The organism is Arthrobacter sp. BB-1, from assembly GCF_006151685.1.
Classification (GTDB): Bacteria; Actinomycetota; Actinomycetes; order Actinomycetales; family Micrococcaceae; genus Arthrobacter.
Genome location: NZ_VDEV01000005.1, coordinates 1 through 228017, shown reverse-complemented (window position 1 = coordinate 228017; position 228017 = coordinate 1). Strand labels below are relative to the sequence as shown.

Annotated in this window: 201 protein-coding genes, 1 tRNA gene, 1 other RNA gene, 9 pseudogenes and 4 riboswitches (1 of these 216 running past the window's edge); of the genes and pseudogenes, 108 read left to right on the top strand and 104 right to left on the bottom strand. The window is 64.7% G+C overall.

Going from position 1 to position 228017, the window contains the following annotated elements:
* On the top strand, positions 1–501 hold the 3' portion of the coding sequence (locus tag FHJ30_RS03870; protein WP_171058907.1) for a BTAD domain-containing putative transcriptional regulator. The gene continues 213 nt to the left of window position 1, outside the view; only the last 501 of its 714 coding nucleotides appear in the window; its start codon lies beyond the left edge, outside the window; its stop codon occupies positions 499–501.
* 79 nt (positions 502–580) lie between these two features.
* Entirely contained in the window at positions 581–1198 is a 618-nt protein-coding gene (locus FHJ30_RS03865; RefSeq protein WP_139027932.1) for a DedA family protein, read from the top strand.
* Positions 1199–1236: 38 nt separating this feature from the next.
* Here the strand turns inward: FHJ30_RS03865 and FHJ30_RS03860 are convergent, their stop codons facing one another.
* Positions 1237–1542, bottom strand: coding sequence for a hypothetical protein (locus tag FHJ30_RS03860; RefSeq protein WP_139027931.1), 306 nt, complete (start codon positions 1540–1542; stop codon positions 1237–1239).
* A gap of 138 nt (positions 1543–1680) precedes the next feature.
* On the opposite strand from FHJ30_RS03860, the gene FHJ30_RS03855 reads away from it, so the two are divergent.
* Positions 1681–2184: a hypothetical protein gene (locus tag FHJ30_RS03855; RefSeq protein WP_139027930.1), complete on the top strand. Its 504-nt coding sequence runs from the start codon at positions 1681–1683 to the stop codon at positions 2182–2184.
* Positions 2185–2265: 81 nt separating this feature from the next.
* Here the strand turns inward: FHJ30_RS03855 and ppc are convergent, their stop codons facing one another.
* A complete protein-coding gene (ppc, locus tag FHJ30_RS03850) occupies positions 2266–5097 on the bottom strand; it encodes a phosphoenolpyruvate carboxylase (RefSeq protein WP_139027929.1) in 2832 nt (943 codons plus the stop codon).
* Between the two features lie 112 nt (positions 5098–5209).
* Positions 5210–5755, bottom strand: a complete 546-nt coding sequence (locus FHJ30_RS03845; protein ID WP_171058906.1) for a hypothetical protein — start codon at positions 5753–5755, stop codon at positions 5210–5212.
* Positions 5756–5858: 103 nt separating this feature from the next.
* Here FHJ30_RS03845 and FHJ30_RS03840 point away from each other — a divergent pair, with 103 nt between their 5' ends.
* On the top strand, positions 5859–6686 hold the full coding sequence (locus tag FHJ30_RS03840; protein ID WP_139027928.1) for a DUF1684 domain-containing protein: 828 nt from the start codon (positions 5859–5861) through the stop codon (positions 6684–6686).
* Here the strand turns inward: FHJ30_RS03840 and FHJ30_RS03835 are convergent.
* The gene (locus tag FHJ30_RS03835) at positions 6683–7888 is read right to left on the bottom strand and encodes an acyl-CoA dehydrogenase family protein (RefSeq protein ID WP_139027980.1); all 1206 of its coding nucleotides are present in this window, start codon (positions 7886–7888) and stop codon (positions 6683–6685) included. The genes FHJ30_RS03840 and FHJ30_RS03835 overlap by 4 nt on opposite strands.
* 11 nt (positions 7889–7899) lie before the next feature.
* Complete coding sequence (locus FHJ30_RS03830) at positions 7900–8694, bottom strand: 3-hydroxyacyl-CoA dehydrogenase (RefSeq protein WP_139027927.1); 795 nt, start codon at positions 8692–8694, stop codon at positions 7900–7902.
* Between the two features lie 135 nt (positions 8695–8829).
* Between FHJ30_RS03830 and FHJ30_RS03825 the strand changes: the two genes are divergently transcribed.
* The 4 genes from FHJ30_RS03825 to FHJ30_RS03810 all read left to right on the top strand — a co-directional run bounded on the left by FHJ30_RS03825 (position 8830) and on the right by FHJ30_RS03810 (position 14009).
* On the top strand, positions 8830–10044 hold the full coding sequence (locus FHJ30_RS03825; RefSeq protein ID WP_139027926.1) for a glycoside hydrolase family 76 protein: 1215 nt from the start codon (positions 8830–8832) through the stop codon (positions 10042–10044).
* A 164-nt stretch (positions 10045–10208) separates the two neighbouring features.
* Complete coding sequence (locus FHJ30_RS03820) at positions 10209–11261, top strand: iron ABC transporter substrate-binding protein (protein ID WP_139027925.1); 1053 nt, start codon at positions 10209–10211, stop codon at positions 11259–11261.
* A 4-nt stretch (positions 11262–11265) separates the two neighbouring features.
* A complete protein-coding gene (locus FHJ30_RS03815) occupies positions 11266–12855 on the top strand; it encodes an iron ABC transporter permease (protein WP_139027924.1) in 1590 nt (529 codons plus the stop codon).
* Entirely contained in the window at positions 12852–14009 is a 1158-nt protein-coding gene (locus tag FHJ30_RS03810) for an ABC transporter ATP-binding protein (RefSeq protein ID WP_171058905.1), read from the top strand. The genes FHJ30_RS03815 and FHJ30_RS03810 overlap by 4 nt, the downstream gene beginning before the upstream one ends.
* A gap of 58 nt (positions 14010–14067) precedes the next feature.
* Here FHJ30_RS03810 and FHJ30_RS03805 read toward each other — a convergent pair whose 3' ends face one another.
* Positions 14068–14703, bottom strand: coding sequence for a YdeI family protein (locus FHJ30_RS03805; protein WP_139027923.1), 636 nt, complete (start codon positions 14701–14703; stop codon positions 14068–14070).
* A 105-nt stretch (positions 14704–14808) separates the two neighbouring features.
* Between FHJ30_RS03805 and FHJ30_RS03800 the strand changes: the two genes are divergently transcribed.
* From FHJ30_RS03800 to FHJ30_RS03775, 6 genes are all read left to right on the top strand, one after another.
* Positions 14809–15543 carry a VOC family protein gene (locus FHJ30_RS03800; protein WP_139027922.1) on the top strand — a complete coding sequence of 245 codons (735 nt, stop codon included), beginning with the start codon at positions 14809–14811 and terminating at the stop codon, positions 15541–15543.
* 93 nt (positions 15544–15636) lie between these two features.
* Complete coding sequence (locus tag FHJ30_RS03795) at positions 15637–16176, top strand: NUDIX hydrolase family protein (RefSeq protein ID WP_139027921.1); 540 nt, start codon at positions 15637–15639, stop codon at positions 16174–16176.
* A gap of 88 nt (positions 16177–16264) precedes the next feature.
* Positions 16265–17284, top strand: coding sequence for a DUF6707 family protein (locus FHJ30_RS03790; protein WP_139027920.1), 1020 nt, complete (start codon positions 16265–16267; stop codon positions 17282–17284).
* A gap of 84 nt (positions 17285–17368) precedes the next feature.
* Complete coding sequence (locus FHJ30_RS03785; protein ID WP_139027919.1) at positions 17369–18097, top strand: SRPBCC domain-containing protein; 729 nt, start codon at positions 17369–17371, stop codon at positions 18095–18097.
* A 69-nt stretch (positions 18098–18166) separates the two neighbouring features.
* Positions 18167–19516: a tRNA guanosine(34) transglycosylase Tgt gene (gene tgt, locus FHJ30_RS03780; protein WP_373683166.1), complete on the top strand. Its 1350-nt coding sequence runs from the start codon at positions 18167–18169 to the stop codon at positions 19514–19516.
* Positions 19517–19559: 43 nt separating this feature from the next.
* Positions 19560–20309 (top strand): dienelactone hydrolase family protein, encoded by a 750-nt coding sequence (locus FHJ30_RS03775; RefSeq protein WP_139027918.1) that lies wholly within the window; start codon positions 19560–19562, stop codon positions 20307–20309.
* A gap of 59 nt (positions 20310–20368) precedes the next feature.
* On the opposite strand, the gene FHJ30_RS03770 is transcribed toward FHJ30_RS03775, so the two are convergent.
* The gene (locus FHJ30_RS03770; RefSeq protein ID WP_139027917.1) at positions 20369–21109 is read right to left on the bottom strand and encodes a queuosine precursor transporter; all 741 of its coding nucleotides are present in this window, start codon (positions 21107–21109) and stop codon (positions 20369–20371) included.
* A gap of 195 nt (positions 21110–21304) precedes the next feature.
* Between FHJ30_RS03770 and FHJ30_RS03765 the strand changes: the two genes are divergently transcribed.
* On the top strand, positions 21305–22174 hold the full coding sequence (locus tag FHJ30_RS03765) for a hydroxymethylpyrimidine/phosphomethylpyrimidine kinase (protein ID WP_139027916.1): 870 nt from the start codon (positions 21305–21307) through the stop codon (positions 22172–22174).
* A 177-nt stretch (positions 22175–22351) separates the two neighbouring features.
* Here the strand turns inward: FHJ30_RS03765 and FHJ30_RS03760 are convergent, their stop codons facing one another.
* Both FHJ30_RS03760 and FHJ30_RS03755 read right to left on the bottom strand, forming a co-directional pair.
* Positions 22352–23629, bottom strand: coding sequence for a serpin family protein (locus tag FHJ30_RS03760; protein ID WP_139027977.1), 1278 nt, complete (start codon positions 23627–23629; stop codon positions 22352–22354).
* A gap of 361 nt (positions 23630–23990) precedes the next feature.
* Positions 23991–25397 (bottom strand): MFS transporter, encoded by a 1407-nt coding sequence (locus FHJ30_RS03755; protein WP_139027915.1) that lies wholly within the window; start codon positions 25395–25397, stop codon positions 23991–23993.
* A gap of 348 nt (positions 25398–25745) precedes the next feature.
* Here FHJ30_RS03755 and FHJ30_RS03750 point away from each other — a divergent pair, with 348 nt between their 5' ends.
* Genes FHJ30_RS03750 through FHJ30_RS03740 form a run of 3 tightly spaced genes read left to right on the top strand, consistent with a single transcriptional unit; the run spans position 25746 to position 28883 of the window.
* A complete protein-coding gene (locus FHJ30_RS03750) occupies positions 25746–26414 on the top strand; it encodes a response regulator transcription factor (protein ID WP_013599763.1) in 669 nt (222 codons plus the stop codon).
* Positions 26411–27865, top strand: coding sequence for a HAMP domain-containing sensor histidine kinase (locus FHJ30_RS03745; protein ID WP_139027914.1), 1455 nt, complete (start codon positions 26411–26413; stop codon positions 27863–27865). Before FHJ30_RS03750 ends, FHJ30_RS03745 begins: the two co-directional genes overlap by 4 nt.
* A complete protein-coding gene (locus FHJ30_RS03740; RefSeq protein WP_171058904.1) occupies positions 27858–28883 on the top strand; it encodes a TAXI family TRAP transporter solute-binding subunit in 1026 nt (341 codons plus the stop codon). The genes FHJ30_RS03745 and FHJ30_RS03740 overlap by 8 nt, the downstream gene beginning before the upstream one ends.
* Before the next feature lie 109 nt (positions 28884–28992).
* Here FHJ30_RS03740 and FHJ30_RS03735 read toward each other — a convergent pair whose 3' ends face one another.
* Entirely contained in the window at positions 28993–30507 is a 1515-nt protein-coding gene (locus FHJ30_RS03735) for a helix-turn-helix transcriptional regulator (RefSeq protein WP_139027913.1), read from the bottom strand.
* A 149-nt stretch (positions 30508–30656) separates the two neighbouring features.
* Here FHJ30_RS03735 and aceA point away from each other — a divergent pair, with 149 nt between their 5' ends.
* Positions 30657–31988 carry an isocitrate lyase gene (gene aceA / locus FHJ30_RS03730; protein WP_139027912.1) on the top strand — a complete coding sequence of 444 codons (1332 nt, stop codon included), beginning with the start codon at positions 30657–30659 and terminating at the stop codon, positions 31986–31988.
* Between the two features lie 91 nt (positions 31989–32079).
* Entirely contained in the window at positions 32080–33732 is a 1653-nt protein-coding gene (aceB, locus tag FHJ30_RS03725) for a malate synthase A (protein ID WP_139027911.1), read from the top strand.
* A gap of 298 nt (positions 33733–34030) precedes the next feature.
* Here the strand turns inward: aceB and FHJ30_RS03720 are convergent, their stop codons facing one another.
* Positions 34031–35224, bottom strand: a complete 1194-nt coding sequence (locus FHJ30_RS03720; RefSeq protein WP_139027910.1) for a CynX/NimT family MFS transporter — start codon at positions 35222–35224, stop codon at positions 34031–34033.
* Between the two features lie 141 nt (positions 35225–35365).
* Between FHJ30_RS03720 and FHJ30_RS03715 the strand changes: the two genes are divergently transcribed.
* Entirely contained in the window at positions 35366–36325 is a 960-nt protein-coding gene (locus tag FHJ30_RS03715; RefSeq protein ID WP_139027909.1) for a D-2-hydroxyacid dehydrogenase family protein, read from the top strand.
* Between the two features lie 6 nt (positions 36326–36331).
* Here the strand turns inward: FHJ30_RS03715 and FHJ30_RS03710 are convergent, their stop codons facing one another.
* Positions 36332–37540, bottom strand: coding sequence for an ROK family transcriptional regulator (locus FHJ30_RS03710; protein WP_139027908.1), 1209 nt, complete (start codon positions 37538–37540; stop codon positions 36332–36334).
* A gap of 134 nt (positions 37541–37674) precedes the next feature.
* Between FHJ30_RS03710 and FHJ30_RS03705 the strand changes: the two genes are divergently transcribed.
* The 5 genes from FHJ30_RS03705 (at position 37675) to FHJ30_RS03685 (ending at position 42376) form a co-directional block, all read left to right on the top strand.
* Positions 37675–38442 (top strand): sugar phosphate isomerase/epimerase, encoded by a 768-nt coding sequence (locus tag FHJ30_RS03705; RefSeq protein ID WP_139027907.1) that lies wholly within the window; start codon positions 37675–37677, stop codon positions 38440–38442.
* Positions 38439–39569, top strand: coding sequence for a Gfo/Idh/MocA family protein (locus FHJ30_RS03700; RefSeq protein WP_139027906.1), 1131 nt, complete (start codon positions 38439–38441; stop codon positions 39567–39569). The genes FHJ30_RS03705 and FHJ30_RS03700 overlap by 4 nt, the downstream gene beginning before the upstream one ends.
* The gene (locus FHJ30_RS03695; RefSeq protein WP_139027905.1) at positions 39566–40753 is read left to right on the top strand and encodes a Gfo/Idh/MocA family protein; all 1188 of its coding nucleotides are present in this window, start codon (positions 39566–39568) and stop codon (positions 40751–40753) included. The genes FHJ30_RS03700 and FHJ30_RS03695 overlap by 4 nt, the downstream gene beginning before the upstream one ends.
* A gap of 1 nt (position 40754) precedes the next feature.
* Complete coding sequence (locus FHJ30_RS03690; RefSeq protein ID WP_139027904.1) at positions 40755–41750, top strand: sugar phosphate isomerase/epimerase; 996 nt, start codon at positions 40755–40757, stop codon at positions 41748–41750.
* Positions 41751–41842: 92 nt separating this feature from the next.
* Positions 41843–42376 (top strand): GNAT family N-acetyltransferase, encoded by a 534-nt coding sequence (locus tag FHJ30_RS03685; RefSeq protein WP_139027903.1) that lies wholly within the window; start codon positions 41843–41845, stop codon positions 42374–42376.
* 18 nt (positions 42377–42394) lie between these two features.
* Here FHJ30_RS03685 and FHJ30_RS03680 read toward each other — a convergent pair whose 3' ends face one another.
* Together FHJ30_RS03680 and FHJ30_RS03675 are read right to left on the bottom strand one after the other, a co-directional pair.
* Entirely contained in the window at positions 42395–44533 is a 2139-nt protein-coding gene (locus FHJ30_RS03680; RefSeq protein ID WP_139027902.1) for a glycogen debranching N-terminal domain-containing protein, read from the bottom strand.
* A gap of 59 nt (positions 44534–44592) precedes the next feature.
* Complete coding sequence (locus FHJ30_RS03675; protein ID WP_139027901.1) at positions 44593–45654, bottom strand: glycosyltransferase family 4 protein; 1062 nt, start codon at positions 45652–45654, stop codon at positions 44593–44595.
* 225 nt (positions 45655–45879) lie between these two features.
* On the opposite strand from FHJ30_RS03675, the gene FHJ30_RS03670 reads away from it, so the two are divergent.
* Positions 45880–46578 (top strand): DsbA family oxidoreductase, encoded by a 699-nt coding sequence (locus FHJ30_RS03670; protein ID WP_139027900.1) that lies wholly within the window; start codon positions 45880–45882, stop codon positions 46576–46578.
* Positions 46579–46635: 57 nt separating this feature from the next.
* Positions 46636–47286 (top strand): TetR/AcrR family transcriptional regulator, encoded by a 651-nt coding sequence (locus tag FHJ30_RS03665; protein ID WP_139027899.1) that lies wholly within the window; start codon positions 46636–46638, stop codon positions 47284–47286.
* Between the two features lie 67 nt (positions 47287–47353).
* On the opposite strand, the gene FHJ30_RS03660 is transcribed toward FHJ30_RS03665, so the two are convergent.
* Both FHJ30_RS03660 and FHJ30_RS03655 read right to left on the bottom strand, forming a co-directional pair.
* Positions 47354–48028, bottom strand: coding sequence for a LytR C-terminal domain-containing protein (locus FHJ30_RS03660; protein WP_139027898.1), 675 nt, complete (start codon positions 48026–48028; stop codon positions 47354–47356).
* Positions 48021–48320 carry a type II toxin-antitoxin system VapB family antitoxin gene (locus FHJ30_RS03655; protein WP_139027897.1) on the bottom strand — a complete coding sequence of 100 codons (300 nt, stop codon included), beginning with the start codon at positions 48318–48320 and terminating at the stop codon, positions 48021–48023. Before FHJ30_RS03655 ends, FHJ30_RS03660 begins: the two co-directional genes overlap by 8 nt.
* Before the next feature lie 147 nt (positions 48321–48467).
* On the opposite strand from FHJ30_RS03655, the gene FHJ30_RS03650 reads away from it, so the two are divergent.
* Both FHJ30_RS03650 and FHJ30_RS03645 read left to right on the top strand, forming a co-directional pair.
* Entirely contained in the window at positions 48468–49397 is a 930-nt protein-coding gene (locus FHJ30_RS03650; protein WP_139027896.1) for a hypothetical protein, read from the top strand.
* Between the two features lie 217 nt (positions 49398–49614).
* Positions 49615–51090 carry a stealth family protein gene (locus FHJ30_RS03645; RefSeq protein WP_370633160.1) on the top strand — a complete coding sequence of 492 codons (1476 nt, stop codon included), beginning with the start codon at positions 49615–49617 and terminating at the stop codon, positions 51088–51090.
* 9 nt (positions 51091–51099) lie between these two features.
* On the opposite strand, the gene FHJ30_RS03640 is transcribed toward FHJ30_RS03645, so the two are convergent.
* Both FHJ30_RS03640 and FHJ30_RS03635 read right to left on the bottom strand, forming a co-directional pair.
* Complete coding sequence (locus FHJ30_RS03640; RefSeq protein WP_139027894.1) at positions 51100–52029, bottom strand: phosphodiesterase; 930 nt, start codon at positions 52027–52029, stop codon at positions 51100–51102.
* A gap of 164 nt (positions 52030–52193) precedes the next feature.
* Positions 52194–52709 carry a glutathione peroxidase gene (locus FHJ30_RS03635; protein ID WP_139027893.1) on the bottom strand — a complete coding sequence of 172 codons (516 nt, stop codon included), beginning with the start codon at positions 52707–52709 and terminating at the stop codon, positions 52194–52196.
* A 504-nt stretch (positions 52710–53213) separates the two neighbouring features.
* On the opposite strand from FHJ30_RS03635, the gene FHJ30_RS21595 reads away from it, so the two are divergent.
* Positions 53214–53558 (top strand): hypothetical protein, encoded by a 345-nt coding sequence (locus FHJ30_RS21595; RefSeq protein ID WP_240793580.1) that lies wholly within the window; start codon positions 53214–53216, stop codon positions 53556–53558.
* A 71-nt stretch (positions 53559–53629) separates the two neighbouring features.
* Here FHJ30_RS21595 and FHJ30_RS21590 read toward each other — a convergent pair.
* A pseudogene (locus FHJ30_RS21590) lies at positions 53630–53983 on the bottom strand (M23 family metallopeptidase); the annotation flags it as partial.
* 688 nt (positions 53984–54671) lie between these two features.
* Between FHJ30_RS21590 and FHJ30_RS03625 the strand changes: the two are divergent.
* Positions 54672–55562, top strand: coding sequence for an oxygenase MpaB family protein (locus FHJ30_RS03625; protein ID WP_373683168.1), 891 nt, complete (start codon positions 54672–54674; stop codon positions 55560–55562).
* A gap of 59 nt (positions 55563–55621) precedes the next feature.
* On the opposite strand, the gene FHJ30_RS03620 is transcribed toward FHJ30_RS03625, so the two are convergent.
* A tRNA-Ser gene (locus FHJ30_RS03620) sits at positions 55622–55706 on the bottom strand.
* 335 nt (positions 55707–56041) lie between these two features.
* Here FHJ30_RS03620 and FHJ30_RS03615 point away from each other — a divergent pair.
* The 4 genes from FHJ30_RS03615 to recR all read left to right on the top strand — a co-directional run bounded on the left by FHJ30_RS03615 (position 56042) and on the right by recR (position 60783).
* Positions 56042–56365, top strand: coding sequence for a hypothetical protein (locus FHJ30_RS03615; protein WP_139027890.1), 324 nt, complete (start codon positions 56042–56044; stop codon positions 56363–56365).
* A 45-nt stretch (positions 56366–56410) separates the two neighbouring features.
* An RNA gene (gene ffs / locus FHJ30_RS03610) (signal recognition particle sRNA small type) lies at positions 56411–56507 on the top strand.
* Between the two features lie 51 nt (positions 56508–56558).
* Positions 56559–60104 carry a DNA polymerase III subunit gamma and tau gene (locus FHJ30_RS03605; RefSeq protein WP_240793570.1) on the top strand — a complete coding sequence of 1182 codons (3546 nt, stop codon included), beginning with the start codon at positions 56559–56561 and terminating at the stop codon, positions 60102–60104.
* Between the two features lie 79 nt (positions 60105–60183).
* Positions 60184–60783: a recombination mediator RecR gene (gene recR, locus FHJ30_RS03600; RefSeq protein ID WP_050056466.1), complete on the top strand. Its 600-nt coding sequence runs from the start codon at positions 60184–60186 to the stop codon at positions 60781–60783.
* 14 nt (positions 60784–60797) lie between these two features.
* Here the strand turns inward: recR and FHJ30_RS03595 are convergent, their stop codons facing one another.
* The 3 genes from FHJ30_RS03595 to FHJ30_RS03585 form a co-directional block, all read right to left on the bottom strand.
* On the bottom strand, positions 60798–61889 hold the full coding sequence (locus tag FHJ30_RS03595; RefSeq protein ID WP_240793569.1) for a hypothetical protein: 1092 nt from the start codon (positions 61887–61889) through the stop codon (positions 60798–60800).
* A gap of 108 nt (positions 61890–61997) precedes the next feature.
* Positions 61998–63131 (bottom strand): ABC transporter permease, encoded by a 1134-nt coding sequence (locus tag FHJ30_RS03590; protein WP_139027888.1) that lies wholly within the window; start codon positions 63129–63131, stop codon positions 61998–62000.
* The gene (locus FHJ30_RS03585; protein ID WP_139027887.1) at positions 63128–64093 is read right to left on the bottom strand and encodes an ABC transporter ATP-binding protein; all 966 of its coding nucleotides are present in this window, start codon (positions 64091–64093) and stop codon (positions 63128–63130) included. The genes FHJ30_RS03590 and FHJ30_RS03585 overlap by 4 nt, the downstream gene beginning before the upstream one ends.
* A gap of 198 nt (positions 64094–64291) precedes the next feature.
* Here FHJ30_RS03585 and FHJ30_RS03580 point away from each other — a divergent pair, with 198 nt between their 5' ends.
* Positions 64292–65650, top strand: a complete 1359-nt coding sequence (locus tag FHJ30_RS03580; protein WP_139027886.1) for an aspartate kinase — start codon at positions 64292–64294, stop codon at positions 65648–65650.
* Between the two features lie 123 nt (positions 65651–65773).
* On the opposite strand, the gene FHJ30_RS03575 is transcribed toward FHJ30_RS03580, so the two are convergent.
* Both FHJ30_RS03575 and FHJ30_RS03570 read right to left on the bottom strand, forming a co-directional pair.
* Positions 65774–65989, bottom strand: coding sequence for a hypothetical protein (locus FHJ30_RS03575; protein ID WP_139027885.1), 216 nt, complete (start codon positions 65987–65989; stop codon positions 65774–65776).
* A 116-nt stretch (positions 65990–66105) separates the two neighbouring features.
* Complete coding sequence (locus FHJ30_RS03570; protein WP_139027884.1) at positions 66106–66348, bottom strand: hypothetical protein; 243 nt, start codon at positions 66346–66348, stop codon at positions 66106–66108.
* Between the two features lie 77 nt (positions 66349–66425).
* On the opposite strand from FHJ30_RS03570, the gene FHJ30_RS03565 reads away from it, so the two are divergent.
* The 4 genes from FHJ30_RS03565 to FHJ30_RS03550 all read left to right on the top strand — a co-directional run bounded on the left by FHJ30_RS03565 (position 66426) and on the right by FHJ30_RS03550 (position 68835).
* The gene (locus FHJ30_RS03565) at positions 66426–66905 is read left to right on the top strand and encodes a MarR family winged helix-turn-helix transcriptional regulator (RefSeq protein ID WP_139027883.1); all 480 of its coding nucleotides are present in this window, start codon (positions 66426–66428) and stop codon (positions 66903–66905) included.
* 94 nt (positions 66906–66999) lie between these two features.
* Complete coding sequence (locus tag FHJ30_RS03560; RefSeq protein ID WP_139027974.1) at positions 67000–67575, top strand: SSI family serine proteinase inhibitor; 576 nt, start codon at positions 67000–67002, stop codon at positions 67573–67575.
* Complete coding sequence (locus tag FHJ30_RS03555; protein WP_139027882.1) at positions 67547–68491, top strand: 3-methyladenine DNA glycosylase; 945 nt, start codon at positions 67547–67549, stop codon at positions 68489–68491. Before FHJ30_RS03560 ends, FHJ30_RS03555 begins: the two co-directional genes overlap by 29 nt.
* A complete protein-coding gene (locus tag FHJ30_RS03550; protein WP_139027881.1) occupies positions 68488–68835 on the top strand; it encodes a serine protease inhibitor in 348 nt (115 codons plus the stop codon). Before FHJ30_RS03555 ends, FHJ30_RS03550 begins: the two co-directional genes overlap by 4 nt.
* A 111-nt stretch (positions 68836–68946) precedes the next feature.
* Here the strand turns inward: FHJ30_RS03550 and FHJ30_RS03545 are convergent, their stop codons facing one another.
* Positions 68947–72051, bottom strand: coding sequence for a S8 family serine peptidase (locus FHJ30_RS03545; RefSeq protein ID WP_139027973.1), 3105 nt, complete (start codon positions 72049–72051; stop codon positions 68947–68949).
* Positions 72052–72332: 281 nt separating this feature from the next.
* On the bottom strand, positions 72333–72518 hold the full coding sequence (locus FHJ30_RS03540) for a hypothetical protein (protein WP_139027880.1): 186 nt from the start codon (positions 72516–72518) through the stop codon (positions 72333–72335).
* Positions 72519–72804: 286 nt separating this feature from the next.
* On the opposite strand from FHJ30_RS03540, the gene purS reads away from it, so the two are divergent.
* Genes purS through purL form a run of 3 tightly spaced genes read left to right on the top strand, consistent with a single transcriptional unit; the run spans position 72805 to position 76140 of the window.
* Entirely contained in the window at positions 72805–73056 is a 252-nt protein-coding gene (gene purS, locus FHJ30_RS03535; protein ID WP_015935902.1) for a phosphoribosylformylglycinamidine synthase subunit PurS, read from the top strand.
* Between the two features lies 1 nt (position 73057).
* Complete coding sequence (purQ, locus tag FHJ30_RS03530) at positions 73058–73834, top strand: phosphoribosylformylglycinamidine synthase subunit PurQ (RefSeq protein WP_139027879.1); 777 nt, start codon at positions 73058–73060, stop codon at positions 73832–73834.
* Positions 73831–76140, top strand: a complete 2310-nt coding sequence (gene purL / locus FHJ30_RS03525; protein ID WP_139027878.1) for a phosphoribosylformylglycinamidine synthase subunit PurL — start codon at positions 73831–73833, stop codon at positions 76138–76140. Before purQ ends, purL begins: the two co-directional genes overlap by 4 nt.
* 132 nt (positions 76141–76272) lie before the next feature.
* Here the strand turns inward: purL and FHJ30_RS03520 are convergent, their stop codons facing one another.
* Entirely contained in the window at positions 76273–76713 is a 441-nt protein-coding gene (locus tag FHJ30_RS03520; RefSeq protein WP_240793567.1) for an endonuclease domain-containing protein, read from the bottom strand.
* 717 nt (positions 76714–77430) lie between these two features.
* Between FHJ30_RS03520 and FHJ30_RS21835 the strand changes: the two genes are divergently transcribed.
* The 4 genes from FHJ30_RS21835 to FHJ30_RS03495 all read left to right on the top strand — a co-directional run bounded on the left by FHJ30_RS21835 (position 77431) and on the right by FHJ30_RS03495 (position 80984).
* Positions 77431–77559: a hypothetical protein gene (locus tag FHJ30_RS21835; RefSeq protein WP_257223801.1), complete on the top strand. Its 129-nt coding sequence runs from the start codon at positions 77431–77433 to the stop codon at positions 77557–77559.
* Complete coding sequence (lspA, locus tag FHJ30_RS03510) at positions 77556–78074, top strand: signal peptidase II (protein WP_139027877.1); 519 nt, start codon at positions 77556–77558, stop codon at positions 78072–78074. The genes FHJ30_RS21835 and lspA (FHJ30_RS03510) overlap by 4 nt, the downstream gene beginning before the upstream one ends.
* A gap of 307 nt (positions 78075–78381) precedes the next feature.
* Positions 78382–79842, top strand: coding sequence for a multicopper oxidase family protein (locus FHJ30_RS03500; RefSeq protein WP_139027876.1), 1461 nt, complete (start codon positions 78382–78384; stop codon positions 79840–79842).
* 467 nt (positions 79843–80309) lie between these two features.
* Complete coding sequence (locus FHJ30_RS03495) at positions 80310–80984, top strand: fasciclin domain-containing protein (RefSeq protein WP_139027875.1); 675 nt, start codon at positions 80310–80312, stop codon at positions 80982–80984.
* Positions 80985–81385: 401 nt separating this feature from the next.
* On the opposite strand, the gene FHJ30_RS03490 is transcribed toward FHJ30_RS03495, so the two are convergent.
* Positions 81386–82372, bottom strand: a complete 987-nt coding sequence (locus FHJ30_RS03490) for an arsenic resistance protein (RefSeq protein WP_139027874.1) — start codon at positions 82370–82372, stop codon at positions 81386–81388.
* Positions 82373–82609: 237 nt separating this feature from the next.
* Here FHJ30_RS03490 and FHJ30_RS03485 point away from each other — a divergent pair, with 237 nt between their 5' ends.
* From FHJ30_RS03485 to FHJ30_RS03470, 4 genes are all read left to right on the top strand, one after another.
* A complete protein-coding gene (locus FHJ30_RS03485) occupies positions 82610–83860 on the top strand; it encodes an Nramp family divalent metal transporter (protein ID WP_139027873.1) in 1251 nt (416 codons plus the stop codon).
* 325 nt (positions 83861–84185) lie between these two features.
* Positions 84186–87779, top strand: a complete 3594-nt coding sequence (locus FHJ30_RS03480; RefSeq protein WP_139027872.1) for an efflux RND transporter permease subunit — start codon at positions 84186–84188, stop codon at positions 87777–87779.
* Entirely contained in the window at positions 87776–88243 is a 468-nt protein-coding gene (locus FHJ30_RS03475; RefSeq protein ID WP_139027871.1) for a hypothetical protein, read from the top strand. The genes FHJ30_RS03480 and FHJ30_RS03475 overlap by 4 nt, the downstream gene beginning before the upstream one ends.
* 2 nt (positions 88244–88245) lie before the next feature.
* On the top strand, positions 88246–91389 hold the full coding sequence (locus tag FHJ30_RS03470; RefSeq protein ID WP_139027870.1) for an efflux RND transporter permease subunit: 3144 nt from the start codon (positions 88246–88248) through the stop codon (positions 91387–91389).
* A 320-nt stretch (positions 91390–91709) separates the two neighbouring features.
* Here the strand turns inward: FHJ30_RS03470 and FHJ30_RS03465 are convergent, their stop codons facing one another.
* The 7 genes from FHJ30_RS03465 to FHJ30_RS03435 form a co-directional block, all read right to left on the bottom strand.
* A complete protein-coding gene (locus tag FHJ30_RS03465) occupies positions 91710–92405 on the bottom strand; it encodes a metal-dependent transcriptional regulator (RefSeq protein ID WP_139027869.1) in 696 nt (231 codons plus the stop codon).
* 203 nt (positions 92406–92608) lie between these two features.
* On the bottom strand, positions 92609–93481 hold the full coding sequence (locus tag FHJ30_RS03460; protein WP_223883696.1) for an SURF1 family protein: 873 nt from the start codon (positions 93479–93481) through the stop codon (positions 92609–92611).
* A 2-nt stretch (positions 93482–93483) separates the two neighbouring features.
* Positions 93484–94119, bottom strand: a complete 636-nt coding sequence (locus FHJ30_RS03455) for a DUF3105 domain-containing protein (RefSeq protein ID WP_139027868.1) — start codon at positions 94117–94119, stop codon at positions 93484–93486.
* A 27-nt stretch (positions 94120–94146) separates the two neighbouring features.
* A complete protein-coding gene (locus tag FHJ30_RS03450; RefSeq protein WP_139027867.1) occupies positions 94147–94821 on the bottom strand; it encodes a DUF305 domain-containing protein in 675 nt (224 codons plus the stop codon).
* A 2-nt stretch (positions 94822–94823) separates the two neighbouring features.
* Positions 94824–95636: a M23 family metallopeptidase gene (locus tag FHJ30_RS03445; RefSeq protein ID WP_240793566.1), complete on the bottom strand. Its 813-nt coding sequence runs from the start codon at positions 95634–95636 to the stop codon at positions 94824–94826.
* Between the two features lie 2 nt (positions 95637–95638).
* A riboswitch (cyclic di-AMP (ydaO/yuaA leader) is annotated at positions 95639–95818 on the bottom strand.
* Positions 95819–96009: 191 nt separating this feature from the next.
* Entirely contained in the window at positions 96010–96978 is a 969-nt protein-coding gene (locus FHJ30_RS03440; RefSeq protein ID WP_139027866.1) for a cytochrome c oxidase assembly protein, read from the bottom strand.
* A gap of 42 nt (positions 96979–97020) precedes the next feature.
* Positions 97021–97440 carry a helix-turn-helix transcriptional regulator gene (locus FHJ30_RS03435; RefSeq protein ID WP_139027865.1) on the bottom strand — a complete coding sequence of 140 codons (420 nt, stop codon included), beginning with the start codon at positions 97438–97440 and terminating at the stop codon, positions 97021–97023.
* Between the two features lie 212 nt (positions 97441–97652).
* On the opposite strand from FHJ30_RS03435, the gene FHJ30_RS03430 reads away from it, so the two are divergent.
* From FHJ30_RS03430 to FHJ30_RS03405, 6 genes are all read left to right on the top strand, one after another.
* The gene (locus FHJ30_RS03430) at positions 97653–99743 is read left to right on the top strand and encodes a cytochrome c oxidase assembly protein (protein WP_139027864.1); all 2091 of its coding nucleotides are present in this window, start codon (positions 97653–97655) and stop codon (positions 99741–99743) included.
* A 52-nt stretch (positions 99744–99795) separates the two neighbouring features.
* Positions 99796–100173, top strand: coding sequence for a helix-turn-helix transcriptional regulator (locus FHJ30_RS03425; protein ID WP_139027863.1), 378 nt, complete (start codon positions 99796–99798; stop codon positions 100171–100173).
* Positions 100170–101090, top strand: a complete 921-nt coding sequence (locus FHJ30_RS03420) for a cation diffusion facilitator family transporter (protein WP_139027862.1) — start codon at positions 100170–100172, stop codon at positions 101088–101090. Before FHJ30_RS03425 ends, FHJ30_RS03420 begins: the two co-directional genes overlap by 4 nt.
* A complete protein-coding gene (locus FHJ30_RS03415) occupies positions 101090–101782 on the top strand; it encodes a thioredoxin domain-containing protein (protein WP_139027861.1) in 693 nt (230 codons plus the stop codon). Before FHJ30_RS03420 ends, FHJ30_RS03415 begins: the two co-directional genes overlap by 1 nt.
* A gap of 77 nt (positions 101783–101859) precedes the next feature.
* A complete protein-coding gene (locus tag FHJ30_RS03410; protein ID WP_139027860.1) occupies positions 101860–102465 on the top strand; it encodes a hypothetical protein in 606 nt (201 codons plus the stop codon).
* A gap of 79 nt (positions 102466–102544) precedes the next feature.
* On the top strand, positions 102545–103159 hold the full coding sequence (locus FHJ30_RS03405; RefSeq protein ID WP_139027859.1) for a copper resistance CopC family protein: 615 nt from the start codon (positions 102545–102547) through the stop codon (positions 103157–103159).
* Between the two features lie 72 nt (positions 103160–103231).
* Here the strand turns inward: FHJ30_RS03405 and FHJ30_RS03400 are convergent, their stop codons facing one another.
* Positions 103232–103711, bottom strand: coding sequence for a hypothetical protein (locus FHJ30_RS03400; RefSeq protein ID WP_139027858.1), 480 nt, complete (start codon positions 103709–103711; stop codon positions 103232–103234).
* Between the two features lie 338 nt (positions 103712–104049).
* Here FHJ30_RS03400 and FHJ30_RS03395 point away from each other — a divergent pair, with 338 nt between their 5' ends.
* Entirely contained in the window at positions 104050–106401 is a 2352-nt protein-coding gene (locus tag FHJ30_RS03395; RefSeq protein ID WP_139027857.1) for a DUF3488 and transglutaminase-like domain-containing protein, read from the top strand.
* A 205-nt stretch (positions 106402–106606) separates the two neighbouring features.
* On the opposite strand, the gene FHJ30_RS03390 is transcribed toward FHJ30_RS03395, so the two are convergent.
* Positions 106607–107398, bottom strand: a complete 792-nt coding sequence (locus FHJ30_RS03390) for an NlpC/P60 family protein (protein WP_139027856.1) — start codon at positions 107396–107398, stop codon at positions 106607–106609.
* Between the two features lie 4 nt (positions 107399–107402).
* A riboswitch (cyclic di-AMP (ydaO/yuaA leader) is annotated at positions 107403–107600 on the bottom strand.
* A gap of 207 nt (positions 107601–107807) precedes the next feature.
* On the opposite strand from FHJ30_RS03390, the gene FHJ30_RS03385 reads away from it, so the two are divergent.
* The 3 genes from FHJ30_RS03385 to FHJ30_RS03375 all read left to right on the top strand — a co-directional run bounded on the left by FHJ30_RS03385 (position 107808) and on the right by FHJ30_RS03375 (position 112075).
* Complete coding sequence (locus FHJ30_RS03385) at positions 107808–109322, top strand: alkaline phosphatase (protein WP_240793565.1); 1515 nt, start codon at positions 107808–107810, stop codon at positions 109320–109322.
* A gap of 361 nt (positions 109323–109683) precedes the next feature.
* Entirely contained in the window at positions 109684–110463 is a 780-nt protein-coding gene (locus FHJ30_RS03380) for a hypothetical protein (protein WP_139027855.1), read from the top strand.
* Between the two features lie 832 nt (positions 110464–111295).
* Positions 111296–112075: a CPBP family intramembrane glutamic endopeptidase gene (locus FHJ30_RS03375; RefSeq protein WP_139027854.1), complete on the top strand. Its 780-nt coding sequence runs from the start codon at positions 111296–111298 to the stop codon at positions 112073–112075.
* A 245-nt stretch (positions 112076–112320) separates the two neighbouring features.
* Here FHJ30_RS03375 and FHJ30_RS03370 read toward each other — a convergent pair whose 3' ends face one another.
* A complete protein-coding gene (locus FHJ30_RS03370) occupies positions 112321–112758 on the bottom strand; it encodes a hypothetical protein (RefSeq protein WP_139027853.1) in 438 nt (145 codons plus the stop codon).
* Between the two features lie 76 nt (positions 112759–112834).
* Positions 112835–112999, bottom strand: a complete 165-nt coding sequence (locus FHJ30_RS21275; protein WP_171058902.1) for a hypothetical protein — start codon at positions 112997–112999, stop codon at positions 112835–112837.
* 509 nt (positions 113000–113508) lie between these two features.
* On the opposite strand from FHJ30_RS21275, the gene FHJ30_RS03365 reads away from it, so the two are divergent.
* The 3 genes from FHJ30_RS03365 to FHJ30_RS03360 all read left to right on the top strand — a co-directional run bounded on the left by FHJ30_RS03365 (position 113509) and on the right by FHJ30_RS03360 (position 117207).
* On the top strand, positions 113509–113730 hold the full coding sequence (locus tag FHJ30_RS03365) for a DUF3188 domain-containing protein (RefSeq protein WP_139027852.1): 222 nt from the start codon (positions 113509–113511) through the stop codon (positions 113728–113730).
* A 180-nt stretch (positions 113731–113910) separates the two neighbouring features.
* Entirely contained in the window at positions 113911–114201 is a 291-nt protein-coding gene (locus FHJ30_RS21270; RefSeq protein WP_171058901.1) for a hypothetical protein, read from the top strand.
* A 366-nt stretch (positions 114202–114567) separates the two neighbouring features.
* On the top strand, positions 114568–117207 hold the full coding sequence (locus FHJ30_RS03360; RefSeq protein WP_139027851.1) for an AMP-binding protein: 2640 nt from the start codon (positions 114568–114570) through the stop codon (positions 117205–117207).
* A gap of 349 nt (positions 117208–117556) precedes the next feature.
* Here the strand turns inward: FHJ30_RS03360 and FHJ30_RS03350 are convergent, their stop codons facing one another.
* The 8 genes from FHJ30_RS03350 to FHJ30_RS03315 all read right to left on the bottom strand — a co-directional run bounded on the left by FHJ30_RS03350 (position 117557) and on the right by FHJ30_RS03315 (position 125309).
* A complete protein-coding gene (locus FHJ30_RS03350; protein WP_139027850.1) occupies positions 117557–118918 on the bottom strand; it encodes a phenylacetate--CoA ligase family protein in 1362 nt (453 codons plus the stop codon).
* Between the two features lie 49 nt (positions 118919–118967).
* Positions 118968–119567: a cadmium resistance transporter gene (locus tag FHJ30_RS03345; protein ID WP_139027849.1), complete on the bottom strand. Its 600-nt coding sequence runs from the start codon at positions 119565–119567 to the stop codon at positions 118968–118970.
* 53 nt (positions 119568–119620) lie between these two features.
* Complete coding sequence (locus FHJ30_RS03340; RefSeq protein WP_139027848.1) at positions 119621–120370, bottom strand: cytochrome c biogenesis CcdA family protein; 750 nt, start codon at positions 120368–120370, stop codon at positions 119621–119623.
* Positions 120367–120876, bottom strand: a complete 510-nt coding sequence (lspA, locus tag FHJ30_RS03335) for a signal peptidase II (RefSeq protein WP_139027847.1) — start codon at positions 120874–120876, stop codon at positions 120367–120369. Before lspA (FHJ30_RS03335) ends, FHJ30_RS03340 begins: the two co-directional genes overlap by 4 nt.
* Complete coding sequence (locus FHJ30_RS03330) at positions 120873–122825, bottom strand: cation-translocating P-type ATPase (RefSeq protein ID WP_139027846.1); 1953 nt, start codon at positions 122823–122825, stop codon at positions 120873–120875. Before FHJ30_RS03330 ends, lspA (FHJ30_RS03335) begins: the two co-directional genes overlap by 4 nt.
* On the bottom strand, positions 122822–123196 hold the full coding sequence (locus FHJ30_RS03325; protein ID WP_139027845.1) for a helix-turn-helix transcriptional regulator: 375 nt from the start codon (positions 123194–123196) through the stop codon (positions 122822–122824). The genes FHJ30_RS03330 and FHJ30_RS03325 overlap by 4 nt, the downstream gene beginning before the upstream one ends.
* 120 nt (positions 123197–123316) lie before the next feature.
* On the bottom strand, positions 123317–124555 hold the full coding sequence (locus FHJ30_RS03320) for a cytochrome P450 (protein WP_240793564.1): 1239 nt from the start codon (positions 124553–124555) through the stop codon (positions 123317–123319).
* 145 nt (positions 124556–124700) lie between these two features.
* Positions 124701–125309 (bottom strand): TlpA disulfide reductase family protein, encoded by a 609-nt coding sequence (locus tag FHJ30_RS03315; RefSeq protein WP_139027844.1) that lies wholly within the window; start codon positions 125307–125309, stop codon positions 124701–124703.
* 285 nt (positions 125310–125594) lie between these two features.
* Here FHJ30_RS03315 and FHJ30_RS03310 point away from each other — a divergent pair, with 285 nt between their 5' ends.
* The 5 genes from FHJ30_RS03310 to FHJ30_RS03290 all read left to right on the top strand — a co-directional run bounded on the left by FHJ30_RS03310 (position 125595) and on the right by FHJ30_RS03290 (position 132881).
* Entirely contained in the window at positions 125595–127244 is a 1650-nt protein-coding gene (locus FHJ30_RS03310; RefSeq protein ID WP_139027968.1) for a cytochrome c biogenesis protein ResB, read from the top strand.
* Positions 127244–128356, top strand: a complete 1113-nt coding sequence (ccsB, locus tag FHJ30_RS03305; RefSeq protein ID WP_139027843.1) for a c-type cytochrome biogenesis protein CcsB — start codon at positions 127244–127246, stop codon at positions 128354–128356. Before FHJ30_RS03310 ends, ccsB begins: the two co-directional genes overlap by 1 nt.
* A 225-nt stretch (positions 128357–128581) precedes the next feature.
* Positions 128582–129949, top strand: a complete 1368-nt coding sequence (gene lpdA / locus FHJ30_RS03300; RefSeq protein ID WP_139027842.1) for a dihydrolipoyl dehydrogenase — start codon at positions 128582–128584, stop codon at positions 129947–129949.
* A 48-nt stretch (positions 129950–129997) separates the two neighbouring features.
* Entirely contained in the window at positions 129998–130645 is a 648-nt protein-coding gene (locus tag FHJ30_RS03295) for a cation diffusion facilitator family transporter (protein ID WP_139027841.1), read from the top strand.
* Between the two features lie 217 nt (positions 130646–130862).
* Positions 130863–132881, top strand: a complete 2019-nt coding sequence (locus FHJ30_RS03290) for a multicopper oxidase family protein (RefSeq protein WP_139027840.1) — start codon at positions 130863–130865, stop codon at positions 132879–132881.
* 322 nt (positions 132882–133203) lie between these two features.
* On the opposite strand, the gene FHJ30_RS21265 is transcribed toward FHJ30_RS03290, so the two are convergent.
* Together FHJ30_RS21265 and FHJ30_RS03285 are read right to left on the bottom strand one after the other, a co-directional pair.
* Positions 133204–133365 (bottom strand): hypothetical protein, encoded by a 162-nt coding sequence (locus tag FHJ30_RS21265; RefSeq protein ID WP_171058900.1) that lies wholly within the window; start codon positions 133363–133365, stop codon positions 133204–133206.
* A 256-nt stretch (positions 133366–133621) separates the two neighbouring features.
* Positions 133622–135541 carry a hypothetical protein gene (locus tag FHJ30_RS03285; protein ID WP_139027839.1) on the bottom strand — a complete coding sequence of 640 codons (1920 nt, stop codon included), beginning with the start codon at positions 135539–135541 and terminating at the stop codon, positions 133622–133624.
* Between the two features lie 189 nt (positions 135542–135730).
* Between FHJ30_RS03285 and FHJ30_RS03280 the strand changes: the two are divergent.
* Positions 135731–135841 (top strand): annotated as a pseudogene (locus FHJ30_RS03280) (tRNA (adenine-N1)-methyltransferase); the annotation flags it as partial.
* A 340-nt stretch (positions 135842–136181) separates the two neighbouring features.
* On the opposite strand, the pseudogene FHJ30_RS03275 reads toward FHJ30_RS03280, so the two are convergent.
* The 4 genes and pseudogenes from FHJ30_RS03275 to FHJ30_RS03260 form a co-directional block, all read right to left on the bottom strand.
* Positions 136182–136551, bottom strand: a pseudogene (locus FHJ30_RS03275) (arsenic resistance protein); the annotation flags it as partial.
* Positions 136552–136759: 208 nt separating this feature from the next.
* Positions 136760–139108 carry a multicopper oxidase domain-containing protein gene (locus FHJ30_RS03270; RefSeq protein WP_139027838.1) on the bottom strand — a complete coding sequence of 783 codons (2349 nt, stop codon included), beginning with the start codon at positions 139106–139108 and terminating at the stop codon, positions 136760–136762.
* A gap of 800 nt (positions 139109–139908) precedes the next feature.
* Positions 139909–141987, bottom strand: coding sequence for a hypothetical protein (locus FHJ30_RS03265; RefSeq protein ID WP_139027837.1), 2079 nt, complete (start codon positions 141985–141987; stop codon positions 139909–139911).
* A 247-nt stretch (positions 141988–142234) separates the two neighbouring features.
* Entirely contained in the window at positions 142235–142801 is a 567-nt protein-coding gene (locus tag FHJ30_RS03260; protein ID WP_139027836.1) for a recombinase family protein, read from the bottom strand.
* Positions 142802–143213: 412 nt separating this feature from the next.
* Here FHJ30_RS03260 and FHJ30_RS03255 point away from each other — a divergent pair, with 412 nt between their 5' ends.
* On the top strand, positions 143214–143516 hold the full coding sequence (locus FHJ30_RS03255) for a DUF4193 domain-containing protein (protein ID WP_139027835.1): 303 nt from the start codon (positions 143214–143216) through the stop codon (positions 143514–143516).
* Between the two features lie 787 nt (positions 143517–144303).
* On the opposite strand, the gene FHJ30_RS03250 is transcribed toward FHJ30_RS03255, so the two are convergent.
* From FHJ30_RS03250 to FHJ30_RS03235, 4 genes are all read right to left on the bottom strand, one after another.
* Positions 144304–145509: an MFS transporter gene (locus FHJ30_RS03250; protein ID WP_139027834.1), complete on the bottom strand. Its 1206-nt coding sequence runs from the start codon at positions 145507–145509 to the stop codon at positions 144304–144306.
* Positions 145510–145645: 136 nt separating this feature from the next.
* The gene (locus FHJ30_RS21960) at positions 145646–146008 is read right to left on the bottom strand and encodes a thioredoxin domain-containing protein (RefSeq protein WP_171058899.1); all 363 of its coding nucleotides are present in this window, start codon (positions 146006–146008) and stop codon (positions 145646–145648) included.
* 67 nt (positions 146009–146075) lie between these two features.
* The gene (locus FHJ30_RS03240; RefSeq protein ID WP_139027832.1) at positions 146076–148514 is read right to left on the bottom strand and encodes a cation-translocating P-type ATPase; all 2439 of its coding nucleotides are present in this window, start codon (positions 148512–148514) and stop codon (positions 146076–146078) included.
* Positions 148511–148729 (bottom strand): heavy-metal-associated domain-containing protein, encoded by a 219-nt coding sequence (locus tag FHJ30_RS03235; RefSeq protein ID WP_205677032.1) that lies wholly within the window; start codon positions 148727–148729, stop codon positions 148511–148513. The genes FHJ30_RS03240 and FHJ30_RS03235 overlap by 4 nt, the downstream gene beginning before the upstream one ends.
* 240 nt (positions 148730–148969) lie before the next feature.
* Between FHJ30_RS03235 and FHJ30_RS03230 the strand changes: the two genes are divergently transcribed.
* Positions 148970–149296, top strand: coding sequence for a four-helix bundle copper-binding protein (locus FHJ30_RS03230; protein ID WP_139027831.1), 327 nt, complete (start codon positions 148970–148972; stop codon positions 149294–149296).
* Between the two features lie 10 nt (positions 149297–149306).
* Here the strand turns inward: FHJ30_RS03230 and FHJ30_RS03225 are convergent, their stop codons facing one another.
* Positions 149307–149735, bottom strand: coding sequence for a heavy metal-responsive transcriptional regulator (locus FHJ30_RS03225; protein WP_139027830.1), 429 nt, complete (start codon positions 149733–149735; stop codon positions 149307–149309).
* Between the two features lie 98 nt (positions 149736–149833).
* Here FHJ30_RS03225 and FHJ30_RS03220 point away from each other — a divergent pair.
* Positions 149834–150274, top strand: a pseudogene (locus tag FHJ30_RS03220) (potassium channel family protein); the annotation flags it as partial.
* A 170-nt stretch (positions 150275–150444) separates the two neighbouring features.
* On the opposite strand, the pseudogene FHJ30_RS21585 reads toward FHJ30_RS03220, so the two are convergent.
* The 7 genes and pseudogenes from FHJ30_RS21585 to FHJ30_RS03185 form a co-directional block, all read right to left on the bottom strand.
* Positions 150445–150831: pseudogene (locus FHJ30_RS21585) on the bottom strand (PQQ-dependent sugar dehydrogenase); the annotation flags it as partial.
* Positions 150832–151579: 748 nt separating this feature from the next.
* Positions 151580–152944 (bottom strand): NAD(P)/FAD-dependent oxidoreductase, encoded by a 1365-nt coding sequence (locus tag FHJ30_RS03210; protein ID WP_139027827.1) that lies wholly within the window; start codon positions 152942–152944, stop codon positions 151580–151582.
* A gap of 90 nt (positions 152945–153034) precedes the next feature.
* Positions 153035–153700 (bottom strand): organomercurial lyase MerB, encoded by a 666-nt coding sequence (gene merB / locus FHJ30_RS03205; protein WP_139027826.1) that lies wholly within the window; start codon positions 153698–153700, stop codon positions 153035–153037.
* Positions 153701–153742: 42 nt separating this feature from the next.
* On the bottom strand, positions 153743–155185 hold the full coding sequence (gene merA / locus FHJ30_RS03200) for a mercury(II) reductase (RefSeq protein ID WP_139027825.1): 1443 nt from the start codon (positions 155183–155185) through the stop codon (positions 153743–153745).
* A 119-nt stretch (positions 155186–155304) separates the two neighbouring features.
* The gene (locus FHJ30_RS03195; RefSeq protein WP_139027824.1) at positions 155305–155853 is read right to left on the bottom strand and encodes a TlpA disulfide reductase family protein; all 549 of its coding nucleotides are present in this window, start codon (positions 155851–155853) and stop codon (positions 155305–155307) included.
* Complete coding sequence (locus FHJ30_RS03190) at positions 155850–156743, bottom strand: cytochrome c biogenesis protein CcdA (protein ID WP_240793563.1); 894 nt, start codon at positions 156741–156743, stop codon at positions 155850–155852. Before FHJ30_RS03190 ends, FHJ30_RS03195 begins: the two co-directional genes overlap by 4 nt.
* A gap of 65 nt (positions 156744–156808) precedes the next feature.
* Positions 156809–157096, bottom strand: coding sequence for a hypothetical protein (locus FHJ30_RS03185; protein ID WP_205677031.1), 288 nt, complete (start codon positions 157094–157096; stop codon positions 156809–156811).
* A gap of 219 nt (positions 157097–157315) precedes the next feature.
* Between FHJ30_RS03185 and FHJ30_RS03180 the strand changes: the two genes are divergently transcribed.
* The gene (locus FHJ30_RS03180; RefSeq protein ID WP_139027822.1) at positions 157316–157705 is read left to right on the top strand and encodes a heavy metal-responsive transcriptional regulator; all 390 of its coding nucleotides are present in this window, start codon (positions 157316–157318) and stop codon (positions 157703–157705) included.
* 24 nt (positions 157706–157729) lie between these two features.
* Here the strand turns inward: FHJ30_RS03180 and FHJ30_RS03175 are convergent, their stop codons facing one another.
* Positions 157730–158179 (bottom strand): thioredoxin-like domain-containing protein, encoded by a 450-nt coding sequence (locus FHJ30_RS03175; RefSeq protein WP_205677030.1) that lies wholly within the window; start codon positions 158177–158179, stop codon positions 157730–157732.
* Between the two features lie 119 nt (positions 158180–158298).
* Positions 158299–158619, bottom strand: coding sequence for a hypothetical protein (locus FHJ30_RS03170; protein WP_139027821.1), 321 nt, complete (start codon positions 158617–158619; stop codon positions 158299–158301).
* 148 nt (positions 158620–158767) lie between these two features.
* Positions 158768–158960, top strand: a riboswitch (cyclic di-AMP (ydaO/yuaA leader).
* Positions 158961–158963: 3 nt separating this feature from the next.
* Here FHJ30_RS03170 and FHJ30_RS21580 point away from each other — a divergent pair.
* Complete coding sequence (locus FHJ30_RS21580; RefSeq protein WP_240793562.1) at positions 158964–159842, top strand: M23 family metallopeptidase; 879 nt, start codon at positions 158964–158966, stop codon at positions 159840–159842.
* A gap of 178 nt (positions 159843–160020) precedes the next feature.
* Positions 160021–162003, top strand: coding sequence for a cytochrome c oxidase assembly protein (locus tag FHJ30_RS03160; protein WP_240793561.1), 1983 nt, complete (start codon positions 160021–160023; stop codon positions 162001–162003).
* A gap of 593 nt (positions 162004–162596) precedes the next feature.
* On the opposite strand, the gene FHJ30_RS03155 is transcribed toward FHJ30_RS03160, so the two are convergent.
* Both FHJ30_RS03155 and FHJ30_RS03150 read right to left on the bottom strand, forming a co-directional pair.
* Positions 162597–163715 (bottom strand): FAD-dependent oxidoreductase, encoded by a 1119-nt coding sequence (locus tag FHJ30_RS03155; RefSeq protein WP_139027820.1) that lies wholly within the window; start codon positions 163713–163715, stop codon positions 162597–162599.
* Between the two features lie 547 nt (positions 163716–164262).
* On the bottom strand, positions 164263–165075 hold the full coding sequence (locus tag FHJ30_RS03150) for a M23 family metallopeptidase (protein ID WP_139027819.1): 813 nt from the start codon (positions 165073–165075) through the stop codon (positions 164263–164265).
* Between the two features lie 4 nt (positions 165076–165079).
* Positions 165080–165270: riboswitch (cyclic di-AMP (ydaO/yuaA leader) on the bottom strand.
* 959 nt (positions 165271–166229) lie between these two features.
* On the opposite strand from FHJ30_RS03150, the gene FHJ30_RS03145 reads away from it, so the two are divergent.
* The 3 genes from FHJ30_RS03145 (at position 166230) to FHJ30_RS03135 (ending at position 168477) form a co-directional block, all read left to right on the top strand.
* Positions 166230–167003 (top strand): DUF4396 domain-containing protein, encoded by a 774-nt coding sequence (locus FHJ30_RS03145; RefSeq protein ID WP_139027818.1) that lies wholly within the window; start codon positions 166230–166232, stop codon positions 167001–167003.
* Between the two features lie 122 nt (positions 167004–167125).
* Positions 167126–167815 (top strand): DUF305 domain-containing protein, encoded by a 690-nt coding sequence (locus tag FHJ30_RS03140; RefSeq protein WP_139027817.1) that lies wholly within the window; start codon positions 167126–167128, stop codon positions 167813–167815.
* 26 nt (positions 167816–167841) lie between these two features.
* Entirely contained in the window at positions 167842–168477 is a 636-nt protein-coding gene (locus FHJ30_RS03135; protein ID WP_139027816.1) for a DUF3105 domain-containing protein, read from the top strand.
* Positions 168478–169004: 527 nt separating this feature from the next.
* On the opposite strand, the gene FHJ30_RS03130 is transcribed toward FHJ30_RS03135, so the two are convergent.
* A complete protein-coding gene (locus FHJ30_RS03130; RefSeq protein WP_240793560.1) occupies positions 169005–169880 on the bottom strand; it encodes a F510_1955 family glycosylhydrolase in 876 nt (291 codons plus the stop codon).
* A gap of 225 nt (positions 169881–170105) precedes the next feature.
* Positions 170106–172865 (bottom strand): heavy metal translocating P-type ATPase, encoded by a 2760-nt coding sequence (locus FHJ30_RS03125; RefSeq protein WP_139027815.1) that lies wholly within the window; start codon positions 172863–172865, stop codon positions 170106–170108.
* Between the two features lie 680 nt (positions 172866–173545).
* On the opposite strand from FHJ30_RS03125, the gene FHJ30_RS03120 reads away from it, so the two are divergent.
* The 5 genes from FHJ30_RS03120 (at position 173546) to FHJ30_RS03100 (ending at position 177592) form a co-directional block, all read left to right on the top strand.
* Positions 173546–174295 carry a cytochrome c biogenesis CcdA family protein gene (locus tag FHJ30_RS03120; protein WP_139027814.1) on the top strand — a complete coding sequence of 250 codons (750 nt, stop codon included), beginning with the start codon at positions 173546–173548 and terminating at the stop codon, positions 174293–174295.
* A gap of 166 nt (positions 174296–174461) precedes the next feature.
* The gene (locus FHJ30_RS03115) at positions 174462–174740 is read left to right on the top strand and encodes an SHOCT domain-containing protein (protein ID WP_240793559.1); all 279 of its coding nucleotides are present in this window, start codon (positions 174462–174464) and stop codon (positions 174738–174740) included.
* A gap of 210 nt (positions 174741–174950) precedes the next feature.
* Positions 174951–175172: a hypothetical protein gene (locus FHJ30_RS03110; RefSeq protein WP_139027813.1), complete on the top strand. Its 222-nt coding sequence runs from the start codon at positions 174951–174953 to the stop codon at positions 175170–175172.
* The gene (locus FHJ30_RS03105; RefSeq protein ID WP_139027812.1) at positions 175169–175390 is read left to right on the top strand and encodes a hypothetical protein; all 222 of its coding nucleotides are present in this window, start codon (positions 175169–175171) and stop codon (positions 175388–175390) included. Before FHJ30_RS03110 ends, FHJ30_RS03105 begins: the two co-directional genes overlap by 4 nt.
* Before the next feature lie 828 nt (positions 175391–176218).
* A complete protein-coding gene (locus FHJ30_RS03100) occupies positions 176219–177592 on the top strand; it encodes a prolipoprotein diacylglyceryl transferase (protein WP_171058898.1) in 1374 nt (457 codons plus the stop codon).
* Positions 177593–177664: 72 nt separating this feature from the next.
* Here the strand turns inward: FHJ30_RS03100 and FHJ30_RS03095 are convergent, their stop codons facing one another.
* The 5 genes from FHJ30_RS03095 to FHJ30_RS03075 all read right to left on the bottom strand — a co-directional run bounded on the left by FHJ30_RS03095 (position 177665) and on the right by FHJ30_RS03075 (position 181031).
* The gene (locus FHJ30_RS03095) at positions 177665–178621 is read right to left on the bottom strand and encodes a M56 family metallopeptidase (RefSeq protein ID WP_171058897.1); all 957 of its coding nucleotides are present in this window, start codon (positions 178619–178621) and stop codon (positions 177665–177667) included.
* Between the two features lie 8 nt (positions 178622–178629).
* Positions 178630–179004: a BlaI/MecI/CopY family transcriptional regulator gene (locus FHJ30_RS03090; RefSeq protein WP_306669404.1), complete on the bottom strand. Its 375-nt coding sequence runs from the start codon at positions 179002–179004 to the stop codon at positions 178630–178632.
* A gap of 79 nt (positions 179005–179083) precedes the next feature.
* Entirely contained in the window at positions 179084–179347 is a 264-nt protein-coding gene (locus FHJ30_RS03085) for a glutaredoxin domain-containing protein (RefSeq protein ID WP_139027809.1), read from the bottom strand.
* A 14-nt stretch (positions 179348–179361) separates the two neighbouring features.
* On the bottom strand, positions 179362–180036 hold the full coding sequence (locus tag FHJ30_RS03080) for a peroxiredoxin (protein WP_139027808.1): 675 nt from the start codon (positions 180034–180036) through the stop codon (positions 179362–179364).
* Complete coding sequence (locus tag FHJ30_RS03075) at positions 180036–181031, bottom strand: cytochrome c biogenesis CcdA family protein (protein ID WP_139027807.1); 996 nt, start codon at positions 181029–181031, stop codon at positions 180036–180038. Before FHJ30_RS03075 ends, FHJ30_RS03080 begins: the two co-directional genes overlap by 1 nt.
* A 165-nt stretch (positions 181032–181196) precedes the next feature.
* Between FHJ30_RS03075 and FHJ30_RS03070 the strand changes: the two genes are divergently transcribed.
* The 3 genes from FHJ30_RS03070 (at position 181197) to FHJ30_RS03060 (ending at position 184676) form a co-directional block, all read left to right on the top strand.
* On the top strand, positions 181197–181823 hold the full coding sequence (locus FHJ30_RS03070) for a copper resistance CopC family protein (RefSeq protein ID WP_171058896.1): 627 nt from the start codon (positions 181197–181199) through the stop codon (positions 181821–181823).
* Positions 181820–183760, top strand: a complete 1941-nt coding sequence (locus FHJ30_RS03065; RefSeq protein ID WP_171058895.1) for a cytochrome c oxidase assembly protein — start codon at positions 181820–181822, stop codon at positions 183758–183760. The genes FHJ30_RS03070 and FHJ30_RS03065 overlap by 4 nt, the downstream gene beginning before the upstream one ends.
* A gap of 601 nt (positions 183761–184361) precedes the next feature.
* A complete protein-coding gene (locus tag FHJ30_RS03060; protein ID WP_139027804.1) occupies positions 184362–184676 on the top strand; it encodes a zf-HC2 domain-containing protein in 315 nt (104 codons plus the stop codon).
* 170 nt (positions 184677–184846) lie between these two features.
* Here FHJ30_RS03060 and FHJ30_RS03055 read toward each other — a convergent pair whose 3' ends face one another.
* From FHJ30_RS03055 to FHJ30_RS03040, 3 genes are all read right to left on the bottom strand, one after another.
* The gene (locus FHJ30_RS03055) at positions 184847–187114 is read right to left on the bottom strand and encodes a cation-translocating P-type ATPase (RefSeq protein WP_139027803.1); all 2268 of its coding nucleotides are present in this window, start codon (positions 187112–187114) and stop codon (positions 184847–184849) included.
* A gap of 26 nt (positions 187115–187140) precedes the next feature.
* Positions 187141–187716 carry a metal-sensing transcriptional repressor gene (locus FHJ30_RS21955; RefSeq protein ID WP_373683165.1) on the bottom strand — a complete coding sequence of 192 codons (576 nt, stop codon included), beginning with the start codon at positions 187714–187716 and terminating at the stop codon, positions 187141–187143.
* A 740-nt stretch (positions 187717–188456) separates the two neighbouring features.
* Positions 188457–189104: a class I SAM-dependent methyltransferase gene (locus tag FHJ30_RS03040; RefSeq protein WP_205677028.1), complete on the bottom strand. Its 648-nt coding sequence runs from the start codon at positions 189102–189104 to the stop codon at positions 188457–188459.
* Positions 189105–189413: 309 nt separating this feature from the next.
* On the opposite strand from FHJ30_RS03040, the gene FHJ30_RS03035 reads away from it, so the two are divergent.
* Positions 189414–190025, top strand: coding sequence for a TlpA disulfide reductase family protein (locus tag FHJ30_RS03035; protein WP_139027801.1), 612 nt, complete (start codon positions 189414–189416; stop codon positions 190023–190025).
* A 356-nt stretch (positions 190026–190381) separates the two neighbouring features.
* On the opposite strand, the gene FHJ30_RS03030 is transcribed toward FHJ30_RS03035, so the two are convergent.
* Positions 190382–191050 (bottom strand): metal-dependent transcriptional regulator, encoded by a 669-nt coding sequence (locus FHJ30_RS03030; protein ID WP_139027800.1) that lies wholly within the window; start codon positions 191048–191050, stop codon positions 190382–190384.
* Between the two features lie 70 nt (positions 191051–191120).
* On the opposite strand from FHJ30_RS03030, the gene FHJ30_RS03025 reads away from it, so the two are divergent.
* The 9 genes from FHJ30_RS03025 to FHJ30_RS02985 all read left to right on the top strand — a co-directional run bounded on the left by FHJ30_RS03025 (position 191121) and on the right by FHJ30_RS02985 (position 199377).
* On the top strand, positions 191121–192239 hold the full coding sequence (locus tag FHJ30_RS03025) for a multicopper oxidase domain-containing protein (protein WP_240793558.1): 1119 nt from the start codon (positions 191121–191123) through the stop codon (positions 192237–192239).
* A complete protein-coding gene (locus FHJ30_RS03020; RefSeq protein WP_139027799.1) occupies positions 192236–193468 on the top strand; it encodes a ZIP family metal transporter in 1233 nt (410 codons plus the stop codon). The genes FHJ30_RS03025 and FHJ30_RS03020 overlap by 4 nt, the downstream gene beginning before the upstream one ends.
* Before the next feature lie 89 nt (positions 193469–193557).
* Positions 193558–194628: a LacI family DNA-binding transcriptional regulator gene (locus FHJ30_RS03015; RefSeq protein WP_139027798.1), complete on the top strand. Its 1071-nt coding sequence runs from the start codon at positions 193558–193560 to the stop codon at positions 194626–194628.
* 11 nt (positions 194629–194639) lie between these two features.
* Positions 194640–195635 (top strand): aldo/keto reductase family protein, encoded by a 996-nt coding sequence (locus tag FHJ30_RS03010; protein WP_139027797.1) that lies wholly within the window; start codon positions 194640–194642, stop codon positions 195633–195635.
* A gap of 280 nt (positions 195636–195915) precedes the next feature.
* Complete coding sequence (locus FHJ30_RS03005; protein ID WP_139027796.1) at positions 195916–196242, top strand: helix-turn-helix transcriptional regulator; 327 nt, start codon at positions 195916–195918, stop codon at positions 196240–196242.
* Positions 196239–197075: a cation diffusion facilitator family transporter gene (locus FHJ30_RS03000; protein WP_139027795.1), complete on the top strand. Its 837-nt coding sequence runs from the start codon at positions 196239–196241 to the stop codon at positions 197073–197075. The genes FHJ30_RS03005 and FHJ30_RS03000 overlap by 4 nt, the downstream gene beginning before the upstream one ends.
* Before the next feature lie 28 nt (positions 197076–197103).
* Positions 197104–198024 (top strand): cation diffusion facilitator family transporter, encoded by a 921-nt coding sequence (locus FHJ30_RS02995; protein ID WP_139027794.1) that lies wholly within the window; start codon positions 197104–197106, stop codon positions 198022–198024.
* Positions 198024–198713 carry a thioredoxin domain-containing protein gene (locus FHJ30_RS02990; protein WP_139027793.1) on the top strand — a complete coding sequence of 230 codons (690 nt, stop codon included), beginning with the start codon at positions 198024–198026 and terminating at the stop codon, positions 198711–198713. The genes FHJ30_RS02995 and FHJ30_RS02990 overlap by 1 nt, the downstream gene beginning before the upstream one ends.
* Positions 198714–198741: 28 nt before the next feature.
* The gene (locus tag FHJ30_RS02985) at positions 198742–199377 is read left to right on the top strand and encodes a copper resistance CopC family protein (RefSeq protein WP_139027792.1); all 636 of its coding nucleotides are present in this window, start codon (positions 198742–198744) and stop codon (positions 199375–199377) included.
* Between the two features lie 1368 nt (positions 199378–200745).
* Here FHJ30_RS02985 and FHJ30_RS02980 read toward each other — a convergent pair.
* Positions 200746–200979, bottom strand: a pseudogene (locus tag FHJ30_RS02980) (PDDEXK nuclease domain-containing protein); the annotation flags it as partial.
* Positions 200980–201202: 223 nt separating this feature from the next.
* On the opposite strand from FHJ30_RS02980, the gene FHJ30_RS02975 reads away from it, so the two are divergent.
* A complete protein-coding gene (locus tag FHJ30_RS02975) occupies positions 201203–202087 on the top strand; it encodes a class I SAM-dependent methyltransferase (RefSeq protein WP_306669406.1) in 885 nt (294 codons plus the stop codon).
* 94 nt (positions 202088–202181) lie between these two features.
* Here FHJ30_RS02975 and istB read toward each other — a convergent pair whose 3' ends face one another.
* From istB to FHJ30_RS02935, 8 genes and pseudogenes are all read right to left on the bottom strand, one after another.
* Positions 202182–202997 (bottom strand): IS21-like element helper ATPase IstB, encoded by an 816-nt coding sequence (gene istB / locus FHJ30_RS02970; RefSeq protein ID WP_139027790.1) that lies wholly within the window; start codon positions 202995–202997, stop codon positions 202182–202184.
* Entirely contained in the window at positions 202994–204670 is a 1677-nt protein-coding gene (gene istA / locus FHJ30_RS02965) for an IS21 family transposase (protein WP_139027789.1), read from the bottom strand. Before istA ends, istB begins: the two co-directional genes overlap by 4 nt.
* A gap of 140 nt (positions 204671–204810) precedes the next feature.
* A pseudogene (locus tag FHJ30_RS02960) lies at positions 204811–204906 on the bottom strand (PDDEXK nuclease domain-containing protein); the annotation flags it as partial.
* A gap of 190 nt (positions 204907–205096) precedes the next feature.
* Positions 205097–205651 carry a hypothetical protein gene (locus FHJ30_RS02955; RefSeq protein WP_139027788.1) on the bottom strand — a complete coding sequence of 185 codons (555 nt, stop codon included), beginning with the start codon at positions 205649–205651 and terminating at the stop codon, positions 205097–205099.
* Between the two features lie 58 nt (positions 205652–205709).
* On the bottom strand, positions 205710–206789 hold the full coding sequence (locus tag FHJ30_RS02950) for a hypothetical protein (RefSeq protein ID WP_139027787.1): 1080 nt from the start codon (positions 206787–206789) through the stop codon (positions 205710–205712).
* Positions 206790–207047: 258 nt separating this feature from the next.
* A complete protein-coding gene (locus FHJ30_RS02945) occupies positions 207048–208211 on the bottom strand; it encodes an ImmA/IrrE family metallo-endopeptidase (protein ID WP_139027786.1) in 1164 nt (387 codons plus the stop codon).
* Positions 208174–208818 (bottom strand): hypothetical protein, encoded by a 645-nt coding sequence (locus tag FHJ30_RS02940; RefSeq protein ID WP_139027785.1) that lies wholly within the window; start codon positions 208816–208818, stop codon positions 208174–208176. The genes FHJ30_RS02945 and FHJ30_RS02940 overlap by 38 nt, the downstream gene beginning before the upstream one ends.
* Positions 208819–209105: 287 nt before the next feature.
* Positions 209106–210152 carry a YhcG family protein gene (locus tag FHJ30_RS02935; protein WP_139027784.1) on the bottom strand — a complete coding sequence of 349 codons (1047 nt, stop codon included), beginning with the start codon at positions 210150–210152 and terminating at the stop codon, positions 209106–209108.
* 258 nt (positions 210153–210410) lie between these two features.
* Here FHJ30_RS02935 and FHJ30_RS02930 point away from each other — a divergent pair, with 258 nt between their 5' ends.
* Positions 210411–211451: a helicase associated domain-containing protein gene (locus FHJ30_RS02930; protein ID WP_240793556.1), complete on the top strand. Its 1041-nt coding sequence runs from the start codon at positions 210411–210413 to the stop codon at positions 211449–211451.
* A gap of 54 nt (positions 211452–211505) precedes the next feature.
* Here the strand turns inward: FHJ30_RS02930 and FHJ30_RS02925 are convergent, their stop codons facing one another.
* The 3 genes from FHJ30_RS02925 to FHJ30_RS02915 are packed head-to-tail and all read right to left on the bottom strand — an operon-like array spanning position 211506 to position 214803.
* Positions 211506–212738 carry a hypothetical protein gene (locus FHJ30_RS02925; RefSeq protein ID WP_139027783.1) on the bottom strand — a complete coding sequence of 411 codons (1233 nt, stop codon included), beginning with the start codon at positions 212736–212738 and terminating at the stop codon, positions 211506–211508.
* Between the two features lie 30 nt (positions 212739–212768).
* Positions 212769–214406 carry a relaxase/mobilization nuclease domain-containing protein gene (locus FHJ30_RS02920; RefSeq protein ID WP_139027782.1) on the bottom strand — a complete coding sequence of 546 codons (1638 nt, stop codon included), beginning with the start codon at positions 214404–214406 and terminating at the stop codon, positions 212769–212771.
* A gap of 4 nt (positions 214407–214410) precedes the next feature.
* On the bottom strand, positions 214411–214803 hold the full coding sequence (locus tag FHJ30_RS02915) for a MobC family plasmid mobilization relaxosome protein (RefSeq protein WP_240793555.1): 393 nt from the start codon (positions 214801–214803) through the stop codon (positions 214411–214413).
* A 275-nt stretch (positions 214804–215078) separates the two neighbouring features.
* Between FHJ30_RS02915 and FHJ30_RS02910 the strand changes: the two genes are divergently transcribed.
* The 4 genes from FHJ30_RS02910 to FHJ30_RS21255 all read left to right on the top strand — a co-directional run bounded on the left by FHJ30_RS02910 (position 215079) and on the right by FHJ30_RS21255 (position 218026).
* A complete protein-coding gene (locus FHJ30_RS02910; protein WP_139027781.1) occupies positions 215079–215789 on the top strand; it encodes a hypothetical protein in 711 nt (236 codons plus the stop codon).
* A 32-nt stretch (positions 215790–215821) separates the two neighbouring features.
* Entirely contained in the window at positions 215822–216145 is a 324-nt protein-coding gene (locus tag FHJ30_RS02905) for a hypothetical protein (protein ID WP_139027780.1), read from the top strand.
* Positions 216146–216848: 703 nt separating this feature from the next.
* Positions 216849–217175: a helix-turn-helix domain-containing protein gene (locus FHJ30_RS02900; protein ID WP_240793575.1), complete on the top strand. Its 327-nt coding sequence runs from the start codon at positions 216849–216851 to the stop codon at positions 217173–217175.
* Entirely contained in the window at positions 217172–218026 is an 855-nt protein-coding gene (locus FHJ30_RS21255; protein WP_240793574.1) for an IS3 family transposase, read from the top strand. The genes FHJ30_RS02900 and FHJ30_RS21255 overlap by 4 nt, the downstream gene beginning before the upstream one ends.
* Before the next feature lie 569 nt (positions 218027–218595).
* Here the strand turns inward: FHJ30_RS21255 and FHJ30_RS02890 are convergent.
* From FHJ30_RS02890 to FHJ30_RS21570, 6 genes and pseudogenes are all read right to left on the bottom strand, one after another.
* Entirely contained in the window at positions 218596–218907 is a 312-nt protein-coding gene (locus FHJ30_RS02890; protein WP_139027777.1) for a tudor domain-containing protein, read from the bottom strand.
* Between the two features lie 64 nt (positions 218908–218971).
* Positions 218972–219223 carry a DUF6225 family protein gene (locus tag FHJ30_RS02885; protein ID WP_139027776.1) on the bottom strand — a complete coding sequence of 84 codons (252 nt, stop codon included), beginning with the start codon at positions 219221–219223 and terminating at the stop codon, positions 218972–218974.
* Between the two features lie 48 nt (positions 219224–219271).
* Complete coding sequence (locus FHJ30_RS02880; RefSeq protein WP_240793554.1) at positions 219272–219538, bottom strand: helix-turn-helix domain-containing protein; 267 nt, start codon at positions 219536–219538, stop codon at positions 219272–219274.
* 32 nt (positions 219539–219570) lie between these two features.
* The gene (locus tag FHJ30_RS02875) at positions 219571–219831 is read right to left on the bottom strand and encodes a ParB family protein (protein ID WP_139027774.1); all 261 of its coding nucleotides are present in this window, start codon (positions 219829–219831) and stop codon (positions 219571–219573) included.
* A complete protein-coding gene (locus tag FHJ30_RS21900; protein WP_139027773.1) occupies positions 219824–220429 on the bottom strand; it encodes a DNA-binding protein in 606 nt (201 codons plus the stop codon). Before FHJ30_RS21900 ends, FHJ30_RS02875 begins: the two co-directional genes overlap by 8 nt.
* Before the next feature lie 65 nt (positions 220430–220494).
* A pseudogene (locus FHJ30_RS21570) lies at positions 220495–220689 on the bottom strand (single-stranded DNA-binding protein); the annotation flags it as partial.
* A 165-nt stretch (positions 220690–220854) separates the two neighbouring features.
* Between FHJ30_RS21570 and FHJ30_RS02860 the strand changes: the two are divergent.
* From FHJ30_RS02860 to FHJ30_RS02850, 3 genes are all read left to right on the top strand, one after another.
* On the top strand, positions 220855–221934 hold the full coding sequence (locus FHJ30_RS02860) for a tyrosine-type recombinase/integrase (RefSeq protein WP_139027771.1): 1080 nt from the start codon (positions 220855–220857) through the stop codon (positions 221932–221934).
* Between the two features lie 22 nt (positions 221935–221956).
* Positions 221957–222259 carry a helix-turn-helix transcriptional regulator gene (locus tag FHJ30_RS02855; RefSeq protein WP_240793553.1) on the top strand — a complete coding sequence of 101 codons (303 nt, stop codon included), beginning with the start codon at positions 221957–221959 and terminating at the stop codon, positions 222257–222259.
* A 512-nt stretch (positions 222260–222771) separates the two neighbouring features.
* The gene (locus FHJ30_RS02850) at positions 222772–223980 is read left to right on the top strand and encodes a hypothetical protein (RefSeq protein ID WP_139027769.1); all 1209 of its coding nucleotides are present in this window, start codon (positions 222772–222774) and stop codon (positions 223978–223980) included.
* 148 nt (positions 223981–224128) lie between these two features.
* On the opposite strand, the gene FHJ30_RS02845 is transcribed toward FHJ30_RS02850, so the two are convergent.
* From FHJ30_RS02845 to FHJ30_RS02830, 4 genes are all read right to left on the bottom strand, one after another.
* The gene (locus tag FHJ30_RS02845) at positions 224129–224701 is read right to left on the bottom strand and encodes a suppressor of fused domain protein (protein ID WP_139027768.1); all 573 of its coding nucleotides are present in this window, start codon (positions 224699–224701) and stop codon (positions 224129–224131) included.
* A gap of 137 nt (positions 224702–224838) precedes the next feature.
* Positions 224839–225735, bottom strand: coding sequence for a single-stranded DNA-binding protein (locus tag FHJ30_RS21565; RefSeq protein WP_240793552.1), 897 nt, complete (start codon positions 225733–225735; stop codon positions 224839–224841).
* 5 nt (positions 225736–225740) lie between these two features.
* Positions 225741–226007: a glutaredoxin family protein gene (locus FHJ30_RS02835; protein ID WP_139027767.1), complete on the bottom strand. Its 267-nt coding sequence runs from the start codon at positions 226005–226007 to the stop codon at positions 225741–225743.
* Positions 226008–226249: 242 nt separating this feature from the next.
* The gene (locus FHJ30_RS02830) at positions 226250–226558 is read right to left on the bottom strand and encodes a DUF6966 domain-containing protein (protein ID WP_139027765.1); all 309 of its coding nucleotides are present in this window, start codon (positions 226556–226558) and stop codon (positions 226250–226252) included.
* 500 nt (positions 226559–227058) lie between these two features.
* Here FHJ30_RS02830 and FHJ30_RS02825 point away from each other — a divergent pair, with 500 nt between their 5' ends.
* Positions 227059–227286 carry a DUF2188 domain-containing protein gene (locus tag FHJ30_RS02825; protein ID WP_139027763.1) on the top strand — a complete coding sequence of 76 codons (228 nt, stop codon included), beginning with the start codon at positions 227059–227061 and terminating at the stop codon, positions 227284–227286.
* A 325-nt stretch (positions 227287–227611) separates the two neighbouring features.
* On the opposite strand, the pseudogene FHJ30_RS02820 reads toward FHJ30_RS02825, so the two are convergent.
* Positions 227612–228017, bottom strand: a pseudogene (locus tag FHJ30_RS02820) (chromosome partitioning protein ParB); the annotation flags it as partial.

The following is a 228017-nucleotide window of genomic DNA, read 5'->3' as shown; positions in this document are numbered from 1 at the left end:
TGGTGCATCTCCCACACCTTTCCGCGCCTGATTCATGCAGCGGCCGACACCCTGGAGCTGGACGAGTCGGTGAACGTGGACGTCGCATCCCTGCAGCGGCAGGTCGCCACCCTGCACGACCAGCCAGGAATCGAGGTTCCGGACAGCTACTTGGACCATCTTGGCCGGGCTGAACTGCTGCCCGGCTGGTACGAGGACTGGGTGGTCTTTGAACAGGAGCGGCTGCGGCAGCTGCGCCTTGGCGCGCTGGAGCTCATGGCCCGGCAGTACCTTGCCGGGAACGAACCCGGCAAAGCGGTGATCGCGGCACTGTCCGCGGTTAACATCGAGCCGCTTCGCGAATCCGCCCACCTCCTCCTGGTCCAGGCGCATCTCGCCGCCGGCAACCGGGCAGCGGCGGTCCGTGCCTACCGGATGTTTGCTGTCCGGCTGGCGGCAGAACTCGGTGTCCAGCCAGCACCGCAACTCACCGGGCTGGTGGCCGCGTTCCATCCACGGTGAGTACAGAAAGGGCGCTTCGTGTGCCTGCAAACCGGGCAATCCCGCCGCCATCCCGCCCAAAGTGCGGTACCTTGTGCCCATGGACTTCGGCAGCGCTGAGAGCTGGGGGACGGCGATCTATTTCTGGATCATCCCCGTGGTTCTCGGTGATGCCATCTTCCCGCCCGTCCCCTCCGAGATGGTGGTAATCACTGGCGGGGCCCTGTCCGCAGACGGGCGCGCCAACGTATTCCTGGTTGGAATACTCTCCGCCCTGGCCTCCTGGATCGGGGACATGGTGGTCTTCCAGCTCTTCCGGCGGCGGCTGAGCCACGTCCTGGACCGGTGGCGGTGGGGCCGGCGGGTCCACCAGGGCATCCACGAGGCTATCGCCAAAGCCGGCCGCTCATCCACCTACGGGACCATCATCGGGGCCAGGTTCATCCCCGGCGGGCGGCTGGCCACCTCTGCGGCGGCCGGCATAGCCAACGTTTCCGTGCGCGGATTTAGCCTGTGCGCGGGCCTCGGGGCGTTGCTGTGGGCTTGCTGGCTGGTTGGCCTGGGCTACTTCACCGGCTCGGCAACCAGACTGCCGTTCTGGGCCAGCTCGCTCATCGGCGTGGCGCTCGGGCTGGTGGTGGGCGCCGTCGTCGGTGTGATCGTGACCCGGCGCCGCGGCAATCGGTCGCCGGTGGAGGAACCCGGGCCCCTGGGCTGAATGCTGGATGACGCCGGGCCCTTGCTGCCGGCCTGGTCCTAGATGGGCGCCCAGCGGCCGCGGTTGCGGCGCAGCACCGAGAGCGAACCCGTAAGGGCAACGCGTTCGACGGCGTCCCTCATCATGGCTGCCGATTCCAGCGCCTGCTGGTTCTCGCCGCTGTATTCGGTGGCCTCCACGAGGAACCGCAGGTTCAGCTGCGGCACCCCGCCGGCAATCTGCAACTGGTTCGACTCCACGTGGTGGCGGGTTCCCAGCGCTTCCACCGCGGCGTCCATCACGGCTTCAGGCGGGTTGCCCGGCCGAAGCCCCGTGATCTTCAAGCGGGTCTGGAAAGAAGGCATGCCTATTACCTTAGCCAAGTGGTGGCGCAGACCCGGCCAGCAGGAAGTAGAGACGACCCATGGCTTCTCCAGTGGAGCGGGACTAAAATGGGCCCGCGGTCTCATCGTCAGTATCAATTCGAGAAAAGAAGACGGAACATGAGACGGAGTATCCTGCGTGCTTTCGCAGCCGTATTTGCAGGCATCCTGGCATCGGTTTTGGGCATCAGCGCCGCTTCAGCGGGCCCGGGGCGGAGTGACCTTGCAGCAGTGCGGCAGGCCACAGTCCAGTATCACAACGTAGACGCAGCCATAGCGGCCGGCTACGAGCCGTTGGGTGAATGCGTTCCCGGCATGGGCTACCACTACGTCAATCTCAGCCAGTTCGGCAGGATGGACCCGCTGACCCCGGATGCACTGACGTACGCAGCCAACAGCGCGGGGCACCTCAGGCTGGTGGCAGCAGAATGGTTCAAAGTGGACCTCGACCAGAACCTGGCCACCGATGGCGACCGGCCGTCCTTGTTTGGCAAGGACTTCGACGGCCCCATGCTCGGCCATGCCCCCGGCATGCCGATCCACTACGACCTCCATGCGTACCTCTGGCAGGGTAACCCGGACGGTGTCCTGGCGACCTACAACCCGAAGGTGAGCTGCCCGTAGCCACAGCGCGGATGCGCTATCACTTGTGGTTGCCCCAGCGCTTGGGAAGGGCCAAAAGTGATAGCGCAACGCGGTATGGGCTTAGCCGGTGTTGCGGAGGCCCGCTGCCACCCCGTTGACGGTGATCAGCATGGCGCGCTGGAGGCGTTCGTCGATCTCGGCTCCGCTGATGCCCTGCGCTTTTTCTGCGGCGTCGGCGGCCTCGGCCCGGACACGGCGCAGGAGCTCCACCTGCAGGTAGCTGATCGGATCCAGGTACTGGTCCCGGATCTCGAGTGAACGCTTGAGCGTGGGCTGGGCGTCCAGGAGCAGGCTCTCTCCGGTCAGGTTCTGGACCTCGGCAACGGTCAGCTCGTACTCCTCCCGGATGGACCGGAAAATGTGGTGGAGTTCCTCGGGGACAAGGGTGGAGACGTAGTAGCCGGCGATGTCCAGGTCCGTCTTGGCGAGGGTCATCTCCACGTTGGAGAGCACGGACCGGAAGAAATGCCAGTTCTCCCACATCTCCACAAGCTGGGCCGCGTTGCCGGCCTCGCGGGCAGCCCTGAGGCCGGAACCAACGCCATACCAGCCCGGGACGATCTGGCGGGACTGGGTCCAGCCGAACACCCACGGGATGGCGCGCAGGCCGCCAAGGCCCGCACCGGAATCGGGGCGCTTGGACGGGCGGGAGCCGATGTTCAGCGAGCCCAGCTGCTCCACCGGGGTGGCGGCCAGGAAGTAGGCCGGAAGGTCGGGGTGGTCGATCAGGTTCCGGTACCGGTCGAACGCGGCGTCGGAGATTGTCTCCATGACGTGCCCGTAGCGTTCCCGCTGGTCGGCGGAGGTGCGCGGGTCCCGGTGCAGGGCGGAGCCCTGCAGCACGGCGGCCAGGGAGAGCTCAAGGTTTTCGCGGGCAAGCTCGGGCAGGGAGTACTTGTCCGAGATGACCTCGCCCTGTTCCGTGAACTTGATTTCGCCCTCCAGCACGCCGTTGGGCTGCGCCAGGATGGCGTCGTAGGTGGGTCCGCCGCCGCGGCCCACGGACCCGCCGCGGCCGTGGAAGAGGCGCACGCGCACGCCGTGCTTGGCGGCGACGTCCCGCAGCTTGCGCTGGGTCTTGTGGATTTCCCACTGGCTGGTCATAACGCCGGATTCCTTGTTGGAGTCCGAGTAGCCGAGCATGATTTCCTGGATGTCCCCGCGCAGCCGCACCAGTTCGCGGTAGGACGGATCGGACAGCAGCTGGTCAACGATCTCGGCAGAGGCGCGGAGTTCCTCCACGGTTTCCAGCAGCGGCGCGAACCCGATTTTCGCGTAGGGCTTTTCGCCAAACAGGTTCACCAGGCCGGCTTCACGTGCCAGGACGGCTGCTGCCAGGACGTCGTCGGCGCCGCGGGTCATGGAGATGATGTAGGTCTCGATGACGTCCGGGCCGTAGGTGCGGAGGGCGCGGCGGATCTCACGGAAGACGTCGTACGTGCCGTCAGCGGCGCCGTCGAGCTTGATCGGGTGCCCGGACAGCGGGCGGCGGGAGGCGAGTTCGGAGCCCAGCACCTCGAAGCGCTCCTCGCGGCTGAGCTCGGCGTACCGGAGGCCGGGGCCGCCCAGGCGGTCCATCAGCTGTCCGACGGCGTCATGGTGGTGGTCCGCGTGCTCGCGGATGTCCAGGGTGGCCAGGTGGAGGCCGAACGAGGCGATGGCGCGGCGGACCCGGGCCAGGGCGCCGTCGGCAGCCAAGGACGCCGAGTGGTTGCGGAGGGAGAGCTCCACCAGTTCGAGGTCCGCCAGGAGTTCGTCAGTGCCGCTGTAGTCGCGGCCGTGTTCGTGGTGCGAGCCCGCCGCCACCCGCTTGCCGGTGTTGATCAGCTTGGCTTTGATGCAGGTCAGCTTCAGGCGGTAGGGCTCCTGGGCGTTAAGCTCCAGGACCCGCTTGTCCAGGCCGGGCAGCTTCTTCAGGTCGGCCTCGATGGATTCCAGCAGCTCCTGGTCGGCACCCGCGAGCGCGGTGGAGTTGGAGAGGATGGAGATCAGCTCATCGATCATGCCGATGCTGATGCGGACCGCGTGCTGGTTCTGGATCTGCAGGATTTCGCGGGTGACCGCCGCCGTGACGTTGGGGTTGCCGTCCCGGTCCCCGCCGATCCAGGAGCCGAACCGGATGGGGGCGTTCTGTGATGCGAGGGTCACGCCGTGCTCGCCGAGCAGGTCCGAGAGTTCGGTGAGCATTTCCGGCATCGCGTCGGTCAGGATGCTGCCCAGGTAATAGATGGCGTTGCGGGCCTCGTCCACCGGTGTGGGCCGCACCTGGCGGAGCTCGTCCGTCTGCCACATCTGGTCGATGATTTCAGCCAGCTGGCGGTCCTGGCGCCGGCGTGCCGTAGTGCCCTCGGCGGTGGGCTGGGCCAGCACGTCGGAAAGCTTGCGGATCTTGTCCAGCACGGACCGGCGCGAGGCTTCGGTGGGGTGGGCGGTAAAGATGGGACGGACGTCCAGCCCGTTGACCACGTCCTGGAGGACTGCCGGCCCTGCCTGGTCTGCGATCTCTGCCACGGTCTTGGCCAACCAGCCATCCTTTTCGGCACGCGTACGCAGGCCCCGCACCCGGTGCACCTGTTCGGCGGCGTTGGCGAGGTGGAAGTAGAAAGCGAAGGCACGGACCAGGTCCGTGGCCTGCTCGATAGGCAGCGAGCCCAGGAGTTCGCGGACCTGGGCCACGACGTCGTGCGCGCTCCAGGGGCCGGTGGCGTCGGCACCGCCGCGGGCAGCTTCCTTGGATTCCTTGGTGAGGAGGCGCACCTGCTCCACCAGGTCAAGGAGTTCGGGTCCGTGCTGGCGGACCAGCGATTCTCCCAGCAGGGTGGAGACGCGGCGGACGTCTGCCCTCAGTTCGGAGGCAAGATCGGTTTCGGGATTCGTTGCAGTGTGAGCCATGGAAACTATCTTTCGAGGGTTCGGACTTGGCTCGTACACTGCGCTGGATACTGTGAGCCACGTAACTAGCTAAAGATGCTACCCGCACTCCGGCGGCATCGGGGAATCCGTCTCAGATAATGTCGCCGGCCGGGTAACCGACGTGGCGCTTGACCTGGTCGAGTTCCGCGCGGAGCTGTTCAACTTCGGTCTTGTAGGCCGTGAATTCTGCCCTGCTGCGCCGTGCCGCCCTGGCCGCGGCCGCCAGTGCAACCAGGGCCACGGGTACGGAAAGGGCCAGCGCCCAGCCCGCGGCAGCAAAGAAATCAAGGGCCACCGGAAGGGCTGACCGGAAGTCCACGAACTCGTTGACGCCGTCTGTCACACCGCCGAGCATCCCTTCCAGCGGCTCCAGGAAATTTCCCACCACCGGGGTGTCGGAGAGCGGCGGCGCGCTCAGCTTTGGCTGCGCGTCCCCGCCCCAGCGGCCGTCACCCAGGTGGTTCAGGACATAGATCCCCGCGCCCACGTTCGCGGCCATAAAGACCCCCACCGCGCCCAGGGCAGCCAGGTCGGGCCGCCGGGTCCGCCACAGCAGCAGCGCCACGCCGGCCACCACCGCCGTGATCCACGTCAGTGCCTTCAGCCAGTCGCTGCTTACGCCCGCAAGGATGTCCACCCCACCTATTGAACAGAGCGGACCGCAGCAAAGTGGAAATCGGCCGGAATGAACGCTGGCGCAGTGAGGTTGTAGCGTGGGCAACCCTCGTGTGAAAGGAACCATGAGTACCGTCCCCGCCGCCAGGCTGGAGCGCTGGCAGCGCTTCCGCGACAACCGCAACAAGGCCCTCGCCGCCCGCCACGGCTGGCTGACCCTCACCTCGTTCCAGTGGCTGGAGGACTCCCCCGCCGCCGTCGACCTGGCACCGGGCCTGTGGTCCACGGATGGTACGACGGCGGCACTCACCGCAGTGCCCGCCGACGGACTGTCCCTGGTGGAGACAGGAGAAGCAGTCACCGGGACCATCAGCGCCGCGCTCGCCGATGAGGAGTCCCTGATGTGGGTGCAGTTCGGCGGCGCCGGCGGTGACCAGGTGGTGGTGGAACTCGCCATGCGGGCCGGCCGCTACGCCATCCGCACCCGGGACTCGGGCTCGCCCGTCCTCACGGAATTCGGCGGCGTTCCCACCTTCCCCTACAACCCCGAGTGGGAAGTCACCGGCCGGTTCGAGCCCTATCCCGAACCTGTGGATGTGCCCATCGCCACCGCAAATGCGCTGGTGGACGGCATCCACCGCAGCGTGGGCGAGGTGGTGTTCCGCATTCCCGGCAGCAGCCACGAGTTCCGGCTGCAGGCGGAGGAAGAAAAGCTCGGCGCACTCACCGTCACCTTCCATGATGAAACCAACGGCGAAAGCACCGATGACTGGCGGAAGCTCTCCCTGCCCCGGCCGCGCCCGGATAACTCCGTGGTCCTGGATTTCAACCGTGCCATCAACTACCCCAGTGCCTTCACCCCGTACGGCACCTGCCCCATGCCAGTGAAGAACAACTCGCTGGACGTGCGCGTGGAGGCCGGCGAGAAGCTGCCCTACCCGCGCGAAAGCTAGGCGATTGCCGAAACCCCGGTGATGGCGCGGCCGGCAATCAGGGTGTTGATCTCGAAGGAGCCTTCGTAGGTGTAGATGGCCTCGGCGTCGGAAAAGATCTTGGCCATGCGGTAATCAGTCACTATCCCGTTGCCGCCCAGGATGGACCTGCCCATAGCCACGGTTTCCCGCATACGCGAGCTCAGGTATGACTTCGCGAGCGCTACCTGCGGCATGTCGGCGGTGCCGTCATCCTGCAGGCGCGCCAGTCCGGCCATCATGCCCATGCTCGCTACGGCGTTGCCGAGCATGGTCACGAGCTGCTGCTGGATCAGCTGGAACTGCGCCAGCGGGCGGCCGAACTGCCGGCGCTCCACGGCGTACTGCCGGGCGACGTCGAACGCGGCAAGCTGCTGGCCCACGGCCTGCCACGCGACCATGATCCGCGAGCCCCGCAAAAGCTCCTTGGTGTCCTCGAAGCTGCTGACGGACCCGAACCGGTCCGCCTCAGCCACCCGGACGTCCGCCAGGAGGATGTCCGCGTTCTGCACCGTCCGCAGCGCAATCTTGTTTTCGATCCGGGTCCGGGTGACGCCCGGCAAGGTAGCGTCCACGATGAACCCGCGGACCGAGCCGTCCGCCTCATCCAGCGCCCACACCAGCAGGTAGTCGCAGAACGTCCCGTTGCCGATCCATCGCTTCGCGCCGTTCAGCACCCAGGCATCACCGCCGTCGTCCGCCTCGCCTGTTGCGGACGAAATGCGCCTGGCGCGCGTCTCCATGCCGCCTGCCACGTCCGAACCGTGGCTGGGCTCAGTCAGGGCGAAGGCACCCGTGATGCGCAGATCCGAGGCGTCCGCCAGCAGCCGCCGCTTCTGGTCCTCACTGCCGAAGTCGTACAGTGCCTGGACGAACAGGTCGTGGTGGACCAGGAAGAAGGTGGCGATCGAGGTGTCAACGCGCGTCATCTCGGCAATGACCAAACCGGCAAACAGGTTGCTGTAGCCGCGCTTGGCGGGCGCGCTCAGTCCAAGGGCAGCCAGTCTGGGCAGGATGTGTGCGGGGAATTCGGCCTTGTTCCACCAGTCCCCTGCGTACGGCGCAATCTCGGCGGCCAGGAAATTCCGCAGTTCGGCGAGCTTGTCCCGTTCCTTTTGGCCCAGCAGGGATTCAAAGGCGAAAAAGTCCGCGGAGGGCAGCTCCGGCAGGCTGCCGTCCTCCATCCCGTGCGCAGTCACTTCGGGCCCATCCGGATGGCACCGTCCAGGCGGATGGTCTCCCCGTTCAGCATGGCGTTGTCCACGATGTGCGCCACCAGGTTTGCGTACTCATCGGGCCTGCCCAGCCGGGAGGGGTGCGGAACCTGGGCACCCAATGAGTCCTGGGCCTCCTGCGGGAGGCCGGCCATCATGGGCGTCTCGAAGATGCCCGGGGCGATGGTGACCACCCGGACCAGCGAGCGCGCCAGTTCCCGGGCGATGGGCAGCGTCATGGCCGCCACCGCACCCTTCGATGCCGCATACGCGGGCTGGCCGATCTGGCCCTCGAAGGCCGCAACCGAGGCGGTGTTGATGATGACGCCGCGTTCCGGTCCGCCCAGTGCCGTCCCGGCCGGCTCGGTGGCTACCATTGCCGCCGCCGCGAGCCGCAGCACATTGAACGTGCCAAGGAGGTTCACCTGGACCACCCGGCCGAAGGCCTCGAGCGGAAGCACGCCGTCCCGGCCCAGGACCTTTCCGGGGGTGGCGATCCCGGCGCAATTCACCACGATCCGCAGCGGACCAAGGCGGACGGCCGTGTCGACGGCGGCCTGCACTTGGGACTCGCTGGTCACGTCCGCCGGTGAAAAGGCGGCCGACCTGCCGGGAGCGCCGGACTGGTTCAGTTCTTCCGCGAGGGCAGCCCCTGCCGAGGACGGGAGGTCAACCAGCACTACGGAAGCGCCGTCCCGAAACAGGCGCCGGGCAGTCGCCGCCCCCAGGCCGGAGGCACCCCCGGTCACCAGCGCCACAGTGCCATTGACGTCCATACATCCTCCTTGATGCGGGCCCCCACGGCAGGGCGGCCGCGCAGGTTAGTTAGTGCATGTTAACTGAAATCCGGGAGGCCCGCATCACCAGGGGCTTCCCGCGCAGGCAAGTCAAGCGGGGTTAGGGTGGAACGCATGACGCGCCCGGATCCCGCCCCTGCCCGCCAGGATCTTTCCCCGTGGCATGGCAGGGCAACCGAAGCTGCCCGATCGGTGACCGCGCTCCATGGCAGGAGGCTTCTTTTCCTGCCGGGCACCCATCTCGGCGCCGTGCAGTGGCCCCCACCTTCCTGGCGCCGGGATCCAAGGGGCGCGCTCCTGGGCCCTTGGCATTACTGGTGGCAGGCCCACTACGTTGACTGCCTGGTGGATGCCGGGCGGCGCGAACTGGGCCACCGCGCCACCCCGGCCGCGAGGTACAACGGCCCGGACCACCCCAGCGCCGGGCGGCTCGCCTCCCGCCTGGTCACCGGCATTTGGCTGCGGAACGCCTTCACCTTCGTCAACAACTATTACGACGACATGGCCTGGCTGGCGCTTGCCACCCACCGGCTCGACAAGCTTGCCGAAGAGACCGGCGCGCCGGGGCGCAGGCGCAACGCGCACGTCCGAAAGTCCCTCACGCGACAGTTCGCGGCTGCCTGCACAAGTGACATGGGCGGCGGTGCCTTCTGGAGCAAGGCGCGGGATTTCAAGAACACCCCGGCCACGGCCCCCATCGCCCTTCACTTCGCCCGGACGGGCCACCCCGGGAAGGCGCAGGCGCTGCTGGACTGGCTGGACGCCACCCTCTTTGACCCGGACCAGGGCCTGTACCTCGATGGTGCACGGCTGAACCCCGCCGGGGAAGTGGTAGTGGAACGGGCGGTCTACACCTACAATCAGGGCCCCGTCCTTGGCGCCCTCCTGGAACAGGGCGGGGAAGCGAACCTGGCCCGGGCAGCCGTGGTGGTGGACGCAGTGGACCGGCTGCTGACGGTTCCCGCCACGCCACCCGCCGGCGAGGGCCGCGTCCTGCGGTGCGAGGGAACAGGAGACGGGGGCCTGTTCACCGGAATCCTCTGCCGCTACCTGGCCCTCGCGGCGGCCGACTCCCGGCTTTCCGCGCACACCCGCCGCACCGCCGCCACGCTGGTGGCCAACACCGCTGCGGCCTTCTGGGACGGAAGGCGCCCCCTCGCGGCCGGCGAGGCTCACGGAAAACACAGCGCGGGCATTTTCTCCATGCATGCTGCAAAGCCGGCACGGGAAACCTATCCCGCGGGCGCCGTCGTCGAACTTTCAACCCAGCTTCAGGCGTGGATGGCACTGGAGGCCGCGGCAACGCTCCCGTACAGCACCGGCAATTAGGGCACGCAACAGTTCCGTAATTGTTGTGATCCTGCTCACATACAGGGCGTGCGGCTTGGTGGCTTAGGTATGGCTAACCTACGCTTTTCCACGTAGGCCTCCTGAATCCCTGGCCCATAAGGACTCCGGTCCCGTTGACTTTTTTCCCAGAAAGCAGCCCCTCCATGAAGATCCGCAACAGCGCCCTGGCCGGCATCGCGCTCGCCGCCACCGCAGCACTCGGACTGACCGCCTGCGGCGGCGGTTCCACTCCGGCAGCCACCGGCTCGTCCTCCGCCGGCGGGGACTCGGACGGCATCACCGTCTACAACGCCCAGCACGAGAGCCTGACCAAGGAATGGATCGACGCCTTCACGGCGGAGACCGGCATCAAGGTCACCATGCGCCAGGGATCGGACACCGAGCTGTCCAACCAGATCATCCAGGAAGGCGACGCGTCCCCCGCTGACGTTTTCCTGACGGAGAACTCCCCTGCCATGACCCAGGTTGAGAACGCCGGCCTGTTCGCTGACGTGGATGCGGCCACCATTGCGCAGGTGCCTGCAGAGTTCCGTCCCTCCACCGGCAAGTGGACCGGCATCGCAGCCCGCTCCACCGTCCTGGTGTACGACAAGAACAAGCTGACGGAAGACAAGCTGCCCAAGTCCATGCTGGACCTGGCCACCCCGGAGTGGAAGGGCAAGTGGGCTGCTTCCCCGTCCGGCGCCGACTTCCAGGCCATCGTTTCGGCGCTGCTGGAACTCAAGGGTGAGGCCGCCACGGAGGAGTGGCTCAAGGGCATGAAGGAAAACTACAAGGCCTACAAGGGCAACAGCACCGCCATGAAGGCCGTCAACGCCGGTGAAGTGGATGCCGCCCTGATCTACCACTACTACTACTACGGCGACCAGGCCAAGACCGGCGAGAACTCCAAGAACGTGAGCCCGTACTACTTCAAGAACCAGGATCCGGGCGCCTTCATCTCCGTGTCCGGCGGCGGCGTCCTCAAGTCCTCCAAGAAGGCTGCTAATGCACAGGCGTTCCTGAAGTTCATCACTGGCGAGAAGGGCCAGGAAGTCCTGAAGAACGGCACGTCGTTCGAGTACGCCATCGCCTCGGATGTACCGGCCAACGAGAAGCTGGTTCCGATCGCGGAACTGCAGGCCCCCACCGTCGATCCGGCCAAGCTCAACTCCGCAAAGGTCACCGACCTGATGACCGCGGCAGGACTCCTCTAATTCCGTGACTCCTGATCTCTCGGCTCCCCCTCGGGGGCGCTCGACGACGGCGGGCCGGGGCAGCAGCCCCCGCCCGCCTTTCGGCGTTTCCGCGGTATCCGCCCTGGCGGTCCTGATTGCCCTGTTTTCGCTCGTTCCGCTGGGCTACGTGGTCTACATGACCGCGGCAACCGGCTGGGACACCGCCGTCGAACTCATCTTCCGGCCGCGCGTGGCCGAACTGCTGCTCAACACGCTCCTGCTCATGGCGATCACCGTCCCGCTGTGCCTTGTCCTGGGTGTTGCAGGGGCATGGCTCGTGGAACGCACAACTCTTCGGGGTGCAAAGATCTGGGCCGTGCTCCTGGCCGCGCCGCTGGCCATCCCGGCGTTCGTCAACAGCTATGCCTGGGTCTCGGCAATCCCGTCGCTCGGCGGCCTGGGCTCGGGGGTGCTGATCGCCACGCTCTCCTACTTCCCGCTGGTGTACATTCCCGCCGCTGCCGCGCTCAGCCGCCTGGACCCTGCCATCGAGCAGTCGGCCGCCGCACTGGGCCTCGGCGCCTGGAAGGCCTTCTTCCGGGTAGTCCTCCCCCAGCTCCGTATTGCCATGACCGGCGGGGCGCTCCTGGTGGCCCTGCACCTGCTGGCCGAGTACGGGGCGTTCGCCATGATCCGCTTCGACACCTTCACCACGGCGATCATGGTGCAGTACCAGTCAACGTTTAACGGGGCTGCCGGGAACATGCTGGCAAGCGTGCTGGTGTTCTTCTGCCTCCTCCTGCTGCTGGCGGAAGTCAGGAGCCGCGGCAATGCCCGGTACGCCCGCATCGGCCCCGGCGCGCAGGCCAAGGCGCTGCGCCTGCCGCTGCACGCCTACCAGCTTCCGGCCCAGCTGTTCCTGCTGGCACTCGCGGCACTGGCCTTCGGCCTCCCCCTGTTTTTTGTGCTGCGCTGGGTGGTCTCCGGCGGAACGGCCGCGTGGGCCGCTGACGAGTTCCTGCCGGCCCTCCTCACTACGCTCGGCTACGGGCTGGTCGGAGCCTTGGCCACCATCGTGGTGGCGTTTCCGATGGCCTACCTGGCTGTCCGCCACCCCGGCTGGTTCAGCAAGTCCCTGGAGCTCTCCAACTACATCACCAGTTCCCTCCCCGGCATCGTGGTGGGCCTGGCCTTCGTCACGGTGAGCATCCGGATCGTGCCGGGGGTCTACCAGACCGCAGGGGTGCTGGTGGCGGCCTACGTCCTGCTGTTCCTGCCGCGGGCCCTGGTGAACCTCAGGGCAGGCCTGGCACAGGCTCCCAAGGAACTGGATGAGGCCGCCCAGGCATTGGGCAAGCCTCCGCTGGTGTCCTTCATCCGTGTCACGCTGCGGCTTACGGCACCGGCCGCCGCGGGAGGCGCGGCACTCGTCTTCCTGGCCATCGCGAACGAGCTCACCGCCACCCTGCTGCTGTCCCCCAACGGAACGCGCACCCTTGCCACCGAGTTTTGGAGCAAGAGCAGCGAGATCGACTACGCCGGTGCCGCGCCGTACGCGCTGTTGATGATCCTGCTCTCCGCGCCGATGACCTACCTCCTTTTCCAGCAGTCCAAGAAAGTAGCCGGACAGTGACAGAACAAGCCCCTTCAAGGCTGCCGGAGCCGCGGGTTGCGCCGTCCGTGGCGCCCACCACCAACAGCCACCTGGAGATCGCGGACGTCACCAAGAATTTCGGCAGCCAGGCCGTCCTGAAGGGTGTCAACCTCTCCGTTGCCAAGGGCGGAACCACGGCAATCGTGGGCCCGTCCGGATCGGGCAAGACCACCCTGCTGCGGCTGATTGCCGGGTTCGAGCACCCCGAGACGGGCACCATCGCGCTGAACGGCACCAAGGTGGCAGGCGACGGCGTGTGGGTGCCTGCGCACAAACGGCACATCGGGTATGTGGCCCAGGACGGCGCCCTGTTCCCGCACCTGAGCGTGGGGCAGAACGTCGCCTTCGGGCTTGACCCGGACCGCCTGCCCGGCGGCCGGCGCGCTGTGCCCGCACGGATCAGCGAACTGCTGGAGATGGTGTCACTGGACCCGGCGATGGCCAAGCGCCGCCCGCACCAGCTCTCCGGCGGGCAGCAGCAGCGGGTTGCCCTGGCCCGGGCCCTGGCGCGCGAACCGGAACTGATGCTCCTCGATGAGCCCTTCTCGGCACTCGACGCCGGCCTCAGGGTGGCCACCCGCCGTGCGGTGGCCAAGGTCCTGAACGAGGCCGGGGTCACCACCATCCTGGTGACCCATGACCAGGCCGAGGCGCTGTCCTTCGCGGACCAGGTGGCTGTGATGCGCGGCGGCAAACTCGCCCAGATCGGCAACCCATTCGTGGTGTATACGCGGCCGGCGGACCGGGCCACGGCCGAATTCCTCGGGGACGCGGTCATCCTGGACGCCTGGCTGGAGGGCTCCCTGGCCACTTGCTCGCTCGGCGCGATCCCCGTCCGCCGGCCGCCGGCGCAGGGCAGGGTACAGCTGATGCTGCGGCCCGAGCAGATCAGGATTGCCGAGGGCGGAAACATCCGGGGCGTGGTGGTGGACACCGACTACTTCGGTCCCGAGACCACCGTGCGCCTGAAGCTCTCCGTCCCGCCGCAGCTGGCCTCCATCCCGGACCACCGCTACCCCGGCGGCGGCGAGATCATCACCATCCGGCACTGGAACGCCTCCATCGCCCGGCCCGGCATGGAGCTCTGCCTGCGCGTGGTGGGCGAAGGCGTGGCGTTCCCCCTGGAGGACTGACCCCAACTAGGTAGCGCTAAGTGTCGTTCTGGAGCTTCAAAACGACACTTAGCGCTACCTAGTTGGGGAGGGGCGGGTCAGTTGGGGGTGGCGGCGCAGCGTCGCCGGGACGCTTCTTCTGCGGATACGGCGCTTCGCCGCGGGCCAGCATCTCCACGAACCCTGCAATCCGCCGCGCCCGGGTAGCAGCCTGCACAGCGGAGTTGACGCGGTAAATCAGTGCGAACCGGTTTGTCTTGGTGAGGACGTCGAACATCGCCTGGGCGGCGGGAACTGCAGCAATGGCGGCCGCCAGGTCCGCCGGGACTTCAGCCACCGCCTGTCCGCCATAGGCGTTTGCCCAGCGCCCGTCGGCCTTCGCTGCGTTCACGGCTGCCCATCCGGCGTCGGTCATCTTTCCCGCCGCATCCAGCCGCGCCACGTGTCCCACGTTCCGTGCCGACCACGGACTCCTCCGGGTCCGGGGCGTCATCCGCTGGAGCGACGTGTGCTCATCACGGCGGCGCGTCTGGCCATCGATCCAGCCAAAGCACAGTGCCTCGTCCAGCGCTGCGGCATAGTCCAGTTCAGTCACGTTTCCGCCCTTTTTGTGCAGGACCAGCCACACGCCGGGGCTGGTGCCGTGGTTCGCTTCGAGCCAGCTGCGCCATGCCGCCGCATCCGGCAGCAGCAGTTCCTCAAGTTCAACGGCCATGCCCCTATTGTGCTCCTGCAGCACACCGGGACAAGCGCCAAGACAGCCGCCGGCCCACGTGGCAGTATGGGGCTAAGCGTCCCGTTCCGACCCGAAGGACAAGCCATGCTCCGCGTCCGCCCCCTTCATTTCACCTCCAGGCCCGGCCCCTGGGAAACGCTCCTCACCGCGTTGGGCATGGCCATTACGGAGAGCGACGCCGGGTGGCAGGTTTTCGACGCCGGTTCCGGCCGCCTTGCGCTCCACACCGTGGCCGCAGGTGCAACTGAGGACGGCACCACCGCGTTGGCGGTGGAGGTGGGAGACCTCGCCGAATTCGCCCGGCGGACCAACCTTGCGGCAGCGGAGGACGGCGCCACGCCCGCGGAGCTCGTCACCGCGGACCACGGCGAGGCCTGCAGAATCACCGGCCCCGACGGCTTCAGCTTCCTCGCGGACAAGGCATCCCACTTTGCGCAGTGCGCCGACGCCGACCCTGCCCTGGCCGTCGCCGGAGTCTGGTTTACCGAGGACCCCACGGCCGCTGCCCGTACGCTGCAGCATCTGGGGGCACGCCCGCGCCCGGTTCCGGACCAGGACGACACCGCCGACTTTTCCGCCAAGAATGGCGGAGTCCTGATGGTGCGGCCGGCTTCCGGGCCGGCACGTTCAGGACTGGGCTTCGAGTACGACGGCGCGCTGGAACCTTTGCGGGAACGCCTCGCCTCGGCAGGTGTGCAGGTGAGCCTGACGGAGGAGGCGTTCGGACCCACCCTCCACGTTGCCAACCCCGACGCAGGCGGGCCAGGCGTTGCGCACGTACCGGCCACCCTCTGGATCGCCGGGCGCCACCACGGGTAACCGGCCGTGCCACGCGACAGGGCGGCACCGACGCATTCCGCCGCCAGCTTAGCCTCGCCCTGCCAGCGGGGTCCCATGGGGTAGAACTTAACCATGAACGTGCGCACACCTGATCCGAATCCCGGCTGGCTCTCCGAAGAAGACCTCTTTGAGGCACGCGGGCGGCTGCCCATGGTGTACGTGGAGGCAGTGCCGGTCAGGCTGGACCCCCTGGGCTTCGTGAACGAAGTGGGAACCCTGCTCCAGGCCGACGAGGACGGGACCATGGTCCGGTCCCTGGTGTCGGGCCGCGTCATCTACCGGGAAACCATCCGCGCCGCCCTGCTGCGGCACATGGAAAAGGACCTTGGCCCGCTGGCCTTCCCGCAGCTGCCCATCAGCCCGGTGCCGTTCACCGTGGCCGAATACTTCCCGGCCCCGTCCCAGACCGGTTTCACGGATGAGCGGCAACACGCCGTGGCGCTGGCCTATGTCATCCCCGTTACTGGTGAATGCGAACCCCGCCAGGACGCCCTGGAACTGACCTGGATGACCCCCGAGGAAGTCCTCAGCCCGGGCGTCCAGATGGAGTTTGCCGGCGGCCGCGGCGCCCTAATCCGCCAGGCCCTGGCCTTCGCCGGCGTGGGCTTCTGACACCCCTGCCGCCAACTGGGGGTCCCCGATTTTACGGGCCCGCGTTTGTAGACTGTAGGGCGGACCGCAAGAGAACTTAAGGACTCCCATGACCGAAACACCAGCCGCCCGTCACCATCTTGAACAGCAGGCTGGATCCCTGACCACCGGCAACCACATTGTCCTGCCCGACGGCGAGCGGACGGCCGAGATCCACCAGGTTGAGCTCGAACGGGACGATTTCGGGGCCCCTGCGCTGGTCCTCGCCAGCCTTTCCGGCGGCGGTACCCTCCGCATCGCGGTCGGCACCACCGTCACGGTGCTGGAAGAAGAGTCCCACGCCCTCACGCAGCTTCCGCAGGCAGCAGGCCTTCCTGCCCCGGCAGCGGGAGATGCGGGGCAGGCACAGGCCAAGCGGCCCGGCGAAGAGCCTGCGCCCGCTGCCTCCGCCCCCGCCGTCGTCGTACCTCCCCTCCCGCCCGTCCCGCCGGCGGTGAGCGGACCCAGCGAAGAGGACCTGGCCCTGATTCCCGCACCGCAGGGCACACCGGAAGCAGTGGTGGAAGCCGCTGCGGAAACGCATCCTGATGCGCAGGGCGTGCTGCTGCTGGCGGACCGGCTGGCCAAGGGTGTCAACTTCAAGTCGGGGAGCTGCCTGAAGGACCTGAGCGACCTCGCCCACGAACTGTTCATCACCCTCAAGGACGCCGACGGCGCACTGGCCGTCGCCGACCTCCTCAACGTCCTGCCGTTCGACGGGAACCCGGGCCGGTGGGCATCCGTGGAGGCGTCCCTGGCGCTGTCCAGCTACATCTGCCGGCAGGACGGCCAGGCGGAACGGGCGGAGGTGTACGAGAAGCTGATCCGCACCCCCGAAAACCAGGAAACCGATCCATTCAAGGCCAGGATGGCGGCCAAGGTCCGGCAGCGCTCGCTCAACGAGCCCAACCTGTATGACAAGGAAATCTTCCGCTCCATCGACAACTCCAACCACGACGCCGAGCGGGAATGGCGCCTCCTGCGGCTCGAATCCCTGCTGTTCCTGCGCGCCCACGGGGGCTCGGAAACCATCGGGACCGGCGAACTCGAGCGGCGTATCAGCAACGAGCTGGAGGCTGTCCGCGGGTGAGGATGCGCCCGCCCCCGGGCGATGTGCCGGGTTAGGTAATTTGCCCCCTACCCGGCACCCGGCCGGAGTTGTACATTCGGGGCTATGACCAACAATCTGAGCGTAGTGATCAACGCCGACGCGCCGCAGCTCTGGACCATGCTGCGGGAACCGTCCAAAGTAGCCCAATGGCATGGCTGGCAGGCTGAAGACCTGGACGCCGAGATCAAGGAGATCTACTTCTCCGATGATGTCCAGGAGTCGCCGGACCACACCAGCCTCACCGTCCACGGCGGGGACACCTTTGAGCTTCATCCCGAGCCCAATGGAACCCGGGTCAGCGTGACGCGGGGTGCCCTGGACCACGACTCCGAGTGGGCCGCCTGGGACGAGGACATCACCCAGGGCTGGCTTACGTTCCTCCAGCAGCTCCGTTTCGCCTTGGAACGCCACCCGCACGGCAAGCGCCACACGCTGTTCCTGCACCTGACGGAAGGGCAGGGCTCCGCGATCGAGAAGCTCGGCCTGGCCGACCTTCCGGAGCCGGGCAAGCCCTACGAGCTGACGCTGGGCACCGGCGAGGCGATCAGCGGGAAGGTCTGGTACCGGACCAGCCACCAGGTGGGCCTCACTGTCCACAGCTACGCCGAACACGGCGAGGGGCTCCTGGTGGTGGCCGACCACCCCGCCATCAAGGACGTGCGCGAGGAGGGTGAAGGATCCCTGGTCATCGCCTCGACATACGACCTGGGCGCCGCCCGGCTAGATGCCATCCGCTCGTCCTGGGATGCCTGGCGGGCTGAGAACTACCCCGCCTCGGAACCGGTCAGCTGACCGGACGGTTGCCGGTCCGGTTGCGGGTCCGGTTGCCGGGACGGGGCTGCTTGCTGGCACACTTGTACGGTGCCAGCCAACCCCGCCCCTGCTCCACGCCCTGCAGACATCCCGTTCGAGACGGGCCCGCGCACTGCCGCGGATGAGGCACGGGCGCGGCAGTCGGAATTTTCGTTCCGGGTAGGGACCCGCCTGGCGGAGAGCTGCCCGCCGTCGGCCGCGCAGGAGGCGTCCAACGGCGGCCGGTTCCTGGGACGCACCGGCACCATCACCACGCCCCACGGCGAGATCCAGACCCCGGCGTTCATCGCCGTGGGAACCAAGGCGACAGTAAAGTCCGTGCTGCCCGAGGCCATGGCCGACCTGGGGGCACAGGCGCTCCTGGCCAACGCCTACCACCTGTACTTGCAGCCCGGTGCGGACATCCTGGACGCGGCGGGCGGCCTGGGTGCGTTCATGAACTGGCAGGGCCCCACGTTCACGGACTCGGGCGGATTCCAGGTGATGAGCCTGGGCTCAGGGTTCAAGAAGGTCATCGACATGAAGACCGTTGCTGCCGCGGGCGCCCCCGGCCCGGATGACGCCGTGGCCCCGGGCAAGGAGCGGCTGGCCCACATCGACGACGACGGCGTGTGGTTCAAGAGCCACCTCAACGGCGACCGGCACCGGTTCTCCCCGGAAATCTCCATGCAGGTCCAGCACCAGATCGGAGCGGACATCATGTTCGCCTTCGACGAGCTGACCACCCTGCAGAACTCCCGCGGCTACCAGGAGGAGTCCCTGGAGCGCACCCGGCTGTGGGCACTGCGCTGCCTCGAAGAGCACTTCCGGCTGACCACCTCCCGGGCAGGCAAGCCGTACCAGGCCCTGTTCGGCGTGATCCAGGGGGCGCAGTACGAGGATCTGCGCCGGAAAGCCTGCCGGGACCTGGGCGCCATGCCGTTCGACGGGTTCGGGATCGGCGGGGCGCTGGAGAAGGAGAACCTCGGCACAATCGTCCGGTGGTGCAACGAGGAGCTGCCCGAGGACAAGCCCCGGCACCTGCTGGGCATCTCCGAACCGGATGACATCTTCACGGCCATCGAAAACGGCGCTGACACCTTCGACTGCGTCTCCCCCACCCGCGTGGCGCGCAACTCCGCGTTCTACACACCTTTCGGGCGCTTCAACCTGTCCGGCGCCAAGTACAAACGCGATTTCGGCCCCCTCCAGGACGGCTGCGACTGCTACGCCTGCGCCAACTACTCCCGGGCCTATATCCACCACCTGTTCAAGGCCAAGGAAATGCTCTCGGCCACGCTGATCTCCATCCACAACGAGCGGTTCGTGGTGAAGATGGTTGACGACGCCCGCCTGGCCATCGAGGACGGAACGTTCTTCGACTTCAAAGCCGAAACCTTGGCGCGGTACTACCGCTAGCCGGCACGCCGCCGTCGGGAAATGCGTCCGATATCCTGACCCCATGCTCCTTGAAATCCCTGCCCCGGACGGCACCGCGGAAGCGCTGGTGGCCCGTCCGTCCAGCGGCGGCGGGCCGTTCCCCGGCGTAATCCTGTACATGGACGCCTTCGGCCTCCGCCCGCGCATCGAGGAGATGGCGCAGCGTGTTGCCGACTGGGGCTACGTAGTCCTTGCCCCGAACGTCTTCTACCGGGACGGGACGGTTGCCGAGCTGGCCCCGAAGGGGGACATGGCCACGCCGGAGGGGAGGCAGGCGGCCGGCCAGGCGGCATTCCCCCGGATCGGCCGCCTCACCGCGGGCAAGGCACTGGCGGACATCGATGCCTGGGTGGCAGCGCTCAGGGCGCTCGACGGCGTCGCGCCGGGTCCCATTGGCACCTTCGGCTACTGCATGGGAGCCAGGCTGGCGGTGCGCACCGCCACAGCCCACCCGGAGGCAGTGGCGGCCTGCGGCGGCTTCCACGGGGGCGGGCTGGCGACGGACGAACCGGACAGCCCGCACCTGGGGCTCGGGCGGGCCCGGGCGCAGTTCGTATTCGGCCACGCCGACCACGACCGGAGCATGGACGCTGACGCCGTGGCCCGGCTGGGCAAAGCCCTGAAGGCCGCAGGACTCACAGCGTCCAACGAGGTCTACCGCGGCGCATCCCACGGCTACTCAATGGCGGACACCTCAGCCTTCCACGAGGCCGCCACCGAGCGGCACTTCCGGGAGCTGCGTGCCCTGCTGGACCGGACACTGAAGGGCTGAGGCTTCGCCGCCGCGGCTGGTCTTCCGCGGCAGCGGGAAGGTACGACGCCGGGCGGCAGCTACTCGGCGTTCGTCACGGCCGCCGCCGGGGCACCGTAGCTGGGTTCCCGCTTCTTCACCCAGCCGATCACCAGGGACGTCACCGGGACCAGGATGAACTCCACCAGGGTCTTGTACACAAAGCCCACCAGCACGTAGTTCACGAAGGTGGCGGCGTCGGTGATCCCGATGACAGGCGCGGCGATGCTGCAGAAGATCAGGGTGTCCACGAACTCGCCGGCCACAGACGAACCCATGATGCGGGCCCACAAGGACTTCTCGCCGGTGCGGGCCTTCATCCGTACCAGGATCCAGGAGTTGATGGTCTGCCCGGCGAGGAATGCCAGCAGCGAAGCCAGCACGATCTGCGGCACCGGCCCCAGCGCGCCCTCCAGGGCGGCCTGCTTGGACGTCCCAAACTCGTCATCGAACCCGGGCAGGGCGATGATCGCCCAGTAACAGAGGGACGCGAAGACGGACAGCGCGAAGGTGGTGAGGATGGCTTTGCGGGCCACCTTGAAGCCGTAGACCTCGCTGATGACGTCGCCCAGGATGTAGGCCAGCGGGAAGAGGAAGAACCCGCCGTCCGTGATGATCGGCCCGATGGCCACGCCCTTGGACGCGCCGATGTTGGACAGGATCAGCACAACGGCCATGACCGCCAGCATGATGCCGAAGTACGGGGAGCCGATCGAGGCAAACCTGGGGGCGGGGTGGGAAGGCGCTGCGGGCAGGGCGTTCTGGCCTGGGGCTGGGGGCATGGGAAAGTCCGTTCGTAGTGGTCCGCGCGGAGCCCCGCACCGTCAGGAAAACTGCACCGTCAGGAAAATCGTGCGGGGCGCCGGCTGTATTAGCACTGTCCGCCCAATTCTCCCATCGAATACCAGGCAGCGGTCAGCACGGCGGACCAGAGAGCACCGCAATGAGCGCCCGACGACGGATGGCAGGATAGTGCCATGACTTCCGTTTCCGTTGACGCACCCCAGTCCGCCGCAGCTCCCGCAGTTGTCCTGACCATTGCAGGGTCCGAGGCCACCGGCGGCGCCGGCGCCCAGGCGGACCTGAAAACCTTCCAGGAGCTCGGCGTCTTTGGCATCGCCAACCTCACCTGCATCGTCTCGTTCAACCCGAACGACAGCTGGAACCACCGCTTCGTGCCGGTGGACCAGCAGGTGATCGCTGACCAGCTGGAAGCGACGACGGCGGCATACGGTCCGTCGTCCGCTTCTTCGGTGCCCGGCCGTCCGGTGCTGGACACGGTGAAGATCGGCATGATGGGCAGCCCCGCCACGATCGCCACGGTTGCCGGCGCCCTGGCCGCCAGCCAGTTCGACAACGTGGTCCTGGACCCGGTGCTGATCTGCAAGGGCCAGGAGCCCGGCCATGCCCTGGACACGGACCAGGCCCTGAAGGCGCAGATCCTGCCGCTGGCCACGTTCGTCACACCGAACCACTTCGAGGCCGAGTCGCTGTCCGGCCTGGACATTACGGATGTCGAGTCCCTGAAGGCCGCCGCCATCCGCATCCACGGGCTCAGCGGCGCCGCAGTACTCGCCAAGGGCGGGGTGCGGCTGGAAGGCCCGGACGCCGTCGACGTCTTCTATGACGGCGAGACCCTTGAGGTGCTGCGCGCGCCCAAGGTGGGCGAGGTGGCGGTTTCGGGTGCCGGCTGCTCGCTGGCCGCGGCCGTGACGGCGGAACTCGCAAAGGGCGCCACCCCGCTGGAGGCTGCCCGGACGGCCAAGGAGTTCGTCACCGCGGGCATCCGCAACCGCGTGGCCTCGGGCGCCCCCTTCGACGCCCTCTGGCAGGGCGGCGCCAGCTGACCCGCCGCCCCACCCCCGCCCGCTGACCCCCCACCCCACCCGGGACGCTCTCTCACTTAATGCGCGTTTTATCGGAACCCTCCTGCAGTGGGTGCGGGAGGTTCCGTGTTTTCCCGCATTAGCTGATAGAGCGTCTGAGGGGCGGGGACGACGGCGGGCCGGTTCCGGGGCGTTCATTCACCTCGGGTCGGCCACAGTTCCCATGAAGAGCGGCAGCCCGGTTTCGACGTGGACGACCTGGTAGTGGAACGGACGGTCGAAATCGATGGTCCGCTCGGGCTCCGGCGGGGCACTGGTGGCCATTCCATTCATCTGGGTCACCGCGGCGGCAATGGTGCCCTTTTCGGCCACCGTGATGTTGGCAGCCTGCGCGGCCTGGGTGATCATCATCTGCGGCTGGATGCTGTTGAAGTCCTCTGTGGTGCCGAGCATCTGTTCCAGGCGCAGCGCCTCGAAGACCTTGCGGAGGTCAAAACTGGACCTGTGGTCCCAGCGCGGCAGCTGGATCCGGACTGACGCAGGCTGGGCCGCATCAAACGTGTCCGCGATTTCCGTCAGTTTCTCCGCTGCGAAGGCCGCAGGGGCGGGAGTGCCGGTGGAAGCAGCTGTGTCAGCTGGAGGGGAGGTCTCCGCGGGCAGGACCAGCCGCATGACGAAACCGTCGGCATAGGGAAGATCCACACCCTGCCAGCCGGCGCCTTCCGCATACTTCATCATGAGTTCGTTGTGCATGGCCGGCGCAGCGATCTCCTCGCCCGCGGCCGTTGTGAAGGGCAGGTCGGAGGTGGCGTTCGGATCGAACGGCGTGCTCCAGGCGGAGGCGAAGTACAAAGAGTTGAGCAGGCTGAAGGTGTTGTCGGGGTCGTACTGCGCCGGGGCTTCCTTGATCCGGCCGCCGGTGTTCCTGTTCACCCAGGCATCCATGGCGGGCTTCGTTGCAGCCTCATCGCTGAAATCCACGGGATATACGCCGGTTCCATAGTGCCGGGCCAGCGTGTCCAGGAAGGACTGCCCGGTAGGCACGCCCTTATCGACGAACAGCCCGTTAGCCGGGTGCATGACCGGTCTCCGCGGCGGGTTGTCCTCATCCACGGTGCCGGGGTCACCGTCGAACTTTTCGAGGGAGCGGAGGACCGAGTTCATGGCCTCATCGCGCTTCCCGGCGGGAAATCGCAGGACGCTGTCCATCTCGGCCGCGGTCCCGCCGGTGGCACCCGCACGGAGCATGGCGAGGGCAATCAGGAGGCTCCCCGGCGAGGACACCACGTTCCCGCTGGCGCCGTCGCCGCCGTCGGCCAGCAACGCCCCTCCGAGGACGAGCGTTGAAGCCCGGAAGGAGCGCAGTTCAGCGGCGTAGTCCGCGCGGTCCACCGAGACCCGCTCGACGCCGTCGGCCGTCAGGAGCTCCGGCGGAGCCGGAGGCGGGGCAGGCGCCGCACACCCTGCCAGTCCCATCAGGGCACCCAACGCAACCATCCGCTGAAAACGAAACACCTCTGTTGCCTCCCCCGGCACGCCAAGGCGGGGACCCGCCTCCTCCCAGTGAAACAGCGACGGCGACGCGTGACGATGCCGGCAGGGTCACGCTTTGCATTCGATTTGGTCTCGCGCCCCCGGAGGCCCGCCGTGCCCCCACGCGACCCTCTCTCACTTAACGCTGGAATTCCCGAGACGCTCTCTCACTTTCCTGATGAGAGTGAGAGAGCGTCCCGGGATTTTCCGCAGCAAGTGATAGAGCGTCCTGGGGCGGTGGCGGACGACGGCGGGTGGTCACCCGCCGTCGTCATCTCACCTTCCGAAGGTGCGCCCCCGGGTGCTAGACGCCCAGCAGGTCCTTGTCCTTGTCGCCGTCCTTGTCGCCGTCCTTGCGCTCCTGCACCCACGCATGGCCCTGCTCCTGGTCCAGGTGGGTTGCCTTCTTGTTCTTCAGCGCAAAGATGTACACCAGCAGCGAGAGGGCAATGGCCACGGTGACGTAAGTGAAGAACAGGTCAACCCGCTCGGCCTTCTGGAAGGCTGCGCCGATGAGCGGAACGGTCCCGCCGAACAGCGAGTTCGCAATCGCGTAACCCAGGCCGACTCCAAGGGCGCGGATGGAGGCCGGGAACAGTTCGGCCTTCACCAGGGCGTTGATGGAGGTGTAGCCGCCCACGATCACCAGGCCACCCATCATCAGCAGGAAGGCCGTGAAGGGGTCCTTGGTGTTGGACAGGGTGGAGAGCAGCGGCCAGGTGAACAGGACGCCGGTGATGCCGAACCACAGCAGCAGCGGCTTGCGGCCCACCTTGTCCGAAATCATGCCGTACACCGGCTGCAGGAGCATGAAGATGAACAGCGCCCAGAAGTTGATCACCGAGGTGTCGGTCTTGGCGATGCCGGAGGTATCGTTCATGAACTTCAGGATGAAGTTGGTGTAGGTGTAGAACGCCACCGTGCCGCCGAGGGTGACGCCGATGCAGACCAGCAGCGGCTTCCAGTACTGGGTGAACAGCAGCTTCATGGTGCCGGGCTGGGCAACTCCAATCCCGGCCGGGGTCTTTGCCGCCTGGACCTGCTCCTCCGAAACGGTCTCTTCCATTGAGCGCCGGAGCCAGAGGACCACAAGCGCCGCGACGCCGCCCAGGGCAAACGGAATCCGCCAGCCCCATTCCGTCAGGTCTTCCTTGGGCATGGCGTTCTGCAGGATCACCAGGACCAGCAGGGCCAGCATCTGGCCGCCGATCAGGGTGACGTACTGGAAGCTGGAGAAGAAGCCGCGTCGCCTGGACGTTGCGGCCTCCGACATGTAGGTGGCGCTGGTGCCGTACTCGCCGCCCACCGAGAAGCCCTGGACCAGGCGGATCAGGATCAGCAGGATCAGTGCCCAGACGCCCACCTGCTCCGTTGTGGGCAGGATGGCGATGGCGAACGACCCCGCGGACATCAGGGTCACGCTGAGGGTCAGCGCGGCCTTGCGGCCCTTGCGGTCCGCGTACCTGCCGAAGAACCAGGCGCCGATGGGCCGCATGAGGAACGACGTCGAGAAGACGGCCATCGCTTCCAGGCCCGCCTGGAGGTCGTCCTTGGAGTTGAAGAAGTGGGACTGGAAGTACGCGGCGAAGACCGTGTAGACGTACAGGTCGTACCACTCCACCAGGTTGCCGGCAGAGCCCTTGAGGATGTTGCTGACCGCCCGCCGGGTCTGGGCCGACTCACTCACAGCCGCCGTTTGCTGGGTGCTCATCGCTGAACCTTCCTTGGCTGCGCGGCCCCGGCTGTGCGCCCCGGCCTGACTTTCATGCTGTCCATGGCAGCATTGCTCATGGTTCCTCCTCGACGTTGAACGTCCCCTGGAAGCCTGGGGACCCCACTAAAGCTATTGGTGAGCCAGCGCACAGCCCAAGCGGAAACGGATTTCCTAACACTTCCTTAGGTTTTCCCCGGAGGTGGTGTGCCTCGCTAGTCCTGGCCGGCGGTGGCGTGCCGCGCTCCCGACCCCGCGGAAAACAGGCGGAAGGGGTAACCTCCAAAGGCAGGCAGGGGAAATCGCGTCCCTGGCTTCGGAAGCCGCCCAACGGAACAGGAACTGGCAATGGATGTGCTGATCGTCGAGGACGACGACGCCATGGCATCCGCCCTCGGGGCGGCCGTGGTTTCCGCCGGACATACATCCGCCAGGGTTTCCCGGGGCGCCGATGCACTCCTGGAACACCGGCGCTTCGGCGTGATCCTGCTGGACCTGGGACTGCCCGACATGGACGGCCTGGAGGTACTCCGGAAGCTTCGGCAGGTCACGGACGTTCCCATCCTCATCCTCACAGCGCGCGACGACGAACGCAGCGTGGTCCTTGGCCTCCGTTCCGGGGCGGACGACTACCTCGTCAAGCCGGTAAAGCTGGTGGAGCTCCTGGCCCGTATCGAAGCCGTCACCAGGCGGGCCGGCCGCGCGCCCGGCAACGCGCAGCGGCGGATCGTGCTGGGGGAACTCGAGGTGGACCTCGAACGCCGCCTGGCAGTCCTCGGCGCGCACGTGCTCCCCCTGACCGCCACGGAATTCGATTTGCTGGCCCTGCTGGCCAGCCATGCGGGGTCAGTTGTGACCCGGGAACAGATCCTGGACGCCCTGTGGGGCGATGCGTTCCTGGCCTCTTCGCGGTCACTGGACGTGCACCTGACCGGGCTCAGGTCCAAGCTGCAGCTGCCGGGGTTCATCATCAACGTCCGCGGGGTCGGCTACCGGGTCGAGGCGGGCCCTGCGTGAAGCTCCGCGTCCTCGGGATCCTGAGCGTCCTTTCCATCCTCCTGGTGCTCATCGCCTCCAATGCCCTCCTGGCGTCCGCCAGCCGGGAACTCACCCAGGAACTCCAGATCAACAGGGCAACTGCCCTCAACAGGCTGGCGCAGGTGGCGTTCGACGCCGGCACGGAGGGAGGTGACTCCACCCAACTGCAGGCCGAAATGGACAGGTACTCCGAGCTCTATGCGGAAGGAGTCCTGATCCGGCTCCAGCAGGGCACCCTGCGCTCCGGTGGCCTGAGCGAGGACCGGGCAGATGTGCGGAATGCCCTGGCCAGGGCCAGCCTGAACCTGAATGACACCACCCTGGCGCCGCTGCAACCGTTCGGCACAGGCTCCGAGGTGATCTCCCGCTCGTTTGGAAGCGCCAGCCAGGTGCTCGGCGCGGCCGTCCTGGAAGTCAACCAGGACGCTGCCCGGCAGAAACTGCGCGAACGGTGGCTCGGCGTCGGACTGGCCGCGGCGGCCCTCACGGCGATGCTCCTCATCGGCGCGGCCCGGGTGACCCGCTGGGTGCTGCGCCCGGTCCACCGCCTCAACGCCGCCGTCGCCGAACTTGAAACCACCGGCAGGAGCAGCCGGCTGCCGGAAGAAGGGCCGCCGGAGCTGCGGGAACTGAGCCGTTCGTTCACGGCGATGGCACAAAGCGTCAGCGACAGCATCGAAGCGCAGCGCCAGCTCATTGCGGACACCTCCCACGAACTGCGCAACCCAGTCGGCGCCCTGCGGCTGCGCGTCGACTTGCTGCGGCTGGAACTGGAAACCGACCGGGAAAAGGCCGCCGCATCCGCCGTCGAGACTGAACTTGAAAGGGTGGAGGAGATCCTCGACGGCGTCCTCAGGCTCGCCGCCGCAGAGCACCGGGCCTTCGAGGGCTCCGCCGGCACACCCGGTGGCGCGCCTTCCCGGCGGCACCGGCCGCCCATTGATCCGGTCCCTGTCCTGCAGGAAGAGGCCGAACGGGCAGGAGCTGCCGCGCGCCGTGCCGGCGCCTTCATCGACTTCCGCACGCCGCCCGGGCAGCCGGCGCTGATTGCCTGCGACGCGGGAGACCTTGCGCAGATGGCCGGGGAACTGCTGAACAACGCGATGAAATATGCCGGCCGGGCACGGATATCAGTTGCCGTCCGTGTACGCGGCGCCGCCGTGGTGATCGAAGTGTCCGACGACGGGCCAGGGCTTTCGTCCGAGGAGAGGACAGCTGCCACACAGCGCTTTTGGCGCTCACCGAAGCACCGGGACGTGAGCGGCAACGGCCTTGGCATGACCATCGTCGAGAAGCTGGCGGCAGCCAACGGCGGACGCCTGCTGCTCCGAGAGGCACAGCCGCACGGCCTGGCGGCGTTCCTCGAATTTCCCCGGGTCCCTGAAAGCCAAGGCCCTGCAGCCAGGGGACAGGAGGCGCCGCATGCCTGACTTTCGCCTTAGCCCGCCGTCGAGGCGTGAAGCCCTCAGGGCCGGCGTGGCCGCAGGGCTTGCTGGACTGCTGCTGCCGGCGCTTGCCGCCTGCACCCAGGAGGACAGCCCGGACGCTGTCACTGTTGCGGGCGGCGAACCGGGCGGCTTCTACCTGGAGTTCGCCACCCTGCTTGCCGCGTCCCTGCAGCGCCACGGCGTGGCCCGGCATGCCACTGCGCTGACCACCGGCGGCAGCCTGGACAACCTCGGGCTCCTCGTTGGCGGGCAAGCCACGTTCGCCGTCGCCCTCGCTGATGCCGCCGCGCAGAGGGAAGCAGGGAAGGGCCCGTCCGACGCCGGCATTACGGCCCTCGGACGGGTGTACGAGAACTACGTCCATTGCGTGGTCCGGAGGTCCAGCGGCATCCGGGGCATTGCGGAGCTGGCCGGCAGAACGGTGGCTGTGGGCGAGCCAGGTTCGGGGACGTCCCTCACCACTCCCCGTCTCCTTGAGGCTGCCGGGCTTGGTTCCGTCGCCGCCGGCGGCGGGGACGGGGACGCAAGTGCGGATGCCGGACAAGCCGTCACCGTCCTGAACCTGGGACTCAATGACGGCCTCGCGGCGCTGCGCGAGGGGTCAGTGGACGCCCTTTTCTGGTCCGGGGGCGTTCCCACGGCCGCCATCGCGGCGGCCCATGACGACGTGGGCCTCAGTTTCCTGGACCTTTCCCCGTTGCTGCCGGCGCTGCGGTCGAAGTACGGCGTTTTCTATGACCGGGTCCTGATTCCGGCGGGAGCCTACGATGGGGTCCCTGCCGTCTGGACGGTGGGGGTGACCAACCTGCTGCTGTGCCGGGGCGACCTGGACGCCCGCACTGTGAAACGGAGCGTGGAGCTGCTGGTGGGCCACGCGGAGGAGCTCATCCCCCGCTCGAGCCTGGGAGTCCAGTTCCTGAGCCCGGATTCCCTGATCAACACGGCCGGCATTCCGTTGCACCCGGCGGCGGCGGACGCTTACCGCGAGCTGCACGGGTGACCCAACGCTCTCTCACTTAATGCGGTAAACCCAAGGACGCTCTCTCACTTTCCTGAAGAAAGTGAGAGAGCGTCGCGTGAAAACCGCATCAAGTGAGGGAGCGTCGCGGTCACGCTCCTGAGTGCGCCTGCAGGAAGCTGTACACCTCGGTTTCATCGACGCCGGGGAAGGCGCCTGGAGGCATGGCTGCGAGCAGGTGCGAATGGGCGCGCGCCGACGGCCAGGCGTTGCCGGCCCACTCAGAGGCGAGCTCGGCGGGCGGCCGTTTGCAGCAGTTCGGATCCGGGCAGGTGGATTTCGCCCGCGCGGTCGTTTCCCGCCCGCGGAACCATTTGACGTGCTGGTACGGCACGCCGATGCTGAGCGAAAACTCGCCGCTGGCGGACCGTTCGGTGCGGGCGGTGCACCAGTACGTCCCCGAAGGCGTGTCCGTGTACTGGCTGTAGGCGCTGAACTTGTCCGGGACGTCGAACACTGCCCGGGACGTCCAGGCCTTGCACGACGGCTGGCCCTCGATGGCGCCGGTATGGTCCTGGGGAAACGCCACGCCGTCGTTCTCGTATGCCTTGTAGATGATCCCGCTCTGGTGCGTCTTCTGGAAATGGGTGGTGATGCCCAGATGCTGGGTGGCCAGGTTGGTGAACCGGTGTGCCGCGGTTTCGTAGGACACCGCAAAGGCATCGCGGATATCCTCCACGGCGATTTCCTTGGCAGCCTTGGCTTTCTGCAAAAAATCCAGGGTTGCCTTTTCCGGCAGCAGGAGGGCTGCGGCAAAATAGTTCGTTGCCACACGCTGGGCCAGGAAGTCGCCGTAGTTCTTCGGGGTTTCGTGCCCCAGCACGTAGTGGCCCAAGGCCTGGAGCAGCACCGAACGGGGGTCGTGGTCCTGGCGCTGGTTCTGGGTCAGGTAAATTCTGCGGTTCTTCAAATCCGTGACTGACCGGGTGGAATGCGGCAGGTCGCCAACGTGGTGCAGGGTAAATCCGAGGTTCTCGGCGATGTCCGCGATGACGTGCTGGCTGAGCGGCCCGGTGGTGTAGCCGACCCCCTTGAGTACCTTTTGCGCCTCGGCCTCGTATTCCGGGAAGTAGTTGCCGCGCTCGCGCATCATGGCCCGCAGCTCACCGTTCGCACGGCGTGCTTCCTCAGGGGTAGCCACCTGCTCGTTCATCTTCCGCTCCAGCTCGTGCAGCAGCCCCACCTGGGCCTCCAGCACATCCAGCGGCAACCGCGAGCTGATGCGGATCCTGGGCAGGTTCAGCGTCCCGTAGAGCGAGCTGCGCTGATAACGTTCCAGCTCGATCTCCAGGGCGGCCCGGCGGCTGGGCGGTTCGGCGCCAAGCAGTTGGTCGATGCCGACGTTCAGCGCCGCAGCAAGGTGCTGGAGCAGGGTCAGCTTCGGTTCGCGCTTGCCGTTCTCGATCAGGCTCAGCTGGCTGGGCGCGGTGCCGACGGCGGCGCTGAGGTCATCGAGGGTCAGTCCCGCCTGCTTGCGGAGATGGCGCACCCGGCGGCCCAGGCTAATGACGTCCAGTCCGGCAGAGGCTGCGGACGGTTGGGGCGGTGCGGCTTCGCGGTTCCAGCTTCCAGGCGACATTTCTAAAGAATACGTGAAGAACTGCATTTCTTTCCAGCATTTTTCTCTAGAAAGCCTCTTGGAAGTGCGGAAAAGTAAGGGTCACGGAAAGAAACACCGCACCGGAAAAGCCGGTGGGAACCTCAACGACGCGGTTCCCACCTACCACCTCCGGAGCTCAATCAAGGAGATCAACGATGACTGCAGCATTTGAGCCCACCCAGCAGACGCCCGACCAGCAGGCCGCCGCCCTGGAGCTCGAGTGGGCCGCCAACCCCCGCTGGGAAGGTGTGACCCGGGACTACTCAGCCTCCGACGTCGTCCGCCTCCGCGGCCGCGTCTCCGAAGAACACACCCTGGCCCGCCGCGGTTCGGAGAAGCTGTGGAAGCAGCTCACCGAGGAGCACAAGACCGGCGGCTACACCAACGCCCTGGGCGCCCTCACCGGCAACCAGGCCGTGCAGCAGGTCAAGGCCGGGCTGCGGGCCATCTACCTTTCCGGCTGGCAGGTCGCCGCGGACGCGAACAACTCCGGCCACACGTACCCGGACCAGTCGCTCTACCCGGCCAACTCGGTCCCGACGGTGGTCCGCCGGATCAACAACGCCCTCCTCCGGGCGGACCAGATCGAGTTCTCCGAAGGCATCCAGACCGTCGAGGACTGGCTGGTCCCGATCGTCGCCGACGCAGAGGCTGGCTTCGGCGGCCCGCTGAACGCCTATGAGCTCATGAAATCCATGATCCAGGCCGGCGCCTCCGGTGTTCACTGGGAGGACCAGCTCGCCTCCGAGAAGAAGTGCGGCCACCTGGGCGGCAAGGTGCTGATCCCCACCCAGCAGCACGTCCGGACCCTGAACGCCGCCCGCCTCGCGGCCGACGTCGCCGGCACCCCGTCCGTGGTCATCGCCCGCACGGACGCCGAGGCAGCCACCCTGATCACGTCCGACGTCGACGAGCGGGACCAGGAGTTCATCCTCCGCGAAGGGGGACAGCCGGTCCGCACCGCCGAGGGCTTCTACAAGGTCCGCAACGGCATCGAACCCTGCATCGCCCGCGCCAAGGCCTACGCCCCCTACTCGGACCTGATCTGGATGGAAACCGGCACCCCGGACCTGGAACTGGCCCGCAAGTTCGCCGAAGCCGTCAAGGCAGAGTTCCCGGACCAGATGCTCTCCTACAACTGCTCGCCGTCGTTCAACTGGCGCAAGCACCTGGACGACGCCACCATCGCGAAGTTCCAGCGTGAACTCGGCGCCATGGGCTTCACGTTCCAGTTCATCACCCTGGCCGGCTTCCACGCCCTGAACTACTCGATGTTCGACCTCGCCCACGGCTACGCCCGGGAAGGCATGAGCGCCTACGTCGAGCTCCAGGAGAAGGAATTCGCCTCTGAGTCCCGCGGCTACACCGCAACCAAGCACCAGCGCGAAGTCGGCACCGGCTACTTCGACGACATCGCCACTGCGCTCAACCCGAACGCATCCACCCTCGCACTGGTCGGATCGACCGAAGAGGGCCAGTTCCACTAATTCTTCCCAAGTAAGTAGCGCTAAGTGTCGTTTTGGAGGCTCAAAACGACACTTAGTGCTACCCAGTTGGGCCATGCACCAGGAGACTGAAATGAACAGCTTCACCGATAGCTTCACGATCAATGGCATTACCCTCACCGCGCAGCCCGTTTGCCGCCAGCAGGAGGTGCTGACTCCGGATGCCTTGGCATTTATTGCCAAGCTGCACAGGGCGACGGCGGCCCGGCGGCAGGAACTGCTGCAGGCCCGCCGCAGCCGCCGGGGTGCCATCGCCTCGGGGCAGGACCCGCGGTTCCTCCGCGAAACCGAGCACATCCGCAACGACCCGTCCTGGCGCGTCGCTCCCCCGGCCCCCGGGCTGGAGGACCGCCGGGTGGAGATCACCGGGCCGGTGGACCAGAAGATGACCATCAACGCCCTGAACTCCGGCGCCAAGGTCTGGCTGGCGGACATGGAGGACTCCTCCACCCCCACCTGGCGCAACGTGATCAAGGGCCAGCTGAACCTCACCGACGCCCTGGAACGCCGGATCGACTTCACCACCCCCGAGGGCAAGGAATACAAGCTGAAGCCCGCCGGCGAACTCCCCACCATCGTGGTCCGGCCCCGCGGCTGGCACCTGCCCGAAAAGCACATGCTGATCGACGGCGAACCGATCGCGGGCGGCATCGTGGACTTCGGCCTGTTCTTCTTCCACAACGCCCGCCGCCTCCTGGCCCAGGGCAAGGGCCCGTACTTCTACCTGCCCAAGATCGAGAACCACCTCGAGGCCCGGCTCTGGAACGACATCTTCATCCTCGCCCAGGACCTGCTCGGTATTCCGCAGGGCACCATCCGCGCCACCGTGCTGATCGAAACCATCACCGCGGCCTTCGAAATGGAGGAGATCCTCTACGAACTGCGCGACCATGCCGCAGGCCTGAACGCCGGACGCTGGGACTACATCTTCTCCCTGATCAAGAACTTCCGCACCCGCGGCCCCCGGTTCGTCCTCCCGGACCGCGGCCAGGTGACCATGACCCAGCCCTTCATGCGCGCCTACACGGAGCAGCTGGTCCGGGCGTGCCACAAGCGCGGCGCCATGGCCATCGGCGGCATGGCTGCGGCCGTCCCCAACCGCAAGGACGAGGCAGCCAACGCCAACGCCTTCGAGAAGGTCCGTGCCGACAAGACGCGCGAGGCCAACGACGGCTTCGACGGTTCCTGGGTGGCCCACCCGGACCTGGTTCCCGTCTGCCGCGAGGTGTTCGACTCCATCCTGGGCGAGAAGCCGAACCAGCTGGACCGCACCCGCGAGGACGTCACCCCGGACGACCGCGAGCTCATCAACGTGGCCGCCACAACCGGAACCATCACCGAACAGGGCATCCGGAACAACATCGAAGTGGGTATCCGTTACATCGAATCCTGGTTGCGCGGCAACGGCGCCGTCGCCATCCACAACCTCATGGAGGACGCCGCCACCGCCGAAATCTCCCGCTCCCAGCTCTGGCAGTGGATCTACGCCCACGCCATCACGGACCACGGCGAAATCATCACCCACCACTGGGTGGAGGAGCTCCTCGATGAGGAATTCGCACGGCTGGAACGCTTCGACGGCGACCGGTTCGAGGACGCGCGGGACATCTTCGAGGAGGTCACCCTCGGCCAGGACTTCCCGTCCTTCCTCACCCTCCCCGCCTACGCGCGGTACCTGACGGAGGCCCGCGAAAAGGCAACGGTCGAGGAGCTCGCCGCGGCGTAGCCTCTGGCTCAAGACTTCCGTCCGCCGGGCCGGCACGCCCTTCCGCAACAGGCACCTCCGAAATCCGGAGGGCCGGCCCGGCGACGGAGCACCACCCCTCCCGGTGCCACCCGGACGCTCTATCACTTAATGCAGAAAAATCCGGATCGCTCTCTCGCTTTCCCCAAGAAAGTGAGAGAGCGACCTCTAATTGCCGCATTAAGTGAGAGAGCGTCCCTTGTGTCCGGCAGTAAGTGAGCGGGCGACGGCAGGGAAGGGAGGGCACGACGGCGGCGGGTCGCAACGGCGGCGGGTCGCGTCAGCGGCTTTTGGGCACCTTCCGCACGGAGAGGGTGGTGGTGAGGAAGAACGTCAGCACGGACGCCAGGATCAACAGCATCGGCACCGTCCAGGAACCGGACAGCCCGTGGAGGTAACCCAGCAGCGGAGGAGCAGCCGCGCCGATCGCATAACCGGCGCCTTGAACCACGGCGGACATCTTCCCCGCCGACGCCTGGTCCCGCGCGAGCTTGATGATGGCAATGAAGATCAGCGTGATGCCGCCACCCTGGGCTACGCCGCCCAACGAGCACCACAACCACCAGAATTCCGGCGTCAGCAACAGTCCCAAGGGGACCGTCAGCCACATCAGGCCCAGTGCCACCGCCACCGTCGTTGTACTGGTGAACCGTGCCGCCAGGGGAACACCCAGCCCACCGGCAATTGCGAGGATCTGGAACAGCGACGATCCGGCCCCGGCCGCCGCCGGCGCCATTCCCAGCTCGTCGGCCAGGATCGTCGGGAGCCAGGCTGTTACGCCGTAATAGGAGAAGGCCTGTCCGGCGAAGCCCGCGGTCAGGCCCGCCGTCGTCCACCGAGCACCGTCCACCGGCGGCAACCGGGTGCCGGCGCCGTCGTCGGGGGAAATGAAGAAAGCCCGGCGTCCGCCCACGGCGAGCGTCCAGAAAACGACGGCCACCACGGCCAGGACGGCAACGGATCCCAGCGCAAACCGCCAACCGGCCAGGCTGGCCAGCGGCGCCGTGGCCACCGAGGTCAGGAACGAGCCGATGTTCAACGCCGCGGTGTAGATGCCCATCGCGGTCCCCTGCCGGGCCTGCCCGAAATCGCGGCGGATGATCAGCGGCACCGCGATGTTGCCCACGGTGATGGCCAGGCCAATCAGCACCGTTCCGGACACCACCAGGACGGGCCCTCCCGCCGAACGCACCAGGACCCCGGCCAGAACGCCGAGGATGGTCAGCGTCACCGCGAACTCGGCACCGAATTTCCGGGCAGCCAGGGAGGCCAGCGGGGCGGCAAGGGAGAAGCACAGCACCGGGATGCTGGTCAGGAGCCCCAGCAGGACCGGCGAGAAGTTGAGCTCCGCCTGCATCAGGTCCACTACGGGCGCAACCGCCACAAAAGGGCCGCGCAGGTTCAGTGCCAGCAGGCCTATGCACGCCAGCAGGATCCAACTGTTGGGAATCCGGGCGAGGATCCGGCCGTTCACGGGGCCAGGAACCGGTGTGGGGGGAGTTTCATCACTCCCATTGCTATCACGCCGGACGGGGCAGGGGTTTCAGGAAAGGCCGGAACCCGCTGCCTTACGATGAACATCACGCCAAGGTTACCCAGGACGAAGGACACCGCCATGAAGCACCGCCTCGCCATCCTCGACGACTACCAGGATGTTGCCCATGGCTTCGCGGACTGGGCGGCCCTGGAAGCGGAGGGCGTGACCACCATGGCCTTCCGTGAACCCTTCGCCTCCCCGGAGGCCCTGGTGTCCGCGCTGGCGGACGTGACTATGGTGGTGGCCATGCGTGAGCGAACCGCATTTCCGCGGGCGGTACTGGAAAAACTTCCAACCCTGCAGCTCCTGGTGACCACCGGGATGGCGAATGCCTCAATTGACGTGGCCGCGGCTGCCGAGCAGGGCATCACGGTATGCGGCACCCCGGGCTCGCCCACGGCCGCCCCAGAGCTGACCTGGGCCCTGCTGCTGTCCCTCGCCAGGAACCTGCCGGCCGAAGAGAACTCCCTGCGGGCAGGGTCCTGGCAGACAACGGTTGGCTTCGAGCTGGCGGGCAAGACCCTGGGCGTGGTGGGCCTTGGCAAGATTGGCCGCCGGATCGCGGCGTACGGGCAGGCCTTTGGGATGGAGGTCCTGGCCTGGAGCCAGAACCTGACGGCCGCGGCAGCGGAGGAGGCCGGCGCCCGCCTGGTGTCCAAGGAGGAACTCTTCCGCCTGGCGGATGTTGCCACGCTGCACCTGCGGCTCTCCGAACGTTCCGAAAACACTGTGGGCGAGCAGGAACTGCGGCTGCTGGGACCTGAGGGCGTCCTGGTGAACACCGCCAGGGGCCCGCTGGTCAACCAGGACGCGCTGCTGAAGTCCCTCGCCGAGGGCTGGATCCGCGGGGCTGCGCTGGATGTGTTCGACCAGGAACCGCTGCAGGCGGGACACCCGCTCCTCGCAGCCCCCAACACCGTCTTGTCGCCGCACCTCGGCTACGTCACGCGCGAAAGCTACCGGCAGTTCTACGGCGGCGCGTTCGAGGACGTGACCGCCTGGCTGGCCGGCGCGCCCGTCCGGGTCATCAGGCCGTAGCAGGAGTCAGCCCGTTGCCTGCAGGGTTGCTTCAACGACGGCGGGCGAAAGGACGTGCTGGGTCACCAGCTGGCTGGCGCCGAGGATGGCGGACTGGTCCCCGGCACGCGACAGTCCGATCCGTAGCTGCGACGTTGCGAGGGGCAGCGAGCGCCGGTACACAACTTCACGGACGCCGGCCACCAGGTACTCTCCCGCGCCCCCGATGCTGCCGCCGACCACGATCACCGACGGATTCAGGAGATTCACCACGGTGGCGAGCACATCGCCCACATCCCGTCCGGCCTGGCGCAGCGCGTGGATGGCTTCCGGGTTGCCGTGTGCCGCGAGGGCGGCCACGTCGGGCCCCCGGGCGGCGTCCAGTCCCGCGCTGCGCAGTGCCGCGGCGATCGCCGGTCCTGATGCGAGCGCTTCCAGGCAGCCGTAGTTCCCGCAGCGGCACAGGACGCCGTCACCCCGGGGGACGCGGACGTGACCGAGGTCCCCGGCCGTGCCGTTGGCGCCGCGCTGCAGCTCGCCGCTGCTGATGATGCCCGCGCCGATGCCGGTGGCAACCTTCACGAACAGGAAATTGTCTTCCTCCGGCCAGTGCGCCGTACGCTCCCCCAGCGCCATGATGTTCACGTCATTGTCCACCAGCACAGGGACCGGCAGCGAGCGCTGGACGAACCGGACGACGTCAAAACCGTCCCAGCCCGGCATGATGGGCGGCTTGACGGGCCGCCCCGTGCCGTGCTCCACGGGCCCCGGAAGGCCAATCCCCACCCCCGCCAGCTCCGCCATGCCCCGCGACGCCGACGCCAACAGTTTCGCTGCCTGGCGCACCACGAGCCCCAGGACCTTCTCCGGCCCGTCCGCCACCTGCTGGTCCAGCCGGCGTTCAGCGAGCACCGACCCGCCGAGGTCCGTAACGGCCACGGCCACGTGCGTCGCCCCGACGTCCACGGCGAGTACCACCCTGGCGTCCGGTTTGAAGGCAAAGCGCGACGGCGGCCTGCCGCCACTGGAGCTTGCCTCACCCGCAGGACCAACAAGCCCGGCGGCCACCAAGGCGTCGATGCGGGCGGCCACGGTGGACCTGGCCAGCCCGGTAGTCCCGGCGAGCTCGGCACGCGTGCGGGCCTTGCCGTCCCGGAGCAACTGGAAGATGTCCCCGGCACGTCCCTGCGCTGCCAACGGCTCAGGAGCAGCCCGGTGGCCGGCGGTCTTGTTCATAGGACATAGATAGCAGACTTATTTATGTCACGGCAACAACTTTTGCTTGACGCCCGGCAAAAGTGCTCCTAGCTTTGCAGGTAGACCCTTAATCAAAGCCCTCGCCACCACGTCCAAGCACCGGGAGAGACCCCTTGTCCTACTCAATCCAGCTTTACACCCTGAGGAATGCCATCCAGGAAGACCTGGAAGGAACCATCCGGAAGGTCGCGGAAATAGGCTTTACGCAGGTGGAGCCCTACAACTTCGTCGCCACTGCCAAGGAACTCGGGGCCGCCCTGAAGGAACACGGCCTGACGGCGCCGTCCGGCCACGCCCCTCTGCTCAGCCAGGACCAGGACGAAATCTTCGCGGCGGCCAGGGACCTGGGTATCACCACCGTGATCGACCCCTTCATCCCGGCTGAGCGCTGGCAGTCGGCCGAAGACATCCAGGAAACCGCCGCCGGACTCAACGCAGCAGCCAGGAAGGGCGCCGGGTACGGCATCCGGGTTGGCTACCACAACCACCAGTGGGAGCTTGAGTCCACCATCGAAGGCCGGACGGCCCTGGAATACTTCGCCGACCTCCTTGATCCGGAACTGGTCCTGGAAGTGGACACCTACTGGGTGGCCGTGGGCGGGCAGGATCCGGTGGACATCCTCACCAAGCTCGGGGACCGGGTAAAACTGATCCACATCAAGGACGGCCCCCTGACCACGGATACCAAGGCCCAGCAGCCGGCCGGGCAGGGCAAGGTCCCGGTCCTGGAAGTCATCGCCGCGGCGAAGTCCCTGGAGGTGGGCGTGGTGGAATTCGACGACTACGCCGGGGACATCTTCCAGGGCATCGCCGAGAGCCTCGCTTTCCTCAACAACACCGGAAACAACAATGCCTCGAGCAACGCAGGAGCCAGCGCATGAGCACCCCCTCCATCAGCAAAGGCCCGGTGGGCGTCGGCGTCATCGGCGCAGGCAACATCAGCAAGCAGTACCTGGACAACCTCACCACGTTCCCCGACCTCAAGGTCCTCGTCGTCGCGGACCTCTTCGAGGAGGCGGCCGAAGCACGGGCGAAGGAGTACGGCATCCCCGAGTGGGGCGGGGTGGACAAGGCACTCCACCACCCCGACGTCGAAATCATCGTGAACCTGACCATCCCCGCAGCCCACGTCGAGGTGGCCACCGCCGCCGTCAACGCCGGCAAGCACGTCTGGACCGAAAAGCCCTTTTCCCTTGACCGCGAATCAGGGCTGGGGCTCCTCAAAACCGCCGACTCCGCGGGCATCCGCCTGGGCTGCGCGCCGGATACGTTCCTGGGCGCCGGACTCCAGACCGCGCTGCGCCTGATCCAGCGCGGCGACATCGGCACACCCCTGACCGGGATGACTACGTTCCAGACGCCCGGCCCGGAGTCCTGGCACCCCAACCCGGCCTTCCTGTTCCAGTACGGCGCCGGCCCCCTGTTCGACATGGGCCCCTACTACCTCACCACGCTGGTCCAGGCCTTCGGCTCCATCCGCAAGGTGGCCGCCGTCGGGTCCAAGGCCAAGGACATCCGCGTCATCGGTTCCGGTCCCAAGGCCGGCGAGGAATTCACGGTGGAAGTCCCCACGCACGTCTCAGCCATGGCGCAGTTCGAAAGTGGCGCGTCCTCCCACAGCGTCTTCTCCTTCGAATCCCCCCGCACCCGGATGGGCTTCGTGGAAATCACCGGGACGGAGGCCACCATTTCCTTGCCGGACCCCAACAACTTCGACGGGGACGTCAGGCTTTGGCGCGCAGGGGACGAGGACTGGACCACCATCCGGGCCACCGGCCCGGCGAACGGCCGCGGCATGGGCGTCCTGGACATGGCCCGCTCCATCCGCGCCGGCGTCCCGCACCGCGCCACCGGCAGCCTGGCCTACCACGTGCTGGACGCCATGGTCTCCATCTCGGAATCCATGGACTCCGGCACCTTCGTGGACGTTGAAAGTACCGCACCGGCCTCCGCCCCCCTCCCCGAGGACTGGGCACCGGAAACACTGACGCTGGGAGAAGGCGCATGAGCAACGAAACAAACCAGAGGCCCATGGGCGTAGCGATGATCGGCTACGCCTTCATGGGCAAGGCGCATTCCAACGCGTGGCGGAACGTGGCCAGTTTCTTCGACGTCCCGGCGTTTGAGCAGAAGGTCCTGGTGGGCCGCGACGCCGCCGCGGTGGAAGAAGCGGCCGCGAAGTACGGGTGGGCGGAAACGGCCACCGACTGGCGCACGGTCCTGGACCGGGATGACATCCACATCATCGATGTTTGCGCGCCGGGCTGGATGCATGCGGAAATCGCCATCGCCGCCTTCGAGGCAGGCAAGCACGTGCTGCTGGAGAAGCCGCTCGCCAATACCCTCGCGGAGGCAGAAGCCATGACCGCTGCAGCCCAGGCCGCCCGGGCCAGGGGGGTCCAGTCGATGGTGGGGTTCAACTACCGCCGGGTCCCGGCCCTTGCCCTGGCGAAGGAGCTGATCGCCGAGGGCAGGATCGGCACGGTCAGGCACGTCCGCGCCGCCTACCTGCAGGACTGGCTCGCTGACAGCCAGGCGCCCATGACCTGGCGGCTGAGGAAGGAAACAGCCGGCTCCGGGGCACTGGGCGACATCGCCAGCCACGCCATCGACCAGGTGCTGTTCCTGCTGGGAGCCGAGGTCACCGAAGTCTCCGGCCGCGTCCACACTTTCGTGGGCCGCCGGCCCGGTGCCAACGGCCTGGAGGACGTCACGGTCGACGACGCCGCCTGGGCATCGCTGTCCCTCACCTCCGGAGCAATCGCCTCAGTGGAGGCCTCCCGGGTTGCCACCGGCCGGAAGAACTCCCTGCAGATCGAGGTTTACGGCGATCAGGGCGCCATCCGTTTCGACCTGGAAAACCTCAATGAGCTCGCGTTCCTGGATGCCACGGCGCCGGCCAGGGAGCAGGGATTCCGGCGGATCCTGGTCAACGAGCCCGAGCACCCGTACCTCGAGGCGTGGTGGCCGCAGGGCCACATCATCGGCTGGGAGCACACCTTCACGCACGAGGTCCGCGACTTCCTGCTGGCCGTCGGCTCCGGAACCGCGCCGTCGCCGTCGTTTGAGGACGGGCTTGCCGTCCAGCGCATCCTGGACGCCGTGGAGGAATCCGCCGCCGCGAAAAGCGCCCTCATCCAGCTGGCCCCCGCCAACCCGGCCGCCGCCACCAACCAACCAGAAGGAGCCTGACATGCCCCGCCCGTTTACCCTGTTCACCGGCCAGTGGGCCGACCTGCCCTTCGAAGAGGTGGCAAAACTGGCGTCCGGCTGGGGCTACGACGGCCTGGAAATCGCCGTTTCCGGCGACCACCTGGACGCCTGGCGCTGGGACGAACCCGGCTACGTCGAGTCCAAGCTGGCCGTACTCGAAAAGTACAACCTTAAAGTCTGGGCCATCTCCAACCACCTCAAGGGCCAGGCCGTCTGCGATGACCCCATCGACTTCCGCCACCAGGACATCGTCGGAGCCAAGGTCTGGGGCGACGGCGATCCCGAAGGCGTCCGCCAAAGGGCCGCCGAGGAAATGAAGCACACCGCACGGCTCGCCAAGGCGCTCGGCGTGGACACTGTCGTCGGGTTTACCGGTTCCTCCATCTGGCAGTACGTGGCCATGTTCCCGCCCGTCCCGGAAAAGGTCATTGAGGCCGGCTACCAGGACTTCGCCGACCGCTGGAACCCCATCCTGGACGTCTTTGATGAATGCGGGGTCCGCTTCGCCCACGAAGTCCACCCGTCCGAGATCGCCTACGACTACTGGACCACCGTCCGCACCCTGGAAGCGATCGGGCACCGGGAAGCGTTCGGGCTGAACTGGGACCCCTCCCATATGATGTGGCAGGGCATGGACCCCGTCTCCTTCATCTGGGACTTCAAGGACCGGATCTACCACGTGGACTGCAAGGACACCAAGATCCGCCAGACCGGCCGCAACACCGTCCTGGGCTCCCACCTGCCTTGGGGCGACCCGCGCCGCGGCTGGGACTTCGTCTCCGCCGGCCGCGGCGACGTCCCCTGGGAAGCCTCTTTCCGAGCCCTGTCCGCGATCGGCTACGACGGCCCCATCTCCATCGAATGGGAAGACGCCGGCATGGACCGCCTCCACGGCGCCCCCGAAGCCCTCGCCGCCCTCAAAAGGTTCGACTTCCCGCCGTCGAGCACGTCCTTCGACGCCGCCTTCAAGCAGTAGGCCGGAGAGTATTTCCAGGTATGCAGGCTTGGGAGGCCATAAACCCTGCATACCTGGACAAAACCCGGAGCGCGGGGGCATAAAATCCCTGCATGACCTCCTCCATCCGCACGGCAGTAACGGACGACGCCGGGGCGCTGGCCGCGTTGGCAGCGGTCACCTTTCCGCTGGCATGCCCGCCGTCGGCGTCGCCTGAGGACATTGCGGCGCACCTGGCGAGTACCCTCAGCGAACAGCACTTCCGAAAGTACCTTGCTGACCCGGACATCACTGTGCTGGTGATCGACGGGGACGGCGGCCTTCAGGGCTACAGCCTCCTGGTGAACCGTCCTGCCGCGGATCCTGACGTTTCCTCGGTGCTGACGGTGACGCCCTCGGTGGAGCTCAGCAAGTGCTATGTGCATCCCGGGCACCACGGCCTGGGCGCCGCCGCGGAGCTGATGCATGCCAGCCTGGAGGCGGCAGCCGGATCAGGCGGGGCCGGTGTGTGGCTCGGGGTCAACAGCCAGAACGCCCGGGCCATCCGTTTCTACGAGAAGTCAGGGTTCCGCAAGGTGGGCACCAAGTCCTTCCGGCTGGGGAACTCCGTGGAACACGACTTCGTGCTGGAGCGTGCCCTTCCGTGACCGGCGGCACCGGGCCTGTCAGGCGTAGTTGGGCGGGTAGGCCAGGGGCGGGCGTGGTTCGGCCACGAGCTTGAGGCCGGGCGGCAGCCCCTCCACGGTGCCGTGGGTCCCGGACGCCCGGATGGTGATCCGGGAGGTGTCCAGGAGCACGTTCTCGGCCTTGAACTCGCCCACGTCCTCCGGCAGGATCGGCGCCAGGTGCACTACTCCGTGCGTGAAAACGGGATCGAAGCGCAGCAGGGCACGCACCAGCTGCACCGGCGCCGCCGCCGCCCACGCCTGCGGCGAGCAGGCGGTGGGGTATGCCACTGGCCCGGAGAATTCGCCGCGGTCAAAACCGCAGAACAGTTCGGGCAGCCTGCCGTCGAAGTGCTCGGCGGCTTCAAAGATACCGGTGGCAACCCTGCGCGCTTCCTCCACGAACCCGTAGCGCATCAACCCGGTGGCCACCAGGGCCGAGTCATGCGGCCACACGGAACCGTTGTGGTAGCTCACCGGGTTGTAGGCGCCCATGTCGGAGCCGAGGGTGCGGATTCCCCAGCCGGTGAACATCTGCGGGGACATGAGGTGCTCCACCACGGACGCAGCCTTGTCCTCGTCCACGATGCCGTTCCACAGGCAGTGCCCCATGTTCGACGTGCATGCATCCACCGGACGCTTGTCCTTGTCCAGTGCCACGGCGAAGTAACCCTTGTCCGGCAACCAGAACTTCTCGTTGAAGGCAGTCTTCAAATCCGCGGCGCGTTCAGCCCAGTGCTGTTCCAGGGCGCGGTCGCCGCTCCAGCGGGCCAGCAGCGACCGGCCCACGTAGGCGGAGTAGACGTAGGACTGGACTTCGCAGAGGGCAATGGGCGCCTCGGCCATGGTCCCGTCCGCAAAGTTGATGCCGTCCCAGGAGTCCTTCCATCCCTGGTTGACCAGTCCGTGGTCGTTGGGCCGGAGGTACTCCACGAACCCGTCGCCGTCGCGGTCCCCGTATTTCTCGATCCACTCCAGCGCCCGGTCTACGTGTGGCACCAAAGGCTCCACCACATTCCGCGCCAGCCCCCACCTGCTTAGTTCGCCAACAAGGGCGGCAAACAGCGGGGTCGCATCGGCGGTGCCGTAGTAGGCGGTGCCCCCCAGCGCCAGCCCCGCAGTGACGCCCAGCCGCAGTTCATGCGGGATGCGCCCCGGTTCCTCCTCGGAGTCAACGTCCACTTTCGTCCCCTGGAGGCCCGCCAAAGTCTGCAGCGTCCCGGCCGCCAGCTTGGGGTCGACCATCAAGCTCATGTAGGAGGACAGGATGGAGTCCCGGCCGAACAACGCCATGAACCATGGGGCCCCTGCCGCCACGGCCACCCGTTCCGGATGGTGCGGATCAAAGATCCGCAACGACCCCAGGTCGCTTTGGCTGCGGTTCAGGAGGGCCTGCAGGTTGGCGTCCGAAACGGTGATCAGCGGGACGTTCTGCTCCCAGTGCCGGAGCCGGCGGGCCCCTTCCCGATGGTGCGGCAGCCCGTCCTCGCTGAAGGCTTCGGCGGGCGCCTCACCGTTGATCAGGGGGACCACAATGATGCTGGTGGCCCACTTGCCGCGCGGCGGAATGGTGGCCCGGAAGCGGAGCCCGTCCGTGCTGACGTCGGCGCCCCGGGCCCGGACAGCCGTTCCCCGCTGTTGGCCGTTGCGGGCGCTTTCGATCACCAGCTGGCCGTCGCGGACCGTCCGGACAGCCTCCGCATGCTTGGAGGTGCGGCCCACCTTGACGTCGAAAAGATCAGCCTGGTCCGCACCCACCAGCAGCTCGATGTCGCAGTCCACGGACTCCCCCGAGTAGTTCTCCAGCGTGATGTCGTCCTGCAGGCCTGGGCCGATGTGGCGGTTCTGCCGGACCACCAGCGGGCTGTCGAACCGGCCGTCCGGCCACTGGGCCCTGCCCACGAAGGTGGCTTCGAAGGGCTTGGGCCGCTGTGCCGCCAGCGGTTCACGCAAGGAGCCGTTAACCCGGAGGATCCAGTGTGAAATGATGCGCGTGTCCTGGTAGAACGCACCGTTCGTACCGGTGTCGGCACTGATGTCCCCGGTCCCGGAAGAAATGCAGAACGAGGATCCTTCCACCACCGTCACCGAACCGGATTCGGATGCGGCGGCCTCGGTGTCGGCGTTCCATGCAGTCAAGGAAGGACTCCTTAGGTTAGCGGCGGGATCCTGCGGGGATCGGGAGACCGCCCGCCCCCTTAAAGATTCTGGTGCAAGCCGGGCGCATCCGGAACCCCTGCAGGCACACTGCCTCCAAGAAGCTCGGCATACAGCCGTAGGTGGTCGTCCACCATGCGTTCCTCACTGAACCGTTCTTCCACTGTCTTTCGGCACACGCTCCGGTCCAGGCCTGCTGCTGCCTGCACGAAGCCGGCCAGCTGCCCCGTGTCCCCGAGGTATCCCGTCCGCCCGTGGTCGATAATCTCGCGCGCTGATCCTATGGACGTCCCGATCACCGGCGTGCCTGTGGCAAGGGCCTCGATCATGACCAGGCCGAATGGTTCCGGCCATTGGATAGGGTTCAGGAACGCCAGCGCTTCGCCCATCAGCTTGTATTTGGCGGCATCGTCCACCTCCCCCACAAAGTCCTCGTTGGGTCCCAGGATTGGTTCGATGACCTCACGGAAATAGCGGATTTCTTCCTGCTCGCGCATCTTGACGGCAATCCTCAGCGGCATTCCTGCCTCGCGGGCTACATGGACGGCCTCCAACAGGCCCTTATCAGGGCAGGACCTCCCCACGAAGCACAGGTAGCCCCCACTTCCGGAACCCACCGGCACGGAGGAAAGGGCCATTCCGTGATGGATGACGCGCGTGACAGGCACCTCGGGGGCACGCGAACACTGGTCACGGGAGATGGCGACAATAGCGGCCCTCCGGGCTATGGCGCCGTAAACGTCCTTCGCTTCCGCATTGAGCGGCCCGTGGACTGTGGTCACCACGGGGATACGCTCCGGCCGCTCCGAATACAGCGGGCCGGCCAAAGTGTGGTCATGGATGATGTCCACGTCAGCCAGGCCGGCATACGAACGGGCCACGTGGCTCAGTTCGGAAAGCGTAAGGCTCAACTCCCCCGGAACCGATGGCCGCATGCCCGGGACTATGGGTACGGGACAGGTGCTGTCAGACGGCGCCGCCAACAACACCTCATGCCCGGCAGCAGCGAAGCCCCTGGCAAGGCTGTCCACTACTCTTTCTGTTCCGCCGTACGTTTTGGGCGGGACCGTGATCCACGGTCCTGCAACCAGTCCTATCCTCATCCCTGTCCTCCAGGAAAATGACAGGCCAGGCTCCCCCAGTGGGCCGGGCACCTTACCCAGCGGACCAGCTTCGGTCCGCGCGCTTCGGAGCGTGCTGCCCCAAGGGCATTTGCTTAGCCCACCATCTGACTATTGCCCAGATACCCGTCCGGGACAAGACCCACTGTGGGGCATCTCATAACGGACGCCCGGAATGGCAGCGAGTGTCCCGCTGTTCCCAACAGCATGAAGATTGAGATCTGGTCCGACGTCGCCTGCCCGTGGTGCTTCATTGGCAAGCGGCGCTTCGAAGCTGCACTGGCCGCTTTCCCGCACCGTGAGTCCGTGGATGTGACCTGGCGCAGCTACCAGCTGGACCCCACCCTTCCCGAGCACTACGACGGCACTGAACTGGAGTACCTGAGCTCCCGCAAGGGCATCCCCGCGGAGCGGGTATCGCAGATGTTCGGCCACGTTGCCGAACAGGCGAAGGCGGAAGGCTTGAATTACCGGTTCGACGCGGTGGTGGTGGCCAACAGCTTCACCGCTCACCGCCTGATCCACCTTGCCGCTGCCCACGGCAAGCAGGACGAGGCCAAGGAACGCCTGCTCAGTGACCATTTCGAACATGGCAAGGACATCGGCAGCCGGCAGTACCTGGCGTCGCTCGGCGTCGAGCTCGGCATCGACCCCGCTGAAGTGGATGAGCTCTTCACCACCGACAAATACGCGGACGCGGTCCGTTTCGATTTCGAGGAGGGGAGGTCCCTGGGCATCAGCGGCGTCCCGTTCTTCGTCATCGACCGGAAGTACGGACTCTCCGGGGCCCAACCCGCGGAAACTTTCACAGCCGCCCTCAACCAGGCATGGCAGGAAGCCAATTCCCTGGTCCTGGTCAACTCCGGTGACGGGGAGGCCTGCGGACCGGACGGCTGCCCGGTCTAGGAAAGCGCGCGAGGAACGGGCAGGACGTTTACTGACACATAGCGGTAAAGTGTCTGTATGCCCAGGATTTCAGCGGCCAGCAACGCCGAGCAGCGAGCGGACACCCAGCGCCGCATCCTCACGGCCTTCGGCGAACTCCTTTTTTCCCATGGCCTGCCGGGCCTGACCATGACGGATGTGGCACGGCACGCGGGCGTGGGCCGGACCGCGGTCTACAACTACTACGCGGACATCGAAGAGCTGCTGATTTCCTACGCCCTGGATGAGACTGAAAAGTTCCTCGCGGAACTGCGGGACTCGCTGGGCCAGCTGGACAACCCCGTGGACAGGCTCGCGCTGTACGTCCGCGCCCAGGTGGTGGACCTTAGCCGCCGCCACCTCCCGCCGGGACCCGCCATGGGAGCTGTGCTCTCGCCGTCGTCCTTTGCCAAACTCGCCAACCACGTGGGCGAACTGAGCATCATGCTGCAGGGGATCCTGCGGGACGGAATGGAGCAGGGCTACCTGCCCGCGGCGGATGTCAACCAGCAGGCCCAGCTGATCCTGGGCACCCTGTCCTCCAGCGCGGCCCGGGGCAGCGACGAGCCCGCCGAGCTGGAGGCGCGGGTGGCCCGGACGGTGCGCTTCATCCAGCTGGGTGCGGGGGCAAGGTTCGACGACGACGGCCGCCCCGTCCGGCTGGCCCCGCTTCCCGCGGTGGCCGGCTGAGTTGCCCTACCACTGACGGTCCCCATCCGGCCGGTCCAAGGGCAGAATCTGACAGCGCAACGGCGCCTTAAGGCGTTGGTGCGGCCGACGGGATGACGGGCCATTTGTCGTCGTCGGCAATGCGGCGGCTTTCGCGCGGACAGGCCAGCTTCCCGGGCGTCTGGTCAACGAGCTCGGGCGGGGCCAGCGCCTTGTAGTCCTGGGAGAGGATCACGTCCACGCTTCCGTCTGTCCTGCTGTCCTGGAAGTAGTCCGAACCGGGCAGGTTGCGCTGGACACTGAAGGCGGCGGCCTGCCCGGCTGCCCCGGAAACCACGGCGGCAATGCCACGGTAGCCGGCATCGATGTTGGACACCGCGCCCACCACGAACTTCCGGGCCAGGAACTCATCCGCCACTGCGCGGGCAAGCCCGGGCCTGCTGGTGGAGTTGTAGACGTTGAGGTTGATCTGCTCGTGGGGGGTGTAGTCAAAGGTGGCGGCCGGGCAGGTGGAGATGGCTTGTTCGGCCGGCGCTGTGGCGGGAAACTTCAGCCGTCCGTCGATGATGGCCACCGCGGTAATGATGGCCGCCACGATCAGGCCGATAAGGAGGACCAGGACCACCCCGTGCAGCGCCCGGCGCCGCACGCGGGCGGTGTCGTCGGCGTCGCGGGCCGCCTCAAAGGTGGCCCGCAGCTCGGGGCCGGTGACAACGCGGTGGCCGTGGAGGATGCTGGAGTCCTGCTGCTGCTTCCTAGCCATCGAGCACCAGGACGCGGGCGTGGATTGCAGTGCGCTGGTGCAGGGCCGTGCGGACGGCGCGGTGCAGCCCGTCCTCCAGGTACAGGGTCCCCTGGTACTGCACCACGTGCGGGAACAGGTCACCGAAAAAGGTGGAGTCCTCGGCCAGCAGGGCTTCCAGGTCAAGGGTGCGCTTGGTGGTCACCAGCTCGTCCAGCCGGACCGGCCGGGGCGGAAGCGATGCCCAGTCCTTGGGCGTGGTGTAACCATGGTCGGGGTAGGGGCGGCCCTCGCCCACAGCTTTGAATATCACCTTGCCACACTAGGCATCCTGCACGCCCAGCGAAAGTACCCGGCCGTGCCTCCTGCAGGTTGTGGCCAAACAGTGACCATGTGTCACACGCTGAGCCCGATGGCCGCCGGAACAGCCCGCCCCGGGCGCTGCTGACAGAATAGAAGCATGACAGCATCCGAGTCCCCCGCCGTGTCCACACCAGGAGTCCACGCACGCGCTACGCCGCCGCTGGCACTCCTGCTCGACGTTGATGGCCCGGTGGCGAGCCCGGTCACGCGTGATGTGAAGCGGGACATCATCGATGACCTGGTGGCCCTCGCCGCCGCCGGGATACCTGTAGTTTTCAACACCGGGCGCTCGGACGCCTTCATCCGGGAACAGGTGATGGAACCCATGATCGCCGCGGGGATTCCGTCAGGCACCATCATCCACGCCGTCTGCGAGAAGGGCGCCGTCTGGTTCAGCTACACCGCAGCGGGTCCGGGCCCCATCCACGTGGACCGCGAACTCGCCGTGCCGGCAGCCTACGGGGACGACATCCGGCGGATGGTGGCGGAGGACTACGCCGCACACATGTTCTTTGACGAAACCAAGCGGGCCATGGTGTCCGTGGAGCAGCACATCGAGGTGCCCAGCGCCGAGTACCTCGCCGAGCAGAAGCTTTTCGACGCCGACGCCATGGACCTGATGGCCCGCCACGGCATGGGAGTGGTGCGGTTGGACCACCATGCCCCCAATTCCGACGACGAGGTGGACTACCGCGTGGACCCCACCATCATTTCCACGGACATCGAGTCCGTGCGGCTCGGGAAGGACCTGGGGGCCAGCCGGGCAGTGGAACTGCTCGCGGCACAGGGCATCACCCCGGAGGCCTGGCGGACCGTTGGCGATTCGCGCACGGACTACGCCATGGCCGACTGGCTCCACCACAACGACCATCCGGTCAAGCACGTGGATGTCCGGCCCGCGGACGGCATCCCGGAAAAACCCTACGCAGTCCTCACGGCCCAGGACCTGGGGCTGGCCCCGTCAGTAATCCACGACGACGCCGGCGGCGCTTTCCTGCGCAGCTGGCGGGAGGCGCTGGGCGCCTGAGCCCCTTCCGGGCATTGGCTGCCCGCAACCTGCCGTTTCACGGGCGGGGCTATCATGCACATAGGAACGCTAACTATTACGCAGCACGGAGACCACCATTACAGAAGCACCGGTACAAGACGAGGTCTACTACGGCGGCCAGGCATCCGTAGAGGAACAATTCCACGCCGAGATCACCTCGGCGGAAGCTGAGCAGCGCCTCAACCCGCGCCCTGACGTGATCACGCACAAGGGCCGCATCGCGCTGATCAACTACAACAGGACTCCCTACCAGGCCATGGTGGAGGACCTGCTGTTCGTCAGGAATGTGCTGGCCAACGCGGGCCTGGCATACCTGCTGGTCAGGGGCAACAATGACCGCCCCGTCGTTGCCCTGGACTGGAAGGACAGGAAGAAGCTCCGGGCTGCCCTGGTGGAAGCGTGCCAGGACGAACCTTTCTATTCCATGACCGTGGACGCCAAGAAGAAGACCTCCCTGCTGGTTGCGGACGGCGAACTCTCCTCCAACCGGCAGGCACGCATCTTCCGCCTCTACCGGCCGCGGGTGGAGCCCGCCGGCGGCTTTGAGTTCGGAGCCTCCGCCGGTGTCCAGATTGAGCTGTGGTCCTTCAAGGGCGACGAGATCATCCTGCCGATCGAGAACTCCCTCACACGCAGGACCCTGCTCCGGCAGGACGCCGTCCGCGGCACCGTTGAACGTTACGGCCACACCTGGCCCACCATTGAGAACATGTTCGCGGACCACGCCAGCGACATCAGCTTCGACATCGACTTGGTGTTCTCCTGGGTGGACGGCAGTTCCCCTGAATATATTGCCGCACGCCGCGCCCAGCAGAAGGACGTTGTCCTGGGCGAAGGCGATGACCACGAGGCCCGCTTCCGGCAGATCAACGAGCTCAAGTACGCGCTGCGGTCCGTCTACATGTTTGCGCCCTGGATCCGCCGCATCTTTATTGCCACGGATTCACCGGCACCCGGGTGGCTGGCGGAACACCCGTCGGTGACCATCGTCCGCAGTGAGGAGTTCTTCTCGGACCCCTCCGTGCTGCCCACGCACAACTCGCAGGCGGTGGAGTGCCAGCTCCACAACATCGAAGGCCTGTCCGAGCACTTCCTGTACTCCAATGACGACATGTTTTTCGGCCGGCCGGTCAGCCCGGACCTGTTCTTCACGCCGGGCGGCATCACCAAGTTCATCGAGGCGGAAACCCGGATCGGCCTGGGCGAGAACGCGGCGGAGCGCAGCGGGTTCGAGAATGCGGCCCGGGTCAACCGCAAGCTGTTGTGGAACAGGTTCGGGCGCATCACCACCCGGCACCTGGAGCACACCGCTGCGCCGTTGCGGCGCAGCGTGGTGGCGAAGATGGAGCGCGAGTTCCCGGAGGAATTCCGGAAGACGGCCGCCAGCCGCTTCAGGGCGGCGGACAACATCTCCGTGACCAACTCCTTCTACCACTACTACGCCCTGCTCACCGGCCGGGCCGTGACCCAGACCGCGGCGAAGGTCCGTTACGTGGACACCACCATGCGGACGGGACTGAACTACCTGCCCAAGCTGCTCGCCAAGCGGAACATGGACTTCTTCTGCCTGAACGACGGCAGCTTCCCCGAGGTGGACGCCGACGAGCGTGCCAAACTGGTCACCGACTTCCTGGAGAAGTACTTCCCCATCAAGGCGCCCTGGGAAAAGTAGGACGTCGGGCTAGCGGCTTGTAGGGAGGCCGAGCTTCGCGCTGTTCCGCTGCTTCGCGGTTTCCGGCCTCCGGATCCCTGCAGCGGCCAGCCGAAACTCGGTCTCTTCCGGGGAGACGTACTCCCCCACCGTCGTCGACGTGCCAAGCGGAACCACCGAGTGGACGATCGTGTGCTCGTATACGTGGACCAGGTTGAAGGATTGCCCGCTGTCTTGGCCACGGGTGCCGCCGACGGGAACGTTGAGGTCCTGCGTGTAACAGCTGGCTGAGGCCACGGACACAGGAATGCCTGCGAAGCTCGCCGTCGTCGAGTAATGCAGGTGACCAGCGAGGATGGTGCGGACATCCGAGTTCCGGACTACTGCCTCGAGCGATGCCTGGTCCCGCAGCTCCACCAGGACCGAGAGATCCAGGATGGAGGGTATGGGCGGGTGGTGCAGCGCCAGGATGGTGCCGTCGGGGGCAGGGGTATCCAGTTGCCGCGTCAGCCAGTCCAGCTGCGAGGGGCTCAGCTCGCCGTGGTGGTAGCCAGGGACGGAAGTATCCATGGTGATGACGCGCAGCCCGTTGACGAAGTAGCTCTTGTCCACAGGGGCGTCATTCGGGGCTTCGTCCAGCAGGCCAGTCCGGAAATTGGCCCGGTTGTCGTGGTTGCCCATCGCCCAGATCACTTGGGCGCCCAGTTCTTCGCACGCAGGCTCAACGATGGCCCGGAGTTTCACGTAGGCTTCGGGGTCGCCCTTGTCGGCGAGGTCGCCGGTGAAGATCACCGCCTCCGGCCGGGCCCCGGATGCCTTCACCTCTTCGAAGAGCTGGATGAGGCGCGCTTCGCTGTCAACAACGCCGTAAAGGGGGTCCGGACCTCCCATCAGGTGGGGATCGCTCAGGTGGAGTAGGAAGTGGCGTGGCCGGGGGTGTTCGGCCTCGATGTGCTCCATTGCTGCCTCTGTGGTCGGTGGGAAACGGCGCTTCCCTTGTACCCTTCAGTAATGTTTATCCAATCAGACATTTGGCAAACTTTGGGTAAATCGCCGTAGCTGATGTGGAAAAAAATGAAAGAACTGCGCTTTTCTGCCGCGCGGTTCGGCGAAGCGGCCCTTTTTCAACAGAGGGCCTCTTCGATGGCGTCGATAACTTGGGCCGAATCGGGCTCCACGGTTGGCGCGAAGCGGTTCACGACGAGGCCGTCCCTGTTGACCAGGAACTTCTCAAAGTTCCATTTCACCAATCCGGGCAGCAGCCCGCCCTTGAACTTGGTCAACTCCGTGAACAGCGGGTGCTGGTTCTTGCCGCGCACGTCAGCCTTGGCGGTGAGGGGGAACGTTACGCCGAAGTTGCGCTGGCAGAACTCGGCGATTTCGCTGTCGCTGCCCGGTTCCTGGCCTGCGAATTGGTTGCACGGGACGCCGAGCACCTCAAACCCACGGTCCCGGAACTTTTCATACAGCGTCTCCAGCCCCGCGTACTGGGGCGTAAACCCGCAGTTGGAGGCAACGTTGACCACAAGCACCACTTTGCCCCTGAACCTGCCGAAATCGGTCAAGGTGCCGTCGTTCAGGGCCAGCGGGATCCGGTACAGGTCAGTGGTCACAGGCTGCTTCCCCAAAAAGTTGTCCATGCATGGAATTCGTTACCAACGGACCACTGTATTGGTCCTGGCTTGGAGTTTCCTGCAAGGGAATCCCGGCGGACCTAGGGGGCCAGTGACGCGGAGGTGCCGGTTACCGATGGCGCAGGGTCGGTGGGGGAAGGCTCGGTCGGCGCAGGTTCAACCGGCGCAGGCATCGGCTCAGTCGGTGCATGCGCGATCGGGGCCGGCTCAGTTGGTGCAGGTTCGACCGGGGCGGGCTCGACCGGCGTCGGGGCAGGTTCGACCGGGGCGGGCTCGACCGGCGCCGGAGCAGGCTCAACCGGGGCGGGCTCGACCGGCGCCGGGGCAGGTTCGACCGGGGCGGGCTCGACCGGCGCCGGAGCAGGCTCAACCGGGGCAGGCTCGACCGGCGCCGGCACAGGCTCCGTCGGGGCCGGCTCGACCGGGGCGGGCTCGACCGGCGTCGGGGCCGGCTCGACCGGGGCGGGCTCGACCGGCGCCGGCACAGGCTCCGACGGCGACGGCGACGCTGTGCCCGGCTCCGACGGCGACGGCGAGGCTGTGCCCGGCTCCGACGGCGACGGCGACGGCGATACCGTGCCCGGCTCCGACGGCGACGGCGACGGCGATACCGTGCCCGGCTCCGACGGCGACGGCGACGCTGTGCCCGGCTCCGACGGCGACGGCGACGTTGTCGGCGTGCCAGGCCCCGTGTCACCTGCCGCAATCAGCAACGGCGACATCGGGGAAGAGGAAGCAGCCGCCCTCGTCGGCAAATTTGCCCAGGGCGCGGCCGAAGGAGCCTCGCTGCCCAGACCCACCGGGATGGTCCAGCGTAGGGGGCCGATGGACGGCGCACCGATGCCCGGCAGGTAGGTCAGCGACTCAGCAGGTCCGGCGACGAATGCATGTACCGCCATCAGGCGCCACTTCAACGGGCTGGTGTGGCGGCCGTTCAGGATCGTTTCGAAGTGCAGGTGGCATCCTGTCGACCAGCCGGTTGTCCCAACCCGCGCAATGGCTTGGCCAACCTTCACGGAGTCACCACTGCGGACGGCTATGGACTCGAGGTGGTTGTAGGTGGTGATAAGTCCGTTGCCGTGGTCGATTTCAACCCGGTTGCCACCGCCCCACGGATGCCACCCCGCTGCACGGACCACCCCTGAATCTGCCGCGTAAACTGCGGTGCCGCAGGGAGCCGAATAGTCCTGGCCCAGATGGAAATCCCCCGCCAACCCGGACAGCGGGCTTACCCGGAACCCGAACGGCGACGTGGGGACCAGTAGTTTAAGGGGAGCCATGAGGTAACCTGCCGGCGGCCTTCCCATCCCCGTCAACTCTACGGTCACCGGCGCCGGACCACCCTCAGCGGAACCCCCTACGAGCGGACGCGGAAAAGCAACGTGTGCTTGGGGAGCGGCCAGGATGGCAGCAGTCTGGGGGCCCGCCACAAGATTGTCCGACGGCGGCTCCGCGGCCCCAGTGCCAGTGGCCCCAGTCCCAGCGCCAGTGCTGGTACTGACGCCAGTCGAGTTCCCTGCGGCACCGGCACCCGCGGCGGGGCGGGCGACGGATGCCACTGCCGTACCCGGTTCAGGGGCGCTGCCGGAGGCGTTGAAGGCGCAGACGGAGATGGCGAGTACACCGGTGGCGGCCAAGGCACGAGCAACAGGCAGGCAAAAGCCCTTGGGGTTCTCATTGTCCTTCGCGGAAACGGCATGATTGTCCACAAAACTGACTCCAGGACGTGGTCACCGCACGCTGTCTTGACGGTACCTCCTATATGAACATACGGCCGCCGCCCATGTGAACCCCACAGTAGGGATACTTTGGGGTTTTTGTGGAGAGAAATCGTCCACAGCGCCGCCCGGTGGTACCAGGCCACACACTGCGGCGGTCGCTGAATCGTGCTTACCATAAGCTCATCAGCCGGTTCTCCACAGGAGGGCGTGCACCATCAAGAACATCCTCAGTCCCATTAAAAAGCGGCTGGTCCGCACCTTCAGCAACGGCTCAGAAGGAGTTCAGCAGTGGCAACTCGATCTTGCCGAAGGTGATGACCCGGGGCACCACCTTCCGGGGTCCGCCGTATGGGCAGTGCACGGTTCAATGTCGCCCATCGTTGCCGGAATCCGCACCCTGATGATGCAGTCCCTGCACCCCGGCGCTCTTGCCGGCGTCCACGAACATTCAAACTTCCGCGAGGATCCCCTGCGCCGGCTGGCCAACACCATTCGCTGGATCTTCACTGTCACCTACGGCTCCAGGGAGGCCGCGGAAAACGCCTCATGGAGGGTGCGCCGCCTGCACGAGGCCGTCCAGGGCAGCTATAGCGACAACCACGGGGCGCGGCGCGCTTACAGCGCCAACGATCCAGAATTGGCCAACTGGATCCATCTGGCCTTCACGGACGCCTTCCTGACCGCCCACAAGCTGTGGGGAGGGACGATTCCCGGAGGGGCGGACGCCTCCGTCCGGGAGTGGGCCCAGGCGGGCAGGCTGATGGGAGTGGAGGACCCGCCGCTCAGCGAGGCGGACATGCACAAGCAGCTTGACCGCTGGTACGAAAGCGGTGAACTCCGCGTTGACGCCCGCGTGGCAGAGACGGTGGGATTCATCCGCAACCCGCCCCTGAACCGGATGCTCCGGCCGGGTTACCGGGTCCTGTTCGCAGGCGCGGTGTACAGCCTGGAGCCGCGGTACCGCCAGATGCTCGGGCTGGAAGTTCCGCGGCTGGGTCCCGTGCCGCTGCCGGTGAGCCTCGGCACGAAGGTGGTTCTCGGCGTCGTACGCCTGGCCTTGGGACGGCGAGGTCCAAGCGAGCTCGCCGCCAGGGAACGGCTCCGCCGGCTGGGCGTGCCGGCCGCTGAGGCGGGATAACCGCTGCCGCAAATGAAAAGACCCGGCCCCCGCTTGTACGGGAGCCGGGTCCTTACCGGCGGAGAATGGGGGATTTGAACCCCCGAGGGCGTTAACCCAACACGCGTTCCAGGCGTGCGCCATAGGCCGCTAGGCGAATTCTCCAGCTGCTTCTGAAACAAAAGCAGATACTAGGTTACCTGATGTTTTCCGCATCGCCCAATTGGCTGGAACCGGCCACGCTCCGCAAGCCCCGAGGACACGTGCCCTACTCCTTAAACCACGAAATGGACGCCCCCAACGCGTCCATTCCCCGGACCACCGTTGAGCTGCCGGGTCCGGCCCCGTTCAGCCAGGCCACGCAGCTCACAATCTGGAGATTGCCCCAATCGGTGTATGTACCCATAATCAGGGGAGCCGCCGGGATTAGCAACGAGTTTGGCCCGCTTTCCGGCTGCTGCCAGGCAGCTTTCCGGCAGCTTTCGGGGACGATGGACACTATGAATGAGCTGCATGCACTGGTGGTCTACGTCCCCCGCTCCCACACGGACCGCGTCCTCAAGGCCATCGGTGACGCCGGAGCCGGCAGGATCGGCAACTACTCGCACTGTTCGTTCGTCACCCCCGGGACGGGCCGCTTTACTCCCCGGGAGGGCTCTGAACCGTACCTTGGGCACGTGGAAAAGCCTGAAGAGGTGGCAGAGGACAGGATCGAATGCGTGGTTGGGCAGCCAATACTGGGCGCCGTGGTTGAAGCGCTGCGGGCGGCGCATCCCTACGAGGAACCGGCCTTTATGAGCTGGCCGGTGGAGGGCTGGCGCTGATCAGGGGCCGATTCGAGTCAGGCCGGAAGTTCGGGTAAAGTATCTGACGGCCCCTCATGTGGCGTCATCCTGTTGAACTCCCCCAGGACCGGAAGGTAGCAAGGGTAAATGGGCTCTGGCGGGTGCATGGGGGGTCTTTACTATTCCCCCACAGGGCGGCAGGATGTCGGCCCGGATTGGTAGGGTTTTCTCTGTGACAGTTACTACCGCCCTCTACCGCAGGTACCGTCCGGATTCTTTTGCTGACGTTATCGGGCAGGAGCATGTCACCGAGCCGTTGATGACCGCTTTACGGAAAAACCGGGTCAACCACGCCTACCTCTTCTCCGGTCCCAGGGGCTGCGGCAAGACCACGTCCGCCCGCATCCTTGCGCGCTGCCTCAACTGCGCACAGGGCCCCACGGATACCCCCTGCGGAACCTGCTCCAGCTGCGTCGAGCTTGCCCGCGGCGGCTCCGGCTCGCTGGACGTCATAGAGATTGACGCCGCCAGCCACGGCGGCGTGGACGACGCGCGGGACCTCCGCGAGCGGGCCACCTACGCACCGGTGCGGGACCGCTACAAGATCTTCATCATTGACGAGGCCCACATGGTCACGTCCGCCGGCTTCAACGCCCTGCTGAAGATCGTGGAAGAACCGCCGGAACACATCAAATTCATCTTCGCCACCACGGAGCCGGACAAGGTCATCGGGACCATCCGTTCCCGCACCCACCACTACCCGTTCCGGCTGGTGCCGCCGGAACCCCTGATGGCCTATCTGGAGCTCCTGTGTAACCAGGAGAACGTCCCGGTTGCCCCCGGCGTACTGTCGCTGGTAATCCGTGCCGGCGGCGGCTCTGTCCGTGATTCCCTCTCCGTCCTGGACCAGCTGATGGCCGGCGCCGGGCCGAACGGCCTGGACTACGAGCTTGCCGTGGCGCTGCTCGGATACACCCACGCTTCGCTGCTGGATGACGTGGTTGAGGCTGTTGCCGCTTCTGACGCCGCTACCGTTTTCCGTGCCGTGGACCGCGTGATCCAAACCGGCCACGATCCCCGCCGCTTCGTTGAGGACCTGCTGGAGCGGTTCCGGGACCTCATCATCGTCCAGGCCATGCCGGAAAGCGCCCAGACCATTCTCCGCGGCATGCCTGCGGACCAGATTGCCCGCCTGAAGAACCAGGCCCATAACCTGGGGGCGGCCGAGCTGTCACGCGCCGCCGACGTCACCAACACGGCCCTGACCGAGATGACCGGCGCCACGTCCCCGCGGCTGCACCTCGAGCTGCTGTGCGCCCGGATCCTTTTGCCCAGCTCGGAGCAGAACGAGCGCGGCATGGCGGCGCGGATAGACCGCGTGGAGCGCAGGCTGAACTACGCCGGCAACGACGTCGGTGCTCCCGCCGGGGCGGGTGCCGACGCCGCCACACTTCCCGCTCCCCCAGCACCCCAACCCGCCGCAGTTAAGGCCCCTGCCCGGGAAGCAAGGCCCTCGGCTCCGGTGCCTTCAGCTGGCGCCGCCGAGGCCATTGTTCCGGCCCTGGATACCGCCAGGCCAGCGCCTGCCGCTCCGGCGGGTGCGGGCGCGGCGGCCAGCAGCCCGGTGTTGCCGGCAGCCACCAAAGCGCCCGGGGGCCAGGCACCTGATGGCCAGTCAGCTGATGGCCCGGCAGCTGCCGCCCCGGCCTCCGCCGGTGCGGGCTCCGCCGGGGATTCCGTCCCCGCGGTGGGCGAACCCCGCGCTCCCCTGACCGCTCCGCGCGTCAGCACCAGTGACTGGCCGGTGGAGGAACGGGCTGGAAACCGTCCGTCGTCGGCCCCTACGGATCGTTCGGCCCCGTCCGCCGGTTCAGCCACTTCGAACGGTTCAGCCCCTTCGGACCGTTCAGCCGGCAGCGGCCCCGGCTTCGGCTCAACGGAGGCCCAGGTGGGGCCGGATGCTGCCGGTGCGCCTGCTTCGGCGCGAGGTGCCATGCAGACGCCGGGTTCCGGCCGGGCCGGGGGCGCCGACCAAACGCCGGGTTCCGCCGCCCCCCAGCGTCCCGGCCCGGCGGCCGCCGCCGAGCCCCAAGCAGCTCCCCCTGCCGGCCAGGCGGAGAAGTCGCCTGCCCCGGCGGCACCCGCTGCGGCGGCGCCTGCCGCTGCTCCGGGACCGATGGGAGACGTGGAGGTCCTGCGCCGCGCCTGGCCCGACGTCCTGCAGACCCTGTCCAAAATCAAACGCAGTACGTGGGCCCTCGTTGAACCCAACGCCCAGGTCGCCGCCTTCGACGGCCACAGCCTCACCCTGGCATTCACCACGTCCGGACTTGCCGGTGCCTTCGGCCGGGCAGACCATTCGGAGAATCTGCGCCAGGCCATCCACAAGACCGTAGGCATCGACTGCCAAATCACTGCGTCAGCCGGTGGCGGCACGCAGGCGAGCTCTGACCCAAACCCAAAAGTGCCAGCCAGCCGGGTGGCCCCGGCAACTTCGGCTGACGTCGCCTGGGGGCTGGCGCCGGCTCCGGCACCCGCTCCTTCTCCTGCTCCTAGTCCTGCTCCGACGGGAAGCGATGCCGCCCACCAGGCGGGCGTGGCAAGCGGGTTCCTCCCCGCGGACCAGCAGAACCCTGTGCCGGACGCAAACCACCAGCAACCCGCACGTCCCGGGCTGGGACAGGATGATGCCGGCCGGGCCCACGGCGTTGCCCCGGACGGGGTGGCCCAGGCAGCAGCCACGGCACCTCAAGCCCCGCTTTCCGGGAGCGGTGCCGGGCTGCCCGCGTCCGGACAGCCCGCGGTGCAGGTTCCTGCCCAGGCGGACTCCGCCCCCGTTCCGGCGACTTACGCCGCCCCGGCGGGAGATTACTCATACTCCGACGACGATTGGGGTCCGGCCAGGGACGAAGACGCTCCCCCTCTGGACGAAGAGCCTCCCCTGGACTGGGCGCCGTCCAACAGGTCCCAGTCCTCAGCAACGCCGGCTGGTTCAAGCCCATCGGGCACCCCCCGCAGGGGTGCCGCGACGAAGGTATCTTCGCTGGCCGGTTCGGCCCCGGTTAACACCGAGGGCGCTAACCCACCGGGCGCTCAACTTCACGGGCAGCCCGGCGCTGCCACCAAAGCTGTTGCACCACCCCATGACCCCTGGACCCGGGCCGTGGAACAGGCGCCTGGAATTTGGGTAGTGGGCGAGGAAAGCAATGTGGGCAGGGCAGCCGCCGCTGCAGTGCCGGAGGGCGCACCTGCCGGGCCCGCTGCTCCCCCGCGCTACGAACCGGCCACAGCCCAGGTCCCGCCTTCAATCCCGGTCACGAAGGCCGGCACCAGCCCGGAGCCGGACTGGGGCCTGGACCCGTCTGCATCAGCTCCGGGTGCGGGACGGTTTGGCGCGGAGGAAGCGGGCGGGGGCAATTCCGTGGCGGATAACGCGCGGGAACCTGAGTACGCCATGGCGTCAGCCTCGTCTGCTCCCGCAGCGGTTCCCTCTCACGTTGCCCCCGCTCCTCAGTCATCCGCCGCTGCCGCAGCCGAGGCCCGGCAAAGCCTTTACCAGCGCCTCTCCAACAGTCCTGAAGCGGAAGCCGGGCGCGCCAAGGCCCCTGCACGCGCGGTGGCAGCTGCTGCCACCTATGTCCAGGACATACCGAGCGCCGATGATGAGACCATCGAGGAGTCCGGCGTGTTCGGCCGTGCCGCGGTAGAGCGTATTCTGGGCGGAAAGCTGATTGAGGAGCGCTCGCCCGACGGAGGCCCCATCACACCGCGGTATTGACGGTTACCCGGGTCCAACCGGGGAAACCGTTGATAAGCCTTTGACCTGCCCGCAATCCATCCCAAGCTAAGGGGAAATAGTGTACGAAGGTGCTGTCCAGGAGCTGATCGATGAGCTCGGACGCCTTCCCGGAGTGGGCCCCAAGTCGGCCCAGCGGCTGGCATTCCACATCCTCGAAGCTGATCCGCAGGACATGAAGCGCTTGGTTGAGGCGATCACCACCGTCAAGGAACGGGTCAAGTTCTGCACTGTCTGCGGGAACGTCACCGAGCAGGAACTGTGCAACATCTGCCGTGACCCGCGCCGGGATCCAGCGGTCATCTGCGTGGTGGAGGAATCAAAGGATGTCCTGGCCGTGGAACGAACGCGCTCATTCCGGGGCCGTTACCACGTGCTGGGCGGCGCCATCAACCCGATTGCGGGCATCGGACCGGAGCAGCTCCGCATCCGTGAGCTCCTGACCCGGCTCAATGACGGCGCCATCCAGGAAGTCATCATCGCCACGGACCCCAACCTCGAGGGTGAAGCCACCGCCACCTACCTCGCGCGCATGCTCAAGACAATCGGCATCACCGTGACCCGCCTTGCCTCCGGCCTGCCGGTGGGCGGCGACCTGGAATACGCGGATGAGGTCACGCTGGGCCGGGCGTTCGAGGGCCGCCGGAACGCCCTCACCTGACCGGGCTGGTAGTGTCAGGGCAGCGAACGCCGGCGCGACGAAACCTTGTTTCCGGCGGCCAGCAGCGCTCCGGCCACCAGGGCCTGGCCGGCAATTCCCACTACAGGCAGCGGCATGCGCGCCGAATCCCTGGCCCGCGGTTCCCCGTTCACACAGGGGACCTGGGTGCCGTCCCCCGCTTCCTGCAGGGCCGCCGGCACCCATCCCAGGACTCTTCCGGCCGGATCGGCATCAGCCCCCACGGCCAGGAAAACCACTGAAGGGCTGATGGCGGCCAGCCACATGATGCGCTCGGTATGGTAGACCTCAGCTACCCCGGCCGGGACTTCCGAACACTCGTACGCCACCGGGGTGCCGGCCGGGCCCCATTGCACATTCACGGCCACGGTCACCGGTTCCACCACCCGGACCAAGGGGACCAGGGCGGCAGCTGCCCCGGCCGAGCCAGCCACCAGGATTGCCGCGAGCGCCCAGCCCGCCACACGGGCCGGTCCCGACTTCCCCGCCGCGGCCGCCACCCCAACGGCGCCGAAAAGGGCGCCCTCGACAGCGGTGACCCCTGCCGCGGCTGCCGCCACAGCACCCGCTTCACCGGCAACCAGCGCCTGGAACATCAGCACGCAGAGCGTTAGGACAGCCAGGACCAACCCACGGAATGTTGTGGCCAGCAATGCCGGGAGGATTCCGCCGCCCGCGGCAGGCTCCCCGGCTGCGGCCATCTGCTTGTAGCCCTGCATGCCCCAGGCCACCGCAACAAAGGCCCCCACGGACGGCATCAGGGTTGCGGCCAGCGCGTACGCCAGCAGTGGGGCGTTGTACCCGCCACTTCCCTGCCCCAGCGACACAAACATCAGCACGGCGGCGCCGGAAGCAGCCCACGTTCCCAGGACAGCGCCGCCCGCCAGTGCCCAGAACCTGGCGGTACGGACGGTGCGGACCACATCAGCCAACGCCGGCTGCAGGCCCATCCCGCGGCCGCGCACCTGGTCCAGGCCGCCGTCGTCATCATCCCGGCTGGAACCGCCGGAACCGTGGGAGTTCCCGCCGATGGGTTCGTAGAAGGGTTCGGCGACTGGTTGTGCAGCAGGCTGCTCGTCGTCGGCCATGGGGAAGCCCCGCCTTTCCACGGACAGGCCCCAGCCCCAGCTAAGACCGGCAAGCGCGCCGGCTGGTCCTATCGTTGCCCAACACGCCGGAGCTGTCCAGAGCCAGGCCTACGCGATGCGCACACCCCTGGCCAGCTTGTGCGCGGGTGTCCGGAGCGCCCGCCAGCCCAGCCACATCAGCAGCGCGGACAGCACCAGCTGGAGCCCCAGGCCGAGCGGCCACAGCGGTGTTTTCTGCCCCAGGTACGCCGGCTGGACCACGCCGTTGGCGCAGGGGATGGTGCCGTCCGGACCGGCCATGGCCTGGCGGGCGCCCTGGCTGATTCCCTCGATGGCCCCCACGGAGGCGAAGCCCGTCTGCGCCGTGCGATCGCGGTAAGGGATGGCATCGGCCACCACCACAAAGGGGTTCATGCCCAGCAGCCACGCGACCCGCTCGGTGCGGAGGGCAGGCTGTTCCCGGAGCGGACCGGAGCAGGTGTATTCCGGCCCAAAGGGGCCGGACTCCAGCGGCGCGTACTGGCGGTACTGCGGGTTGTTGGCCATGACGCTGCCCTGGGCCAGGCCTGTGCCAAGCATGAACGAAATCAGCGTCCCGAAGACGAGCCCGGCCACGGCAAGGTAGGTCACCACGATGGAGAACAGGGGCCGTCCGGCCAGGGCCGAAATCCCCACGCCCACGGCGCACACCACTCCCACTTCAACAGCCAGCATCAGCAGTGCCACCAGCACGTGCCCAGGGGTCATTCCCCCAAGGGCCACCCCAATGACCAGGAATGGCGCGCTGGCCACCAGGAACGCGAGGGCGGCGAGCCAGGCCGCAAAGAACTTCCCCCAGAGGATCTGGCCGGGTTCGAGCAGGGTGACCTGCAGGATGGCCAGCGTGCCGCCTGCCCGGTCCCCGGTGATGGCATTGGCGGACAAGGCGGGCGCCACCAGGAGGGCAAACAACAGGACGAACGCCAGCACCACTTCAAAAATTATGGAACCGGGGCCAGCGGGCTCCGGTGGAACATAGCCTCCATAGGCCCGCTGGGCAGCCTGAGAAGCGTTCCAGCTGGCCCACGTCAGCAGGGTGACCACACCGGTCAGGACGAACCAGATGGCCAGCATGATGTACCAGCCGCGTGAACGCAGGCGCTGCTTCAGCTCCAGGACCACCACATTCCTGATTCCCGCCAGATAGGCGGCTGACGCTCCGGTTCCGGGCGTGTCCTGCCTGTCGTCGGTTGCCTGGCTCACTGCCGCTCCCCCTCAAGGTTCATGTAGGTTTCTTCAAGGGCCCCGCTGGCGGGGGCAAAGGAAGTGATTCCGACGCCGGCCAGCACCAGGTCCCGCAGGAGGCGCTCCGCATCGCCGTCGCTGTTCAGCACCAGGCTCACGCCGGGACGGCGGCCGTCCTCGACGCGGAACGCCATCCCCAGCCCGGTAAGCTTTGCAGCCAGCGCCGCCGGATCCGGGCCGAAGATCGCGTACCTTCGTCCTGCAGCGGCCGCTTCGGCCGTAGTCTGCTGGCGGACAGTGCGGCCCTTATTGACGAACACAGCGCCGTCGGCGATTTCGTCAAGTTCGCTGAGGACGTGGGATGAGACCACCACGGCCTTGCCCTCCGCCGCCAACTGCCTCAGCATGGTGCGGAGCTCCACCCGCGAGCCCGGATCCAGGCCCGAGGCGGGTTCATCAAGGAGCAGGACGGAAGGGTCGTGGATCAGTGCCCGGGCGAGGCTCAGCCGCTGCTGCTGCCCGCGGGACAACACCCGTGCCGGCTGGTCCGCAAGATCGTCCAGCCGGACCCTTTCCAGCATGGCGGCCACCCTTTGGCCGAGGCCTTCGGCCGGCAGCCGGTAGAAGCGGGCCATCTGCGTCAGTATCTCCCGGGCAGTCAATGACTCCCACACACCCAACGTATCGGGCATCCAACCCAGGCGCCTTCTGACCTCGGCGCGGTGGCGGAGCGGATCCAGGCCCGCCACGCTGATCGTGCCCTCGTCCGGCGCCAGCAGCGATGCAAGCATCAGCAGGAGCGTCGTTTTGCCGGCGCCGTTGGGTCCGATCAGGGCCGTCACCTTCCCTGCCGGAGCATGGAAGTCCATGTGTTCGACGGCGCGCACCGCGCCGAAGCTTCGGCTGACGCCCCGCGCCGATATACCGTCGACGGACACCCGCCCGACCGAATCCCCCGGTACCTCAGAAATCATTGCCATCTATCTGCACCTGTCCCCCACAGTCATTGCATTCCGACGCTCTGAGCCTACGCCTCCCGGGGCTGCCTATCCGGCCGGAAAATGGTCACAATTCAACCCGCGGCAGCGGGCGGCGATAAACTGTGGGGAAGAAGTCGCGCCGACCAGGCGCCAGGCTGCCTGGCCTCAAACTCCTACCGATCCAGTGAAGGTACGCGCATGAGTACGCCCACTACCGAAGTGCACAACGCAACGCAGCCGCAGGAGCTGCCCGCCGGCCGTGCGGTGACAAAGCAGCTCATCGTGCAGAAGTTCGGCGGTTCCTCCGTAGCGGACGCGGACGGCATCAAGCGGGTTGCCAAACGCGTGGTGGACGCACAGGCCGCCGGCAACGAGGTGGTTGTTGTCGTCTCGGCCATGGGTGACACCACAGACGAACTCCTGGACCTTGCCGCCCAGGTGACAGACTCCGCCCCCGCCCGCGAAATGGACATGCTGCTGTCCGCGGGCGAGCGCATCTCCATGGCGCTGCTGGCCATGGCCATCAACAAGCTGGGCGCCTCCGCCCAGTCATTCACCGGTTCCCAGGCCGGCATGATCACTGACGGCATCCACGGCAAAGCCCGGATCATCGACGTCGATCCCCACCGGATCCGCACCGCGCTGGACAAGGGCAATATCGCCATCGTGGCCGGTTTCCAGGGCATGAGCCGGGCCACCAACGAGATCACCACCCTTGGCCGGGGCGGCTCGGACACCACCGCGGTGGCGCTGGCAGCGGCCCTGGAGGCGGACGTCTGCGAGATCTACACAGACGTGGACGGCATCTACACCGCCGATCCCCGCGTAGTTCCTTCCGCCCAGAAGATCGAGCGGATTTCCAGCGAGGAAATGCTGGAGCTCGCGGCGTCCGGCGCCAAGATCCTCCACCTGCGCTGCGTAGAGTATGCCCGCAGGTTCGGCGTGCCCCTGCATGTCCGTTCCTCATTCAGCCAGCACGAAGGCACCTGGGTCATCCCCAGCGCCGAAGACAAGATCACCACACAAGAGGGAGTTGCCTTGGAGCAGCCAATCATCTCCGGCGTTGCGCACGACCGTTCCGAAGCCAAGGTCACCGTTGTTGGCGTTCCGGACATTCCGGGCAAGGCCGCAGCGATCTTCCAGGTCATCGCCGACGCCCACTCGAACATCGACATGATCGTGCAGAACGTTTCCACCCACGGCACTGGCCGGACGGACATCTCGTTCACGCTGCCCATCGTGGAAGGCGCCGACGCACTCGCCGCCCTCCACGCGGCGCAGGACCAGATCGGTTTCGAGACCATCGAGTACAACGAGCAGATCGGCAAGCTGTCGCTGATCGGTGCCGGCATGCGCTCCCATCCCGGCGTTTCTGCAACCTTCTTCAAGGCGCTCTCCGACGCCGGGATCAACATCAACATGATCTCCACCTCCGAGATCCGCATTTCTGTTGTGACGCACGCGGATCTGCTGGACGAGGCTGTCCGCGTCATCCACAAGGCCTTTGACCTGGACAGCGAAAACGAAGCCACGGTGTACGGCGGTACCGGCCGCTAGGCCTCCTGCCCAGCCGGCCCCACTGGGAAGCCGGACGCAGAAACAGCCGGGCTCCCTTCCGATAATTCGGAAGGGAGCCCGGCTGTTTCTGCGTTTGGGATGCGCCAGCCTGGGGTGGCCGGTTCAGCGTTCCTTCTCGAGGTCTTCGCGGCGCACAGCGTAGTGATGGCCGGTCGAATCGGTTTCCACGACGAAGTGCGAGAGGTCCTCCTCCGAGGCCTGTTCGAAAGCGTCATGCTTGTGAACCACAGGCGTATCCGGGTCCAGCCGCGTGGCCGGGCCGAAGATGAACCGCAGCCTTTCGGTGAGATTCATGAAACCGCTGAGTACATGTGCCACTGTTTCCACCCCCTTCCCGGATATCGGGGGAAAGGGCTCCTGCCGCCAGGAGCCAGTGCCCTTATTTTATGCCCGCGGACGGGAAAAGGCTCTTGGCCAGGACAGCATTGCCGGGCTTAGCGGAGGGACTTGTCCTCTGGATTCCTGGGGACCACGTAGGTGCTGCCGTCCGGCCGCGTTACGGTTTCCCACTGCTGGGTCTCCGCCTCACGCTGGGCCAGCAGCCTGCGGTTTTCCTCCGTCATGTCATGGCCCAGGGATGAGCGGTTTGCGGGGCCGAAGATGGCCCGGAGCTTGCCGGTGGCCCGCATAAAGCGCTGCGAAGCGTTGTCCTTGCCTGCTGAGTTGCCCTTACCCATGAAACTGGCTCCTTACCTGACATGCCTACTGCTGAAAGTGTACGCTAATGATTAGTGCACTAACAATTGGAGGAGCCATGACGGCAACCGGCAGTGAGCAGGGGCAGGACGAGGACCTGCTTTTGGAACACCAGCTGTGCTTCGCCCTCACGGTGGCGGCCCGAAGCGTTGTGGGCGCCTACAAGCCCGTGCTGGAGAAGCTGAACCTGACCCACCCGCAGTACCTGGTGATGCTCTGCCTGTGGGAGGCGAGCCCACGGACTGTCCGGAACATCAGCGAGGCGCTCGCCCAGGAACCGGCAACCATCTCACCACTCCTCCGCAGGCTGGAGGCCGCCGGCCTGATTACGCGACGGCGGGCGGACGGCAATGAGCGGGCCCTCGCCGTCGAACTGACTCCGGAAGGCGCCGCGCTCCGGCAGGAGGCGCTCAACGTTCCGGGAACCATGATGGAGCGGCTGGGGCTGAGCCGGGCCCAGGTGGGCGAACTGCATGCGGCCATGATGGGCCTCATTGCGGCCACCTCCAGCACCAGCCCGCTACACGACCGGCAGTAGAATAGGGAGCATGAAGGGCAGGCTGCGATCCACGGGCGAAACGCCCTCGAGCAAGATGTCCAACACGATCTCCACAGGGGCGAGGCGCGCAGGGATGTTGTCCACCCGCAGAACGCAGATCCGGGCGGTTGCCCTGCTCATGGCAGCGGTGCTGCTCCCGGCGTGTTCCCCGGGCCAGGGCGGAGGCACCCCGTCCGCCGGAACGTCGGCATCTCCCACGGCCTCCGCCACGGGTTCCCCGGAGCCTGCCGCCAGCCCGTCAGCCGACGCCGAGACCTCCGTCCCCGCCCCGGCTCCTGAATCGCCGGCAGCGCCATCGGGGCCGGGCAGGGGGAACGCCGAACTGGCCATCATCATCGTTCCCGCCGAGGGCGAACCGGAGATCAGCTACACCCTGGTCTGCACCGAAGGTGTCCCTGCTGCCGAAAGCGTGCATCCGGCCGCGGAAACAGCCTGCGCGGCGCTGAAGGAGAACGCCGGGCTGCTCAGCCCGTCCACCCCGGCAACGGACCAGGCCTGCACCCAGCAGTACGGCGGCCCGCAGAAGGCCACCGTGACAGGTGTTGTGGACGGCGTGCCCGTAGACGCCGCCTTCTCCCGCACCAACGGATGCGAAATCAGCGCCTGGGAGGCTGCGAAGGATGTCCTGGGTGCCGCGGGTGGAGCTTAAGCTTCTGGCGGCGGATGATTGGCAGTCGCGGGAGGAAGCCCACCACCTGCGCGTCAGCCGCTACGCCGACCCCTACCTTGCCCGCAGGTCCGCAGGCAGGAAGCATCCAGTGGAAGACTTCCTGTTCACCTACTACACCCAGAAACCGGGCCAGCTGCGACGCTGGCACCCGGGTGCAGGGTACGTCCTGCTGGGCAGGGCAGCTGCCGCGCGGACGGGCTGGAAGCACTACAGGACGCTCGACGACGGCGAGCTTGCCTTCCTGGGGCTGCCGGAAGGAAGCACCGCGGTCACCTTTGACCGGGACGCCTTCCTTGCCGACCGCAGCGAGGCTGTCGCCTTTGCCGGGGTCATCCTGCGCGGGACCGCCGCGCGCCCGGCGCAGTTCGGCTGCTTTGGCCTGCATGAATGGGCCATGGTGTACCACCAGGACAGGTTCGACCTCCGCCATGAATATCTCCAGCTGCGGCTGGGGGCGGCCGGTACGGACAAGGTGGTGGAGGACAACAGGATCCGCTGCACGCACTTCGACGCATTCCGCTTTTATACGCCGGACGCCGTGCCGCTGAATGAGTTTTCACCGAGCCGGAACAGCCAGCGCCACCAGGAACAGCCCGGCTGCCTCCATGCCAACATGGACCTGTACAAGTGGGCCTACAAACTGCTGCCGGCCCTGCCCAGTGAACTGGTGATGGACTGCTTCGAGCTGTCCTGGCGGATCCGTGCCATGGACATGCAGGCTTCTCCGTACGACCTGGCGGAATGGGGCTATCCCGCGATCCCCATCGAGACACCCCAGGGGAAAGCCGCCTACGTGGAGTACCAGCGCTCCTTCGCCGCCGAGGCAGCCGCACTCCGGGAGAAGCTGGCCGCGGAACTGGACGCCGTCTCGACCATTCCCGGCATGAGCGCATGATTGACCTCACCGTCAGGCTCCGGGAGGACCCGGCCGCCGTCGAACACGTTTTTCGGCTCATGGCGGACGACGGGCGGGCCCAGCCCGGGAGCACGCTGCCGGACCCCGAAGCCGCCCTCGCGGCCGTGGAGAAGTACGGTGAGGACATCTTCTTTCCCAAGCCTGGACCACCGCGCCTGTGCACCCAGCAGTATGGCGGGCCGCAGGTGGCCGTGGTCACCGGAGTCTTCCACGGCCGCCCGGTGGATTCCGTTTTCAGGCGCACGGACGGCTGCGAAATCGCCCGTTGGAATGCGATGGCACCGCTGCTGGGCAGCGCAGGCGGAGCCTGGGGCAGCACCTAGGACGCCCGGTTCTGGCGGTTCGCCAGGCAAAAAGCAGGATCCCGGGCGGTTTACCGTCCGGGATCCTGCTTTTTTCTTTAGGGAGTGCTTTTCCGCCAGGACATCAGGCTGCTAGGACGCGGGTACCGCGTCCGCCAGTGCCACCTGCGGAGCGCCGGCGGGGGCGACCGGCGCGGCGCCCACCTGCACATTGACCCAGGTCCTGATGCCGTTCCCGCCCAGGCTGAGCCGCGAAAGGTAGGCACCTTCGGACAGGCCTGTCCAGGACACCGCGGCAGAGGTGGCGGTGCCATTCGGGGCCACGATCGGATTCGGTTCCACCGTGAGGTTGCCGGCGTCCCCTGCGAAGGTGACCGCCTGCACCGACGCGCTGGCTGCGCCGTTGTCCGGCGTGGAATAGAGGTTGACCGCGATGTAGTACGTCCCGGCCCGGGGGGATTCCAGGTTCAGGAACTCACTGGCGGAGGCCGTCGCCACCTGGGTGGCAGTCAGTCCGCCCGAAGCATTAGGCGCGTAGACCACCATGTCCCAGTCGACGTCGTCCGACTGCGCCTGGACGCCCAGGCGGGCGAACGAGGCTCCCTGCGGAACTGCCACCTGAAGCAGCGCATTGTGGGCGTCGTTCCGGGGGGCGTACGCGCCGGGAGTCTTGGTGATGGCCGTCTGGCTCAGCGGAGCCAGCCCCTCCACCCCTACGTTGATCGGGCTGTCCGAACCGGACACCAGTTCCATCGTGCCGCTGCCGCTGCCGGTGGCGGAGCTGAAGGCGAAGGACGGGGCGATCTGCGCATCAACAGGCCGGATGGCGATAGGAGAGCTCACAGTGCGCGGGCCCTTCCAGGTGAGGGTGCCGCTGCTGAACTTGCCCACCGGAGCGCTGACGTTCCGGATGGTCAGCGTGACCTCGCGGGTCTGGCCGGCCTTGGCGAAGTTCAGTGCGTTCGGCTCCACCTGGACATTGAATCCCGGCATGTTGACTTCCGGACGGTAGATTCCGGGAACCAGGGCAGTGAGCTGCCGCTTGACCTGCACTTCCCCAACCAGGCTGCCGAGTGCGATCGACGGCACGTTCAGGTCGCGGGCCGCGATGGAGCCGGCCTGCGGAGCACCGGTGTCCATGCCCTGGCCGTTGAGGAAGCCGAGCCAGTCCTTGATGCCTGAGTTGTAGACCAGGCCCGGATCCAGGACCCGGGTGGAGTCGATGTGGCCTGCGCCGCCCTGGAACGGATCCGTATTGGGCGTACCGTCGGCATTCACCAGCGGGTAAGCGGTGGTCATCATGGCAGATTTGACCATCGCGGGCGTCCATTTGGGCTGCTTGCTGAGCACCAGGGCGCCGAAGCCGGCGATGTGCGGTGCGGCCATGGAGGTTCCGGACATAAAGCCGAACTGGTCACCGTTGTTGCCGATGGTGGAGACGCCGGCAAGGACGTTCACACCGGGAGCCGCGATGTCCGGCTTCAGCAGGTCGCCGCCGGCGGCAAGGGTAGGTCCGCGGGAGGAGAAACCGGCGATCTGGGGTGCGGGTGCCGGCGGCAGGCCCGTGAGGTCGCCCTTGGCCAGGCTGACTGTCAGGGCCGGGTTCGCTTCCAGCTTCGACTTCAGTTCCAGGCTCTTGGGGGCGTTGACGTGGACGGTGGGCAGCACGTGGTTATCGGCGTCCTCGGAGCTGCTGGTGAGGTTCACCAGGATCATGCCGAGGCCGCCCTTGTCCTGGACTTCCTGGCTCTTGGCCGTCCGGTCCACGACGCCGCGGTCGCAGACCACCACTTTGCCTGTGACCTTGGCCGCGTCGAGGGAGCCCGGCGCGCAGAGGTTGGCATTGGTGGCTCCGGCTGCTGCCGCAGCCGAGGCGACGACAACCGGCTTGTCCGCCACTTCGGATTTCATGATCGAAGCTCCGCGGTAAAGGGAGCCGTCCGAGACCTTGACGGTGCCCAGCAGGTCACTGGGGAACGTGGATGCGGCAACCGTGGTCAGCCAGGGTGAAGCGTGGTTGACGGTGGACACTGTGGGCCCGGAGTTGCCGGCAGATGCGGACACGAAGACGCCTGCAGCGGCAGCATTGAGGAACGCCAACGCCACGGGATCGGTGGTGTTGTTGTTGTTCCCGGAGATGGAGTAGTTCAGGACATCCACGCCGTCTTTGATTGCGGCCTCCACCGCTTCCACCGAGGCGGAGGAGTAGCAGCCGCCGGTGTCCGGGTTGGTGTCCTCCCAGCAGACTTTGTAGACCGAAACCTTCGCGGCGGGGGCAACGCCGGAGCTCTTGCCGAAGTTTGCGCCGTCGATGACCTGCTCCACGTTCGCGTTACCCGCGGCAGTGGTGGCCGTGTGGGTCCCGTGGCTTCCGACGTCGACCGGGGAGATGAGTTCCTCCGGGGCCCGTTTCTGCGGGGCTACGTATTGCAGGAAGGAATCGGCGAAGTACCTCGCGCCAATGACCTTGGTGTTGCACAGGGAGCCGTCGAACGACGCTCCGGTGCCTTGGCCCTTTTGGCATTCGCCCTCGAAGGTGGTGCCGTCAGCCTTGAGCATGGCGATCCGGCCTTCCGCGGTGCGGTAGGGCACGCCCACCTGGGCCGGGCCGCTCAGGGGCTGGACCGGCTCGCCCTGGAGGAACGGGTTGTCCGGTGCGTAGCCCGAGTCGATGACGCCGACCACCACGCCCTTGCCGGCATTCGCTTCGCCGCCGAACTGTTTGGCCCAGACCCCGTCCGGGCCGGTCAGCTTAAGGAAATCCGTGGTGGTGTAGTCAGGAGCGTTCTCCACGTCGGGTGCAACCACCATGACGCGCTCATCCTTGGAGAGTTCCATTGCCTGGGCGGCAGTCAGCTCTGCAGTGAAGCCGTTCAGGGCGGCCGTGTACTGCTTTCCCGGGGTCACCCCCTGGCTTGCCGCCACCTCCCGCTGCTGCTGGCGGAGGTGTGCGTCATAGGCCCTGTAGTTGGCGCTGCCGGCGTCCAGCTTCCGCCCGTTTTCCGGCTTGGTTGCGCCAAGCCCCGGGGTGCCGCCCTCATAGGCGGCGGCCGCGGCTTCCGCCAGGACCACAATGTAGCGTCCGTCCTTGAATTCTGCGGGTGCAGTTTCCTTGGCGGCGGCTGCCTGATCCTGCCCGGCCGGCGCCGCGGTGGCGGGAGTGATGGCCATCGAGGTGAGGAGAAGCGGCAAGCCCACGGCAAGCGCCGCTGCCTTCCGGAATCCCCCGCCCCGCATGGGGCTCTTTCCAGTAGATCTCACGTGCAAACCTTTCACGATGTACCGGCCCAGCCACGGTTGGGGGCCCGAAACGACTGACCTTGCACAGGGAATTACAGATCTTGTCATTCCGTAAGACCAGTCGAAACAAAGAGTACAGAGTGATAGCCGAATATGACATAGGACACAAAACCAATATTTTCGCCAGTCACATAGGAGGACGGGAGCTGCATCGGAGCACCAAAAAAGGGCGCCCCGCAGGACGCCCTCACAAACCCTCAGATGTCAAACGCCTCCCGCTACTGGCGCGGCGTGCGGACCACCTCGCTGATCCACTGCCTGGTCTTTTCATCCACCGGACCCGCCACCCTGTTCTCACGGGCGAAGCGGTCAGCCTTGATCTTTTGGAGCACCATCCGGCCCAGCCCCGCGAACACTGCTGCGGCAACCACTGGCAACAGCACGGATTTCGATTTCTCAGCCATCCAGCAATCCTAGTGACGCAGGACGCACAACTCCAGAACCCCGACAGTCCCCTCTATTCGCCTTGGTCCCATGCCGCCGGCCGCCGCCAAACAGCCGTTTACAGGGTGGGGCGCTCCGGCCGGTAGAATGAGCTAGCAAGCTCGCGGAGCGCCCGTCCACAATGTCTAAAAAACAAGTGTCCAAGAAACAGTGTGCAACACACACTGTGTCCCAGGCACCCGGTACGGCGTGAGACGGCACCACTCCGCTGCGCCCTTACCCAAGCTCACGCACAGGAGTTACCGGATGCCCCGGATCGTTGTTGACGTCATGCCCAAGCCCGAGATTCTGGACCCGCAGGGGAAGGCGATCGTCGGCGCTCTCCCCCGCCTGGGCTTCACCAGCTTCAGCTCTGTCCGCCAGGGCAAGCGCTTCGAACTGACCGTCGACGGTGAGGTGACCGAGGAAATCCTGGCACAGGCACGCGATGCAGCGGAGACCCTCCTGTCCAACCCCGTGATCGAGGACGTCGTCAACGTCGAGGTCGTCGAGGCCTGACATGACTGAACTTCCCCTGATCGGAGAAGCCCCCGGCAACGCTTCCGTCGCCAGCAGGCTCGCTGGCGCCCGGATCGGCGTCGTCACGTTCCCCGGCACCCTTGATGACCGCGACGCCGCCCGCGCCGTCCGCCTCGCCGGCGGCACCGCCGTCGAACTCTGGCACGGCGACTCCCACCTTGGCGACGTGGACGCCGTCATCATTCCCGGCGGTTTCTCCTACGGCGACTACCTGCGGGCCGGCGCGATCGCCCGTTTCGCTCCGCTCATGTCCAAGATCATCGATGCGGCCAACAGCGACGCCAAGCTGCCCGTGCTGGGAATCTGCAACGGCTTCCAGATCCTCACGGAGTCGCACCTGTTGCCCGGTTCGATGATCAAGAACGACCACCTGAAGTTCCTGTGCCGCGACCAGGTGCTCCGCGTCGAAAACAGCAACACGGCGTGGACGCTGGACTACGAGGCGGGCCAGGAGATCACCATTCCGCTGAAGAACCAGGACGGCCAGTACATCGCCGACGACAAGACCCTGGACGCCCTTGAGGCCGAGGGCCGGGTGGTGTTCCGCTACGTTGGCTTCAACCCGAACGGCTCCCGCAGGGACATCGCAGGCATTTCCAACGCAGCCGGCAACGTGGTGGGCCTCATGCCGCACCCCGAGCACGCGGTGGAAGTTGGCTTCGGTCCCGAATCCCTCGATGGCATCGGCGGGTCCGACACCGACGGCCTCGGATTCTTCACCTCCGTCCTGAACAAGATTGTGGGAGGCGCCAAGTGACCACGGAAACCACCAAGAAGTTCAACATCGACACCGTTGAGCACGCCGCGAAGACTCCGGACACCGAGCTGCCCTGGGCCGAACTCGGCCTGAAGCAGAACGAGTTCGACGAGATCGTCAAGGTCCTCGGGCGCCGCCCTACCGGCGCCGAACTGGCCATGTACTCCGTCATGTGGAGCGAGCACTGCTCCTACAAGTCCTCCAAGAACCACCTGCGCCAGTTCGGCCAGAAGGTCACCGAGGAAATGAAGAAGGACATGCTGGTGGGTATCGGCGAAAACGCCGGTGTGACCAACCTGGGGGACGGCTGGGCCGTGACCTTCAAGATCGAATCGCACAACTCGCCGTCGTTCGTTGAGCCTTACCAGGGCGCCGCTACCGGCATCGGCGGCATTGTCCGCGACATCATCTCCATGGGTGCCCGCCCGGTGGCCGTGATGGACCCGCTGCGCTTCGGTGCCATCGACCACCCGGACACCGCGCGCGTCATGCACGGTGCAGTGGCCGGCATCGGCGGTTACGGCAACTCCCTGGGCCTGCCGAACATCGGCGGCGAAATGGTGTTCGACTCCGTGTACCAGGGCAACCCGCTGGTCAACGCCCTCGCCGTGGGCGTCATGCGCCATGAGGACATCCGCCTGGCCAACGCTTCCGGCAAGGGCAACAAGGTGGTCCTGTTCGGCGCGCGCACCGGCGGTGACGGCATTGGCGGCGCGTCCGTGCTGGCCTCGGAGTCCTTCGACGACACCAAGCCCTCCAAGCGCCCCGCCGTCCAGGTGGGTGACCCGTTCGCCGAGAAGGTCCTGATCGAGTGCTGCCTGGAGCTGTTCAAGGGCTCCCTGGTGGAAGGCATCCAGGACCTGGGCGCGGCGGGCATCTCCTGCGCCACGTCCGAACTTGCCTCCAACGGTGACGGCGGCATGCAGGTTGAGCTGACCTCCGTCCTGCTGCGCGACCCCACGTTGACCCCGGGCGAGATCCTGATGTCCGAGTCCCAGGAACGCATGATGGCCGTTGTCACGCCGGAGAACGTGGAAGCGTTCGAGGCCGTCATGGACAAGTGGGCCGTGGAGTACTCCTGGCTGGGCGAGGTGACCGATACCGGCCGCCTCATCATCACCTGGGAAGGCGACGTGATTGTCGACGTCGACCCCCGCACCGTGGCGCACGACGGCCCGGTTTACGACCGCCCGTATGCCCGGCCCGAGTGGCAGGACGCCGTCCAGGCTGACACCTTCACCGGTTCCGTGCAGGACGCCGGCCGCCCGGCCGCTCCGGCTGAGCTCGCGGCCGCTGTCACCGAACTCGTGGCATCGCCGAACATGTGCTCCAAGTCCTGGATCACCGACCAGTACGACCGCTACGTGGGCGGCAACACCTCCATGGCGTTCCCCGACGACGCCGGCGTGGTCCGCGTGGATGAGGAATCCGGCCTGGGCGTTGCCCTGGCCACCGATGCCAACGGCCGCTACACCTACCTGGACCCGTACCAGGGCGCCCAGCTGGCACTGGCCGAGGCGTACCGGAACGTTGCCACCGCCGGTGCCATCCCGATGGCCGTCAGCGACTGCCTGAACTTCGGTTCGCCCGAGGATCCGGACGTCATGTGGCAGCTCGCCGAAGCCATCCGCGGCCTGTCCGACGCCTGCATGGTATTGGGCATCCCCGTGACCGGCGGCAACGTCTCGCTCTACAACCAGACGGGCACCACCCCGATCCACCCCTCCCCCGTGGTGGCTGTGCTCGGCAAGCTCGACGACGTCGCGCGCCGCACGCCGTCGGGCTGGCGTGAGGACGGCCAGGCGATCTACCTCCTGGGCACCACGGGTGCCGAGCTGGACGGTTCCGAATGGGCCAACATGCGCGGACACCTCGGCGGGCAGCCGCCGAAGGTTGACCTCGAGGCCGAGCGCGCGCTGGGCGAGATCCTGATCAACGCCTCGCGCGACGGCATGGTCGACTCCGCCCACGACCTCTCCGAAGGCGGCCTCGCGGCTGCCCTCGTGGAGTCCTCGCTGCGCTACGGCGTGGGTGCCCGGATCGCCCTGCAGGACGTCCTGGACCGGGACGGCGTGGACCTGTTCACGGCGCTCTTCTCCGAGTCCCAGGGACGTGCCATTGTGGGCGTCCCGCGCTCCGAGGAAGTCCGCTTCACGGACATGTGCACGGCCCGCGGCTTCGCCCACACCCGCATCGGCGTGGTGGACGCAGCGAGCGGCAAGCTGGAAATCAACGGCGTGGAGGGCCTGTCCCTGGACGCCCTCCGCGAAGCCCACGAGGGGACCCTGCCGAAGTACTTCGGCTGACCCTCCCCACCGCCACCCTCGCCTCGCGAGCTCGGCCAGGGAACCCTGGCGGCGTGGGCCCAACCACCACATCGATTGCTCCGTACCTGCCCTTTTGAGTCTTCAAAACGGCCGCTGCGGAGCAATCGATTTTTAATCACCGCGCCGCCAGCCTCCGTGGATCAGCGCCGCCCGGATTTTGGCGACCGCAGGCTTCGCATCGTTGAGCATGTGGCGCTTGGAGATCCTGATTTCGGTCCAGCCCAGGGCTGCGTAGCGCTCGGAGCGGTCAATGTCCCGCACGATCTGCCCCTCCCCGCCGTGGTGTTCGCCCTCGTATTCGATCCCGATCCGGTACTTCCGGTAGGAGAGGTCCGGCTCATGGTGCGGTGTCCCGTCCTCCGAAATGATGGGAACGTTCAGCTCGGGTTCCGGCAGCCCAGCCCGCACCATGGCCAGCCGGAGCAGCGTTTCCTGCGGTGAGTCGGAGCCGACGCGGGCCAGCTTGATGGCTTCCTTGGCTCGCCGCAGTCCGCGCTTTCCCTTGTGCCTGTCGATCATGCGCTGAAGGTCAGCAATGCTGCACAGCGGCATGTCCCTTTCCTCGAAAGCCCCCCCCCCCCCCCCCCCCCCCCCCCCCCCCCCCCCCCCCCCCCCCCCCCCCCCCCCCCCCCCCCCCCCCCCCCCCCCCCCCCCCCCCCCCCCCCCCGCCCCCCGCCCCCCCCCCCCCCCCCCCCCCCCCCCCCCCCCCCCCCCCCCCCCCCCCCCCCCCCCCCCCCCCCCCCCCCCCCCCCCCCCCCCCCCCCCCCCCCCCCCCCCCCGCCCCCCCGCCCCCCCCCCCCCCCCCCCCCCCCCCCCCCCCGCCCCCCCCCCCCCCCCCCCCCTCCCCCCCCCCCGCCCCCCCCCCCCCCCCCCCCCGCAGCACTGCTCGAAACAGTGCCTGGATGGGCGGCAAGCACGACGCCGAAATCCGTGCCTCCAACACAGCCCACGACCCCTCCAAACGCCCAGCCGCGGCGGATACCGCTGCTACTGAAACGGTTCCGCCCTACGTGCGCTGAAGCCACAGGACGGCTCCCGAGCCCGCCACCGTCCTGAGTACCGTGGCGGGCTCCTGAAAGGATGGACTACATGGACAAACTTGAGGCAGCCGACCTGGTTCGCCGGGAGTCGATCCTGGAGGTTCGCGTGGAGCTTGTCACAGCGAGCCTTCGATTTGGCGTCAGGGAGATGCGTAACTCCTTGGCTCTGAATCAGGTACACCAGGTCCTGCAAAACTGACAACGTGGAACCGACGAAGGAGAAAACGCGATGAGTGACGCTTGCGGCTGCAGTGACGACAAGCCCGAAACCGCGGCCGAAGAGGCCGAGGAAGCAGTAGGGTTCAAAACCACGCTCGAGTCTGCCAAGACCGTGACGGCTGTGGGACCGGCAGCGTGAGCGAGCAATCGGGAGCATACCCCGCGGGTTCACCTCCGGGCGCGGGGAAAGGGCGGCGGATAAAGATCGGCCTGCTCGTCTCGGCCGCCGTGCTCGCGGCGGCCGACCTGGGGGTCAAGGCCCTGGCCGAGGCCCTGCTCATCCACAACGCCACGGTCGACCTGGGACTGATGAACCTGAAGCTGCTGTACAACACCGGGGTAGCATTCAGCCTCGGCGCGGACCTGGCCCCCTGGCTGGTCATCGCCGCCACCGCCATAATCGTCCTGACCATGACCTGGTACACCGTGTCCACCGCACCAGCCATGTCACGACTCTCCAGGGCTGGTGCCGCCATGGTGCTCGGCGGCGGCGCCGGCAACCTCATCGACCGGCTGGACGGGCGCGGCGTGGTGGACTACCTGCACAGCGGCTGGTTTCCCACCTTCAACCTCGCGGACGTGTTCGTCACCGTCGGTGTGGGCCTGTACGTCCTGGGCACCCTGCTGGGATCCCGGCAACGGAAGAAGGCATAGGCGGCAGCGGGGACGGGTACCTGGCACCGCGAAACTGAAAGGAATCCTCGTGCTTGCGACCATTTTGGCAGCGGCAGCCATGTTCACGCGACCAACATCGATGACATCGTGGTGCTGACGGTGCTTTTCCTCGCCTCCAGCAAAGGGTAGGCCCGGCCTGGGACAGACCGCCCGCGAAAGGACTTCTTAACCAGACCCGGCCGGCACACAACTCCGCCGTCCCGGTACCTCCTGAGCCTGGGTGCGACGAACCATCCTTCCGTTTACCGTGCCGTGGCCGACCCTGCTAGCACGTTAGGCTGGACGGGTGAATCCCCCTGTTTCCCGGCGCGTGTTCCTGCTCGGAACGGCAGGCGCCGCAGCCCTGACAGTGACCGGTTGCAGGAACGGCGACACACGCGCGGCTTTCTCCACCGTCGGCACCTTGGACTTCGCCAATCCTCTGGGCATTCCGCCGCTGGCTGCCTCGATGACCGCAGCGGACGGAACCCGGGTCTTCCAGCTAACCGCGGAGGCCGGAAGCAGCCGTTTCCTGCCAGACAGGACCACTCCTACCTGGGGTTATAACGGAACGTTTCTGGGTCCCACCCTCAGGGCACGCCGCGGTGAGAAGGTCCGCGTCACCGTCGCGAACGCCTTGGAGGAGTCAACGACCGTGCACTGGCACGGCATGCACCTGCCCGCCGTTTTCGACGGCGGCCCCCACCAGATCATCAATCCCGGCGCTGTCTGGGCCCCTGAATGGACCGTGGACCAGCCCGCGGCCACCCTGTGGTACCACCCGCACCCCCATGGGCAGACCGAAGCGCAGATGGCCCGCGGCCTGGCAGGGATGTTCATCCTTGACGGCGACGAGCCGGTTCAGGGGCTGCCCTTCGAGTACGGGGTGGATGATGTTCCCGTCATCGTCCAGGACCGCACCTTTGGTGATGATGGATCCTTCCGGCCGGGCCCGCCCGCCCAGACCGGGCTGCTGGGCGACACGGTCCTTGTCAACGGTACCTGCAACCCGCACCTGGCCGTCACCACAGAGGCTGTGCGGCTGCGGCTTCTCAACGCTGCGACCGCACGCATCTTCAACCTCGGTTTCGCCGATAACCGGCAGTTCCAGGTGGTAGGCAGCGACGGTGGCCTGCTGCCGGCACCCGTTGCTGTTGGGAGGCTGCTGCTCTCACCGGGGGAGCGGGCCGAAATCGTGGTCCGGTTCACGCCCGGGGAACAGCCCGTGCTCCGGTCCTTTCCCCAGGAACTGGGGATGAGCAGGGAATTTAACGACGGCGCCGGCGGCAACGACGTGCTGGACCTGCTGCAGTTCAGGGCCGCCGATAAGCTGGCCGGTTCACCGCAACTGCCCGAACGCTTGGCCGACCTCGAGCCTGTTGACCCGAAAATGTCGGCGGCAACGCGCAGCTTCATTCTCAAAGGCATGTTCATCAACGGGCGCATGATGGACATGTCCCGGATCGACGCGACGGTCGGCGCCGGCACGGTGGAAATATGGATGGTCAGCAACACCGATAACCAGCCGCACAGCTTCCACGTCCACGGGGTGCAGTTCCAGATCCTGGAACTCAACGGCGCCGATCCCGGCCCGGAATTCTCCGGGTGGAAGGACACCGTGTTCCTGCCGGTAGGGACCTCGGCGCGGATTGCCTTGAAGTTCGGCCGCCATACCGACCCGGAGACGGCCTACATGTACCACTGCCATTTGGTACGGCACGCCGACCAGGGCATGATGGGCCAGTTCATAGTCGTCCAACCACAATGAAGCCAAGAAACAGAGGCCTTCATTGTGCTCTAAAGAGACTGACGGCCGCCACTAGGGCTCGGAACAGTACATCGGTATGGGGACGTTCTGACGCCGCCAGCACGACAGCTCTTGTACCCGGCCAAAGAGGAACAAGGTTCAAGTCTTCCTGTTGACGCCTTGGCGTCAGATTTGGATGTACCTGAACCTGGACGTACACCTGGCACGCCAGTCGATTTTCCGGCTGGGTTACCCTGGCCACCCACGAGGCGGATTGTTTTGATCAGACTGGTCCTAAAGCGGCGGCGGAGCACCTCACTTTGACGGTCCGCGATGGCGCGTTTCTCAGAAGCGAAGGATCTCAGGAAAAACTTCTTGATATTGACCCATCCATGTTTCTGCGTCGGCCGAATAGTCATTGAGACACCGGCCAGGGGCAGGTGAACATCGGTCCGGGCCATGCCCGTCCCAATTCAAGGAGTACTGGAATGCAGACAATTAAGCGCAGCACGTTCACGGTCGCAGGCGTTGCAGCGGCGGCTTTGCTCAGCCTGACCGCCTGCGGGGGATCGGCTGCCACTTCAGGCTCATCTGCTCCCGCCGCCGCGCCTTCTGCTTCCAGTGCGGCGCCGGCACCGTCCGCCAGCTCTTCGGCCGACGCTATGGACCCGGCCGTCAACCTGGTCGGCCCGGGTTGCGCTGGTTACGCCGAGCAGGTCCCCACCGGCGCAGGCTCGGTGGAAGGCATGGCCTTGGATCCAGTCGCTGTCGCAGCATCGAACAACCCGATCCTTACCACTCTGACCGCCGCAGTGTCCGGCAAGCTGAACCCCAAGGTTGACCTGGTGGACACCCTTAACGGCGGCGAATTCACTGTCTTCGCACCGGTGGATGAGGCCTTCGCCAAAATTGACCCCGCAACCATCGAAACCCTTAAGACCGACGATGCTCTGCTGAGCAAGATCCTGACCTACCACGTGGTCCCGGGTCAGATCACTCCCGACAAGATCGCTGGCACCCACGCCACGGTCCAGGGCGGATCCGTCACGGTCACCGGCAGCGGTGAAACCCTCAAGGTCGATGACGCCAGCGTCATCTGCGGCGGCGTGCAGACCAAGAACGCAACCGTCTACCTCATCGACTCGGTGCTGATGCCCAAGTGAATCGGCTGCTGGCCTAGGGCCAAATAGGACTGCTCCCTGGAAGTTGGAACTGAATTTATTAGTCCAAACTTCCAGGGAGCAGTTTCTTGTGTAGCCACACCCTCTTTGGCCGCGGTAAGAATTACCGAGAACTCACATTGGACGCCTAAGTCCATGGGGCAGGAATGCCATGGTGGGCCGCTGGTCTTGAGAGTGAACCTGCTCTTTCCGTCATCTCCGCTGGCTGCCGTGCAGAGCCAGCAATCTCCCGCAGCTGCTGGGACCAAGACTGACCGCGGCCCAGCCATATCCGTTCTCTATGACTGCTGGGCAAACTGAAACGGGTAAGGCTTCATTTCCTCATCTGTGTGAGGAGTGTTTCATGGGCCGGCGGCGCGGGGGGAGTGGGCGGAGGGGCCGCGTTAGCTGGACTTGAGGGTCCGGTCCGTCCTGATGATCCGGGGGACGATCTTGACGTAGGCCACCATCCCGATGAGCTCCACTAATGTCTGGGTAACGACGACGAGGGATACCAGGGCGAGCGGCTCGGGCAGGGCCAGGGCCAGGGGGAGTACGACCAATGAGTTGCGTGTTGCGCCGCTGAAGATCACGGCCTTGGTACTGGCGGCGTCCAGTCCGCCTGCCCGCGCCGCTGCCATGCCCAGCGGGACCATCACCACCAGGAATGCCGCGTAGACCGGGATGACCGACAGCAGGGATCCGATCTGGCTGCCCACGCCGGTGATCTGTGACCCAATGACGACAGCGAGGGTCAGCATCATCAAGGGAACCATCAGCCCTTCCATCAGCGTCATCACGGCACGGCCTCCGGCTGCCCGTCTGGCCCATTCCTGGGTGAGCGCCGCCAGAACAAGCGGGATGATGATCAGGAAGACGAGAGCCTCAATGAAGGGCCCTGGCTCTATCTCGGAGACCAGGTCGGGGCCTACAAAGAACAGCAGATACAGGGGCAACAGCAGCATCTGCGTGAGCATGAGCAGCGGCGCGGCCGCAAGAAGCCGGTCGCTTGATCCGCCGGCCAGTCCGGAGAAGACGATTACGTAATCGATACAGGGGGTCAACAGCACCATCATCACCCCGATCAAAAGGGCCTGATCATGTGCGATGAACCGGGACAGGGTAAAGACAACGCCCGGGACGATAAGGAAGTTCAGGACCAGAACGGTCGCCATGAACCGGACATCGCGTATCGCCTTACGGATCAAGGCAAACGGAATGCCGAGGAACGTCGCAAACAGCAGCAGCACCAGAACAGGGTTGATGGCCTGTTCCAGGGGCACAGACACGGCAGGAACCAGCCAGCCGAGCACTCCTCCAGCGACAACGGCCAGCAGGTAGAGGCCGATCTGCCGGCGCTCCAGGACACTGACCAAACGGGCTACTCGCATTCATCAAGCGTAGGCGGGTGAATAAAGGGCGTCGGAAGATGACGAAGCAGGCCAACCGGCCCGGGAACAAGCACCAGCGTCCTCAGCTGAGAAACCACCGCCGCCGTACGGAACCTTGATGAGTAGGTGCAGTGATGTCCAACGTGAAAGAAGGTAAGCCGAAGCTTTACTTTTCGGTGCGCCTAATTTTGCGTTATTCTCAGTGGTATCACCACGCCCACGATGACGAGGACCATGATGGCTATTCCGATACTTCAGGCACGCCCGGCCGCGGGCCGGCGGTGGTCCCGCTTGCTGCTGATGGGCCCGGCTTTTGTGGCCGCCATCGCTTACGTCGATCCTGGCAATGTGGCCGCTAACCTCACTGCGGGTGCGAGCTACGGGTATTTGCTGGTCTGGGTTTTGGTGGCAGCGAACGCCATGGCCGTGCTGGTGCAGTATCAGTCGGCCAAACTCGGGCTGGCCACGGGCCTGAGCCTTCCCGAGATTCTGGGCAAGCGTCTTGGCAACGGCCGACGGCGGATGTACTGGCTCCAAGCTGAGGTGGTCGCCGGCGCAACCGACATGGCCGAAGTCATCGGCGGTGCCGTGGCGCTGAACCTGTTGTTCGGCCTTCCGCTGCTGGCCGGCGGCCTCATCATTGGTGTGGCATCAATGCTGCTTCTGGCGTTGCAGAGCGCACGGGGCCAGAAGTCCTTCGAGTACGCGATCCTGATCCTGCTTGGCGTCATCGCGGTCGGTTTCGTCTCCGGGCTCTTCGTGAACCCGCCCGATGCCGGGAGCGCCCTGGGCGGCCTGGTGCCCAGGTTCGAGGGCACGGACACCGTCCTGCTCGCGGCCAGCATGCTGGGAGCCACGGTCATGCCGCACGCGATTTATCTGCATTCGGCGCTGGCCCGGGACAGGCACGGCTTCTCCAAGGATCCCGCCGTCCGGACACGACTCATTAAGGCCACCCGCTTCGACGTGGCGGGCGCCCTGATGCTCGCCGGGGTAGTTAACATTGCGATGCTCCTGCTGGCCGCCTCTAGCCTGCGTGGCATCGAAGGAACGGACACGATCGCCGGTGCCCACGCCGCCGTCACGTCGGCTCTTGGTCCCGTCATCGGCGTCGTGTTCGCCATCGGGCTGCTGGCCTCGGGACTGGCCTCGACATCGGTCGGCTGCTATGCGGGCGCCACGATCATGGGTGGACTGCTGAAGCTCCGCGTACCGCTGCTGACCCGTCGCGTCATCACCTTGATCCCTGCCCTGCTGATCCTCGGCGCCGGGATCGAGCCGACCCTGGCCCTGGTTCTGAGCCAGGTCCTGCTCAGCTTCGGTATTCCTTTTGCTTTGATCCCGCTGATCCGGCTGACCGGGAAACGTGATGTGATGGGCATCCACACGGACTCGATGCCGCTGAAGATCGCCGGCTGGACCAGCGCGACGCTGATTGTGGGACTGAACTGTGTCCTCATCGTCCTCACCGTTACCGGTCAAGCCTGATCCTTCCGGAGTTTGACGCGGAGTCGCCGCTGCTGGACGGGACCACTCGCTCGGCGTTCGTCGCTTTGGGGAGGGCTGTTCCTCCAGTGGAGGGCGAACTCGTCCAAGGTTTTGCCATCGACAAGCCATGGTGTCGGGGGCACGAGCCGGAGACCGCGGAGCTCCCCATTTTCCAGCATTTTCACAACTTCGGCTTCACTGATGCCCAGTACGCCGGCGGTCATTGTGACTGTGTAAAAGTGCACCATTCCCCGTGCCGGTGTGCGGGCGTGACGTGGGGACATGCCAAAGCTCCTTTTTGGATCGGATAAGTGTTGGCCAGCTGATGGCCAGTGCCGTCATCTTCATGGCCGTGCATTCTGGTCCGGTACCGCAATATAAGTGCTCCAATTCCTTTTTGTCGACCACCAAAATTTGGGGGACGGTGCTGCCCCACCCCGTGTGGGGGGGGCAGGTGCCCCTGTTTTGGGGGTTCCGGCGCATCAAGTTGGGGCTGTCTGGTGGCCGTGATCGGGGGGAAGCTTGGGTAACTGTCCCTTGGAAGGTTTTCGGCGCTTTGCCGGCCCAAATTTCCCACATGCACTTTGGAAGAGCTATGACGGGTTTATTTGCTCGATGGAGCATGCAATTTCGGTTGTTGGTCCTGGCTTTGGCGGCCGGCATTGTAGGCATGGGTCTTTGGTATCTTCCCCATGTTTCTGTGGATGCCCTTCCTGAATTCGAGCCAGCGCAGGTGGAAATTCAGACGGAAGCCCTGGGCTTGTCCGCTGTTGAGGTAGAGCAGCTCATTACCTCGCCGATGGAAGTCGACTTGCTCAACGGCGTCGCCTATCTGGACGAGATCAGATCCCAGTCCGTTCCTGGCCTGTCCTCAATCCAGCTGCTGTTCGAGCCGGGGACGGATTTGCCCCGGGCACGCCAGCTCGTGGCGGAGCGGCTGGTCATGGCGCACTCTTTGCCGCGTGTCTCCACGCCGCCGGTACTGATGCAGCCCAAGTCTTCCACCGGCCGGGTGATGATGGTGCGGCTCTCTTCTTCGGAGATGCCGCTCATGGACATGTCCGTGTTGGCCCGCTGGAACATCAAACCCCGCCTGATGGGCGTTCCCGGCGTCGCGAACGTTTCCATCTGGGGGCAGCGTGAGCAGCAGATGCAGGTCCAAGTGGACCCGGCAGTGCTGCAGGCACGCGGAGTGACGCTGAACCAGGTCATGGAGACCACGGGCAATGCCGTGTGGGTGTCTCCCCTGACCTTCCTTAAGGCCTCCACGCCAGGTACCGGCGGCTTCCTGGAGACGGAGAACCAGCGCATCGGTATCCAGCACGTGCTGCCGATCACCACTCCGAGCGATCTTGCCAAGGTCAGCGTGGAGAAAGTGACGGGTGCCCCATTGACGCTGGGGGATGTTGCTTCAGTGCGCGAAAATCATCAGCCGCTCATAGGTGATGCAGTGCTGGACGAGGATCCAGGCCTGATGCTGGTCGTCGAGAAGTTCCCCGAGGCGAACACCATGGAGATTACCGCCGCCCTGGAGTCGGCGCTGGAGGACCTGAAACCGGGCCTTTCGGGCATTGACGTGGACAGCAGTGTCTACCGTCCGGCGTCCTTCATCCAGTCCGCGGTGGAGAGCCTGGGAATTGCGCTCTTCGTCAGCCTGGCGCTGGCGGCTCTCCTGCTCGGGATGTTCTTCAGGTCCTGGCGAGTCGCTTTGGTGGGACTGCTGGTCCTGACGGTATCCACAGTGGCCGCCCTGCTGGTGCTGTTCGCGCTGGGGGTCGGATTGAACGTCATGGTGTTCTCCGGCCTGGTGCTTGCCCTGGTGGTGGTGGTGGGAGACCTCGTGACCGACCTGAACGGGCTGCAGCTCTACCGCAGCCACCCCGTAACGGCTGCCCGCCGAGACCGCGCCCCCGCCAATACCGACCAAGAGCGCTTAGGCGAACCGGCTACGGAAGGTGGCAGCGCTCCGGGGCCCGGGAACGAGCGGTCACGGAGGGAATTAATTGGGTCAGCGTTGCAGCAGACACGCAATCCGATCATCTTTTCGGGCCTGACGATGACACTGGCCGTGATGCCAGTGCTGGTCCTGTCAGGCATCGACCGGGCACTGTTCGTGCCGCTCGTTCTGTCCTACCTGCTGGCACTGGCGGTGGCACTGCTGGTGGCCTGGACGCTCACCCCGGCCCTGGCAGTGTCCCTTCTCTCGGTCAATGCCCCGGCCAGACAGCCGCGGTTTCTGACCGCGATCACCGACCGGTACCACAGGCGGCTGGACTGGGTCACGGCAAGAACCAAGTGGATCATCGCTATCGGTGCCGCAGTGGCCCTGGCCACCGTCGCCGGGCTACCGATGCTTGGTGCGGGACAACCAGCTGTGCCTGCCCTCCAGGACCGGATCCTGCAGATCCAGTGGGACAGCCTGGCGGGAACCTCCCGCGAGGAGATGGGCAGGGTGTCGGCGCTTGCGACCGATGACCTGAAAGACATCCCCGGTGTGGCGAGTGTGGGAGGGCACGTCGGGCGTGCCATCACCTCGGATAAGGTCGCCAACGTCAACTCCGGCGAGTTGTGGGTCACGATGCACCCTGACGCTGACTACACGAGGGTGGCGAATGCCGTAAATGAGGTCATCGCTGGCTACCCGGGCATTAGCGGCAATGTTGCCACCTACGCCCAGAACAGGCTCCAGGAGGAACGGAGCCGGTCCGAGCACGAGTTCTCCGTGCGCGTTTTTGGCGTGGATCCCAAGCTTCTCCGCGAAGAAGCCGAGAACGTCCGGGACCTTATGTCCAACACAGCGGGTCTGGTGAATCCACAGCTGTCGCTCCCGCCGCTGCAGCCTATCGCCGAGGTCGAAGTGGATCTGGATAAGGCGCAGCAGGCGGGCATCAAGCCCGGTGATGTTCGTCGGGCCGCTGCAACCCTGCTGCAAGGTGTCGACGTGGGCTTCCTTTTCGAGCAGCAGAAGGTATTCCAGGTGGTGGTTACCGGTGTTCCTGAAACGAGGGCCAGTCTCACCAGCGTGCAGGAACTTATCATCGATAAACCCGGTGGGGGCCATGTCCGCCTCGGGGACGTGGCTGAGGTCCGGGTGGCGCCGAACGAAAGCGTGATCAAGCACGTGGACACTTCCCGTCACATTGACGTAGTGGCAGGCGTGGACGGCCGTTCGGTGAGCGACATCGTATCGGAGGTTGAATCCGGCCTGGCGAACCTCGATTTCCCGCTTGAATACCACGCGCAGATTCCGGCGCAGTTTACTCAGCAGGAGGCTCACGTCCAGTTTGTCTGGGCAGTGGCCTTGGCTGCCTTCCTGGGCATCCTGGTCCTCCTGCAGACCGCCGTTGGAAGCTGGCGGGTCGCCATTGTGGTGTTCTTGGCACTGCCTTTAGCCCTGACAGGCGGGGTGGTGGCGGCACTGCTTACCGGAGGCGTCAATTCGCTGGTGACTCTTTTCGGCTTCGTAGTGCTGCTCGGCATGGCGGTGCGGGACAGCATCCTGCTCATCCGCCGGGCGCAGGCGCTTAAAGATGGTGACAAAGTGCCCGGTCAGCGCGTTGCAGGTGAAACGGCCTGGGATGAAACCGCTGCCGGCCGCGCGAGAGCACCAGGGCAGCGCGACACGAGGTCCTCCGTGCTGCAGGCGGGCCGGGAGCGGTTGCTGCCCGTGCTCGCCGGGGTGGTGGTCAGCGCAGCGTTCCTGATTCCCCTGGTGCTGCTTGGCGGAAGCGTCGGCAGGGAAATCGTACTGCCTTTGGCCACGGTGGTCTGGGGCGGGCTGGTGACCTACGCGCTCCTCACCCTGTTTGTCCTGCCCGCGCTCCTGCTCGTCTCCGGAACAGGTGCCCCGGATGATGCCCTGAAAACACAAACTGTTCCGGGTGCTGTGGAAGTCCCGGAAAGATCGGAAATGTCGTGACCAACACGCACGAGCACCGGATCCATGGGTGCCGTCTCCTTGAGGCCTTCCTCTTCGCTGGCCTGATGCTCGGAGGTTTGGCCGCCTGTGCAGGAGAGCCTGCTCCAGCCGCCGACGACGGCACTGAGGCCGCCGTCCTTCAGGTGATCGAGGGACAGGAGGTCAGCAGGATCACGCTGACTGCCAAAGCCAGCGAGCGTCTGGGCGTCACCATTGAAGCCGTGGAGGCGAGGACCACCGAGGGCAAGCTGCAGGTTCCGTATGGAGCGCTTCTTTACGACGCCAGTGGAGCGACGTGGGTGTACACGAATCCGGAACCTCTGGTCTTCGTTCGGGCGCCTGTAGCCGTCGAACGGATCGAAGGGTCCTCAGTGCGGTTGACCAGCGGTCCGGAGCCCGGAACGAATATCGTGACGGTTGGGGCAGCCGAGCTGTTGGGTGCTGAACTAGATACGGCGCACTGATCATGCGCAGGCTCATAACCTACAGCCTTAGGTTCCGCTCAATCGTTGTTGCCCTCGCCGTCGGAATCATGATGGTCGGTGCCGTGCAGATCAGCTCCGCATCGGTGGACGTGTTCCCGGAGTTTGCGCCGCCGCGGGTGGAGGTTCAAACTGCAGCGCTGGGCCTCACAGCCGCCGAGGTCGAGGAGCTGGTTACAGTCCCGCTCGAGGAAGCGCTCAACGGTGTCGAGGGCCTCGACGAGCTGAGGTCCAAGTCCGTTTCCCAGCTCTCCGCCGTCCTGATGATCTTTGAGCCAGGCACAGACCTTTTGAAAGCGCGGCAACTGGTGTCCGAACGCGTGGCAACGGTGACGCCCACCCTGCCGAGCTGGGCCACACCCCCGGTGATGCTCCAACCGTTGTCCTCGACGAGCCGTGTCATGAAGATCGGCCTGTCCTCGGACACCAGGTCCCTGATCGAGATGACGATGCTGACGCACTACAAGCTGCGCGCGCACCTGCTCTCGGTCCCCGGAGTGGCGAACGTCGCGATCTGGGGCGCGCGGAAGGAAACGCTCCAGGTGCGTGTGGAGCCGGAAAAGATGAAGGCGCACAACGTCACCATGGAACAGGTGATGTCGGTGGCCAACGATGCCTTGGCTGCCGGCCTGCTCAAGCACTCCAGCGGCAACCTTGTGGGCACGGGTGGTTTCGTTGAAACCCCAAATCAGCGGCTGGGCGTCGGCCTCGTCCTGCCGATTCGCACTGCGGAGGACCTGGCCAAGGTGATCATCGATAACCGCAACGGCACACCGCTTCGACTGGGGGATGTGGCGCAGGTCGTGGTGGACCACAACCCGCTGATCGGTGACGCCGTCATCAATGACGGCGAGGGCCTGATGCTGATCGTTGAGAAGCTGCCGTGGGGCAATACCTTGGAAGTGACAAGGGGCGTGGAAGAGGCGCTGAAGCAGATGGCACCCGCCCTCGACGGCGTCGAAGTCGATACCGCCATCTTCCGCCCGGCGACGTTCATCGAGCAGTCGCTGGAGAACCTCAGCTTGGCGATGCTCCTGGGTATCGTGCTGGTCATGATGGTGCTGGGAGCCTTCCTTTTCCAGTGGCGGACGGCCCTCATCAGCCTGATTGCCATTCCGTTGTCGCTTATAACAGCCGGCGTGGTGATCATGATGACGGGCAGTACGGTAAACACGATGGTCCTGGCCGGGCTGGTCATCGCCGTCGGGGTGGTTGTTGATGATGCCATCATCGACATCGAGAACATCATCCGGCGCCTGAGGCAGCACCGGAGCAGCGGCAGCGCCCGTTCCACCGCTTCTGTCGTCCTGGAAGCCTCGGTGGAGGTCCGCGGTCCGATCGTTTACGCGACCCTGATCATCGTGGTGGCGGCAGTACCCATCTTTTTCCTGGAAGGCCTCACCGGCGCGTTTTTCCGGCCCTTGGCCACGTCCTACACGCTTGCGGTCTTCGCCTCGATGCTCGTGGCGCTGACAGTCACGCCGGCATTGGCGCTTATTTTCCTGCGTAAGGCACCGCTGGATCCGAGGGACCCGCCGCTGGTCCGCGTCCTCAAACGGGGCTACCACTCCTTTATGTCCCGGGTAGTGCGCCGACCTGCTCCGGGGTACGTGGCTTTCGCCGGCCTGACGCTGGTGGGTGCGCTGGTGGCTCCGCTGCTGGGCCAAGCCCTCCTTCCCTCGTTCAAGGAACGCGACTTCCTGATGCACTGGGTGACCCAGCCTGGTACCTCGTTGAAGGAAGAAGTCCGGATCAGCGAGCGGGCCTGCCGCGAACTGCTGGAGGTTGAGGGTGTGCTCAACTGTGGTTCCCATATCGGGCAGGCTCTTGCGGCCGATGAAGTCGTCGGCGTGAACTTCGGTGAGAACTGGATCAGCGTAGATCCGGAGGTGGACTACGACAAGACACTGGCCACGGTGCAGGAAGTGGTGGACGGTTACCCCGGTATTTTCAGGGACGTCCAGACCTACCTCAAGGAGAGGATCCGCGAGGTGCTGACCGGCGACAGCGGCGCCGTCGTCGTCCGGGTCTACGGCGATGACCTGCAGACGCTGCGGGAGGTGGCCAAGGAAATTGAGGGCGTGATGGGCAAGATTCCCGAGGCAGTCGAGGAACATGTGTCGCTTCAGGTGGACATTCCCCAAGTTGACGTGAAGGTGAACCTTGATGCCGCCCAACGCCTCGGCCTCAAGCCCGGCGACGTACGCCGCCAGGCGGCTGCCTTTGTTGCCAGCGAGGAAGTAGGCGACCTGTGGCGGGACGGAAAGGTCTATGATGTCCGCATCTGGAGCCCGCCGGAGCTCCGCTCGGATGTGACGAGCATCGAAAACCTTCCCATCAACACCCCGACTGGAAGTAGCGTCCGGCTCGCTGATGTGGCGGACGTGAGCGTCAATGAGACTCCGGCCGTAATAGAGCGGAACAACAACTCACGCCGGATTGACATCAGCGCCGACGCTGCGACGGACGGAGACCTCGGCGCACTGGTCGAGAAGCTGGAGGACGGCCTTGCGGAGGTGAACTTCCCCACCGGCTACCACGCAGAAATCCTTGGTGAATTTGCCGAACGGGAAGCGGCAACCCAGCGGCTGATGATCTTCGCAGCAGGTGCCCTCATTGCCATCTTCCTGCTGCTCCAGGCATCCTTTGGCAGTTGGAGGCTTGCGGCCCTGATTATGTTCACACTGCCGGTAGCGTTGGTCGGCGGCGTGCTGGCGGCCTACCTCAGCGGCGGGGTCCTGTCGCTCGGTTCAATTGTCGGGTTCCTGACTGTCATGGGTATTGCAGCCCGCAACGGCATTCTCCTTATCAGCCACTGTCAGCACCTGGAGAAGTACGAGGATGAGAAATGGGGGCCGGAGCTCGTTCTGCGGGGGGCCGGTGAACGTCTCTCGCCCATTCTGATGACCACCCTGGCCACCGGGCTGGCGCTGGTGCCGCTGATCATCATGGGTACCATCCCCGGACACGAAATTGAGCACCCGATGGCTGTGGTCATCCTCGGTGGCCTGGTGACGTCCACCCTGCTGAACCTGTTCATCCTGCCGTCACTGTACCTGCGGTTCGGAAAGTCAAAGAAGGCCAAAACGGTACCGCCCGCCCCGACCGTCCCCGTCCCGGCAACCTAAGGCCACACGCCCGTCGCCAGGCAACCAAAGTCCCAGAGTAATCCAGCCTTGACCTAGCCCCGAGGCCCACGTACACCGTGCCCGGGAGGAGATTCCCGGCAGCGGCAGCACGTGCGCGGGTAACTGGTCCTAAGACACTCACCGCAACAGCCTGGACCTTACCGGCTTTCCGCGCCCGGCCGCCATGATCTTTGTCCGCCGCCCACGAGCGGGAGAGCTCCGGTGGTCAAAGGTCGAAGGCGGCGGCAGCCAGCGCCGTGACCCTTAAGGCAGTGACAAAGTACTGACGGCGGCTATGGCCCACATAAGCTCATGAGCGGTCAATCCCCGCTGCTGGCAGGAACCACCCAGACCGCGTCCGCCGCTTCAGTTCCAAGCGTGATGTCCTGCCCGCTACCGGTCATTCGGACGGTTGTCCCTGCCGTGAAGGGCTTCCGTTGGCCGATGGTGAGCTTGGACCCGGGAGTGAGGCCAAGGCGGGAAAAATAACGCAGCAACTTCGGGTCAGTGTCCGATACCCGGCAAATGACCACGTCTTGTCCTGGCTGTGCGGCAGTGAGCTGGCGGGCTTCGGGGCGGCTTACCCGCCCGTCGGCTGTGGGGATGGGATCACCGTGGGGGTCCGTGGACGGATGTCCCAGCAGTTCATCCATTCTGGCGATCAGGTCTTCGGAGGCCGCGTGTTCGAGCTTTTCGGCCTCGTCGTGGACTTCATCCCAGCTGTATCCGAGTGTCTGCACCAGAAAGGTTTCCAGGACTCTGTGCCGGCGAACCATAACCAGGGCGTACCGCCTCCCGTCGGGAGTGAGACTGACACTGCTGTACTTGGCGTGTATTACCAGGCCCTGGAGCGCGAGCTTTGCGATACCCTCGGAGACCGTGGACATGCTCAGGCCCAGCCGGTCCGCCAGCAGCCCAACGGTGACCGGCGCATCCGACCATTCATTGGCGGTGTAGAGGAGCTTCAAATAGTCCTGGGCGGCAACGGTCAGGTCAGAACCGTCGGCCTTAGCCATTGCCGCGCCGCCCGCCCTGCAGGCAGCCAGTGAGCCGTCCCTTTGGGGGAAGGATGGTCAGGGCCAGGGGCTCAGTCCTTGAGGGCAATCGACGCCGTGCGCAGCAAACGGCCGCCCAGGCTCCGGTCATCACGCCTGCAGCGGATCCGCCGGCCCGGCTGCGGCTGGCCGTGGGGCACTCCACGGCTGGCTGGCCTCCGCTCTTAGAGGCCCATGGCATCCAGAAGAGCATCTTCCTCGTCATCAGAGCGTGGGCGGCGTGCTTTGCCCTGGGCACGGTGTTGTCCGGGTTCGGACGGTTCCTCAAGTTCACGTTCCTCCCGGCCGATGCGGGCCTGTTGCCGGGCCATGTAACCGAACCCGACAAAGGCCAGCACTCCGAAGGTAATCCACTGCATCGCGTAGGACAGGTTGGACCCTTCCTGCACCTTGGGTGGGGCGAGTTGCTGAGGCGCAGTTTCCGGCGGGGGCGTTTCGGAGGCCATGAGGCCGTAGCTGCCGGTCTTCACCGGGTACTGCAGCTGGCGGGCATAGGAGGTCAGGTCGATGCTGGCCAGTTGCCCTTCCGGAGCGGCGCGGTCCACGTCGGCTTCTGAGGGTTTGATCCGCACCACCGCAGTGACGGTTCCAGTCGGCGGTGCAGGAACCATATCAGGGTAGCCGGGCCGGTTGTTTCCGATGGGAACCCAGCCGCGGTTGATGATGATCGTTTCGCCGGTTAGCAGACGGAACGGCACCACAATCTCGTACCCTGCGGCAGAGTAGTTGGGCCGGTTCCGCACGATCCGCTGGTCTTCGGCGAGGTACTGGCCTCTAACGGATACGGTCGTCCATTTCGCGTCCGGCTCGGCGTGATCAAAATAGCGGCTGGCTTCTTCGTAGGGCACAGGCGGCTTGTCGTAGTTCTGCTGGACACGGCGGATTTCGGTGACTGCCTGGTTTCGCCGGTCCATCTGCCAGTTACCCAGCCCTATGCAGGCCGCAGCGAACAGAACGGCCAGACCCAGGATGCCCACCCACCGCCAGGACAGCAGGAATCCGTAGGCCCTGGGCTCCCGGTCCTTGTTTGGCAGCAATGTCAGCCCTGCACGCCGCCGGAACAAACAGCCCCGGGCTCGGGTGCCTGCGCGCCTTGCCGGTATTTTTTAATGAACGGTGCCAGGCGTTCGTCGCTGCCGCTGTCCACGGCGAGCTGCTTGCCCCACGCTGTTGCGACCACCGGGGAGACCTGCCCCGGAACGGGGCTGGCCAAGAGGTAATCCTGTCCGACGGCCAGCGAGGTTAGGCTGGCGATCTGGTCCATGGGCAGGTCGGGGCGGTAGGTGAGCCAGACGGCCCCGTGTTCGAGGGAATGCACTGCCCGGGTCTGTTCAACGGGAGCGGTGTAGATCCCGCAGTTCGTCCAGACCGGTGCATGGTCTCCGCCGGTGGCCGGAGTCTGCGGATAATTGACGGCCCCGCTGGTGTGGTTTCTGGATTGGTCCGGATAGTCCTGCTCACCCTCGATTGGGCGGGCCGCAGCGGCATTGAGCTGCTCGCGCTGCTGCACCTCTCCCACAAGGACAAAGGTCACTGCGGCAATGATTGCGAGGACGACCGCCGCGCCGGTGCCGTAGATCAGCCAGGCCCGCCGCCTGTCGGCGGCCCGATGCCTGGCCTGCACTGCAGCCAGGAGCGCTTTGCGGTCCTCACCGGCTTTCGGTTTTCCGGACATCGGCGGTCTCACTCTCTTTTGGGGCGGTCAAAGTCGGCCACGGAGCTCTTCAAGGGCCCTGATTTCAGCTGTCTGTGCTTCGAGGATACGGGCAGCGAAGTCGCGTACCTTTGAGGTTTCCGCCAGACGGGTACCGGCGGTGGCCATTGCAACGCCACCTTGATGATGGCGGATCATCAAATCAACGAATAAACGCTCCGCCTCCGCACCTGAGGATTCGCGCAAGGCCTGCATCTGTTCCTGGGTGGCCATGCCTTCCATGGTATTTCCGCCACCGGCAGCTGGGGCACCGTGCGAGGCACCGGCCCCGTCATGAGTACCATCTGCCTTCATCCAGGCCATCGGCGGCGCTGTCCCGGTCTGGGAGAGCCCCCAGTCCTGCAGCCAGGCAAACATCTGCCCATTTTGATGCTGCTGTGCAGTGGCAATGTCATAGGCAATCGCCCGGACCTCGGGGTTCTCGGACTTGTCCCGGATCAGCAGGGCCATCTCCACCGCCTGGGCATGATGGGTCTGCATATCCCGGGCAAACCCGGCGTCCGGGCCGGCGTCCGGGACTACAGTGGGCGCGGCGGAAAGCCGCCCCAGAGCAAAGAAGCCCAGCGCGGTGAGGGCCACAACCGTGACAAAAACTGCCCACAGCCGTTTCCTGGGCAGCACCGACGTTGCCTTGGGCTGTTCGCGCGCCTCCATGTCGGTCATGCTCAAAGCCAGCCCTGGGGATCCACGGTCACGCCGTTGCGGACGATTTCGAAGTGCAGGTGGCATCCGGTGGAGTTTCCGGTCGTGCCGGCACCGCCGAGCCGCTGGCCCTTGCCCGCCACGGCTCCGACCGAAACCTCTATTGACGAAAGATGGTTATACGTGCTTTTCATCCCATTGCCATGATCCACCACGATGCGGTTCCCTCCGCCGTTCTGGGACCACCCGGCCTCCACGACGGTGCCGGAGCCGGCGCTGAACACTGCGGTCTGGCAGGAGGCCACCAAGTCCAGTCCGGTATGCAGTTCGCCGGACCCGCCGGTGATCGGGCTGGTCCGGAAACCGAACGGAGACGAAATGGAGATGCTGGCCAGCGGGGCGGCCAAGGTGGCATCCACGGGTACAGCCGCTGGCGGTGCCGCCGCTGCAGCGGGAGCAACTGCGGCCGGTGTTCCGGCGGTGGATCCTGTTGCGGCAGGTGCCGGTGCCGCAGGCTTTTCGGCCGGACTGGTTCCGACGTCAGTGCGTGGATACGTGATGACGGCCTGCGCCTGCGCCGCAATGGCCGGTGCAGCCTCCACGGCCACCGGCTGGGCGGCTGGGACAGGTCCGGCAGCAACCAGGCCGGCATGCGCGGCGGGTATACCTGACGCGAGCATGGCGACGGCGGCAAGAGCGGAGGCCCCGGGAAGCCAGGCAGGGCGCGGGCACGGGGCGTGGGGACGGGCCCGGCGCCGCGGCCCTGCAGCACCTGCGCGGGCTTGGGAGCGGTCATGGGGCAGGGCACGGCGGCGGCCGTGGCGGGAGGGGGGCACAGCTATCCTTTCAGGTCGCCTGCGAAGTTAGCTGTCGGGTTCGGGCCAAGGAAAAAAGCCCGGACGCAGCCCGGGCACCGGCCCGCAGGGCCACTGTCCGCTGTGCGTCTTCACCCCAAGGCAGCAAGCTGCCGTTAGTGGGTCCTCCGCCCCCGCCGTTAAGGGTTCGTCGTCTGGCACCGCCGGCGGGGCCGAGCATGCGGGGCCAAGGCTTAATACAGAAAAGCCTGAATCAATACTACCTAAGCGAACGGAAATGTCTCAATCCGATAACGGCAGGGAAAGAAAGCCACTTCTACGCTTTGTAAAACTCGTCTGCAGATATCTTCATACGACCAGACCCGGGGGGTCAAGTCGGGCGGCGATGCAGTGGTCAGCGGCGGCGCTCAGGCCTGTCTGCCAGGTGCTGCAGGTAGCTGTTGTAGGCGTCCAGCTCGGGGGTTCCTCCGGTCAGTTCGGCCCGCTCGATGCTGGCGTTGGATCTTGCCTCCTCGCGCTGCCACCGGACCAGGATGAACATCAGCAGGAGCACCCCGGGAAGTTCCCCGTAGGACCAGGCCAGCCCGCCGGCTACCTCCTGGTCCTTCATCGGGTTGATGTTCCAGGCCGGGGGCGGTGTTGCGAAGAACTTCACCATGGGGGTGGTGGCCATCATGACGACGACCCCGAAGAAGGCATGGAGCGGCATTTCCGCGAAGATGTCGATCATCCGTCCGAAGTGTGTCTGGCGGCTTGGCAGGGGGTCAGCGGAGATCAGCGGGACAGTGAAGAGGATCCCGGAGATCAAGAACAGCAGTTCCAGGCCGACGTGGCCGTACCAGTTGGGCAGCAGCAGGTCCGCCATGCCGGAGAAGTACACGCCGTAGAAGCTGAGCAGGAACAGCGGGACCATGAAGGCCGGGTGAATCGCAATGCGTCCCCAGCCCGAACGCAGACCCCACAGCGCGGTCCGGAGGATGCGGCGGCCGAGCCTGCCGTGTGGTGTGGCCCGCAGCAGCAGTGTGCCTGGTGATCCAATTACCAGCAGCGGTGGAACGGCCATCATGAGGGTCAGTTGCTGGAACATGAAGATGGAGAACATCCGCAGCCCGTACCCTTCGATGCCGGCTCCCATGACCACGATGATGGCCAGACAGCCCACCAGGAAGGAACAGGTCCGCACCACGGACCAGCGCCGGCCCTGCCGCCACAGCCGGATCGCCCCTGCAAGGTAAAACACCGCGGCCAGGAGCGTCAGGGCAGGGATCAGCGGTACCGGCTGCAGGTTGGGCGCCAGGTATTCAGTAAGCGACGGGGGCAGCGAAGGAAGCCAGACCGGACCGGTGATCTCCGGCTCAGACATGGCAGCACCGGCGGCCGCGCCGCGCAGACACAGCCGCCCCTGTCAGCCTGGCTGGGCGGTTTCGACCGCGCGCAACCGGTCCTTCCCTGTATGCCCCACGTGGGTCAGGCCAAGATCGAGCAGCATCCGGACGTGGGAGTCTGCCAGTGAGTAGTAGGCCATTCTGCCCGAGCGGCGCACGTGAACAACCCTGGGCCCGCGCAGCAGGCGCAGGGCGTGGGAGACCCCGGATTCGCTCAGCCCGGTGGTTGCTGCCAGGTCGCAGACGCACATTTCCCCTTCGAGGAGGGCGATCAGGATCCTGACCCGGCCAGGGTCCGAGAGCAGCCCGAAGATCACCGCCAAATCGGCCACGTCCGAATCTCCGGGCATCCGGGACCGGACCGCCTCGACTTTGTCTGCATCGACGAGCCGGAGGGAACACTCCGGCCCGGAAGGGGCCCGGGGTGGGATCTGCGTCATCCATCTAGGCTACCTTTACGCGCTGAATCTGTGATCTGCCCCGGATACGTGCGGCAAGCGCACGAGGCCCGCGGCCCGGGGGAGCGCACGCCGTGACACGCGCGTTTAACGTGTGAACAACTCTACAGATAATCTGGTGTCGCGCGCGGTGTTTCGTTTCGCGCTCCATCCCGCCCTTACGGGACGCGGCCAGGACCAGGTTAGGACGTATCGTGGCGCTCAAAGCCTCCACTTCACAGGAGAGGCCCACTGTTTCACCCGGGCCGGTCTGGCTGGCGGCCGCCTGCGCAGTTGCCTTGGTGGTCGTCCTGGCTGCGACCGCCTACGGCAGGGGAACTCTTCCGGCCGAGACCCGGGACCCGGGGGCGCTGGTTCAGTGGGGCTACGGCCTGGCGCAGACAATACACAACCTGGCGGCGGCGGCAACGATCGGCGGACTTGTCTTTGCCGCTTTCATTCTCCCGCCCCTCAAAAGCGCCGCCCGGGCCTCACGGACCGGTGATCGCCCGCAGGGCCCGGCAACAGGGGCTGAGCACCCCGCCTTTACCCGGATCATGGTCCTGGTTGCGACCACCAGCATCATCTGGACCTTCTCTGCGCTGGCGGTCCTGGTCCTGGGCTTCGCGGACATCGCCGGTATCCCGGTCTCCGGCAGCCCCGAATTTTCTGCCGGCCTTGTCGCCTATATGACAGAACTGCCCAGCGGAAACGCGTGGCTGTCGGTCGTGATCATCGCAGCAGTGGTAGCAACAGTGGTGTTCGGTGCCCGCTCGCCGGGGCCTCTGGCGGCCGCGGCGCTGCTGGCCATCGCAGGACTGGTTCCCGTCATCCTCATCGGCCATGCCTCCAGCGGTACCGACCACGAACAGGCCACCAATTCCCTGGGCCTTCACCTGGTCGGGGTGTGCCTCTGGTTCGGCGGACTGATCGCCCTCACCGTGGCCGGAACAGCCCTGGGCAAGGACACGGCAGCGGTCCTTCGCCGGTTCTCGTCCCTGGCCTTGTTCGCCTTCATCCTGGTCTCCGCTTCCGGCATCATTAACGCCTCAATCCGGATGCCGCTGCCGGAAGGACTGGCCTCCCCGTACGGCGTCCTGGTCATGGCCAAAACCGCCGCCGTCATCATCCTGGGCATCATCGGATATCTGCACCGTACCCGCCTCATCCCCGCCCTGAGCCGGAAGGATGCGCCGGGAGCGGGCACGGTGCTGTGGCGGTTCATCGTCGCGGAACTGCTGATTATGGGCGCCGTCAGCGGCCTCGCCGCAGCCCTGAGCCGGACGCCTCCGCCCGGCGGCGAAGAAATCCGCGCGGCCCTCACCCCGGCCGAAGTGCTCACCGGATACCTCCTGCCGCCGGAACTGACCCCGGAACGCTGGTTCACCGTGTGGCGGCCGGACTGGCTGTGGATCACCCTGGCGGCTACCGCTGCTGTCCTGTATCTTTTGGGCGCGCATCTCCTCCGCCGGCGCGGGGACAACTGGCCCTGGATCCGGACGGCGCTCTGGCTCACCGGGCTTGTGGCGCTGGTCTTTTTCACGTCCGGCGGCCCTTCCGTATATGGCAGGGTACTTTTCAGCGCCCACATGGTCGATCACATGGCCCTGACAATGGTCGTCCCCGTCTTCCTGGTCCTCGGCTCCCCGGTCACCCTGGCCCTGCGCGCCCTGGCCCCGCGGCGGGACGGCTCCCGCGGCCCCAGGGAATGGATCATGATTCTGGTCCATTCCCGGGTGGCGGCGGTCCTGACCCACCCGCTGTTTGTCGCGGCCAACTTCGCCGGTTCCATCGTGTTGTTCTACTACTCGGACGCCTTCGGGTTCGCTCTCCGCGAACATGCCGGACATGAGCTGATGACCGCCCACTTCCTGATCACCGGTTACCTGTTCATCCTCTCGATGATCGGAAGCGACCCGCTGCCGCGCCGAGCGCCCTACCCGCTGCGGCTCCTGCTGCTGCTGGCAACCATGGCCTTCCATGCCTTCTTCGGGGTAACGCTCATGGGCTCACCAACTCTCCTTCAGCCGGACTGGTTCACCGGCCTGGGCCGGGACTGGGGACCGTCGGCCCTGGCCGACCAGCAGATGGGCGGAGCCATCACCTGGGGCATCGGGGAAGTCCCCACTTTGCTCATTGCCATCGGCGTCGCGGTGATGTGGTCCCGCTCTGATGCCAGGGAAATGCGCCGCACCGACCGCGCCGCCGTACGGAACAACGATGCGGATCTGGACGCATACAACGACATGCTTGCCCAGCTGCAGGAGCGTGACAGCAGGATCGACCGGCGGCGGGATGGCCGGTAAACCACTCAATTCAGGCTTCTCTGAATCCATGAATTTATGTACCATTGCGGGTATGCGCATCCTTTCAAGCACTGAGGTCCTGGCCCGGTTCGGCAAAGCCCTCGCGGACCCGACCAGGGCAGCGGTCCTGCTCACGCTGCGAAGCGGCCCGGCGTTTCCCTCCGATCTGGCCGAACGGATCGGTGTCAGCCGCCAGATTCTTTCCAACCACCTTGCCTGCCTGCGCGACTGCGGGCTGGTCCTGGCCGAGCCTGTGGGACGGCGTGTCAGGTACGAACTTTCTGATCCCCGCCTTGCCCACGCCCTGGATGACCTGCTCGGTACCATCCTCACGGTCGGTCCCATCTGCCAGTGCGCTGACCCTGACTGCGCCCAGGAGACAACCGCATACTCCCGGACCGGGGCGGTAAACCAGGAGATCCATTCGTGAGCGGCCACGATCACGCGCACGGCGCGGGTGAGGGGGCGGCTCAGCGCGGAAAACTGATCATCGTCTTCTGCATCACCTTCGCGGTCATGGTCGCAGAGATCATCGGTTCCGTCCTGACCGGCAGCCTTGCCCTGCTGGCCGACGCCGGCCACATGTTCACCGATTCGGCAGGGCTGCTGATCGCCCTGATCGCCGCGTCGCTGGCGCTCAAACCCGCCACCCTGAAGCGCACCTGGGGTTACAAGCGGGCAGAAATCGTCGCTGCCGCCGGGCAGGCTGCCCTGCTCCTGGGCGTGGGTGCTTTCGTCATCATCGAAGGCATCCGCCGGCTGTTCGAACCTCCGGAGGTCGGCGGTTCCACGATGCTTTGGTTCGGCATCATCGGCCTGGCCGGCAACGTTATCGGCCTGATCGTGCTGGCCTCGGGCCGGAAGCATAACTTCAATATGCGGGCCGCGTTCCTCGAGGTCCTCAATGACGCCCTGGGCTCTGTCGCCGTCATCGCCGCGGCCATCATCATCGCCGTCACCGGCTGGGTGCAGGCTGACGCCGTCGTATCCCTGCTGATCGGGGCACTGATCATTCCCCGGACACTGAAGCTGCTCAGCGAAACCCTGAACGTGCTGATGGAGAACGCCCCGGCGGGCCTTGACCTGGCCGAGGTCCGTGAACACATCCTTGCGCTGCCGCATGTCATCGACGTCCATGACCTGCATGCCTCCCTGGTCGCCTCCGGCACACCGGTCCTCTCCGCGCACGTCACGGTCGAAGACGGTTGCATGCTGGACGGCCACGCCGCCGAGATCCTGGCGGACCTGCAGCGCTGCGTCGCGGAACATTTCGAAGTCAGCGTCGAGCACTCAACTTTTCAGATCGAACCAGTAGCCCACCGCGACCAGGAAAGCATTCCCCACTAATGACACAGGCAACAAAATCCACCGCCAAGCCCACCGACCCGGCGCGGAAGGTCCGCATCGTCCTCTGGATCCTCCTCGCCGCCGCCGTCGGCGCCGGCCTGATCTGGTACGCGGTGTTCACCGCCGCCAAACCCGAACCGGCCGCCGTGCAGCCGGTAGCGGACGCCCAGGTGGTCAGGGATGACAGCCACCGCCTCACCGCCCCCGCCACCGAGAAGGCCCAGCTCGTGGAGTTCCTGGACTTTGAATGCGAGGCCTGCGGGGCCGCCGCGCCGCTGGTGGAGGAACTGAAGAAGGAATACGGGGACCGGATCACCTTCGTCAACCGCTACTTCCCGCTGCCCTCTCACAAGAACTCAGGCCAGGCCGCCCTGGCGGTGGAAGCCGCAGCACAGCAGGGCAAGTACGAACAGATGGCCGCCAAGATGTTCGAAACCCAGCCGCAGTGGGGCGAGAAGCAGGACTTCCAGAACGCCCTGTTCAGGACCTTCGCCGAAGAACTGGGCTTGGACGTGGTGAAGTACGACGCTGCCGTGGCTGCCGAAGAGACCAAGGAACGGATCCGCAAAGACATCGCTGACGGAAAAGCCCTCGGCGTCTCCGGCACGCCAACCTTTTTCCTCAACGGTGAAAAGCTGACCCTCAACACCGAAGCGGAATTCCGGCAGAAACTCGAGGACGCCGTCAAATAGCCGGCACGCAGCGGGGCCTGCAGAAACGCTATCGTTCTACATGACGTAGCAGAACAACGCCCGGAAGGAGCTGGCACGTGGTCCTTCGGCACGCGCCGCTGCGCCTGCCCCGCGCAGGGGTGCTGGCCCTGACCGTGCTCATACTCGCCGCCGTGGCACACCAGGGCGCCGGGGGTCAGCTTCCAGCGCCGGCAATCATGATGGCGCTTGCTGCGGTCGTGGGACTCTCCGCAGTCCTGCTCGCGGGGGTGAAAATGACAGCCCCGCTCCTGGCCGCCTACCTCGGCGGGACCCAGCTGAGCCTGCACCTGGCCTTCTCAACCCTGTCCACCGGCGCCGTGCCCGGTTCAGAGCCCTCACATCATGGGCCCGGGCTGGCGGCCGGGCCCTTGATGCTGGAAAGCGCAGTGACCCATCAGCATCTGATGGCCGACGCCGGTTCGCCGATGACGTTCGCGCACATCATTGCAACGCTGGCCACAGCACTCCTCCTTGCCCGCGGCGAGGCCGCCCTCTGGGCGCTTGCGGCGTGGCTGCGTCCACTCAGCGGACCCATCGATCCTGTCATTATTCCGCCGGGCTTTTGCCAGCCGCTCCGTACCCGGCGGCCTCTTCCTCCTGGCGCCACAGTCCCCGTTCAAACCGTTGTCCGTGGGCCGCCGCAGCGCTTGGGCTGCTCATAAGAGCCTCGCCGGTGACGGCAGGGCAACCCGCCTGCGGTCTGCAGTGCGGGGACCGGATACGAACAGAAGTGAAGAACCCATGACAGTACGAAAAAAGTACGCACGCTCCCGGGCTGGCCTGGCTCTCGCCGGAGCGCTGCTGCTCACAGCGATCGGCGCCGGACCGGCGCAGGCCCACGACGCTCTCCAGTCCACATCCCCGGACCGGGACGCTACGGTGACAGCCGCCCCCGACACCGTGACCCTCACCTTGTCGGAACCGCCCACGGATTCGAAGAGCCTGAACCTGAGCGTGATCACCGTGACCGACTCGACCGGAAAAACGCTCAGCGACGGACAGGTCACGGTGATCGGCCCGACGATCTCAACCAAAGTCGCCCCGGGAAGCAACGGACCCTACACCGTGTTGTGGCGGACGGTCTCCTCCGACGGCCATCCCATCGAGGGAAACTACTCCTTCACCGTCCAGGACCCCACGGCGGTGCCGACGGCTTCACCGGCAGCGCCAGTATCGGAGTCTGTGACAGCATCGCCAACCCCAAGCGCCGCTGCAAACGCGATGCCCCCGGCTCCCCGCCCGGATGACAGCAACGGTCCACTCGTGACAGGGATCGGCGCTGCCCTCATCGCCGTCCTGGGAGGCATCCTGTACCTCGCCCGCCGCCGCCGGGAGCGGCCCGGCAACCAGGGCTGACGCTACGGGGGACATCCCATTCGCTGCCGCCGTGACAGGGCACCGTAAAGGTGCCCTGTCACGGCAGCTTTTTTATGGCGCGGTCTCGGGGTTTTGCGCGTGAAGCCGGGCCTTCGCCGACCGCCTGCGGCACGTGTACCTGGCTACGGCGGCAACCAGAACAGCCCCGGCCATCAGGACGAATGCGGCAACGCCCAGATAGAACAGTACGGAGGACACCGGCGGCGCAGGGGCGGACGCATCCGCAGCGGCAATGATGGTCAGCCAGTACGCGACGGTGGCTCCTGTCCACGTGAGGCCGGCGCACGCTGTCAGCCACGACCACCGGGAAAACCATGCCGTGCCATCCCGGTAGGACAACGCGACGGCTATCGCCACTACCCCGGTCACTGCCAGGAGCTGCATGCCGAGCAAATACGGCCCGGTAACCAGGCCGACGGGAACGCCCAAACCGCCCAGGAGTACCAGCCGCTTGGCACCGAGGGGCATCCCGGCCGTCACTCCCTGGTCCCCGTCAGTTCGCGCCCCCTGGCTTGTCGTCTTATCTGGCACGGTCGAATCCATGAACTTCCTCTTAAATATCGGGGCCCGGACCGAAGTTCCGGGCTGGTGCCGGACCAATGGTGCGGCGGGTGATTGCCTTCCCCGACGTTACAGCATCAGCTGGATCGAACACGGTGGTGGTGACCTCACAGGTCCAAGCACCTCTGCCGGTCACGGAACCTTCCACTCGATCAACACGTTGGAAGGTCAATCCAGTGATTTCTCCGGCGCAGCTCCCAGGGATTCTTCCTCGGCCTGCATAAGGAAGGTTTCCATGACCACCGTTCCGCCGGCCGTCCTATTCCATCGGCCTCCCCGTTTTTTGTAACGGAAAAAACCTCGTCTCCATGGAAACCACCACTACGACGGACCGCCAGACGCTTCCGGAGCCCGACCCGCGACAGCGGCGCTTCCTACCGCAAAGCAACCACGCCGCGGAGGGTCAGCGGCACTTGATGGTATCGCTGGCGGCCCTGGTGGCAGTGGTCCTGGTATCGCTGAGCATCCATGGAGTCCTTGACGGCTGGGGCTGGCTTCTGAACGTAATGTTTACTGCCGCGGCCGTGTTGACGGCGACAGCAGGGACACGGAGCCTCCGTTGGCCCCCGGTCCTGAGCCTGGGAGCGGGCCTTTTGACGCTTGCCGGGGTGCTCGTCTGGCAGTTTTTCCGTGACCAAAGTTTCCTGGGCGTTATCCCGGGCTCTCAGGCCACGGAACGTCTGGCGTCTTTGCTCGAAAACGCCGAAACCACCGTCGCCTCAGAGCTGGCACCGGTGGCGCCCGGCGAGGGCGTCCTCTTGATCACCTGTGCCGCAACCGGCCTGGCCGCACTGCTCATCGATACCTTGGCCATTACCTGCAGGATGCCCGCGACCAGTGGAATACCCCTGCTGGCCGTCCTTTCCATCCCCGCAATCATCCTTCCTGACAGCGTCGGTGTTCCCGCGTTCACTGCAGCCGCCGCAGGCTACATCTTCCTCCTGGCTACCGGGCAATGGCGGGAAAGCTTTGAATCTCAAGACCAAGCAGCGCACCGAACCGCCGGCTACCTCACCAGGGCCGCAACCATCGGGGCGGGCGCGCTCAGCCTGGCCCTCGTTCTGCCTGCCATGGTCCCGGGATTCACCACAGGAACGTTTCCGCAGGGATCCCGCCTGCAATGGTGGACGGCAGCATCCGGGCTGGACCCGAGCGTAACCCTGGGAAACTCCCTGCGGGAGCCCGACGGTTCTGGCCGGATCACCTATGCCACCACCGCCAATGAGCCACTGTATTTGCGGCTCACAACGCTGGAGGACTTCTCGGGCAGGCGATGGCACCCGGACCAGCGCATGGATTCCCGCCGCACCGGGATCAGGCAGATGGGCATGAGTGCCGGCCTTCCGGTCGGCAGCGGGAACCTGACGACCACCCGGATCGATACCCGAAGCTTTACGAGTCCATGGTTACTCGCCCCCTATGCCCCACTGAGCATCACGGGGCTCAACGGGGCATGGACCTGGGACCCGGGAACCCTGACGGTCCTATCGACCGCGGGGGAAACCACGGCCCGGCAAACCTACCAGGTGATTAGTTCCCTGCCGGAACTGACGCCTGAACTGCTGGCAGGGCTGGGACCTGCCGAGGACGGCGAAGTTGACGCAGGGTTCAGCTTCCTCCCCGAGGGCCTTCCGCCTGTTATCAGGCAGACAGCGGTGAACCTCACCGCGGACCTGACCAACCCCTACAGCAAAGCTATGGCCATCCAGAACTATCTCCGCGGCGGCGGCTTCACGTACTCCCTGCAGGCCCCTGTTGAAGGAAACTACGATGGCACCGGCCTTGAAGTCATTGGACGGTTCCTTGAAGTAAAAGCCGGCTACTGCGTCCATTTCGCCGGTGCCATGGCTGTCATGGCAAGGCTGGCCGGGATCCCGAGCCGCGTCGCAGTCGGTTATGCACCGGGGGAACCAACCGGAAACACCGTTATGGTCGCAGGCAAAGACCTGCCCGAATTCGCCGTTGATTCCAAGGATGCCCATGCCTGGCCCGAGCTGTACTTCCGCGGTGCCGGCTGGGTGAGGTTCGAACCGACACCCTCCCGCGGCGTGGTCCCGGTCTACGCGCAGCAACCGGCAACTCCTCCAGGCCTGCCGGTGGAAGACGACCTCAGACCCGACGGCTTATCCGTGCCGGACACCGCGACATCCCCGACTCCTGCCCCGGGACTTTCGGGCAATGGCACGCCGGGCACGCCCATCCCTTCCGGTGTGGAGCCCGGCATGACGGTGGTGGTCTTGGTCCTGCTGTTTCTGGCCGCCGCGCCCTTCCTGATCCGCGCCGCCAGATCCGGTGGAAGGAAGCGCCGCTTTCTCAGTTCGAATCCGCAGCTAGCAGCCGGCATCGCCTGGGCCGAGACGACGGAAAGCGCCGTTGACCATGGCTACACTCCGGGCGCGGCAGAAACACCGCGGGCTTTTACCAGCCGGCTGATGCAGCAGGCGCGGTTCAACAGTCAGGCCGTCGACTCACTGACAAGGCTCCGCCACGCCTTTGAGATCCAGATGTACGCTGCTGCGAAGGTACAACCCGTACCCGGGACGGTGTCTCCAACCTGGGCCGATGTCCAGGAAGTCAAGCGGGCTTTGTGGGGTTCGAATACCCTGCCAGCGCGCCTGAAAGCCAGGCTCCTGCCCAGATCGCTACGACGCCGATACTGACCTCGTGCATGAGGCAAGGGCTGGACGCAACGAGAAGAAGCCGTGCAGGCCGTGTCCGAAGCGTTACTAAGCGGTCGGTCTGGTCAGTGTGTAAAGGCCGGTAGTTTCAGGAACAGCATTCGCGGCGGGTGCTGCTCAAGAGATACTGAGGGCCGGTGATTCAATACCCCCAAGGCATTGAATCACCGGCCCTCAGGAGTCTATTTTAGCCCGCGCGGACGAAGGTGACGGCGCCCTTTGAGGTCATCCAGGTCAGCGGGTGGACGGCGGTTTCGTTCTTGCCGTTCAGCCCGGAGCTGAGGACCTGGCCGTTGCCGACGTAGATGCCTACGTGGCCGGGCTGCATGACCATGTCCCCGGGCTGGGGATCGGTGACGACGGTGCCGTAGTTCATGAACTGCATGGGACCGAGGTCACCGACGGGGATCCCTGCAGCGTTCAGGGCGTTTTCCACCAGCCGGGTGCAGTCCTGGATCATGCCGATCTGCGCGTAGGCCGAGGAGACCATGGTGGCGTTGACTCCACCTGCTGCCGGGGCGGCCGCCGGGGCAGCTGCCGGCGCGGCAGCAGGGGCGGGGGTGACAGTGACCTGAGCCTTGGCCGGCGCAGCAGCCTTCACGGCGGCGGGCGCGGCAGGAGCGGCAGCCTTGGGTGCCTGGACGATGACCGGTTTCGGTGCTTCCACGACAGGGGCCGGCGTGGTCTTTACTGCGGGACGTTCGAAGGAGATCTGGACGGTGGCGTCTGCGCTGAGCGGGGCCTGGACCTGGCTGGCGAGCTCCAGGGTCGAGGTCGGCTCCGCGTCCCGCTGCGCAGGTGCATCCGCCGCCTGCGCGGCAATGCCGCTGGTCAGGACGAGCCCGGAAGCTGCCGCGATGACGGCGACCTGACGGCCCACACCGCCGGCGTTTTCAGCGACGGATTTGGACAGGACCGCAAGGGCACTGGTCTGAACGGGGACCGCACGGTGGCGGCCGTGAGCACGGCGAATAGACACGAAAAGGGCCTCTCCCACTGCCTGCGAGGTTAGCTGTCGGATTCGGATGGGAGACACCCGGCCGCATCTCCAGCGCAAGGCAGGAGGCGCGGCTTCACCCCAAGGCCTGCCCGAAGCAGGCCGTCATGTGGTTTCCCCGTCTCTGCCGGACGAATGTTGCGAAGGGATCCCGGGCAGCGGCAGAGTTAGGCAAATCTGCTCAGGAGTGCCGCATTCTGAGACCGGGCACGCGTCCGACCCTACTGCACAAACCGCGGCGTTGTCACATTTGCATAACGCAAAGCATTGATGCTCGCCAGCCGGATGAAGGCAGAGTTGTTTTGGGCTGGTTCAATGCCCCGGAACACGGAACCGTATCCTTTCTGAATGGATCTAATTCCATTAGCTCGATAAACCCTCGGGTGGTGCTATGGCCGCGGTACCTGCACCGAAAAGACGCAGGATCATATGGATCGTCCTGGCAGCCGTCATGGCCACCGTCGTGGCCACCGGGCTGATCTCGTCCGCGGTGTTTACCGCCACCAAGCCGGCGCCTGCCACAGCCCAGAACGTTATTTACCTGCTGGGTGACGGTATGGGCCGCACCCAGGTCACTGCCGGCAGGGAGCGTTTCTACGGTGCCGAGGGCAGGCTTGTGATGGAAACCCTCCCGGCCCACGGCTCTGTCAGTACCTATGCTGTGCAGAAAAACTCTGACCAGCCGGGGCAGTCTGGCTTCGCCCCGGAACTGGTCACTGATTCCGCTGCTGCAGCCACGGCCTGGGCCTCCGGGGTAAAAACCTATAACGCTGCCCTCGGGGTGGATGCCAAGGGCCGCGTTATGCCGACCATGATGGAGTTGGCCAAGCAGACCGGCTATCGCACTGGCAGTGTCTCCACGGCTGAAGTTACCGACGCGTCCCCGGCCGGGCAGATGAGCCACGTCCTGTCCCGCGGCTGCCAGGGACCGGACTACTCCGCGGACGCGTGCCAGGACACCGAGATCACCGGTGCGCCGCTGCCGACCAGTGATGTCCGGGTAACCCCGATCGCAGACCAGATCGCCCGCAACGGCACCGCGGACATCATCTTCGGCGGCGGCCTGCGCCGCTTTGACGCCTCGGATGAAACCGAGCTGAAGGAGCAGGGCTACTCGATCCTGGGTTCGGTCTCCCGCCAGATTCCCGCCACCCGGGCCGACCTGAACGGAGCCGCAGGGGAGAAGGTCTTTGGCTTGTTCAACAAGGGAAACCTGACCGTTGAAAAAGCCAAGCAGGACGACCCCGGAGCTCCCCAGGCGAAGGAGCCGTCTCTGCCGGAGATGACAAAGAAAGCTCTTGAGCTTCTAAACCAGCACCAGGAAAGCAGTGGCAAGGGTTTTTACCTGCAGGTTGAAGGCTCCTTGATTGACAAGCGGTCCCACGACAACGACGCGGCCCAGACACTGGAGGAAGTCAAGGCCTTCGACGATGCCGTCGCCGCAGCCTTGGACTTCGCCCAGAAGGACGGCAATACCCTGGTCATTGTTACCGCCGACCACGAAACCGGCGGTTTCAACATCATCGAAAAGGGCTCCTTCACTAACGCCGAAGCAGCCGCGCCCCCGGTCAACGTCGATTCCGGGAACGCCGCCAATAACTCCACCCCGACCCGGTCTGACGGAAACTTTAAGGACCCGGAACGTTCAACCGGTATCAGCAACGGTGCAGGCGCAAAGGACCAGCAAAACTTCGGCCCTGCCACCTTCCGGACGCCGAGCGACCCGCCCCAAGTCAAGGACGGTTCAAAGGAAGCCAGTCTTTGGCTGAGCTACGCCTCCGGCAACCACTCCGGTGCAGACGTGCCCGTTTACGCCTACGGCCCAGGCTCGGAGCAACTGCAGGGCAGCGTGGACAACACCGATCTGTTCGACATCGTAGGTAACGCCCTGGGCGTCCTGCGCTGACCGCAGCGGAAAAACCAGAACTGCAAACCTGCCACGGCCATGGCCCGACGAGGCTTCCGGACGCCTCAAGTCGCCGGGCCAGGTGATGCAGGATAACGGAGACCTCGATAAGGCCCGGTCCAAGCTGCTGCCCGGGCGTCGACGTCAAGGGCAACTGAACCCGGCAGCCTCCTGGGGGCGCTTGTTCTTCCCCTCCGCCACTGGCTGACGGCTGGCCATGTGCCTGTCCGAATGCGGCGTGCGGAAACCCGCATACCTTCCCCATGAATCTTCCCCAGCAGATTTCGGCATGGGACGCTGGGGAATCGCTTTTAAATCAGCGACTGACACAAGGCCCCGGCCGGTTTGTTAAGGAGGCAAGATGCCAGCCATTTTTCGGTGGTCCACCCCAGCAGCTGAACGGTTCAGAACCGATTCCCGGGCCTGGGGACTCGCGCCGCGCCAGGCGCTGCTGCTGGCCCTTCTTCCCTTTATCCTCGCCGTCGTGGCCGCGGCCACAGTTCCCTTCAAGGAGCTCTATCTCTGGCTCGTTGACGAGGACTCCCTGATCGAATGGCTCCAGGTTCTCTGCCTGCTGGGCGCATGCATCTTCTTGCCCCTGATCACCCTCGCCCTGCTCCGGGCCGGGCGTCTGGGCATCACACTGCTCTACGCTGTGGTCACACTCGGCGTCTGGTTTCTCACGGGCGAGGAGATCTCCTGGGGCCAGCGCATCTTTGGCTGGGACACCCCCGAAGACGTGAATGCGGTCAACCGCCAGGGGGAAACCAACCTGCACAACCTCCGGGGAGTGCAGGAGCTGGTCCCCTACGCCATGCTCCTTGCCAGCCTGTACGGTGCCTGTGCCCCGCTGGTGCGGGCAGCGCTCGGCTCACGGCGGGAGCACGTTGCGTCCAAGCACCTGCTCGTCCCGCCGCTCTGTCTCGTGCCAGCCTTCCTGTTGGCCGCGGGCTATCGCCTCTTCCGCCTGCTGATCTGGCCGGAACCGACGTTCGTTCTCTCCGAATACGGCGAGGTGATGGAACTATGCCTGTACCTGGGGCTTGCGGTGTTCTGCGGGCTCAACCTGCGCCTCCTGCAGCAGCGGCAGCCGGCCCCCGGTGTCCGGGATCTATCGCGTCCCACGCCCCGCAGCCCCTGACTGTCAGACGGGCACCCCTCAAGGGCAATTGACCGGCACGACCCGGAGAGTGGCCGGGTCTGAGCCGAACCCGCACCCTTGCTTCCCTTAGCCAAGCCTGGCGGGGGTCATCGGCGGTACCCTCATCGGTCTTCAGCTCAAGTGCCTGGCCAAGGTCCCGGGCGCCGGGCGCCCGGGCAGGAGCCAAACAGAGCCATGAGAGAGACGGGCCAGTTCACCGCAAGGGCCTTCGTGACGCTGACCTGACTGCATTGCTCCAAAGATTCAAGCGGGACTGGCTCCAGACGTGCTGAGACCGGGAGCCAGCCCCACCCTGTTGGGCACGTGCTCCGGGACGAAGAAACATGGTCTCCCCCCCCCCCACAAGGACAAGGAACACCCGCCACTGCACATCATCCGCCGAAACGGGGTGCCAACCAAACAGTATCGCGCGGTCCATGACCGTGACGGCGACGTTCAAGAACCAAACGGCCCCAGGGCTGCACGGGCAGCCCATCGCTGTCTCCAGCCGGGGAGGTAACACCCGTCCCGGGCAGCCCGGATCCAAAGGCTGCCATCGCCCGTGATGGCGTGAACGCCAATACCCCGGCCTGGATGCTGCCCCTTTTCGTCAAGGGTCGTTCCGGCGAATAGTGCACACGTACCCTCCGGTTCAAGGCGGCGAGTTAGAAGGCCAATGAAGCGCCAACGCAGGAGTCGGCCGCCAACGCAGAAGCCTGGACGGCGGTCAGTAGAAACGGGTCCGGTACCGGGCCGGGCGCGGATGGACTTCCTTGTGATGTCTTTGTGGCATCCCGGCAGAGACCCGGCAACTGCAGGCAAGAATAGGACCATGCTCGTTCCCTCCCGCCGCCGTCTGCGGATTGAAGTCTTGATAGTCCTGGGACTGTCGTTAGGACAGTCCGCTGTTTACTCGGTGGTGCAGTTTCTGGACAAGATCACCAGCGCGCCGCTGGCCCAGGGCACCTCCACGCTCAACACCTCCCAAAGCACCCGCGAATATTTTGACCTGACATATCAGCTGCTGGAGATCTTCTTCGCGCTGGTACCTGTCGTTCTGGCGCTCTACTTCCTGACCGACCAGCACAGGATGAACACCGGCAACGGCGAGAGCAATGGTTCGGCCTTCACGAAAATCGGTTTCAACTTCACCCGCCCCGGACTGGACATCCTGCAGGGGCTCGGGCTTGCCGTCCTGATAGGCATCCCCTCACTGGGCCTCTACGCGGCCGGGCGCGCACTGGGCATCACGACAGCGATCATTCCCAGCGCCCTGGACCCTTACTGGTGGACGGTTCCCGTGCTGGTCCTGTCAGCGGTGCGGCACGCGGTCGTCGAGGAAGTCATCGTAGTGGGTTATCTGCTGGACCGCTTTGGGAAGTTCGGCTGGTCAGTGCCCCTGGCCATTTTTGCCAGTTCCATGATGAGGGGCAGTTACCACCTGTACCAGGGCTTCGGGCCGTTTATTGGCAATATGGTGATGGGGGTGGTCTTTGCACTGATCTATACCAAGAGCCGTCGGGTGATGCCGCTTGTCGTCGCCCACGCACTCATCAACATTGTGGCGTTCGTCGGTTTCAGCCTGTTTGGAAGGGCGGTCGGGCTCGGCTAATTCACTCAGCCCCGGCACTGAGCCTCCCCACAAAGACTCCAGCCTTGTGCCGCCCTCACCACCCATGGGTGAGCGCACTGCCAGTCTCATTGACCGCTGCAGGTGTGTCCTGATCTGCTGAGGCAAGGAACCTGAAATTATGCCCCCCCTCACCGCGCATGTGATTCCGCAAATTGGGGGGGGCGCTGCTCCGGTGGCTGTTCAGGTGCGCAGGCTGGTGCCCTGATGACCGGCAGTTGCAGTGGCTAAGTTCTAGGAACGAGCTGGTATGCGTAAAGCAGCGGCGCGTCCACGCTTGATGCTGCAAATTCCACCGGACCTGATTGCGGAATACGGAGTCTAATATTTTCGCGCGCACCGTTGCAGGCAGCACCAAAGTCGATCAGCTCGCGTTCTCCCACGCGTGCAGTCAGGAACGCTTTGCCGCCGCCGTCACACGCCAGCACAAGGGTGTAGTCGCCTTCGGGCACGGGCACGAAGTTGCTGACGGGCTCCGCATCCAGGATTTTGCCGGAACCTTCGGCCACTGCTGTGCCCGTGGTCGGGAAGGCGGTGGCCTCCCACGATGGGATATCAGCGTTCTCGACCGAAAGCTGCTGCGTGCAGCCCGAGAGTGCGACCGCAGCGGCAACGGCAGCGACACCCCGGAGGGCGTGCGTAACGGACAAGAATTGGAAGGGCATGCATCCAACCTACCCGGAAATCAGGCGAGGGCGGTGGCACCTGCAGCGCTACCGGTCCACGATACGTCCAGACTACTTAAGAGCTTTTCCCCTGGGATGCCGCCACTACGACGGCGCCGATCAGTCCAGTAAGGGCGAACAGAATTCCTACGATTCGGTCTGTGCCGTGGACACCCGCCGCGATAAAGGCCACACCCAGCACACCCAGGAGTGCCATTGCCACCAGACTGAAATGCCGCATTGGTAACTTCCGGACGCAGGACAGGGACGTGTGGGGGAGCAACCGACGAACACTGCGCGAAGCAGCACCAGCGCTGGTACCGCTCAGTTGGCGAAGCTCCGATCAAATAGCGGTTGACCGGAGCTTCGGTTCCATTATGCCTGCCATAACCTTGCGGTTTGCTGGGAAGGCAGCACCCGGGCCAGATTGTCCACAAGATAAGCGGCTGACGCCCAGGTCTGGCGAAGTACACACCTGCGCCGGGTTCGGTCCGGCCCTGGTCTTTGTTTCGCCTCACCGGGCCTGGAAGCAGTCTGGGCTTTTACGGCAACCGGAACGTGCCGGGGCGCCCGGCGGTAAAGGCGGCGCCTGTGACAAAGACGCCTCACCGGGGCGAACATTGAGGAAAGGGCCGCACAAGCGGGGGAGGGGCCCGCAAGGTTCCTGAGACAACCGCGCCGGCCCGTTCAGCGCACCGCACTTTCCCTGACCGGCCCGGTGTCCCGCCCGCTGAGCGGTAGACTCCTTTCGTGCTCAATGAGTTTTGGAATGTTGCCTCCAAGTTTTACAAAGCCCTGGTGTTTGGTGCCATGGGGCTCATCGCCGCAGGCCTCGTTATCAGCGTCCTGGGCAATGCCACCCAGAATCAGGGGTTGGCTTTCGCTTCCTTGCCCGTGATCGGAACTGGCTTGGTTCTCCACGCCGCAGGAGTGGCGGTACGAGGGCACCAGGTCCGCAAGATGATCAGGTAACGGGTACCGCCGTCGGCTCAGCACTGGCACGGCAGGCCTCGGCTGGATGGTGGCACGATGGCATGGCCCCAAAACCTCCACGGCCCCTCGGCCCTGCTGCCGTAAAACTTTTCATGAGCCGGACGCTCTGCCCGGCCGACTCCGGAGGGCACGCAACCCGGGCAGAACTGCAAGGATTACATGAAGCTATCGTTAGTCGATTCCCTGGCGCAGGGAATTATTGCCCTCAGCGCAACCCCCTCCCCGAGCGCTGGCGAGAATGGGCTAAGACCAGGTCTTAGCCCCGACCAGGTGACCCCGGGCTTCCTTGGCTTCGTGATGACAGCGTTCATGGTGATAGCCGTTGTGATGCTGATGGTGTCAATGACCGGACGAATCCGCCGCATGAGATACCGTGCACAGGTCAGCGATGCGGGCGCTGAGAACGATGCTCTGCCCGGTACCCGGAGCGCCCAGCAGCCTGGGGGATGACCCGGCCCAGCAAGGCTGACAGACACCACTGTTCATCCTTCCCCGCTGCGGAGGACGCCGCCGGGGTGTGGTTGCTGAGCTGCCAGCCGCCGCTGGGCAGTTGGGCGGACCGCGGGGGCCTCACCTGCTGGCCTGCGATCCTCACCGCTCGCGATCCCCCTTAAGGCTGGGCCCCTCCGTCCAAGGTCCGTCTGAACCGCTGTCTCCCTCACACCGAGTGCGACGAGAAAGAGAGAGGCCTCTCCCGCTCTTTCAAGTCCGCTCGACCCTTAAAAGGCGGTTGTGATCGCATCGCTGTCGTGGTGGTCCTGTTCCAAGAAAATGTCCATTTGAGTTAGGGTAGCTTTACCTTTACTGTGCAGGTTTGTGACTGTACAGCCGGAACTGGCACGAGTCTCGTTCGCGGCCACACTGGCCGGCTTTGGAGACCGCACCGCCATCAGGACCAAAAACCACTCAGTGAGCTACGGCGAACTGGCACGCCGCGTTGAAGACATGGTGCGAACCTTCGGCCCCGCCCGGCGGCTCATTGCCCTGGAGACCGGGAATTCCCTGCCGTCCCTGGTGGCCTACCTCGCCGCCCTGTCCTCCGGCAATCCATTGCTGATCCTGCCCACAGGCGGCGGGACAGCCGCCCAGACCCTGATTGCCGCATACGATCCAGATATCGTGGTCCGCGCATCCGACGGTGAGGCGGTACTGGACGTACTGCGGGACGAAACCCGGCACGCGCTGCACCCGGAGCTGGCGCTTCTGCTGAGCACCTCCGGATCCACCGGTTCCCCCAAACTCGTGCGCCTGTCCGCCGAAGCCGTGCAGGCCAACGCCTCGGCGATAGCCGAATACCTGCACCTGCGCCCCGGCGACACCGCGGCCACCACGCTTCCGCTCTCCTACTGCTACGGGATGAGTGTGGTGAACAGCCACCTCCTGGTCGGCGCGTCCCTGGCACTGACCGACCTCTCAGTAGTGGACCCGTGCTTCTGGGACCTGGCCCGTGACGAAAACGTCACATCCTTCGCCGCCGTGCCCTACACCTTCGATCTCCTCGAACGCGTCGGATTTGAGCACATGGACCTGCCAGGCCTGCGCTACATCACCCAGGCAGGCGGCCGACTCGATCCGGACCGCGTGCGATCCTACGCCGAACTGGGCAGGCGGCAGGGCTGGGACCTGTTTGTTATGTACGGGCAGACCGAAGCCACGGCCCGCATGGCCTACCTGCCGCCGGACCTTGCAGCAGAACACCCCCACACCATTGGATTGCCCGTCCCCGGCGGATCCTTCCGGCTGGAGCCCGTCCCCGGCCTGGATGCCAGCGAGCTCGTCTACTCAGGTCCCAACGTCATGCTGGGGTACGCCGAACAGCCGGAAGACCTTGCCCTGGGACGGGTCGTCACCGAGCTGCACACCGGTGACCTCGCCAGGCGCGGGTCCAATGGCCTCTACGAAATCGTCGGCAGGCGCAGCCGGTTCGTCAAAATCGTCGGCCTGCGGGTGGACCTGGGCCAGGTGGAACGGCTGCTGGCCCATCTTGGCCTGACCGCCGCGGCTGCCGGCTCGGACGACGCAGTGGTGGCCGCGGTGGAAGGAAGCCACGACCTTGCCCTGGTGGCCAAGACCCTTGCCCAGGACCTGGGCCTGCCGCGTTCAGCGGTCCAGCTTCATGCCGTGGGATCCATACCGCGCTTGGAGAACGGAAAGCCGGACTACCCCACGGTCCAAGCCCTGGCTTCCAGGAAAGATGACCGCACCGACGGTACTGCCACGGCACCGGAACCGGCAGGACACCCGGCTGACGTGCATAGAATTTTCGCGGAGGTCCTCGAACAGGAGGACATCGCCGACACGGACACCTTTGTTTCCCTCGGCGGTGACTCGCTGTCCTACGTGGCAGCGTCCGTCCGGCTCGAGCGCGCCCTCGGACACATCCCGCAGGGCTGGCACCTGATGCCGGTCTGTGAACTTGTCCCTGCCACCCACCGGGCGCAAGGGACGCCGCCCGCGGCCACAGGGGACCCTGCAGGCCAGCGGACCGGGAAGGCCGCACGGGCTTCACGCCGCTGGCACCGGCGCTTGTTTGCCCCGATGGACACCGGGATTGTGCTCCGCGCCGTGGCCATCATCTTCATTGTTTCCACGCATATAGGTCTCTTCCACTGGGAAGGGACCGCCCACGTCCTCATCGCCGTCGCCGGCTATAACTTTGCCCGCTTCCAGGTGGCCGGTACCCGCCGTGCCCGGCTGCGGCGGCAACTGCGCAGCGTTGCCCGGATCGTCGTGCCCAGCGTTGCGGTCATCGGCCTGGCCTTTGCCGTGACCGATACCTATACCTATACCTGGGCGAACGTTTTCCTGCTGAACTCCCTGCTGGGGCCGGAAGGATGGACCGACTATTCCCGGTTCTGGTTTATCGAGATCCTGGTCTACATCCTGCTGGGCCTGGCCGCCCTGATGGCAATTCCTGCCGCAGACCGGGCCCAGCGCAGGTGGCCGTGGGCCTTCGCCCTGGCATTGGTAGCTGTTGACCTGCCGTTGCTCTTCGACCTGATTGCCAGCCGGTATCCGGGGCAGGGTCCGGTCCTGTGGCTGTTCGGGCTGGGCTGGGCCGCCGCCGCGTCGCGGACACTGTGGCAGCGGGCAGCCGTGACCGCCATTGCCCTGCTCACCATCCCACAGTCCTTCGATGACCAGTACCGCACCGCAACCATCCTGGCAGGCTTCCTCATCCTGCTCTGGCTGCCCACCCTGACCGTCCCGCGCGGACTGCACCGGGTCACGGCACTGCTGGCCAGCGCCTCCCTGTACATCTACGTCACCCACTGGCTGGTGTACCCGCTCGTTGACCCGGCACAAAAAGGCCTGGCCGTCGTCGCGTCCCTGGCCGCAGGCATCCTCTACTGGGCGGGGGCCACCAAGGTAATGGGATTGCTTGAGCGCCAGCTGCAACGGCCGCGCATCCTTCTCCGTAGATCTACTGCAGCTGGCAGGGCAGACTCCGAGTGAGGCTTACGAGAGCAGCGCGCCTGAATACCAGGCATCAGCCGCTGCGTCTGGGGCTGGGATGTGACTTGGCTGTAGGGTCCGGTCCGTCCTGATGATCCGGGGGGACGATCTTGACGTAGGCCACCATCCCTATGAGCTCCACAATGTCTGAATGAGGACGACGAGGGATACCAGGGCGAGCGGCCCGGGCAGGGCCAGGGGGAGTACGACCAATGAGTTGCGTGTTGCGCCACTGAAGATCACGGCCTTGGCACTGGCGCCGTCCAATCCGCCTCCCGCCGCGGCAGCCATTCCAGGCAGGACCATCACCCACCAGGAACGCCGCCTACACCGGAATACCCGGCCTGCCCTACGGGGGCAGTGGGATGACAGTGCGGTGTTTGCCGCCTGAAGTGAGGGGCGGAGGGGAGGGATCCCTGGTCAGGGTGACATTGTCCAGTCCATGGCCGGCCAGCACGGCGGAGATTTCCAAACGTGCGGCTTCGAAAACCCCGGCAGGATCCGCGCCAGGGGCGGGTTGCAGCCGGAGGATGAGGCTTCGGGGTCCAGTCTGGACGACCTGGCCTTTACTGAGGCCCTGAACTTTGTCCAGAGCCGTACTCAGCGTCAGCGGTGTTATTGAGACGGGGAACCCGCCGCTTCCCGGGAAGGTCAGCAGCTCCGCTGTTCGCCCCTGCACGTGGATGGCCGGCGTTGGGTCCCCGCACGGGCAGGGGTCCGTCCTGGTGGTGACACTGTCGCCCAGGTCGTACCGCAGGATGGGTTGTATGCGGTTGGCCAGGTTGCTCAGCAGCACTGTGTGCGAGGGCTGGCCGGGCGGGACCGGTTTATGGTTTGCATTGACCGGTTCCAGGATGGCCCAGTCGCTGTTGACGTGGAGCCAGCCTTCCTGGCAGCTGTAGCTTAGGAAGGGGCATTCAGTCGCTGCGTAGCTGTGACGGACCTTGGCTCCGAATGCTGCACTGATCCTGGCGTACTCTCCCGTGGGCAGTCCCTCGGCGGCGAGAACAACGGCAACGGGGTGGATGTTCAGCCGTCCTGCTTCCTGCTCGAACGCCAGCAACCGTCCGGTGGAGGCGTACGGGGCAAGAAGGGCTGGGCGGAAGCTGTTCAGCTGGGCGACGAGGTCCGGCATCGGCGTCTGGACCGGGAACACGCCAACGCTGTGCCTGCCTGGTCCCTTTTGGAGTGCGGCGGCGGCTGCTGCTGAGGCGAAGTGGCCACCGGTGGCGATGACCATGGCGACGCGCCCGCGGACTATTCCTATGATGTCGGCCGGGGTGAGCCAGGAGGTGAGCATGCGGAAGGCCAGGGCCTTGGCCACTGCCAGGGATCTGGTGTCGAGCAGGAACAGTCCCCGGGTGCCGGTCGTCCCGGACGTTGTAGCGGCCGTGTAGCGGTTGAGGAATTTCGTGCCGACCAGCGACGGGTCATCGACGAACGACTGCGTTTCCTCCAGAGTTACGGCAGGGTCCGTCACCCAGTCATCGAAATGAGCCATCAGGGCAGCCTTGGTGGTCACGGGCAGCAGGCCAGGGTCCGTGATCCGGGCCGGCAGGCCGTGATAGAGCCGGCGGTAGTACGGGGAGCGCGTCCGGGCGTAGGTGACCATCTCTGCCAGCCGCTCCTGTTGGCGCTGGAGGAGCGCGGCGCTGCCCTTTTTTCGGGCAGTACGGGCATTAAGCAGCAGTCCCGCTGGCGTTTCTTTCATGATTCCTCCTGGCCCTGGCTATGGTTCATCCGCGGTGATTCCTTGTTGCTCAGGTGTTGAACAGCCGGGTCAGGACGCCGGAGCTGAGGAGGATGAACAGGCCCAGCCCGATGAACACTGCCGGGACGAGCCAGTGTTCGATTTTTTCGAGGGTTTCGATGACTTTGGGGTGGGTGCCCACAACGCGTCCCAGTGCGCACCAGACGGCGACCAGGATGAGGAACACGATGATGGTGATCACGGTGTCCTGGGGGTTCATGGTCCTGAAGATGGGCGTATAAATGGCGATGTTGTCTGCACCGTTGGCGATGGTGATGCCGGCGACGCTGAGCAGGCCGACTGCGCTGATGGCGCCTTCGGTTTCCTCTTCCCCGCGTCTGCGCAGGAAACGGATCAGGCCGAAGATGCCGATCCCCAGCGGGAGCAGGCCGAGCCAGCCGACCCATTCGTCCGGGACAAGCGTCAGCCCGAGCGCGGCCAAGACGCTGATGCCGACCAGGGTGATGAATCCCAGATACTGCCCGCCGACGATTTCCCAGGGCCGGGGCCTGCCTTTCGAGGAGGCAAGGAACAGGACGGTCAAAACGACGATGTCGTCGATGTTCGTGGCAGCGAACATGGCCGCCGCGGCCGCGATGATGCCAAGCATTGATTATGCACCTCTCTCAGTGTGTTCCCGCCGGTTGCATACCCGCGGCCGGGTCAGATGGGCGTGGTGAAGGTTCCGATCAGGTTCTGCAGGCTCAGGATCCAGGTCGTCCAGACACCGGAAACCATCAGGATCCCGACCAGGACCAGGGTCGCTGCTCCTGCGAGGTTGAAGGCCCTGATGTTCCGGCGGACGAAGCCCAAGGTGCCGCTGACCCAGCTGAAGCCCCGGGCGACGAGGAGGAACGGGATGCCCAGGCCGATGCAGTACGCGAAGCCGAGCAGTGCCCCGCGCCAGGCCGATCCTGTGGTGGTGCTCAGCGCCAGCACGGCGCTGAGAGTCGGGCCGATGCACGGCGTCCACCCGAGGCCGAAGCCGATGCCCAGCAGCGGCGCCCCGGCCAGGCCGGTGTTCGGTTTCCAGGTCAGCTTGGCCGTGCTCTGCAGGAACGGGATCTTCCCGGACAGGGCGACGCCCATCACGATCACGACCACTCCCAGGACACGGGTGATCATGTCGCTCCAGCTCACCAGCCAGTGTCCGATGGTCCCGAACGCGGCACCGTAAAGGGTGAAGACCGCGGCGAAACCGAGGATGAACAGCCCGACGCCGGCAGTGGTGCGCCGGCGTGCTGCCTTTTCATCGGTTCCGGCGAGGCCGGAGACGTAACCCAGGTAGCCCGGCAGCAGGGGCAGGACACAGGGTGAGATGAACGAGACCAGCCCGGCGATGACCGCCAGGGGCACGGCCAGGAGCAGGGCTCCTGACTGCACGGACTCGGCGAAGAAACCCCCCAGATTCATTCCGCTGTCTCCTGGTCCTTGCCTGCCCGCAGCATTCCCAGGACCAGGACGGCGGTTCCCACGGTGACGAAGACGTCGGCGAGGTTGAACGTGGGGAACCAGCCACTGTGCAGATAATCGACGACCCCGCGCCCGTCGAGCCGGTCAATGAAGTTTCCGATCGCGCCGCCGGCAACGAGGGTGCCGCCGGTAAGGGCGGTCCTGGACATCTTTGGTGCGTTCACTGTGAGCCAGGCCAGCAGCACGGCGATGATGACCCCGGTACCGGCCACGACAATTCCGGTGGGCAGGGCGGACCCGAGACTGAAGGCCACGCCCGTGTTGTACAGGAGCTTGATCGTCAGCAGTGGGACCTCAAAGACCTCTCCGCGGGAGAGACCCGCCTCGGCCTGGGCCTTGATGACCAGGTCGGCCCCGGCCAGCAGCAGCGCGGCGGCCAGCAGCCCGCCCCGGCGCATCCACGGCCGGGACGGGGTGCTGTCGCGCACCGGTGCGGGTTGGCTCACCGCGCCGGTTCCAGGGCGGGGACGGTGTCCTGGGTGGCCGGGATGGTGCCGTACTTGGTTACCCTGCCGGCGCGGACTCCGTTGGCGATGACAACGATTTCGGCCAGTTCGTGGATCAGCACAACCGCTGCCAGTCCCAGGATGCCGAACAGGGCCAGCGGGATCAGGACGGCGATCAGGGCCAGGGACAGTCCCACGTTCTGGAACATGATGCGCCGGGTGCGGCGGGCGTGCTCCAGTACTTGCGGCAGGTGGTGCAGGTCCTCACCCATCAGTGCGACGTCGGCGGTTTCGATGGCCACGTCGGTGCCCATCGCGCCCATCGCGATGCCGGTGTCGGCGGTCGCCAGGGCGGGGGCGTCGTTCACGCCGTCACCGACCATGGCGGTCGGCTGCCGCCCCTTCAGGGTGCGGATGATGTCCGCCTTGTCTTCGGGACGCAGGTCGGCGTGCACTTCGGTGATGCCCGCTGCCTTCCCCAGGGCTTCAGCGGTGAGCCGGTTGTCACCGGTGAGCATGGCGGTGGTGTAGCCGGCGCGGCTGAGGCGTTCAATCACGGCTGCGGCCTCGGGACGAAGTTCGTCGCGTACGGCGACGGCGCCGATGAGGACAGAGTTCTCCTCGACCAGGACCGCTGTCGCGCCGCTGGCCTGCATCCGCCGGACGGTCTCCTTCAGCTCTCCCGGGGCGATCCATCCGGGCCTGCCGAGCCGGGCGCCGTGGCCGTCTATGGTTCCTTCGAGCCCGGCACCGGGAACAGTGTCCAGGCCGGTGACGGTGACCCGGTCGGTGGCGGCGGCGAGGATGGCGCGGGCGAGCGGGTGTTCGCTGCGTTCTTCCAGGCCGGCGGCGACGGCCAGCACCCGTTCCCGGGTGGAGGAGGCGGTGGCGGCGACCTCGATGACGGCGGGTTTGTTGCGGGTCAGGGTGCCGGTCTTGTCCAGGGCGATGGTGCGGATTTTGCCGAGGGTTTCCAGGGCGCCGCCGCCCTTGATCAGGACGCCCATCCGGCTGGCAGCGCCGACGGCGGCGACCACGGTCACGGGCACGGAGATGGCCAGGGCGCACGGTGAGGCTGCCACCAGGACCACCAGGGCACGTTCGATCCACAGGAGCGGTTCGCCGACGATGAAACCATAGACGGCTATGAGGGCGGCGGCGATCAGGATGCCCGGGACGAGCTTTTTGGCGATGGAGTCGGCCAGGCGCTGGCCGGGGCCCTTGCGGGACTGCTCGGCCTCCACGATGTGCACGATTCGGGCCAGGGAGTTGTTTTCCGCGGTGCTGGTGACCTCGACCTCGAGCGGGCCGGTGCCGTTGATCGAGCCGGCGTAGACGTCGCTGCCCGGTCCTGCTTCGACCGGGACTGATTCGCCGGTCAGGGCCGAGGTGTCCAGGGAGGTGCGTCCGGTCAGGACGCGTCCGTCCGTGGCGAGCCGTTCGCCCGGGCGCACGACCATGGTCTCACCGAGCACCAGTTCGGACGGGGAGACGGTAACTTCAGTTCCGTTGCGCAGGACCCTGGCCTCAGCCGGGACCAGGTCCAGCAGCGCCCGCAGGCCCCGCCGCGTGCGGGCTACCGAGTATTCCTCCAGCCCCTCGGAGATGGCATACAGGAAGGCCAGCATCGCCGCTTCCTCGACCTGGCCCAGGGCGACGGCGCCCGCGGCGGCGATCGTCATCAGGGTGCCGACACCGATCTTGCCCTTGGCAAGCCGGCGCAGGGTGGAGGGAACGAACGTCCATCCCGCGACCAGCAGCGCCGCGGCCTCCAGCGGCAGGGTGACCCACTCGGATGCGTCCAGCAGCGAAGCGATCCATGCCGCCAGCAGCAGCCCGCCGGCTACCGCGGCCGCGCGGACCTCAGTCACCTGCCAGAAGCCCTCGGCTTCTTCCTGTCCTTCTTCTGGTTCCGGCTTGTCATCGCCGCATCCGCAGGCGTCGCTCACAGTTGCTCCTCTTTGGTGGTTGCGGTGTCGCAGGACGCGTCACCATAGGTCGGGCACAGGCTGACCGCGTTGCCCGTGGCGGCCAGGAGGATCTCGGCCTGGGCCAGGACATCGATCAGTTCAGGCCGGGTCAGGGAATAGAAGACCTTCCGGCCTTCCGTCCGGCCCGTCACCAGGCCGCAGTCACGCAGGCAGGCCACGTGCGCGGAGACCGTGGACTGCGCCAGACCCAGTACCTGGGTGAGGTCACCGACACGGGCCTCGCCCTGGGCGATGCGCTTTACGATGGCAAGCCGGGCGGGGTCGGCCAGGGAATGGAACAGGGCGGCCGCCGGTTCCAGCCGGGTGCCGCTCCTCATATCAATCGTCATACACCGATGATATCCAAAGTTACTGATATGTGCCAGCCGCAAGTCCTCCATGGCCGTCCGGGTGCAGGTCCGGGGCCAGCGCGCGTATGGTGCCGTCGCAGGGGTGTGTGCGAAGCCCTGTCAGTGCGGACCCGGGCGTCCGGAGAGGATGAAGCCGCTTCGGGGCAGCGCTGGCATCCGGGAGAGGTCGATGCTCAGGTCCTGGGCGGGTACGGTCATCCGGGTCTCCGTGGCCAGTGCTCTGATGGCATGCCGTAGCAGGTCAACGGTGATGTCCTCGCCGGGGCAGCGGTGCCCCTCGGACGGGTCTCCGGCGCCCTGTGGAACAAGGGTGTGGGGGTCCGGCTGCCAGGCACGGAACCGGTCCGGGTTGAAGCTTTCCGGGTCCTTCCAGATCCGGCCGTCGTGGTTCGTGCCATACAGATCAAGCAAGACCCATTGCCCGGCTTTAAACGTGCTGCCATTCCATTCCAGCGTTTCCCGGGCAGTGCCGCCGACGAAGGGGAAAAACGGATAGTACCGGCGGACTTCCTGCGCGAAGCAGTCCAGGTCCGGATTCTGTCCTGTCCGCAGGATGTCTTTCCATTCCGGGTGCTGCTGCAGGGCGACGGCGGCAAAGACCATGAAGCGGCCGACAGCCACGATGGGCCGAAGCAGGTTGAGAAGTTCCACCGCCGCGACCTGATCCGCCAGGGCGTTGCCGTGTTCGTCGTGGTGGAAGGCAATCGCAGCGGCAGGGGTGTCCCCGGCTGCGGCCGGGCCGCTCCGGCGGAGGGTGCTGATGCACTCGGCGGCCCACTTTTCCGTGGCGCGGCGGCGCCACCGCGCGTACCAGTTCACCGGCCCGACCGCGCCGGCCTTTTCGATCATCAGGCCCAATTCGCGGCTGATCCGTTCGACGGTTGCCGGGTTTGCCGGCACTCCCGCCCACCGGCAGGCGGCGGCGGTGAGCAGCGGGCGCAGCTCGTCATGCAGCACAACTTCGCCGCGGACCTGCCACCAATGCACCGCCGACACCCATTCCTCATCGAAGGCCTGGCCGAGGCGTTCCACCGATTCCTTGGTCATCAGGTCAAGGAACAGCTGTTTCCGGTGCCGGTGGGCAGGCCCTTGGAGGGACTGCACGCTGCCGGCGTCCTGCAGAAGGTGCTGGGCCGAGCGGGGCATGGCCGCCTCGCGGCCGAACCGGCCACCGCCGTAAAAGAACTCCGCCGCTTCAGCACCACGGAGGCAGACCACGGGGCGCAGCATCAGCCGGGTACGGAACAGATCGGAGCCGAACCGGTCGCACCGGCTCGAAATGAACGTGTATCCCTCACGCAGAAGAGCGAGCGAACTCTCCGGCAGCTGCACTGTCATGATGGACCAGCCTTCTCTCGTGCCACCCCGGCATGGCCGGCGTTAGAGATGCGCAGGCGGCCCGGGGCACTTCGGGACTCCCAGCGTACCTCCCTGCCCAAGACGGCAGGCGGGCCCCAAAGTGATAGCCTCAGCCGTCCCCGGCCTAGGCCTGAAGTGTGGACTCGATCAGGGCTTTCAGGGTGCTTTTGTCCAGTCCACCAAGTATTCTCGCCGCGACGCGGCCCTCTTTGTCCAGCACGAGGGTGGTCGGGACTGCCTGGGGCGGAACGAAGCGGGTCATAGCGAGCAGCACCTTCCCGTCCTTGTCCACCACGCTTGGATACGTCACGCCGAAGGTCCGCTCGAAGGCTTCCGCGGTCGGCTTTTCATCCCGTACGTTGATGCCGTAGAACAAGACTCCCTGCGGGGCGAACTCCTGGTAGAGCGCTTCCAGGTGTGGTGCCTCGACGCGGCACGGGGCGCATGCCGCGTACCAGAAATTGAGTACCGTGACAGTGCCGGCCCAATCGGTGGAGCTGACGGGCGTGCCGTCGTAGAGGTTCGCGTTCAAGGCCACCGGAGCGCCGCGTGATTCCTCGGCGTATTCCTGCACCGATCCGTCACCGGCAATGTAGTTCTTGTTGTCCCCTGCCGCCGCCTGCTGGGCGAGGGGGTCGGGTCCGGCGCAGGCGGCCAGGCCGAGGGAGGCCACCGCGGCCAGACCTGTCAGGATGCTGCGCCGTGCCAGGCCGTCTCCGGGTGGAATGTTCATGGATGACTTCCTCGTTTGTCGGGTCTGCGGTTGGTGTCACGCCCACGGGTCATAATGCGATTTGTCCCGCACCTAACGGAAACAGGGCCGCTCCGCCGCTGTTGTACGGGGTATCTCTTCAGGCTCCGGTGTGACCGGACTCGGTTCAATCGTCTTTAGGCGATATTATCAGGAAAGTGGTCCCGAAGTCCGGCCCACCCGCCCGGTACAAATTCTACGTAAGGTAGAACTGCGTGTCTGCAGATGACCGTGCCAGTTCTTGACACCTTCGATTGGAAGGCAGTGATGTCCTTATCTGATGCGCCGGAGACGGCGACGGGCCCGGTCCTGCCGCCGCTGGGTCCTGCCGGGATGCTGCGCTGGGCGTGGACGCAGCTGACGAGCATGCGGACAGCAATCTTTCTGTTGCTTTTGCTGGCCGTGGTCGCTGTGCCCGGCTCGTTGTTCCCGCAGCGCCCGGCGAACCCTGCCCTGGTGACCCAGTACATCAAGGACCGCCCGGAGTACGGGAAAATTCTTGACTCGCTCCAGCTTTTCGATGTTTATTCCTCGGCGTGGTTCTCAGCGATCTACATCCTGTTGTTCATTTCCCTGATCGGGTGCGTGATACCCAGGGCACGGGCTCACTGGAAGGCCCTGCGTTCAGCACCGCCCCGCACCCCGCGGCGGCTTTCCCGGTTGCCCGAATACGGCACGCTCGTCCTGAGTGCGGAAGCCGGTGTTGGCCCGGGCGACGCGGTCCGGGATGCAGCGGCGGTTTTGAAGAAGCGTGGTTACCGGGTCGATATTCGGGACGTTGACGGCGCGATGCCCTCACTGGGGGCTGAACGGGGGTTGTTGCGGGAGGTCGGCAACCTCGTCTTCCACACGGCCCTGATCGGCGTGCTGGTTTCCGTGGCGATCGGCGGGTTGTTCGGCTACCGGGGCCAAAAAATCATCATCGAAGGCGACACCTTCGTCAACACCCTGGTCGGCTACGACAACTTCACCCCAGGGACCAACTTCCAGTCCGACTGGCTGGATCCGTTCGCCATCACTTTGGATAAGTTCGAGGTCCGCTTTGACCGCGAATCCACCCGGCAGTTCGGCCAGCCCATCGACTTCAAAGCCGCCGTGACGACCCGGGAAAGCCCTGACGCCGCCGCGCAACAGCAGGTCCTGAAAGTCAACGAACCGGTCTACTTCGGCGGAACCGGCATCTTCCTGGTCGGCAACGGCTACGCACCCATCGTCACCGTCAAGGACGGGGACGGGAACACCGCGTTCAGCGGCCCTGTCGTCTCCGTCCCGAACGACGCCGTCTACACCTCAAGCGTTGTCCTCAAGGTCCCGGACGCCGCGCCTTCCCAGCTGGGTTTCGTCGGGTTCTTCCTGCCCTCGGCCATCAAGAACCAGGATGGCGTGTCCTACAGCTTTGACCCGGACCCGCTGAACCCGCAACTGAACCTGAACTCCTATTACGGCGATCTGGGGCTGGACAGCGGGAAACCCCAGAACGTCTACAACCTGGACGTGCAGAACCTGACCCAGCTCAACGGACGAGATCTTCCGACCGGTGGCATCGTCCTGGACGCAGGGCAGACCTACACCCTCCCCGAGGGCAAAGGCTCGATCAGCTTCGACGGGCTCAAACGCTACATCGGGGTGGACATCCGCACCGACCCCGGGCAGGCAGGGGTCCTGATCTTCTCCCTGATCGCCACCGCCGGGCTGATCGTCTCCCTGTATGTAAACCGGCGCCGTGTCTGGCTCCGTGCCGGGGCCCACGAGGACGGCCGCACCATGATCGAATACGGGCTGCTGGCCCGCGGAGAGGACCACCGGCTCGCACCTGAAGCCGCTGCGCTCCGTGCCCGGCTTGTGGCCCGCTGGAACCTGACCGAACCCCAGCCCGCGGCGGACACCGTCCCTGCACGCTCACTGAAGGAGCACTAATGCCGGAGATCAACGAAATCATGGGCCAGTACAGCGAGCTGTTCATGCTCCTGGCCGCAGGCACCTACACCGTGGCGTTCATCGCCTTCGCCTGGGACCTGGCCCGCAGCAGCAAGGCTCTGCGGGCGGTGGACCTCAAAGCAGCAGCCGCCGCGTCCACTCAAGCCTCCGCACCCGCCAGGGTTCCAGTCAGCGCCGGAACCAGTGCCCGCACATCCGGGGACCGGTCGGCCTCCGGCGTCGGTGGGCCGGTCGGGATCGCCGAACGCCCGAGCTCAGCCGCGCACCGGACAGCAGAAGAGGTGGCCGGTGCAGGGCAAACTGCCCGGCCCGATATGCACTACGCCCCCGTGCGGCGCATGCCGGCGCGCATCGGTGTGGCCCTGACCGTGCTGGGCGCCATGATCCACGGCGCCGGAGTCTTGACCCGGGCCCTGGGTGCCGGCCGGGTGCCGTGGGGCAACATGTACGAATTCCTGACCACCGGCGCCTTCGTCGCCGTGGCCGTGTTCCTGCTCGCGCTGATCCGCCGCGACCTGCGGTTCCTGGGCACCTTCGTGATCGGCCTGGCCATCATCATGCAGGTCGCTGCCTCAGTGGCCTACTGGACTCCCGTAGGCCACCTCGTTCCGGCCCTGCAAAGCTACTGGCTGATCATCCACGTCTCCATCGCCGTGCTCTCCTCGGCGCTGTTCACCCTGACCTTCGCGCTGTCCGCCCTGCAATTGGTCCAGTCCCACCGGCAAAAAACAGTGGCCGGGGGAGGCGCGGACAAACTCGGGTTCATGCGCCTGGTCCCGTCAGCGCTGAGCCTGGAGAACCTCTCCTACCGCATCAACGCACTCGGTTTCATTGGCTGGACGTTCACGCTCATGTTTGGTGCCATCTGGGCTGAAAAGGCCTGGGGCCGCTTCTGGGGCTGGGACACCAAGGAAGTCTGGACCTTCGTCATCTGGGTTGTCTACGCCGGCTACCTTCACGCCCGGGCCACACGCGGCTGGACCGGAACCCGCGCCGCGTGGCTGTCCATCGTCGGCTACCTGTGCGTGGTATTCAACTTCACCATCGTGAACCAGTTCTTCAACGGCCTGCACTCCTACTCCGGCCTGTGACCTCCTCCTAAGGTCGCCAGGCGTAGCAGCTGCGGCCAAGCCATGGCAGCTTACGGCGTCACAGTGATTAGCCGAGCCTACGGTCCCACAACCGTCACAAATGCTAAGGCCGCAATCGCTCTACAACAAGGCAGGAACAGGCAAGCATCCCGTCCGGGAAAGAACTCCCCGAAAGATCGGCATTAGGCAATAATGTCGGGAAACAGCTCACGCGGGAGGGAAATTATGACCTATGATCTGGTAGTCCTCGGAGGCGGCAGCGCTGGATATGCAGCTGCTCTCCGCGGGGTGCAGCTGGGCATGAAGGTGGCCCTCGTTGAGGGCGACAAGCTCGGCGGGACGTGCCTGCACCGCGGCTGCATCCCGACCAAGGCCCTGCTGCATTCAGCGGAAATAGCCGACACCATCCGTGAAAGCGAAGCGTTCGGAGTCGAGAGCACCCTCGGACGTATCGACATGGCCGGGGTGACGAAGTTCAAGGAAGGCGTCGTTTCGCGCCTGTATAAAGGGCTTCAGGGTCTCGTGTCCTCCCGCAGCATAGACCTGGTCCCGGGATGGGGTACGCTAGCCGCCGCGGACACCGTGGAAGTCAACGGCGCCCATTACCAGGGCAAAAATGTGGTGCTGGCAACCGGATCGTATGCGAAGTCCCTGCCCGGTCTGGACATCGGCGGCCGGGTCATCACCTCCGAACAGGCACTCGAGATGGACTTCATCCCGAAGAGCGCTGTCATCCTCGGCGGGGGCGTTATCGGCGTGGAATTCGCCTCGATCTGGGCTTCCTTCGGAACCGAAGTCACCATCGTCGAAGCCCTCCCGCGCCTAATCGCCAACGAGGATGAAGCCCTGTCCAAGGGCCTGCAGCGGGCCTTCACCAAACGCGGCATCAAGTTCCTGACCAACACCCTGTTCGCCAGCGTCGCCCAAAACAATGACGGCGTCACCGTCACTACCCAGGACGGCAAAAACCTGGACGCCGAAGTGCTCCTGGTGGCCGTGGGCCGCGGCCCAGCCACCGCGAACCTCGGCTACGAGAAGGCCGGCATCGCCACAGAGCGCGGGTTCGTGCCCACCAACGACCGGCTGCACACCGGCATCGGCAACATCTACGCCATCGGGGACATCGTGCCCGGCCTTCAGCTGGCCCACCGGGGCTTCCAGCACGGGATCTTCGTCGCCGAAGAGATCGCCGGCCTGAACCCGGCGCCCATCATCGAATCGGGCATCCCGCGCGTGACCTACTCAGAACCCCAGGCCGGCTCTGTCGGCCTCACCGAGGCCCAGGCAAAGGAACAGTTCGGCACCGACGGGATCGAAACCGTCGAGTACAACCTTGGCGGCAACGCCAAAAGCCAGATGCTGCAGACCGCTGGCTTTATCAAACTGATACGTCAAAAGGAGGGCCCGATCATTGGCGTGCACATGCTCGGCGCACGGGTCAGCGAACTGATCGGTGAAGGCCAGCTGATGGTCAACTGGGAGGCCTATCCCGAGGACGTCGCGAACCTCGTCCACGCCCACCCCACCCAGAACGACGCCATCGGCGAAGCCGCCCTCGCCCTGGCCGGCAAACCCCTCCACGCCCACAGCTGACACGGCCGGAAGAAGGAAGACCCCACCTTCGCCCATCGGGAGCCAATCATGGAAGCCGCAGGCACACTGACCCCGGAACAAACCGAACAACTCACCCGCAAGGGCCTCCGGCTGGCGCAGTTCACCGTCGCCTACAACGTCGTTGAGGGCACAGTCGCCGTCACAGCCGGCCTCATCGCCGGTCTGGTCTCTGTGGTCGGATTCGGCATCGACTCCGGCATCGAATCAATCGCCGCCGTCCTCGTCGGGATCCGGCTCTCCGCCCGGCTGCGCCACGGCCACGCCGATGAGCGCAAGGAACGCATCGCGCTCAAACTGGTTGCAGTCACCTTCTTCATCCTCGCCGCCTACGTCACCTACGAAGGCACCATGAGTCTGGTGGAGGGCGAAGCGCCCGAAAGCTCACCGGTCAGCATCATCATTCTGCTGCTGTCGGTCATCGTCATGCCCTTTCTCGCGGCCTTAAAAAAACGCGTCGGAACCAGGCTCCAGGACAACCTAATCCTGGCCGACGCAGCAGAGACGAAAATCTGTGTCCTGCTCAGCATCTCCACTCTCCTCGGCGTCGGCCTGTACGAACTCACCGGGGCCGCCTGGCTTGACCCCATGGCCGGCTTCATCATCGCTGCGTTCGCCATCTGGGAAGGCAAAGAAGCCTGGGAAGGCGAACTCGTCGAAGACGACGATGACGACTAGGACCACAACTTCGGCGCCATAGCCCGAAGTAGACGTGCGCCCTTCAGTCACCAGCAGTCCAAGCGGACCCGTCACGGCCGGCCCAGGAACGCCCGGCGGTCAGCGCTGCGTGGAGCGGCCCATCCTCTGTCCGGCCCTGTCCCGGTCGTAAGGGGCGGGCTGGATGGGCCCAGATTTCCCCAATGTTTTCGCAGTGTGGTCCCTCCACTCTTGGTTCATGGCCATTTCACGCCGGCAGGCATTGCAACTAGGTGGGATCGGAATCATCGGCGCCTTTGGGCTCGCGGTGCCGTTACAGTCCGTCGATGCCAAGTCAGCGAGCCGGCTGGATCCCCGCAACATGCCCAAGCCCTACCAGCGGGCCTTGATCGTTCCTTCGGTGCTTCCCTACTCGCGGACTACGGTGGACGCCGACGGCCACGTACGGCGCCATTACCGCATTCAGCAAAAGCTCGGCTCGGCCAACATTGTGCCGGGACTGAGCACGCCCATCCTTGGGTACAACGGGACGTTCCCGGGACCCACGATCAAGGTGAATCAGGGCGAACGCATCTCCTTGATGATGGACAACGTGCTGCCGCTGCTCCATCCACAGTGGGGGTACCGGCTCGATACCTCCACCCACCTGCACGGTGCGGCCTCGCTGCCGCAGTTTGACGGGTACGCCAACGACCTGACCGGGCTTGGCTACTGCAAGGACTACGAGTACGGCAACTTCCAGCCGGCGCGGACGCTCTGGTATCACGACCATGCCGTCCACCGCACAGCCCAGAGTGTCTACTCCGGGCTGGCGGGCCAGTATCACCTGCACGATGAGGTTGAACGGAGCCTGCTTCCCCAAGGCCGGTTCGATGTGCCGTTGACCGTTTCGGACGCCATGTTCGCCGCCGATGGCTCCCTGGGCTATGACGACAACAGCCACTCCGGCCTCTGGGGTGATGTCATCCTGGTAAACGGCGCTCCGTGGCCGGTCATGAAGGTCCAGCGGCGGATCTACCGCTTCCGCGTCCTCAATGCTTCCATTTCACGTTCCTACCGGTTCTCCCTCAGCACCGGGGACCCCGTGACAATGGTCGCCACGGATGGTGGCCTGATGCCCTCGGCCCAGCAGGTGACGTCGTGGCGGCACAGCAGTGCGGAGCGCTATGAGATCCTCATCGACTTCTCCAAGTACCCGGCTGGAAAGCGCGTGGAACTGCGCAACCTGTCCAATGAGAACAACATTGACTACGACAACACCGGCAGGGTTATGGCCTTTGACGTGACTGATGAACCGGTGGATACGTCCGGGCCGGCCGCAAAGGTGATGCCGGCACTGCTCACCTCCAACACCACCATGAGCCTGACGCCCTCCCAGTCGGTTAAAAACCGGCACATGCGCGTCAAGCGGGACAACGACATCTGGACCATCGGCGGCATGACATGGGACGAGGTGGTCGAAAGCGGCTACCGGAAAGTCCTGGCTGATCCGGACCTGAACGACGTGGAAATCTGGACAATCGAAAACAGCTCCGGCGGATGGTTCCACCCTGTCCACATCCACCTGGTGGACTTCCAGATCCTCAGCCGCAACGGACGGCCGCCGTTCGCTTACGAACGCGGGCCCAAGGACGTTGTGTACGTTGGCGAGGGCGAGACAGTCCGGCTGCTCATGAAGTTTGAGCACCACCGCGGCCGGTACATGATCCACTGCCACAACCTCCCGCACGAGGATCACGACATGATGGCACAGTTCAGCGTAGGCATCGACACGAACGATCCGGACCCCAACCACCCCATCGACGCCTCGAAGCCGCACCCGATCCCCCCGGACACGCCGCTTGAGGGACCGGCACCGGCAACAACCGAACCCGCCCCCGGTAACGGCTCAGGGTCGACGCCGCCAACAGACACTGCAACGCCCGCCCCCACCCCGACCGCAACGCAGCCGGCGGTTAAACCCCCGACGGCCCAGACCGACGTTCTCAGCATCACCACCGCCCGGCACCGGCTCAACAAAGACATGACTTTCACCGGAACCTCCAAGATCACCGGGACCATTCCAACCAGTTCAGCCTCCGTCACCATCTACGACGTCTCACCCGGACGCGCCACCACCCGGCTGGGTGCCGCCACGATCAACTCGCTCGGTACCTGGTCCCTGACAGCAAAGCCGGGCCCAAGTCAACAAGTGACGTCTATCAAGGCCGAATCAAGCCGCGGCGGAACGGCCACCAGCCGGGTCGACACCCGCTGACAATCTCCCCAAAGCGCCTGAACGGCCCACATACCCCCGGAACCTGCAAGAGGTGTGGCGTGCCGGCCCTATTTTGGTGGGTCACCATTTCGGGCCGAAGTTCAGCCGCACGATCTGGCGCAGCATTGGCAGCGGCTACGTGTTTGAATGCCGCCTCGTGGCGAATAGCGTCCATGGGCTCACCTCTGCGGAGAGACAAGCCCTCAGTCCCAAAGGACGAAGCAGGAGCCGGCGGTCCATCCTGCGGCGGCTTGATCAGAGAGCTGTGAATGTGCGTGCCCGCAATCTTCGCGCCGGAGCCGCTTTCGTTGCGCCCGGACCTTCACTCTTCTGCCAGGCACGCATCCCGGACGTCCAGGATGTCGCCAAACAGCTCATGTCCCCGTGTCCGGGATTCACTGACAGATTCCTGAACGGGCACCGTGGCCGGCGTCGGGGTTTCGTCCGTGAGGACCTCCTTGAACCAGATGCAGACTGGTGGCATGTTCTGATGCTTCGGGCCACCCCGAATCAGGCTTCGTGCCCCGGGGTGTCTTCCCTGGTGATAGGGCTGATGGGCCACAACCGGGGGCTTCGCACGTCTCAACGATTGCTTTGCGGACCTTTCTTCCCGGATGGGGTGGTGGCAGGGGTGCGTGAAAAGGCGTCTGCGAGGTCCGGGTGTCCCCGCCTCATGGATCAGCGGGCACGGTTCGGGGTCCTGCCCGCTGCGCGGACAGGACCCCGAACGATGTGGAGTGCTAGCGGGTCGCTACCGCCCCGGTGGTGGTGCCACCGCGGCTGGACTGGACCAGGACGCTGGTGATCTGCCGGTTCGGTCCGGGCTTGGCCCGGTAGGACCAGGCGCCTGTGGTGTCCACCTGGGCCGTGCCGATCTTCGTCACCGCCCGGCCGGGAGTGGTGTCATAGATGACCACGGTCGTGGCCGGGATCAGGAGGGCGGTATTGCCCGCCAGTGCTGAGGTGCCGCTAATCCGCAACTCATTTCCCAGCCGATGGCGCGAGCCGGCCGTGGTGAGCGTGTCCGTTTTGACGGCGAGCTCCACGGTTGCAGGGGCGCTGCCGATGCCGTTGCGGTCGGACACGACGAGCTCTATCTTTATCGGGTCATCTGCCTTGGCCGTCAAGGGCGCAGTATCGGTGTTCTTGGCATAGAACGGTACGGTGATGGTGGGTTTGGCCGCAGTGTCGCTGGAGATGGAGACGACCGGGCCACTGACCTGGCGCCACTTGTAGGTGGCGGCACCGGTGGAGGTACTGCCATCGAGCTGAACGGTTCCCCCGCGCGTGATTGTTGGCGATGCGGAGGCGGCGACAGCCTTTGTCGACTGCGTCTCGCCTGGTGTTGGACCGCTGCCGGTGTCCACGACGGGGCCGGGGTCCGGGGCCGGGGTGACAGGATCGAGCCCGACCGGGGTTGCCGCGCCGCCGGAGATAACAACAGGCAGGGAAGCCGACCCGCCTGCGGCGGTCTTGACGGTAACGGTTGCCGGAGGCGCCTTGACCGGGAAGGACTTTTCGGACGGTGTTCCGGCAGCGGGTTCTTCCAGAGTCCCGAGACCGGTGACGGTCAGGGGGTAGCCCACTGTCGAGAGTGCGCCCACCGTCAGGTTCGTTCCGTCGTAGAGGGCCTTGGTGATCATAACCCCGCTGGGCTTGCTGACATTGATTTGGCTGGCGCTGGCGGGCTTGTCGCCAATATTGGTGACCTTGATCGAGGTAGGGGCGTTACCCGTGAACTGGACTCTGGCGTAGTACCGGCCGGTGTCCGGATCGCTAAGCATAGGCGTGGTTTCGAATGCCCCGGCCTGCCCGTCGACCTGAAGCTGGGCGCCATTGCCGCTGCTTGCGAACACGTCGATCATGTTCCCGTTCAGGACGGCGCTGTCGGTGTTGACGCCCTGATTGGTAGAGATTTTGCCCATCACGGTGAACTGGTCGGTTTCCAGGGACAGGCCGCCGCCGTTGACCGAGAACTTGTTGTAGTTGAAGGGGCTGCCGGTAACAGTGTGGTCCTGGTTGGGATCACCAAGGTAACCCTCGGGGGCTGCTGGTGCGGTCGCGGGGTCCCATTTCAGGAACGGGCCGATGTTGCTCTTCAACGCGGTGGTGAAGTTGCCGACTGCGGGCGAGATGTCTTCGACGAGCCTGCCCCTGCCGTCGGCGTCCGTGTCGATGGTGACTGTGCCGTAGGGGTGCTGGAACGTCAGAGTCGTGTTGGCGGGTGCGTCCCGCACATCGATGCGCTGGCGGCCGAATACCATCTGGTCACCTTCTGTGACGGAGTTGGCGAACGCGGCTTCCAGGCCGAGGACCAGGACGGCGCGTCCGCCGCCGGGAAGATCCAGGGTGGAGCCGGCGAGCATATAGAACGCCTCGTGCGGGAAGTTGTCCGGGAACGATATGGGCTTGGTCTCGTCGGGTACGTCTCCGGGCAGGAAACCGCACAGCGGATTCTCCGCGTCAAGGCACAGCTCGAGCCGTGTTTTGTTGCTGTCCTCATACCAGGACGGGAAACCGTACTCGGTGTTGACGGGACCGACAGCGATCAGCTTGCCAGAGTTTTTTACGGTCACCTCAGTAGCGGCCAGTGAAGCTCCCACACCGGTTGCAGTGAGCAGGACAGCGGTCATGACCGCGACGGCTTTGCGGGTGGGCACTCGTGACCTGAGACGGTCTGGTGGTTTGGGTTGCATTTCAGTCTCCTTCAAGGGGCGTGCTGATGACCCTTTATGTCTACGGCGGGGTGCTTGGAAAACACTTTGGGTCCGGGTTGGAGAAACCTTACGACTACCAACCTGCGTGCTGATCCGGTGCCTGCGGCCGACAGCCTGCGCGGTTAGGCCCGCGGTTCGCCGCCGGTGGGAGTTGCCCGTCGACGCGGTCCCTTTCGGGAAGGCGAACGTGTCCAGCTGACCGACGAGCAGGGGACGCATGCGCGGGGCACCGCTGCAGAATGAGGAGGCGAAGGGTGTGGGTACCGGGCCCGGCACCGCATCATAGTGCGGCGCCGGGACCGGCCCGGTTCTGAGTTCAGTGAGGTTCTCGGTCTCTCTGCCAGGATCAGAACAATGCAAGTGTTGCTTGCTCACCTTGGGAAAACCCAACGGACTTGGCTGCCGGGGGCCGGCCGAACCGATCAGGCCAATGTCCTTGTAGCGCCCGGTGGCCGCAGGCACCGCGATACGTTCCGCATCCTCGAAATCCACAGGGTCTTCATGGGGCCAACGGCAAAAACTTCAACCCGGGTTGAAGGTCACTTCCCATGCTGGTGCGGGCCTAAACCTGCCGGACTGGAATTCAGGCAGGCTGTGAGGTGTTGGGTTCCGGCCGGACGATAAGGGGCAGAAACCTGACGTAGAGGACCATGCCGGTCAACTCCACGAGTGTCTGTGTAACTACCACTAAAGCTGCCAGCGCCAACGGCCCGGGAAGTGCCAGCGCCAGCGGCAACACGACCAGGGAATTGCGGGTCGCGCCACTGAACACAACGGCCCGGGTGGCTGCTCTATCAAGACCGGCTGACTTGGCCGCGAGCAGGCCCAGCGACACCATCACCAGCAGGAATGCCGCGTAGAGCGGAACGACAGCCAGCAGCGAGCCGATCTCCTGACCGGCTCCCGGTAGCTGCGAACCTACAACCACTGCCAGCGGTGGCTATCATCAGGGGGTTCTGATTACTGGCCACGAAGGCATAGCCGGGATTCGTGCACCGGCGCACGGAGCAAGTCATCATGTTTGCGAGGCTACTGCGTGACACCGACACTTGCCCAAGCGACAATTTGCGTGGCCGGACGTGACGCTGGGCCGGTGACGAGCTCGTCGGGCGCTGATGCCTGGCGCGCCGAGGCAGCGGCCCGTTGAGCGGCCGCGAGGGCTCATGCTGCCGTGACGGTAATCGTCCGGGTGGCGAGGACCGCTGAGGTGATCCAGTGTAGGAATTGGATGCTGATGGTGTACTTTCCGGGAGCTGGCGGGCGCAGCAGGAAGTCGAACTTCTCGGCGGCGCCGGACTTGATGATGTCGGTCATGAGCGGCTGGCCGGCCATGGACGGATGGACAGCCGGACCTGTGGGGTTGGGTGTGTTCCAGAAGGGCCGGCCGTCATGGCCGATAAGTTCGGCGATCTTCGCCGGTCTGCCCGCGGCGTCGGTGATCCATGTCAGAGTGGGGAAGTAGTCCACGTTCACAAGGCGCACCAGAGTCGGATACTTTCCGTTCCGCACCACATTCGCCTTCATCTGCGAGATGGCCCAGACCCGGTCTCCCTTCGGCCTGCTGGCGATCGCGCCGCCCAGGAGGAAAAAATGCTTGGGCTCGAAGCGGTTCAAGCCGGCGCTCTCACCTGAAAGACCTGCAGCTTGATGGAGCTCATGCCATCGCGGGTCAATGGAGTAGGGCCCAATCAGGGTCTCCGTGGCTATGTCATACAGGGGACCGCCCACTGAATGGCGGCGGGTCCCCGCCGGTGCCGGCGCTGCGGGGTTGACCGGAGGATCAACGATGACCGCCCCGAACATCCCGTACTGGACGTGGAGCGGCGTGTTGACATGGCAGTGGTAGAAGTACGTACCCGCGGATCCTCGGTTGGGATTGCCGGTTTCGGCAACATCGGGCCGCCATTGATAGGTGTACTCCCCTGAGACCTCGAACGAGGTGTGGCCCACGCCGTCATTGCGGGGATCAGGCTCAATGCCGTGCCAGTGGATGGTGTGCACGCTCTTGCTGGGCTTGACCGTGCCATGGAAAAGCTGTCCCTCGGTCAGCCGCAGCGTCGTTCCCGGCAACTGACGCCCCGAGTCTCCGGCCTCAAAACTCCAGACCTCATGCTCCGAGCCGTCTGGGAACTTGAGATCCCGATTGAAGAAGTCGAACTCCACGGACACGTCCGGCCGCAACCGAAACTCAGTTTCCGGGCTACCGACGTGCGGCTGGTCGGATGCGAAGTCAACCTGGCTACGGAACGTGTGGTGCGCTTCGTCCTCAACGGTTCCCGGCAGCCCCGTCTCGGGAACCGGCTTTGCGGCCAGCACCCAGTCGGCCACAAGCCCACCGGGATACAGTCCGCCGCGCGCCGTCTGGGAGGGCTCGGCGTGGCAGTGCATCGGGTAGGTCCAGTCCTCGGTTCTCGCATTCCACACCCCATCAATGACCTCCGGCGGACGCCGGACCGGGAGCACCGACTCCTTGCACTCCAATGGCTGCAGCTGAACGGTGTCCTCCCATTGCTGAAGGATGACATCGCCCTGAGGTGACACCGTGCCGTTGGTCCGGGGAAAATCGATGCCGTTCGCGCGCACGGTCCATACGTGGTTGCCGTGGTAGTGCAACTGATGGTCCACGATCCCGGCGTTCACCATCCTCACCAGTTGCCCGGACCGGAGCGCTCCAGCCGAGGGGGAGGCACTGAAATTTCGCACGTCGGTTTCCCGGGGCTGTCCGGAAGGCAGGCTGTCTTCCTTCCGCCGGTGGTTGAACGCCTCGTCTGGTGTGACTGCTATCGACTGGAAGCCTGAATAGCCGTTGAGGGTGAAGTAGTCCGGCACCGCAGGGGTGGACAGCGGGTTAACCGTCTGGCCCCGGGAAGCGATGCGGGCCCAGTTGGAATCTACGTCGTGGCACAACCACAACCACTGGCGCTCGAACTCGGCCGCGCCGGCTGCCAGCCGCCACGCATTGGAAGGATCAATGACCACCAGCCCGCCATAGAGACCCAGGGTCCTTTCCACCGGCTGGTTACCCGGATCGGTGAACAGATACGTTCCGGGCGCAGGCGCACGAAACGATAGAAGTTTGGTCTTTCCCGGAGCGACGGGTCCGGAGCCGACGTCGGCGCCTCCGGTTCCGGCCCGGTGGAACCGGATCTCATGCGGCTGGGAAAGGTTGTTGTGCACCATGATCTGAAGTGTGCTGCCCGTTTCGGCGATCAGCGTCCGGTCCGGAAAGTAACTGGCCCAGTAGCCGCGCCTGGCAAGGAATTGCCGCGGATTTGCCGGGTCCGGCCCGAGCGGCGCTGGCCTTCCCAGTGGCGGTACCGGGGCGCCAAGTGGATAAGTCCGGCTAGCCACCACCTGGCCATTCGCTCTGATGACCCGCGGGCCCATCGCCAGCGCCGGCTTAGGATCGTTCACGGCAGTGCGCCGGTCCCCGAAACCTCGGTGGTAGACCAGCGACCCGTCCACCATCGGAACGAAGCCGTCGTTAATGTGAATGTCCAAAACGGCCATGGCCTACCTCCAGTGTGCGGAGGGTCCGGAAAGCGAATTGGCGCGCAAGTCCGGAAGCCCCCAGTCGGCTTTTGCAGTTAGCCCTCATGGTTATGGCCGGTCCCTAGAAAAACCTAGGGCCCGAGTACTCAAGGGCAAGGTAGCGACTGAGATGGTCGGGGCGAAGGTAGCAGGGTCCAACCGGTGGGGTGGAAGTTGCCCGATAAACGTCAGCAGCACCACGACCAACGCTCCGCTATAGGTCAGGGCAAACTCAACATGTCCGTTTTAATGGGCATCAGTGGCTACGCGTCAGCGGCAGCGGAGCGGCGTGGCAGGTGGATATTTTTCCGAACTCGGGCTGCACCCGGACACTCGGCTTACCGGTCTTGCGCACCGTCCCTACGCCGACATCACCACCACCGCTTGCCGGAGCGTGCATCTAGCCTTGGCCCGTGACCGGCCGCCGCCGAGGGGTAATAGCAAACAGCTGACAGAATCCTTTTCAGCACGTAGATCGAGGTTTTCAAGTCTCTCCCCGGCCCATTTTTAAGAGCCGATAACGGATCTTCTGTAAAGCTGGCTGGGTTGTGGCGGCACATCTGGATGGGTGCGCGCCGAACCTTCAGCATGACTCGGAGCAGGAAAAATCTTGCCTCAATTGACTCGTCACGCGTGCTGCGATGGCAGCTTGGCCACAGAAGTACTTGATTCCATCTTCAACCGAGCTGTTAGTCCTTCTAAGCAGTTGGATGGTGTAGGGCAGGCAGAACTGCACGAAAAGAGGACTGCACCCAGCTTGGCTAGGAGACATCCTCGCCTCAACGCTTGGACGAGACCATTTCACCTTCACCCGGCGTCGGGTGGTGCGAGACCTTCTTAAGCTCCTTGGATTCGATTCGGGATGCTAGCTTTCGTTCCACCGGTGAGAGCCATTGGGTGACAGTGCCCTGCCCCAGCGAGTCAAGTATGGCCAGGACGGCCGTAACCACGGCGGCAATAACAATCGCCCAGTTCAGCCATTCCGGGACGTCCCCGAGCCAGGGAGGATCGATTAGTTTGAGGGCAACCAAAACGATCAAGGGTCCGGCGACGCACCACAGGAGCAAATTGGTGAGGAACTTGGCACGACGAGCAGCGTGCGTCTTGAGTGCGCTGCGGCGCTCCGACTCGTGCTGGCGACTATTCTTCAATTCCACTTGGAGATTCTCGTTGGTCTCCTTTTGTTTTTGAAGTTCGCCAGCGAGACGCTCGACTTCTTCACTGGTCTTAATCCATGCGGCGGCAGCGTTGTCGGCTGAGGTCGTGGCCGAAGCTTCACTATTCTGACGCGCTCGGAGCTGTTCAAGGACCGGCTCCTTAATTTCGCTACGGATGCGTTCAAGCACAGCGAGAGGCGATTCTGAAGTCATTTCAGCGTCAATGCCGAGCGTTTCTTCCATAAGAGCGTTACGGCCAACCGTCGTGGAACGAAGGACGATGGCATCGTCGGCGCTGACGCCGCCTCGCCCCTCTAGAACTCCGACCTCATCGACGTACCGCGACCACAGGTGTGGGTCTGGCTGCATCCCAGCATATGCCGCGGCAAGCACCATGTGTCGAGGAAGCTCTGTTGCTACCGCAGGGCTTCGTGCCCAAAGAATGCCAGCCAAAGCGGAATCTGTCATGGCTAGCGGCCAGTCGTGACGTTCGTCTTCCAAAAGCTGAACAGCCCGGACCAATTCGGTGTTGTCCGTCAGCAGAACAGCCCCGCAGCGGTCAAGGGTTCCTCGCGAGCTCCCCTTTCTAAGGCGATGGATGGCTGAGATGCTTTCGACGTCATATCGACGTGTATTTTCCGACTTGTAATGGACCACGTCCTGGAGCGACTTCTCAAGCTTTTCTTCATCCAGACCATATTGGCGATAGTTATCGGGCTTCGTTGACGTTTCTACGCCAAGGGCCTTAATTGCATCGGGCACAGACTGACGAGCGATAACGATATCGGCTGCATTCCACCCTTGCTCCTGAAAGTGAAGATCAATCGGACGCGCCTCCCGTCGTCCCGCGTTCCGCGAATAGTTTTCGGCGCTCTGCAGGACTCCGTCTACTTCCCGTAAAGAATGCTCGAAGACACGCAAGGAGGCTCCCTGAGCCTGCGCAAGTTCGATCAGCTGACTTGTTGCGCGCATAGATGCAGAGCCGGAATAACCGAGCAGGTCGATCAGTACTGGCGTGTCGAGGTAGATCGAGAGGGACCCAAGAGAGTTTCTGAAGGACGACGTGTCTAGCGTGACGACAGCTGCAAGAATGGCTCCCTTGGCAGACTCCTCTATATACGAGAACCCGATGTCGTCACGTTCATGGAGGTGAGCAACGAAGCGAGCGATCACATAGTCAAAACCGGGGGACTGGTGGTCTGCATGTGGTCGTGTGAAACCTTTTCCTTTGACGGAGCTAGCTATCAGAGGAACGGCATGGCGTTCGAGATATTTACTCAATTCTTCGGCTACAGAAGTGGCCAAGATGTCTCGATGTTCCGGAAATTCGGAGTCTACAAATTTTAGGAATCGGTCCTCGAGATCCCGTTGCTGTCGCAGATACTTGTCTCGCAAGCCTCGGACTGCCGGCGCGGTCCTTAGCCCCAGCTCCGTGAGGACGTATCCGGTCGCATCCCCATCGATGTGCTTGGTGTGCTTTGCTCTCTTGAGAATCTTGCCGACAACTAGGTCTGGAATGCGAATGCCGAAACTGTCATTAATTTGGGATGCGACCGTCTCGCGTGTGAGTGGTTTCGGTTCATTCTCAGCAAGAACGCCGAGAACAAAGCCTCGGAAGTTGTCAATATAGCTTGGCGCTTCGGCATTGTAGTTGGCTCTTAGAACCGCAAAGCCCACCAGTGCACTTGAATATTCGCTCACGCCATCCCCCTTGCGGCGTCCAATGATAGCAGCCGCCACGGATCTACTTGGCTGTCCCGCCAATCGGTTCCAATCCTAATCGGGAAGCAGAAGTTCATCTTTGAAGGCTATGAATAACGGCCGCTGAGTCTTGTGAGAAGGGCGAATCTGACATAGGCAGGGCATCGCACAGAAAGACAGCAATTGATTCCGCATCGCGAAGCGGGAAGCTCTGCGGCGAACCAGCCAATGGGCTGGCCGGCGGGGTTCATTCCTGTTTGGCGTGGCGGAGGTACTGGTAGACCGTCTCCCTGCTAATCCCATAATCATGGGCAAGAACGACTTTCGAAACGCCGCTGCCCGCCCGCTGGACCAGCTCATCTGCTCGTTCCGGTGTGAGGGTCCTTTTCCGGCCTTTATAGGCGCCGCGCTGCTTGGCCAGGGCGATGCCTTCCCTTTGACGTTCTCTGATGAGAGACCGCTCGAATTCAGCAAAAGCGCCCATGACGGAGAGCATGAGGTTGGCCATGGGGGAGTCTTCGCCGGTAAAGACGAGCTGTTCTTTGATGAACTCGACGCGTACCCCTCGTCGGGTGAGTCCCTGGACAAGGGCACGCAGGTCATCAAGGTTCCGGGCGAGCCGGTCCATGCTGTGCACAACGACGGTGTCCCCGTCGCGGGCGAACCGCAGCAGTTCTGTGAGCTGCGGCCGCGCAGTGTCCCTGCCGGATGCCTTATCCGTGAAGATTCGGTCCAGTACCTGGCCTTCGAGTTGGCGCTTCTCGTTCTGGTCCAGGGTGCTGACCCGCACGTACCCGATGCGCTGACCCGCCATTGCCGCCTCCAAACCTCAACGTGTGTGCATTTGAGTTTCAGGGCCACCCTGACGCACGTCAAGCCTTGCTCTCACTGGTTTCGGGGAGGCCTTTGCCTCGATTCCCAGCGGTTGGTGCGGGCCGGGTCTCCTGCCGCTTCCCAGCGGTTTCTCAGGTTGAGATCGGACACTGAAGTGAAGCTCCGGTCAGCCGCTATGTGGCCGGAGCTTCGCCACGCGCGGGCGTGCCGTGCAGACACCGGTCTCGAAGACCCGCACGTCGCGGCAGGGGAGTGGTGCTGGCCGCCTCACGGATGCGCTTATTGGTCTGCTGACGGGCATCCGGGATCGGACGTGGGAACAACGGCACAGTAATGTGCGTTGCAGTCTCGTCCAAAGAGAAACAGAACACCAGAAACGAGAAGCACCCAACGTGGCAGCCGATTACGACGAAGTCCGTTCCGACGTTAAGGAATCACAAGACAGTTCCTTGGAGGCGCTGAAGTCCGCCAGCGCCCCGGATGCCCGCAGTGTCGTCACCGAGCTGGACGAAACCGATGCCCTCGATGAAGGCCTGACTCCCGGTGGAGAAATTGTCTCCGAGGAACTCATTGTTCAGGTCATCCCGCAGGGCAAGGACGAGTTCACCTGCTCCTCTTGCTTCCTGGTCCGGCACCGGTCCCAACTGGCACGCGAAAGCAACGGCCACTCCTACTGCATCGAGTGCGAGGGCTAGGACAATCCTCCGGGACGGCTGTCAGCACCGGAGTGCCGGTTCTCGACGTGTGGAGCCTGACATAACGTCAGCGGGCCGGTTTGGAACTGGTGGCGGCTTCCCCCGCTAGAACCTCGCCTAAGTCCATGACCTTCCGGGCGGAAGCACCCGGAGGTGGCAGCGCTGACGTTTCGCCGGCCCCCTGCGATGTCCGCGTGGCCGCAGGAGAGCCAGCCGTGTAGGCTGAGAAGAGGTAGTTAGTTGAAGCTTCAACTAACTACCTTACATAAGGTCGATTATCGGCTCTTCGCTCTTATCGCGAAGGATTCGTTGCCGTCGCCCACAGCCGGGGACAATTCTCATAAGTTATCCACCGCTACCGTTGCCAACGGAGCTACCCAAGGGCTCCCATTTCCAACTGTGGATAACCTGAATTGACCCCAGCCATGGACGGATCAAAGGCGCGCCCAGCTCCGGCAGCGTGATCGGAAAGCACAGACTTGTCCGGCAGAGGCAGGTTGACGGACGGTCCATTGTCGGCCCTTAACCCACGGGAGTAGAAGTGCTGCGAGAACTCCCATGCTGCGTGGTCTGGCTCCCTTAGGGCCTTGGCCAGTCACGCTGCGACTCCTGTCAGCGGGTTCTTGGCGTTTCGGATAGGCGAGTTGGTTGCAGTTCACAGATAAACCCGGGAAGCGATAGTCACGCTGTCCGTCCAGTTCAACCCACTCGGACCGAGACGGGTGAGAGAAAACGTCGAGGCATTCCACTTCCAAGGAACCGGAACGCTTTTGTGGAGCTGCGCTTCTCAATCGGCCTCGGCTCCATTTTTGAGGCCGCGCCAACCGGTCCAGGCGGCGGCAATCAGTAGGGCTCCGCCGAGGTAGAAGACGGCTCTGATGCCGAAGAGGTCAGCCGCGACACCCCCGAGCAGCAGCGAAATGAGCCGCCCGGATTGCCAGAGCATGTCGAAGGTAGCGAAGATACGCCCGCGGAGCTTCTCGGGTATCTCCGCTTGTAGAAGCGAGTTGAAGGTGACCGCTCCGGTGGAGGTTCCCAATCCATAGACGACCAGGGCGGCCATGGCCGAAACCAGTCCCGTGATAGTTGCGAGGACAGCATCGACCAGTCCGCGCAGGACAAATGGTCCCAGCACAAAGCCCGGGCGCCGGGGGTTGTCGGTGATTCTGGACACGATGAAGGGTCCAATGGCTGCGCCGACGCCGATGGCTCCGATGAGTAGCCCGAAGCTGCTTTCCTCAAGGCGGAGGTGGTCTTGTGCCAGGACCACGAGCAGGGCGCCGGTTGCTCCGGCTGATAGGGCGGCCAGGAACTGGGTGGCTGCCAGCGCACGTAGCAGCCGGTGCCCTGCTAGTTCAATGAGGCCTTCGCAGGCGTCCCGGTACCAGGAGGACCGCCGCGTTCGTGCGGGCTGGGCCGGAACTTTCAATCTCACCAGGGCGGCGGCTGAGGCCAGGTAACTTGCGGCGTTGATCCAGAACGCCCAGTCATAGCCGAAGACAGCCACCACCACGCCGGCCAGGGGTGCCAGCACAATCTGGGAGATAACGGCGGCGGTCCAGATCCCGCTGTTCGCGGCGACCAGGTCCCGTTCCCGAACGATGGAGGGCAGGACCGATTGTCCCGCCGGGTTGAAAAATACAGCTGCGGCGGAGAGGCCGACGGCGATGAAGTAGACGTTGAAGACGTTGCTGTCCACAAAGGGCAAGGCAAAGGCGAACCCGGCCCTGATCAGGTCAGCGGCGATCATGACTTTCACCCGTGGCAGCCTGTCGACCAGAGCCCCGGCCAGTGGAGCCAGGAGCAGGACCGGGATGATTTCGGCGATCACCACCCCGGAAACTCCGAGTCCGGAACCGGTGAGGGAGTAGACCAACAAGACCAGGGCCACCGTGTTGAATGCATCCCCCCATTGGGAAATGGTCCGTGCCGTCCACAACGCCTGATAGGGGCGTTGTTTGAGCAGTGAAGCCAACGAGGTGTTGGTGGCCATGCGCTGATCCTTCCAGAAGGGCTGTCCGATGCGTTTGCAGGTTTTCGATCGTTGACCGGCCAGGTGGGTGTGTCAGTGGGCGATGCTCCAGCAACAGGATCGGGGGCCTGGAGGTGGGGTTCCTTGTCTGGGGCGTTTATCGGCTGCTGTCGTGCGAGGTGTGGTCGAGTTGCTTCCAGGTCTGCGTCGTGGATGAGTCCGTCGAGCCTCCCTGTTTCCTGTCCATCCTTGAGCAGATGAGGGTCGGGATGGATTGGACATCGTATGTGGTCGCTGTGCCCGGGTCCGTGTCGATGTCGATGCGGTATCCGGTGAACGCACCGGGGCGGCGTCGGGCGAATTGTTCCACCCGGGTTTCCAGTGCCCGGCACGGGGCGCAGGAAGCCTGCCGGAAATCCAGCAGGATAAGCCCGGGGCGGGCGGGCCAGCCGCATTGATGTGCCCGTGATTGAGAAGAGGGAGAGCAATCATGGGTGTTTCTTTCAGCGCTTTCATGCAAACCCCACCGTCCCGGTTCTTGCTGGGACAGTGGAGCAGTACGGCGCCTGAGTGGGTCTGGTGGTGATTTAGTCGTCGCTGTGGGTGCGTCCGACGCTGCCGATGGCTTGGAACAGCAGGGAGGGGCGGCCGCCGAGGCTGTTGATGAAAATCGTGGTGACTGACAGGGCCATGGCGGCCATGGCCCAGACGGGGTAGACCAGCCCGGTTGCCGCGGCGGGGATCCCGATGCCGTTGAACAGGAACGCCAGGGCAACATTCTGGCGGGTCCTCCGGTAGCTGGTTCGGCTGTTCTCCTGCGCGGCCAGGATTAACCGCAGATCGTTGCGGACAATCACGACGTCGGAGGATTCGACCGCGATGTCCGTTCCGCCGCCCATGGCGATGCCGACGTCGGCCTGCATCAGCGCGGGGGCGTCGTTGATGCCGTCGCCGACCATCGCTATGCGGGTGCCGTCGGCCTGCAGTTCGCGGACCAGTGCGGCTTTCTGCTCGGGGAGAATACCGGCGTGAAGGTCCTTGATGCCAACCTCCGCCCCGACGTGGGCGGCTGCCCGGGCGTTGTCGCCGGTCGCCAGCACCGGGCGGATGCCCGCTTCCTTCATGGCTCTGACCGCCTCGATGGCATCCGGACGGATGTCATCGCCCAGGGCAATGATGCCCTGCAGTTGCCCGTCCACGGCGACCGCGATCACCGTCCGGCCAATGCCCTCGAGTTCGTGGACGGCAGCGGCCAGCGGTGCGGTATCCACTCCCTTGTCCTGAAGGAATTGCGGCCGTCCGACGATGACCGGCCGTCCGTTTATGCGGGCGGTGACACCGAACCCGGTGATGGATTCAAAGTCGCCTGCGGCAGGTACGGGGAGTCGGCGCTGTTCCGCCGCGATCACGACGGCCCGGGCGAGCGGGTGCTCAGAGGGGCTTTCCGCGGCGGCAGCCAGGATCAGCAGTTCCGCCTCGTCGTCAAGGGCCCGGATTTCCCGCACGGTGGGGCGGCCCTCGGTGAGGGTTCCGGTTTTATCCAGCACGATCGTGCGTACCTGTCCGAAGGTCTGGAAGGCTTCGCCGGTGCGCATGATGATGCCCTGGTCCGCCGCCTCGCCGGCGGCGCGGACGATTGCCAGCGGTGCGGCTATGCCGACCGCGCACGGGTAGCCCATTACCAGTACCCCGAGGCCGGCGAACACGGCCCGGCGGACGTCGGGTTCCCCGGCCAGGGCCCAGCTTCCGGCCAGCCAGCCGAGCAGTGCGATGGCGGCGACGATGAGTACGGTGGGGGTGTAGACGCGCAGCACCCGGTCCACCAGATGCAGGATCCCGGGTTTGAGGGCCCGTGCGTCCTCGACATGCCGCACGACCTGGGCCAGGAAGCTGTCGGCCCCGGTGCGGGTAACTTCCACGAGGAGGGACCCGGCGCCGTTGATGGAACCGCCGATGACCTCATCACCGGGTGAACGCTCCGCGGGGACAGGCTCTCCGGTGACGAGGGACAGATCAAGGGTGGAGAATCCCTCAATAACCCGTCCGTCGACCGGAACCCTCTCACCCGGCCGGATCCGCACGGTATCGCCGGTTCTCACCCTCTCGACGAGGATCTCTTCCTCACGGCCCTCCCGGACCACGTGGGCGGTGTCTGGCTGCAGTTCGAGCAGTTTCCGCACCGCCTGGCTGGAGCGGGTCTTGACCAGCAGGGAGAGCCATTCGGAGAAGATGTGGTAGTTGGCCACCAGCACGGTCACCGCGAAGAACGGCGCGGTCGGGTAGTTGGGAAATACCCCGGTCAGTCCGATGATGCCGCCGGCGATGCCGGCGAAGGCTCCGATCTCCAGCAGGACGTGTTGGTTCAGGATCCGCCGCCGTGCGGCCTGGTAGGCCATGCGCAGGATATGCGGGGCAACGCCGAACACCACGGCCACAGCCAGCGCCCCGGTTGCCCAGGCGGTCCCGGGTTCGATGATGATGCTGGTTTCCCGGCCGGACCAGGCCAAAGCGGCGGGCGCGATGAGGGCCAGCGCACCGAGGGCCGCGCGGGTCTTCCCTGCCGGCAGCAGGATCGCGTAGGCCACCGGGACCATGAGTACCACCACGGAGGCAGGAATCAGAACGGACCAGATCCCGGAGACCTCCAGAATCAGCGCGATCGCGGTCAGGCTGGCCGCCACGGAGGCGAGCAGCCTCCTGCCTTCGCGGATCAGGTCGGCTTCCTCGTCCTCGAACGGGCGCAACTTCCGCGGATCGTACAGGTCGTAGCCGATGTCCCGCAGGGTCCCCAGGATTTGCTGGGGCTGAATCAGTTCCGGGTCGTAATCAATCAGCGCCTGCTCATGGGTGAGGCTCACCGCGACCTGGTCCACGCCCGCCTGGCGGCCCAGCGCCTTCTCGATCGTTCCCGTGCACAGGGAGCAGTGCAGGCCAGCTATTCGGGCGCGGATCCTCGCATGGCCTGCCAGATGGCTGGGCTCCTCCGCCCACAGTTCATCGTTCGGGGTTTCGGTATCAATACTCATTGCGCTGGCCCGCCGCTGCCTTCGACGTCGTAGCCGGCCGTCTGCACCCGCTCAATAACAGCGCCGCGGGTCGTCACCGCCGGGTCAAACCGCACCCTGAGTTCACCCGTGCGGTAATCGGCGTGTGCCTCGCTCACACCGTCAAGACGCCGCAGGGCGATGCCGAGCCGCTGCTCGCAGCCCGTGCACGTCATGCCCTGAACAGTCAATGTCACGTTCTCCGCCATCGTGCTCACCCAAACCCTATCCATCGGGGTTCCCGCCCCGCCGGGCGCTGCGCGGCTCCTTGCCGGTGCCGAGGAACCTTGGTTTTCCTAGTTCATTAAAAGGTAAACCTTCCACTCGAATGGAAGGTCAAGTGGGAACCCGACAGGGGTTGACCTTCCAGCGGCGGGAAGGTTCAGGGTGGGAGAACCGGCATCCGCCGGAAACAACCAGGATGGAAAGGACATCACATGCCGCTCATCGAGGACCAGACCCGGCAGCTCATCAACACCCTCGGCGACTGTCTGGCCAGATGCACTGCCTGCGCCCGGGACTGCGCCGGCCAGGGCGACAAGGATCTGGCCAGCTGCATTCAGCTTTGTTCGGACTGCGCAGAGCTCTGCGGGGTTTGCATTCCGCTCATCGCCCGGGGCAGTGATTTCACCGACGAGATGTGCCGGGTATGCGCCGACGCCTGTGAACGCTGCGCCCAGGAATGCGAACGCACCGGTATGAACGAATGCGCAGAAGCGTGCCGCGCGGCCGCCGAAGCCTGCCGGCAGATGGCCTCAGCCTAAGCCATCCGCTCTAGGGCGTTACCGGGGCGGGACCGGCCTTCAGCCGCACGTGCTCGATCAACCGGCATGTGCAGCCCTGAACCTCAGGGGAAAGCCGGGCCGCCTCGGAGACGATTTCCGTCAATTGATCCCGCAGCAACTCCAACTCGCGGATACGGCTGCCGATTCCTTCCAGCTGACTGGTGAGAACACCGCGGACGTAGGAGCACGGAGCCTCACCGCGCTCACTGAAGAGCAGGATTTCCCTGATTTCATCCAGGGTGACGCCAAGGGTCTGGGCGGAGCGGATAAAGGTCAGCCTGTCCAGGAATGACCCGTCGTAATCGCGGTAGCCCGACGCGGTACGAGCAGGCTCGGGCAGCACCCCAATCGATTCGTAGTAGCGAATCGTCTTGGGATTCACGCCTGCCATGCCGGCAAGTTCACCAATTTTCATCATGCCTCCCAAACGAAAATATTACATCCGGATGGAAGGTTATCCGATTCCACTGAACGGCAGCGCGCCCTCTACATCTCTCTGGTCACTTTGCGACCCTCGGTTACGGCGACGTTGTACCCGTCACAGCCTGGGTCCGTCTCCTCTCCCCCGTTCAGGCCCTGACCGGCTTGGCACTTCTGACCGCAGCGCTGTCCTGGTTCAACCAGATCTATCCCACCCTCGGTCGCCGGCGAACGCTCGCCAGGCGGACAAACCTGCTGCAAGACAACGCATACGCCGAAAACCTCGATCACATGGAAGTACCAGCCGGCAGCGGGGTTCTCGAGGACATCACCGGCAGTATCGTCCAAGCCCGAGTCCATATATCCCAAAACACTGAAACCTACTACTTCCGCGAAACCGACGCCCGCATCTCCTTGGCCGCTTCTCTCCCCTACGCCCTGGCACTCAGTGCAAAGGCTAAGACTCGCCCAATGAGGAACTCCGGCTCAACGGCCGGATCCTTCAAACAGCCCTGGAAGATTTTGCGCAACACATGAAAAAACAATTTTCCCTGCAGGGGGGATCGGCAGAGGAATCGTCAACTTCTTCGCGATTGGCCACGGACACGGGTCAGAGCAAGACAACGGAGCCTAATTCCTGGGGGACCCGGCGTTCCCGTGCCTGCCCTCGCGCCGGGCAGCGGCGAGGACAAGAGGTCCAGTCAGTGTCAGGTAAGGGGAAAGCGCACTATCCGGTCATCGTCTGCCGAGGGGTTTCCGCGGCCGTCGGTGTTGTTGGTAAGTATCCAGAGCGACCCATCGGGGGCGACTGTAACGTCCCGCAGGCGCCCGTACTGGCCGACGAACCGCTCGACGGCGGTCGACACGTCGGTCAAGGGGACTTCCCGCAGGCGCTGGCCGCGGAGGTTGGCGATGTAGATCATTTGATTGTGGACGGCGATGCCGCTGGGGCTTGCTTCTGCGGGGCCCCATTGCTGCACGGGGTCGATGAATCGGCCCTCCCCGGCGATACCTTCAACGTCGGGCCAGCCGTAGTTGCCGCCGGGTTCGATCACGTTGAGTTCGTCCCAGGTATTCTGTCCGAATTCAATGGCACCGCCCTGACGTGGGCGGCTGCCCGCGCGCTTGCCGTGCCGCCTTTGGCCGACATGGTTGAAAGCCTGAGGGGTTTTTCCCAGTTGCGCGCCGGTGCGCGGATCAATCTCTTCGGGCGAAGATTCCCATGTCAGCGCCCAGGCCAGCAGGTCCTCGAAGAGTTTTTTGGCCTGCCTGCCCCGCCCGGCCAGGTGAGGGCTTCGACCAGCCAGAACATGGCGATGGTAAACGGGCCTTCCGTTCCTTCCATCGAGCAGCGAAAGGATTTCCTGGCCTGATTCGGGCGGGGGCCACGTCAGCCGTGCCTTTGTCGCGGCCCGGCTCATTCCAGGTTCAGGACGGCGCTGACCGGACCATGGCGGCGGCTGCAGGAAAAGGGTTCGCCCGGGGGCTGAGGGGCCTACCCGCAGCCGGCCTCCACGTCAGCGGTCAAGCAGCAGAAACACGAACTCCGGGGCATCAAAACGCAGCGGACAAAAAATTCAATCGCCCCGTCGGGGTCCGATTAGGGCAGCTGAGAGACCGTCACCGATCGGGGCCAAAGCCCCGAAGTCAGGAAAAACACTTTCACCGGTCACCGGAAGGCCCCCGGCAGCCCTGGTCCGCCGGACCGGCTCCGGGACCCTGGGTTCGCGCACATAGCAGCCGCGCCGTCCGCTGGCGCCACTGCGCCGGTCTACGCCCGGTAGGCCGCCGACTGTTCGACCCTGTTGTCCCACAACATTTCCCTTCCCTTGGATGGGGAAGTTAGAGGTCCAGTTTTTCCAATGCCGCGTGGTAGGCCTCGTGGTAGGTGGGGAATTGTGCGACCTGGTCCAGGAGGGTGTCGAGGGGTATTTGCGCCCGGATGGCCAGGGAGGCGTGGTGGATCCATTCACCGGCCATCGGCCCGATTGCCCAGGCTCCGATGAGGATTTTCCGGTCGGCGTCGGCCAGCAGGCCCAGGTGTCCGCGGGGATCTTTCTCGTAGGTCCAGGGCCGGGCGATGGCTTTGGTCAGGTCGAGTTCGGCCGCGGCAACCTTGAGGCCGCGTTGTTGTGCCTGGTGGGCGGTCAGTCCGGCGGCGGCGATTTCGGGGTCGGCGAACACTACGCGCGGTATGCCGTCATAGGTGGCGGGGCGGGGCCGGTCGAGAATGGCGTCGGCGGCGATCCTGCCTTGGTATTTGGCTACGTGGGTGAAGGGCATGATGCCTGTGACGTCGCCGATGGCCCAGGTGTTTTCCGCGGCGCGGCAGTGTTCATCGACCAGTACTTCACCGCGGTCCCCCAGCGTGATCCCGGAATGTTCAAAGCCGAGGCCTTTGGTGCGCGGTGTTCGGCCGGTGCCGAAGATTACGACGTCGGCCGCGACTTCCCCGCCGTCTTCGCCGTCTGCTTTCTGGAGTTCGATGATGCTTTCGGCGCCCTCGCGCCGGGCGCGGGCAGCGGTTGCGCCGAGGCGGACGTCGACGCCGGTTTCCTGAAGGTATGTGTGGGCCAGTTCCCCGACGCGGGGATCTTCGCGGTCGATCAGGCGCTGTCCGCGGTGGACGAGGGTGACTTTGACGCCGAAGCGTGCCAGGAATGTCGCAGTTTCAACCCCGACCGCGCTGCCGCCGATGATCACCGCCCGTTCCGGCAGGGTTGAGGCGGTGTAGGTCTCCCGGTTGGTCCATGCAGTAATCTCTTCGATGCCCTCCAGGGGAGGTATTACCGCGTCTGACCCGGTTGCGATGATGAGGTGTTCGGCCGTGATGTCGCGGTCTCCCGCGCGGATCCGGCCCGGCCCGGTGAGCCGTGCCTCTTCCTTGATCACCTCGGCCCCCTGCTTCGCGTAACCGTCCACCTGGGCTTTGTCGTCCAGGTTCCGGATCATGTAGTCCCGGTATTTGGCCGTTTCGTCCCAGTCCAATTCGGCGCCGCTGACCCCGGCGGCTTTTTCTACCTCTATGCGTGCTTCGGGCGGCCGCAGGACCGTTTTGGATGGGATGCAGGCCCAGTAGGCGCACTCCCCGCCGATCAGTTCCCGCTCAAAGATGACTACTTTCTTCCCTGCTTTCAGCAGGCGGTCCGCAGCGACCTCCCCGCCGGGTCCCATACCAAGCACGGCTACATCGAAATGTTCGTTCACGCTGATCTCCTTCAGATGGCTTGATCCTTCGGGTTCTGCTCCTCAAACGTCTTTTCGGCCCGCACTGTGCTGCCTTAGGGTCTCCTGGTGTCAGCAGCTGCAGCTGTGGACCCGGTTCCCCGGGTTTCCGGTTTCCTGCGCTTCGGTCTGGGCGAGCATTTTTCCGGCCAGGTCAGAAGCGAGCCGGTAGGCGTCGTCCACGGGGATCACGGTGCCCTCGGGGTGGTCCTTGAGCCAGGGCTCGGCTTCTTCCGGTGAGGCGAAGAAGTGGACCTGGTTGCAGAAGGAGGTGCGGACAGAACTAATGTCGTCCGGGTTGATCAGGGACACCACCGCGGTGGCCGGCTCAACACCGGTAACCCCGGAGCTGCCGGCGCGCAGGCGCACGGGGGTGCTGGCAGAGTCGTAGGCGGATTCGATCCGTGCGGAGGTGCCCAGCAGGGTGGGAAAGATCAGGGTGTCCAGCGCGCACCAGGTGTAGAGCTGTTCGCCGTCCACCTCGAAGCGGTGCCGGGTGGCGCGCTGGGTCAAACCCATACCGACGATCCGGCCTGATCCGTCGTACTCGGCGTCGGGCATTCCTTCAAGGGCTGTGCGGACGTCCTCGGCGGGGCGGCCCGTGGCCGCGGCAAGGTCAGCTGCGTCCACAGGCTCGCCCAGTGCGAGGAGTTTCAGCAGCGGCAGCCACAGCCAGGGCTGGATGCCGGTTTCGGAGGAGGCGAGGCGGTCGGTGACCTGGCTGACGTTGTTCATCATCGTTGATTCCTTCAGATGGGGCTGAGCTGGAGCTGGCGCGGGTCAGGAGGCGCAGCAGGAGAGTTTGGAGACGTCGGTGGTGAAGGACTGTGCGGCGATTTTGATCCCTTCGGCCATGGTCAGGTACGGGGACCAGAGGTTTGCGACTTGGTCCACGGTCATTCCTGCCTCGAGGATGTACACCCCGGCGGCGGCCAGGTCACCGGCTTCCTTGCCGACGGCGGTGATCCCGACGATGCGGCCGGTGCTGTTATCGGCGACGATTTTGATGAAGCCGCGGGTGTCCCGGTTCACCAGTGCCCGGGGAACGTATTCCAGGGGCAGGACCCGGCATTCACACCGGATGCCCGCCTCGTTGGCTTCCTTGTCGGTCATGCCGACCGCTGCCAGGGCGGGGCTGGTGAACGTCACGCGGGGCAGGTGCCGGTAGTCGACCTCGCGGCCGGCGTTGTTAAAGGCGTTCTCCACCATCAAAGTCCCGTGGGCGGACGCGACGTAGACGAATTCGCGGTGCCCGGTCACGTCCCCTGCGGCCCAGATCCTCGGGTTGGAGCTGGCCAGGGTGTTTTCAACCAGGATCTGGCCGGTGTCGCCGGTTTTGACGCCGACTGCGTCAAGGTTCAGTCCGTCGGTGACGGCGCGGCGGCCGGTGGCTACCAGCAGCTTCGCGGCGCGGAATTCTTCCTGGCCCCCGGCGACCGTGGCGGTCGCAATGATTTGTGCGGTGGTCGGATCTGTTCGGACCGATGTCACGGCTGCGCGGCGGACCACGCGGATGCCCTCGTCGGCGAAGACGCCCATCAGGGCACGGGAGGCTTCCGGTTCCTCCTGGGAGGCGAGCCGGGAGCGGACCAGCAGGGTCACTTTCGATCCGAGGCGGGCAAAGAGCTGCGCCTGTTCCAGGGCCACGTACCCGCCGCCGAAGATGATCAGGGACTCGGGCACCTCATCCAGTTCCATGGCAGTAGTCGAGGTCAGGTAGTTAACCTCGTCCAGTCCCGGCACCGGGGGTGCCCACGGGGCCGAACCGGTCGCGACCAGATAATGGGCGGCGGTCAGGGAGTCGCGTGCGCCGTCAGGTCCGGTGACTTCCAGGACCGGTTCCTCCGGGGTGCCGGCGAAAACCGCGGTCCCCTGACGCAGGTCCCACCCGTAGTCGGCGGCCAGATCCACGTATTTATCCGAACGCATTCCTTCGACCAGGGACCGTTTCCCATCAATGAGTGCCCTCATGTCCACGGGGGCCGCCGTGGTGCTGATTCCGGGGAACCTTCCGGTAGCATCCACGGCGACATGGCGGGCTTCTGCGGCGGCCAGCAGGGCTTTGGAGGGAATGCACCCGGTGTTCACGCAGGTCCCGCCTACCGTGGAGCGTTCGATCATCACGACCCGCTTGCCCAGCTTGGTGGCACGGATGGCGGCGGCGAAGGCGCCGCCTCCGGAACCGATCACGGCCAAATCAAAATCCGGTGCTGCCTCAGGCATGAATCCTCCATCAAGTCTTGGATGAACACCCGGGGGTGTTCTTCTGATGCGTGCTGTCCCCAGTCTGCACCTTCCCCTGCACAGGAAGGTCAAGAGCGGGAGCGACGAGTCGGGTGTTGCTACGGAAGGGCTGTGTTAAGAAATTCCCTCAGGGCATCGGCCTTCATGGGCCGGGAGTCGGCCCGGGCCAGGATGTCGCCGTCAGGTGCGACGACGACGGTGCTGTCCAGGGATGTGACCGCGTACTTTTGGGTGAGCTCTCCGGTCTGGTCGACAACGAAGGGGTAACCGGGAATACCGGCCAGTTCACGGAACTGGTCCACCTGGGTTTTTGTGTTCTCCGGCGTCACGTCCACGGCTACGAAGTCGGCCTTGTCGGCATATTCCTGTTCCATTTCCTTCATTGCTTTTGCCTGCGGAACGCAGGTATAGCACCAGCTCGCCATGAAGAACAGCACTGTCGGGCGGGTGGAGGGGACGGTGAGGGCCTTTCCGTCTACGGACGTGATCTCGATCCTGTCCACAGTGTTTCCGCCCGCTGGCCCGGCGGCCGGGGCGGTTTCGCTCCCGCGGTTCAGTGCTGTGAGGGAAAGGATCAGGATGAGCGCCGCGGCGGCTATGACGGCAGTAATGGTGAAGATGCGCCGGTTGTTTCTGGTCGTTGTCATGGGTTTCCTTGCTGGTTGTTGCGCCCTGGCGCCGTGTCGGGAAGAAGGGGTTCCGGGCCGCAGCACGATTCGGGGCTGTCGCTGCTCTCAGCCCCCTCCGCGGGTTCGCTGTTGTCTCGTGCCTTGCTGTCCCGGCGGCGCCGCAGGGACAGGGCGACGGCGGTGAGGACGGCGGCCACCGCGGTGAGGGTGATGATCGGCCAGTTGCCGGAGATGAAACCGGACAGCGCTGTGCTGGCTTCGGTGACTGCCCCGCTCATGATCCCCCCGGCCTGGCCGCCTGACAGGGCCGGCACCCAGTAGAGCAGCAGGTAGATGCCCGCAAGGATGAGCGCGGCTCCGCCGAGACGGTTAACAAAAGGCAGGAGCCTTCGTACGTGGCGTGCCAGGGCGTCCCGCGCCACCGCTGCACCGAGGGACAAAAGGACCAGCACCACCGAGGAGCCCAGGGCGTAGGCGGCGAAGACCGCCAGCAGCCCGGCCAGGCTCCCGGTGGACACGGCTTGGGCGACGACAGCGAGCAGCAGGGCCAGGCTGCAGGAGAGTGCAGCCACCGCATACGCCACCCCGTAGCCAAAGACCGCCCTGAGCCCTGAACCGGTACCGTCCGTTTTAAGAAACCGGGGCAGGTTCAACTTCGTCCCGGGCAACTGCAAACCGAACACCATGCCAAGGCCGGCAACCACAATAACCGCTCCGATCAACGCCGCCGCCCAGGGCAGCGCCGACGCAACCGACCGCAGACCCACAGCGGCGAGCAGGCCGGCCGTCACAAAGACAGCGGCGAAACCGGCGCTGAGGGTAACCCCGGCCCGAAGACCGGCAAGCAGCGGCCGCCGTCCCGCACCGGGGCCGGAACCAATGAAGTACGCCAGATAGGTTGGCAGCATCGCGAAACCGCAAGGATTCACCGTGGCCAGCATCCCGGTCAGAAACGCCAGACCCAAAACCCCCGTCATGCCCGCAACCCCGCATCCCTAGCAGGAGCGCCTGGCCGGGACTGCTCCGAGCCGTTCCGGCGTTGCGCCTGCGTGAGCAGGACCGCCGCGGTAAGGGCTGCGGCGGCAATGATCCAGAGGTTGCCTGCTATCGGCGCGGCTGCGGCGAAAACACTGGTTGCACCTGCAAGAACCGGTATCCCGCAGCACACCAGCGCAACCATCACAACACCAAGGGAGGACAACAGGGCCCCCGCCGCAAGCACCAGGCCCGGGCGCTCCCGGCCCTTCGCTTTTATTGACATGATCATCCTTCCTATGTCCGGCTCTTGTCCGGGGTCCCGACAGGAGACCGAACGCGAAAACCGGACAGCCAGTATTCCGTCTCAACCCATCATCGACATTCCACTGCGGGGGAAGGTCAAGCTGGCGACGGGACCTGGTGGTTTGCCGGTGCCCACGCGGAACGTTCCAGTACGATGGAAGGGTTATGTGCGTGTTCGGAACGAAATTAGGGACCCGGAATGCGAATCGGTGAAGCTGCTGACGCTGTCGGCATGACAACGAAGACGATCAGGTTCTATGAGGACCGGGGCCTGCTCCCGCCGGCGGAGCGCTCCGCGAACGGCTACCGCGATTACTCGCACGACACTCTCAGCCGCCTCGAATTCATCCGCCGCAGCCAGATCGCCGGCCTGACCCTGGCGCAGATCCAGGGCATTCTGCGGATCCGCGATGACGGCATCACGCCGTGCACCCACGTACGGGACGTCCTGGGGAAACAACTGCAGGACCTGGACCGGAAAATCGCAGAACTCACCGCGCTGCGGGTGACCGTGGCCGAACAATATGCCACCGCCGAGGCGGCCGACCCTCAGCGCTGCGACGCTGAACAAATCTGCAGTTACATCTGACCGCCCGTGGGTGAAGCGCTTCGCCTAGTCGGCTCCCGCCGCGGCCAGTGCCGTGCGCAGTTCAGCAGCGTCTGGCTCCACCGCCCGGAAGACCTCCGTGCCGGCGGCGTCCAGGACCACAGCGGTGCTTACCTGGTTTATCCCGTAGGCGGTAATGAGCCGTGTATCGGTATCAGAGGCAAAGGCCAGGGATGACGCCCCGTTCCCGGCCAGGAATTCCTTGATTTCGTCGGCCGTTTCGTAGGGCGCGATGTCCACGGCAACATAGTTCACGGCAGCAGGAGAACTTCGCTGGACCTCGGCGAGCATCCGGGTTCCCGGTCCGCAGGCGCCGCACTCAATGGAGAAGAAAAAGAGCACGCTCGGCTTCGATCCCGGCACCGGCACCTGTTCCCCCTGGCTTGTCGCAGCGGTAAACCCGGCTGCTGCCGCCGGCCCCTCCCCGTGGTCCGTCTGCGGTGCATAGGACGGCATGAACGACACGAACAGGGTTACGGCTGCGGCACCGGCAAGCAGCAGTGCCAGGAAACTCCGCCATGAAGGCCACCTCCACGGCGCCCGACCCCCGGCCCTGTTGCCAGGGTGACTCTCGATCACCGGCCGCCGGTGGGCTGCGAGGCCCTGCCTGCGTTGCGATCCTGGTTAGACGCGGAGGCAGCGGCGGGTGCGCAGCAGTCATTCATCCCACCCGACGCACCCGGCCGGCGGCGCCGGAGCGCCCAGAGCAGTACAACCGCAGCCAGGGCCACAGCGCCAAGGATGACCCACGGATTACCCAGGAATGAGCCGGCCGCACCCAGTGCTCCGGCCGCAATCAGCAGCGGCAGCCCGCAGCACAGCACATGCAGCAGGACAAAGCCGCCCACGGCCAGCAGCCCTGTCCGGCTGTTCTGGCCCTTGGAAGTAGATGACACAGTCGTTCCTTTCAACGCTCGGCCATACGGGGTGGGAGCGGGTGATTGGTGATCAGGCTCGTCCCAGTATTGACCTTCCTCCATAGTGGAAGGTCAATACTGGTGAGGAAATGCCATCAAGAGGGTGTTTCCCGGGCGGCGCGTCGAACTCTGCCAGCTGCCGGGCCCATTCAAGTTCACCTGGCAGAGGTGGGGAACCCATCAACGACGGCCCTTCGGCCGTCTTGGGGTGAAGCCCCTGAACCGCTGTGCAGCCATCAAGGTGCACGCGGACAGGGGCCGGGTTATTGTTCCTGACCCGAATCCGACAGCTAACCCCGCAGGCGCCGGCAGAAGGACATTTTGTGAACATCCACACCCCTGCGGGGTACTCCCCTGTGCCCGGTGCACACCCGCCAGCAACGGCAAGGCCCGCCAGTGGGCGGCGCCGCGCCGCGCCCCCACTTCAGGGCAGGCGCCGTACTGACCCGTCCGCTGACGGGTCATCACGCCACCGCGGACGCAAGGCCGCGCTGGCAGTCATCGCCTCCGGCGTGGCCCTGACAGCGTCCCTGGCCTCCGCACACGCGGTCGCCCCGCAGGCCTCCACCGGCACCGAACTGCAGGCAGCAGGAAGTTCAGCGCTGACTGCATCTGCGCCCGTGACTGCCGCAGCCGATGCGCAGCTGGACTTCGGTCGTACGGAGGTGACCACCAGCCCGGCGCCCCCGGTCCCCGCCAACCCGGGGCCCGCCGTTGCGCCGAAGGAGACGCCTGCCGCAGAAGCCCCATCCCCCCAAGCGGTAGAGGCATCCAAAGCGCAGACTTCCGGACAGCGGGTTCCACCGGCGGGAGCCAGGCTCAGCTCCCCCGTACTAAATCCGGTGACCAATTCACCGTTCGGATACAGGGCCAATCCCCTGACCGGCTTGGGTGGTGAACTGCACACGGGCCAGGATTTCGCCGCCGGCTGCGGCACGGAAGTCTTAAGCGCCGGCAAGGGGACTGTCATCGAAGCCGGATTCAGCCCTTACGGCGGCGGCAACCGTATTGTCATCGACCATGGGAACGGCCTCCAAACCACCTACAACCACCTCGAAACGATCGGTGTACGGATAAACCAGGCCGTTGAAACCGGGGTGCGGATCGGGATTGCCGGCACAACCGGAAACTCCACCGGCTGCCACCTTCACTTCGAAGTCATTGTTAACGGCCAGACGGTCGATCCCTCAGCCTGGCTTTAACAAGGCCTCCGGCAGCGACTCTTTCCGGTTCTGTTCATGCCGGCACGCAGTGGCCCTTCCCGGCCCCCAAGACCCGACGGCTGTCGGGCCTCTGCGCGCGTGCAGGCCCCTTCCCATGCGGGTCGGGCCCTGACCGGCGGCACCGGAGAAATGCACTCGCCCGGAAGGTACGGAAAGAATGGAAGGAATGAAGGTGGCGTTGCGCAAGAGGCCTCCCGGCCCGGTGACAGCGGCGTGGACTGCAGGCGGTCTAGCCGCGGCCGTCCTGACGGCCCTGGCCGGTGTGTCCTACTCCGGCGCAGGCCAGGAACGTTTGCTGTCGGACCCCGGGGCAATCGTGCGCTGGGGCCTGCCACCGGTTCTTGCCCTGCATCACCTCGCATTGGCCGCCGTCGCCGGCGCTCTGATCTTCGCGGCCACTATCCTGCCCAGAAACCAAGGCGCCCAGGAGAATCCTGCAATCAGGGCGACCCTGAGAGTAGCAGCCGGTGCGGCCGGCGTGTGGGTGCTGGCCGCGACGGCGGTTCTCCTGCTGACGTATGCCGACATCGCAGGCCAGCCCCTGAGCGGGGACGCCGACTTCACCAACCAGCTCGGACTGTTCGTCACCGACGTCGCCGCGGGCCGGGCCCGGCTGGCGATCCTGATCATCGCCGTCCTGGTCAGTATCCTGGTCGTCGCCGTGACCTCGGCAGGCATGCTCCTGGCTACCGCCGTGCTCGCGCTTTCAAGCATCATCCCCGCCACCGCAGCGATAGGCCACGCCGCAGGCAGCGCTGACCACATCGGTGCCAGCAACGCCCTCGGCCTTCACGTTGCGGCAGGAACCCTATGGGTCGGAGGAATCATTGCACTGGCCGCCGCCATCCCCGCTCTCATCCGCCCGGGACCAGGCCATGCCGCAGCACAAACCGTCCTCCGGCGCTTTTCCGTCCTCGCCGGCCTCAGTTTTGCCCTGGTGGTGACCGCGGGAACCGCCAGTGCCCTCTACCGGCTCGGCAGTATCGACGGGCTGCTCTCCGCCTACGGTGCTCTGCTCCTGTCCAAGACGGCTGCAACCCTGTTCCTCGGGCTGTTGGGCCTCATTCACCGGTACCGGGTCATTCCCGCACTGGCTGTTCCCGGCCTCCTGCCCCGGCTGCTGTGGCGGGTCCTTGCGGTGGAACTGCTCATCATGGGCGCCGTCATGGGCCTCGCGGTCGCCCTGGCCCGCAGCCCCTCACCTGTGCCTCTGGAACCGGACCCGGAAGCAACCCCGGCCCAAATCCTCACCGGATACCTGCTGCCTCCCGAACCGGACGCCAGCGCGTGGTTCATCCAATGGCGGCCAGACTGGCTCTGGATCACCGCAGCACTCCTCGCGGCGCTGTTCTACGGGCGGGCATACGCGCGTACCCGAGCCGTCTGGCCAAAGCGCCACCTGCTCAGCTGGTTCAGCGCCCTGATACTGCTGACCTTTATCACCTCCGGCCCTCCCGCCGTGTACGGCCCTGTCCTGCTCAGCGCCCATGTTGCCGGAACAATGACCATGGCCCTGCCGATTCCGTGGCTGCTAATCAATGCACGGCCCTTGAAGCTCGCCCTGACGGTACTGCCGGAACGGAACGACTCCAGCATCGGACCGAGAGAAGGCGCTTTGTGGCTCGCACGCATGGCCGCCCGCCCGGGGCCGCTGCTTTCCGGACTGACGCTGGGATCCTTGACCGTCCTGTTCTATCTGACATCTGCATTTGATTTGAGCCTCCGCGAACACCTGGCCCACGAAGCCAGCCTGGTACTTTTCCTCGCCGCGGGCATTCTCTTCGCGAGGGCCCTCCAGCCCGGCACTGAATCACCAGGATCCGCGAAACACAGGTTTGCTGCTCTCGCTACAACATCTGCAGGCATTGGAGTGACAGGTCTCCGGTTTCTCAACCCTGCAGGAATTGAACAGGAATGGTTCGCAGGTCTTGGACGCACGTGGGAGCCATCCGCCGCCGCCGACCAACACCTTGCCGGGCTCATCCTGCTCCTCGCCTGCACACTGTCAGCCATCCTCATCACCGTCTCCCACAAGCACCGGCAAGACCAGTCCAGGCCGGAGCTGATGACCGGACAAGCCACGGTCCAGGACACCCAACAGCAAAGGAACGATTCGAATGCCAAGCCCCAGCACTCCTGATCATGCAAACAGTCCAGACCGGCGAGAAGGTCAAGGACGCTTTCAAGAAGGACTGACCAGGCCGACACGAAGGGCGCGCCCAGCGAACGGGGCGCGCCCTTTGTTGTGCCCGGAAGACCAAGGAGAGGCAAAAGGTCCTTGCCGTTTGTGACCCTGGCAGCCAGGGTCGGGAGGCCATCCGCTTCCGTCTACCCCGGCAAGTGAGGCCCTCATGGGAATCAGGTACCCGTTATCCGGGTGCCCTCAGCTCGCGGCCGTACTGTAAACAGCGGAGCCGGCGGCGGTTACGGCGACGAGGTTCGGGGCTCAGAATTTTCCCTAACACCACCTTCCATCCGAACTGGTAGATCCTCCGTCCGCGGGCAGGGACATCACCTGTCCGCACACGAAGAGATCGATTGTCCGCACAAAAGAAGCTCCTCCTGTCCCTTGACACTTGGGACAGGAGGAGCGGGACCCCCGGGAGTCGTAGAGCACGCACCGGCCCTTACGGTGCCGCTACCCCTGTGGGGAGCCTGCGTAGTATGCAGAGCTTCGAAACCTCGAACTCGTGAAGTTCTCCGCCGCCCCCGCACCTGCGGCGACCACAGCTGTCAAGCGACCTCGAGTGACTCACCAGCGAGCTGCTCTACCAGCCGCGTGGCGTCCTCGGCGCAACCCCAGGAAAGAGTTACTCCGGCCCCGCCGTGGCCATAGTTGTGGACGATGCGGCTGCCCGGTTCGGCTTCCAGCCGAATGCTGTGAGTTCGGAAGGGGCGCAACCCGGCGCGCACCGGTTCGAACTCATCAATCTCCGCCTGGGCAAGCACCGGGAAGAAATCGATGCAGCGACGGAGCATGTCCCGGACCGGCTGATAGTTATCCAAGTCAATGTCGAGGCCCCACTCGTCTGGCTCCACCAGCCCCCCCAGCAGCAGCCGGTCCTCTCCCTTTGGGACAATAAAGATCATGTCCTGCTCATCCGTGTCCGCGTCGTTGGCCACAGCGTGAACGCTGGTGATCCGCGGCATCTTCGTCCCGTCGTTGCGGACGCGGATCAGCGCTCCGCGGTGGGGCGACAAGGCGGTGTCGCCGGCTAGCTCGATGGAGCCTAGTCCAGAGCAGTTCACAATCACCTCCACGCCGAACTTTTCCCGGAGCTCCTGCTCGTGTTCACGCAGGTCGTCCGAGACCCTGTGGGGGACCAGTCGACAGCCGGCATTCAGGGCTTCCCCTTGTAGCCAGGACATGTACTTTTCGGTGTCCACCACCGGGGCGAGGTAGGAATAAGCGTCCTGCACACCAGCCTCAGGGCTCACTCCGCCAACGTCCGCCAGCGCCGGATCGTGAACAAAACCGGGGACGTGGCGAGCGATATCATGCATCTTCGCTAACTCAGCCGGGCGGGAGGCGATCGGGTAACGGAAGTAGAAGACAGCTGGCCGGATGAACACTCCGGTTTCCTGGGGCCGTGCGGCCAGCGCCTGGAATTGCTCGTAGGAGGCCATGGCCCATGCCTTGGATTTCTCCAGCAGGATCTCGTCATGATGACGTCCACATACCGAGGGGGGCCACTCCCAGACCGCCCCGGCAGCGGTCGAGGTGACTTCCGGAGCGAAACTCTCGGCGACCACCGTAACGTTCCAGCCTCGCCTCCGCAGGGACAACGCCGTCGTTAGCCCGATCACACCAGCCCCGATCACTAGGGCTCGTCGTCCGTGATTTTCCACCATCTCTTGCCACCTCACTGTCGTTGATTCTCCGAGCGTCATCAAAAGGTACTACTATGCTACATAGTAGTACGCACGGAAGCTACCGATGGTCGGCTGGGATGTTGCTGCGGTCAAATGAGAGAGTGGTGCACTCAACCTGAGTGCTCCAGCCTGTCGAGAGGCCGGAATTAGGTTTCGGCTGTTTATCGGTCGACGGGCACATGTAACTATCGGTCCTCGGCACCTATGGTGTTCCATCAGGCCGGGGCTGCCACCTTTGCGGATTGCCGAGAAGCCGGATGCGGACCTTGAAAACAGAATCCTTAGCATGCTTATTGGGGCTAACAGTCCCTTGGAGAATTGCAGAGCGGCACCCCGATGCGACCCCTCGTCCTGGGTGTCGTTTGTCGGCCCTTTAGCAGCCCGTCCCTTCCGGCTGAACGGCTCATGTGCGTCCGTACAACGGTGGACCGTGCTGGGCATAAGCGGGTCAGCGTCAGCATCTGTGCTGCGATCGATGCGCTGGGCTGGCCGCCACCCGCAGCGAGAACATTCCTTCCGGTGCCGGTTACATCCAGCCCTGGGGGTTGACGGTTTGGCCGTTGAAGAGCACCTCGAAGTGCAGGTGGCAGCCGGTGGAGGCTCCCGTAGTGCCGGTCGCGGCCAGGCGCTGGCCGGCGGTGACGATACCGCCCACGCTCGTCTCAATGGAGGCGAGGTGGTTGTAAGTGCTTTGCAGGCCGTTGCCGTGGTCAACCACGATCCTGTTTCCTCCCCCGTAGGCGGACCAGCCTGCCTCGACCACGGTTCCGGCGCCAGCAGCGAACACGGCAGTCTGGCAGGCGGCCACCAGGTCAAGGCCCGTATGCATTTCCCCGGAACCTCCGGTTATCGGGCTGGTCCGAAGACCGAACGGTGAAGACACTGACATGCTCGACAGCGGCGCGGCGAGCCGGGCGGCAGCAACCTTAGCAACAGGCGCTGGGGCAGCTGTAGCGGCAGGCGCAGATGAGGCAGGGGCGGTTGGCAGGGTGGAGCCTGTAGGCGTTGGTTTTTCGGGTGCGGGGGCGGGGGTGGTCTCTACGTTCGACCGGTCGAAGGTGATGGCTGCTTCAGGGGAAGCTTGGACGATGGGGCCCGTGACGATGGACTGCGTGGCCGGGGCGGCCACCGTTGGGGCGCTGGTGGTTCCGCCATGGGCTGCGGTGATTCCGGCCCCGATCAGGACAGCTGCGCTGATGGTGGCAACAGCGGGAAGGTGCTTGTGCCCCCCTGCTGAGCTTTGAGCGGTGCGGACGGCTTTACGGATGGCGCCGGATGCGGAGCGGAAGGTATTAGTCGGACCGGTCTGACGGCGCCGGCCATGGATTGAGGAGGGCATGGGGGGATCCTTTCAGCGCCTGCGAAGTTAGCTGTCGGGTTCGGACCAAGGAGTCAGGCCCTGCCGGCACCCTTAGTCCCGCATTAGTAGCGGACGAGGGTATCGGCTTCACCCCAAGGCAGCGGTCTGCCAAAGATGGGTTCTCCGCCCCCGCCGGTAAGAATCGTAATCTGAGGCCGTCGGCGGGGCTGGGCGTCCGGCTCAAAAGCACTAGTACAGAAGTGCCTGTATCAACTTACCCGGTAATTCTGGATTGTTATAATTTCGTGATGTCCCAACGCTGGCAAAAGGTATTGAACGCATGCTGCTTTTGCGCGACTTTCTACATCAAGAGATAGCGCGGTTCGCCTGCGTAACAGGCCCGGGGTTTTCGGCAGAAGTGCAAGACGGCGAGAAGGCTACGCCTGAGATCAGGGCCCATCGGGCTTGAGAAGGCGACTTGCTCCGCCCGGGAACTTTGGTAAGCGGATATGCCCACGGCTACTATGTGTAATCGTAGTCAGCCTACTATGTCAAATCGTAGATACGCTACTATGGCGAATCGTAACTAGGCTACTATGTCGGATAGTAACTATCGAAAGGATGAATGATGTTGATACGTACTTCCGTCTTGGCCGTAGTTGCGGCTGCATTTGCCGCAGGGGCCGTCGTCGCGGTACCCGCGGTTGCCACAGAAACCCCGCGTCCAGCAGCAGTTGCTTCCGAAGAGGGCAACCCCGGCATGGATCGCATGCGCGAACTTATGGCCGAAGGCAACCCCGGCATGGATCGCATGCACGAACTTGTGGGCCCCGCCGATACCTCTGAACGAAAATGACCATGAGTTAGGCCTTGGATGCAGAGCCCCGACTGTCCTTACATGATGAGAGACAAAAAGGTTGCTTCGCCCCGTCACCGAACGCGCCACGTTTTGACTAGCAGGACAACGCGGCGCAGTTCCTTGAAATGCCCCTGAGCTGCGCATAGAAGCGCAGCGCGGAGAGACGAGCTAGGGGTTTTCTGCCTCCTATGTACGATAGTATTGCCTTCTCCTATGCGCGATAGTAGTCCCTTCGGCGTGTTGTCCCTGGGACGGCGGCGCAGGGCTTTTGGCAATAGGAAAGCATCTACCCAACCTGCGGCACCACCACTGACCATGAACGCGAAGGAACTGCATGAGTATTTACAACGACGCCACAGACATGACCGACATGGCGAGCATGGAATCGGCCATTCCCCAGTGGCTGACCCCCGTCGCCTGGTTTTTTGTCGCCCTGGGTATTCTCTCGGCGGTGGTCGTTCTTTATGACATTTACGTGCGGCGTTATCGTCAGAGCGAACGCACGATGGAGGTGGTGTGGCCAATAACCGCCCTGTACCTCGGACCCTTCGCTTTGTGGGCTTACTACCGCCTCGGCCGCGCAGGCAGCCCGAAGTGGCGGCAGGAAAGCGGTGCTGTTCCTGAACAGCGCCTGTCGTCGAAGGCGCTGACCGGTGGAACACCTGGTGGAGCAGCGGCCACGGTGGCCCACTTCATTGGCGTTCCGTTGGTGATCGCCAGCGGTCTTACCATCGCCGGAACGAACCTGTGGGTACTGATCATCTTCATTGCCCTGCTTGCGACCGCCTTATTGTTCCTTTTCGAACGTTTCGCCTCCCCCGTCTGGAAAAGCGGGACTGGGTCCGGGAAAAGAGCAGGTGCTGCCTTCCTGGCCGCGGCGGTAACAGTGCTGGCCTTTGACATCGGAATGGGTGGATGGATGATTTTCCTGCACTTCGGAATGCTCATGCCCGCGCCCACCGACGTGACTTTCATTTTCCTGATGCAAATCGGAAACATCTTAGGATTCGCTACCGCCTACCCGGCCGTTCGGTGGCTGATTCAGCGGGGAATCAAGGAACCGGCTCGTGAGGCCGCCGTTCCCGCCTTCACCGGACGCGGTAACTGACCGGACATCAATGGGTGTGTCCTCGCGTGCTAGCTAGCATGGAGACGGGCCTTGGAGATTCGTTCACGGTCCGTACCTCGTGACAAGCGTCTTAGCAGGCGTTGATACAAGAAGGATTTCCAATGTCGCTTCCATCCGCAGACCCGCCCGAGGCCACGGAGCAGGTTATTCCTCGGCTCCGGGCGGGTTATCTGTGGCTTGGTTTCTTTGGTGTTGTTGTCCTCACTGCGTTGATTTTTTTCGCTATCGGCTGGTCGTCCGCCACGCCACGGCCTGTATCGGATACGGGCGCGGACGCCGGGTTTGCCAGGGACATGCAGGCACACCACGCGCAGGCGGTCGAGATGGCCCTGTTGATCCGTGACAAGTCCAGTAACGAGGAGATCCGGGCCGTCGCTTACGACGTTGCCACCAGCCAGCAGCACCAGAAGGGTCAGATGTATGCCTGGCTGCAGGACTGGGGGCTGTCGCAGGCACGCTCGATCGCGCCCATGGCGTGGATGGAGTCAGAAGCCGGCGGTCATGGAAGCGGTTCGTCGCATGCGGGGCAGAGTGGTGCAGGCAGCGCTGAGAGCGCGATGGAGGGCATGGCCACCCCTGAGCAGATGCGGGCGCTGCGCGGGTCCACCGGCGCCGAGGCGGACCGGCTCTTCACTGACCTGATGATCCGTCACCATCAAGGTGGCGTGGCCATGGCCGCTGCCGGAGTACGCCTGGCCGAGACCTCCACGGTACGGAATTTCGCGGCCCTGATTATGGACGCCCAGACCGCGGAAATCACCGCCCTGCAAGAGCTGCGCCGCAGCCTCTGACCGCCCTAAGGAAAGCGAGAACAAAGATGCCGTCACCCAGGATGAGCGCTGAGGAACGAAAAGCCCTTGTCAAGGCAATGCGGACCAAACACCGCGCGGCCGATCGGCGCAAGGCTTGGTTGATCTACGGCACCGGCGGCGCCGTCATCACCTCGATCATCGCTGCCACGGCCTTCGTCGTCGTAGGAGAAGTCCAGAAACAGGAGACGGTTAAGGCTGAGGCCGCCCGGCCAATCGACGGCGTCCAGGAGTTCGCCGACCAGTCCAGAAACCACGTCTCGGGGTCCGTCAGCTACCCCCGGAACCCGCCAACTGGTGGTGACCACGCGCCGGTGTGGACAAACTGCGGTATCTACACCGCCCCGGTCGAACCGACCCGGGCGGTGCATTCCCTTGAACACGGTGCTGTCTGGCTTTCCTACCGTCCCGACCTCCCCCAGGACCAGGTCGCCGAACTGACCTCATTGGCGGGCAGCCAGGACTATCTCCTGCTCAGCCCGGTGACTGAGCAGACCTCGCCTGTTACCGCCACCGCTTGGGGCAAACAGCTCTCGGTGGACAGCAGCAGTGACGAACGCATCGCGACCTTCATTAAGAAATACCGGCAGGGCCCCGATGCCCCCGAGCCCGGTGCCGTTTGCACCGGGGGCGTCGACGGCTGACAGCATCCCGGAGCGTTCAAGGCCGCAGCCGCCCTGCTCTTCAGTGATACAGGGCGGCTGGACCGCTGCCGGGTGCGCGCTGCAAGTGTCCTTTGGCCCTGCCCTGCAAATGACCGGAGAGAATGAACCCAAGCCCTGGCGGGAGTCCATAAGGGCAAGGGGGTGAATATCATCACGCCATCACCGGTCCACGAGCCGGTATGCCAGTGGCATAGCGTGGGGCACTGCGGGTGTCGCCCGTAGACCGCAGCCGGGATGCTGCTTCAGGTCATCCTGTGCCAGGAAGTTCAGCTCGCCACATTCATTTGAACGCCCATGGTGTCCGCACGTGGTGCCGTAGCCCCTGGAAGTGCGCCGCTTTGATGCCGGCCTTAACCGCTCACAGCGTGGACAGGATGGTGCGCGAACGGCGCCGTGATGAGCCAAAGGGGTCACGGCGCCGATTCCGGAGGTGGTTTGGTGGTCCGCTATTTCCCGAGACTACCCGGATGGTTTTCCTCGGCGGGGGAAGGAACCTCAAGGCGAAGTCAGGCCGGGTTGTACGGGGCGAAAGTGGCGCCACCGTCCTCCGACACCAGCACTCCCTCACCAGTGGCGGCCCAAATTTTCAGCTGGCCGTCGGCCGCTTTGGCCGTGGTGACGGCCTGGATCTCCCCGTTGACGCTGCCTTTAGGTGACCACGTTACGCCCCCGTCTGCGGAGTAATGAACCGCCCCGGTGGGCTCAATACCGATCGCGTCGGTGGGGGTGGCGAACGCGGCGAACTGAACGAGGGGCGCTGAAGCCAGCAGTGCCCAGGTCTTTCCGCCGTCGGTGGAGCGCTGCAGTCCTTCCTGCGTTGTGGCCAGGACGGTGTCGCTGCCAGGGTCGCCCGCAAGCACGGCGGGCTGGAACGCGGCGGTGGACGTGGACCAGTCTTTCCCGTCCGGGCTGGTGCGCAGAGTCCCGTCAAAGGCTACAACGCCGCTTTTGGTCATGGTCATTGCATGGAAGTCGGACTCACCCTGGCGTGAGACCTCTTCCCATGTCTTGCCGCCGTCTTCGGATCGGATCAGGCCCACGGGGTTCGGAAGGGGCGAGTCCTTCCCGGGGTGGCCGGAGGCATAAAAGACGTCCGGGTCTTCCGTGGGCGAGAAGCCCATCAGATCGATTGTCGGGCTGAGCTTGACCGCCGGCTTGGCGGTGACATCGAAGAGGCCGGCATGAGTTGCCAGCATGACTTTGCCGGTCGCGTCGTCAACGGTGATGCCATGGATGTGGGTTGATGGGTAGTCGCTGGCTGCTGAGGAGGATTCTCCCGGGGCTGAGGGTGCGGCGCAGGCGGACAGTACCAGCAGCAGTGAGGCCGCCGCTGCCGGCATTCCGGCGTATTGGATGGTGCGCAAACGGTGGGTGGATGGCAAGGAGGCTCCTGGAAGTGATGGTGGAATTTGAAAGGGAGTGGGTTCCGGAACGGGGCTAGGCACGGGGTCCCTGGGGGACGACGGCCTGGGGCAGCTGCGGAGCGTGCATCGGGCCCGTAATTTTCCTCATGCCCGCCCTGCTCTGTTGACGGACAGGGGAAGGAATATTCCCGAGGCGGACCGGCTCTTGGTCGTTATTCATGCTTGTGTGACGGGTCGTTTTTATCAACTTACCTGGGCCACTTCTTGGTTGTGGGTTTCGTCGTTGTGTCGGGATCTGGTGATGGGAGAGGCCTTGAAGGTGTTAAGGCGGGTGGAATTGAGGACAACGCTGATGCTTGAGAGCGCCATGGCCGCTCCCGCGACCATAGGGGACAGCAGTGCGCCCGTCACCGGGTACAGCAGGCCGGCAGCCAGCGGGATGGAAGCGGTGTTGTAGCCGAAGGCCAGCACGAGGTTTTGCCGGATGTTGCGCATCGTGGCCCGTGAGAGTGCGGTGGTGGTGATCAGCCCGGAGAGTTCACCGGACATCAGGGTGACGTCGGCGGCTTCAATGGCGACGTCGGTTCCGGTGCCGATGGCTATACCGACGTCGGCTTGGGCCAGAGCCGGGGCGTCGTTGATGCCGTCACCTACCATCGCCACGAGTTTCCCTTCATCCTGGAGGGACCGGATTGCCGCTGCCTTGTCCGCGGGCAGCACGTCCGCGAGCACGCGCGTGATGCCGGTCTGGCGCGCGATTGCCTCCGCGGTCCCCTTGTTGTCACCGGTGATCATGACCACTTCGAGCCCCCTTTGCTGCAGCTGGGCGACGGCGGCAGCGGAGCCGGGCTTGAGGGTGTCGGCCACGGCGAGGATTCCTGCCGGTTCTCCGTCCACGCCCACATACATGGGTGTTTTCCCGTCCTCGGCCAGCCGTCCCGCCTCGGTCTCCAACCCGGCCGTCGGGATGTTGGCGTCGGCCAAAAGACGGCTGTTTCCGATGAGCACTTCGTGATCATCGACTACTGCCCGTATCCCTTTGCCGGTGATCGAGTCGAAGGCTGTTGCCTGTGGAAGGTGACCGTTTTTGCGCGCAGCGGTGACGATGGCTGCCGCGAGAGGATGTTCACTGTCCGCTTCCGCCGCCCCGGCCAGGCGAAGGAGCTGTTCCGGGTCGTACCCAGGGGCCGTGACGGTGTCGGTGAGGGCGGGTTTGCCGCGCGTTAGGGTGCCGGTTTTATCCAGGACTACCGTGTGGAGTTTGTCTACTGTTTCCAGAGCTGCGGCGTCCTTGACGAGCACTCCCAGTGATGCGCCCTTGCCGGTGGCAACCATGATGGACAGCGGCGTCGCAAGTCCAAGCGCGCACGGGCAGGCAATGATGAGGACGCTGACAGCCGCGACCACGGCCAGTGAGAGTGAATTTCCCACCGTAAACCATAGAACGAAGGTGGCGATCGCAATGAACACCACGGCGGGCACGAAGTATCCGGAGACGGCATCTGCAAGCCGTTGGATCGGAGCCTTTGAGCTCTGCGCCTCCTGAACCAGTCGGACAATCTGTGCCAGCGCCGTGTCAGCGCCGACGCGGGTGGCGCGCATGCTGAAGGCCCCCGTGCCGTTGACGGTGGCGCCGATGACGGTGTCACCTACCTGTTTAGTCACCGGCAGGCTCTCGCCGGTGACCATGGATTCGTCCACTGCGGAACGGCCGTGGATGATTTGCCCGTCGACGGGGATTTTTTCACCCGGCCGTACCCGGATCTCGTCCCCGACCCGGACATCTTCGACCGGCGCTTCGATTTCCTGTCCGTTCCGGATTACTTTCGCGGTCGCGGGAGTGAGGGCTATCAGCGCCCGGATGGCATTGCCCGTGCCGGCCCGTGCCCTGGCCTCTACAAGCCGGCCCAGGAGAATCAGCGTAATGATGAAGGAGACGACCTCGTAGTAGACGTCGCGGACATCGGCAGGCAAAACCTGAGGGGCAAAGGTAACGACAAGGCTGTAGACGAAGGCGGCAGTGGTGCCCAGGGTGATGAGGCTGTTCATCTCCGCAGAACGGTTGCCAAGGGCGCGCCATCCGATCCTGTGGATCGGCCATCCGACGACGAACATGACAGGCAGGGTCAGCAGCAGCTGCACCAACGGACTTCGCAGGATATCCGGCACAAACCGTTCGTCCATGAAATACGGTGCCATTGCTCCGTACAGTACCGGCAGGGTCAACAGCGTTCCCAGGCCCACGCGCCAGCGCAGATCACGCAGTTCGGCCTCCCGTGCCTGGGCCTCCGAGTCCTCGGTATCCGCCGAACCGGGCTCTGCCCGCAGCCGGGCGGGAAAACCCGTGGCGTCGGCGACTGCCCGTTCGAGCTCCCGCACATCGGCCTGTTGCGGGTCATAGAGAATCACGGCCCGCTCGGCGCCGAAATTGACGGTGGCACTGTCTACGCCCGGGATTCGGCGGAGCACCCCCTCAGCCCTGCCCGTGTCAATCGGCAGGCTCCGCAGGGCCCCGGGAAGCATGAACTCCGCCCGTTCGGGCCGGTCCTGCCGCTCGACCGCCGGACCGACCCCGACGGCCCTTGCGGTGTCCTCGTCCTGGGCAGAAGTCCCCGATGCCTCACCGCCGTCGGGTTCAACAAGCAGCCGCCCATGAAGCATGTTCATCCCGCAAGCCCACGGATACTCGCCCGGCTCGTTAACCGTCAGCTCAAGGACGGTCGTGTCGAAGGCCGCCAGCGAGGCGCTCTTGCGCAGATCCGGAAACACCACCCGGCTCGTGCAGTCGCTGTTGTCCTGCCGGTCAAAACGAAGCTGTATCGGAACCCCTGCAGTGACACGCACAAGGTTGGGCGAGTATCCGCCCCGCACCATAACATCGACGACCTGCACTCCCCCGTGAAGATTGGCCAAAGCGGCACGGCGGGGAGCAAAGAAGTACCAAGCAAGAAATGCCACGAGGACCACGCCGGCGAGAATAACCAAAACATCGACAAGGTTCATTGTCCCTCTCCCATCCACGAACTACTCTGCACTCACATGGCCCGGCAGCAGCGCGCCAGTAAACCGGCGGCCGAAGAGGCTCAGGCCGTATCCAGGCACCGTTCCTTGAAATACTATCGCGGATAGTGGTCGGGTACGCCGGGATACCTCTGCCTGCGCCTCTCCCCCACTGTCCAGAGGTGACTCCCCGGTTTTGACCGCGGACTCCAACACCTTCGGGTTCACCCTGGAGAAACGTCTTCGGCGCCGACGCGGCCAACTACAGCGATGACTACTTACTCGGTCCCGCGCTGGCCACGCCAACGGCCAATCCATCTGCAGGAAGACGAACAGCCATAGCAGCGGCACGAAGAGGGCGAACTGGATCAGGGGGTAACCAAGGACCACCATCGAAACTGCGCTGCCCGGGATGTTTTCCTGCTCGCATGGTTGCCCGCACTTCTAAATGACGGTGCTGATCCTCAATGGAACAGCCGGGCCCGAAGTCCCTGACCTTGGTACCCCGCCGCGGCCCCGGGTTCCTGGAGCCACGGGATCCGGGGCGGACCAGTATCCGGCCCTGGATAGGCGTTCCGCCCAGAAGCGCGCGCTCTCCTGGGCGGGATCCCTCGCACAAGACCAAGATACTATATCGGGTAGTATTTAGCGGGCCCCAGGTCCCGATGAATTTCAGGAGCACAATGAGTCCCGGTGAGTTCTTCGCGCAGACCGCACTGTCCGGTGCGCTCCTGATTGCGGTCCCGCTGGCCGTTATCGCCGGAATCGTTTCGTTCATCTCCCCCTGCGTGCTGCCTTTGGTGCCCGGCTATCTGGGCTACGTATCCGGCCTTGCCGGCGCAGACCATGCACGGGCAAAGCGCCGGATCGTCATCGGGGTGAGTTTCTTCGTTTTGGGCTTCGCGGTGGTCTTTGTACTCTACGGCGCTGCCTTTGGGGCTGTCGGCGGCTGGCTGGCCCGGTGGCAGGATCTGCTGATCAGGGTACTCGGCATCGTGGTGATCATGATGGGTATGGTGCTCATGGGCCGCCTGCCCTTCCTCCAGCGGACAGTGAAACTGCCGTGGAAGCCGTCGTCCGGGATTGCGGGCGCACCTTTCCTGGGTGTCGTTTTTGGACTGGGCTGGACGCCGTGCATCGGACCCACGCTCAGTGCCGTACTGGCTTTGAGCACCGCCAGCGGCTCTGCCTGGCGTGGCGCCCTGCTCGCCTTCGCGTATTGCATCGGCCTCGGAATCCCGTTTCTCCTGGTGGCGCTGGGCGTTAACTGGGTTAGCGGTGCGGTCTCGTTCATCAGAGGGCACATCCGCAAATTCAACATCGGCGGGGGCATCATCCTGGCGGTCCTGGGTCTGCTCATGGTCTCCGGTCTTTGGACGCAGTGGATTTACCAGCTCCAAAACCTGATCGGGACCTTCACGACGCCGGTCTGAGGGCAGTTAAAGAACCCCAAACGTTGCTCCCGGCGGTGCAACCTGCCTTGTCATGGCTTCCGGCCCGGCTGCTACCGCTGCCCGCGGGATGCCCTGCTGCTTCTTTCCATCTACTATTGCAAATAGTAGTATTGTGGTGGCCAGGTGCGGTGCGAGAGAAAGTGTGATGGGCATGATGGGCGACGGAATGATGGGTGGCTGGGGAAATTCCATGATGGGCGTATGGTCCATTGCGTGGAGCATTCTGGCCCTGCTGTCGATCCTGGCCACCGTGGCGGCCGTGGTACTGCTGGTCGCTTGGCTCGTCCGGCGAGGTCCCGCTATGCAGGCAGGGGTTAAGCCTGGTGGGCAGGAGGCTGGCGAGATCCTGCGCCAGCGCTTCGCGGCGGGCGACATTGATGACGAAGAGTACAAGCGGCGGCTGGCTGTGCTGGACGGCCCGTAGGGGCCCGAGGGTGCAGGAATAGCCGCGGTACGGCGGGGTATGTAATCCCTCGACGGATGCAACCTCCATGTACTACTATATAGAATAGTAGATGTTGGGTCGGCTGCCTTTAACAGGGTCCCGGCCGTCAAGTGGGTCATTCTCAACCAACAGGGCCCGGTGACCCGGCGCAATGTCTTCACCGACCAGTGACTTACAAGGAGCGAAATAATGGAACAGATTTTCTACGGCCTGGCTGTTTTGGCTTGCCCCTTGGGTATGGGTGCGATGATGTGGTTCATGATGCGTTCGGGCAAGAAAGCGTCGGGAGACGTTGCCCTTACGGAAGCATCTGCGGCAGAGCTCGCCCAGCTTCGCGCCGACCTTGAGAGGCTCCGCGCAGGTGAGAACCTCGCCCATAAAGGCGGCGCTGTCGACAAGGGAACCCGGTGACCGGAACCGTCACCGCCCTCGTTGTGTTGCTGCTGTCCCTGGCGGCGACCTATTTCTTCTGCATCAGGCCCATGCGCAAGGGCCACTGCGTCATGGGGCAGGTGGCCTCCGGCACGGGCACCGCGTGCCAGGACCGTGCGGCCACCGAAGAAGTTGCGCGTCTCAAGACCGAGATCACGGCTCTGCGCACCCAGTCAGCACCACCAGGCCCCCAGTAGCCCCGCCTGCCACAGACCCACACTGTAAGGGAAATTCCATGCCCGGTTGTAAGCCGAGGGGCTCTTCCGGTCTGCCCCCTTCCGCTCATTGCCCTGCGGCCACACCAGTCCCCCCTGTTGATCCGGCGGGCAAGCCGGCCTGGCTTCCCCAACGGGCGGGCCGGCCGTGACGTCCGCCCACCAGGCGGGCCCCTCCAAGCGCCGGCTGGCGGGACACGGACCGGTCCCGCCAGCCCCGGCACTGCTGATCCTGATCGCTCTGGCCCTCTCTTTGATATGTGCCACAAACTTTTCACCATCCGGTCCTGTCTTCTCGGCCGGTCCGGCCTCTGCGGCAACCCCTCTTCCCGGCGGGCAGGAAACGGCGGCGGCGCAGGCCTCAAATGACTCCTGCGCCACCCCGGCAGCCCACAGCTCAGCCGGACCCGCGTCCATTGGTTCCTGCGCGAGTGACGCGCCCCTCCCTGCCAGCGCAGGGAACCAGGCCACACCCGTCCAACTGGCCGACGTGCCACCGCTCTCCCGCGAGGAGCCAGCTCTGCGCACCCCTCCAGGGGGTACAAGGGCTGTGCTCACCCGGGTCCCAGACGCTTTGTCTCTGACGCAACTTTCGATCAGCCGGACATAAACCCCGCTGCATCCCGCACCGTCCGCCGTGGCCCTGCCCGCCGACGGTCCCCTGGCTTGCCCTGGCCGCTCGTTCCAGCTGCCGGACGTCATCTCCCAACGAGTTCCCGCCTGCCCATCTGCCGCAGGCGCACCCGCCTACTCCCCCGGAAGCCCCTCATGGCGCGTATCCGGATCATCCCTAAAGGACACATTTACATCATGAACAAGAAACGGCGCAGACCGCCGGTATCGCAAAGGCCGTCCGAGGCCATCACGAATAATCCCCGCCGTGGACCGGGACCCGTTGCCGGCCTTCCCGCCGGAATCGACATTGTGGCAGCGGTCGCGGCCAGGCACAGCGTGCCCGCGGAGGCGCGGCAGCGCACGGGTCACTCCCTCGAATCCGGCATTCAGCGCTCCCACGCGCAGCCTGGGCCACGCCCGGCCCGGCGCCTGGCGCCTGCGTCCATGCCGGCTCCGGCAGACCCGCACTCCCTGCCTCAGGCCGACCCGCCCCCGCCCGCCGATACAGTGCCGGATTCCACCGGGGGCAAAGAACACCGCGGATTTTTTGACAGCCTGGACCCGCAGGGGCTGGCTGCTACGCATTGGATCGACACGGACACGTGGGAGGGTCCGGAAAGAGTGTCGGTACGCTTCTCCGGCATGAAGGCCGCCAGCGAACCGGGCGCACCCCCGGAACAGTTCGAGACATTCGAAGACGTGGATTCCATTACGCCTGGAACCGGCAGGATCGCGGTCACCTCGCGCGTGACCGGGGTTGGCGCCGGAACCTGGAACGTGACATCGGCGCCTGTCAGCGCCACGGCGGCACGCGGACTACGTCCAGAGACGGCCCCTGTTTCCTCGACGGTTCAGACCCGGTTTGCCGCCCTTGCCCAAGGGCCAGTGGTTAATCTTGCGTCGTGGCCGCTGCTGGTGGTTTTGGGGGCCATTCTGGCCGTGGTGCTTCAGGCCATGTTCCTGAGCAGGCAGGGCATCGATCCTGCCGGCCCCTTCTGGCTGACCGTCATAGCAAACACGGTGGGAGGGGTGGGCGCCCGGCTATGGTGGCTGGCGCTGAAACGTCAGCCGCTGACAAATTTTCTTAAGGCAGGTGCCTGCATCCAGGGCTTCATCGCCGCGGCGCTGGCGACGGTGGTTATAGGTTCGTTGATCTTTGGCCTGCCGGTGGGGCGGGTCCTCGATGCCACTGCGGCCGGTCTCTTCTTCGGGATGGCGGTAGGGCGGCCCGGCTGCTTTTTCACAGGCTGCTGCGCCGGCCGACCGACCGCCTCGCGGTGGGCACTGTGGTCCTCGGACCGCCGGCTGGGGCGCCGCAGGCATCCGGTCCAGCTTTATGAGGCATTCCTGGCATTGCTGATCGGCCTTGGGACGCTGCCATTCATGCTGGCGGCGCCGCTGGAGATTCCCGGACTGGTCTTCGTAGCCACCGTGACCGTCTACACCCTCGGCCGGCAGCTGCTGTTCCCGCTCCGCGAGGACCCCCGGACACGGCGGGGAAGGGTGCTGACCATCATCGCGTGCATTCTGATCCTGGCGGCAGTCATCTTGTTGGCAACCGGTTCCTGATTATCCGGCCGCCGTACCTGCGTCTCTCTTGGCGGGTGCGGCGGCCGGACGCAGTACCAATGGGAGCGGTGTTCAGGCGGAGGTCGAGATGCTGTCGACGGGGCAAGGGGGCATGGTTCCTGCGGCTGCTGCCGGCACAATAGCGAAAAATATCGGCAGGGCAAGGAGCGCGCCCGTCGCCGTCGTTGCTACAGCAGTCCGGCCCATGCCAAGAGGCCGGGCCGGGCTGAGTAGGCGCCGGACCCGGTTCAGTGCCGATTCGCTGCCGGCACCCAGGGCCGCTGCCGGGGTCATGCTCCGCTCGGCCAGGCGGACGAGGGCGGTGGCCACGGTGAGGCGGTCACTGCTTGCCGCGGCGTCGTCATCGGCCATCATCTCCACCAGGCGTCCGAGGGCGGCGCGGGCATCACGGAACGCCGTAATCCCGGGGAAAGCGTGCAGCAGGGCATCGGCGGCGGCAAGTATGAGGTGGTGTCGCCCGTGCAGGTGCGCGCGTTCATGGGCGAGAACTGCGTCAAGCTGCTTCGGGTCCAGGGCGGAGAGGGCGGCACTGGTCAGCACGATCTGGCTGTTCCGTCCGGGAAGGCAGTAGGCGGCCGGGGCGGCGTGCTCGATGACCAGTGCGTCCAGGTTCTCGTGCGGGCTGGCGATCATGGCCAGTGCCTCCAGCTGCCGGGTTCTGCTCCGGGCCGCAGTCGTCAGGCCGCTGACCAGACTGTAGGCGACCCTGGCCAGGACGGCGGCAGCGCCCACGAGACCGGTGGTGCTGACAATGGCCCCGCCCGGAGTGGAGTACTGCTCCAGAAGGGCCATCGCGCAGGCCCGGACGAGTTGGGCCAGATCTGTTGTCCAGGGAATCACCGGAACTGCCAGAGACAAACCGGCGAGCACGACGGTAGATACCAGGGAGATGCTTAGTGCCTGCCACGCGGCAATGCCGACCCACGGGGACCGCTCCAGCCAGGTGCTGCGCTTGAGCACCATCGGCCCAAACACGGCCAGCACTACGGCGAGAAGGATCAGAAACACCGGGGCAATCATTGGGCGTTTCCGCCCGGGACGTGCTCACCCAGCGCCTCGCGCAGGCGGGCTACTTCGTCGGCGGGTATTTGCTCCAGGAAGTGAAGCAGGGTTACCTGCCGGTCGGTACTGCCGGCAAGGACCTCACCCATGAAGGCGGCGGTATGCTGTTCACGGGTCTGCGCAGGACGGTAGAGATAGGCCCGTCCCTCCTTCTCGCGGGTAAGCAAACCCTTGCGGTGCAGGTTGTCCATGACCGTCATGACGGTCGTGTAGGCCAGGGTCCGGTCGCGCTGGAGGTCTTCGAGGACCTCGCGCACCGCAACGGGATGCTCCCAGGCCCACACGCGGTCCATGACCAACTTTTCCAGTTCTCCGAGCTGACGCACCACGGGACGAGCCTTTCCTAGTGCGGCCGGGGCGGCCGCAATGAAACTACCCTCCATAGTATCCCAGAGGGGACCCGCCTGTTTAATGCACGGGAGGGGCGGTGTGTGCGAGGTGGCGGCGCAGCTTCTTTTCCGACAGCCGCCCATAGCTGAACAGCTCCCCGTTAATCAGGATGCCCGGTGCGAACACGACCCCGGCCCGGTCGGCGAGTTCGCGACCCTCTTCGGTCTCGAGGCTGACCTCACGGATGTCCAGTGAGTGGTTCACCCTCAAATCAGAGAGGACTTTCTTAGCCTGTTCGCAGGAGCCGCATGAGGCCTGGGTCAGAATGGTGATGTCTGTCATGTGCTGGTGGTCCGTCACTTTGTTGTCGTTGCGTTCAGGAGGTCGGAGAGGAGTCTTTGGACCGGGATGTACATGGTGTAGTCCGGGGCTCCGCCGTAGTCCCCCCGCCACTGGATCGTTCCGTCCGGGCCGACCAGGACGAAGCTGTGTCCGTTGCGGGAGTCGCCCATCATCCCGTACTTGTTGGCCTCATAGGTGCGTGAGATGTCCAGCTTGGTGTCAGCCAGGGCGATAGCGGAAAGCTTGTCATCGTCCATCTTTTGAGCGATGAGGTTGACCGGTCCGCTGGTGATGGTCAGCAGTTGGTCGATTCCGGCTGCCTTCAGCTGCGGCCGGGCAGTATCGAGGTCGCGGATCTGGTCCCAGCACGGCTGGCAGCCCAGGCCCTCATGGAAGTACAGCAGCACTGTCTTGCCGCGGTAGTCGCTCAGGTTCACGGTGCTGCCTGAGGTTGACGGCAGCGAAAAGTCCGGGGCCTGGGCACCCGGCCCGGGGTTGCCGATCGCGTAGCCAACAGACGACTTCGCTGCCCCGTCCGTGGGGGTCGGCTGGCTGGTCGTGATAAGTAGAATGGCGGCGGCCAGGACCGCCACGACTCCGGCGGCAATGCCGCCCCAGAACAGGCCCCGGCGCTTTGGCCGGCCCTTCGGGTTGCTGGCGGGGCGCTGGTCGGTTTTCGTCGCTGGCATTAGCGGCTCTCCTTCAGATATGCGGGGTGGTCCCCTTCAGGGGGCAAGGTCTGTGCTGATGTTCCGCTGCTGCTGTCCGGTTCCGGTTCGGCGGGGCAGGAGGTGCAGGACTCGCGCTGGGTCCCGCCAGCAACAGAGGCGGCAGTTGCGCGCTTCCTGCTCCGGAGGGACTTCCAGATCAGAACTCCAAGGAGCGCGAAGACCGCTGCAGCCGAAAGCCAGCCGGGCACGAACCCAAGGAATTGTTCGATATTGGAGGCTGCGTGGCTGAGGGCGGCAGTGATTTCCACCTGCCAACCGTCAGGAGCCATTCCGGGTCCCTGTATGGCGATGACGACCGTGATCATGCCCATGACGATCATCAGGGCCCCTGAGAGCAGGGTTACCAGCGGCACGCGCCTGGCCGCGCCTGGCCACAGCGGGACAGTCCGCGCGGACAGCAGCCCGCTCGCGCCCCAGTTCTTTTTGTCCCACACCAGGGCAAGGACACACAGCGGGGCCACCATGCCGAACACGTACGCGATACCGACGGCCAGAGCGGCCGGGAAGGAGGAAGCAGCGCCGGACAACGCGGCCACGCCAGCCAGGACCGGCGCGCAGCAGGCGCTGGCGGCACCCGAGAACACGCCCAGCCCGTACACTGAGCCGATGCCTGTGCCACCGCCGCGCCCGGAGGGCATCGGCAGCATCATCTTCCAGCCCGCCAAGGTGGCGACTCCAACGGCCACCATTGCCAGCCCGACCGCGCTGAAGATCCAGATGTGGTAGCCAAACAGCATCCGGCTGATAGCGGCCGCACCCAGCGCGATGGGTAGAATTATCGTTCCTACCCCGGCAGCAAAAACGAGTGTCATGGCCAGGATCCGGCTGCGGCGCCGGAAGCTGGAGGCAAAGAACGCCGGCAGCATGACCGAGACGCAGCACGGCGCCATTAACGCCACGATCCCGCCGAGAAACGAGGCCAGGATCGTTGTGGAGAGCAGAACCTGCTCCATAAACCAGCTCCAATCGGGATAAACGAGCGCACCCACTCAAGTACTATTCAACATAGTAGCTCAATTACTACTTGGTATAGTAGTGCGGGTGCGTGCTGGAGTTTCCGGACCCAACCAGACGGCATGCACACCGGGCTCGGACAACAGACAGGAAAAAGAAGGCACATGCCACACGACGCAGGGCGCACGCGTGCCCGCCGCGGAACAGTTCTCCTGGCCCTCCTGCTGGGACTGGCGGCGACAGTGATGCCAGCGGCCCCGGCATCGGCGCACACTTACCTGCAGAGCAGTGACCCTGCCCCGGACGCGCGCCTGACTGCCGTCCCGGACCGGGTGAGCCTGATTTTTGCTGAGGGAATCCAGGCCCAGTTCACCAAGGTGACCCTGGCCGTCGGGTCGGGCGCGCCGGCGGCCCTGGCGACGGACATCACCGATCAGAACGTCGTTGTCCCGGTCCCTGCCGGCATCGCGGGCCGTCAGCCGCAGGGCAGTACCGAACCGTGGAAAATTACCTACCGGACCGTGGCCGCAGACGGTCACCCCGTGGAGGGGACTCTGACGTTCTCGGTGACCGCTTCCGCCCCAGCACCCGGCGGGCCTGAGGCGGCAACCGGGCCAGCCGAACCCGGGCCATCACCAGCGCAGGCCGGCGCCCCCGCCCAGCAGGTCCTGCCCGATGCCGCTGAACCTTTCCCATGGCCGGCAGTCGGTCTGCTCTCGGCAGTAACGTTGGCCGCCGCAGGCGTGTTCTTGCTGCTGGTACGGCGGGCACAGAGGACCGGTCGCCCGTGACCGGTCTTGCCCGTGCCGCCTTTGCCGGTGCCCTGGTCCTGCTTGTTCCCCTCACGGCCCTTTTCGTCCTGAACCTGGTTGGCGCCATGGAGGCGCCCTCGCCCGGCCTTCCGGACCCCGGGGACCTCACCCGGTGGGCCCTGCCGGCCTCCCGTGCCGTTCATGACGCGGCGGCTACCGTGACGATCGGGCTTCTTGCCGTCGCGGCCACCGTGCTCCCGCAGGACCCTGACCGGCCCGGCAGTCTTGGCCGGTCTGCGTCACGGGCCATGTTCTATGCCGCGATCGCGGGCAGCGTATGGACTGTGACCGGCGGGGTGGCACTGACCTTCTCCTTCGCGGACATGGCCGGCACCGACCCGTTCGGTCCGGGCGCTTCCCTCGAAGCGGTCACGTCCTTTATTTTCGACCTGGCGCTCGGCCGCTCCCTGGCGGTCAACGTCCTCCTCGCAGCGGCGGCCACTTCAGGGGCCTGGTTGGCGACCCGCACCACAACGGCAGGGGTGTGCACCCTGCTGGCCCTGGGCGCACTGTTCCCGTTGACGGTGACCGCCCACGGGGCCTCCAACCACGAGGACGCCGTCAACCTGCTTGCCCTTCACCTGATCGGCGCGACGGTCTGGGTCGGCGGCCTCGCCGCCATGTACGTCCTGCGCCATCAGGCCGGCCGTGACCTCGTGGTCTCGGTCCGCCGTTACTCCCGGCTGGCCGGAGGGTGTTTCGTCCTGGTGCTGCTCTCGGGCCTTTGGAGCGCGGTGCTGCGCCTGAACGGCGCGGACCTTTTCGGCACTGCGTACGGGGTGCTCCTCGTCCTCAAGACTGTCGCACTGGTCCTGCTTGGGCTCGCCGGCTGGGTGCACCGGGCACGCACGATCCGTGACTTGGAACGCAACCCGCAGCGTAAGTCCGGCTTCATGCGTCTGGCAGGCGCGGAGCTGGCGCTGATGGCGGTCACCGTAGGTCTGGCCGTAGCGCTGGGGCGCACGTCCCCGTTCCCCACCAGCCCCGTGCAAAGCACCGCCGAATCACTGCTCGGCTCCGAACTCCCGCCCTGGCCGGGCGCCGCAGAATGGGTTACCCAGTGGCACGCCGATGTCGTCTGGGCGCCGGCGGTCGTGCTGCTCGCCGCCGGATACCTCGCTGCCGTCCGCCGCTGGAACCGCAGCGCGGGCCAGTGGCCTCTCATCCGCACGGTCTCCTGGCTGTTGGGCTGCCTGTTCCTGGCTTGGGCCACGAGCGGCGCGCCGGCCGTCTACGGCCGGCTGCTGCCGGGTATGCACGTACTGGCCGAACTGATCATAGGGCTGACCGTCCCCGTGTTGCTGCTACTGGGCCGTCCCGAAGTTCTCGCCGCCGCCACACTCCCCCGGCGCCCGGACGGAAGCCGGGGTCTGCGGGAATGGGCTGCCGTGTTCCTGAAATCCCCTGCCGTGCTCTGGATCGCCCGGCCGGTGCCGGCCCTGGCCCTGTATGCCGTGTTTCTGGCCGGATACTACTTCACGCCAGTGCTGCACCTGTCCCTGAGCAACAACCCCTTCAGGCTCGCTGCCATGACCGCGTCCCTGGGCGCCGGACTGAACCTGGTGGCGGCCCTGCTCAAGTCCCGCGACCCGGAGACAGGATCCGCCGGCAGCAGTGCCCTGTGGGTCCTGGCCGCGGCCGCGGCCGGCCACGTTGCCGCGGCCTTGGCCGTCATGGCCGGCGGGATGCACGGCGATGACTGGTATGCCTACATCCAGTCACTGTGGAACTACTCAGCCGCGGCGCAGCACAGCACAGCAGGCCAGGTGCTGTGGGGCGCGTCCCTGGTCCCGCTGCTCGCGCTCGGGGCCGCTATCCTGCAGCCCGGGGCGCTCCCCCGCGATCCACGGCGGTCAGACGCGGACTCCAGTGAGCGGCCCGCCACAACAGGACCGGGGCAGGGCACGCGCCGCTGATCCCTCCCTTGCCACTGCCCAGTGGCAGAGATCGGGGCCACCTGACTTCGAGAGACGCCGACCGTGGTGCCTGCAGCCGACGAGCATTCGGACGGCGGAGGGATTGCTACGAGGCACCCTGAACCGGCGGCGTGCAGGCTCCTTAGGGCCTCCGTGGAGGCGGGTGCACGCCACTGTCGCTTCGCCGGCGCGCTCGTTCTGCATCACCGGTCCTAAATCCGGTGCCCGTCCTCGGAGCCGCGGTTGAACCGATGGTGGCCCGGTGCGCGTCTTAGCGGCAGGAGGTGAAAATGCCTGACCGGCGGAAAGTGCAGCGCTGGAACACGCATCGCCGGCAGTTCCGCGGTTTCCAAGACCACATTTGGTCCGGCATAACCGATGTTGTACGAAAGCCCCGGGTATTCCCCAGCAACTGCCTGGGCAGGAGGTGCTCCGGCTGCAGCCGGAAAGTGCCTTTGCCGACGGGCACGTCCGACAAGTAAAGGCTGCGGCGGACAGGATGCCCTTGCGGTGAGGGCGAACACGGCTTCCGGAGAGACACCGACAGCTCCGGCGGATTCCTGTGTGGACGCGATTGATCGTTATCGAGGAAGGCCCCGGCATGAACACGAACGAGACTGACAGGTACCGGCAATGGGCCGCCGTCTATGTCCTTGGCGCCCTTACTCCCGGCGAGCAAGGCGAATATGAGACGCATCTGGCCATATGCGCCCAGTGCTCAGCCGCGGTGGCAGAGTTTGACGGGTTGCCTGAGCTGCTGGACGCACTGACTCCGGCGGAAGCGCGGGTCCTTGGGCGCAGCAGGCTCGCGGTGAAGCTGCCGCGGGAGACGCGGCTGCTCCTTTCCGCTGTTGCGGCGGCCATTCGCGCGGCGAATTGCGGCGGCGGCGGAACTGCCTCCTTAGGCAGCCCCTAACCCGTTAAACATCCGGCAGTCCGTGCCTTTGTGGCCGGATCGTGCCAGGAAGCAGGCAGCCACGGGATAGAGCGGCTGTCTGCTGCACGAGCTCGGGGGCGGGACTTCATGAGTCCGGGATGGTCTTACCCGCCTGCGGTGCCGAGGGTGGGTGTTTGCGGGTGGTTACTCTACCGGTGGAACCGCCTGAGGAGGAGGGAGTTGCCGACGACCAGGACCGAGCTCAGCGCCATGGCGGCACCGGCGATGATGGGGTTCAGCAGCCCCAGGGCGGCAATGGGAATCCCGATGGTGTTGTAGAAGAAGGCCCAGAACAGGTTGGACTTGATCGTTGAGAGGGTCTTGCGGGAGAGCTGGATCGCGGTGGCAACCTGGCCCAGATCACTGCCCATGACGGTCAGGTCGGCGGCCTCGATCGCCACGTCCGTCCCTGATCCCATGGCAATGCCCAGGTCCGCCTGTGCCAGGGCCGCGGCGTCGTTGACGCCGTCGCCAACCATGGCGACCGTGGCTCCGGAGCTCTGCAGCTTTCTCACTGCGTCCACCTTGCCCTCGGGGAGTACATCGGCAAAGACGTCTTCGGGGGCGATCCCAACTTTGGCCGCCACCGCGGCCGCGACCGCCGCGTTATCGCCGGTGAGCAGGATGGGCCGCAGCCCCAGGGTCTTGAGTTTGGCGATGGCGGCTGCCGAGCCTTCCTTGACGGAGTCCTGGAGGCTGATGATGCATTCGACCCTGCCGTCCACGGCGACCCAGACGGCCGTGGCGCCCGAGGCCTGCTCCTCATGCAGCCTCTTTTTTTCCGCGGCGCTGGGAAGAATCCCGTTCTCTGCCAGCCAGCCGGTCTTGCCGGCGACCACTAAGGAGCCGTTGACGCGGCCGCGGACACCGCCGCCGGCAGCGTTCCGGAAGTCGGCCACAGGGGTGAGCGGGGCGTGAGCTTGGGCGGCGGCGGTGATGGCGTGCGCCACCGGGTGTTCGCTGGCTGCCTCGGTTGATCCTGCCAGGTGCAGTGCCTTGTCCTGGCCCAGCTGTCCGAGGCTGACAATTCTGCTGACGGCAAGTTTGCCGGTGGTGACCGTGCCGGTCTTGTCCAGCAGGACGGTGTTAACGGTGCGGGTGTCCTCAAGGACCTGGGGGCCCTTGATCAGGATGCCCAGCTGCGCCGCCCGGCCGGTGCCGGTAAGCAGGGCTGTGGGGGTGGCCAGACCCAGGGCGCACGGGCAGGCGATGACGAGGACAGCCACCGCGGCCAGGAGGCCGCCCTGCACGTCTTGGCCGAAAACGGCCCAGAGGATGAAGGTCAGGGCAGCGATTCCCAGAACGATGGGGACAAAGACGGCGCTGATGCGGTCGGCCAGACGGGCGATCGGCGCTTTGCCGGTTTGGGCCTGACTGACCAGCCGGCCTATCTGGGCCAGGGTGGTCTCGCTGCCGATTCTGGTTGCGCGCACGAGCAAGCGGCCATCGGTGTTGATCGTCGCTCCGGTGACAGTGTCGCCCGGGACCACTTCGACGGGGAGCGACTCACCGGTGATCAGGGACGCGTCGACGGCGCCGTGGCCGTCGGTCACAACCCCGTCCGTTGCGATCTTCTCCCCGGGCCGTACGAGGAACACATCGCCGCGGACAAGGTCTTCAATGGGAATCCGGACCTCTTCACCGTCACGGATCACGCTGACGTCCTTGGCGCCCAGATCCAGCAGTGCCCGGAGCGCGTCGCCGGCCTTCCGCTTGGCATTGGCCTCCAGATGACGACCGAGCAGCAGGAAGGTGATAACCACGGCGGTGACTTCGTAATACAGCGGAACATGGCCGCTGTGGGACGGGTTTTCGGTCAGCGTGGGGTTAGTGAACAGCATGTAGGTTGAGACGAGGAACGCGGCGCTGACGCCGATGGATACCAGCGTGTCCATCGTGGAGGCCAGGTGGCGGGCGTTGAGGGCCGCTGCCCGGTGGAACGGCCATGCCGACCACGCCCAGACAGGCAGGGTCAGGACGCCGGCGACCCAGCCCCAGTTCGGGAGCTGCGCAGGCGGCACCATCGCGATGATGACGACAGGGATGGTCAGCGCTGCGGCAACCAGCAGCCGCAGCCGCAGCAGGAGGTCCGCCTGACTGCGGCCGCCCGGCACGCCCGGGGCGGCCGGCCGGTCTGCCTCCATCGGGGCCCTGGCCGGCGGGGCCGTGCTGTCGTGCGCTTTGGGGCGCGCTGTGTAGCCGGCAGCTTTCACGGCGTCCAGGATCTGCCGGTCACTGATCCCCTCCGGTACAGATACGTGAGCTGACTCCAGCGGCAGGTTCACCGCGGCTTTCACGCCCTCAAGTTTGCCGAGCCTGCGCTCCACCCGGCCCACGCAGGAGGCACACGTCATGCCCTCAATATCGAGCTCAATGATCCGTGTCCGGGGCTGGTGAAGGAGTTCTTCGGTGCTCATGCTCGATCCTTTGTTGAAAAGTGTTCTCAAGCGTCGTCGGAGACGACGAGGTAGCCGGCCGCTGCCACGGCCTCGGTGAGCCGTGCGGCGGAAAGTTCACTTCCGGAGGTGACTGTCGCCCGGGAAATCCCGCCCTTGTTCAGTTCGACGGCAACGCTGGTAACGTCCTCCAGCGCTTCGAGCTCTTCCATAACGGAAGCCATGCAGTGCCCGCAGGTCATTCCGGAGATATTGAGGGTGGCGGTGACAGTGGACATGGTAATTCTCCTCAGGGCGGTAGTGGTGTTTTCAGGGTCAGCGCAGAAGTCGGGCAATGGCATCGGAAGCCTCGCGGATTTTTCCCTCGACGTGTTCGTTCCTTCCGCCGTGCCAGCCTCGGCGGCGGCACCGGCCACGCAGTGAGCGAGATGGTCCTCCATGAGGCCCAGGCTGACGGCATGCAAAGCCTTCGTGGCGGCCGCTACCTGCGTAAGGATGTCGATGCAGTACTTGTCCTCATCGACCATCCGGGCAATACCGCGCACCAGTCCTTCGATGCGTTTGAGCAGGAGCAGGTAAGCGGCCTTATCGGGTGAGTACCCCCCCGTCTGCCGGTTCTGCATCGGCTGCTTCGCCGGAACGGGCCGGAGTACTCATGCCGTTCCCTTCGCACGCTAATGAACAGACTCAAGCTTATACCCTATGGGGGTATAAGCCAAATACCCCCAGGGGGTACATTTGGCGTATCGGTGGGGCGCACTGCAACTGCCCCTAATCCCGCACCTTTCCCCGAGGAAGGAAGGGTGCGGGACGTGTCCTACTATACGACATAGTAGTGAGGTAATCTACCGATCAGGAAGTCCCCAGGGCCGGTTGGCCGGATTGGGCATTGGTCCGGACAGTCCATTTTGGGCTCGGCGGGGCAAGGTGCCGAAGGAGCGCAAGCCCGACGCCCAGATCATCGCGGTTGAGCCCTGGCACGCCCTGCATCCTCAACGGCCGCGCACCCAACCCGCCCAGGATCCAAGGCCTGGGCGTCGCGAACGTCATTCCGGACCTGCTGGACACCAATGTCTAAGACGACGACCTGGACGCCACGCTCGAAGACTCCGTGGTCGTGTCCCGGATTTTGGCGCAAGGAAGGCATTCTGGGCGCATTTCCTCGGTCCCATAGCTTGGGGTGCCCCCGATCTGGCAAAGCGCCCGGGGAACGTCGGCGTGCTGATCGTGGCGGTCGTCTGCGACTTCGGTCCAGCGTTACATCTCCACCGTCCGCTATGACGACATTCCGGGCTAGCGCCGCCAGGGTCTCTGGGCCGGACTCCAGCTGGCCCCTGCCGGGACCGGGAGTCTGTGCGGGAGCTTACCTGCACGCCAGCACGATGTGCTTGTGTGCGAGTATCCGTAAGGCGATGCCGCCTGGTCCCCCACGAAGAACTTCGGAGACCGTGAAACCGGCCGCCGTGAGGTAGGGCACCGGATTGCGGGTGAGGTGATCGGCGCAGAAGCGAACGCTCCATGGTTCGATCGCGCGCATGAGGGCGAAGACCAACCGGTGCCGGGACGGTCCGTGTTCGGCCAGTATGAACGTACCTCCGGGGCGGAGTACGCGATATGCCTCCCGGCTGGCCGCTAGCGGGTCGGGGATTGTGCAGAACGTGAACGTGGAGATGGCAGTGTCGGCGCATTCGGGCGGGAGATCCAAAGCCTGTGCGTCGCCCTGCCGTAACTCGACGTTTCCAAGTCCCCGGGCGGCGGTGCGCTGCCGGGCGATGGTGAGCATTCCCTCGGAGAGCTCGATTCCGGTCACATGGTGCACTGCGGGGCCGTACAGCGGCAGGTTGAGCCCCGTCCCCACCCCCAACTCGATGACTGTGCCGCGGGCCCTAGACACAGCCCAGGCCCTGGCTCCTACGAGCACGTGACGCTCAGCGAAACCCATCCGCCGGTCATAGCCCCCGGCCATCTTGTCGAAGGTTTTCCTGATTTCCTCGTTGCTGGGATGGTGCACAGCATCCTTTCCAAAGACGTGTGGCTCATCTGGCGACCCAGTGGCGGCCTCGAAGGAGATTTCAAGGTGATCCTTACTGGGAACCCCACCGGGCAAACCGGCATCCGCCCTTGGGGGGAGGAGCGGATGCCGATCGTGTATTACTATAGCGCCTAGTAGAAATGCCTGTGGCCGGCGGAATGGACGTCGGCGGGTCGGCTGTGCAGGCCGGATGCCCGGGGCCGAGATTTGAAACGTAAGGGTGCAGAAGAAATGATGAGTCCTTCCCCAAAAAGTACGACCGCCCCGAACGCACAGCGTCGGCGTTCCATGAAGGGGCAGCCCAGGCTTTCCCAGGTGCTGCGCACAGTTGCCGCAGCGCTTGTGTTGGGCCTGGCGCTCAGCTCATGCTCCGCAGCCAACGACTCGCTCGCACAGCAGGCGGTGGCTGGCGATAACAAGAACTATGTCGCCGGCGACGGGTCCGTAACAGAGTATTCCGCAGCTCTACGTGGAGCACCCATCGAACTGGACGTGCCGATGATGGACGGAACCCAGCTGACTTCGGCTGACCTGCAGGGAAAGGTGGCGGTGCTTAACTTCTGGTATGCCGCCTGCGCGCCGTGCAGACTCGAGGCCCCGACGCTTGAAGCCCTGCATCAGGAATTTACCCCCAAGGGAGTCGTTTTCACGGGCGTTAACATCCGCGACGAGGCTCCGACCGGTGAGGCGTTCGAGCGGTCCTTCGGCATCAGCTATCCGAGCGTGCTGGACAAGTCCGGCACGGTGCTGCTGGCCATGAGCCAGTACGTTCCGCCGCAGGCCGTGCCCACGACGCTGGTAATTGACAAGCAAGGCCGCGTGGCCGCCAGGATTCTGGGGGTGGTTGAAAAGGGTACTCTGAAGGCCCTTCTCACTGACGCCATCGCTGAGCCGGCGTGAGGAATCGGTAACCCTGCGTGAGCTGAGCGAATGTCGCCGGCGGACTCTGCCGGTGGTGGAGTCCGCAGGCAAGACACGGCATGGATGGCACTCGCAGAATCACCGGTTCTGCCGTACTCGTGCTCGCCGCGCAGGTATTCCACAACGGCCCTGTGGCCGCTGTGGGAATTTGGCTTACGGGAACACTTGCGCATGAGACTGGCACTGTCCCCGGGGACGCTTCCCCGCACGGCAACCGAAGAACAGCGCACCACCCAGCATGCGCAGCGGCGGTACACCCGGCGTGCCCACCCACGGGAAGGCGTCCGCCGCCAGGGGCAGCATCACGGGCATTCGTTACCGGCTACCGTACGCAGTTAGCTGGCGATGACCCAGATCGCTTCTGCCGCTGACGGGCCAAGATCAACGTCACGGTCTGGCAGCCGGACGGTAGTGATGTCCGCGTAGGGGCGGTGTGCCAAGACGGTGAGTTCTGTGTCGGGTCCCAAGCCGAGTTCGGCAAAATAGCGCAGCATGTCCGGATCTGAGTCCGAGATCCTGGTTATCGTCAGCACCCTTGCTGGTTCAGCTTCGGCGAGCTGGAAGCCCTGGGGCAGTGGCAGCCCACCGTTCGCCGTGGGGATAGGGTCTCCGTGCGGATCTTTGGTCGGGTGGCCGAGGCGTTCAGCGATGCGTTCAACCATGGTGTCCGACACTGCATGTTCGAGAATTTCGGCTTCATCGTGCACCTCGTCCCAGCCGTAGCCCAGGATCTGGACAAGGAAAGTCTCCAGCAGCCGGTGCCTGCGCACCATTTGAACGGCGTGCTCACGCCCGTCCGCGGTCAACTCGATTTTCCCGTAAGGGGCATGCGTGACGAGACCCTGTCGGGCCAGACGCCGGATCCCATCAGAAACCGTAGAGGGTTTGACGCCCAAACGCTCGGCCATGGCGCTGACCGTGATGGGGGCTTGTGACCATTCTGTGGCTGACCAGATCATCTTCAGATAGTCCTGTGCGGGGGCGGTCAGATCGGAGACAGTCATGTTCTGATGTTACCAACACAACATGAATGTTAGACTGGGCTAACAAAAGTTTTTGATCATTGGAGATTAGATGGACGGGTCGCCGAAATCTGCCGTCAAGGCCATGCCCAGCCGCAGGAGCATGCTCTCCGGCGCTGCGGTTTTCGCCGCCCTTCCCGCCGTTGGCGCCTGGGCGACACTGGACAAGGACCCAGAGCCGGCGTCCGGGCATGGGACCCACGGTACGCAGGCCCCGGCTGGGTCTTCGGTTGCCCCGGAACCTTCAACGGACGCGGGTCCTGCCCATTCGACCAACCATGCCGGGCATGCCGGTTTTGCCGGCGGATCGGTTCCACCGGAGCGTGCCGGCATCGACCCGACCGCGATCCTGCACGACTTCGACCGGGGCAAGACCAGCACCCTGCCCGACGGCCGGACCCTGCGGGAATGGGACATCGTCGCGGTCGATAAGGACTTCGAGATCGCACCGGGGGTGACGTTCCCGGGCTGGAGCTACAACGGCCGGATCCCCGGCCCGACCCTCTGGGCGCAGGAAGGCGATGCCCTCCGGATCCACTTCACCAACGCCGGCGCCCACCCCCACACCATCCACTTCCACGGCGTCCACCGGGCCGAGATGGACGGCACCCCCGGGATCGGAGCCGGGTCCATCGCCCCGGGCCAAAGCTTCACCTACGAATTCGATGCCACCCCGTTCGGCACACACCTGTACCACTGCCACCAGTCACCGCTGGCCCCGCACATCGCAAAGGGCCTCTACGGCGGCTTCATTATCGAGCCCAAGGAAGGCCGTCCGAAGGCCGACAACGAAATGGTGATGGTCATGAACGGCTACAACACCGACGGCGGCGACGACAACGAGTTCTACTCCGTGAACGGCCTGCCGTTCCATTTCATGGACTTCCCCGTGCAGGTCAAGCAGAACGAGCTGGTGCGGATCCACCTGATCAACGTCCTTGAATACGACCCGATCAATTCCTTCCACGTGCATGGGAACTTCTTCCATTACTACCCCACGGGGACCATGCTGACCCCCAGCGAGTTCACGGACACCATCTCGCAGGTGCAGGGCCAGCGCGGCATCGTGGAACTCCGGTTCCCGTACCCAGGCAAGTACATGTTCCACGCCCACAAGACCGAATTCGCCGAACTGGGCTGGATGGGCTTCTTCGAAGTGAGCGCACCATGAGCCTTGATGAAAAGACAGCCGCAGCACAGGCAGCCGCACCGCACAACCGGACACCGGTGCCGCGCTGGATGCTCGGGTTGGGACCGCTGGTCCTGATCGCGATTCTGCTGGGCCTGTTTTCCGTTCTGAACGCACCCGGACTCGCCAAACTCTCCGAAGGCGTCCCGCCCAAGGAGGAAGTCGCGGTTGAAAACATCAGCCTCACCCCGGGCCAGATCGTCCTCACGGTCCGTAACGAGGGACCGGACCCCGTAGCCATCGCCCAGGTCAATGTCTCGGACTACTACGCCGCATTCACCCAGACCCGAGAATCATTGGCCCCGATGGAGGCCAGCATCATCACCGTCAGCTACAGCTGGGTCGAGGGGGATCCCTACGAACTGGCGCTGGTCACCTCCGCCGGAGGAAAAATCACTGCCGCCATTGACGCAGCGGCACCCAGCCCCGAACGGAGCAGCGCCTTCTTCGGCCTGATGGCGCTGCTCGGAATCTATGTGGGAGTCATCCCGGTCGCAATGGGAATGCTCTGGATGCCGTTCGTGCGGCGTTCCTCCGCGGCCTGGGTTCGGGCGCTGCTGGGCCTCACCGTCGGCCTGCTTGCCTTCCTGACCCTGGACGCCACGCTCGAGGCCTTCGAGCTCGTCGCCGGCACCAGTTCCTTCGGCGGACCGCTCGTCGTCATCCTCGGAGCCGTCATCTCCTACCTGATCCTGGAAGCCACCGATACATGGATGCGCCGGCACAAAGGCGGGCCCGGCGCGGGTTCCGTGGCGGCGCTGCCCCCCGGACGGCTGGCCCTGCTCATTGCCGTAGGCATCGGGATGCACAACCTCGGTGAAGGCCTGGCAATTGGCTCGGCCTACGCTGTCGGTTCACTTGCCCTGGGCGCGTCGCTGATTGTCGGCTTTGCCATCCACAACACCACAGAAGGCCTGGCCATCGTCACACCCCTAGCTCACGAACGGCCTGGCCTGGGCAGGCTCGGGCTACTAGGCCTCATCGCAGGGGCGCCCGCGGTGCTCGGTTCCCTGATTGGCGCGACCGTCTACCAGCCCACCCTTTCCGCGTTCCTCCTGGGCCTGGGCGCAGGAGCCGTAGGTCAGGTAGCCATCAAACTGCTGCCAATGCTTAAGGACAGGACCGGACAAACCCTGACACCGCTGACCGTCGCCGGCATCATCACCGGTATCGCCATAATGTTCGGTACCGGGCTGCTCGTCCAAGCCTGAAGCCTCCGCCAGTCTTGACGTCCACATAACGCAAACCTTCCTGCATATGGTTTGCAAGCGCTTGCGCGTGGACGCTCAGCGGCGCTAGCATGATGTGCATGGTAGTCCGTGTTGAACTGGTCGCGGAACGCGCCGGAGTGTCAGTGGCCACCGTTTCACGGGCCCTAAGAGCAGTTCCCGGCGTATCGACGGCTACTCGCAAGCGCGTGCAAGCGGCAGCCAGGGAGTTGGGGTATTCGGCGTCTCCCGCTGCATCGCGTCTTGCGACAGGACAGACAATGACTGTCGGCATCGTCGTGCCGGTGCTGGCCAAGTGGTTTTTCGGAAAGGTCATCGGCGAGGCGGCGCATGCGCTCCGGGAAGCCGGGTTCGATGTGCTCTTGTACGAGTTGGCCACTCCCGGGCAGCGTGAGAGGTTCTTCGGCACGGCCCAGCTGCACGGCCGGACGGATGGAGTCATTATCGTGGCACTGCAGCCGAGCCGCGAAGAGCTGGATTCCCTAGTTTCCCAAGGCCAGGCGGTTGCTTTGCTTGGCGGGCACTCCGACGGCGTCGGATCGGTATCTGTGGACAATGTCGGGGCCGGGCGGGCCGCCGTGAGGCACCTGCTGCATCTCGGCCACCAAAGGATAGCTTTCATTGGCATCCGCGATGAGGAAGGCAGCAATTTAGGCGGTGTGCCGCCGTTGGAGCGGCTCATGGGCTACCGCGAAGGGCTGGCCGAGGCCGGACTGGATGCCGGGGAGGACCTGGTCCAATTCGATGAGAACAGCGTCGACGGTGGCGCGGCCGCCATATCGCGACTGCTTGTCACGGAAGTGCCCCCGACAGCTGCGTTTGTTGCCTCCGATGAAATGGCCTTCGGCGTTCTGAAGATCCTGCGCCAGGCAGGCCTGGAGGTACCGCAAGATTTCTCAGTGCTGGGATTCGACAACCACGAACTCTGCGACGTGGTGGGCCTGACCACCATGGACCACGACGTCGCCGGACAAGGGCAGGATGCCGCGCAAATCCTGTTAGACACCCTGCACGGAGAACCGCCCGCAGCCACTTCCCGCCAGACGCGTCTGATAATCCGTGAAAGCACCGCCCCACCGCGCACCTTGCGCGCTTCATTTATCGACCCGGGTTCCTCGGCTCCTCACCCCGAAAACCACTGAAAGGAAACTTCATGCAGTATCGCAAACTCGGCAACAGCGGCATGTACGTCAGCTCCATCGCACTGGGCAACTGGTCCACCCACGGAGAAACCGTAGACCAGGACGTCGCCACGGCGTGTGTACGCAAGGCGTTGGACTTGGGCATCACCACCTTCGACACCGCAGATGCCTACGCCGGCACCAAAGCCGAAACCATGCTCGGCGAAGCCTTGAAAGGGGTGCGCCGCGAAGGAATCGAGGTTATGACCAAGGCCTTCTTCCCCACCGGAGAAGGCAAGAACGACCGTGGCCTGTCCCGCAAACACGTCATGGAATCCATCAACGGCTCCCTCCGGCGCCTGCAGACGGACTACGTGGACGTCTACCAGGCCCACCGCTACGACTACGAAACCCCACTGGAAGAAACCATGAGGGCGTTCGCGGACATCGTGCGGGCAGGCAAAGCGCACTACATCGGAGTGTCCGAATGGACTGTCGAGGAGATCCGCGCTGGAGCAAAACTGGCCCAGGAGTTGGGCATCCAACTCGTGTCCAGCCAGCCGCAGTACAACATGCTCTGGCGTGTCATCGAACCCGAAGTCGTACCGGCCTGCGAAGAACTCGGGATCACCCAAGTATGCTGGTCGCCATTGGCCCAAGGCGTGCTGAGCGGCAAATATGGCGCCACCACGGTTCCAGCCGGCAGCCGCTTCACCTCAGTTGACGGCAGCCTGGAGACCGAGCACAAGTTTATGCAGCCCGCGGTGCTGGAAGCCGTGGAAAATCTCAAGCCGATAGCGGAGGCCCTGGGCGTTCCGCTGGTCACCCTTGCCGTCGCCTGGGTCCTGGCAAACCCCAACGTCTCCGCCGCCATCGTCGGCGCCAGTCGTCCCGAACAGCTCGATGACACAGTCAAAGCCGCTGACATTGTCCTCACGAAGGAAACGCACGAACAAATCGATAGCGCCTTGGGCGACATCATCGAGCGCGACCCGAGCAAGGTCGAATCATTCCCCGAGCGGGTTTAGGGCACAACAGCTGCGGTCCTTGGATCCATAACGATGATTGCAATGCATCCGCAGCGATCACAGCGAGACGACTTTGACGCGACGGAGGATGAGCCAGCGGCGGAGACCTCGGCCCAATGCAGTTTATGAACTATGGGACCGTAGTGAGTGTCTCCGCTTCAGCGAGCAGTTCCGGGAAACCGAAGCTGCACATGAAGCTGATGAGGCATTGTCTCGGCCGGGGCCGCAGTAATGCCAGTACAGCTTTGCTTGAATACATCTTCGGCTGTACTTTAAGTACATGGAAACGCTCACTCAGGCGCCCGTGCTGGCCCGTTTCGGGTATGCAGTCTCGGACCCGACCCGCGCCCGGATCCTCCTGACCCTCTCCGCTGCCCCGGCCTACCCGTCGGACCTTGCCGACTCGCTGGGCGTGTCACGGCAGAGCATGTCCAACCACTTGACCTGCCTGCGCGGCTGCGGCCTCGTGGTCGCCGTCCCGGACGGCAGGCGCGCCCGGTACGAGCTCGCTGATGCCCGGCTGGGCCACGCAATCAAGGACCTGATCGGTGTGGTCCTCGCGGTCGATCCCTCCTGCTGCGCCCCTGACGGGACGTGCATCGCATGACGAGTCTGCTGCAGACCCCCACAGCTGAGCGCCGGGCCGTCCTTTCCCGGAGAATCCGGCTGTTCGCAGCCGCCACCATCACCTATAACGTCATTGAAGCAGCCGTAGCCTTGTGGGCCGGCGGAGTCGCCAATTCCTCGGCGCTGATCGGTTTTGGGCTGGATTCAGTCATCGAAGTGGCCTCTGCCCTGGCTCTGTCGTGGCAGTTCTCGGCCAAGGACCCCGAGCGGCGTGAGCACCTGACGCTGCGGATCATCGCCCTCTCCTTCTTCGCCTTGGCCGCTTTCGTGACCTTGGACGCCGTCCGGTCCCTTACCGGCGGAGAAGAGGCACAGCATTCAACTCCCGGCATTGTCATCGCTGCTTTAAGCCTGGCGATCATGCCTGTCCTGTCCTGGGCGCAGCGCAGGGCCGGCCGGGAGCTCGGCTCCCGCACCGCCGTGGCTGACTCGAAGCAGACGCTGCTGTGCACCTACCTCTCGGCGGTTCTGCTGGTGGGCCTGGTCCTAAACAGCACCCTGGGTTGGTGGTGGGCCGACGCCGGAGCCGCCCTGGTCATCGCCGGCATCGCGGTCCGGGAAGGCATCAACGCCTGGCGCGGCGAAGCCTGCTGCGCCGTCCCTACCCACGCCGCCGGTCACGCGAAGGACGATGATGACTGCTTCGCCCCCGCCCCCGCCGCTGCGGACACGACCGACGAAGCGGACGCACTGCAGGGACTCCCGCACGCGGCCAAGGGCGAGGAAGCCGGGACGTGCTGTGCAGGCTGCGGAACGGAGTTCGAGCCGGCGCCGGTGACGATCACGCTCGGACCTGGACCGGCTAAGCGATGACCAGATTCCTTTGCTGGGGAGGAAAAGGATGAGCGGGCACGACCACGCCCACGGCGCCGGTGACGGCGCAGCTCAGCGCGGAAAACTAGTCATCGTCTTCTGCATCACCTTCACCGTGATGGTCGCCGAGATCATCGGCTCCTTCCTGACCGGAAGCCTTGCCCTGCTGGCCGACGCCGGACACATGTTCACCGACTCGGCCGGTCTGCTGATCGCCCTGATCGCCGCGTCGCTGGCGCTCAAACCCGCCACCCTGAAGCGGACCTGGGGCTACAAACGGGCAGAAATCGTCGCCGCCGCCGGGCAGGCGGCCCTGCTCCTGGGCGTCGGCGGCTTCGTCATCATCGAAGGCATCCGCCGGCTTTTCGAACCCCCGGCAGTCAGCGGCTCCACGATGCTCTGGTTCGGCATAATCGGCCTGGCCGGCAACGCCATCGGCCTGATCGTGCTCGCCTCCGACCGCAAGCACAACTTCAACATGCGGGCAGCGTTCCTCGAGGTCCTCAACGACGCCCTCGGGTCCGTCGCCGTCATCGCCGCTGCCATCATCATCGCCGTCACCGGCTGGGTTCAAGCCGACGCCGTCGTTTCCCTGCTGATCGGCGCGCTGATCATCCCCCGGACCCTAAAGCTGCTCAGCGAAACCCTGAACGTGCTAATGGAGAACGCCCCGGCAGGCCTTGACCTGGCACAGGTCCGTGAACACATCCTTGCCCTGCCGCACGTCATCGACGTCCATGACCTGCACGCGTCCCTCGTCGCCTCCGGCACCCCGGTCCTCTCCGCGCACGTCACCGTCGAGGACGGCTGCATGATGGACGGCCATGCAGCCACAATCTTGGCAGACCTGCAGCGCTGCGTCACAGAACATTTCGAAGTCAGCATCGAACACTCAACTTTTCAGATAGAACCATCCGCCCACCGCGACCAGGAAAGCATTCCCCACTAATGACAAAGGCAACACCCACCACCAAAGCCACCGACCCGGCCCGGAAGGTCCGCTCCGTCCTCTGGATCCTCCTGGCGGCCGTCGTTGGCGCCGGTCTGATCTGGTACGGGGTGTTCACTGCCAATAAGCCGAAACCAGAGGCGCTGCAGCCGGTCGCGGACGCTCAGGTCGTCAGGGCGGACAGTCACCGTCTCACCACCCCTGCCACGGAGAAGGCCCAGCTTGTGGAGTTCCTGGACTTTGAGTGCGAGGCGTGCCGCGCCGCCGTGCCGCTGGTGGAGGACCTGAAGAGGGAATACGGGGATCGGATCACCTTCGTGAACCGCTACTTCCCGCTGCCCTCGCACAAGAACTCCGGCCGGGCTGCCCTGGCAGTGGAAGCCGCCGCGCAGCAGGGCAAGTACGAACAGATGGCCGCCAAAATGTTCGAAACCCAGCCGCAGTGGGGCGAGAAGCAGGACTTCCAGAACGTCCTGTTCAGGACCTTCGCCGAAGAACTTGGGCTGGACATGGAGAAGTACGACGCGGCCATGGCCGCTGAAGAAACCAAGGAACGGATCCGCAAAGACATCGCCGACGGCAAAGCACTTGGCGTCACCGGCACGCCCACGTTCTTCCTCGACGGGCAAAAACTCACCCTTAACAGCGAAGCCCAGTTTCGCCAGCTTCTCGATGACGCAGTGAAGTAACCGCCCCGTTCCGACAGCAGGAGTACAGATGACCTACCCCGCCCAGCCCCCGCGAAGATTCCGACGGATCAGCCTTGTCCTTGCCCTCGCAGCTGCAGCAATGCTTCCCGTCGTAGTCGCTACCCAGGCCCAAGCGCACGACGCCCTGCAATCAACGGCGCCGGCCAGGGACAGCACCGTCCCCACGGCACCGGAGACAGTGTCCCTGACCCTTTCCGAAACACCCACCGGCGCCGGGGAGATGAACTTCAGCGTCATCACCGTCACCGACAGCACCGGCAAGACCCTCAGTGACGGCAAGGTCAGCGTTGACGGGGCGACCATATCCACGGCTTTGGCCAAGGGAAGCAACGGCCCGTACAAGGTGTTGTGGCGCACGGTCTCCTCCGATGGGCACCCCATTGAAGGCAGCTACACTTTCACCGTCCAGGACGCAACTACCGCAGCGTCGGCAACTGCTGCACCCTCGACCGCAGCGCCGACTGCGGCCGCCTCCTCCGCTGCCGCCGCCCCGGCTCAAGCCGTGGACCCCGCTCCAATGCCGGACAACAGCAACGCGCCGATCGTCGGCCTCATAGCGGCCGTGGTCGTGGCCATCGTTGGGGCCGCTGTTGTCCTGCCAGAACGCGCCAGGCGACGCAAAGCTGACCCTCAGGGACAGTGAACGACCCTGTCCGTGCCTCCGAGCTGACCACCGCCGCGCAGGTCCCCTAAAGGTCATCTAAACCCACGGGTCAATGGTCCGCCGCCCCAGTCACCGCGAGACTGCTGGCGGCCGGTTGGACCTCAGCATGTCCACCGTCTCCGAAGGGAGTGCAACGCTCGCCCGTCGCGGTCTTGTCTCACACACCAAGTACAGCAGCGTCAGTCTCACTTCCGACGGGAGGCGATCTGCGCTGGTCCTGGTCCGCTGGGCACCGGGTCCAGGAACCTTCTGGTCTGGTGCTACGCCCGGTTAGGGCACACCCCAACCTGACGTCAGGCAGCAAGGAAAAGAGTGTCAGAAAAGGCTCCGAAAGGCAGTTCCTGTACATCCCCGGCGATATGTCTCAAATTCAAACCTGACAGCCGCCCACGATGCTAAGTTGCGGGCGGGTGCCTGGCAATTTTGCAACATCCTGTTGCATGCCGCGCAGCTTCTCTGGTCGGGAGCTACTGTAACTAGATGTTCCTTATATCAGTTGAGGCAGCCGGCTTGATGGCGCAGATCCTGCCCGCGTTTATCTTGATCTTGGTCCTCGAAGGACACCGCCTTACTGTGACAAGCAGGAGAAAGGGGGAGTCAGCACAGACTGCGCTTAATCGGAGCGGAAAGCACGAAGGGGATCGCGTCGTTCTAATTTTGGCCAATATGGTGGCCACTGGCCTCTGTATCTACTTTGTGCAGCGAGGTAGCGATCACCTACACCAACTTGCGGAGCTTGGGGCACTACCCGCGTCGGACAGAGGACCACTTGTCTTCGCCCAGATCGCATCGGGGTGGATCTATGCTTCTCCCGTAGCCGTCTTCTTGTTCCTAATCATGTCTGCCTGCAGGATGAACGACTCCGACCTCACCAAGCATCCGTTGTATAAGGATGCAGTAAAGGAAGTAGCGGAGAGGATTATTGCAGAAGAACGGGCTGCCAATGCGTCTGCTGCGGCTGCTGTGAGTGAGTTGCTGCCTGGTGAACAGGATTTGCCTACCACCAAAGATTCGCGTCACACACCTCGGCGACAATAGTGGGCCCCGCCTATCTGGCACGCCCTAAACGGCTCGCTTTCCCGTCACCGAGCGCCTGAGTGTTCCGTGCTTTCGCGTCGGCCAGGGCTGGCTGGTGCAAAGAGCGCCGCACCACTCCCGCCGACAAGACTGACTTTCGCGGTGCGTCCCTTCACCCGATGAGCCGGTAATGTCTACGCTTGCCACAGTATCCGCCTGAAACTAACTAACGCGTTCTGGCTCCGGGCGCGTGCCCGAAGAGTTGTCCAAAGTTCTTTGGACAGCTAAGGGCGAAGAATTCGATGCAACGGAAGTCGATCCCCGAGTCAGTCATCTCAGCTCTGCACTCGCCCCACCTATTCCTTCGGCGTCCGGTTCAGCCCATTCCAAGGCTGCCACGAGATGCCCTTCGTCGGGGAGCGATTTCTGTTCGGCCGGCGGCAATGTGTCGTAGGTGTAGGCAGCGACGGCCATCGGTGAGGTGGAGCGGCCGAGGCTGTAGCGGACGCTGCGGTCGTTCTTGGTGCCGCAGATGAGGATGCCGATGGTTTCGTTGTGGTGGTCGCGCCGGTGAGTATGTCAACGTCGTCCAGGACCACTAGGACGGCCTGAGCCAGGACCACCCCGGTCGTTGGTCAGCACGGGCGAACGCGAACGCTCAACAGGGTGAGCACGGGACACACTAAGGTTCGGCCGCCGGGGGTAGTTCCCGCACCAGGAGCTGAAGGACGACGACTCGGTCTTTGTGAGCAGGTCCTCGACATTGAAGTCGTCAGCGGGAAGGGCCATGCCGTGCGGCCAGCCGCAGGGCCCCGACGCAGTCAATTTCGGAATCAGAAGCGATCCTCTCCCCAGACGAGACGTCTTCACTTTGCTGCTCGTTAGGCTGGACGACATGGATCTAACCAGTAGCGCGGCAACAGTTGGAAGACCTAAGGCTGCTCTTCATGATGATGTTCGCCCTGGTTGGTCGGCGGACACAATCTCGTGGCTGTTAGGGTCACCCTCGCCAGGACACCGACTAGCAGTTCTTGACCTGGGCGCCGGCACCGGACTGGGAACCCGCACCATCGCAACCCTCGGACACGACGTCACCGCCGTCGATACAGCGGTCGACATGCTGTCCGTGCTCCAGAGCGTACGTGAAGAGCTGCCGCATCCAGTCGCGCGGCGGATCACTACGGCTACTGGCTCGGCTGAGGACATCCCTCTAGAAAATCAGAGTGTCGATGCCATCACTTGTCTGCAGGCCTGGCACTGGGTAAACCCTGTAAGGGCGATAGCTGAATGCGATCGTGTACTGATTGCAGGCGGCGTGGTTGGTCTTGCTTGGCACACTTGGGACCGCAGCAGTAACTGGGTGAAGGCACTGACTGCCATCGTTGAACCCGACGGAGTGCCCGCTGACCAAACCCGCAGCGTACCTGCAGAGTTTGCTGGACGCGGCACCTTTGAGCGCAAGCTTTTTCCCTTCAACTACGAGCTCCAGGTTGACCAACTCGTGCAACTTGCCAGCTCATGGACTTTCGTCTCGCACCGCTCGGACCAAGACAGGGTTTTAGCCAGAATACGTAGCCTGGGCGAAGAAGCAGCGTCACCTGAAACAGGCATTGTTGCGTTTCCTCACATCACGGCCGCATTCCGCTTGTCAGGCCCGCCTGAGTTGCCCTGACGTAGGATTCAGCTGGTGTCCTGCTACTAGCGTGGGCTTGTGTCGAGTAGGGGTTGTTCAGCGGGACGCCGGATGCTGTCGCTGCGTTGAAGGGCTAAGCGTTTTGTTGGGCGATGGTGTGGGCCAGCCGGTAGGAGTCGGTGCCGGTTTCGATAATTGTGCCGTTGAAAGTGAGGCGGTCCACGATCGCCGCGCACAGGCGGGGGTCGGTGAAGGTCTTGGTCCAGCCGGAGAATGATTCGTTCGACGCGATCGCGATGGAGTTCTTTTCCTCCCGTTCGGTGAGAACTTGGAAGAGCAGTTCGGCGCCGCGCCGGTCCAACTCCATATAGCCCAGCTCGTCAATGCAGAGCAGGTCGACGCGACCGTAGCGGGCGATGGTCTTAGCCAGCATCTTTTCGTCCGCGGCCTCGACAAGTTCGTTCACGAGCCTAGTGGCGAGGGCGTATTTGACCCGGTAGCCCTTCTCCGCGGCGGCGGTCCCGAGCCCGATGAGCAGGTGGGATTTACCGGTCCCTGAGTCGCCGACAAGGCACAGGGGAGCGCCTTTGCGGATCCAGTCCCCAGTCGCCAGGGTGTGGATGGTTGCGGGGTTGATGTTCGGGTTCGCGTCGAAATCGAAGTCCCCTAGCCATTTGTCCCGAGGAAAGTTCGCGGCTTTGACGCGACGGATCGAGGAGCGCCGGTCCCGGTCATCGCATTCGGCCAGCAGCAGCTCTGCCAGGAACCCTTGGTAGGACAGTTGCTCTTTCGCAGCGACGCTCAGTGCTTCATCCAGGACTGCCCGGATGGTGGGCAGGCGCAGCCGGCGGCAGGCCTGGTCCACGGCTGCGACAGCGGCCTGTTCGGTCAGGCCGCGGCGTCGGCGCAAGGTAGGAGTGACTGTGGTGGGCGGCGCGGTGGGGCTCATGAGATGTTCTCCTTCGACGGTGTTCCTGCAGAGTGCTCGGTACGTTTGACCAGCAGCTCGTCATAAGCGCCCATCGACGGAAGCGGGCGCATGTCGGGTGGGAGCCCAGCGATGACCGCTGCCGGGTCCATGAGCCGGCGCTGGGTCAGGCTGACAACCCGTTGCACATTCATGTCACCAAGTGCACACGGATGACGGTCTGAATCGGAGCCACACCAGGTAGACGCCGTTGCGTGTCTTCGGGCCTCGACCGCAACGACATCTGCACTAACAGCTCCCACGCCCAACGCCGCGGTGATCCCTGCCTGAATGTCTCCGGCCTCCATGGACCGGTGAAGCAACAGGACATCGATGAGTTCCCGCGTCCCCTCGGCATCGCCATTGACCCGGCGGGAGGCAGCCCAGAAGGCCTCGTGGGCGCTGGTGAACGTCCCGGACTGCCGGGCTCGGGCCAGCGCGGTGGAACCGGGCAGGGCCCCAGGTTTGGTTTTGAGAACCTCGAGATAGTGGTCCAGCTGGACCGACTGCCCAGACCGGGCCGCCACCCGCTGATGCCGGGCGACCACGGCCCGGCCATCGAACACCACGACCTCGGATGCCCGCAAGGACACCCGAACTTTCCGGCCGATAAACCGCGCCGGAACGGAATACTTCACCATCCGCACAGTAATCAGCGAAGACCTGTCCACCGTCGGGTTGAGCAACAGGCCAGGATCAAATTCTTCCGCTGGCAATGGTGCCAGGAACGGCTGTTCATTGATGAAGTCCTGGCCGATCGTATGGATTCTGTCCGTGATCCGCCGGTGCTCGTCTTCCACTTCCCAGACCCGGATGCGGTCGTTGAGTTCCTTCAGGGTCTCAACGACCGGCATCGGGGAGAGCCGGTTCCGACGGAACCAGCCCACCTCACCCTCTACCCCACCCTTTTCGTGCGCCCCGGCGATGCCGGGCTGGCAATAGAAGGCATCAAAGCCGTAGTGCGAGCGGAACAGCACCCACCGGTCGTTCTCCTGCCGCTGCCGGCCCTGCCCGAATACGACAGCGGTGACGGCGCTGGTGAGATTGTCGTAGCGGATGTGCCTGACCGGCACACCGCCGATTTCGTTGAACGCCTCGATATGGCCTTCTAGGAAAGCTTCCTGGGCCTGGGTGGGGTAGATCCGGTGGATAGCCTTGCCGGAGTGGGAGAGTCGGAAGACAAACATGTGACACTTCGTCTTCACACCATTGAGCACCACCCAGAGCTCACCGAAATCCACCTCGGCCTCGGCGCCAGGTCCGTGCTCCTGCGGTACAAACACTTCCACCCTGCGGCCGGCTTCCACATCTATTTGTGCGCGGCGGATCCGCACGAAGTCCCGCACCGTCGAATACGACAGTTCCACAGCTCCGTGCTCTTCGATCAACCGGGCCAGGATCCGGCGGGCGGTATGACGCTGCTTCCTCGGCGCCGTAGTGTCCGCAATCAACATGGCATCGATGGCTGGCTTGAACGGATCCAGCTTGGGCGATGACCGGACCGGTTTCTTCCGAGCCGGCGGGACAGGATCCGACAAAGCCTGCCGGATAGTGTCCCTGCCGACCTGATACCGCTTTGCCAACCCGCGGATAGACATGCCCTCCACACGGGCGTCTCGGCGGATCTTGGCAAACAACTCCATGCGCACCCTCATCCGGACCTCCAAATGCTCGCTTTCAACAGATGAAAGCAACACTGAGGTGGTCCTGACTCAAACCGTCACAAGCAACCGGCGAGTCCTGGGTGGTCCTGATTCAAACTGTCGCACCGGTCCTGACTCAAACTGCCATAGTCACGCCGGAGCATGTCGTCGACGAGGGCGACGTAGAAGTTGAGTTTGCCGGCGTATTCGGGCTGGAATTTGCCCGTCTTGAGTTCGATGACGACGTAGCCCGTTAACCGCACTAAGCGACGCCACTCCCCCGGAGAGGGGTGCGACCAGATCCTTGCACACCGGCTCGGCATTGAGACTACCGGATAGTTCCTCAGGCGATTTCTTGGACCGTCGGTACGGAAGCGCCGAAGGTTGGGTTTCGTCAACCTTCGGTGAGGTGGAGGGAAACGGGCGGCTGTTTCAGACTCACCGAGTGATGTTATTGAACGCCGTTCGCAAACGTTTGAGAATCGTCAGCAAATTTAGCAAGAGATGCGTTCCCAACCAGACCAGGGGCACTGTCCAACCCCAGTCCAGCACGCCATCAGATGACCGGTTGGTGGCTGCGGCGGCAATAAGGACACAAGCTAGGGACAGGGCGACCAAGGCGGAGTAAGTGACGTTGGCCCGGGCATCGTCAATGACCTGAGCAACGCCATGCGCATTTTCAAGGACTGCTCTATCTTTCCTAACAGCAACGCCCGTATTGAACATCAGCACGAGAAGCCCGAAAAGTAGGCCGGTAAAAATGGATACCCCGGAAAGGATAGGCCCGATGCCGCCTACTCGGATCTCGTGAACATGAGTAATGGCTAAAGCAACTGGAACTAACGACACGATAGTGGGCACCAGGTAGTACCAAGCAAAGGCCCGGCGTTGGTCCCTTCGACGCTCTGCCCCTACTCGAATAGACCACGTCTCTACGTTGTCGCGCAGGACATCCAAGAGGCCTGTGCGCTCCTTAATCGTCATCATTGCCATGATCGCCCTCGCCCTCTTCTCTAGGCATGACGGTACCCGAAGCTTCCGACAGCGGACATCAGGAGGCCCAATCTACTGGGATTTTTACGCCACGCGCACGAAGAATGCCCTCGGCATGCGCCACCCACGTCTTAAAAAGCGCAGCGTCGGAGAGGACGCCAGAAGTTTCGTAAACAAACTGCGGAAGGCTGTTGCGGTCCACACTAAAGGTGCGCTCGGGACGATCCTGACCCGTAACCACCTCGAAACGCTTGTGATGCACTGACCCATCCACGTGAACTGGCACGGCATCGCGGAGCTGGTCCCTGATTTCGTCCGCGAGTTCGGGCGATTTGCGCAGATCTTGGATGGCTTTTTTCTGACGCGCCAACTCGGTTTGGTCGGCCACAGAAAACGCGCTCTTCTGAGCTACCTTCTTCTCCTCAAGGTCTGCAGCTGCACTCATGCGGTCGAGTATTACTTCTCGACGTTGAACCCTTGAAGTGATTGCCCCCACAACTCCGTTGGTGATCCTATTGACTCGGGGTCCCTCCGCTACAAGTTTGATCGGTGTCCTGGCCGTCGAGCCGTCCGCTGTCGTGTCAACGATTTCGAGGTGCTCGGTCAGACTCAACGCCTGTTGGTCCTTCAAGAGCCTCTGCCAATCTTTGGACTCAGCAAAAGCATCCACGTGAATGGTCATGTTGTTGAATACGGCGTTAGGTAGAAGCGCCTGGCCCCGGATGATCTCTTTCAGGTTGCGGTTGCCCTGCCGTTCTGCAAAAAGGAGTCCGTAGTAGGAGTCCTTGGGTATGGCAAGCATGCAGCGCATCCTGTTGAGCATGGCGGTTGTGGTTGGCACATCCACAGATGCTCCGGTTGTGGTTTCGTAGGCCTCACCTCCAACACTGTGAGGACCTTTATTAACCTGGATGAACAGGGTCCGGCCCTGACTTTTGGCTTGGCGAAGCCGATACCCCTCAGCACTTCCGTTCTCGCGGAAGTACTTGTCTTGGATTGTCGTCAGAGACTTCTCGGCCAGGTCAAGCAGATCAAGTTCCTTCTTTTCACCAAAGGCGCTGAGGCGCTGAAGCTGAGACGCGCGATGGGGCTCATTCATGCGTATCAAGAAGACCAGGTAACCGGGGGAAGCCGTCATGGCATCCTTTCATAAGTGGTTGGGCGCGCGGCGGTCGAGCGGCAGGATCAAAGTAAATCGGCACAGATGAATCGGCTAGGGTTCTGCGCCACCCCTAAAGGATAGGGCGACAGGGCTCAACAGTTTCAAAACAACGGTGGGGCTCCCACCGCCGGCTGATCGCCACAAGGTCGGCGAGCTTCATTTTTTGCCAGATCCCTGCGGTCTGTATCCAGAGTGTGAAGAGGACGCCTTGCCAGCAGTGGGGGGTTGCGGCGGCTAATTTGCAGCTCGTCGTGCGGCGAGGCTGACGACGTTAGCTCGTTGATGAGGCAATCTGTACTGGCCTTCGATGAGCGGACGGATGAACTCGCTAGGGCGGTCAGCGCACGCCCTGGAAATGTCTTCTACACTGCCGTCCGGACCGAAGCGTCCTTCCAAGAGTTTGCTCACTAGCAACGGCCTCTCGGGTTCGCGATCGTCATATCCGGGCTCTTGAGCCCTAAGGGTTATTCCTGTCCGTCGGTCCCGGCGTGAGAGTTGCTTGTAGAGGTTCATGCGCTCTTCCGGCCGCAATAGCCCCATGCGGAAAGCGCGCTCGATAAGGGCCGCGAGGGAAACACCCCAATGCAGCTTAATCTTTTTCAAAGAGCCAAGCGTCACGTGGCCAGGCCACGTCTTTCGGAACGCCGCGGCCGGCATCAGGAGGGCGGCGCCGAAGTCAAAGGCTTCTTCCTCACCTAGCTCCGGCTTGCCAAATCGGTGAAGGGCGAGATGCCCAACCTCGTGAGCCAGGGACAGACGAATGCGCTCCCATGAATCGATGTCGCGAACCAGGACTACGGGATGTTCACGACGTTCGCCAACCCAGGTTGAAAGGGCATCATGGTGTGTGCGATCCCCAGATTCAAAAGGAGCAGAAAATACGTAAATACCCGACCTTTCCAATCTTCTCGTCAGGTGTGGGATTGGTTCGGCGTCGTCGTACCCCCAGAGAGTACGGGTTTCCCTCGCGGCCACCTCCGGAGAGGTCCCGACTGGGAAATTTGGCAACAGAACAGGTACAGGTGCCATTGACTTGAACGTCTCGTGGAGTAAGTCGCCGCAGATAGTTGCCCACGAGTTGATCACTTCCTGGGCGGTTTTCGTGAGGGACTTCTTAGCCCTGAAGCAGAGATCATCGGTGGAAACGAGAGTGGTGGGCGGTGTTTGGAAGTAAGTCGTCGAGAACGACAGTGATGCTGCGATGCGTTCCAGTTCCGCATCGGTTACGGTCACAGGGTCGTCCGCATTCTCCATCCGGGAATACTTGACCGGGCCAACCTCGAGACGCTGTGCCGTTTCCTTGGCCGTCAGGCCTCGAAGAAGTCGGGCGTCGCGCAGTCTGGGGCCATAAATCCGGAGGCTAGCCGGCCTCGACAGCTCCTCTACCAGTTTCAGCATCGCTTGCGCCTTCTTCTTCTATCTTGTTCTTGCTTCGAACGAGGCCGGACAGATCGTCGGCGTCGTTGCGGGTTTCTTCGGGTATGACTGTCGCAATAAGGTCAGATCCCGCTTGTAGCACTATCTCGTCCAAAATCTGGCAGTCGCGGTAGTAGTCCGTGGGGGCAGACAAGGTGCGGGTAATGGTTAGGCGTCCCAATCGCCCCTTGGCCACAGAGTAGAAAAGCCTCAGGTTGCCCTCGGGCACCGGAAACAGAGTGGCATCACAGTCAGGGTCCTGAAGGAACTCTTCCGCAGGCCGGGAGGTCTGAGGGCGGCATGTGAGGGGGAGCATCGTTGGTGCGTCTTTGATTTGCACGAGAATCGAGTCTGAGGCACCCGCCCGGATCCTGATGCCCTGCTCACTGAGAAGTTCTGAATCTTCTGCAGAAACAATCACACCTTCCCTTATAAGCCCATGCAACAAAGTCGGGCTCTTCCTATCGCCCCGAGCTTTCCTCGCCTCAATGGAGTCCTGTATGGACTGGTCAATCATCTTCGCCAGGGTTTTGAACCCTTCGGGTGCAAGACTGACATACGAGGCGAGCTCTTCGCTACGTGATTTCATAATGAAAGATTACACCAAATAATCACATGGTCACCACATTCTCCGGGCAAGTCACCTTCACAACGACATCCATGTCCAAGCGGGCCATCGGTCACGGCCTCGAGCCCGTCCCCGCGGCGACGCAAAGCTGTCAGTTCTGCACGATCAGCCAAGCTGACGGACGCCGTCGTCGTTCCCCGATCAGGCACTCGTCTCTTCTGACAACACTCACTACCCATGACAGGCCCTTCAAAGCACAAAGGGCGTGGCGAGAATGAGGACGAACAGGCACTGAGCTTTAAAGGAAGCTACGTGTTGTCAGAGTCAACCACTGTCCCCTGCTCGAGTGCCGCACTGATCGCCTCAGGAGATGGCAGCGCGGCCCGTTCCTCGGGTGGGAGCGAGTCGTAGGTGTAGGAGCTAACGGCGACTGGCTGGGAGGACCCGTCGAGTGCGTACCTTACTGTCGGTTCATGCTTTGAGCCGCACACGAGTATGCCCACGGTGGGGGCCATCCCTGGGAACTTCACCAGGTCGTTGACGGCTGCCACGTAGAAGTTCAACTGTCCCAGGTGCTCGGGTCTGAACTTGCCGGACTTGAGTTCAACGACAACAAAGCGGTTGGTTGGCACGTGTACCAGGAGAAGGTCAATGTAGAAGTCCTCACCTTCTACATCGAGGTGGAACTGCCGGCCGTAGAACGCGAACCCTCGGCCGAACTCAGCCAAAGTCTGAGACATCCGCTGGGTCATGGCCTCCTCCATGGCTAGTTCTTCGACTTCCTTGGTCAAGCCCAGAAAGTCGAAGACCAAGGGATCCTTGGCCACACTGCGTGCCAAGGCCGCCCCATCCTCGGACAGACGTTCTTCAAGGTTGTTCGGTGCAGCGCCAGCCCTGCGATGAAGTCCTGTTGTGATCTGGTGTTCGAGAACTTCAAGCCTCCAGTTGTGCTCGCCTGCTCGTTCCGCATACCAATTGCGGATCTCGGGGTCCTTCAGTTTGAGCAGTTCGATGATGTGACCCCAAGGCAGGCCGCCAACCCGAGCCTTGTCCTCGGGGTCGGACAAGTCCCAGGCTGCTGCGAATGCCCGCATATAGAAGAGGTTCGAACGAGAGAATCCACGCATGTGAGGAAACGCTGATTTCAGGTCTGTTGCCAGTCGCTGCAGCATCTTGGTGCCCCAGGGCTGGGCTGCCTGTCGTTCAAGGATGGTGGACCCGATTTCCCAGTACATCTGGACCATGGCACTGCTTGCGGCCTGCTGAGCGCGCAACTGTGCCGAGCTGACGAGTTCCTTGAGGGAAACGAGGATGCCGGCATAGCCGTTGGGCAGTTCAGGTTCTATCTGGGGCACGCCCCCACCTTAGTCGTTGGAGCCGACAGGGCCCCTCGGCACGGCCTGCGCCTCAATAGTCCAAAGAACTTTGGACAATTCAGAACCCACTCCTGCATGGCTCCCAATCCTTTCAGCAAATAGTCCAGAGAACTTTGGACAGTTGGGCGGCAGACAGAGGATCAGCCGGCTTTGGCGCACAGATGGCCGCTCACCCAAGGTTCGGCGCGTGGCGGAGTGTCGTACAGCCGGGGGCCTGCCGTTCTGCAAGGCTCAGTTATGGACTGGACCGATTCCCGTCAGGAGTTCCATTCTTCACGTGTCCTACCGGGCACGGCCTTGCCACAGATCGGCCGCGTCACGAAAACGGCGGACAGCTCTTTGCCATGGCGTGTCACCGACCTGGCGGCCGATGCCAAGGACATCGACGACTTTGCTTCGTCCTCCAAACCTCAGTCACCCAAGATTGTCCAGACACTGTCTGGACAATCTTCTAGCCGTGTCGGTGCCAGCTTTCAACGCCCCACAATCGGTACACTCCTTTCCCGCGTTCGCGACTCACGGCAGGCTGGCATATTCGTAGGTGGGATGTTTTGTAGCAGGACCATTTGGGGGGTGACGGTGACTCAGTTTGAGGATGCGCCCTCTCGCGGGCGGCGTTCGGCGCCCTATTGGGAGTGGGTGGAGATGTACCGACGGGGTATCCTTCCATCGAGGATCGCGGTGCTGTGTTCGGCTCCGGTCACAACCGTGCGCTATCACCTGCAGGTTGCAAAGAAGAGCGAACACGGGCTCGAGGCAGAGCATGCGGCTGCGCTGCCAAGGTCCGAGGGACCCTCCAGTGCATTTCTGACGACGATGCAAGACGTTGTCGACTTCTACGGCACCTGCGGCCGGCTGCCATCGGCCCATGCGACGTCACCCCGCGAGGCGACGCTGGGCAGGTGGCTTTACCTCCGGCGCAGGGAAGCGCAGGCGGGCACCCTCTCCCCCGCTGTCCGTGACGGGCTAAATGTGATTGCCGGTTGGGATCTGGCGTCGAAGCGGAAGGCCGAGGATGAGGCCAGGTGGCAGAAGCGCTTGCAGCAGGTGAAGGAAGTCCGGGATGCCGGCGGCGAGTGGCCGCGTCATCAGAAGACCCCGGATGCGGACGAACGCGTCCTGGGCGTGTGGCTGCACGCCCAGCGGATCAACTACAACCAAGGAAAGCTGGCCCCGGAGAAGGAGTCTCTGCTGAATGAGGTCCTGCCAGGTTGGCGCGAGGGCCGGCCGCGTGGCCGGCGACCACGACGAACACCGCAAAGCCCTGGCGACAAATGAAACCATGCGAAACGGAGGCGCTGAGGCCCCGCCTCGCCTGTCTGCCTTCCTGTTTTATCGGCTGGGTCCGCCCTTGGACCTTTCGGCTCCCACGGCTGCCCCCGCACGGCTCTTCCTGGCCTTGGCTGCGCCTTTGCCCATGGTGACTGCTGCGCTGGGATGGGTACCTTCACTGCGTGCCGCAGTGAGCCGCCCGCGGATCTGGGCTTCGCTGGCGCCGGTCTCCTCCAGGGACTCCGCGAACTTTGCGTGGTGTTCGGCTGAGCCATAGCCGGTAGCTGATGCGGTTTCTGTTTTGAGTGCCTGATCTTTAAGTTGGCTGCTGTCGTTCCCTGTGACGCGCTCTTCTATTTCGCGGCCGACGCCTTCAAGACGGGCGAAGAGTTCCTTTTCGGCCCGTTCATACCGCTGCTCCATTGATGCAGATGGAGAGCCTATGAAGCCGCCTTCGGCCAGGAGCTTGGCTTCGTGCATCTCCTTGGCTGCTTTCACGAACACTGGGTCCCGGAAGTGCATATCGCCGGCACCGCTGAGGTTCGCTGTGGTTTCTTTGCGCAGCTGCTCAATGTCGGGGCCGTTGATGCCGTCCTTGCCAATGAGGAACAGCCGTTCTTTGATCTCAGAATCTGCCGCCGCAGCAGCTTTGGGCGTTTTGGCATTGTGGGCGCGCTGGAGGGCCTGGGCCAGTTCGGGGTTTGCCAGGTACTCCACGGGTACCTGGTGACGCTCCATTTCGGGTGCCAGCTTCGTTGCCTGGGTTCGAAGTTCTTCTGACTGCGCAGCTGCGATCAGCTGCATGGCTTTCTCATGTTCGGCAGCGGCTTTCCGTGCTTCTTCCTGGCTGCGTGCCAGCTCGTCCTGCCGGGCCTTCCCGGTTGCGATCGTCTCGATCCCTGATTCAAGGTAGGCGGTGTCCGTGCCGACGTCGTGTGTGTCGATACCGTAGCGGGCGAGGACTTCTTCGCGGATCTTCGCGGAGGCTTCAAGGGCGGTGGGGTCGTGGTCTTTCCAGCCTTCGGCGACGGCGTGTGCCGCGGCGATGTCGGCCGGCTGGGCCTTGTCCCACCACTCCTCCTTCTGTACGGGTGCGAGGACGGCGAGGGCTGAACTCCGTTCAGCACTAAGGCGTGTCTGGGCTTCGTGCGCCGCCTGGGAGTCCAGGTGTTCCTGCTGTCGCTGGGCTTCCTGCCGGCGGCGGGCCAGCGTCTCTGCGATGCGTGAGGCGATCATCAGCGATTGCCGCATTCCGTTGTCGAAAAAGTCGTCGATGCCGTCTGATTCACTCATGGTGTTCCCCTTGCACTAGTGGTGTGATTCTTATCGGTCGAGTCCCGGCCCGGTATCGCGGCTGGGCTGATAGGTCTTCGCTGGTGTTGCCGGTGTTGGTGTCGTGGGAACCACCGAACCGGGACGGATCGGGGCCATGCCGCGGCGGGCAATATCAACTGCCCTCGGCGGCACCGCAGCCGCCTCGGCCTGCTGTTGCTCTGCTCCTACAAGGACGGCCTTGGGCATCGTCGCGGTGAACGGGGCCAGCTGGTTTTCGACCACAGTGCGGATGCGTTGAGCTTCGCGGGTACGGCCGGACTGGGCGTGCATTTCGTACACCGCGAAGGCTGTGTTGATCAGCTGCACCATGAGCGCTGTTTGAGCGGCTGTTTTGTTCTTGCTCGACGCTGCCATGAACAACATGGCCGTACCGGCAATGGAGGGCAGCGCGACGGGTTTGCCGTGCTGCCGGGGTGCCCGCAGTTGGGCTGTGCGGGACAGTTCGGCAGCTGTGGCCGCCAGCGGTCCTGGCGTTACCTCCAGGCGGTATGACCATGCCGCGAAGGCGCCGGAAACCTCACGCGCTGCTTTGGCCCAGGTTGCGTGATCGTCACGCGGAATGGTCCGCAGCTGATCGGCCAGTGCTGTGGCGTTGCGGGTGTATTCCACCCACACATCTGCTGACGGGGTCGCGTTCTCGGGACCGGTCTTGGAGACCTTGCGTTTGTTGCGCGCGGCGGCGTTCCATTCCGCCGCGGCCTCGGTCGCCAGGTGTGGTGAGTCCATCCATTCCTCACGCAATGCACCGAGCTTCAGGTCGGACGCGAGCGTGCCGCCGCCGAACCAAATAGGCCGCTCCCCCGCTGTCGGGCGCTCGGCAACGGAGTAGCCAACGATGACGTCGGTGGTGTTCTTCGCATACCGGGGACGGACCAGCAGTCCGGTGTCGCGGGTACGTCGAACGAACTCCGCTTCGGTGACTGAGGCGCTGGCGCTGGCGCGCACCTTCCTGGCCAGGGAGGCACGGTGCATTTCGCGGTCGTCCCGGACGGCGGTGGCCTTCTCGGCCCGGTCGTAGCCGCGGGTGGCGTGCACGCTGGAGAGCTCTTCGAGCCCGTACTTGGTTTCCAATTGGCGGCAGGTCTGTTGGGCGCGTTTGTAGTCACCATGGGTGGAGGCTTTGGTGCCGTCCTCGCGGACAAGGGACACGGCGATGTGGATGTGGTGATTTCCGTTCTCACTCGTTCCGTGGTTGATCGCGACCCACCGGCACTGCGCTTTTCCGCTGGCCTCGCTGAAGCCCATGGCGTCGACGAAGTCGTTCGCGATGTCACCCCACTGCTGGTCGGTCAGGGCGCCTTCTTCGGCGCGGAGGCTCAGCGAGCAGTGCCACACATCGGCATGCTTGTGCCCGTTCGGTACGCGTTCCTTCTTGACCGGGTCCCAGCGGAAATCCTTCTGCAAGACCTCGACGCCGAAGGCCTTGCGGGGCTGGTCCAAATGATTCGCGACGGCAATCGCATCGTCCCTGTCCAGGACGCCGTCGTCGTACCAGGCCATGATCGCCGCGTCCCCGGCCACCAGGTGCGGATCGGTGTGCGCGTTCTTCGTCTTATCAGCATCGGTCGAGGCCAGGTACAGCATGAGCCCTGACATCCGGGAGCCGCGGGTGATGTTCGGAATCATCGGCCTACATCAGCCCCTCAATCGTCCGGTCAATCCGCACCGCAACCTCGCGCACATACGCCAGCGCCGCCTTCGCGTCCTGGGGGAACTCATCACCGGCGTTCGCGTGCCGGGCGATCTGATTCACGTTGTTCGACACCCGGGCCAACAACGTATGGATCGCCATCAGCTCGGCCATCGCCGCCCTGCGCTCGGTCGGCGTCTCCGAGCCTTCCGACAGAGCAGCCGTCAGCAGCAGGTTCGGGACCGTGACCTTCTGCCGGGCAGCCCTCGCCACCAGGGCCGCCTCCTCCTCCGCCGTCACCCACACATCGCGGCGCTTCTTCGTCCCCGCCGGAGCATTCGCACGGCGCCGCCTCGACAGCGGGGAACGTGGCTTCTCATTCTCTTCAGACACGCACTCCCCCAACCCCTCAAACGGCCCAGCACTTCAAAAGCCCAGCGCAGCGACCCCGAAACCGCGGACCACACAAGCCAGTGTGCCAAGCAAACAACCACAGGGCCGTGAGCGACACGCCATTTACACCCGTGTAAATGTATAGCTTGCTCCGCGGTGCCTCCGCGGTGCCTCCGCCGGTGCTGGTTTTCGCGGCACGCCGTGCGATGTCCTCGGGGCTGCTGCTTATCGCGGTTAGGCTGACACCATCTGTACAGCCAACCCTGGGGGGAAACATGCTCACAGAACACAACCAGCCGGGCGAGCCGATCCCCCATGTCGGGACATCCACCTACCTGCAGCCGACCGCTTCACATCCGGCGCACATTCTTCTCGAACTCGAGGTTGAGAAGAACTTCAACCCGGCAAACCTGGCACGCCAGCGTGCCGCCGAAGAACGGCTCATCGGTGGCACCGACCAGGTGTGCGGAAGCATCGACAATGTCGCCACCCGTCACTTGCAGGAACTGACCGGAACAAAGGCACGCATCGTCGATGAGGGCTACGCCCTTACCATCGAGATGGACACCTCGGTGACTCCGGAATATCCCCAGCACGACAACTCCTTAGGTGCCGGCAAACATGCCGGCCCGGCGCTGACCGCCGGCCAGGAACTGGCACTTCCAGAACTGGCCAGAAGCATCGAAGCTGCCCTGCCCCCGCTCGAACGCCACAAAGCCGAAACGCTCGCGCTGATGGCCGCCAAGGAGATCCCGCCTACGGCAGACGTGATCCGCTCCATCGACCGGGTAACACTCGCGGAAGTCATCGATCACCACGAACGCAGGATGGGCATCGATGAAGTGCCCGTGCCAGCGCCCATAAGACTCGCCGGGCTCTCCTTCCCGCAACACCCAGGCGCATCCCTCCACAACGCCGAAACCGCTCCGGCGGCATCGGCAGGTGCCGCAGGCTCACACCGCACCTCCCCCGACCTCGAACGCTGAACAGCAACACCACGAAAGGCACCCCGAACACCATGGCTTCCATCAACATCGAAGAAACCAAAAGCCAGGCCCGAGCCCTGCTCAACTCACGCATCAAGTCCGTTGAAGAGCTCGTCCAGGCACGCCAGCGCGTGACCGACCTCAAAGACCAGCTCGCCGCGGCTGAACGCGACGACAAACGCGCCTACGTCAAAGCCACCCGCGACGGCTGGAGCCCCGACGAACTCAAAAAACTCGGCCTCGAACCGGCGGCCGCCGGCCGCCGTCGCAAAACCCAGGCCAAGACGCCCGCCTCCCCCAACGGCACCGCGCCAGACGCTGATTCAGCCGACGGGGAAACCGTGCAGGATCACTAAAACCCCTCGCCCACAGGGGCACGGCAAAAGCTAAAACTTCGGGCTTTTTCCCGCACCCAGGTGGACGACGGGACCCACCTGACCGGCTGCACACAAACGCCAGGACACCGAGGTGGGAACCTCACCGCCCGGACCGGCGCATGTGCACAGCCTGGGAACGCTGAAGTCACCAACGGAGCCCTTTCCCATGGACCAAGACCGCCCGCCCGGCCAACCCTGTCACGGGGGTCGGGCTTCTTTCAGCAGACGACACACACCGTCCAGGCGGGGCGAAGTTGGGCAGGGACGGAACCATGATCAGTGACCGGCTTCTAAGGCGCTCGGTGGGCTTCCAGCCCGGTCAACGGCGGTGACAACCACAAGCTGCAGGGCGGCGCTCATCACCACCAAGTACCGCAGGCCCGCGTGATCCAAGCAATGGCACCAACCGCACATCCCAGGCATCAAAAAAACCACCAAGACAACGAAGGCCGGCACCCATATGAACTGCTCCCCGAAAGTTGGACTGAGAAATCAGTTCTTACTTTCGGGGAGCAGTTCTATGCAGGACAGTAGTTCGTTATCTGAGGAACAGCGCGAAGCCGCGATAGCGTTGTTCGAGAATGGTTGGGGCGCGAAGGCAGCGGCGACGAGCCTAGGGGTCCGTTCAAAACCTGTCATCCGCATCCACAACCTGTGGAGAGTTCGCGGAGGTACGGCGCTAGTGACCAAATCAACCCATCGGCAGTTCACGTTCGAGTTCAAACTCGCCGTGGTCCGCCGTTTCCAAGCCGGAGAGAGCCAGGTCGCCCTGGCGAAGGAGCTTGAGCTGTCCTCCCCGGATCTGGTCAAGAAGTGGGCGCGGATATACCGCAACGAGGGCGAAGATGGCTTGCGCCCAAAAGTACGTGGCCGGCCGATCTCACCTCCCAAGGCGCCGACGGAGCCAGAGTCGGAGCTGCAGCGGTTGCGCCGCGAGAACGAGCACTTGCGGGCAGAGGTGGCCTTCCTGGGAAAAGTAAACGCCTTGAGGGACGAGGAACAGCGCTGAAGGTCCGCGCTGTCATCGCTCTCAAGGCCGAACACCGGCTGGAAGTTCTTCTGGACGTCGCCGAGCTGCCCCGGTCCACGTTCTTCTATCACCAAGCCCGACTCCTTGCCCCTGACCCGCAAGCCGACCTCAAAGCCGCAATCACGAGTATCTTCAAGAAGAGCCAGGCCCGATACGGCCACCGCCGCGTCCACACCGAACTGGTCAAGCAAGGCTGGACGATCGCGAAAAAGACCGTGCTGAAGCTGATGCGTCTACTGCGCCTGGTCTGCAAGGTCCGGCGGAAGAATCGCTACAACTCCTACCGAGGCGAGCAGGGCATCGTGGCCCCAAACCTGATGAAACGCCAGTTCGAAGCGGATGCGCCGAACCAGAAATGGGTGACCGATGTGACCGAATTCAGCGTCGATGACAGGAAACTCTACCTCTCACCGGTCATGGACCTTTTCGACCGGCAGATCATCTCCTACGCCATTGGAACCTCGCCCAACCTGGAGCTGGCCAACTCCTCCTTGCGCGGCGCCTTAGCCACCCTGGAGGAAGGGCAGAAACCACTCGTGCACTCTGACCAGGGATTCCAATACCAGCACACCTCATGGCGCCTACTCCTGCAGAACGCCGGCGCGGTCCAATCCATGTCCCGCAAAGCCAACTGCTACGACAACGCCGTCATAGAGAATTTCTTCGGCCACCTCAAAGAAGAGCTCTTCAACCGCGTCCGATTCCTCAACACCGAAGCACTCACAGCCGCGCTGCACGAATACATCCACTGGTACAACACCGAAAGAATCTCCACAAAGCTCAGGGGTCTGAGCCCCGTTCAATACCGCGCTAAGGCCCTGGTGGCCTAGGTCGTTGAGCAAAACTACCCGTGAGTAATTGCCTTGGTGGTCTCCCGGAGATCGCGGGGGGCTTGGCTTTCCGAAGGCGCATCTTTCTGCATTCCATGGCCAGTATCATGAGCCCATGCAGACGGCTCTGATACTCATAATTACTGGCGTCTTGCTTGGGATGCCGACGGCCATATATGCCTTCAACAATCCGCGGCGGAAAGGTGAACCGCTGGGCGCGCAACGGACAGCGTTTCTTGGCCTAAGTGCCCTTGGACTGGCCTGCCTCCTTGTCGGAGCCGCTGTTTTCTTATCAGTCCGTCAGTAGGAACACGTACACGACAGCGTCAGTCATCATGCTCGGCGAAAGCGTCCCTTGACGGTGGCTAGGTTCCCACACTGAGAAAGGCTCCGTCCCACTTGGGACGAAGCCTTTCCGTGAAAAGCCGATCACTGCCCGCTAGAGTGAAGATCTCACAAATTCGAGAGTCCAACTTTCGGGGACCAGTTCAATAGGTGCCGCCCTTCGTTGTCTTGGGCTTGGATCCTCTAACGTCGTCAGGGACATCGGCGTCCGGAATGGCCTGAGCCTACCCGGCCGCCGGCCGCAGCTCGTGATGGTCGCGCCATGCCTGCTCGCCGTCTTTGTACTCCACGGTCCACTCGTCCACGCCAACGCGTTCAACGATGACAGCCTGCTCCCAGCTGGACCCATCGCCCCGCAAGACTTCAACGGCGCTCTCGTCAGGGAACGGGTTGTGGCTACCCAGGTACTCGCGAATGGTCTCCTCAAGCGGTGTTCGCCCACCCTCGGGGGCTGCATTCACCCACTGCTCCATGGGATCGGTTCCAGCCCAATGCGTGGCAAGGTCAGCTACGTAGTTCGCATCGTTGTCGCTCATGGCTTGTTGCTGCTCCAATCCGTTGTTGTTAGGCCGGGAAGACTCTGTTGCCAGATAGTGGCCGTTATCGGTCGCGTTGCAGATAGGTTCCCGGTGGGAACTCGCAGCCGATCCGAAATTCCCTTCCAACGAACGGCTCCCCCCGGCCATCGATTCCGTGACCAAAGCCAGCATGGACGACAACCTGCTCCTGAACGGTATCGCCTCCCGGTTCCTCGGCGACGTCGACGATGATGGGCAGGTCATCGGGCAGCCCAGCGAGGGCCTCACGCAACCGCCCTACCGTCCAGGCGTGAGCGACGTGTTCGAAGTCCATTGTCAGATCCTTTCACCTGGCACTGACAACAAAGCAATGACCACTGCGTCAGTCCTCGCCGTCGAGGGCATCAGCCTTGATGGTCCCGGCGGCGATGCGTTCCTGGGTCTCCTGGTAGCAGCGCTCCAGATAGGCTTCCAAGTCATCCTCACTGACACGCCACATGCGGCGGCCACCACTAAGTTGCAGGGCGCGCAGCTCCCCCGATGAAACCAACGCGTACACCGCTGGCATGCCCACGTTCAGGATCTCCCTGACCTGGGCGAGAGTCAGCAGCCGCGGGAACCTCGGCTTCCCCGGTTCAAGTGCTGGCATCTGCTCGATGTCCTTGCTCCACTTCGGCATGCTTACTTGCCCTCGTTCCGGTGTCGGATTTCTTCGCGGGTGCGCTGCCCGGGGCGGAGTTCCCCCGCGGGGACCCCCGGCCATTTCCTGCCGCCGTTGTACTTGCGCTGCAGCCGCTTCACTTCCCGCAGCGTCGCCGCCTCGATCAGATCGGTGATGGACGCGTACCCCTCGAGGTGGCCGGCTTCCTGGACGGCCGCGCGCACCTGGTCGGCGTCGGATTCAGTGAAGTAGGGCGAGAAGGATTTATTCTTCTTAGGCACCGGAAGCCTTGGTTTCCGGGGCGACGCGTTGCAACAACGCGTTGTGTACCTTCTCCAGGGTGGTGCTGCGGGCCTCGGCGCTGGCGAGCTTCTTCTCCGCCTCCGCTGCCGCGCCGGCGGCAGCGCGTTCTGCCGCACGTGCTTCTTCGAGCTCCGAGCCCAGGGCGGCCAGCCGCTGCTCCAAAGCCTTCACCCCCGACTCCAAGGCGATTATGCGGGCTTGAAATTCAGCGGCCGCGGATTCCTTCTCAGCGGCGGCCTTGTCCAGGTCCGCCACCAGCTCGGCGATTTCCTGGTCTTTGTCCTTGCGTTCCTGCACCCACGCCGTCTCGACGGCGGTGTGCCGTTCGGCGGCCTGGGAGGAAGCCTCGGCCCAGACGGCGGCGGCGAGCCGGGTCGCCTGTTCGAGCAAGGCCGGCGGCGTCGCGGCCACCTGTCCCCCGGCGGCAAGCTTCTCCTCGTTCCATTCCTTCAGGTACCGGGTAGCGTCCGCGTTACTGACACCCGCAGCGGCACGGACCGTGGAGACGGTCGGGCGGCGCTCGGCGCTGATCTGCTCGGCGGCGGCAAACACCCGGTCTTTCACACTCGTAGTCATGGCGGCTTCTCCAGAAAAGTAGTAGGAGTAGTAACGCTACTACTCCTACTACTACTTTTCAATGCTTAGAACGGCGGCTCGGAGTCGGGGCCAGCGCCCCAGCCGCCGCTGGCGTTGCTGGTCGCCGGGGCCGCCCACGGATCGTCCTGCGCGGCGGGTTGCCCTGCCGCGCGGGTGTTGCCCTGGTTGCCGAAACCACCATTCCCCTGCCCGGCCTGGCCGCCACTGCGCTGGGTGCGGTTGACCTTAACTGTCTCGAATCCCGTGAGTTCATCACGGAGTCCACAAGGCCCGGATCCGCGCGGGCATTGACCCTTACCCTGTGATTTGCTGCTCTTGTGGAAGTGTGAAATATTTTCATGATTCCTGAAGCTTTCGTGATATTTATGATCGGTGCGGAAAATTACTGAACTCGGGGCTGTGTGATGGGGCTTGCGACCGTCCGGTCCATCGGGTTCAGCCAAGCTCTGCGCTCTGCGCAGGACGAAGAAGACTTTGAACAGGAACTCGTCGATCAGTTTGCGCTGGCGCAGGTCGGTGCGGGCGTGACGGACCAATTCGTCAGGACAGAGCGCTCGGTGATCTTTGAGTTCGCCCGGTTCCTTGGCCGGTACCTCTGGACGGCCTCTCCATCGGATGGTGACCGGTTCCTGGCCTATTTGCGTCATGAACGCGGGCAGGCCCGAAGTACGCGGGAAGGCAAGGCCGGCACGTTGGCCCGGTTCTATGACTTTGTGATCGGCAGATACCAGGGAGATATCCATGCGCTCACCGGTTACGTGGTTATTCAGCCCATCGATGAGTTCAATCGCCCGTCCAGTTCGGCGTCCGTTGCTGCCCGAGTACCGCCCAGCGACTCGGAGGTTGAACTGCTGTTCACCCGCTGGCGTGATGGCCTGCCCGAAGCCAGGAAGTACTTGCCTGCCGCCCGCGATTATTTGGCGGCTTCGTTGTGGCGCCGTGCCGGTTTGCGTATCAATGAGACGTTGATGCTCGATATTAAGGACTGGCGCCCCGACCTTGGGCAGAACGGCAAGATCCATGTTCGTTTCGGCAAGGGCAGCCGCGGCCGTGGCGCGAAGCCCCGCCTCGTTCCGGCGATCAACTCGGTTGACGTTCTGCTGCAGTGGTGGCTGACGGATGTGCGCCACCAGTTCGGTGATGACTACCTGAATCCTGATGCGCCTTTGTTTCCGAGCGAAAGGCGCGACCGGCATACGGGTGGCTGCGCGCGGGTCGGTGATGATGCGCTGCGTGCGGGCCTGGCTGGCGCGGTGGAACGTTGGCTGCCGGCTTGGCGGGGGCGGCTGAGTCCGCATGGACTCCGACACTATTGTGCCTCGTCCCTCTATGCCCGGGGACTGGATCTGAAGGCAGTCCAGGAACTGCTCGGACACGAGTGGCTCTCGACTACCACCCGCTATATCCATGTCCATTCCGACCACATCGACCATGCCTGGGCAGTCGCGAACGAACGCGTCGCTGCCCGGCTGACAGGAGAGTGACAAGATGCGTTGGAACCTACGAATGGTCGCCGCTGAGCGGGGGGTCTGGAAATCGACCGAGCTCCGTCGTCGGTTTGCCGATGCCGGGCTTGAGATCAGCGCGGGCAAGATGTCCGGGCTGTGGACCGGAACGCCGACCACAATTCGGCTCGAGGACCTCGATGTCATCTGCGCTGTGCTGAATTGCTCACCAACTGATCTGCTGATCTGTGAGCCCGAAAAGGTGGAAGCTGGCCGGCCGAAACCGGCCGAGGCATCATCCATCGGTTCAGGTCCGGCGGTGATTCCCCGACTCGGCCGCAACCGTTCCAAGCCGCCGGCATGAGAGGTTCCAGCCGCCCCCGCCCGTGCACCGTCTGTGGCATGAGGCCGGTCGCGTGGAGTTATCCGCGCCGGACGAAGTTCTGCTACGAGTGCATGCCCGGAGGCCCGGTCGTCCCACCGCCGTGTCGACGGTGCGGACGCACCGAGGGGTACTACTCCGGCGGGCTGTGCGATCGATGCCACCGCAGCGCGCCGCAAACAGTGGCGGCATGCAGGGACTGCCATGCCTGGGGTGTGGGACGGATTAACGACTGGCTCTGCGAGGCGTGCAGATACTGGCGATCGAAATACCCGGAGGGAACCTGCAGGGCCTGCAATGTGGTCACCGCAGTCAATGAGGATCAGGGCTGCAGACTTTGCTGGCACCAATTTCTCGTCGCCGGCGGGCGGAAAGGAGGAACCAATCTGGTCGAAGCCAACCGTCACGGCCAGCAGCTGTTCCTTGCCGATCTCCGCCACGCCAGCAAAGGACAGCGACGTGGGACCCGGCGTCGCCGCCCGGACCAGCTCGTCGTGGGACCGGCACCGGTATTCACACCGGTAGGCCACCGGCAACTGACGTTGTTCCCCGCGACAGCGAGGGACCTGCAGCGTGGACGGACCCACGGATTCCTGGCGCCTGCCGACCCGGGGATGGCCGCCTTCCTGGATGAGTTTGTCGTGGACTATGCCGGAAGGCACGGGTGGGGCCTGACCGCGACCAAGACAGTCCGCCGTGGACTGTTGGTTGCTCTCGGCCTGCAGGACACGCCTGGCGCTCCCCTGCGGGCCACCGACATCCTTGAACTGCCGCAAATCGGAACGAATGCTCTGCGGCTGCTGGAAGTCTGCGACGCCGCAGGCGTGCTCGAGGACGACCGCCAACCTGCAGTGGACAAGTGGTTCAACACAGCTATTGCCGGGCTTCCTGAACAAATGCAGCACGAACTGGGCCGGTGGTACGCGGTCATGACTAAAGGCAGCAGCACTCCTCCCCGCAGCAAGGCCCGGTCGGAGCACACGATCCGCCTGTATACGCGATGGTCGCTGCCGGCCCTGCATGCCTGGGCTGCGGAAGGACACACAACCCTCCGGGAAATTACGACAGAAGATGTCCGAGAGGTCCTTCCCGGCTCCGGGAATGCACGCTCCACAACGGGGCAGGGTCTGCGCTGCCTCTTCCGTGTTCTCAAGGCCCATAAAGTTACCTTCTTCAACCCCATCGCACTCATACGCACTGGCCCTCACGAAACCCGCCTGCCCATGCCGGTGGCAGACTCCGCGCTCCGCGATGCATTGAACTCCAAGGACCCGGGCCGGGCAGCACTCATTGCGATCGCGGCCTTCCACGGGCTGCGATCGGGCCAACTGCGAGGGCTGCAGCTTACCGACATCCGCGACGGTCGCCTCCGCGTGGATGAACGCCTCATCCCACTCCCCCAGCCGGTCCGGGAGCGGCTGACTGCTTGGCTGGCCTACCGGGAACAGCGTTGGCCCCTGACCAGAAACCCCCACGTATTCATCAGCAGACGAACCGCGCACGATACCTCCCCGGTCGGCGTCCAGTGGATCACGACATCGATGGGCATGACCGCCCAGAAAGCCCGCGAAGACCGGATACTCCACGAACTGCACGCCAACGGGGGCGACATCCGGCGCCTTTGCGATATGTTCGGCCTGAGTATTGCCGGAGCGAGCCGCTACTCCGCCGTCCTGACCCACCCGGACCTCCAAAACGCCTGACCCTGTCTTCCGTCCCAAGCCCAACACCGACGCCGAGGCTTACGAGTCCTTGCTTGCACAGGCTCGGAAAAGATCAGGGATGGCCAATAGTGTCTTTCTTTCTTGGAGCTGAGGATCCGCAGTAACGGATCCCTCTACAACCTCGAACTCACACCTTGTGCTCGGGCAGCGCAGGTCGACGCCAGTCGGTTAGATCCGGATCGAATTGGACCAGGAGGTCCTCCAGGGCCGACCAGCCGTGCGTCGCGACAAAAGCGGCTTCAGAGGGAAAGAGCGGCACAAGCCATGAGATAACGATCGGTCCATCGGGGTCCTCGCAGGTCGCGAAACCTTCTGGCTGGTAGATCGGGATACTGAAGTAGAAGGCTTCAAGGCCGGTATCGGGATCCAGCGGCCCCCTGGGTCCAATGACTTCACCTCGCAGCGGAGCCCGCCCCTGGTGGACCACTTCATGCACGAGTTGCTGGATGATCGATGGAACGTAGCGCTCGAAGTGGCCGCTTCGGACCATCATCAGGAACTCCATCCGAACCGGTGCCTTGCCCGGCACCGTCAGTGCATGTCCGCTCAGTCCCAGGGTCGAGTACGCCGTCACACCGTCAAGGGGGCCGTTGACGAACCTGACCACCTGCGCGTGCATTGGGTTGCCGTCGGCGTCCTTGGACCATCCCCCGGTAATGGTGCCCAAATAGCGCTCCAGGTGCTCGACAAGGTGTGTCATGAGTCCACCCTACTGACGGGGCTAGGCCATCGTTGGAGGCCAGCCGTGCTCCAGCCCGGTGAAGGATGCCCAACTGGGTTGAAACTGGCCAGAGCGATGGAAGGCCGGTTTCCTAGTCTTTACGTGCAGAGGGGCCTTCACGCCTGGTTGCGTGCTTCACCCTGAGCCGTGAACCAAGGGTCATTTTCCGCGAAGGCCCCTTCGGCAGGCTGGTCTCGTTCCTTACCCGCGGGGCCCCGAGTAGCCTGAGACTGATTTGCACCTGAGTTCCCGCTGTTGGACCCGTCAGCTTTCGCGAACCCACGGGAAACGTTCGCGTACCGCAGGGACGGGCCGATCTCATCGACTTCGAGCTCGATCACGGTGCGCTTTTCGCCTTCCTTAGTCTCGTAGGAACGGGACTTCAACCGGCCGCTGACGATGACGCGCATGCCCTTGGTCAGGGACTCGGCCACGTTCTCTGCCGCTTCCCGCCATGCACTGGCCCGGAGGAAAAGTGTTTCCCCGTCCTTCCACTCATTGGACTGACGGTCAAAGGTCCTGGGCGTTGAGGCCATGGTGAAGTTCGCTACGGCAGACCCACTCGGAGTGAAGCGCAGCTCTGGATCTGATGTCAGGTTTCCAATGACAGTAATCGTGGTTTCGCCGGCCATGATGGTTCCTTTTCCTCGTGCGCTGGTGATGTTCTCGGTGAGTGTTGTGGGCTCGTTTTGAGGTTCGGTCCCACCCGGTTCTTCGTGGGTGAGGTCGTTGGGTTGGTACTGGTTCTCAGTGTGTGCGTCCCAGACACCGCCCTCCCCGAGCGGGGCGCGGTTGATTGCCTCAAGGTACTGGTCATCCTCTCCCTCATCTGGGACGGGGTAGCCGTCGTACAGATCCTCGATGAGAGGTTCTACGATGGCGGGTTCCACAACGTAGGGGTCCACAATGTTGGAGGGAATTCTGCCGCTGGGGTTGACCTGCTGGAACAGGTCCACCTCCAACGGGATCCGTGGGCTCAGCTTGTACCCGATGACCGGGCGCAGGGGGGTCACGGTCCTCACGCTGCCTTGTGAGTCACGGCTGCCTGGACAAGCTTGTCGCGGCGCAGGCCGGACCAGTGGTCCTCGTCGTCAGTGTTGTTCACGACGACGGGCGCCTGGGAGTAGCCGAGTTCGGTGGTGATGTACTCCAGCGCTGCCGGCACTTCGGTGATGTCCACGGCCGTGTAGGTGATGCCCTTGGAGTCGAAGTAGTCCTTCGTCTTCTCGCAGTTGGGGCAATCGGGTTTGGTGTAGACCGTGTAAGCGGTGGGTGAAGCAGTCATTTTCAGCACCTGGTTTCGTATCAAGATTAGTTTCGTTCGTCTGGCTGACTTGCTACTTCAATTCTACCAATCATTCAACTGAATGAATAGCCGCTTTGCCGCTGATTCTAGGGATTTTTATCCCACTACTCAGCGGCCTAACACGCTCGCCTGGTCGTTGCTTCGGGTGTCGTTCCGGAGTCGTCTGGACGGACCGTCAGGAGTCCTCCGCACAAGGCCACCGGCGGGCCAGAATGTGTTGGTCAGGAGTTGCGCAGGAACCAGGACCGGCCTCGCCGTAGGGCAGCATGCAGACGGTCAACGGCGTGTCCTGCAGCTGCATAACCCACGTCCCTGAATGAGCCCATGCCGCCGCGATACAGGGTGAGGCCCTGGGCTGAGGCCTCGCGCAGACCACGCCGATCAGAGACGCCGGCGAACAACCCGTCGAGCCAGTCGGCGGTATGGGCTCGCTGCTCATCCCGGCCCAACCGCGCGGCTGCGCGGACCTCGGCAATCGCGGAAAGGATCTCAGTCCGAACGGCTTCGACGGTGCGCGGTTTACTGCTCATAGGGCAATCCTAGAGACGCCACTCTCTATAACCCGGGGCAGCCTTGTCGAGCAGCCAGGTTGCGCTCGACATCGGGAACGGTCGGTGAGTTTCGCCGCCGGCGACTGTGGTCATCCCCGCTGGTTCGCCACGGCGGCAGCCCCCATGTGCCTGAAAGCCGGTCCCGGGGCCGTTGGGCGAGATGCCCTGGAAAGTCCACTCCACCAGCGAATTGGCGTCGTCCCTGCTGAAAGAAGGCTAGCCCCGGAAATAGATGCGTCGGCAGCGCTGGAATTGGACCATGGGGAACTTGGCCCGAAGGGTGTAATCCAGCGGTATCAGGCGCGGCAACTTGAAAAGTAAGCATGCTTTCTATTAGTTTGGTGTCAGCTTCTCCGCCTGGCCCCCATCAGGCGGAGTGGTTGCCAGGGAGGCCCCGCCACTTCATTGTGTTGCGGGGCTTTTCGCTACCCGCGTTTTGCAGCGGGCGTCAGTATTCGGAACGGCAGAGGGAGTGTGCAGTGGCTCAGGGCGATATCGAGACGTACTACGAAGATGGCCAGTGGAAGAACAAGCGCGAGGGCACTACCCGGGCGTTTGGCGCCGGCTACAGCACCAAGGACGAAGCGGCAGCTGTCGGCCGGGACGCGGCCCAGGCCGACAAGGTCGAGCACGTCATTAAGAACCAGGATGGTCAGATCGGCTCGAAGAACAGCTACGGCAACGATCCCCGGAACGTCCCGGGCTGAGTCAACGCGGGGCTTCGGCTCCCCCGGTTAACCCGGAAAGGAGCCGGCATGTGTGCCGGCTCCTTTCGGGTTTCTCTGCAAGAAATCTATGGGTCAGTCTATATGACGTGATGGCCGCGTTCTTTTCCAGCCTCATTGCTGGAGCGCGGCTCCTGTTCTATGTTCCTGGTTCCTGGCGCAGGACGGCGGTCCGCCGCTGGTGAGTGGTTGCTGTGGTTCGCCCTGGGCGGCGGACCGCCCGAATTCTGGAAGGTTCCTGACCTTCCTGCGGTGATTGGGTCTGTGCCGGGCGGAGTTCGGGATCCGCCGCCCGGCACAGGAGCCGTTATTCGGCTGTCTTAGCTTTTTCGCCGCTGTCGATGATGATCTTTTCGACCTCGCTTGCCGTGTAGCCCCAGAGGACCAGCTGGTTCAGGTAGTCCCGGTGGGTTTGGCTGGGTGAGCGCCACGAGTCCTTTTGGATGGTCTTTTCGTACCCGGCGCAGATCAGCGCGATCAGGGAGAATTCCGGCCGTGTGGTGGTCTTGGCGACGTGGTCCCTGAGCGGGTTCCATGCCCACTGGTTGGATTCTTCGAACTTCACCCCGGCCATTTCGGCGGCCACCTTTCCCTCGTAGCCGCTGGCGGTTTCGGAGTGGTGGGTGATCGCGTGGACGGTGAAGTATTGCCAGCCCTTGGGGGCCTGCTTCTTGGCCAGCAGGTTTTTGACCCATTCGCGGCGCACGGTGGTA

Coding starts and splice junctions, on each gene's coding strand:
- FHJ30_RS03865 (WP_139027932.1), top strand. CDS start 581: ATGGACTTCGGCAGCGCTGAGAGCTGGGGGACGGCGATCTATTTCTGG.
- FHJ30_RS03860 (WP_139027931.1), bottom strand. CDS start 1,542: ATGCCTTCTTTCCAGACCCGCTTGAAGATCACGGGGCTTCGGCCGGGC.
- FHJ30_RS03855 (WP_139027930.1), top strand. CDS start 1,681: ATGAGACGGAGTATCCTGCGTGCTTTCGCAGCCGTATTTGCAGGCATC.
- ppc (WP_139027929.1), bottom strand. CDS start 5,097: ATGGCTCACACTGCAACGAATCCCGAAACCGATCTTGCCTCCGAACTG.
- FHJ30_RS03840 (WP_139027928.1), top strand. CDS start 5,859: ATGAGTACCGTCCCCGCCGCCAGGCTGGAGCGCTGGCAGCGCTTCCGC.
- FHJ30_RS03835 (WP_139027980.1), bottom strand. CDS start 7,888: ATGGAGGACGGCAGCCTGCCGGAGCTGCCCTCCGCGGACTTTTTCGCC.
- FHJ30_RS03830 (WP_139027927.1), bottom strand. CDS start 8,694: ATGGACGTCAATGGCACTGTGGCGCTGGTGACCGGGGGTGCCTCCGGC.
- FHJ30_RS03825 (WP_139027926.1), top strand. CDS start 8,830: ATGACGCGCCCGGATCCCGCCCCTGCCCGCCAGGATCTTTCCCCGTGG.
- FHJ30_RS03820 (WP_139027925.1), top strand. CDS start 10,209: ATGAAGATCCGCAACAGCGCCCTGGCCGGCATCGCGCTCGCCGCCACC.
- FHJ30_RS03805 (WP_139027923.1), bottom strand. CDS start 14,703: ATGGCCGTTGAACTTGAGGAACTGCTGCTGCCGGATGCGGCGGCATGG.
- FHJ30_RS03800 (WP_139027922.1), top strand. CDS start 14,809: ATGCTCCGCGTCCGCCCCCTTCATTTCACCTCCAGGCCCGGCCCCTGG.
- FHJ30_RS03795 (WP_139027921.1), top strand. CDS start 15,637: ATGAACGTGCGCACACCTGATCCGAATCCCGGCTGGCTCTCCGAAGAA.
- FHJ30_RS03790 (WP_139027920.1), top strand. CDS start 16,265: ATGACCGAAACACCAGCCGCCCGTCACCATCTTGAACAGCAGGCTGGA.
- FHJ30_RS03785 (WP_139027919.1), top strand. CDS start 17,369: ATGACCAACAATCTGAGCGTAGTGATCAACGCCGACGCGCCGCAGCTC.
- FHJ30_RS03775 (WP_139027918.1), top strand. CDS start 19,560: ATGCTCCTTGAAATCCCTGCCCCGGACGGCACCGCGGAAGCGCTGGTG.
- FHJ30_RS03770 (WP_139027917.1), bottom strand. CDS start 21,109: ATGCCCCCAGCCCCAGGCCAGAACGCCCTGCCCGCAGCGCCTTCCCAC.
- FHJ30_RS03765 (WP_139027916.1), top strand. CDS start 21,305: ATGACTTCCGTTTCCGTTGACGCACCCCAGTCCGCCGCAGCTCCCGCA.
- FHJ30_RS03760 (WP_139027977.1), bottom strand. CDS start 23,629: ATGGGACTGGCAGGGTGTGCGGCGCCTGCCCCGCCTCCGGCTCCGCCG.
- FHJ30_RS03755 (WP_139027915.1), bottom strand. CDS start 25,397: ATGAGCACCCAGCAAACGGCGGCTGTGAGTGAGTCGGCCCAGACCCGG.
- FHJ30_RS03750 (WP_013599763.1), top strand. CDS start 25,746: ATGGATGTGCTGATCGTCGAGGACGACGACGCCATGGCATCCGCCCTC.
- FHJ30_RS03740 (WP_171058904.1), top strand. CDS start 27,858: ATGCCTGACTTTCGCCTTAGCCCGCCGTCGAGGCGTGAAGCCCTCAGG.
- FHJ30_RS03735 (WP_139027913.1), bottom strand. CDS start 30,507: ATGCAGTTCTTCACGTATTCTTTAGAAATGTCGCCTGGAAGCTGGAAC.
- aceA (WP_139027912.1), top strand. CDS start 30,657: ATGACTGCAGCATTTGAGCCCACCCAGCAGACGCCCGACCAGCAGGCC.
- aceB (WP_139027911.1), top strand. CDS start 32,080: ATGAACAGCTTCACCGATAGCTTCACGATCAATGGCATTACCCTCACC.
- FHJ30_RS03715 (WP_139027909.1), top strand. CDS start 35,366: ATGAAGCACCGCCTCGCCATCCTCGACGACTACCAGGATGTTGCCCAT.
- FHJ30_RS03710 (WP_139027908.1), bottom strand. CDS start 37,540: ATGAACAAGACCGCCGGCCACCGGGCTGCTCCTGAGCCGTTGGCAGCG.
- FHJ30_RS03700 (WP_139027906.1), top strand. CDS start 38,439: ATGAGCACCCCCTCCATCAGCAAAGGCCCGGTGGGCGTCGGCGTCATC.
- FHJ30_RS03695 (WP_139027905.1), top strand. CDS start 39,566: ATGAGCAACGAAACAAACCAGAGGCCCATGGGCGTAGCGATGATCGGC.
- FHJ30_RS03690 (WP_139027904.1), top strand. CDS start 40,755: ATGCCCCGCCCGTTTACCCTGTTCACCGGCCAGTGGGCCGACCTGCCC.
- FHJ30_RS03685 (WP_139027903.1), top strand. CDS start 41,843: ATGACCTCCTCCATCCGCACGGCAGTAACGGACGACGCCGGGGCGCTG.
- FHJ30_RS03675 (WP_139027901.1), bottom strand. CDS start 45,654: ATGAGGATAGGACTGGTTGCAGGACCGTGGATCACGGTCCCGCCCAAA.
- FHJ30_RS03670 (WP_139027900.1), top strand. CDS start 45,880: ATGAAGATTGAGATCTGGTCCGACGTCGCCTGCCCGTGGTGCTTCATT.
- FHJ30_RS03665 (WP_139027899.1), top strand. CDS start 46,636: ATGCCCAGGATTTCAGCGGCCAGCAACGCCGAGCAGCGAGCGGACACC.
- FHJ30_RS03660 (WP_139027898.1), bottom strand. CDS start 48,028: ATGGCTAGGAAGCAGCAGCAGGACTCCAGCATCCTCCACGGCCACCGC.
- FHJ30_RS03650 (WP_139027896.1), top strand. CDS start 48,468: ATGACAGCATCCGAGTCCCCCGCCGTGTCCACACCAGGAGTCCACGCA.
- FHJ30_RS03640 (WP_139027894.1), bottom strand. CDS start 52,029: ATGGAGCACATCGAGGCCGAACACCCCCGGCCACGCCACTTCCTACTC.
- FHJ30_RS03635 (WP_139027893.1), bottom strand. CDS start 52,709: ATGGACAACTTTTTGGGGAAGCAGCCTGTGACCACTGACCTGTACCGG.
- FHJ30_RS03615 (WP_139027890.1), top strand. CDS start 56,042: ATGAATGAGCTGCATGCACTGGTGGTCTACGTCCCCCGCTCCCACACG.
- FHJ30_RS03595 (WP_240793569.1), bottom strand. CDS start 61,889: ATGGCCGACGACGAGCAGCCTGCTGCACAACCAGTCGCCGAACCCTTC.
- FHJ30_RS03585 (WP_139027887.1), bottom strand. CDS start 64,093: ATGGCAATGATTTCTGAGGTACCGGGGGATTCGGTCGGGCGGGTGTCC.
- FHJ30_RS03580 (WP_139027886.1), top strand. CDS start 64,292: ATGAGTACGCCCACTACCGAAGTGCACAACGCAACGCAGCCGCAGGAG.
- FHJ30_RS03570 (WP_139027884.1), bottom strand. CDS start 66,348: ATGGGTAAGGGCAACTCAGCAGGCAAGGACAACGCTTCGCAGCGCTTT.
- FHJ30_RS03565 (WP_139027883.1), top strand. CDS start 66,426: ATGACGGCAACCGGCAGTGAGCAGGGGCAGGACGAGGACCTGCTTTTG.
- FHJ30_RS03560 (WP_139027974.1), top strand. CDS start 67,000: ATGTTGTCCACCCGCAGAACGCAGATCCGGGCGGTTGCCCTGCTCATG.
- FHJ30_RS03555 (WP_139027882.1), top strand. CDS start 67,547: ATGTCCTGGGTGCCGCGGGTGGAGCTTAAGCTTCTGGCGGCGGATGAT.
- FHJ30_RS03550 (WP_139027881.1), top strand. CDS start 68,488: ATGATTGACCTCACCGTCAGGCTCCGGGAGGACCCGGCCGCCGTCGAA.
- FHJ30_RS03545 (WP_139027973.1), bottom strand. CDS start 72,051: ATGCGGGGCGGGGGATTCCGGAAGGCAGCGGCGCTTGCCGTGGGCTTG.
- FHJ30_RS03540 (WP_139027880.1), bottom strand. CDS start 72,518: ATGGCTGAGAAATCGAAATCCGTGCTGTTGCCAGTGGTTGCCGCAGCA.
- purS (WP_015935902.1), top strand. CDS start 72,805: ATGCCCCGGATCGTTGTTGACGTCATGCCCAAGCCCGAGATTCTGGAC.
- purQ (WP_139027879.1), top strand. CDS start 73,058: ATGACTGAACTTCCCCTGATCGGAGAAGCCCCCGGCAACGCTTCCGTC.
- FHJ30_RS03520 (WP_240793567.1), bottom strand. CDS start 76,713: ATGCCGCTGTGCAGCATTGCTGACCTTCAGCGCATGATCGACAGGCAC.
- FHJ30_RS21835 (WP_257223801.1), top strand. CDS start 77,431: ATGAGTGACGCTTGCGGCTGCAGTGACGACAAGCCCGAAACCGCGGCC.
- FHJ30_RS03495 (WP_139027875.1), top strand. CDS start 80,310: ATGCAGACAATTAAGCGCAGCACGTTCACGGTCGCAGGCGTTGCAGCG.
- FHJ30_RS03490 (WP_139027874.1), bottom strand. CDS start 82,372: ATGCGAGTAGCCCGTTTGGTCAGTGTCCTGGAGCGCCGGCAGATCGGC.
- FHJ30_RS03485 (WP_139027873.1), top strand. CDS start 82,610: ATGGCTATTCCGATACTTCAGGCACGCCCGGCCGCGGGCCGGCGGTGG.
- FHJ30_RS03480 (WP_139027872.1), top strand. CDS start 84,186: ATGGCCAGTGCCGTCATCTTCATGGCCGTGCATTCTGGTCCGGTACCG.
- FHJ30_RS03470 (WP_139027870.1), top strand. CDS start 88,246: ATGCGCAGGCTCATAACCTACAGCCTTAGGTTCCGCTCAATCGTTGTT.
- FHJ30_RS03465 (WP_139027869.1), bottom strand. CDS start 92,405: ATGGCTAAGGCCGACGGTTCTGACCTGACCGTTGCCGCCCAGGACTAT.
- FHJ30_RS03455 (WP_139027868.1), bottom strand. CDS start 94,119: ATGTCCGGAAAACCGAAAGCCGGTGAGGACCGCAAAGCGCTCCTGGCT.
- FHJ30_RS03450 (WP_139027867.1), bottom strand. CDS start 94,821: ATGACCGACATGGAGGCGCGCGAACAGCCCAAGGCAACGTCGGTGCTG.
- FHJ30_RS03440 (WP_139027866.1), bottom strand. CDS start 96,978: ATGTCTGAGCCGGAGATCACCGGTCCGGTCTGGCTTCCTTCGCTGCCC.
- FHJ30_RS03435 (WP_139027865.1), bottom strand. CDS start 97,440: ATGACGCAGATCCCACCCCGGGCCCCTTCCGGGCCGGAGTGTTCCCTC.
- FHJ30_RS03425 (WP_139027863.1), top strand. CDS start 99,796: ATGCGCATCCTTTCAAGCACTGAGGTCCTGGCCCGGTTCGGCAAAGCC.
- FHJ30_RS03415 (WP_139027861.1), top strand. CDS start 101,090: ATGACACAGGCAACAAAATCCACCGCCAAGCCCACCGACCCGGCGCGG.
- FHJ30_RS03405 (WP_139027859.1), top strand. CDS start 102,545: ATGACAGTACGAAAAAAGTACGCACGCTCCCGGGCTGGCCTGGCTCTC.
- FHJ30_RS03395 (WP_139027857.1), top strand. CDS start 104,050: ATGGAAACCACCACTACGACGGACCGCCAGACGCTTCCGGAGCCCGAC.
- FHJ30_RS03385 (WP_240793565.1), top strand. CDS start 107,808: ATGGCCGCGGTACCTGCACCGAAAAGACGCAGGATCATATGGATCGTC.
- FHJ30_RS03380 (WP_139027855.1), top strand. CDS start 109,684: ATGCCAGCCATTTTTCGGTGGTCCACCCCAGCAGCTGAACGGTTCAGA.
- FHJ30_RS03375 (WP_139027854.1), top strand. CDS start 111,296: ATGCTCGTTCCCTCCCGCCGCCGTCTGCGGATTGAAGTCTTGATAGTC.
- FHJ30_RS03370 (WP_139027853.1), bottom strand. CDS start 112,758: ATGCCCTTCCAATTCTTGTCCGTTACGCACGCCCTCCGGGGTGTCGCT.
- FHJ30_RS21275 (WP_171058902.1), bottom strand. CDS start 112,999: ATGCGGCATTTCAGTCTGGTGGCAATGGCACTCCTGGGTGTGCTGGGT.
- FHJ30_RS21270 (WP_171058901.1), top strand. CDS start 113,911: ATGAAGCTATCGTTAGTCGATTCCCTGGCGCAGGGAATTATTGCCCTC.
- FHJ30_RS03350 (WP_139027850.1), bottom strand. CDS start 118,918: ATGAAAGAAACGCCAGCGGGACTGCTGCTTAATGCCCGTACTGCCCGA.
- FHJ30_RS03345 (WP_139027849.1), bottom strand. CDS start 119,567: ATGCTTGGCATCATCGCGGCCGCGGCGGCCATGTTCGCTGCCACGAAC.
- FHJ30_RS03340 (WP_139027848.1), bottom strand. CDS start 120,370: ATGAATCTGGGGGGTTTCTTCGCCGAGTCCGTGCAGTCAGGAGCCCTG.
- FHJ30_RS03325 (WP_139027845.1), bottom strand. CDS start 123,196: ATGACGATTGATATGAGGAGCGGCACCCGGCTGGAACCGGCGGCCGCC.
- FHJ30_RS03320 (WP_240793564.1), bottom strand. CDS start 124,555: ATGACAGTGCAGCTGCCGGAGAGTTCGCTCGCTCTTCTGCGTGAGGGA.
- FHJ30_RS03315 (WP_139027844.1), bottom strand. CDS start 125,309: ATGAACATTCCACCCGGAGACGGCCTGGCACGGCGCAGCATCCTGACA.
- FHJ30_RS03310 (WP_139027968.1), top strand. CDS start 125,595: ATGTCCTTATCTGATGCGCCGGAGACGGCGACGGGCCCGGTCCTGCCG.
- ccsB (WP_139027843.1), top strand. CDS start 127,244: ATGCCGGAGATCAACGAAATCATGGGCCAGTACAGCGAGCTGTTCATG.
- lpdA (WP_139027842.1), top strand. CDS start 128,582: ATGACCTATGATCTGGTAGTCCTCGGAGGCGGCAGCGCTGGATATGCA.
- FHJ30_RS03295 (WP_139027841.1), top strand. CDS start 129,998: ATGGAAGCCGCAGGCACACTGACCCCGGAACAAACCGAACAACTCACC.
- FHJ30_RS03290 (WP_139027840.1), top strand. CDS start 130,863: ATGGCCATTTCACGCCGGCAGGCATTGCAACTAGGTGGGATCGGAATC.
- FHJ30_RS21265 (WP_171058900.1), bottom strand. CDS start 133,365: ATGCCACCAGTCTGCATCTGGTTCAAGGAGGTCCTCACGGACGAAACC.
- FHJ30_RS03270 (WP_139027838.1), bottom strand. CDS start 139,108: ATGGCCGTTTTGGACATTCACATTAACGACGGCTTCGTTCCGATGGTG.
- FHJ30_RS03260 (WP_139027836.1), bottom strand. CDS start 142,801: ATGGCGGGTCAGCGCATCGGGTACGTGCGGGTCAGCACCCTGGACCAG.
- FHJ30_RS03250 (WP_139027834.1), bottom strand. CDS start 145,509: ATGGCCACCAACACCTCGTTGGCTTCACTGCTCAAACAACGCCCCTAT.
- FHJ30_RS03240 (WP_139027832.1), bottom strand. CDS start 148,514: ATGAGTATTGATACCGAAACCCCGAACGATGAACTGTGGGCGGAGGAG.
- FHJ30_RS03230 (WP_139027831.1), top strand. CDS start 148,970: ATGCCGCTCATCGAGGACCAGACCCGGCAGCTCATCAACACCCTCGGC.
- FHJ30_RS03225 (WP_139027830.1), bottom strand. CDS start 149,735: ATGATGAAAATTGGTGAACTTGCCGGCATGGCAGGCGTGAATCCCAAG.
- merB (WP_139027826.1), bottom strand. CDS start 153,700: ATGATGAACAACGTCAGCCAGGTCACCGACCGCCTCGCCTCCTCCGAA.
- merA (WP_139027825.1), bottom strand. CDS start 155,185: ATGCCTGAGGCAGCACCGGATTTTGATTTGGCCGTGATCGGTTCCGGA.
- FHJ30_RS03195 (WP_139027824.1), bottom strand. CDS start 155,853: ATGACAACGACCAGAAACAACCGGCGCATCTTCACCATTACTGCCGTC.
- FHJ30_RS03190 (WP_240793563.1), bottom strand. CDS start 156,743: ATGCTGCCAACCTATCTGGCGTACTTCATTGGTTCCGGCCCCGGTGCG.
- FHJ30_RS03185 (WP_205677031.1), bottom strand. CDS start 157,096: ATGTCAATAAAAGCGAAGGGCCGGGAGCGCCCGGGCCTGGTGCTTGCG.
- FHJ30_RS03180 (WP_139027822.1), top strand. CDS start 157,316: ATGCGAATCGGTGAAGCTGCTGACGCTGTCGGCATGACAACGAAGACG.
- FHJ30_RS03175 (WP_205677030.1), bottom strand. CDS start 158,179: ATGCCGTCCTATGCACCGCAGACGGACCACGGGGAGGGGCCGGCGGCA.
- FHJ30_RS03160 (WP_240793561.1), top strand. CDS start 160,021: ATGGAAGGAATGAAGGTGGCGTTGCGCAAGAGGCCTCCCGGCCCGGTG.
- FHJ30_RS03155 (WP_139027820.1), bottom strand. CDS start 163,715: ATGGTGGAAAATCACGGACGACGAGCCCTAGTGATCGGGGCTGGTGTG.
- FHJ30_RS03150 (WP_139027819.1), bottom strand. CDS start 165,075: ATGCCCTCCTCAATCCATGGCCGGCGCCGTCAGACCGGTCCGACTAAT.
- FHJ30_RS03145 (WP_139027818.1), top strand. CDS start 166,230: ATGAGTATTTACAACGACGCCACAGACATGACCGACATGGCGAGCATG.
- FHJ30_RS03140 (WP_139027817.1), top strand. CDS start 167,126: ATGTCGCTTCCATCCGCAGACCCGCCCGAGGCCACGGAGCAGGTTATT.
- FHJ30_RS03135 (WP_139027816.1), top strand. CDS start 167,842: ATGCCGTCACCCAGGATGAGCGCTGAGGAACGAAAAGCCCTTGTCAAG.
- FHJ30_RS03125 (WP_139027815.1), bottom strand. CDS start 172,865: ATGAACCTTGTCGATGTTTTGGTTATTCTCGCCGGCGTGGTCCTCGTG.
- FHJ30_RS03120 (WP_139027814.1), top strand. CDS start 173,546: ATGAGTCCCGGTGAGTTCTTCGCGCAGACCGCACTGTCCGGTGCGCTC.
- FHJ30_RS03115 (WP_240793559.1), top strand. CDS start 174,462: ATGGGCATGATGGGCGACGGAATGATGGGTGGCTGGGGAAATTCCATG.
- FHJ30_RS03110 (WP_139027813.1), top strand. CDS start 174,951: ATGGAACAGATTTTCTACGGCCTGGCTGTTTTGGCTTGCCCCTTGGGT.
- FHJ30_RS03100 (WP_171058898.1), top strand. CDS start 176,219: ATGAACAAGAAACGGCGCAGACCGCCGGTATCGCAAAGGCCGTCCGAG.
- FHJ30_RS03085 (WP_139027809.1), bottom strand. CDS start 179,347: ATGACAGACATCACCATTCTGACCCAGGCCTCATGCGGCTCCTGCGAA.
- FHJ30_RS03080 (WP_139027808.1), bottom strand. CDS start 180,036: ATGCCAGCGACGAAAACCGACCAGCGCCCCGCCAGCAACCCGAAGGGC.
- FHJ30_RS03075 (WP_139027807.1), bottom strand. CDS start 181,031: ATGGAGCAGGTTCTGCTCTCCACAACGATCCTGGCCTCGTTTCTCGGC.
- FHJ30_RS03070 (WP_171058896.1), top strand. CDS start 181,197: ATGCCACACGACGCAGGGCGCACGCGTGCCCGCCGCGGAACAGTTCTC.
- FHJ30_RS03060 (WP_139027804.1), top strand. CDS start 184,362: ATGAACACGAACGAGACTGACAGGTACCGGCAATGGGCCGCCGTCTAT.
- FHJ30_RS03055 (WP_139027803.1), bottom strand. CDS start 187,114: ATGAGCACCGAAGAACTCCTTCACCAGCCCCGGACACGGATCATTGAG.
- FHJ30_RS21955 (WP_373683165.1), bottom strand. CDS start 187,716: ATGCAGAACCGGCAGACGGGGGGGTACTCACCCGATAAGGCCGCTTAC.
- FHJ30_RS03035 (WP_139027801.1), top strand. CDS start 189,414: ATGAAGGGGCAGCCCAGGCTTTCCCAGGTGCTGCGCACAGTTGCCGCA.
- FHJ30_RS03030 (WP_139027800.1), bottom strand. CDS start 191,050: ATGACTGTCTCCGATCTGACCGCCCCCGCACAGGACTATCTGAAGATG.
- FHJ30_RS03025 (WP_240793558.1), top strand. CDS start 191,121: ATGGACGGGTCGCCGAAATCTGCCGTCAAGGCCATGCCCAGCCGCAGG.
- FHJ30_RS03020 (WP_139027799.1), top strand. CDS start 192,236: ATGAGCCTTGATGAAAAGACAGCCGCAGCACAGGCAGCCGCACCGCAC.
- FHJ30_RS03015 (WP_139027798.1), top strand. CDS start 193,558: ATGATGTGCATGGTAGTCCGTGTTGAACTGGTCGCGGAACGCGCCGGA.
- FHJ30_RS03010 (WP_139027797.1), top strand. CDS start 194,640: ATGCAGTATCGCAAACTCGGCAACAGCGGCATGTACGTCAGCTCCATC.
- FHJ30_RS03005 (WP_139027796.1), top strand. CDS start 195,916: ATGGAAACGCTCACTCAGGCGCCCGTGCTGGCCCGTTTCGGGTATGCA.
- FHJ30_RS03000 (WP_139027795.1), top strand. CDS start 196,239: ATGACGAGTCTGCTGCAGACCCCCACAGCTGAGCGCCGGGCCGTCCTT.
- FHJ30_RS02995 (WP_139027794.1), top strand. CDS start 197,104: ATGAGCGGGCACGACCACGCCCACGGCGCCGGTGACGGCGCAGCTCAG.
- FHJ30_RS02990 (WP_139027793.1), top strand. CDS start 198,024: ATGACAAAGGCAACACCCACCACCAAAGCCACCGACCCGGCCCGGAAG.
- FHJ30_RS02985 (WP_139027792.1), top strand. CDS start 198,742: ATGACCTACCCCGCCCAGCCCCCGCGAAGATTCCGACGGATCAGCCTT.
- FHJ30_RS02975 (WP_306669406.1), top strand. CDS start 201,203: ATGCCGTGCGGCCAGCCGCAGGGCCCCGACGCAGTCAATTTCGGAATC.
- istB (WP_139027790.1), bottom strand. CDS start 202,997: ATGAGCCCCACCGCGCCGCCCACCACAGTCACTCCTACCTTGCGCCGA.
- istA (WP_139027789.1), bottom strand. CDS start 204,670: ATGAGGGTGCGCATGGAGTTGTTTGCCAAGATCCGCCGAGACGCCCGT.
- FHJ30_RS02955 (WP_139027788.1), bottom strand. CDS start 205,651: ATGGCAATGATGACGATTAAGGAGCGCACAGGCCTCTTGGATGTCCTG.
- FHJ30_RS02950 (WP_139027787.1), bottom strand. CDS start 206,789: ATGACGGCTTCCCCCGGTTACCTGGTCTTCTTGATACGCATGAATGAG.
- FHJ30_RS02945 (WP_139027786.1), bottom strand. CDS start 208,211: ATGCTGAAACTGGTAGAGGAGCTGTCGAGGCCGGCTAGCCTCCGGATT.
- FHJ30_RS02940 (WP_139027785.1), bottom strand. CDS start 208,818: ATGAAATCACGTAGCGAAGAGCTCGCCTCGTATGTCAGTCTTGCACCC.
- FHJ30_RS02930 (WP_240793556.1), top strand. CDS start 210,411: ATGGACTGGACCGATTCCCGTCAGGAGTTCCATTCTTCACGTGTCCTA.
- FHJ30_RS02925 (WP_139027783.1), bottom strand. CDS start 212,738: ATGAGTGAATCAGACGGCATCGACGACTTTTTCGACAACGGAATGCGG.
- FHJ30_RS02920 (WP_139027782.1), bottom strand. CDS start 214,406: ATGATTCCGAACATCACCCGCGGCTCCCGGATGTCAGGGCTCATGCTG.
- FHJ30_RS02910 (WP_139027781.1), top strand. CDS start 215,079: ATGCTCACAGAACACAACCAGCCGGGCGAGCCGATCCCCCATGTCGGG.
- FHJ30_RS02905 (WP_139027780.1), top strand. CDS start 215,822: ATGGCTTCCATCAACATCGAAGAAACCAAAAGCCAGGCCCGAGCCCTG.
- FHJ30_RS02890 (WP_139027777.1), bottom strand. CDS start 218,907: ATGAGCGACAACGATGCGAACTACGTAGCTGACCTTGCCACGCATTGG.
- FHJ30_RS02885 (WP_139027776.1), bottom strand. CDS start 219,223: ATGGACTTCGAACACGTCGCTCACGCCTGGACGGTAGGGCGGTTGCGT.
- FHJ30_RS02880 (WP_240793554.1), bottom strand. CDS start 219,538: ATGCCAGCACTTGAACCGGGGAAGCCGAGGTTCCCGCGGCTGCTGACT.
- FHJ30_RS21900 (WP_139027773.1), bottom strand. CDS start 220,429: ATGACTACGAGTGTGAAAGACCGGGTGTTTGCCGCCGCCGAGCAGATC.
- FHJ30_RS02860 (WP_139027771.1), top strand. CDS start 220,855: ATGGGGCTTGCGACCGTCCGGTCCATCGGGTTCAGCCAAGCTCTGCGC.
- FHJ30_RS02855 (WP_240793553.1), top strand. CDS start 221,957: ATGGTCGCCGCTGAGCGGGGGGTCTGGAAATCGACCGAGCTCCGTCGT.
- FHJ30_RS02845 (WP_139027768.1), bottom strand. CDS start 224,701: ATGACACACCTTGTCGAGCACCTGGAGCGCTATTTGGGCACCATTACC.
- FHJ30_RS02835 (WP_139027767.1), bottom strand. CDS start 226,007: ATGACTGCTTCACCCACCGCTTACACGGTCTACACCAAACCCGATTGC.
- FHJ30_RS02830 (WP_139027765.1), bottom strand. CDS start 226,558: ATGAGCAGTAAACCGCGCACCGTCGAAGCCGTTCGGACTGAGATCCTT.